This is a genomic window from Dickeya sp. NCPPB 3274, assembly GCF_000406205.1.
GTDB classification, from domain to species: domain Bacteria; phylum Pseudomonadota; class Gammaproteobacteria; order Enterobacterales; family Enterobacteriaceae; genus Dickeya; species Dickeya fangzhongdai.
Window position 1 is genome coordinate 2,188,512 of record NZ_CM001979.1, and the last position, 221,293, is coordinate 2,409,804.

Below are 221,293 nucleotides of genomic sequence, written 5' to 3' on the forward strand. Positions count from 1 at the left end.
GTCGAGCCGCATAAATGTGCCCCTGAACACATAGCCATTTTAAATGTTAGCATTGAAATAAATCGGTTTTATTCAATGTACTTTCCCTTTATGGTACGCGCAAACTGCTCGATTTGGGCGGTTTTCACACCGCAATAATGTGGTTTATGCACGACACCAGGGCTCTTTTTCAGTATGTCGCATTAGGGCGGGCATACCGTTATCTGCCATATAATATCCATGATCATCTATTTTTTTGCCGTAAGTTTGCTTCTGATTGTTGCGGGAAGGAAAAAACACAGCAAAACAAGGTCATTCATTCCACGCGGACAATGAACATAACACGCTGCCTCTCAAACGACGTGGAACCCCGATATACTATCTCGCTGATTGTGGCGCATGGTAAGCATGGATAGCCCAGAAGGGCGGTTCAGTCACGTGTTATCGCCGGTATTTGGCTGCGGGTGGCAGGGCGTTGATTATCAACGTCAGCCGATTTTGGTCTACGACTGATGTTAACGCTGGCTAAATGGGATGGTTTTGGTGGAGAGGCGTATTCGGTGTTGAACCACCGGCGCCATTCTCCACCTGGGACGGAGGGTTAGTACACCACTTTGTGGCCGTAACTGGTCAGAATAGACTTGATGCGGTCCATGGTATCCGCTTTGGGCGGCTTGACGCCATCCAGCTTGTATTCTTCGCCCATGGCCGTCCACTTGTGTTTGCCCAGCTCGTGGTAAGGCAACAGTTCGATCTTCTCAATGTTGTGCATGTCTTTGGTGAACTCACCCAACTGATGAGCGGAAGCGTCGTCATCGCTCCAGCCGGGGACCACCACATAGCGAATCCAGGTGCGTTGGTTACGTTTGGCGAGATAACGGGCAAAATCCAGCGTACGGTGGTTGGATACCCCCACCAGATTTTGATGCACCTCATCGTTGAGTTGCTTGAGATCGAGCATGACCAAATCCGTCACGTCCAGCAGTTCGTCAATAACCGGGTCGTAACGGCGGACAAAGCCGTTGGTGTCCAGACAGGTATTAATGCCTTGTTCGTGGCAGGCCCGGAACCAGTCACGGACGAATTCTGCCTGCAGAATGGCCTCGCCGCCGGATGCCGTCACGCCGCCGCCGGACGCATTCATAAAATGGCGATAAGTCACCACTTCCTTCATCAACTCTTCCACGGTCACTTCCTTGCCGCCATGAGTATCCCAGGTATCGCGGTTGTGGCAGTAGAGGCAACGCATCAGGCAACCCTGAAAAAAAGTGATGAAGCGAATACCGGGACCGTCTACGGTGCCGCAGGATTCGAAAGAGTGAATGCGACCAATAACTGACATGCAAGGTTTCTCCAGGTTGGGCCGAGAAATAGCGGCCTTCGATGAGCACAGTAACAAGACTGCGGCGCGGACGGCCACAGCATTCGTTCTGCGTCGAATCTGTTTTGTCAGCCAGCCGGAAAAGTAGCTGGCTGACAAAACAAGTTCTGGTTTTTTCGGTGGGAGTGGTGAAAAATTTCTGGAAGAAATTTTAACGCCGTTTGCGGCAATCCACAGGGAGAACGGACAAGACACCCGCTATAAAAAGGCCCCACCGATGTGGAGCCTTTAGTTTACGCTTTTTCAGACAGACATGTAATTACATGGACTGAGTGAAAGTACGGGTAATGACGTCTTGCTGCTGTTCTTTGGTCAGCGAGTTGAAGCGAACGGCATAACCAGATACGCGGATGGTCAACTGCGGATATTTTTCCGGGTTTTCCATTGCGTCCAGCAGCATTTCACGGTTCATCACGTTAACGTTCAGGTGCTGGCCACCTTCGATGCTGGTTTCGTGATGGAAGTAACCGTCCATCAGGCCTGCCAGGTTGGTTTTACGCACGTCGTCGTCTTTACCCAGCGCGTTCGGCACGATAGAGAAGGTATAAGAGATACCATCTTTCGCGTAGGCGAACGGCAGTTTAGCTACGGAGGTCAGAGAGGCGACGGCACCTTTCTGGTCACGGCCGTGCATCGGGTTGGCACCCGGTCCGAACGGCGCGCCAGCGCGACGACCATCCGGGGTGTTACCCGTTTTCTTACCGTATACCACGTTGGAGGTGATGGTCAGTACGGACTGAGTCGGGGTAGCGCCACGGTAGGTATTCAGTTTCTGAATTTTCTTCATGAAACGTTCAACCAGATCACAAGCCAGGTCGTCAACACGCGGGTCGTTGTTACCGAACTGCGGGTATTCGCCTTCGATGTCGAAGTCGACAGCCAGACCGTTTTCGTCACGAACCGGTTTAACTTTCGCGTACTTGATAGCAGACAGGGAGTCAGCAGCAACGGACAGACCCGCGATACCACAAGCCATGGTGCGGAACACGTCACGGTCATGCAGAGCCATCAGCGATGCTTCATAGCTGTACTTGTCGTGCATGTAGTGAATGATGTTCAGTGCGGTGACGTACTGCTTAGCCAGCCAATCCATGAAGTGATCCATACGATCCATGACTTCGTCAAAGTTCAGCACATCGCCTTTGATCGGTTCGGATTTCGGACCTACCTGCATTTTCAGTTTTTCGTCCACGCCGCCGTTGATAGCGTACAGCATGGTTTTCGCCAGGTTAGCGCGGGCGCCGAAGAACTGCATTTGTTTACCCACTACCATCGGGCTTACACAACAAGCGATCGCGTAATCGTCGTTATTGAAGTCCGGACGCATCAGGTCATCGTTCTCGTACTGCAGAGAAGAGGTATCGATAGACACTTTAGCGGCGAATTTCTTGAAGTTCAGCGGCAGTTTTTCAGACCACAGGATGGTCATGTTCGGTTCCGGAGACGGCCCCATGGTGTACAGGGTGTTCAGGAAACGGAAGCTGTTTTTAGTGACCAGCGTGCGGCCATCCAGACCCATACCGGCCAGAGACTCAGTTGCCCAGATCGGGTCGCCGGAGAACAGTTCATCGTATTCCGGGGTACGCAGGAAGCGCACCATACGCAGTTTCATCACCAGGTGGTCGATCAGTTCCTGAGCGTCCTGTTCGGTGATTTTGCCCGCTTTCATGTCACGTTCAATGAAGATATCCAGGAAGGTGGAGACACGACCGAAGGACATGGCGGCGCCGTTCTGAGATTTCACCGCAGCCAGATAGCCGAAGTAAGTCCATTGAACCGCTTCTTTGGCATTGGTTGCCGGGCCGGAGATATCGCAGCCATACTTCGCTGCCATCTCTTTGATCTGCGACAGAGCATGGTGCTGGTCAGCGATTTCTTCACGCAGGCGGATAGTCGCTTCCAGATCTTCGCCGTTTTCCAGTTTGGTCTGCAGGGAAGTGAACTGGGCGAATTTGTCCGCCATCAGGTAGTCGATACCGTACAGAGCAACACGACGATAGTCGCCGATGATACGGCCACGGCCGTAAGCGTCCGGCAGACCGGTCAGTACGCCAGATTTACGGCAGCGCAGGATATCCGGGGTATAAACATCGAATACGCCCTGGTTGTGGGTTTTACGGTATTCGGTGAAGATTTTTTTCAGTTGCGGATCCAGTTCACGGCCGTAAACCTTACAGGAGCCTTCAACCATTTTGATACCGCCGAACGGAATCAGCGCGCGTTTCAATGGCTCATCAGTTTGCAGACCGACGATTTGTTCCAGTTTCTGGTCGATATAACCGGCATCATGAGAGGTAATGGTGGCAGCTACATTGGTATCGAAGTCAACCGGCGCGTGAGTGCGGTTTTCCTGTTTGATGCCTTCCATAACGGCATCCCACAATTTAGTGGTTGCCGGGGTAGCGCCAGCCAGGAATGATTCATCACCTTCATACGGCGCGTAGTTTTTCTGAATGAAGTCACGTACGTTGACGCCATTCTGCCATTCGCCTTTGCTAAAACCTTCCCAAGCCTGGGCGAGTTTCTGATTAAGTTCGGTCATATTACACCTACCTTTGATTTGGATTTTTATAACCCGACGTTGCGGCCGACAGCAGCTTAGTGCTGATCTCCACCGCGCAAATAGATGACCCAGTAAGTCAACCCTACCAGCAATCCACCGCCAATGATGTTGCCGATCGTGACAGGAATCAGGTTATCGACAATAAAGTTGCTGACGGTCAAGTGCTCAAACTGGCCCGGCGTCATGCTGATGGCGTGCCAGAATGCATCTGGAGCGAAGTTCTTAATCACAATCCCCATCGGGATCATGAACATGTTGGCGATGCTATGTTCAAAGCCGCTGGCAACGAACATGGCGACCGGCAGGATCATGGCCAGCATCTTGTCGGTCAGGGTATGACCAGAGTAGCTCATCCACACCGCCAGACAAACCATCAGGTTCGCCAGAATACCAAGGCACAGCGCTTCAACGAATGAATGCTCCAGTTTATGGCTGGCGGTCTGCAATACATTCAGCCCCCAGGCGCCATTCGCTACCATGAATTCGCCGGAAAACCAGATCAGGGCCACGAAGAACAAGGCGCCAACCAGGTTGCCGACATAAACGTTGAGCCAGTTCATCCCCAACTGCTTCCAGGTGATGCGGCCGCTGGCCTTGGCAATCACGGTAAGCACGGTAGAGGTAAACAGGTCTGCGCCGCAGACTACCACCAGCATCAACCCCATAGAGAAGCAGATGCCTCCTACCAGTTTAGCCATACCATACGGCATGGATGAAGAACCAGTAGTGGCGGTGATGTAAAAAACGAACGCTATTGAGATGAATACACCGGCGGTAATCGCCAGAAAAAACGCAGTAAGCGGTTGTTTCGTTGCTTTATAGACACCGGCATCTTCAGCGACTTTCGCCATCGCCGGCGGTAATAACAGGGTGAAGGGGTTGTCAGCTTTCACACTAACTCTCTCTTAAAGTTTATCTACGGTGAGATACTAACAAAGGGTTATTCGTCATAATTTGACGTGGATCATACCGCTGGAATTTATTAGGCTGATCAGGAGCGGCTTTATAGGGTGTTTTCCACTTAATGTATTGATTTTTATTAAAAAAATATTTTTTAAAAATTATAAAAACAGTTGAATTAAGGGCTGTGCTTACCTATTTAGCGTTAAATAAAATAAGTTTTTGTAGTGATTCTACACCTGAGTTTTATATTATTTAATTTGTTATTTACCATTCGATAACAATAATGCGCTTATTAAAAATAAATATTCCGCAGCGAGGCAATATACCCATATAAAAAATAAGGGAATAAGCGAGGCTTAAAATAACAGCAGTCGTGTTGCCCGCTGGTGATACTGTAAAAAAGATATATACGGAAATGCAGCCGTTGCCTGTGGTGAAGACCTGACCGGATGACGGAAGGTCACCCGGTCAGCTACAGGACCGGCTTATTTTACCTGCCAGTGCTGGCGCTTAGCGCGTTGCAATTTTTCGTAAGCAGCCAGCAACGACTGGTGAGCCGGCAGCGCTTTCAGGTCAGCATCGACGGTGAACAGGCCATAGAAGCACTGCTCGCCGGTAATGGCGGCGCTTGCGGCGTCGACGGCGTCCTGCCCGTACATGCGCACGAACGCATCGTAGTACTGGGCGGGGTCGCGTTCAGGTTCCATTGCCAGTTGCAGCAGCGTTTGCAGGCAGCGGTAGTAATTACTGCGCGCCGGGGCGAAGACGGATTGGTTGAAATCCAGCGACCATTCCGCCCAGCTCAACGCCTGCTCCAGGTCGCCGCCGGCCAGAGCCAGCATGGATTTCAGTTCGCCAATGCGGAGTGTGAACCAGCCATTGTCTTTGCCGGTCGCTATCCCTAACAGCTCGCGTACGCGGGTGAAATCATCCAGCCCTTCATCGTCCAGTTGCTGCAGCAGAGCCAGATAATCCGCTTTTTCCCATTGGCTGTCCGGCAAGGACAGCAGGGTTTCGCGCAGATGCGCGCCCATGCTGTTGTTCGCCAGCAACAAGTCTTCCGCCGGATAGATGTCCGACATGCCCGGTACCAGAATGCGGCAGGCGTATACCGACAGGTGTTCGTAATCCGCGATATACACTTCCTTGTCTTCTTTATTGAAGATCGCCATCAGCGTTGCGAATTCCTGCTCGGTGGTGCCGCTGAAGTTCCAGTCGGCGAATGCATAGTCTGCCTGGGTTTTAAACAGATCCCAGGAAATCAGGCCGCTGGAATCGATAAAGTGAGTTTCCAGGTTGGTATGCTCCGCAACTTCTTCATCATCGAACGTTGGCGGCGTAAACACGTCCAGATCTTTCAGCCCGCGGCCTTGCAGCAATTCGGTGACGGTACGCTCCAGCGCCACGCCGAAATCCGGATGTGCGCCAAACGAAGCAAAGCAGGTGCCGTTGGCCGGGTTGAACAGTACCACGCAGATCACCGGGTACTGACCGCCGAGAGAAGCGTCATAGGCGAAAATCGGGAAGCCTTCCTGCTCAAGTGTGGCAATGGCTTCCACCACGCCCGGATAACGCGACAGCACCTCGGCCGGAATCGCCGGCAGGCTGATGGCTTCGGCGATAATACGATTCTTCACATAGCGTTCGAATACTTCAGACAACCCCTGCACCCGTGCTTCATTACGGGTATTGCCTGCGGACATACCGTTCGACACATACAGGTTGCCGACGATGTTCATCGGGATATAAACCGTCTGCTGGTCGGACTGACGGGTAAACGGCAGGGCGCAGATGCCGCGGTTGTGGTTGCCTGATTGCAGGTCCACCAGGTCGCTGGCGATCAACTGCTGTTCCGGGTCATAAAAGGCGTGCAGGCGCGCATCCAGAATGCCTTCCGGCAGGCTGTCGTCTTCGGGCAGCGGGAACCACTTCTCGTCAGGGTAATGCACAAAGTCGCTTTCGGCGATCTGCTGACCCAGATAGAAATCGGCAAAAAAGTAGTTGGTGGACAGACGTTCGAAGTACTCGCCCAGTGCGGAAGCCAGTGCGGCTTTTTGGGTTGCGCCCTTGCCGTTGGTGAAGCATAGCGCGCAGTCGCGGTCACGAATATGTACCGACCAGACGTTGGGCACCGGATTCAGCCATGAGGCTTCTTCGATGTTGAACCCCAGGTTGAGGAGCTGCTGTTGAAAACGGGCGATGGAATCTTCCAGGGCGGCGTCTTTGCCTGGGATAAACGTTTGGGTCATGGTTCGAACCTGAATGTGTTATGAGGAGGCTGCATCATACGTGGTTTTGTGTGCTGACTCTATCCTGCATGTTGCGTATTGCGCGGCGTGTTCCGGCGATGATGTAACAGATGTATCGTCGGGGACGATAACAGGCGAACGAGCGCGCAAGTTTTCCGACATCAGGGGCAATAAGCATTGCAGGCAGGAAAAACGAGTGATAAAACCGATAGCAGGGTAAACTGATGCGACTTAGACAGGTCGCTATTTATAGTGATAGGTGGTGAGGGGAAATGACTCAGGTTTTTAATTTTAGTGCCGGTCCGGCCATGTTACCGGTAGAAGTGTTGCGTCGTGCAGAACAGGAACTGTGCAACTGGCATGGGCTGGGTACATCGGTGATGGAAATCAGCCACCGCAGTAAAGAATTCATGCAAGTGGCCAGCGAGTCTGAACAGGATTTGCGTGATTTGCTAAAAATCCCCTCGAATTACAAAGTGTTGTTCTGTCATGGCGGTGCTCGTGCGCAATTTGCGGCGGTTCCGCTCAACCTGCTGGGCGATAACACCAAAGCCGACTATATTGATGGCGGTTACTGGGCGCACAGCGCGGTCAAGGAAGCTGAAAAATACCTCACCCCGAATGTGATTGACGTGAAAACCCGCGTTGACGGTTTGCGCGGCGTGAAACCGATGAGTGAATGGGCGCTGTCGGATGACGCCGCTTATGTTCATTATTGCCCGAATGAAACCATTGACGGTCTGGCGATCGAAGAAACGCCGGATTTCGGCGACAAAATCGTGGTGGCGGATTACTCCTCCAGCATCCTTTCTCGCCCGCTGGATGTCAGTCGCTATGGCGTGATTTACGCTGGCGCGCAGAAAAACGTAGGGCCTGCCGGCCTGACGCTGGTGATTGTGCGTGAAGACCTGCTCGGCAAGGCGCGTCGTGAACTTCCGTCGATTCTGGATTACAAAATCCTGGCTGATAACGATTCCATGTTCAACACGCCGCCGACGTTTGCCTGGTATCTGTCCGGTATGGTGTTCAAATGGCTGAAAGAGCAGGGCGGCCTGCTGGAGATGGAAAAGCGTAATCAAGCTAAGGCCGAATTGCTGTATGCCGCGATTGACGGCAGCGATTTCTATCGTAACGACGTTGTGCTGGGCAGCCGTTCCCGTATGAACGTGCCGTTCCAACTGGCAGATGCCGCATTGGACCCGGTGTTCCTGCAGGAAGCTCAGGCTGCCGGTCTGCATGCGCTGAAAGGCCACCGTGTCGTCGGCGGCATGCGTGCGTCCATCTACAACGCCATGCCGTTGGCGGGTGTAAAAGCGCTCACGGAATTCATGGTCGACTTTGAGCGTCGCCACGGCTGATAAATATATGCCCTAAATAATTCGAGTTGAAGTATGACGGGTATAGCGCGACAACGTGCTGCTTTTGATTTTAAACCCCGGTATCTGGCCGGGGTTTTTGTGTTAACTCTTGGAGAACATGTTTCACATGCAGGAATCCCTGACCCTACAACCGATTTCATTGATTAACGGCACGATCAATCTGCCGGGTTCCAAAAGCGTTTCTAACCGTGCGTTGCTGTTGGCGGCATTAGCCAAAGGCACGACTCGCCTGACCAACCTGCTGGACAGCGACGATGTCCGTCATATGCTTAATGCGCTGAGTGCATTGGGCGTTGAATACCACCTGTCGGGCAGTCGCACAGAGTGCGAAATCGTCGGAGTAGGCGGCGCACTGATGGCGTCTGCGCCGCTGGAACTGTTTTTAGGGAATGCCGGGACGGCAATGCGTCCGCTGGCCGCCGCACTGTGTCTGACTGATGCCGATATCGTGCTGACCGGTGAACCTCGCATGAAAGAACGTCCGATTGGTCATCTGGTGGATGCGTTGCGGCAGGGGGGCGCGCGTATTGACTATCTGGAGCAGGAAAATTATCCGCCGTTGCGCCTGCAAGGGGGCTTCAAAGGCGGCGACATCAGTGTCGACGGTTCGGTATCCAGCCAGTTTCTCACTGCGCTGTTAATGACAGCGCCATTAGCTGCGCAGGATACGCGCATCAGTATTAAAGGCGACCTGGTCTCCAAACCTTATATTGATATCACCCTGCACATGATGGAGACCTTCGGCATCACGGTGATCAATAACGATTACCAGACTTTCGTGGTAGCCGGTAATCAGCATTACCAGTCGCCTGGACACTATCTGGTGGAAGGCGATGCATCGTCCGCCTCTTATTTCCTGGCGGCAGCGGCTATTCGCGGGGGAACGGTACGTGTGACCGGCGTCGGCCGTCATAGCGTGCAGGGCGATATCCGTTTTGCAGATGTGCTGGAGAAAATGGGCGCGGAGATCCACTGGGGAGACGACTATATCGAATGTCAGCGCGGTAATCTCCACGCCATCGATATGGATATGAACCATATCCCCGATGCGGCAATGACCATCGCCACTACCGCGCTGTTTGCCGAAGGCGGGACGACGACGCTGCGTAATATCTACAACTGGCGCGTAAAAGAAACCGATCGTCTGACGGCTATGGCGACGGAGCTGCGCAAGGTCGGCGCCGAGGTGGAAGAAGGGCATGACTACATCCGCATTACACCGCCAGCGCAGCTGAAAGCAGCTGAAATCGGCACTTATAATGACCACCGTATGGCGATGTGCTTTTCGCTGGTGGCGTTGTCCGACACACCGGTGACCATTCTCGACCCTAAATGCACCGCCAAAACGTTCCCGGATTACTTCCAGCAACTGGAGCGCCTGAGCCAGCACGACTGATGTTTCTGACGCACAGGTCCGCGATATGGCCCTGTGCGTCAACATTTAGCGTTATACTCTGGGTATCACAATATTTTCCCGATCTTCTGCAGTAATAAGTCTTTAATTTCACGCTTGCTGCCACAGCAGGGTATAATGACTTATTGTATTGTCTACAATGACATGCGATTTCCCTGTTTTGTAAGGAGTAAGAGATGGCGGTGACTGCACCGGTAATTACGGTTGACGGGCCAAGTGGTGCGGGCAAGGGAACCCTGTGCAAGGCGCTGGCTAACGCGCTGCAGTGGAATCTGCTGGATTCGGGCGCGATTTATCGTGTGCTGGCGTTGGCAGCCCTGCATCATCAGGTGGACATTGCCTCCGAGGAGGCGCTGGTGCCGATAGCGTCGCATCTGGATGTGCGGTTTGTGCCGGAAAACGGGCAACTGAAAGTTATCCTGGAAGGCGAAGATGTCAGCAATGAGATTCGCAGCCAGGAAGTGAGCAATACGGCGTCTCAGGCCGCCGTATTCCCGCGGGTACGCGAAGCGTTGTTGCGTCGTCAGCGCGCATTTCGCGAAATACCGGGGCTGATTGCCGACGGTCGCGACATGGGAACGGTGGTGTTCCCTGATGCGCCAGTGAAGATTTTTCTGGATGCCAGTGCGGAAGAACGCGCCAAACGTCGCATGCTCCAGTTGCAGGCAAAGGGCTTTAATGTTAACTTTGAACGTCTTTTGTCCGAGATTAAAGAGCGTGACGAGCGCGACCGTAATCGACCGGTTGCGCCGTTGGTGCCGGCACCGGATGCACTGGTGTTGGATTCCACGCATATGACGCTGGATGAAGTGGTCGGGCTGGCATTGGCGCATGTGCGCCAGATATTGCCTCAATTGGCCTGATATTATTTTTTACCTCGCCGCAAGGATGTGGCGGGGATGTGAAACAACCCCATCGAGCAGGAAGCCAGATGGACGTTAAATTTAAAAACCCAAAGATTATCAACATGACTGAATCTTTTGCTCAACTCTTTGAAGAATCCCTGAAAGAAATTGAAACCCGTCCGGGTTCCATCGTTCGCGGCGTTGTGGTTGCTATTGACAAGGACGTTGTCCTGGTTGATGCCGGCCTGAAATCTGAATCTGCCATTCCGGTAGAGCAGTTCAAAAACGCCCAGGGTGAAATTGAAATCCAGATTGGTGATGAAGTAGACGTAGCTCTGGACGCGGTAGAAGACGGCTTCGGCGAAACTCTGCTGTCCCGTGAAAAAGCTAAACGTCACGAAGCATGGCTGATGCTGGAAAAAGCTTACGAAGAATCTGCCACTGTTACCGGTGTTATCAACGGTAAAGTGAAAGGCGGTTTCACCGTTGAGCTGAACGGTATCCGTGCGTTCCTGCCGGGTTCTCTGGTTGATGTCCGTCCGGTACGTGACACCCTGCATCTGGAAGGCAAAGAGCTTGAGTTCAAAGTGATCAAGCTGGACCAGAAACGCAACAACGTTGTTGTTTCCCGTCGTGCCGTTATCGAATCCGAAAACAGCGCCGAGCGCGATCAGCTGCTGGAAAACCTGCAGGAAGGCATGGAAGTCAAAGGTATCGTCAAGAACCTCACTGACTACGGTGCATTCGTTGACCTGGGCGGCGTTGACGGCCTGCTGCACATCACCGACATGGCCTGGAAACGCGTTAAGCATCCGAGCGAAATCGTCAATGTGGGCGACGAAATCACTGTTAAAGTGCTGAAGTTCGACCGCGAGCGTACCCGTGTCTCCCTGGGCCTGAAACAGCTGGGCGAAGATCCGTGGGTTGCTATCGCTAAACGCTATCCGGAAGGCACCAAGCTGACTGGTCGCGTAACCAACCTGACTGATTACGGCTGCTTCGTAGAAATCGAAGAAGGCGTTGAAGGTCTGGTACACGTATCTGAAATGGACTGGACCAACAAAAACATCCATCCGTCCAAAGTGGTTAACGTGGGCGACGTGGTGGAAGTTATGGTTCTGGACATCGACGAAGAACGTCGTCGTATCTCCCTGGGCCTGAAACAGTGCAAAGCCAACCCGTGGCAGCAGTTCGCTGAAACCCACAACAAGGGTGACCGCGTAGAAGGCAAAATCAAGTCCATCACTGACTTTGGTATCTTCATCGGTCTGGATGGCGGCATCGATGGTCTGGTGCACCTGTCTGACATCTCCTGGAACGTAGCTGGCGAAGAAGCCGTTCGCGAATACAAGAAAGGCGACGAAATCGCTGCTGTGGTTCTGCAGGTTGATGCCGAGCGTGAGCGTATCTCCCTGGGCGTGAAACAACTGGCTGAAGACCCGTTCAACAACTACCTGTCTGTTAACAAGAAAGGTGCAATTGTTACAGGTAAAGTCACCGCTGTTGACGCCAAAGGTGCTACAGTTGAATTAGCCGACGGTGTTGAAGGTTACCTGCGCGCTTCTGAAGCCTCTCGTGACCGCATCGAAGACGCAACCCTGGTTCTGAGCGTGGGTGATGAGATCGAAGCCAAATACACTGGCGTTGATCGCAAAAACCGCGTTGTCAGCCTGTCCATCCGTGCCAAGGATGAAGCTGACGAGAAAGATGCTATCGCTTCTGTTAACAACAAACAGGAAGAAGGCAACTTCTCTAACGCCATGGCGGAAGCTTTCAAAGCTGCAAAAGGCGAGTAATGACGGTGGGTTGGGCGGCGATGCTTGCCGCCCGGCCTCAAACGGTAGTAAGTTAACGTGGCAGTAATTGACCACATGCTTGGAGGAATCATGACCAAGTCTGAACTTATCGAAAGACTTGCTGGACAGCAATCTCATATCCCGGCCAAGGTGGTTGAGGATGCGGTAAAAGAGATGCTGGAACAGATGGCCACAACATTGGCCAGCGGTGATCGCATCGAAATCCGCGGGTTTGGCAGTTTTTCACTCCACTACCGTGCACCGCGTGTGGGCCGTAATCCGAAAACTGGCGAGAAAGTGGAACTGGAAGGTAAATACGTTCCTCATTTCAAACCGGGTAAAGAATTACGCGATCGCGCCAACATTTATGGCTGATTAACCAGCCATACGCCTGTTTCATAGATAGCACCCAGCCGGGTGCTATTTTTTTGTCACAACAAGGCGTTGTTGAACATTTTCCCCTCTGTTTCCTGCCTGAAATACTCTTCATTGATGCGCTTTTTTTGCCCGGTCCACATGTTTTTCTGATGCAGAAATACTGCCTAGCCCTTAGATTCATGACTAATTTCCTGAAAATGCCATGACTGTGGCAATACATAAAAAATGGTAATTTAACTATTAAGCCGATATAGGCACGGTATGTTTCAAAGAACGACTGACTCCATAAAAAATTATTAAATATCAATAACAATTTTCGATAGAAGTCATGAGTTGATTTCCAAACTTGAAGAATTCTGCATTGTAGACCAGCTTTATATTGGTTTTTCTAAATAATTCATTGTTGGAAGGAAATTTTATGACGCACGCATGCAATCATTCTGACAGTATTACCTGTTCCTGTTGTAGCCCATTATGGAAGTCTTTCATCCCGGATATTATTATCAACATCTCCAATGATATCAATAAGGTAAAAACAGAAACACGTATCTTCCGTATTACAACGGACGCTAATGGCGCCGCTGGGGGAACCATCCTGACGCTGGAGAATGGTCAGAGCGTATCAGTTGAGTCGATGGGGATTCAGGACGGCATCATTGTTGCCACCGGGTCATATGATTATGTCAAAACGCAGATGCCGCCCGGTACGGAGGAACGCGTACTGTCGGGCAGCCAAACGCTCATTCCCGGTTTGATTGAACCCCATGTGCATATCATTCCTACTGCGGTTCTGAATCTGGCAACGGATGTTGGCCCATTTATTGGACAGAATTTGCGCTCTCAGGTGGCTCAGAAACCAGAAGATCAATACACCAGGCAATGGGTGACATCACAGTTGAAGCGTGTCATGAAAAGTGGTCCGTATATGGGGGGATGGGTGATTGGTCATAACGTCGATCCCTCCCTTTTCCTTGGCGATGATAAGGCGTTCAATGCCACTATCCTCGATCAGGAAATAGGGACGGATAAGCCGGTTTTTATCATGAATGCGTCGATGCATCTTGCCTATATTAACAACCATGCGATCACTGTCGTTCAGCAGTACTATAAAGACAAAGGCCAGCCGATCACCATCAGTCCCGATGGTATTCTGGCTGAAATAGAAGGTATTGCCCCCGTTATCGCTGTTATTACCAGCAGCCAGAATCCGTTAACCTTCCCATTCCAGTTAAACCAAGCCATTGACAATTTATTTGTGCAAGCCAGTCAGCGGGGCGTGACTTATTTATTTGATGCGGGGATTGAGCCCTGGGATGGAAAATCTCTGCTCAACCAGCCGTTGTTGTTGAAGTTAAAAGCGCGTGCCAGCCGTTGCCCCACCAGAGTTGGCGGGGCGCTGGTAGTGACAAGCCCGGATGATTTTAAAAACAAAATAAATAATCGATACCTCCCAAATACAGGTGATAGTCGCTTTAACCTGCCATGTATTAAGGTTGTTTCCGATGGGTCGAATCAGGGATTGACGGGATACCAACTACAGCCGTATTGCTGCGATAATAATTATGAAAAAAACGCATCAGAGCAGAATATTGGGGTCTTCAACTTTGATTACCCAACGGTATTTAATCATTTGGTGAGAGAAGCGGTGCAATATAACTGGCCGTTAATGATTCATGCCAATGGCGGGCAGGCGATTGACCGTACCCTGCTGGCCTTCAAGCAGGCGGGAGTGACACAGAGCACATATAACGAGCGGCGAGATCGCATGGAACATGCCTCGCTGCTTTCCGATCAGAATCTTGATGATATGAAAGCGCTAGGTATTTCTCCCAGTTTTTTGATCGGTCATGTAGGGTATTGGGGATGGGTATTTCAGCAGACCATTCTTGGCGAACAGCGTGCCAGCTTGCTTGACCGCTGCCAATCCGCGTTAAAACAAGGCATGAGAATTACCCTGCATAGCGATAACAGCGTGACGCCGCTGGGGCCTCTGCGCATGATGGAGCAGGCGATTTCCCGTGTGATGGAAGGAGCGCCGGCTAGTGGTGAGTCGCCTGTGCTGAATGAGCAGGAGTCCATTTCCCGGTTCGACGCGCTAAAAGCCATGACTTATGATGCCGCCTGGCAATGTCATGCTGAGCAATGGGTTGGGTCACTGACCGCCGGAAAATGCGCTGATTTTGTCATTCTGGCCGATTCCCCCATCACTTATCATAGCGCCGATAAAAATAACCCTGTGGCGGGTATGCGCGATATTCCCGTCCTGGAAACCTGGAAAGGCGGCTGGCAGACGTATCCAAAATCAGCGTCATAAATCCAGACCGTTGCACATCAGCTACAGGTCATTCCTGTAGCTGAATACGTAATTATTGATGCCGTTTACGCTCTGAGGATAAATACCGCAGCGTTTCTTTGGCAGTGAACCGACGACACACTGGTTCGGGATTATTTCGCCAGAAGCACGTAGGCGAGAATGGGTTCTATTTTTTGAGGAGAGCGCAGCCAGGTGTTGAAAACGTTACCTAGGCCCTTTTGCTTATATTCGGCATCGCAACTGCCCGATGTTCCTTTTACCCCGAGCCCAAAGGTGCCGCCGCCTTCCGCTTTGATTTGGCAGTGATGCTTACTGTTGAATTCACTGTAAAGCCAGCCTGGTTCTATCGTACTGAATTGAATCATGACACCGGGTTTTTCGATGGTCAGATATTGAGCTGCGTAAGTATATTCCGGTGTAATGCCGCAAAAGCTGTCCTGTTGCACGCAGGGTAGGGTGGTATATTTATTGGCGTCGAAAGTTTTGTATTCGGCAAATTGCATACCTCGATACCAGTACATCGCTTTGGCCGCATTCTCATCGGTAGCGCGGACTTTGGGATTAACAAGGATAAGCTTGTTTGGCGTTTCAGTTTGAATCTGTAGGCCGCCATTCTGGTACATGCTCAGTACCCGCGTATTATCCAGTCCGTTCTTTTTGATCAGGCTTTCCACTTTTGCGTCCGCCGCTGATGCACCCTGGCTAATCAGGGACGCCAGCACAGCACCTAACATTGTGAGTTTGTAGTCTCGTATTTTTTGTTGCATATCGTTTTCCTTGCTGGGTGAAATGGCCGCATCCTGCGATGCATTTCCGTCTCACAGGAGTGGGCCAGGTTGACTGCGGTAGCGAAACTCTGCTGCGTCCGCAGCTGCTGTAAGCGAATAAAGTTTAATCAACGCGATACACGCAGACGCGGTTAAACCGGCCGAATGTTTTGCCAAGGATGGGAAAGAACGGGGAAAGGGGGAAACGCTTCACCGGCGGGGGATGGCTGGTGAAGCGGATGACGCATTAGCGGTTATGGCGCGCTTTCAGGCGCTGAATGATCGTACCCAGATCCAGCTCCTGATCCTGCAGCAGCACCAGCAGGTGATAGACCAGATCGGAGGCTTCATTGGTCAATTCTTCGCGGTCATGCACCGTGGCCGCCAGCGCGGTTTCCAGACCCTCTTCACCGACCTTCTGGGCGATGCGCTTGGTACCGCTGGCATACAGCTGTGCGGTATAGGAACTGGCCGGATCGGCGTGCTTACGCTCCGCCAGCAGTTGCTCCAACTGGTACAAAAACTGCCACTGTGTTTCTGCCGGGTGGAAACAGCTGTTGTTGCCCAGATGGCAGGTCGGGCCAATCGGGTTGACCAGAATCAGCAGCGTGTCGTTGTCGCAATCCGGCGTGATCGATACAACGTTGAGAAAGTGGCCGGAGGATTCACCTTTGGTCCATAAGCGCTGCTTGGTGCGGGAATAGAACGTGACGTTACCCGTCTCTTCCGTAACCCGTAATGCGTCCTGATTCATATAGCCCAGCATCAGTACTTCGCCGGAAACCGCATGTTGTACGATGGCGGGTATCATGCCATCGGTTTTTTGCCAGTCGAGCTGGTTTCGCTGTTGTTCGGTTAACACACCCGGATCTCCACGCCTTGTTGCTTAAGGAACTGTTTGAGTTCGCCAATATTGATGATTTGCTTATGGAATACCGACGCGGCCAGCGCACCATCCACCCCGGCGTCCTGAAACGCTTCAAGGAAGTGCTGCATGGTGCCGGCGCCGCCGGAAGCGATCAGCGGAACGCGGCAGACGTCGCGCACCTGATTGAGTTGCGTCAGGTCATAACCATTGCGCACGCCGTCCTGATTCATCATGTTCAGTACGATTTCACCGGCGCCGCGTTTCTGTACTTCCTGCACCCAGTCGAGCGTTTCCCACTGCGTAACGCGGGTACGCTTTTCATCGCCGGTATACTGATTGACATGATAGCGGCCGGTGTCGGCGTCATGCCAGGTATCGATGCCGACGACGATGCACTGTACGCCGTAGCGATCCGCCAGACGCGAGATCAGGTCCGGATCCGCCAGCGCCGGCGAGTTAATGGAGATTTTATCCGCGCCGAAAGACAGGATCTGTCCGGCGTCTTCCACGCTTTTGATGCCGCCGGCGACGCAGAACGGAATGTCGATCACTTCCGCCACGCGGGACACCCAGCTTTTATCTACCACACGGCCGTCGGATGACGCGGTGATATCGTAGAACACCAGCTCGTCGGCGCCTTCCTGCGCGTAACGCTGAGCCAGCGGTACGATATCGCCGATGATTTCGTGATTACGGAACTGTACGCCTTTCACCACCTGGCCGTCACGCACGTCCAGACAAGGGATTATCCGTTTTGCCAGCATGAAATCGCCTCCGTCACGTTGAATTTACCTTCCAGCAAGGCCCGACCGACAATCACGCCTTGTACGCCGCTGCCGCGCAGAGCGGCGATATCCGCCAGCGAGCCGATGCCGCCGGATGCCTGAAACGCCACCTGCGGATAGCGGGCGCTGATTTCACGGTATAGCTCGACGTTGGAACCCTGCAGCGTACCGTCGCGGGAGATATCCGTACACAGCACGTGCTTCAGACCGAAGGGCAGATAACGTTCTACCGTTTGCTCCAGCGTGATGCCGGAGTTTTCCTGCCAGCCGCTGATGGCGATATTTTTCACGCCGTCGGCGTCAATACGTACATCCAGCGCCAGTACCAGCGCGTCCGCGCCATAGCGGGTGAACCATTGCTGCACCTGTTCCGGCTGTTTTACCGCGGTGGAACCGATCACCACCCGGCTGGCGCCGGCCGCCAGCAACGCGCGTCCACATCCTGCTCGGTGCGGATGCCGCCGCCAACCTGCACCGGCACGGAAACGCCGGCCAGCAAGGTTTTCAGCAACGGAATCTGGCGCGCCGCCGGATCTTTGGCGCCGGTCAAATCCACCAGATGCAGTACCTGCGCCCCTTGCTGCTGGTAATCCTGCAAGCGGGGCAGCGGGTCGCTGCCGTATTGGCGTTGTTGACCATAATCGCCCTGATGCAAACGGACCACCTGTCCATCAATCAGGTCTAATGCGGGAATAATCATGTCCGTTTACATCTCCAGAAAATTCTTCAGTAGCTGGGCACCCGCAGCACCAGAGCGTTCCGGATGGAACTGGACGCCATAGAAGTTATCCTTCTGCACCGCGGCGGTAAAGGCGTCGCCATAGTGGGACTGGGCAATGGTACTGGCGCAAACCGGCATGGCGTAGCTATGCACGAAGTAGAAGTACGAGCCGTCCGGAATATCGCGGAACAGGCGGTGACCGGCCTGCGGCGTCACCTGATTCCACCCCATGTGCGGCAAGGGCAGGCCGCGATCGACCATCGGCACCACCGGCGTATCGATGATGCCCAGCGTATCCACGCCGTTATTCTCGTCGCTACGGCGGCCCAGCAGCTGCATACCGAGACAGATGCCCAGCACCGGCTGGGTACAGGCTTTAACCAGGTCGATCAACTGACGTTCGGCCAGTTGATCCATCGCCGCCTGCGCGGTGCCGACGCCCGGCAGAAACAGTTTATCGGCGCGCAGCACCACTTCCGGTTCGCGGCTGACCTGCGGGTCATACCCCAGCCGCTTGACCGCGTACATCACGGACGACAGGTTGGCGCAACCGGTATCCAGAATCACCACATTCATCACAGCACTCCTTTGGAGCTGGGCAAGGTGTCGCCTTCCACCCGGATGGCCTGACGCAGCGCGCGGCCAAAGACCTTAAACAGGCTTTCGACACGGTGATGGTCGTTGCGGCCCTTGGTTTTCAGGTGCAGCGTGCAACCCATCGCGTAGGAGAGGGAACGGAAGAAGTGTTCCACCATTTCGGTGCTGAGGTCGCCGACACGCTGATAGCTGAACTCCGCCTTGTATTCCAGATGCGGGCGGCCGGAGATATCGAGCGCGCAGCGCGCCAGACATTCATCCATCGGCAGTACAAAGCCGAAACGGCCGATGCCGCGTTTGTCGCCCAGCGCGCTGTTCAGCGCTTCGCCCAGCGCCAGCCCGGTATCTTCCACCGTGTGGTGGTCGTCGATGTACAGATCGCCTTTTACGTCGATATTCATGCGAAAACCGCCGTGGGTGGCAATCTGATCCAGCATGTGGTCGAAAAAGCCGACGCCGGTATGGATCTTGCTGCCGCCTTCGCGGTCCAGCCAGACGTTAACGTCAATAGCGGTTTCACGGGTAACGCGGTTGACGTGGGCATGACGGTCGCGTTTGGTCAACTGGGCGGTAATTGCCTGCCAGTTAAGGCCGTCGCGTTGGTAACGCAGGCCGGTGATGCCCATGTTCTGCGCCAACTGGACGTCGGTTTCGCGGTCGCCAATCACGTAGCTGTTGGCGTTGTCCATCACGTTGTCTTTCAGGAACGCGTCCACCAGCGCGGTTTTCGGTTTGCGGCAGTCGCAGTTGTCGCCGGGGAAGTGCGGGCAAATCAGCACTCGCTCGAAACGCACGCCCTGCGAGGTGAAAATCTGCATCATCAGATTGTGCGGCGGATCGAAATTCTCCTGCGGGAAACTGCTGGTGCCCAGGCCGTCCTGATTAGTGATCATCACCAGTTTGAAACCGGCCTTTTGCAAGGAAAGCAGCGACGGAATGACATCCGGCTCCAGCGCCAGCTTGTCCAGCCGGTCTACCTGAAAGTCCTCGGGCGGTTCGGCAATCAGCGTGCCGTCACGGTCGATGAAAAGATACTTTAATCCCACGGTGATTCCTCAAATTATGCCGTTTTGCCGGACAACGCCTGCAATGCGCCGATGACGCGCTCGCACTCGTAGCGGTTGCCGATGGTAATGCGCAGACAACCCGCCAGCCCCGGCTGTTTGTTCTGATCGCGTAAAATAATGCCCTGATCCCACAAGGTTTTGAAGACGGTTGGCGAATCGGCGAAGCGCACCAGCAGGTAGTTGCTTTCGCTGGCGTATACCGTTTCTACGTTCGGCAGGGTTTTCAGCGATTCACTCAGCCAGCGGCGGTTTTCGCTCACCTCGGCCACATTGCGGCGCATGTCCGCCAGCCCGGCCTCGCTCAACGCCTGCGCGGCGATATCCGCCACCGGCAGCGCCAGCGGATAGGGGGCGATCACTTTGAGCAGCAGTTGAATCACCTCGGCGCTGGCGAGGGTGAAACCGCAACGCAGGCCGGCAAGGGCGAAAGCTTTGGACAGTGTGCGCAGCACCACCTGATGCGGGTATTCCGCCAGCCAGCCGACCGTGCTCGCCTGCGGGCAGAACTCGATATAGGCTTCGTCGATGGCGACGATGGCCCGACCGCGCGCCAGTTCCAGCAGGCGGCGCAGATCCTCCGGGTTGATAAGGTTGCCGGTCGGGTTGTTGGGCGAACAGACATAAATCACTTTGACGTTATCCAGTGCGCCTTCGATAGCGGCCAGGTCCAGTTGCCAGTCGACGGTCGACGGCACGATGCGACGCTCCACGCCGAAGGTTTCGGCGCTGACGGCGTACATGCCGTAGGTCGGCGGACAGAACAGAATGGCGTCTTTGCCCGGTTCGCAGAACGCGCGGATCAGCAGCTCGATGCCTTCGTCCGCGCCGCGGCTCGCCAGCACCTGCTCCGGTTTCACCCCGGCATAGGCGGCATAGCGTTCAATCACCTGCACGGGCTGGCATTCCGGGTAACGATTCAGCGTCTGCAAGGTCAGTTGGTACTGCGGCGCTTGCGGGTATTCGTTGGCGTTCAACCAGACATCGCCATTACCGCCCAGACGGCGCGCGGATTGATACGGGGTCAGGCGGCGGACGTTGTCGCGAGCCAGATTCTCAATACTCATGCTTGCTCCTTGAGGGCGTTGACGCGCAGGGTAACGGCATTTTTGTGGGCGGTCAGCTGTTCGGCTTGCGCCATGATTTCAATGGTTGACGCCAGCCCCAGCAAACCTTGCGGCGACAGCTGTTGTACCGTCATGCGTTTCTGGAAATCCGCCAGTCCCAGACTGGAGTAGGTGGCGGTGTAGCCGTAGGTCGGCAGCACGTGGTTGGTGCCGGACGCATAGTCGCCGGCAGATTCCGGTGACCAGTCACCCAAAAAAACCGACCCGGCGCTGGTGATGCGCTCGACAAGCGTCTCGGCATTACGGGTCTGGATAATCAGGTGCTCCGGGCCGTATTGATTGCTGATGTCGATGCACTGGTCCAGATCGCGCGCCACGATCACCCGGCTGCTGGCCAGCGCCTGACGGGCGATGTCGGCGCGGGACAGCGTTGCCAACTGGCGTTCCACCGCTTCGATTACCGCCTGTGCCATGCCGGCATCCGGCGTCAGCAGGATGACCTGCGAATCCGGGCCGTGTTCCGCCTGCGACAGCAGGTCGGACGCGACAAAATCCGGTGTAGCGCCGCTGTCGGCAATCACCAGCACTTCGGACGGACCGGCCGGCATGTCGATGGCCGCACCGTCAAGCAACTGGCTAACCTGACGTTTGGCTTCCGTCACATAGGCATTGCCGGGGCCGAAAATCTTGTCCACCTTCGGCACGCTGTCGGTGCCGAACGCCATAGCGGCAATCGCCTGCGCGCCGCCCAGCTGGAATACTTCCTGCACGCCGCACAGTTTTGCCGCATACAGGATCTCGTCGGCGATCGGCGGCGGCGAACACAGAATCACACGCTGGCAGCCGGCGATGCGCGCCGGCGTCGCCAGCATCAATACCGTGGACAGCAGCGGAGCGGAGCCGCCCGGAATATACAGACCGACGCTGGCGATCGGGCGGGTTACCTGCTGGCAACACACGCCCGGTTGGGTTTCCACATTGATCGATGGCAGCTTCTGCGCGTTGTGGAAGGTTTCGATATTACGAACGGCGGTCGCCATCGCCTGTTTGATGTCGTCGCCCAGACGTGCGGCGGCGGCGTCAATGGCTTCGGCGGATACGCGCAGGCTGTCGACCTGCACCTTGTCAAAGCGGGCGCTGTATTCACGCAGCGCGGCATCGCCGTTATCACGCACCTTTGCCAGAATTTCGCCGACAGTTGCGCTGATGCGATCGGAAGCGGAGATGGCCGGGCGGGTCAGCAACCGGCGCTGCTCCTCTTCGGTGCAGGCCTGCCAGTCAATCAGGGTGTTGAAGCGGTTGCTCATGGCGTTACTCCATCATCTTCTCAATCGGCAACACCAGAATAGAGCTGGCGCCCAGCACTTTCAGTTTTTCCATGGTTTCCCAGAACAGGGTTTCGCTGCTGACCATGTGCATGGCGACGCGATTCTGATCGCCGGCCAGCGGCAGAATGGTGGGACGTTCGGCGCCCGGCAACAGCGCGATGACTTCGTCCAGACGCTCGCTGGGCGCGTGCAGCATGATGTACTTGGATTCGCGCGCCTGAATCACGCCCTGCATACGGGTCAACAGTTTGTCGATCAGCTGTTGTTTCTCGGCCGGCATCTCGCCGTCGCGCTGAATCAGGCAGGCTTTGGAGCGGTAAATCACTTCTACTTCGCGCAGGCCGTTGGCTTCCAGCGTCGCGCCGGTGGAAACCAGATCGCAGATGGCGTCAGCCAGACCGGCGCGCGGCGCCACTTCCACCGAGCCATTGAGCAGACAGGATTTGAAATTGACGCCTTGCTTATCGAGGTACTGTTTGAGCAGGTGCGGGTAGGAGGTAGCGATACGTTTATTGTGCAGACATTGCGGGCCGGTGTATTCCTCGTCGAGCGGCATCGCCAGCGACAGGCGACAACCGCCGAAATCCAGACGGCGCAGCGTGAAGTAGCGCGGGTCTTCGCCCTGTGCGCGACGGTTGAGCAACTCTTCTTCCAGCACGTTTTCGCCGATGATGCCCAAATCCACCACGCCATCCATTACCAGCCCCGGAATATCGTCATCGCGTACGCGCAGAATATCGATAGGCATGTTTTCGGCAAACGCGATCAGGCGCTGCTGGTGCAGGTTGATTTTAATGCCGCAGCGGGCCAGCAGCTCCCGAGAGTCGTCGCTCAGGCGGCCTGATTTCTGCATCGCGATACGTAAACGTGTTTTATCCAGCATGTGAACCTCAATTTATCCTGTCTGTGATGCCTGTTAAGCAGGCTTTTTTAAAAATTCCGGCCAAAAAAAAGCCCCCGGAATCGATCTTCCGGGGGCTTTTCTTACGCGTCTACCGCCACTGGAAGATCTGAGTGTCTTCCAGCACCTATCGCCTGAAAGACTAGTCAGGGTGATGGTGATGATGGTGGTTGAATTTAACGCGTAACATGAATTCGTCTCTTTGTCGTCAAAGTAGAGTGATGTTGTCTGTTGGTTAACCTAAACCATGTTGATGTGATAGCGCAACATTTTTTTACCCCACAGTGTACAAATCTATGGTGTGTACAAATCTATGGCGTGTACAAATCATCGTGTGCGCAAATCACATTGCCGCCAGATGGGCGATAAGGGTACATAATGAAAAGCGCGGAGTATGCATCCGGAAACAGACATGCCGGAAGGGCGGGAGAACGACGATGAAAAAGGTAGCGATAATCGGACTAGGCTGGCTGGGTATGCCGCTGGCGCTGGCGTTACAGAGCCGGGGGTATCGGGTGGTGGGCAGCAAGAGCACCGATGATGGCGTAACGGCGGCGCGGCTATCCGGTGTGGAGTGCTATCGCCTGTGCCTGACGCCGGAGCTGGAGTGCGAGCCGGACGAACTGGACATACTGTTGAATGTGGACACGCTGATTATCACCTTGCCGCCGGGGCGCCTTGAGCGGGCTGGCGGCGCTTATCTGCAGGCGGTGCAGCAGGTGGTAAATAGCGCGCTGGCGCTGGGGGTGCCGCGCATTATGTACACCAGTTCCATTTCGGTCTACGGACCGCTCAGCGGCCGGGTGAAAGAAAACAGTCCGTTACAGCCGGAAACCGGTACGGGCAAGGTCTTACTGGCGCTGGAGCAGTGGCTGCACGCCTTGCCTCACACCGAGGTGGATATTTTGCGGCTGGCCGGACTGGTGGGGAGCAATCGCCATCCGGGGCGTTTTCTTGCCGGACGGCGCGATCTGCCGGATGGTAGTCACGGCGTGAATCTGGTCCATCTGGAGGACGTGATCGGCGCGATTACGCTGTTGCTGCGGCGTCCGCATGGCGGGCATCTCTATAACCTGTGCGCGCCGGCGCATCCGGCTAAACAGGATTTCTATCCGGCGCAGGCGCGCCAGATGGGGATGGAGCCGCCACAGTTTCTGCCGGGCGACCCCGCGCAGGCCAGATTGATTGACGGGCAACGGATCTGCAGCGAACTGGGATTTGAGTATCAGCACCCGGACCCGATGACGATGGTGTTTTAGGTCTGGATGGCGGCGGTTCCCTCGTTAACATCCGCCCCCTCTGATTTTCGTGTGTACCCAAAAGAAACGGCCCGTCAGAGACGGGCCGTTTGTCAGGATAACGTCGGAACGATCAAGTCAGCGCGCTCACAAGTCAGCGTGCTCAAAAGGAAGCCCAGTCGTCCTGATGGTTTTTAGCGGCCGGTTTTGCCGACGCCTTACCGGCGGCGGGCAGGGCTTGCAGCGGGCGACGCGGGTTGTTTAGCGCCGTAGGGTGCGGTGACGGCGCTGAGGATTCGGACAGCCGGAACGTGGCGACCAGTTTTTCCAGCAGCATCGCCTGCTCTTCCAGCGCATTGGCGGCAGAGGATGACTGCGAAACCAGCGCGGCGTTTTGCTGCGTGGTGCTGTCCAGCTCAGTGATGGCGCGGGAGATCTGTTCGATACCGCGGCTTTGCTCTTCCGAGGCGGAAGAAATCTCGCCCATAATATCGTTAACGCGGGATACCGAGTTAACGATGCTCTCCATGGTTTGTCCCGCTTCCGCCACCAGCGTACTGCCGGCATTGGTTCTTTCCACGGATTCGGCAATCAGGGCGGCGATATCTTTGGCGGCCTGGGAACTGCGCTGGGAGAGGTTGCGCACTTCGCCGGCTACTACGGCAAAACCGCGCCCTTGTTCGCCGGCACGAGCGGCTTCCACGGCGGCGTTCAGCGCCAGAATGTTGGTCTGGAAAGCGATGCTATTGATGACCGCTGTGATATCGGCGATTTTCCGCGAGCTGGCGGCGATATCATCCATGGTTTTCACCACGTTTTGCACCACTTCGCCGCCTTTATGCGCATTTTGGGACGCGTCGGAAGCAATCTGGCTGGCATGACGGGCGTTTTCCGTGTTGTTCTTCACCGTTGACGTCAGTTCTTCCATGCTGGCGGCGGTTTGCACCACGGCGGCGGATTGTTGTTCAGTTCGGGAGGCGAGATCGCTATTGCCGGCGGCAATGTCGGCGGCAGAATGGGTGACATGACCAACGCTGTCGCGGACATCGGAAATCATCTGACGCAGACGATCGTTCATGGCGGCCATCGCGGCGGTCAGCTTGCCCAGTTCATCGTGGCGATCCACGTTGATAGTGGCGGTCAGGTCGCCGCTGGCGATGCGTTCCGCCAGCATCAGGTTATGCATCACCGGGCGGGTGATTTGGCGAATGATATAGACGGCAATCAGGATACCGATGATCACCGCGATCAACCCGATCAGCAGCGTAATGTTGGCCGAACCATACGCCAGCGCATCGTTCTGGTTTTTCACCGTCGTGATCAGGGACTTGATCACCGCGCTGCTTTTATCCCCACCGGTCTTCACGGCATTTTCCGCTTTTTTCAAATCGCTCCAGGCACGGGAATAGTCCTGATTCTGCGAGGCGTATTGCCCGGTGTATTTCCAGAGGTCTTCCACCAGTTTCTGCGTTTCGCCGGAAAGCGTCGGCAGCAGGGCCTGATAAGCCTTCTGCGCCTCGGCATAGCGGCTGCTAAACGCCTTGGCGGCATCGTCAGTGCCGCTAAGCTGCAATTCATACGAGAGGTTTTTCAGCGACGCGGTGGCGTAAGCCAATTCCTCCACGCGCTGGTACAACGCGTTGTCCAGTTGCTGATTTTGCAGGCCGTCGCGAAAGCTTTTGACGGCATCCTGCGCATTCAGCGCGGCGATCTGCTTTCTCAGTGCGACCACCTGTTGCGTGGCGGTTGACATATCTGCGACCGATTTCTGGAAATCCACCATGATCTTGTCCAGATCGTTGATGTAATCGAGTTCGTCGCTGTGCCAGGAGAGCGTGTGGGCGCTTTGGGTCAGGTCGGCGGCGTGTTTGACGAAGCCGGTCAGAACGGCTTGCGTGCTGTCGTCCGGGGTATAGAAATATTTCAGACGGTTGATTTTGGCCTGGAAGACTTCAATGTTGATGTTGTAAATCAGATTGGTTTTTTCGTAGATATCGCGAATGTCGCGAAAGCGTATCGCGCTGAGTGAGGACGCCATTACCACCAGCAATAACACTACGCCGAATCCCAGGTAGAGTTTGTGAGAAATTTTGGTATTTTTTATCGTGCTGCTGAACCCCATTGCCGTACTCCTTGAAATAAATTACCTGAGTGTTGTTATTGGTCTGGTGCCGTGAACGTCGGTGGTGCATAAGCCACGTTTTGTGACGCCCGGTCAGTGTGTTATCGGTGCCAGCAGTATAGAGATTTAGTTGTACTTGCGCTGCTTGATAGTTTTTTGTGACGTGAGGCTGTTTATCTGGCGAAATGCCTAAGCAAATTAGGTCTGTTGACTGAAACCGACGGCCGGCTGGAAACACGCTATTCTGCCGCTGACCGAGCTACGCCCCACCCAGGTCTCCTGACGTCACACGAGGCTTTTCTACCGTAAAAACATACCGTGAAGAGGCGGCTGGCGAGGGGGACGCGATACCGGCAAGAGGCGGCCGGTATCGCGGGCAGGAAAGGGCGCTCGAACGCGCGTGTCAGTCCAGGTGCTTTTTGCGGTAGAGACGCCGGGGGTGGCCGATCTTGCCGTAGCGCATTTCTACATCCAGAAAATGGTTTTCAAGCCCAAACTCCAGATAACGCCGGGCCGTGGTTTTGCTTAATCCGGTTTTCTCCACCACTTCATCCACGGAGAACAGCGCCTCCGGATCGTCCTGAAAGATCTGTTTGATCAGACTAAGGGTGTTTTCTTCAATGCCTTTGCTGCCCGGCCCGTTAGGTACGGTAGACGCCTGCAACTGGTAAAGCACGTCTACGTTCTGCTGATCGACGACCTTGTAGGTATGCTGGGTTTTGACGAACTGGATAAAGCGTTCCAGCGATGAGCGCAGCCGCGGATAAGACACCGGCTTGATGATGTAATCAAAGGCGCCGCACCGAATGGCTTGCGCGCAGGTGTTCATGTCGCTGGCGGCGGTGATGAAAATCACCGAACAGTTGATGCTGCGCATCAGGTCGCTTTCGATCAACTGAACGCCTTCGCCGTCCGGCAGGTAGTTATCCAGCAGCATCAACCGGGGTTTGTACTGTTGCAGCATGCGTTTGGCTTCGTTCAGGGTTGACGCAGTGCCCACCACCCGCAGCGCGAAATTCTTTTCGATAAATTCCGCGTGGATATTTGCCAGCTTTCTTTCATCTTCAACGATCAGTACGTCGAAGTTTTCAATGGTTCGTTCAGTCGGCATGGTGCTCGCAATCGGCATGGTGCTCGTATTCCCTGTTTTTGGTTATATGGTGGTTTTCGGAATGAAAATAGAAAAAATAGCGCCGTGAGGCGAATTGTCAGAAACCTCGATCACACCCTGTGCCTGGCTGACATAGCTGGAAACCAGATGCAGGCCCAGCCCGTGATCGCCTTCCTGTTTGCTGGTGACGCCCATTTCAAATACCCGATCCGCAATGGCGGGGTCAATCCCTGTACCTTGATCGGCGACTTCAATGACCAGTTCCTGCTCACCATCGTGGATATACACTTCGACAGGATGATAAGCCGGGGTACTGGCCAGCGTGGCTTCTACTGCATTATCGATTAAATTCCCAATAATTGACATCAACTCGGTTTCACCGAGGGACACGGGGATATCGTTGAGCTGGCAGCGTGGATCAAAATGCAGTTCGATGCCTTTTTCACGGGCGCTGGCGTATTTGCCCAGCAGCAGGCCGCAGAGCGCCGGGGAGCAGAAACGGCTGGAGATAAAATCCAGCACCACCTGCGCGCCTTCGGATTGCGCCTCGATGTAGCGCACGGCTTCGTCATAGCGCCGCAGGTGCAGCAGCCCGGCCAGCGTGGCGGTCCAGTTCAGTTGTTCGTGTCGCAGAATGCGCAGGCTGTTGGCGTAGCGTTTCACTTGGCTGAGCTGCATGCTCAGGGTATGAATGTCATTCTTGTCGCGAAAACTGATGACCCAGCCCTGCAGTTCATCCTCCAGCATGATGCGTACACGGCTGGCGATAACCGTAATCTGGTTGAAACGGCAGATTTCATCATGGGTATCGTTGACCCATATATCTTCATTAGAGAAAAACGGCACCGGTGCGATGACATCATCGATCGGTTTACCGCGTAACTGATATGAGGGCATGGTCAGACCAAGCAAATCTTTTGCCGCATGGTTGATCACCGCGATGTTGCGCTGCTTGTCGATGGCGATCACGCCTTCGTAAATAGACTCCAGCAGTGCCTTTTGCTGCCTGACCAGCAGGCGTATTTCCAGCGGCTCGAGCCCAAACATCTGTTTTTTCAGATTGCGGGAGAACCACCAGGAGAAAAAGAACAGCGCAACCAGCATGGCGACGATAGGCAAGCCGACATGGGCGACTTTGCTGAGCGTCAGGTTGTCGATACGCTTTTTCAGATACCCCACCGACACAATGCCGATGACCCGGTCGCCTTCCATGATCGGCGCTTTGCTGCGCAGCGAAATACCGATGGCACCGCGACGCAGCGTGATGGTGCTTTGCCCTTCCAGCACCTCTTTGTTATCGCCGCCGATCATTTCGGTGCCGAGCAGCGAGGGTTCTTCCGAGTGATAAAGGTGGGTGGCGTTGCGATCGCCGATGACGATAAAACTGGCGTCGCTGCGTGCCTTGATTTGGTCGACCAGGTCGTCGATGGTGGTAGTGTCGCCGTGTTTTACCGCCTCAACCAGTGAGGGAATAATCGCGATTTCACGCGCCTGAATCTGCGCCCGGCTGCCCAGTTCATCATAAAGTTGCTGGTCTACCGCCCGGTAATAGTAAAGCCCCGCGGTGATAAGCAGCAGAGAAAAAAAGATCATCAGGTAGATGAACAGCTTGAGATGGAACGGGAGCCTGACAGTCATAATGTGCTAATCACCGGTAAAGCGCGGAAACGAAGATGGCTAATTTATCATGAAAGGCGTACAAGAAAGGGTATAAAAAATAGTCTTGTGAAGCGCTCCGCGTAAATTGTGAAAATAGTATTCTTATTTCTGCAGTTTTAAATAAAGCGTAAATTAAACGTCACGGAGAGAGGACATTTTAATTACTTTTTTTCAACATATAATTCCATTGGCGGAATAGGTGCCATTCGCTTCATAGAAACCATAAAAACCACGAAAATAATCCCTGCCCAATGATCTTTTATTTTATTGATTTATATTGGAAAATTAATAAAAACCATAAAAACCATAAGCACCATTAAAACTCATTTTTTAATTTGAAGATTGTCACATAATAATTGGTGTCGACCTCTTACTATGCCCGGGAAAATAACAAGGGGAGAAAGTTATGAGTACCACTGATGATTCTTATATCGTTGTAAAAGATGAGGCCTCTGGGAAGGTTTCATTAAAAGAAAAATGGTGGCACGTTCTGGATAACTATAAGATTGGCGTTATTCCAGTGCCGCTGTTTATCCTGGCCGGGCTATTGATTGCGCTGGACTGCCTTGAAGGCAAGCTGCCCAGCGATATCGTGGTGATGGTTGCCACGTTGGCGTTCTTCGGTTTTGCCTGCGGTGAGTTCGGTAAACGTTTGCCGCTTATCGGCAAAATGGGTGCGGCGGCCATCTGCGCCACCTTTATTCCGTCCGCGCTGGTGTATTACGGCCTGCTGCCGCAGGTGGTCGTAGACTCCACCACCAAGTTCTACAAATCCACCAACATTCTGTATCTGTATATTTGCTGCATTATCGTCGGCAGCATCATGAGCATGAACCGGCAGACGCTGATTCAGGGCTTCCTGCGTATTTTCTTCCCCATGCTGTGCGGTGAAATAGTGGGCATGATTGTCGGTATGGGCGTCGGCATTACGTTGGGTATGGACCCGTTCCAGATCTTCTTCTTCCTGGTACTGCCGATCATGGCTGGCGGCGTGGGTGAAGGCGCTATTCCGCTGTCGATTGGTTACGCGACGTTGCTGCATATGGAGCAAGGCGTTGCATTGGGCCGCATCCTGCCGATCGTTATGCTGGGCAGCCTGACCGCTATCGTTCTTGCCGGTGTACTGAACCAGTTGGGTAAACGTTATCCGCACCTGACGGGCGAAGGCGACCTGATGCCGAACAAGCCAAACGGCACCGAACAGGCTCCGGCCACGCTCACCAGCGCGCTGAGCGGCAAAATGGACCCGGCCAATCTGGCTGCGGGCGCCTTGCTGGCCATCCTGTTGTACATGATCGGTATGCTGGGTCACAAACTGATTGGCCTGCCGGCACCGGTTGGCATGCTGTTCGCGGCGGTCATCGTGAAGCTGTTGAACGGTGCGTCTCCCCGCCTGCTGGAAGGTTCTCAGGTGGTGTACAAATTCTTCCAGACGTCAGTGACTTACCCGATTCTTTTCGCTGTGGGCGTCGCCATCACGCCGTGGGAAGAACTGGTTCATGCGTTTACCCTCACTAACCTGGCCGTCATCGTGTCCACCGTGGTGGCGCTGGTTACCACTGGCTTCTTCGTCGGCAAGAAAATCGGTATGCACCCGATTGATGTTGCCATCATCTCCTGCTGCCAGAGCGGGCAGGGCGGTACCGGCGATGTGGCTATTCTCACCGCCGGCAACCGTATGGTGCTGATGCCGTTCGCTCAGATTGCCACCCGTATCGGTGGGGCAATCAACGTCTCCGTGGCCTTGCTGGTTCTCGGCAAGTTCCTGGTGTGACGGTTGTATGACAAAAACAAATAACGCCGCGATAGCAAGCGGCCTTATTTAAACGGGAAAGATTATGAAACTTGCAAGTTACCGCCATCACGGCAAAAACAGCTACGGGATCCACACGCCTGCGGGCCTGATTGATTTGGGAAGCCGGCTCGGCGACCGTTACCCGGACCTGAAAGCGTTGCTGGCTGGCGATGCGCTCCAGGAAGCCGCTGCTTTCCAGAGCGAGACTCCGGACGTCGCCGTGGCAGACGTGACCTTCCTGCCGGTGATTGTGGCACCGTCCAAAATCCTGTGCGTCGGCATGAACTACGCCGATAAACGTAAAGAGTTCAACGAACAGAACCCGGCGCCGACGCTGTTTGTGCGTTTCGCCGACTCGCAGACCGGCCACGGCACCCAGGTGCTCAAGCCGCACTACTCCAGCGAGTTCGACTATGAAGGCGAGCTGGCGGTCATCATCGGTAAAGACGGTCAGAACATCAGCCGCGACGAGGCGCTGTCGTTTGTCGCCGGTTACAGCTGCTATATGGACGGCTCCGCTCGCGACTGGCAGCACAGCTGGTTTACCGCCGGTAAGAACTGGCAGAAAACCGGTGCGTTCGGGCCTTATCTCACTACCCGTGACGAAATCCCGGATCCGCACGCTCTGGCCATCCGTACCTACCTGAATGGCCGCATGGTGCAGGACGACAACACCGCCAGCATGATTCACAAAGTGGCGGATCTGATTGAATACATCAGTACCTTCACCGCGCTGAGCGCCGGCGACGTGATCATTACCGGTTCGCCTGGCGGCGTTGGTAAGAAACGTACTCCGCCGCTGTTCATGAAACCGGGCGACAGCATTGAAGTGGAAATTGAAAACGTGGGTCACCTGCGCAACACCATTGGTGAAGTCGCCCAGCCGGTGAAAACCCCGCTAGCGGCGCCCGCCGCTGTGGGTCACTGACAGGCATCGCCTCCGGTTCGCCGGGGGCGTCGACCCCACGTGTTATGTGGTACAGCAAAAAGCAGGATAACCGTTATGTACGCCGATGAGAGTTTTACTTTTTCCACGCTGGATGTCCGCGTCCAACCCCGTGAAGTGGCTGAAGTCAGTCAGTTTCTCGGCATGTGCCAGTTGGGCATGGACAAGGATATCGAGTTTTTTGTGGTGGGCAGGCATAACGGCCAACTGGTTGCCTGTGCCGGGCTGTGCGCGAATACCATCAAGTGTGTGGCGGTGGATCCCGGCTATCGTGACCTCAATCTGGGGGTGAAAGTGGTGAACGAGGTGGTGCAGTTCGCCGCCGAACGTGGCCAGTTCCATCTGTTTCTCTACACCCGCCCCTGCAATATCACGGTTTTCCGCGGTTGCGGTTTCTACCCGCTGGCCTGTTATGAAGACAAGGCCGTGCTGATGGAAAACACGCCTATCGGCATCAAACAGTATTGCCAGTCCCTGGCGGCGCAGGTCAAACCGGGCCGGGATATCGGCGCCATCGTGATGAACGCCAACCCGTTCACGCTGGGGCATTGTTATCTGGCGGAGCAAGCCGCCCGCGCCTGTGACTGGCTGCATATCTTCGTGGTACGGGAAGATGTGTCCTTTTTCCCGTTCACCGAACGGCTGGACATGGTACGTCAGGGGGTAGCGCACATCCCGAATCTGACGGTTCACGCCGGGTCGGAATACATGATCTCCAAAGCCACGTTTCCGGGCTATTTCCTGAAAGAAGAGCAGTTGATTACTCAGGCCCATGCGGCGCTGGATCTGATCATCTTTCGCCAGTACATCGCACCGGCGCTCGGTATTACCCGGCGCTTTGTCGGCACGGAACCCTTCTGCCCGGTAACGCATCGCTATAACCAGGATATGCACCACTGGCTGGAGCAGGCCGGGCAGGTTGCCGCGCCGGCGCTGGAAGTGGTGGAAATTGAACGCACTCGCGAACACTCCGGCCTGGCGATTTCCGCCTCTGAAGTGCGCCGGTTACTGAAGCTGCGTCAGTTTGAACATATCCGTGAGATCGTCCCGGCGACTACGTTTGCGCATTTACAACGCTATGGCGAGCTCGCCTGTGCGTAACGTGTTTTTAATGTATTAAGCAGGTAAACAACATGAAAATTATCAAGGAGGCCCTGGCGGGCACCTTTGAATCCAGCGACTTGCTGGTCAAGGTAGCGCCGGCGGAAGGCCAGTTGACCGTGGTGATAAACAGTGAAGTCATCAAACAGTTTGGCGCACAGATCAAGCAGGTGGTGAACGACACCCTGAGCACGCTGGGCGTAGAGTCCGGCACCATCGTGGTTGAAGACAAGGGCGCGCTGGATTGCGTGATTCGTGCCCGGGTGCAGAGCGCCGTGCTGCGTGCCGCCGATGTTGATCAGATTGACTGGGAGAAACTGTGATGAGCACCACTCAGCCGAAAAAACTGCGCCGTAGCATGCTGTTCCTGCCGGGCGCAAATGCCGCCATGTTGTCCAACGCCTTCATCTACAAACCGGACTCCATCATGTTTGACCTGGAGGACGCCGTTTCCCTGCGTGAGAAAGATACCGCACGCCTGCTGGTTCACCATGCGTTGCAACACCCGATGTATCAGGACATCGAAACCGTGGTGCGTATCAATCAGCTCAATACGCCGTTCGGTCTTAAGGATCTGGAAGCGTCTGTACGAGGTGGTGCGGATGTCATCCGCTTGCCGAAAACCGACTCTACCGACGATGTGGCCGAGTTGGAACACCATCTGGCGCGCATCGAAAAAGAGTGCGGTCGTGAAGTCGGCTCTACCCGCATCATGGCGGCGATCGAGTCCGCGGTCGGGGTGATCAACGCCGTGTCTATCGCCCGCTCTTCCGAGCGCATGATCGGCATCGCGCTGGCGGCGTTCGACTATGTGATGGATATGCAAACCGAACGCGGCGACGGCACCGAGTTGTTCTATGCCCGCTGTGCGGTGCTGCATGCCGCTCGCGCTGCCGGTATCGACGCCTTTGACGTGGTGTACTCCAACGTCAACGACGAAGAAGGGTTCCTGAAAGAAGTGGAACTGATCCGCAAACTGGGCTTCAACGGCAAGTCGCTGATCAACCCGCGCCAGATCGAACTGCTGCACAACGCCTACGCGCCGACTCAGGATGAGGTGGACTACGCTCATCTGGTCATCAAGGCGGCGGAAGACGGCGAACGCGCCGGACTGGGGGTCATTTCGCTGAACGGAAAAATGATCGACGGCCCGATTATCGACCACGCCCGCCGGGTGGTGGAGCGTGCGCTGGCCTCCGGCGTGCGCAAATAAACGCCGACCGGGTAACCGATAGTTTCCGCACTGGCCAGCTGGCGGCGTGATATCGCGCTAGCGGGCCTCGCAATGACAGGATTGGATCATGAGTAACTTTATTGAAGCACTGCAGAAGCAATATCCAGAAAAAAGCCATCTGCAACCGTTCGTCAATGCCAACCACAGTACCCCCTGGCTGAATGACGTCACCGAAAAACACCAGCGCAAGCTGTGCGCCGATCTGGAAGAAGCCATTCGCAAAAGCGGGCTGCAGGACGGCATGACGATTTCGTTCCACCACGCGTTCCGTGAAGGGGACAAGGTGATTAACCACGTGGTGGACACCCTGGCCCGTCTGGGTTTTAAAAACCTGACGCTGGCTTCCAGTTCGTTGATGACCTGCAACGCGCCGCTGATCGAGCATATCCGCAATGGCGTGATTACCCGCATCTACACCTCCGGCATGCGCGGCAAGCTGGCGGACGCCATCTCTCACGGCCTGATGAAAGAGCCGGTGCAGATTCACTCTCACGGCGGTCGCGTGCACCTGCTGCAGAGCGGCGAACTGAAGATTGACGTCGCATTCCTCGGGGTACCGAGCAGCGACGAATTCGGCAACGCCAACGGCACCTCGGGTAAATCCCGCTGCGGTTCGCTCGGCTACGCGATGGTCGATGCCCAGTACGCCGGTAAAGTCGTGCTGCTGACCGAAAGTCTGGTGCCGTTCCCTAACATGCCGGCCAGTCTGGTGCAGGATCAGGTGGACTTTGTGGTGCCGGTGGAAGAAGTGGGCGACCCGGCGAAAATCAGCGTAGGCGCGGCGCGCGTTACCAGCAACCCGCGTGAATTGCTGATTGCCCGCAGCGCGGCGGACGTGATCGAACACTCCGGCTATTTCAAACCGGGCTTTTCGATCCAGACCGGCTCCGGCGCAGCGTCTACCGCTTGTACCCGTTTTCTGGAAGATCGCATGCAGAAGCAGGGCGTGGTGGCGAGTTTCGCACTCGGCGGCATCACCGGCAGCATCGTCGACCTGCATGAAAAAGGGCTGATTGAAAAGCTGCTGGACACCCAGTGCTTTGACGCCAACGCCGCGGCATCGCTGGCGAAGAACCCCAATCATGTGGAAATCTCCACCAATGTCTACGCCAACCCCAGCTCCAAGGCCGCCTGTTGCGACCAACTGGACGTGGTGATTCTGAGCGCGCTGGAAATCGATACCCAGTTTAACGTCAACGTGATCACCGGTTCCGACGGCGTAATGCGCGGCGCGTCCGGCGGCCATTGCGACGTGGCGACGGCGGCTAACCTGACTATCGTGGTCGCGCCGTTGATTCGCAGCCGTATTCCGACGGTAGTACGTCAGGTAACGACCTGCGTGACGCCGGGCAGCGCCATCGACGTGTTGGTGACCGACCACGGCATCGCCGTTAACCCGGCGCGTCCGGATGTAGCGGAACGCCTGATCAAAGCCGGTCTGAGCGTGATGTCGATTGAAGAACTGTACCAGCGTGCGATTCAACTGGTAGGCGAGCCTAAAGCCATTGAATTCCACGATCGCATCGTCGGGGTGATTCGTTATCGTGACGGCAGCGTGATTGACGTGGTACGTCAGGTCAAAGAGGACAACGAGTGAGCGATGTCGCGATAGACTCAACAGTCGCCGTCTCACTGGAAAGCCTGCTGGCGGCGAAGGAACGCCGCTGTGCCCGCCAGCAGCAATTGCTGGCGCGGCACCAGTCTACGCTGGTGTCGCTGACGTTGGTGACGCCGGGTCCGGTTAAAGATTCGCCGCTGTATCGTCGGGCGATGACGGAAGCGGTTGCGGCGTTCAATGACTTGTGCCTGGCGCGCGGTTGGGAAGCGCTGGAGCAACAGTTACACTGGCTGGATACCGGCGCAGAGGCATTCTGGGTCATCACCAAGGATGCGTTGAGCGTTAAGGCGGCGGCCATTGCACTGGAAGATCAGCACCCGCTGGGGCGGCTGTGGGATTTTGACGTATTTTGCCCGCAGGAAGGCTCGATCAGCCGAACGTTACTGGCGCATGATCGTCGTCGATGTATACTCTGTGATGAATCGGCGCATGCCTGCGCGCGTTCGCGCCGCCATGCGTTACCGGACGTGATTGAAAAAATCGAGGGTATCCTCCATGCCTGGTTTAACGCACACTGAGTCGAGTGTTTCCTCTCCGTTACTGACAACGCTATTTCCTGATGCCACCGGCGCGCTGGTGGCTATCCCCACTATTCATCAGCAGGTGGCCGCCGCCCTGACCGTCGAGGTGATGCTGACGCCAAAACCCGGTCTGGTGGATCGGGATAACAACGGCGCTCATCGCGATATGGATGTGCCGCTGTTTCAGGCCAGTATCGACGCGCTGGCGCCCTGGTTTTCACGTTTTACCGAAGCGGGCATGTCGCATAGCGCGTTGCCGATAACCCAGCTCCTGCCGCAGGTACGACCTATCGGCATCGCCGCCGAGCAGGCGATGCTGGCCGCGACGGGCGGCGTGAATACGCACAAAGGCGGCATTTTCGCCTTTGGGTTATTGTGCAGTGCAGCGGGCTGGCTGGCGGGGCGTCGGCTACGATTGACGCAGGACAGCCTGTGTCAATGCGCTGCGCAGATGAGCGCCGATTTGGTGCGTAATGAGCTGGAGAACAGCCAGCACACCGCGACGGCCGGAGAAAATCTGTTCCGGCGTCACGGCTTGACCGGTGCGCGGGGAGAAGCCGCCAGCGGCTTTGCTACCATTCGCCAGTATGCGCTGCCCGCTTATCTGCGCGCCCGCGCACAGGGGCAGGACGACGAATCCGCCTTATTGCAGACGCTGGTGGTCTTAATGGCCCACAATCCGGATACCAACGTAGTCTCCCGTGGCGGAATAGAGGGGCTAGCGTTCGTACAGTCGAATGCGCGGGCATTACTGTCAGACGGTGTGACCCGACAAGGGCTGCAGGATATGAATCAGGCGCTGGTCGAGCGTAACATCAGCCCTGGCGGCAGCGCCGATCTGCTGGCGTTAACCTGGCTGCTTTCTCACTATCCTCACGTCTGAACCTCGTCTATTATTGGCAAGCAGTCCCCCCATTCTTTTCATGAGTTTTTGCCTCGCGCTTGCGGGGCTTTGCTGTGTGCCGGATGTTCCATGCGGACAGTGCATAAGCGAATGAACGGATAAAGCCCTAAAGTTGATGGCATGAATGTCGATACTAGTGCCATGCTGTATCCTGGGGGTTCTGGGACACTGAATGACGCATTAACCATTCAATTGACGGTGGGGATGGATGTAGTGGATAACAATATGAAAGAGCAGTACGCCAGGCGCAATAAAATGGCTATTTGCGCCACATTACGCGGACTGCAAAAGCAAGACGCCACAGTAATGGTGTATCACACGCACGGTCAGTTTATCAGCAAGATCCTTGAGGTTGATTCGGACGAAGAGGAATTCTTGTTTGACCTCGGCGCGCTGGAGCGTGAAAACAGTCGTGCGCTGTTTGCGGGTGAATTGGAGTTTGCGGCAGAAACGGCTGGCGCCAAGGTTGAATTTCGTTCCACGATCATCAGAACGGTCGAACATGACGGTTTTCCCGCCTTCTGCGCGGCGGTTCCCGATGTGCTGTACTATATCCAGCGCCGTAATTTTTTCCGTATCAACTCGCCTGCCTGGCCGCCTATGAGCTGTCGGGGCGAACTGCCGGACAACATCCATTTCGAATTTAGTCTGAAAGATTTGTCGCTGGGCGGCCTGTCCATGTACACCGACGACAAAGCCATGGCTGAACTGTTTGAGCCGGGCATGCTCCTGAAAAATATCGATGTGGATCTCGCCAGTTATGGGCAATTCTGTCTGGACTTGCATTTTGTCAATCATGCCACCACCAAAGTCGTTGACAGTAAAGGCGAAGTGAAACAGATCGAGCGTCTGAGCTTCAAGTTTTCGACGCTAAGTGCCGCGCAGGAGCGGGGATTACAGCAGGTGATAACCGAACTGGAACTGGATCAAAACGAAAAACGCAAACGGCTTCGCTAAGCAGTTTGATTCGTGCCGGCGACAGAGCTAACTGCGCAAGTCGTACACGATTGGCTTCACAGGTCTTGTCTCTGATTGCTGGCTGGGGCAAAATACGCGCCCTGAAAAACCGACGCATACCTATCGCGTCGGTTATTTTTTTGTATTTAATTTAAGAGGCCGGCGCTGTTGATGGCACCGGACAGATATCGGTAAAACGCATGCTACGGGCTGCGTAGAGTTAACAGAGAGACATAATGGGGCAATCAGTTGTTTTGGAGCCGGTGCCCGCCGGCTGGTGCTGCAAGCGCAGCGACAAGGGCGCCATGCTGGCCTGCCTGACATCGGGTGGCGTATCGGCTGCTCACCTCGGCTACGGCGACACCGCTCGTCCGTTCGCTTCCGGACGTTCTGGATACCTGAAATACCGCCGCACGGCGTCTTCGTCATTGATTGCGAGAGCACGGATGATGAGTGATGCCGGTAAGGTCGCTGATGGTAAAGGAGGTCTGCGTCATGACTGATTCCACTGTTTCTACGCCGCGGGTACAACTGCGCAAAACTCTGACGCTGGTTCCTGTAGTAATGATGGGCCTGGCCTACATGCAGCCGATGACGCTGTTTGATACCTTCGGTATCGTTTCCGGTCTGACCGATGGTCACGTCGCCACCGCATACGCATTTGCACTGATTGCCATTCTGTTTACCGCGCTTAGCTACGGCAAGCTGGTTCGTCGTTTCCCGTCCGCCGGGTCGGCCTATACCTATGCCCAGAAAGCCATTAGCCCGACTGTCGGCTTCATGGTGGGATGGTCGTCGCTGCTGGATTATCTGTTCATGCCGATGATCAACATCCTGCTGGCGAAAATCTATTTTGAAACCCTGATCCCCAGCATTCCGTCGTGGATCTTTGTGGTGCTGCTGGTGGGCTTCATGACGCTGTCCAACCTGCGCGGCATCAAAACCGTCGCCAACTTCAATAGCCTGATCGTCGTGCTGCAGGTCGCCGTGATGGTGGCCATCACCGGCATGGTGATTTATGGCGTGGCGCATGGCGAGGGCGCCGGGACGCTGACCAGCAGCCGTCCGTTCTGGTCCGATAACGCCCATGTGGTGCCGATGATCACTGGCGCGACGATCCTGTGCTTTTCGTTCCTCGGCTTTGACGGCATTAGTTCGCTGTCTGAAGAGACCAAAGATGCAGGCCGTGTGATTCCGAAAGCCATTTTTCTGACGGCGTTGCTCGGCGGCGTAATTTTCGTGGTGGTGTCCTACTTCCTGCAACTGTACTTCCCGGATATTTCACGTTTTCAACATCCGGATGCCTCTCAGCCTGAAATCATGCTGTACGTGGCGGGTAAGGCCTTCCAGTTCGGCATTCTGATTTTCTCCTGCGTTACCGTACTGGCGTCCGGTATGGCGGCGCACGCCGGCGTGTCCCGTCTGATGTACGTAATGGGGCGTGACGGCGTATTCCCGGAGCGCTTCTTCGGCTATGTACATCCGCACTGGCGGACGCCGGCGCTGAACGTACTGCTGGTCGGCGTTATCGCGCTGTCTGCCATTTCGTTCGATCTGGTTACCGCGACGGCGTTGATCAACTTCGGGGCGCTGGTGGCTTTCACCTTCGTCAATTTGTCGGTGATTTCTCAGTTCTATATCCGTGAGCGCCGCAACAAGACGCTGAAAGATAACGTGAACTACCTGATTCTGCCGGTCATGGGCGCGTTGACCGTCGGCGCGCTATGGCTGAATCTGGAAAGCACCTCAATGACGCTGGGGCTGGTATGGGCAGCGATTGGTCTGCTCTATCTGACGTTTGTGACGCGCAGTTTCAAACAGCCGGTACCGCAGTACAACGAAGATCTGGCGTAATGCTCTGACTGATGATGACAGGCTCCCGCGGGAGCCTGTTCTTTTATACGCAGGGTGCGCGGCGCTTATCTGTATATTGCGCTTATAGCGGAGCGGCGGCGAACAAATTGGTGCCACCCTGCCATACACGAATAAAACGGATATGGTCTAGCACCAGTGTAGCGGGTGACGTTTTCGCGTTCAGAAGTTGCTTAACGGTTGGCGACACGGTCGTCATTTCATCTTTTTCGTCCAGCAACGCGCCATAGGCAGCGACAACCGCGGCAAGATTATCAATGCCGGACTGCTGCGTCCCATCGCCGGTAACTATCAGTTTCAGCACGGTGACTCGCCCGGTGGTTTGAGAAACTTCACTGGTGAGTTTGATGTGTGAGTGAATGCCGGAAGAGGCTTCGCTACTAAGCGGATCGTTGCTCATCGTGAACCTGAAAGTGCAGTGCAGACGGAGCAGGTTGTCATTAATGCGCGTGACCAATTCCCGAGGCGTGATAGCAAAAGATTTTTCTACGACCTGCTGGGGCGGCGATACTAACTGGACCTGAGCGGACGCGGGCTGAATAAACGGCGCGGCACTGGCTGTCGATAACATGATGACCGACAAAACAGCAGAAAAGACGATACCAGGGCCGCAACGAGTAGTCCGGTGTAACCGCGGTGGTAAACGCATGATGTGTGTCTCGTTGCGATGTTGCCACATCTCAGGCGACCAGCCGTTGGGCATAGGCAACCAGTGCTTTTAGTAGCGCGGTTTTTTTCTCGTCATCCGCGTACTGCTGATACAAACTCTCCAGCAAATCTGAATAAGACTGCAACCGCTCTGGGGTAAAGACCTCACGACGATGCGCCAGCCAGCGCTGCTGCTCCTGCTCATCAAGCGTGCCGGGGAAATTGCGCGCCCGGTAGCGGAACAGCAATTCCTCCACCCGGCGATCGGCAAACTGGAGGTTCAGGGCCGGAAGGTGCTGGGAGTCGGTTTTACGGATGATGTCCATTGCGGCCCGATCGGCGTCGCTGAAAAAACCATCGTACAGCTGTAGGTCCACATCCGTCGATGCTTCAAACGGCGGGGCATCGGCAAACAGCGCCACCACTTTCTCCCGTACGCCGCCATGCTGACGCAGCAGTTGCAGATTGTTCAGGCAGTGCTGACGGTCAATACCCAGCCGCTCCGCGTCTTCCGGACGCAACGTGCTGGCCGGCGCCAGAACCGGGCATTTATTGATATGCACCAGTTTGATCGGCACCGGCGATTCGTCTTCCGCCAGCAGCGCACGGCGGGTATAAAGCCGGGTGCGCAGTTCATCCGCATTCAGCTCCAGCAACGGCTGAATATCGCCTACCAGATCGCAGACGATGACCGCATTGCGGTTATCCGGATGCCAGGCCAGCGGCACAATCCAGCTAGTATTACCGCGTGCGGCGCCAAACATGCCGGAAACGTGTACCAGCGGTTTCATTTGCGGAATATCGATTAACGCGCTGACTTTGTTCTTGTTACGCAACGTGTAGAGATAGTCGAACAGTTTCGGCTGCGATTGTTTGAGCAGGCGCGCCATGGCGATAGTGGCATACACATCCGACATGGCGTCGTGCGCCTGGGTGTGTTCGACGCCATTGGCGCGCGTCAGGTGTTCCAGCCTGAAGCTGGGAAAACCGTCGTCATTTTCCGGCCAGACAATGCCATCCGGGCGCAAGGCATAGCACGCCCGCAGCATGTCCAGTAAATCCCAGCGGGAGTTGCCGTTTTGCCAACTGTAGGCATAAGGATCGTAGAAGTTGCGGTAGAACAGATTCCGGCTGACTTCGTCATCAAACCGAATGTTGTTGTACCCCATGATGCAGGTGCCCGGCACGCTGAACGCCTCATGGATATGGCGGGCGAACTCCGCTTCGCGTATCCCACGGCTTTGCGCCACCTGTGGCGTGATGCCGGTAATCATCACCGCTTCCGGGTCGGGCAGATAATCGTCGGTTGGCTGGCAGTAGATCACTACCGGCTCGCCAATCACGTTAAAATTCAAATCGGTACGGATGCCGGCGAACTGCGCCGGGCGATCTTTGGCCGGATGTTTACCAAAGGTCTCATAGTCATGAATGAAAAAAGTGGGTTCGGTGTGTTGATTTTGCACGGTTTCTCTCTGTTCAGCCTGGCGACGGCAAGCGCTGGTAAACCAGTCATACCGCCGCGAAGCGTGTTTGTCACCGTCGGTTTTGCCCGGCGTAAGCGCCATGCGGAACGGCCCGCCAGTTTAAGGGCAAATCATCGTTCTTTCAGTAAAAACGGTGACGGACAACACAAAGCCGTCATGGTAAACCATCCTGCTGTCTGACAGAAGCCGACATGTGTGCCGCCCTGCGGTGTTGAATCGAGTCAGGTGCAATCAGAACGCGGGAGTGATAGGGTGCACATAAAGACAACGATTGCATCGGCGATATGGGAAAACCACCTTGTCGACGATAGTGGCTAACCTGTATGGTTAGTCTATGTTCCGCAATGATGCGCGTCGCTGGTATCGCTCACACAGTGTTATCAAAGCAACGATTGTTATCAGGGCGGAGGAGGATGCGCATTATTATGGGATACAGCCTGGAGTAACGCGGTCTCCGCATAACGAATTTTGATCGTTAAGTAAGGGTAGAAAAATGGAGAAGGGTAACACTAAGCCATGTTTCCAGGATGTGCTGGAATTCGTGCGTATGTTCCGTCGCAAGAACAAGCTGCAGCGTGAAATTGCGGATAATGAAAAGAAAATCCGCGATAACCAGAAACGTGTGCTGCTGCTGGATAACCTGAGCGAGTACATCAAACCGGGTATGTCGATTGAAGATATCCAGAACATTATCGCCAACATGCGTAGCGACTATGAGGACCGTGTGGATGAATACATCATCAAAAACGCGGAACTGTCGAAAGAGCGCCGCGAGCTGTCCCGTAAAATCAAGGAAATGGGTGAAATCAAACCGCCGGTGGACGCGAAATAACTTCACTGATGTTCAGGGCCGGTTTCCGGCCCTGATGCTTTTGGGGCGGGGTGATTATTCAGGCCGCCTATCTATGACTGTCTCATCACGATCTCCGGCGCCAGCGCGTTTTTCTGCTTCATACAGTCGCGCCATGCGCTGCCTGCCTCGCTTTTATCCAGCGCGTCTGCGTTGATGGCGGGGATCTCCCGCACCCGTGTGTCGATGACCTTGCCGCCGGTGGTGTCGATAGTCTGGTTTTTGATGTAATACCGCGTCATTACCCGGTATTTCCCGTCGAGGTGTCTTACCTGCGTCAGTAAATCGGTGGTGCATTCGTTGGCGGCGCGCGCCACATGCTGGAAGTCGGTATCGGTCGGAGCGTTCCGCGGCGCCATTGAGCAGGCTGACAACGCCAATACACTGATGATGGAAATCCTGTTTTTATACGGCATGTGCCAATGTTCCCTTTCGTTTTTCGCCAATTTTCGCTTTTCGCCAATAATCCGTGGCATATCCCTGCTTGCGCCACGATTAACATAACCGCCAGACGTGGCCTGAGGCATACCATTCAATGAGCTGCTGCTGCTTGTCAAGATGAGAGTCTGCGGGTTGTTGTCGCGCTCATGCCGCTTCGCATTGTTGTTGCAACGGATTGCAACCGTTGCGGTTGTTTGCGTAGCCGGTTCCGGGGTTGCCATGCGTTGCTTTCGCAAACGTTCATGGGTCGGCACACTGCCTCCCAGGCAGGATGACCGCCGGAAATTCGGCGACAAATGGTAAGGGACAAACCATCAGAATTTCATTGAACCAACTGGCGGCGGCGTTGATAGCAGGCCCGTTGTTATTGCTGATATTGCCGGATTTGCCGGAAAGACGTTCGCTGGTGTGGGGGCTGTCCGCACTGTGGCTGCTTAAAACACGTTTTTACCCGGTCGGTCTGGTGGCGCTGGGGGTGATCTGGAGCCTCTACAGTGGCCGGGTGATACTGAATCAGGTGGAACAATTTACCCAGCGACCGGTGACGGCAAGGGTTGGCGTCAGTAGCGTCCGATTTGCGCAGGCGGATGCCGGGCAGGTTGTGGTGCGGTTATGGGAGATCAACGGGCGCTGGGTGTTCCCGCCGATCTATGCACGGCTGGATGCACAGCCGCAGATGGCGGACTGGTGCGGCGGGCAGCAGTGGGAAGCCCGGTTGCGGTTGCGTCCGGTGCATAGCCGGTTGAACGAGGGCGGCTTTGACCGTCAGCGTTGGGCGCTGGCTAAGGCGCAGCCATTGACCGGACGGATACTCTCTGCCGCGGTGCTGGCGCCAGAATGTGGTTTGCGCCAGCGTCTGGTTGAACAGGCGGAACGGCAAACACGGGCATTGCCGTGGCGGTCGATCATACTGGCGTTGGCGATCGGTGAGATGACTCTGGTGGAGGATGACATCCTCGATGTGCTGCGGCAAACCGGAATCATGCACCTGATGGCGATATCGGGACTGCATATCGTGCTGGCGGCATTGTCTGGCTGGGGCGTGGTTCGTGCGGTGCAATATCTATTGCCGGTTCATTGGGTAGAACATCGCGCGCCGTTGTGGTGTGGGTTGTGCTGTGCCTGGGGATACGTCTGGTTGGCCGGAGGAAACCCGCCGGCGGTAAGGGCTGCGCTGGCGTTATCATGCTGGACGTTGCTAAGGATACGCGGCGTATCGGTTTCATCGTGGCAGGTATGGTTATGGTGCGTGGCGCTGATTCTGGTTAGTGACCCGCTGAGCGTGTTGTCGGACAGTTTCTGGCTCTCCGCGCTGGCGGTCGCCGCGCTGATTTTCTGGTACCAGTGGGCGCCGCTACCTCAGCATTTGCAACGGCCCAAACGCTGGGTATGGCTGCGAGGATTGCATTTGCAGACGGGAATCACACTGTTGCTGATGCCGCTGCAAGTGTTGTTGTTTCATGGCGTCAGCCTGAGTTCGTTGCCGGCCAATCTGTGGGCGGTGCCGTTGGTATCGTTTATTACAACGCCATTGATTCTGCTGGCGTTGCCGCTGATGGTCATCCCGGTGGCGGCGCAAGGCCTATGGTGGCTGGCCGATCGTTCGCTGGCACTGGTTTTCCTGCCGTTGCAGGCTATGCCGCCGGGCTGGTTGTCGCTGGGCGAAAGTGTGGTGCCTTACAGTGTGGCGGGATGGCTGACGGTGATCGTCTGGCGTTTTTCCTGGTGGCGAACTTATCCGCTCAGCCTGCTGGCTTTGGTACTGGTGATGCTGCTGCGCCCCAAATCGCCCGCGCCGTCGTGGCGGGTTGACATGCTGGATGTCGGTCACGGACTGGCGGTGGTGATTGAACGACAGGGTAAAGCCTGGCTGTATGATACCGGTCCCGGCTGGGACGGCGGCAACATGGCCGATCGTGAAATCCTGCCTTATCTTAAATGGCGGGGATTACAGCTGGAAGGGATCATCCTCAGTCATAGCCATCTGGATCACCGCGGCGGGCTGGAGGCATTACAGCGCGCGTTTTCGCATGTCCCGGTATACAGTCCGTTGCTTGAACCGGGGCATCGACCTTGCATACAAGGCGAACGATGGCGCTGGCAAGGGTTGACGTTCAGCGTTATCTGGCCGCCGCTACGGGTGCGTGAAGCCGGTAATCACGACTCCTGCGTGGTGCGGGTGGACGATGGCCGCTATCGGGTGCTGCTGACGGGCGATCTGGAGCGTGAAGATGAAGCCATACTGCTGCGTACTCAACGCGAAATGCTGGCGGCGGATATCCTGCAGGTGCCGCATCATGGCAGTACCACGTCATCATCGCCGCCATTTTTACGGGCGGTGGGGGTTGGGCCGGCGTTGTCGTCCAACTCCCGATACAATCCGTGGCGTTTACCGGCTGTCAGCGTGGTGCGTCGTTACCGTCAGGGTGGAGAGCGCTGGCACGATACCGCCAGCGACGGGCAGCTGAGTGTGCGTTTTTTCGACGAAGGCATCGAAATGTTGCGCTACCGGGGTGAAATATCCCCTCTCTGGTACCATCAGTGGTTTGGCGCTTACCGGGATAATGAGTAATAATAGACGGCTATTTATCAAAGGCTCAGGTTTATTGCATGATTAATGATAAAGATCTCTCCACGTGGCAGACGTTTCGTCGCCTATGGCCGATGATCACCCCTTATAAGGCCGGGCTTGCGGTCGCGGCGGTGGCGCTGGTGGTTAACGCCGCTGGCGATACGCTGATGCTGTCCCTGCTCAAGCCGCTGCTGGATGACGGATTCGGTAAGGCCGACCGCAGCGTGCTGGTGTGGATGCCGCTGGCTATCATCGGACTGATGATTATGCGCGGTATCTCCAGCTATATTTCCAGTTATTGTGTGGCCTGGGTATCAGGCAAAGTGGTGATGAACATGCGTCGTCGTCTGTTCAGCCACATCATGGGGATGCCGGTTTCCTTCTTCGATCAGCAGTCCACTGGTACGTTGTTGTCACGTATTACCTATGATTCCGAGCAGGTGGCCGCCTCTTCGTCAAACGCGCTGGTGACCGTGGTGCGGGAAGGGGCCTCCATCATTGGCTTGTTCGTGCTGATGTTCTGGTATAGCTGGCAGTTGTCGCTGATTCTGGTGCTGATCGCGCCGATTGTTTCCTACAGCATGCGCGTGGTGTCCAAACGTTTTCGCAGTATCAGCAAAAACATGCAGAACACGATGGGGCAGGTGACGACCAGCGCCGAGCAAATGTTGAAAGGGCACAAAGAAGTGCTGATTTTCGGCGGGCAAACCGTGGAAGTGGAGCGTTTCGACGCGGTCAGCAATCGCATGCGTCAACAAGGCATGAAGATGGTATCGGCATCCTCCATTTCTGATCCGGTAGTCCAGCTGATTGCCTCGCTGGCGCTGGCATTTGTGCTGTACGCCGCCAGTTTCCCGGCGGTAATGGCAACCCTGACCGCCGGCACCATCACGGTGGTGTTCTCTTCCATGTTTACCCTGATGCGCCCGCTTAAGTCGCTCACCAACGTCAATGCCCAGTTCCAGCGCGGCATGGCGGCTTGCCAGACCCTGTTCACCATTCTGGATATGGAGCAGGAAAAAGATACCGGCACACGTGTACTGGAGCACGCGAAGGGCGATATCGAGTTCCGTGGCGTCAACTTCGCTTACCCTGGAAAAGAAACGCTGGCGCTGAAAAATATCAGCCTGCATATCCCGCCGGGGAAAACGGTGGCGCTGGTAGGGCGTTCCGGTTCAGGTAAATCGACTATCGCCAACCTCATCACCCGGTTTTACGATATTCAGTCCGGTGAAATTTTGCTGGATGGACACGACCTGCGCGATTACACGTTGCCGTCATTGCGCAGCCAGGTTGCGTTGGTGTCCCAGAACGTTCACCTGTTCAATGATACGATTGCCAACAATATCGCGTATGCCTGCGGTGACCGCTACAGCCGCGAAGATATTGAGCGCGCCGCTAAAATGGCGCATGCGATGGATTTCATCGGCAAGCTGGAGCAGGGCCTGGATACGGTGATCGGCGAAAACGGCGTGCTGCTGTCCGGCGGCCAGCGTCAGCGTATCGCGATTGCCCGCGCCCTGTTGCGCGATTGCCCGATTCTGGTGCTGGATGAGGCTACCTCGGCGCTGGATACCGAGTCGGAGCGCGCTATTCAGGCGGCGCTGGACGAATTGCAGAAAAACCGCACCGCATTGGTGATCGCCCACCGGTTGTCCACCATTGAGAAGGCGGACGAAATTCTGGTGGTGGAAGACGGGCAGATCATCGAACGCGGTCAGCACGGTGAGTTGCTGGCCCGAAACGGGGCGTATGCCCAGTTGCACAAACTGCAGTTTGGCGCATGATTGAACGCATCTGGTCGGGGCGTTCCCCTCTATACCGGCTGTTGCTGCCGTTGTCGTTGCTCTATGGCCTGATCAGTCATCTTATCCGGTTGAGCTACCGTTGCGGCTGGCGCAACGTGTGGCGAGCACCGGTGCCGGTGGTAGTGGTGGGTAACCTGACCGCCGGCGGTAACGGCAAAACCCCGGTGGTGATCTGGCTGGTAGAGCAGTTGCAACAGCAAGGATATCGCGTCGGCGTGGTATCACGTGGTTATGGCGGTAAGACGGAGCGCTATCCGCTGCGGGTCACCGATGAGGTGACTTCTGCCCAGGCCGGCGATGAGCCGGTGCTGATTTACCAGCGCACCGGCGCGCCGGTCGCTGTAGCGCCCAAACGGCGCGACGCGGTAGCGGCGTTGCTGGCGCATCAGCCGCTGGACGTTATCGTGACTGATGATGGCCTGCAGCATTACGCGCTGGCGCGGGATATGGAATTGGTGGTGGTGGATGGCGTGCGCCGTTTTGGCAATGGCTGGTGGCTGCCAGCCGGGCCGATGCGGGAGCGGGCCTCGCGCCTGAGTTCGGTTGACGCTGTCATTGTGAATGGCGGCGAGGCGAAAAGCGGCGAAATCGCCATGCAGCTCACGGCGGGGGACGCGGTTAATCTGCTGACCGGAGAACGCCGCCCGGTATCAACATTGCCTCCGCTGGTCGCTATGGCGGGGATCGGTCATCCACCGCGCTTCTTTGCTACGCTGAAAGCGCTGGGAAGCACGCTGGTGCGTGAAGTAGCGTTTGCCGACCATCAGCATTGGCAACCGGAAGAATTGCAGGCGCTGACCGACAATGACCAGCAGCCCCTGATCATGACGGAAAAGGACGCGGTGAAATGTCGCGCCTTTGCTCGCGCCAACTGGTGGTATCTGCCGGTTGACGCCGTATTATCAGCGCCAGAATCGGCATTACTTCTACAGCGTCTGACGCGCCTGATTGATGCGCATTGCGTATCGCGCCAGACGGAAACCGGGTGACCGGCTATATTTTTGATAATCGCTTCTTGATGGAGGAAGCATGGATCATCGTTTGCTTGAAATCGTGGCTTGTCCGGTGTGTAACGGACGGCTGATTTTTGACAAAGAAAAGCAGGAACTGATTTGCAAAATCGAAGGGCTGGCTTACCCGGTGCGGGACGGCATTCCTGTCCTGCTGGAAAATGAAGCCCGTACGCTGGCGCCGGATGAGATCGCACAATGACGTTTACTGCAATTATTCCCGCCCGCTATGCATCCACCCGGTTACCGGGCAAGCCGCTGGCGGATATTCATGGCAAGCCGATGGTGGTGCACGTAATGGAACGCGCCCGCGAGTCTGGCGCCAGCCGTGTAGTAGTGGCAACCGATCACGCGGATGTCGCCCGTGCCATTGAACAGGCGGGCGGCGAAGTGTGCCTGACCAGCCCGGATCATAACTCCGGCACCGAACGACTGGCCGAGGTTATCGACCGTTACGGTTTTGCCGATGATGAAATCATCGTCAACGTGCAGGGCGATGAACCGCTGATTCCGCCTGTAATCATCCGTCAGGTAGCGGACAATCTGGCCGGCAGCCGCGCGGGTATGGCTACGCTAGCGGTGCCGATTACCACGTGTGAAGAAGCGTTCAATCCAAACGCGGTAAAAGTGGTGACGGATGCCGAAGGGTATGCGCTTTACTTCTCGCGCGCGACCATTCCGTGGGAACGGGACCGGTTTGCCGAATCCCGTGATGCCATCGGCGATCATTTCCTGCGCCATATCGGTATTTATGCCTATCGTGCCGGATTTATTCGCCGTTATGTCGGCTGGGCGCCCAGCCAGCTGGAGAAAATCGAAATGCTGGAGCAGCTGCGCGTGCTCTGGTATGGCGAGAAAATCCATGTAGCCGTCGCCAAAGAAGTGCCGAGCGTCGGGGTGGACACGCCTGAAGATCTGGCTCGTGTCAGAGCGGTGATGTCGGCAGCCTGATTCCGGCTCCCCACGAATCTTTTCGATAAGCGTATGCGTTGTTGGCGTATACGCTTTTTTTATCCCGCAGATTATCGGCTATCACTAAAGCCAGTAAATACGCTAATCACCCGCCGCTATTGTTATGCCACAAATGGTATAGCTTAATTAATAAATCTATTAGCAGGAATAATAAAAGCCCGTGCCGCAGGTGCACAATTGTTAATCATGACTTATTATTGGTCGGCATTTATCCGATGGCGGTGAATGCTCTGGGTTTTGTTTTACTTAAGGATGGAGTGACACAATGAAAGTGAATAAAAAATTTTTACCCGCAATAATTGGATGCGTGTTGGCCGGGACGGCAGCACAAAGTCTGGCAGCCGAATATTATCTGGCGCCGAATGGCAGTGATTCAGCCAGCGGCAGCAAGAGCGCACCCTGGAAGTCCTTTTCCCGCGCGCAGCAGACCCTCTCTCCCGGCGACCGCCTGTGGGTCCGCGGTGGAACCTACACCTTCACCGCCGGGCTTAACAGCTGCGCCAGCCAGACGGATATCGTGAACGCCATTACCCTGAATAAGAGTGGTACTTCGGGTAAACGCATCGAATATGTGGCTTATAGCGGCGAAACGCCGGTGTTTGATTTTAGCCAGATGAAAGATGATTGCCGCGTTAAAGGATTTAACGTAGTAGCCAACTGGGTTACCCTCAAAGGTTTGGAAATCAAAGGGGTACCGCAAAATAACAACAAGAACCACGAATCCTGGGGGGTGTGGATTAACGGCAGCAACAACCGTTTCGAACAACTCAATATCCACCACATCATGGGGACCGGGCTGTTTTTAAAGAACGGAGCCAACAACACCGTACTCAACACCGACTCTCATCACAACTATGACCCGCTGACCTCCAATGGCGCAGGTCAGAGCGGCGATGGTTTCGGCGCGCACATTGCCGCCAATATGCCGGGCAACATTTTCAGCGGCTGTCGCGCCTGGGCTAACTCGGATGACGGCTTTGACCTGATCAACGCCTACTCATCGGTGACGATTGAGAACTCCTGGGCCTGGTCGCACGGTTACCTGCCGGGCACCACCACTTCGCTGCCCGCTGGTAATGGCAACGGTTTCAAAGCCGGGGGTTACGGCGCTCAGTACGTGAGCAATGCGCCGAAACACATCGTGCGGAACTCGGTGGCATTCCTGAATAAAGCCGCGGGTTTCTATGCCAACCATCACCCGGTGGCGAATGATTTCTTCAACAATACGTCGTTCAAAAATACCGTCAATTACAGCATGCGTGGCATCGATGCGAGCGGTAACGCCATCGCGTTGGGCACGTTGCGTAACAACATCTCTTATGCTGCACGTTCGCAATCGCTGGCCTATACCGATGGCGCCAACATGCGTTACAACTCCTGGAACTTCAGCAACGTGATTTCCGATTCTGAATTCCAGAGCGTGTCCACTACCGGTTGGGATGCGGCGCGTCAGGCTGACGGCAGCCTGCCGGTGCTGAAAAACCTGCGTCTGGCGTCAGACAGCTGGATGATCGACAAGGGCGGCGATGTCAAAATCGCCTATAAAGGCGCCGCGCCGGATCTGGGTGCGTTTGAGCTGAAATAAGCGGAGAAAATGCTGCTATCCGCGGTAATTATCGGAAAAACTGTCGGATGACGTAACAGATGCCCGCTTCGGCGGGCATTTTTTTGCCGATGACGACGGCAATTGCAGCGTGGGCGCTCTGTCTATGCTCCATCCCGCATTTCGTTAACCGACATGCGTCGCTACATATCCTGTTTTCTTTGATCTGTATTGGGGAAATTGTTGTGTGCTGCTCGCATGATAAGTGCAAGAGCGTGCCTGTAACCGCGAGATCTTATCGCCTATGGAACTGTTAAAAGCCGAGTTGAGTACGGTGCTGGGCGAGTCGCTCAGCCGTCTTGAACGCATCAGTGAACAACCCTATGCGCATCTGTATGCCTTGTATGACCGCGCGGGCAACGCTATGCCGCTGCTGGCGAAAAGTTACATCTGCCAGGGGATTGCCGGGCAGGAAGCCTACAAGCTGACCATGCTGGCCCGGGAAGGTGAAGTCAGGCTGCCGACGGTCTACGGGATGGTGATGACCCATCAGGCGCCTTACAAAGAGCTGCTGCTTATCGAGCGTCTGCGTGGCGTGTCGGTGGAGGCGCCGTCCCGTTCGCCTCAGCGTTGGACGCTGCTGATGGACCAGATCGTCGAAAGCATGCTGGCCTGGCATCGTATCGATAGCCACGGCTGCGTCGGCACAGTGGACAGCACGCAGGACAACAGCTGGCCGAACTGGTATCGCCAGCGGCTGGAAGTGCTGTGGGCTACGCTGATGAATGTCAACGCCGCGCAGCTGACGCAGCAGGACCGCGCCGTACTGTACCGATCCCGGCAGAGCCTGCCCGCGCTGTTTGCGGATTTCGATGACAATTGCGTGCTGGTGCACGGCAACCTGACTCTGCGCAGCATGCTGAAAGATCCGCGCAGCGATCAACTGCTGGCGATGATCAATCCCGGCATGATGCTGTGGGCGCCGCGTGAGTACGACCTGTTCCGTTTATGTGAAGAGTCGGGCATGCCGGAACAACTGTTTTACCACTACCTGAAGCAGGCGCCGCTGGCCGAATCCTTCGTCTGCCGCCGCTGGCTGTACATCTTGTGGGCCGCGGTTTCCCGTTACATCCACACCGGCCAGTTGGACCGCCCGTTGTTCGATACCGCGACCCGCGAATTACTGCCCTGGCTGGAATAATCGGCGACGCGGGCGATCTTTGATCACCCGCGTACAGGCATCAGGACTCCGGCGGTGGCGTAACGCCTTTCATTTGTTGCCAGATCAGACCCAATCCTTCATACCAGGCGCGCTCGCTGTGCGACAGATAGAGTGCGGACGGAAATACCCGTTCCCATGGGTTAAGCGGCGAGGTGATGGCCAACTGGTTGGCCGGCGCCGGGATCGGATGCAGCCCGCGCGCCTGGAAAAAGCGGATGGCGCGCGGCAGATGGTTGGCGGACGTCACCAGCAGGAACGGCTGTTTGCCGACCAGCGCTTCGGTTCCGGCCGCCTCTTCTTCGGTATCGCGAGCCTGGTCCACCAACAGGATATCCTGCGCCGGGACGCCCAGGCTTTCGGCGACGCGGGCGGAGGTGCTGGCGCTGGTAACCGGATTGCCCTGCGCGGCGGCGCCGGTGAAAATCAGCTTGGATCCAGGGTTGGCGCGCCATAGCCTGATGCCTTCGGTGACGCGCGCCAGACTGTTATTGATCAGGTTGGCGCTGGGGGGCCAGTCCGGGTTGAAGGTGTAACCGCCGCCCAGCACCACGATGTAATTCGCCGTGGGGAAATCCGGCGTCCAGGTCGGGTAGCGTGACTCCAGCGGCAACAGCAGCCGATCGGCCACCGGCTGCAGACTCAGCAACAGCAACGCCAGCCAGCCTCCGGTCAGCAGGATCCGGGCGGTTTTCTGCCAACGGGAAAACCACAGCAGGGCGAGGGCAAGACCCATCACCAGCATCAGCAACGGTAGCGGCAGCAACAGACTACCGATGTATTTTTTGACGGCAAACAGCATAAAATAGCGTCCCTTTTGAATGAAAAAACGCCATACGGGCGAAAATAGGCGTTCAGACCATTTATTCTAGGCCAGCCTGTGACAGAATGTCAGGTTCAGAGAAAAACCAGTTGTTTAGGTAGTGCAGTCACCCATCATGCGGAACCGTGGAATGCAGGATCGTAATTTTAACGATATCGCTGACAAATTTGCCCGAAACATTTATGGCACCACCAAAGGGCGGTTGCGTCAGGCGGTATTGTGGCAGGATCTGGAAATTCTGCTGACGCGCCTGCCGTCGCAACCGCTGCGCATTCTGGATGCAGGCGGCGGCGAAGGGCCGATGTCACGTCGGCTGGCCGCGTTGGGGCATCAGGTGTTGTTGTGCGACCTGTCCGATGAGATGATTGCGCGCGCCCGTGAGGCGGCGCAGGAAGCGGGGGTGGCTGATAATATGCGCTTCGTGCGGTGCGCCGCGCAGGACGTCGGCGCGCATTTGTCGCAGCCGGTGGATCTGGTGCTGTTTCACGCCGTGCTGGAGTGGGTGGCGGAGCCGCAGCAGGCGTTGCGGGCATTGACCGACTGTCTGGCGCCGGGCGGCGCGCTGTCGCTGATGTTTTACAACCATCAGGCGCTGGTGATGCGCAACATGGTGCTGGGCAATTTCGGCTATGTGGACGCCGGCATGCCCAAGCGCAAACGCCGTTCGCTGTCGCCGGATCACCCGCTTGACCCGCCGCAGGTCTATCAGTGGCTCGCCGAACTGGGGCTACAGCTGAACGGCAAGACCGGCATACGGGTGTTTCATGACTACCTACAGAACAAGCAACAACAGATTGACGATTTTGACCTGCTGCTGGCGCTGGAACAGCGCTACTGCCGGCAGGAACCCTTTGTCAGCCTGGGGCGCTACATTCATGTTATGGCGCACAAGCATGTCATGGCGCACAAGCCCCCTATGAAGGATGCATTATGAGTGATTTTTCCCAGACCGTACCCGAACTGGTTGCCTGGGCGAGAAAAAATGACTTCGCCATTACGCTGCCCACCGAGCGTCTGGCGTTTTTGCTGGCTATCGCCACCCTGAACGGCGAACGTATGGACGGCGAAATGAGCGAAGGGGAACTGGTGGACGCCTTCCGTCACGTCAGCAAGGGTTTTGAGCAGACCAATGAAACCATTCCGGTGCGCGCCAATAATGCGATCAACGATCTGGTGCGTCAGCGGTTGATTAACCGTTTTACCAGCGAACTGGCGGACGGCAACGCTATCTATCGCCTGACGCCGCTGGGTATCGGCATCACCGACTATTACATTCGTCAGCGCGAGTTTTCCGCGCTGCGCCTGTCGATGCAGTTGTCGATCGTGGCGCAGGAGTTGGGACGAGCGGCGGAAGCGGCGGAAGAGGGCGGCGACGAGTTCCACTGGCATCGCAATGTCTTCGCGCCACTCAAGTATTCGGTGGCGGAGATTTTCGACAGCATCGACCTGTCGCAGCGGGTGATGGATGAGCAGCAACAAGGGGTGAAAGAGAATATCGCCGGGCTGCTCAATCAGGACTGGCGCGCTGCGATTTCCAGCTGTGAAAAGCTGCTGACCGAAACTTCCGATACCCTGCGGGAATTGCAGGACACGCTGGAAGCGGCGGGCGACAAGCTACAGACCAGCCTGCTGCGTATTCAGGACGCCACGCTCGGTCAGGCGGCGCTGTCGTTTGTCGACAATCTGGTCTTCGACCTGCAGGGCAAACTCGATCGCATCATTAGCTGGGGTCAGCAGAGCATCGACCTGTGGATCGGCTATGACCGTCACGTACATAAATTCATCCGTACCGCCATCGATATGGATAAAAATCGCGTGTTTTCCCAGCGTTTGCGCCAGTCGGTACAGAGCTATTTCGAGGCGCCGTGGGCGCTGACCTACGCCAATGCCGATCGTCTGCTGGATATGCGCGATGAAGAGCTGGCGCTGCGTTCCGAGGAAGTCACCGGCGAATTGCCGCCGGATTTGGAGTATGAAGCCTTTAGCGAAATCCGTGAGCAGATCGCCGCGATGATCGAGCAGGCGCTGCAAAAATACAAACAGCAACAAATACCGCTTAATCTGGGCGACGTAGTGCGGGAGTACCTGACGCAGTATCCGCGCTCGCAGCATTTCGACGTTGCCCGAATCGTGGTCGACCAGGCGGTTCGCCTGGGCGTGGCCGAAGCTGATTTCACTGGATTGCCTGCGCTGTGGCAGGCAATCAATGATTACGGAGCCAAGGTGCAGGCCCATGTCATCGATAAATATTGATCAACACGTTTCTGCGCGGCTGATGACCGCGCTCTCCAACACATTGTTTCCGGCGCTGGACAGCCAGTTGCGCGCCGGGCGCCACATTGGCGTGGAGGAGCTGGAGAATCACGTTTTCCTGATGGATTTTCAGGATGAGCTGGAACAATTCTACGGCCGTTACAACGTGGAGCTGATTCGCGCGCCGGAAGGCTTTTTCTACCTGCGGCCGCGCTCCACCACGCTGATCCCGCGCTCGGTGCTGTCCGAGCTGGACATGATGGTGGGCAAGATCCTTTGCTACCTCTACCTCAGCCCGGAACGTCTGGCGCACGAGGGGATTTTCAGCCAGCAGGAACTGTACGAGGAACTGCTGAGCCTGGCGGACGAAAACAAACTGCTGAAGCTGGTGAACCAGCGTTCCACCGGGTCGGACCTCGACCGGCAGAAACTGCAGGAGAAAGTCCGCACCTCGCTCAACCGTCTACGCCGTCTCGGCATGATTTATTTCATGGGGACCGACAGCAGCAAATTCCGCATTACCGAGGCGGTGTTCCGCTTCGGCGCCGATGTGCGCAGCGGCGACGATCCGCGCGAAGCACAACTGCGGATGATTCGCGACGGCGAAGCCATGCCGGTTGATGGCAGCCTGTCGCTGGACGATAGCGATGATGGCGACGGCGCTGGCGATAACGCTTCCAGTGATGACCAACGTGCTGAGGATGAACAGGAATGATTGAACGCGGTAAATTTCGCTCACTGACGCTGGTTAACTGGAACGGTTTCTTTGCCCGCACCTTTGATCTGGACGAGCTGGTGACCACCCTGTCCGGGGGCAACGGCGCCGGAAAATCCACTACCATGGCGGCGTTTATCACCGCGCTGATCCCGGACCTGACGCTGCTGCACTTCCGTAATACCACGGAAGCGGGCGCCACCAGCGGCTCCCGCGACAAGGGGCTGCACGGCAAGCTGCGCGCCGGCGTGTGTTACTCGGTGCTGGATGTGGTCAATTCGCGCCATCAGCGCGTGCTGGTCGGGGTCCGGCTGCAGCAGGTCGCCGGGCGCGACCGCAAGGTCGACATCAAACCCTTCACCATTCAGGGGCTGCCGGTCGCCGTCTCGCCGACGCAGATCCTCACCCAGACGGTGGGCGATCGTCAGGCGCGGGTGTTGTCGCTGCAGGAAGTGAAAGACCGGCTCGACGAGTACGAAAGCGTCCAGTTCAAGCAGTTCAACTCCATTACCGATTACCATTCGCTGATGTTCGATCTCGGCGTCGTGCCGCGGCGCCTGCGTTCGGCATCGGACCGCAGCAAGTTCTATCGCCTGATCGAAGCCTCGCTGTACGGCGGGATTTCCAGCGCCATCACCCGGTCGCTGCGCGACTACCTGCTGCCGGAAAACAGCGGGGTGCGTAAAGCTTTCCAGGACATGGAGGCCGCGCTGCGCGAAAACCGCATGACGCTGGAGGCGATTCGCGTCACCCAGTCGGACCGTGACCTGTTCAAGCACCTGATTTCCGAAGCCACCTCTTACGTGGCGGCGGATTACATGCGCCACGCCAATGAACGGCGCATCCATCTGGACGGCTCGCTGGCGCTGCGTCGCGAATTGTTCGCCAGCCGCAAGCAGTTGATCACCGAGCAGACCCGTCATGTGGAAATGGCGCGGGAACTGCAAGAGCAGAGCGGCGCTGAAAGCGATCTGGAAACCGATTATCAGGCCGCCAGCGATCACCTCAATCTGGTGCAAACCGCGATGCGTCAGCAGGAGAAGATCGAACGTTACAACGCCGATCTGGAAGAACTGAGCTACCGGCTGGAAGAGCAAAACGAGGTGGTGGAAGAGGCGCGCGATCAGTTGGAAGAGAGCGAAGCCCGCGCCGACGCCGCCGAGCAGGAAGTGGATGAACTGAAAAGCCAACTGGCCGACTACCAGCAGGCGCTGGATGTGCAGCAGACGCGCGCCATTCAGTACAATCAGGCGCAGCAGGCGCTGGAGCGCGCCCGCAGCTTGTGTCAGGTGCCGGAACTGACGCCGGACAATGCCGATGAATGGCTCGACAGTTTCCAGGCTAAAGAGCAGGAAGCCACCGAACTGCTGTTGATGCTGGAGCAGAAACTGAGCGTGGCGGACGCCGCCAACAGCCAGTTCGAACAAGCATACCAACTGGTGTGCCGCATCGCCGGCGCCATCAGCCGCAGCGAAGCCTGGGACGTGGCCCGCGATGTGCTGCGCGACAGCTCTTCTCAGCGCTATCTGGCCGAGCAGGTGCAGCCGCTGCGTATGCGGTTGTCGGAACTGGAACAACGCCGGCGCGAGCAGCAGGACGCCGAGCGTCTGTTGCAGGAGTTCGTCAAGCGCAGCGGTCAGGATTACCAGCCGGAAGATCTCGACAGCCTGCAGCAGGAGCTGGAAGCCCGTATCGAAGACCTGTCCGTTCGCGTGTCGGAAGCCGGCGAGCACCGCCTGGCGCTGCGTCAGGAACTGGAGCAGATCCAGCAGCGTATCGCGCAGTTGACCACCCGCGCGCCGGTATGGCTGGCGGCGCAGGAAGCGCTGACCCAGCTTGGCGAGCAGAGTGGCGAAAACTTTGTCGACAGTCAGCAGGTCACCGAATTCATGCAGCAACTGCTGGAGCGCGAGCGTGAAACCACGGTGGAGCGCGACCGCGTGGCGGTGCGCAAGCAGCAGGTGGATGCGCAGATTGAGCGCCTGAGCCAGCCGGGCGGTTCCGAAGATCCGCGCCTTAACGCGCTGGCGGAACGGTTTGGCGGGGTGCTGCTATCCGAAATTTATGACGACGTCACGTTGGATGACGCGCCGTACTTCTCCGCGTTATACGGCCCGTCGCGTCATGCCATCGTGGTGGCGGATCTGTCGCTGGTGCGCGAACAACTGGCCGGCCTGGACGATTGCCCGGAAGATCTCTACCTGATCGAGGGAGATCCGCAATCGTTCGACGACAGCGTGTTCGAGGTGGAGGAGCTGGAGAAAGCGGTGGTGGTGAAAACCGCCGAGCGCCAGTGGCGCTACTCGCGCTTCCCGGAGGTGCCGCTGTTCGGCCGCGCCGCCCGCGAGCAGCGGCTGGAGAGCCTGCGTGAAGAGCGCGAGCAACTGGCCGAGCAGTACGCCACGCTGTCGTTTGACGTGCAGAAGATTCAGCGTCTGCATCAGGCGTTCAGCCGCTTTATCGGCAGCCACCTGGCGGTGGTGTTCGAATCGGATCCGGAAGCGGAAATTCGCCAGATCAGCACCCGGCGCGGCGAGCTGGAGCGCGCCATCAGCAATTTCGATAGCGAAAACCAGCAGCAGCGTCAGCAGTATGAACAAGCCAAAGAGCAGGCCGGCATGCTGAACCGCCTGATTCCGCGTATCAGCCTGTTGTGCGACGACGCGCTGGCGGATCGGGTGGAAGTATTGCGCGAAGAGCTGGACGAAGCCGAAGAGGCCGCCCGTTTCATGCAGCAGCACGGTGCGTCGCTGGTGAAACTGGAGCCGCTGGCGGCGGTGTTGCAGAACGACCCGCAACAGCATGAACAGATGCGCGAAGATTACGCGCAGGCGCAGGCGTCGCAGCGCGCCGCCAAACAGCAGGCTTTCTCCCTGACCGAAGTGGTCCAACGCCGCGCCCATTTCAGCTACACCGATTCGGCGGGCATGCTTAACGCCAACGCCGATCTCAACGATAAACTGCGTCAGCGGCTGGAGCAGGCGGAGCAGGAACGTACCCGCGCCCGCGAACAACTGCGCCAGCAGCAGGCGCAACTGACGCAGTACAGCCAGTTGCAGGCGTCGCTGAAGAGCTCTTACGACGCCAAGCGCGACATGCTCAAGGAACTGACGCAGGAACTGTCGGACATCGGCGTGCGCGCCGATGCGGACGCCGAAGCGCGCGCTCGTACGCGTCGCGATGAACTGCACGCCGCCTTGAGCGCCAACCGTTCCCGCCGCAATCAGCTGGAGAAACAGATCACCTTCTGTGAAGCGGAGATGGACGGTTTGCAGAAGAAACTGCGCAAGCTGGAGCGCGATTACCACGTCATGCGCGAGCAGGTGGTGACCGCCAAGGCGGGCTGGTGCGCGGTGATGCGGCTGGTGAAAGACAATGGCGTCGAGCGCCGTCTGCACCGTCGTGAACTGGCGTACATGAGCGGCGACGAACTGCGTTCCATGTCGGATAAGGCGCTGGGGGCGTTGCGCCAGGCGGTGGCGGACAACGAACATCTGCGTGATGTGCTGCGTATGTCGGAAGACCCGAAACGGCCGGAACGCAAAGTGCAGTTCTACATTGCGGTGTACCAGCATCTGCGTGAGCGTATCCGGCAGGATATCATCCGCACCGATGACCCGGTGGAAGCCATCGAACAGATGGAAATTGAGCTGAACCGGCTGACCGAAGAGCTGACGGCTCGCGAGAAGACGCTGGCGATCAGTTCCCGCAGCGTGGCGAACATCATCCGCAAGACCATTCAGCGCGAGCAGAACCGCATCCGCATGCTCAACCAGGGGCTGCAGGCGGTAGCGTTCGGTCAGGTGAAGAGCGTGCGGCTGAATGTCAACGTACGCGAAACCCACACCACGCTGCTTAATGTGCTGTCCGAGCAGCAGGAACTGCATCAGGACCTGTTCAACAGCACCCGCCTGACCTTCTCCGAAGCGCTGGCGAAGCTGTATCAGCGCCTGAACCCGGAAATCGACATGGGGCAGCGCACGCCGCAGACCATCGGCGAAGAGCTGCTGGATTACCGCAACTATCTGGAGATGGAAGTGGAAGTCAACCGCGGCGCCGACGGCTGGCTGCGTGCCGAGAGCGGGGCGCTGTCCACCGGTGAAGCGATCGGTACCGGGATGTCGATTCTGGTGATGGTGGTGCAGAGCTGGGAAGAAGAGTCCCGTCGCCTGCGCGGCAAGGATATTTCACCGTGCCGTCTGCTGTTCCTCGACGAAGCGGCGCGTCTGGACGCCAAGTCCATCGCCACCTTGTTCGAACTGTGCGAACGGCTGGAAATGCAGCTGATTATCGCCGCGCCGGAGAACATCAGCCCGGAAAAAGGCACCACTTACAAACTGGTGCGAAAAGTGTTCCAGAACCACGAGCATGTACACGTGGTCGGGCTGCGTGGGTTTGCTTCTGAAACGAAAGAGAACCTGCTGACGCCGTAATTTCCTCTGCGTAATTCTCATCTGAGCAACAATGCGCCATACCGTCGGGTATGGCGCATTGTCCCCGGGATCCCTGTCTTTTCGCTGGCGCGGCGTTTTTGTTTGCGCCGCCCGGTTTTCATCCGAATGCGATTTTCCCCTTGTCAGGCACGGCGTTTCGCCGAGTCATCCCGGCTTGCATGACGTAATTTTTCGGTGGGCGTCAGCGTGGTGATCGCTGTTCCCTCACCGCGCTGGCAATGCTATTCCGATATGCAGACTCATGGAGATGAACATGGTAGACAGACTGACACCCTATAAGCTGGCGCCGCTGGCGGATGAGGCGGTAGTGTCGAATTACGTGAAGAACGTCAGCAATTATGTGATGACCAATAACCTGAACGCCGAAGGGTATAGCGCCCTCAACAAGTCGGGCATTTTGCTGCAAACGCATGAAACGAAACTATTTGGTTATAATGCGATCTCCGCAGGCAAATCCATCGGCACGATTCTGATCATTTCCAATCAACTAATGAGCGGGCTGGCGACCATGAAGGCGTGGGCGAAGACGCTGAGTGACGCCGCAACATCGGATGCAGTGAAATTCCAGAACGTCGAATGGCTGATCCATCTGCACCTGAATTCACCTCTGATGACCGACTGGGTTATCACGACGGGAGCCGCGAATCTGATCAAAGAACTGGATACACAGGGAAAGGGGGCGGTAAAAATCCGGTTTGCCATTGATTGCAGCGCCTGGTTGATGAACCGGGAGCATCGGAGGCTGGACAATGCCGCTGCGCCCGCCGATGCGGATTCATCGATAGTGAAAGGCAAATTGTCATTGCGGACGAACAGGCTGAAAACCATACCCTATGGACTGCTGCGATCGTTCGGTTTGCACAAAGCCCTGCTGTTGAACCAGCGTCCCCTGAATGTTAACGACCGTTACCTGATCGTCGATGTGGAGCCGGGAGAAGCGCTGGTTCCTTATGCGGATACGCCGGATAAAGAGATTGGCAGCAACCGTGCGAAGTGTTTTCTGGCAACCTGGAATAAGCTGATCGGCGATAACAAAGTGGTCTATAACCGGTTGCAGTGGCTACCCCATTATGCCGGTACTATGGCGTCGGAATGGTACAACATTAAATACCCTGACGGCGCGCCGGTGGATAACGTGAATGGCAAGGACATCCGAATCATCAAGAGCAACGACACCAAGCTGAAAGTCGAGCTGGCGGTGAAAACCTGCATGGACAAACTGACCGCATTCCTGAATACCGCCGGTGCTACCAGCGATTATCCCAGCGAACCTTTGCTGGGGTTTAGCATAAGTGATTATGTATCTCCGCAGGTGATAACGGCGATGGCGGGAACGACGGCTAAATCGAAGGTGGCGGCCGAGCGGGAATTCATGCTGGACGGCAAGGCGGTGGCCTATGTGGAGGTGTGCAATGTGATGGGGATAGGCTCCGGTGAAGGGCAGTCTCTGGCGGGAAATATTAATGCCGCGGATTGTACCGGCACTCGGATTTGGACCTCCTCATGGGGAGCGTTAAAGGATATTGTCGGCAGCAAGCTGCGCCTGGAACGGGTGGAATCCGGCGGTACGGTCAGTTATACGCCCAAAGCGAAGATAACCGTGCAGGATCTGAAGGATATGGGCGGGGTTTATGTGGGCAATGATCCGGGCACAACCGTCATCGTTGAGTTCTGAGTGACGTCTGCCGCTGGCGGGACGGTATAATGTTGAGAACAAACCTGTTCGGGCTGTGTGATACAGCCCGTTTTATTCTTTATCGTCGGTTAGTCTGACAAGCGGAACCAGCCATTCGGGGCGTGTGCTGCTTGGGTACTTTTCAACAGGCAGCAGGGGGTGCACAATCCTGCGGTTCAACTGGCCGATAATATCGCTGGTTACATCAAGCAGCAGGGGATAGACGGCGCTCTTCCCGATGTTACTGTATACAGTGAATTGCATTCTTAAAATGTCCTGTACTCATCGCTGAAACAACCGTGTTCATCGTGAAAGCGGTTAAGAGCTTCCAGCGCTTCGTTATTTTCCTTCTGCCACTTCGTTTGCCGGAAGCGGAACGACCCTGGTTGCGGCGCAGGCGGGGGGATACAGCTTTACAGGTGTGGAGATGACTTCACATTACTCTGATCTTGCAAGAGCGCGGCTCAGCAACTGGCGGCCTTGTAGGCAGTCGCTGTTCAACCACATAGCAAAACGCCGCCTCCGTGCAGCGCTTTGCTGACTGAAGAGCTTCCCGACTACCCACCTGAACGCGCCGCCCGCTCGCCTTCATCCGGCAGTGGGTCGCGGCCGTGCGCCTCACTCGTCGGACGGCGCCAGTTCCCACCCATCGTTTTCACTGCCGTGGGAGAGCGGATTGTCCTCGCCGGCAGCGGTGGGCAGGTCGGACGGGGCGAGGGTGTAGCTATACAGCTCGTGCAGCACCTGCTGCATCGGCGTGTAGTAGATGAAGGCACGGCCGTTAGGCTCGCCGGAGGAGATGATCCCGATCAGTTGCCGCTCGTAGGTGACGACTGGTCCGCCGGAGTCGCCGGCGTCGATGCTATTGAACTCGTCCCCGTCGGCGGCCTCGATGTGATCATAACTCGGTCGCCAAATTCCCGGCGCGAGAGACATGCCTCGCCACACGCAGCGGACGCCGGTGCGCCAACCGCTTGTGCAGAACCGCCCATCCGGCGCGTTCGTCCACCCGGTAACAGCAACTCGCGCTTCCGGCCCGCCACGCGGCATGAAGACCTGGTTATGTGCACGGGGGGTGTAGGTCTGGATCGGATTGCAGAGCACCGCGCTGTTGTGGGAGGCGCAGTGCAGCGCCATCGGATTCGGCTGGGGCGAAACCCGCACAAGCTCAATGTCTGAGCCGGCCGACTGCCACACGACGTTGCCGATGGCAGTGGAGGTACCACCCAGGTGGATAGTCGCGTACATCGGCGCACAGTGCCTGGCCAGCACGATCCATCGTGTGGCACGTTGGTACGGCGTCAGTCTGGAGAAGATGCTCGTGGGCACCACAACCGCCCCTACGGTGCATGATCCAAAGGGAACGCCGACCTTCGAGCCGGAGATGAGCGGCAGGACGGCGCGGTCGGGGTTGCGAGGCTGCACGACGGGCGGGGTTTGCGCCGTGGCGACCGAGGATGCGAGGGTGGCGACAATGGCTATTGCGATGGCTGCCATACGTTTTTGCAGTTGTCGGGTTTTCATCAGGGGGCGACTCCTCTCAAGGATGTTGGGATCGGGGAAGTGGTGGTTTCCGGGATAGCAGGATCTCATCAAGGATATCGACCTCCAGACCGCGGCGCTTCTGGCGGTAGTGGTCGATGGTGTCGCGGGTTACAGCGGCCGGGCTCGCGCCCTTGTTGACTATGCCCATAGTTACTGCCCCCCTTTTTTCCCCTTCCGAAGAAGGAGTCTGGCCATAAAGCTCACTCGGCAAGGTCTTGTTGACCGGAACGAGCCGCGACATATTGGGTTCTTGCGGTGGTTTCGGCGATGTAATACATCCCGCCAAGGCACTGACCGCTACGAGCATTGCTACCGCTAACAGAGAACTTCTCCTGTACTCACGGGAGGAAAATGGTATTTCATTGAAATTGCACTTTCAACGATTTGATATCTCCCCGCCCTAAAGGGAGAGGATTCCTACAGCGTTCAGACCGGAGCCTGACTTGCCTCGGTGGGTTCCTGCTTCATCGAGCGGCTTAAAGCTGCCATCTCTCCACAGGCTAACGAGGCATGTCCTGCCGCTCAGGGCTTAGGCACTAAAATGAACTGGCGATAATTCATTATACTCAAAACATAAATTCGTAAATTTAGTGGAAAGCATTTTGATGAAAGGACTGATTCAGTCATTTGCTGATTCAATACTGTCATCCGCACATTAAAAAACGCACACCAAAGCGAATAATGTCTTCGCCAGTTGCTCATGCCGATGTGTCACTTATCTGCGAGCTTGATGAACAATGGAGTTTTGTTGGCAGTAAAGCCCGCCAGCACTGGCGTTGGTATGCATACAACACCAAAACAGGCGGTATTCTGGCGTATACTTTCGGTCCCCGAACTGATGAAGTCTGCCGTGAATTATTGGCGTTACTTACACCGTTCGCTATTGGCATGATAACCAGCGACGACTGGGGCAGCTATAGTCGTGAAGTGCCAAAGGATAAGCATCTCACCGGAAAGATTTTCACCCAGCGTATCGAACGTAACAATCTGACGCTAAGAACCCGAATTAAGCGTCTGGCACGTAAAACAATCTGTTTCTCACGTTCAACTGAGGTACATGAAAAAGTGATCGGGGCCTTCATAGAAAAATATATGTTCTACTAATTGGAGCCACCACCCCATTTTTCAATAATGACTTTTACCGATCCGGAGTCATCCGATCTTTGCCAGTCTTCAAGAAATAAATCGAAGCCGCCACCCTGCGGAAATGCATGGATAATTCCCGCGGCCTGGATACCATCATTATTTAACCCATAGTAATTGACGGAAGCCGTATGATCGGCTGTGCTGGTCCGGTTGTAGACCCGCAGCGCAGCGGATTTGGATTGCGTGTTGCCGGCCTGCCCGCTGGCATAGTCAACACCTGCTGAGGTTGGATCAATTCTGAATCGATAGACACCGGCCTGAACATCCTTTTCGACATAGGCGGAGCCGCCCGGAATAAGGTTTCCATACCCGTCCAACGTAACGGTCTTATACGATTGCCAATCGGCCAGTGCAGAGTGAGACATTAACAGTGAAGTGGCGGCCAACGAGGAAGCAATGATTAATTTTTTTACTGTCTTGTTCATATCAAAATATCCTTTTAAAAAAAGTGGATTAATGGTTGATTCATTTACATATAAAATCAAGTACTAACGTTAAACATAATGTGGATGCCGCTGTAATTTGTTACTGCGACTCATCAATAGCGATGATGAAATGCGCCGGTGAAAGAGCCAATTGCACGCCGCAATCGGCAGTGGGCGGTATGCTGTACAGCGAACGGTTTTAAATAGGAGAATAATTTGAATATCAATGCATTACCGCTGGATGCCAATATCAATGGCTGGTCGGCGATGTTGTCGCCGCGAGAAAGCCGCCCCGCGTTGCGTCGTTCGATCACCGCCGACTGGCTGGTAATAGGCGCGGGTTACGCCGGGTTGGCGTTCGCCCGCCGGATAGCGGAGCATCGCCCGCATGAGCAGGTAGTGGTGCTGGATGCCGTTGACATTGACGACAGCGCGTCCGCGCGAAATTCCGGCTTCGCTATCGACCTGCCGCACAATATCGGCAGCTCCACCGCGGAGCTGGAGAAAGCCGCCAACTATCGCCGCCTGCTGCATGCCGGGCTGGCGCAACTGGAAACGCTGATCGCCCGTCATGGCATTGATTGCGACTGGAACCGCCACGGCAAGTATCATTGCATTGTTCGACCTGAACTGAATGGATTGCTGGAACACTACGCCCACGAATTGCAGGCGCTGTCGGAACCGTACCAGTTAGTGCAGGGCGATGCGCTGGCCCGCAAGCTGGGCACCTCCTATTACCATGCGGCGATCCATACGCCGAATTGCGTGTTGCTCAACCCGGCGGCGCTGGTGCGAGGGCTGGCGGATAGTCTGCCCGATAACGTGACGCTGTATGAGCGCTCGCCGGCGCTGGAGATTCAACCCGGCAAAACGGTGCGGGTGCGCACGCCTTACGGCGAGGTGCGGGCCCGGCATCTGATGGTGGCGACCAATGGCTGCGCCCGGCAACTGCCGATGTTCTCCCGCCAGGTGGTGGGATTGTCGACGTTTGCCACGCTCACTGAACCGCTGACGGCGGAACAGCAACAGCGGATCGGTCAGATTGACGAGTGGGGTATGACGCCGGCCAATGCCATCGCGGGCGCTACGCTGCGTTACACCCGCGATCGCCGTTTCCTGATTCGCCAGCATGTGGCTTATGTTCCGGGTTACACTGTCACGGCGCGCCACACCGCGGAGATCACGCGGCAGCATCAGGCGATTTTTCTGTCCCGCTTCCCGCAGTTGGCCGAGGTATCGGTCGCTCATACCTGGTCCGGCATGATCAGCGTCACCCGTAACGGGGCGCCGGGCTGGGGAAAATATGGCGATAATGTGTATGCCGCCGTAGGGTGCAACGGCGCCGGCATCTCTAAGCAGACCGTCGCAGGCAGCACGCTGGCGGATCTGGCGACCGGTGTCGATAACCCGCTGATCGCTGATATGCAGGCGTTGGGTAGACCCAGTTATATCCCGCCACGTCCGTTGCTGGATATGGGCGTACGCGGCAGTATTTTGAAAGAGTGCTGGCTGGGACGAAAAGAATACTAGGCACCGCTCTGCAATTATTCACGTCTGGCGCGCTCGCGAATAATTGCGAAGCGCCATTTAAACAGAGCACCCTTTAAACCGAGCAACGTCATGGATGACGGGCTTTTTCCAGTTGCTGAGTGGCGACGTTTTTATCCGCTCGATTAATGCCGTGTGATGGTGTTTTCCTGTTGAATCAGCAGCAGGATTTGCCGGTAAAGCGCTTTCACGCGTTCTCGCTGTTGCGGCCCTAGCGCCGCGTAATTATTTAATCCCGGCGCAGAATTGATTTCGATAATATTCCATGACTGCGTAGCGGCATCCATACATAAATCACGGCAGATAATATCAACGCCGGCGATACGCAGCCCCAATGACGCCGTGGCCGTTATTGCCAACGCGGCAAAGCTTTGATGAATGGTATCGGTAAAATCCACCGAGGTTCCGCCAGTGGAGAGATTGGCGTTATCAAGAAGAAAGGTTTTCTGCCCCGCAGGCAGGATGGTCTTGCGACTCAGACCCATATCGGCCAGCTTGATATCGATACGCGGGTCATGCGGGTTAATCTGGCTGCCGGGGCGTCCGCGACGGGTCAGACTCTGTTGAGCCGCGACCAGCAACTGCTGGATTGTCCGCACGCCATCGCCATAAACGGCCAATGGAAATCGCTCGTATGCCGAGATCACGGTTTCACCCAGCACCACCACCCGGTAATCCCGCCCCTGACACACTTGTTCTACCAGTAATACATCCGAGCGGGAAAAAATATGGTTGCAGACTACCGCCATCGACGGCATATCATAAATTTTGGTGACCCACGCTCCCTGACTAAGATTGTTGGGTTTTACAAACACCGGCAACCCCAGCGAGCCGGCAAACCGCCTGGCGTCCTCAATGCCTCTTCTGCTTTCCGGCGCCAGTCTGTTATTCAGCGTTTCCGAAAAGAAGGTTTTGCCCTGCGGCACGTTAAACCCATTTTTGCGCAAGAAATATTTCGTGTAGGACTTGTCCTGAGCGATAGCCGAGGATGCGGAAGGATTAAGGTTGAGATTAGTGTTTTTGAATAAATGTTTCTTTCCGTCAGGAAATATTATTTCACCGACAAAACTGAACTCCGGCTCAAATTCGATCCGGATACCTAATGTAGGTGCTATTTCTGAGAGCAAAGCGGAAACAAAAGGATAAGTCATTTTTCATCTCGCTATACGGCGTATTACCGGTGATGAGATTGTCTTCGGCGTTATTATTGCAATCCGGTACGGGCGATGAAATGCACCGGAATAAAATCAGAGTGGTCCGAGTGAAAATGCAACGATTAAAACGGCTGGCTGATGAGAAAGATAAATAAAAACATGCCTTCTGCTTAATAAAAATGCCTTTTTTATTGTATCTGAACCGGAGCTGGATTCCGCCGAGCCTTATATTCATCGTATGTAAATACAACGTGGAATGGAATAAAAACGCTTGACCTTCCTGTTACTGGAAGGTGCAGTCTGCCAGCGACTACCAATCATTTTCCTGAATGATATCCGCACGGAGGAGAGACGTATGCGTCGCCGCGAGTTTATCAAATTGAGTGCCATGCTGGGGGCGGCTAGCGCCTTACCCTGGTGGAGCCGTTCCGTCTGGGCTGAGGAGCGCCCGACCTTGCCGGTGCCGCCGCTGCTGGCGCCGGATGCGGGCGGCAATATCGCCCTGAAATTGCAGACCGGCAGCATGCGCTGGCTGACGGGGCTGGAAACCGCCACCTGGGGCGTCAACGGCGGATTTTTGGGGCCGGCGCTGCAACTGGAGCAGGGGCAGGCGGTGACCCTCAACGTCACCAACACCCTACCTGAAACCACAACGCTGCACTGGCATGGGATGGAAATTCCGGGTAATGCGGATGGCGGTCCGCAGGCGGAGATCGCGCCGGGCAAAACCTGGACCGCCGCGTTCCGGGTTGAGCAGCCGGCGGCGACAGCGTGGTTTCACCCGCATACTCACGGGGTGACCGGCCGTCAGGTGGCGATGGGGCTGGGCGGCCTGATTCTGATTCAGGATGCCGCCAGCCGGGCATTGTCGCTGCCGTCGCAGTGGGGCGTGGATGATATTCCCCTGATCCTGCAGGACAAACGTCTGGATACGAAAGGGCAAATTGACTACCAGCTGGATGTTATGTCGGCGGCGGTCGGCTGGTTTGGCGATCTGATGCTGACCAACGGCGTGCGCTACCCGCAACACGCTGCGCCGCGCGGGTGGCTGCGGCTGCGGGTCCTGAACGGCTGTAACGCGCGTCCGCTGACGCTGGCGGCCAGCGACGGGCGACCGCTGTATGTGATTGGCAGCGATGGCGGCCTGCTGGCGGAACCGGTGGCAGTAAGCGCATTGAACGTACTGATGGGCGAACGCTTTGAGGTACTGGTGGATGCGCGTGACGGTAAGGCGTTCGATGTAGTGACGCTGCCGGTTACGCAGATGGGGATGAGCGTGCCGCCGTTTGATCAGCCCTTGCCGGTATTACGCATTCAGCCAACCCTGCAACCCGGCGCCGGTACGCTGCCGGAAACGCTGGCGACACTACCGCCGTTGCCGTCAACGTCGGGGCTGAAAACGCGCCAGTTGCAGCTAACCATGGACCCGCAGCTCGATATGCTGGGCATGCAGGCGCTGATGCAGCGCTATGGTATGAAAGCGATGTCGGGCATGGATATGGCGGGACACGGCGCGATGCAGGGGATGTCGCATGGCGGTATGGACATGTCGTCACCCGCATCGACCGGAATGCAGCATGGCGGTATGAGCATGAATCATGGCGGCATGGCTCAGGAGGGAATGAGCCACGGAGGAATGAACCACGGCGGTATGAACCACCAAACGGGACAGGCGTCGGCGGCGCTGGATATCTTGTCCGGCAACCGCATCAATGGCGCGGCGTTCCAGATGGGGCAGCCTCTGTTTGACGTTCGGCGCGGCGACGTCGAGGTGTGGAACATTTCCGGGCAAGGCGACATGATGCTGCACCCTTTCCATATTCATGGCACCCGTTTTCGCATCCTGTCCGAAAATGGCAAACCGCCCGCCGCACACCGGCGAGGCTGGAAAGACATTGTGCATGTGGAAGGCGCCCGCAGCGAGGTACTGGTGCAGTTCAATCATCCGGCGCCGAAAGAGCGGGCATTTATGGCGCACTGCCATCTGCTGGAGCATGAAGACACCGGCATGATGATGTCGTTTACCGTGTCCTGATATACCCTAAATAATTCGAGTTGCAGGACAAAACGCGTTGCGTTTTGAACAACGCAGCGCGTTGGCCCCTTTAGGGCAAGGCTCAGAATGAGCCTTGTAACGCGGCAACCGAGTGAATCCCCAGGAGCTTACTCAAGTAAGTGACTGGGGTGAGCGAGGGCAGCCAACGCATCTGCAACGTGAAGTATGACGGGTATAACGCCTGAATGGCGATGTCCGCGCATGACCGCCTCCATTCAGGCGTTGCTGTCGGACATCGCTCGGGTTTGTTCTTCCTGTCGTTGATCAAAGACTTCCCGCGCCAGCGCCACCTGCGGCAGGTATTCCACCGTCCAGCGGTAAAGCGCCTGAAACGGTTCTTTCAGGGTGTGTCCGAGCGGGGTGATGTGGTATTCCACCGCAATCGGCGAGAAAGTCAGCACCCGCCGCTCCACGATACCGTTGCGCTCCAGTTTGCGCAGACACTGCGTCAGCGCTTTTTGCGTAATGCCTTCCAGGCTGCGTTTGATTTCGTTAAAGCGCAGCGGTTTTTCACACAGCGCGCCCAGCACCAGTACCGACCATTTATCGGCGATCTGTTCCAGCAGAAAACGGCTGGGACAGTTGGCATGCGAGAACGGCGATACGCAGGGTTTTAGCATAGTGGTTTCCTTTAGGCTACCTGGTAGCATTCATGTGCCTGATTGACACCAGGTTTACATTGTATACCATCACGGGTTCATGCCCAAGGAGATGAATTACATGGCTAATACTGATGTTCTGTTCCGTCCTTTTACGCTGAAAACACTGGAATTGAAAAACCGTATTGTGATGGCGCCGATGACCCGCACCTTCGCGCCTGAAGGCATTCCGGGCGATGATATTGCCGCCTATTACCGCCGTCGGGCGGAAGGCGAAGTAGGACTGATTTTGTCGGAAGGTACCGTGGTGGATCGTCCCGGTTCGCGCAACCATCCCGGCATTCCGTTCTTCCACGGCGAACGCGCGCTGAATGGTTGGCAGCAGGTGATTCACGAGGTTCACGCCGCGGGCGGCAAAATGGGGCCGCAGCTGTGGCATGTCGGTTCGGCGCCGCTTAACGACGTGGATTGGGAGCCGGATTACATCGAAAGCCCGTCTGGTCTGTTCTCGCCAGAGGTAGAACGCGGCCATGCCATGACCGATGAAGACATCGCCGATACCATTTCCGCGTTTGGCCGCGCTGCCGCCGACGCGAAACGTCTGGGTTTTGATACGCTGGAACTGCACGGCGCGCACGGCTACCTGATCGACCAGTTCTTCTGGGGAGGAACCAATCAGCGCACCGATGCATTCGGCGGCGCGACGATCAAACAACGCGCACGGTTTGCCGCCGAGGTAGTGAAGAGCGTCCGCGACGCGGTAGGGCCGGACTTCCCGTTGATTCTGCGCGTCAGCCAGTGGAAACAGCAGGATTACAGCGCCCGTCTGGCACCGACCCCGCTGGCGCTGGAAGACTGGCTGGCGCCGCTGGTGTCCGCCGGTGTGGATATTCTGCACTGCTCCCAGCGCCGTTTCTGGGAGCCGGAATTCCCGGATGTGGATGGCGAGAACGGTCTGAACTTCGCCGGCTGGACCAAGAAAGTGACCGGCGCGGCCACGATCAGCGTCGGTTCCGTCGGGCTGTCGGATGAATTCTTCAGCGCCTTTGCCGGCAAAGGCTCCAACCCGGCTAGCCTCGATAAGCTGCTGGATCGCATGGCGCGTGATGAGTTTGATTTGATCGCGGTGGGGCGTGCGCTGCTGACCGATCCACACTGGGCTGCGAAAGTCCGTCAGCAGGAACTGGAAACCCTCAAAGGGTTCGAACCGGCTTCCCTCGGCCAATTGGTGTAAGCGTTATCAGGCCCCGCCGCACCGGGGCCTGCATCGTTTACGGTTAGCGTCGCTATGGCGGTTATAGCATCCGAATCGCGGCGTTGACGACAAAGCGACTCTCTTCGCTGATGGGGCAGTCCTCCGGAATATCCGCAGGCTGACGCACGATCTGCCAGGCATCGTGCTCTTGTTCATTCAGACAGACTTCTTCCTGCATGACGTCGACCAGAAAATTCCACTGACGAACTTTCTCGTTAACCGGCGTCAGATAATCGAAAAAGCCCAGATAATGACGGATATAACGCAATCGCAGGCCGGTCTCTTCCTGTAATTGCCGCATCAGGGTGGCCAGCAGGTTGTGATCGCTGGGCTCGCGGCTGCCGCCGGGGATCTCCCAGTGGCCGGGCAGCACCGGATCGTTGGCGCTGCGACGCACCAGCAGAATCCCGCCCCGGAATACCACCGCGGCAGCCATTGTCTGACGGGTAATCCCTTCCTGTTGCGCCTGAAATTCAAACTGGCACAACATCCTGGTGTAGGTGCTGTCCTGAGGTGAAAACAAAAACATGCTGTATACCTGCACTGGGGTGAATGGGGTATGTCCAACCGGGCATGCTAACGATCCCGGATGACAGTGATATTTCACATGCAGAATAAATACAATAGAAATCTTTACAAAAGTAAATATTGTTATTCAATGTATCTACATTAACTGACATAAGCCCGCCGCCAGGCGGGCTAAAAGGAATATTCTGCCGTGCGTCAGGCACGAGAGGATGGATCAACGCACGTTAGGAACGCGGATGTTACCGTCGCGACACTGGGTTTTTACCGCTTTGCCGCAGGACTGGAAGTTCAGGTTTTTGTCCATGCAGACACGGATTTCAGACAGTTCCGCGCCGCCGCAGATTGCGACGATACTCTCTTGCGGCAGCGCGGGATTGCTCTGATGAAACGCGGTCAGAATCTGCTGCGCCGTCAGTTGCAACGGCTTGGTCGGAGCCTGGAAACTGGCCGGAATTTTCACCTTGGTCAGCGCGTTGTCTGCCGCCTGCAGGTAACCGTTCGCTCCCAGTCCGCTGCAGGTGCCGTGCTTGGTCCATTCGTGGGTGAGCAACGTATCGGTGGGGAACAGGGTATTGCCGTATTTGCGTTCCTGCGCGGTGAGCGCGGTAATCGGCGGGCAGTCCTGCGGCCAGCCGCCGTTGGCATATTGCGGCCATAAACCGTGCAATACAAAACCATACCCTTTGGTGCATTGCTCGTTATTGGCGTGAGTCAGGCAAAACGTGGGCGACCAGGATAAGGTCAGCAGGTAGTAATCAAAAACGCCCGCCTGACCTTTAGCCTGAACGGCGGGACTAGACATGACGCCGGCAGCCAGCATCAATCCGGCCAGTAACGAACCTATTTTCTTCATAACCCTCTCCTGTCGTGTATTTCTGTGTTTCAGGCGCGCAGTCTCGTGCCCAATTTGTGTTGATGAGCGCATCCGGATGCGATGAACACATCCCGGAACACGGATAAATAACCAATGAACCTTTGCCATTGACCTTATTTTTTAAGATCGAAAACGGGGAATAAATAACCGTAAAACCTGTGCGATGATCGCAAGCAGGTGTAATAGTGTATGAAGATAAAAACGCGAAATGTCAATTTTCAGGGGAATTTTTATTAAAAACATCTGTTGAATAAACGGGTTGGAGAGTGGCGAATGTAAGGGGAGATTTATCGTTGGCTGTCATCCTAAAAAAAGAAAGATGCGTAATAATCGAGGTGAAATAAATAAGGATGACAAGTAATTCTTTGGCTAATTATTATTTTTCGCCGCCAGGTAGGGAAAAGAAACATGTGCGCGGTGCGCGCACATGAATAACCATCAGTCGCGGTGTTCCGCCGCCAGCGTTGCTTTTACCGCTGGCCGTTCGGCGACGCGCGTCATATAGGCGTTAAGCGCGTTCAGATCGGCAAGCTCAATACCGACGTAACCAGCCCAGCGCGTCACGGTGAACAGGTAAGCGTCCGCCACACTGAAGGTGTCGCCGCAAAACCAGGGTTGTGTGCTCAGGCGCTGATTAATTCGGCTAAACAGGGTGCGTAGACGTTCACGCGCCGTGGCCTGCGTACTTTCGTGCGTATTCGGGCGAAAGAGTGGCGAGAAGGATTTGTGCAGTTCGGAACTGATGAAGTTCAGGGCTTCCTGCAACTGGTAACGGCCCAGCGTGCCGTTTTCCGGCGCCAGCGCTTTGGCGGGAGCCTGATCGGCCAGATATTGCAGGATAGCGACGCCTTCGCTCAGGCGCGCGCCATTTTCCAGCTCCAGCAACGGCACTTGCCCGGCGGCATGGATGTGGTAGTAATCGCTGCCGTCTTCCAGCGTATGGGTGGCAAGGTTCACGGGTACTGCGGTAAAAGGCAGCCCGGATTCGCGCAGAATGATATGCGATGCCATTGAGCAGGCGCCGGGAGAATAATACAGTTTCATCATGATGATTCAGTCATCCATTATTACGTTCAGGATTATGTTCAGGGGAACGGCGAGTTATTACACTCGCCGAAAAACTTATCAGAATTCAGTGAATTGGCATTAACGCTTCGTGCCGTCGAACGGCAAACAGCGATGCAACGCGACGTATTGCACCAACATGATGGTTTTGGCGTCCATAATGGCGCCATCGTCAATCGCCGCCAGTGCCTGCGGCAGGGTCATTTCCAGCGTTTCTACGTCTTCGCCTTCGTCCTCCACGCCGCCGCCCGTGCCGACACGGGAATGGTCGTCATACTCGCCCAGAAAGAAGTAGAGTTTTTCCGTCACCGAACCGGGGCTCATGTACGACTCCATCACCTTGCGGACATTAAATACCCGGTAGCCGGTTTCTTCCTCTGCTTCGGCGCGAATACGCACCTCCGGTTCCGCGTGATCGAGCAGGCCGGCGGCGGCTTCAATCAGCATCCCGTCGTGCCCGTTGACAAACACGGGGAAGCGAAACTGGCGGGTCAGCAGCAGCGTCTGTTTCTGGCGATGGTACAGCAGGATGACGGCGCCGTTGCCGCGATCATAGGTTTCCCGGCTCTGTCGCTGCCAGGTGCCGTCCTGGCGCAGAAAGTCAAAGGTGGTTTTTTTCAGCAGGTACCAGTCGTTAGCCAATACAACGCTATCGATAATGCGTATCCGGTCTCGTGTGGCAAGCATCATGACTCTCCTGAACAAGTAGTGAACGGTCATCCTAACGTAACCTTTCGTGCATTCTCAATTGTTATCATGCAATTTCGTGCGTATTTTGGCCCGAAAAGATCGATGGTAACCATAAAACGTGCAAAATCAGGCAGTATCAGGTAAATAAGGTGGTGTCACTGACTCATTCGGGGAACACCATGCTGACCACGCAGCGTAAACAGCGGATTCTGGAACAACTGGCGGCCGAAGGGCAGGTGCTGGCGAAACAATTGAGCGAGGTATTTGGCGTATCGGAAGATACCATCCGGCGTGATTTGCGGGAGCTGGCCAGCGAGGGCCGATTGCAACGGGTACATGGCGGCGCGTTGCCCGCGTCCGGTACGGTGGTCAGCTTTGAAGCGCGCAGCCGGATGGCGACAGGCGCCAAGCATCAGCTGGCGCGAGCTGCGGCCGCCATGATCCTGCCGGGGCAGGTGGTCATGATTGACGGCGGCACCACCAGCGGCGAGCTGGTGAAAGCTCTGCCGCTTACGCTGACCGCCACGGTGGTGACCCACAGCCCGAGTGTGGCGGTGGCGCTGGTAAACCATCCCGGCATTGAGGTGGTGTTGATTGGCGGGCGTCTCTACAAACACTCTCTGGTGGCGGTGGGCGCCGCCGCGGTGGAAGCGCTGGCCACGATTCGGGCCGACGTATTTTTTATGGGGGTGACCGGCGTGCATCCACAGGCGGGGTTCAGCACCGGCGATCTGGAAGAGGCGTATATCAAGCGGGCGCTGGCGGCGCGCGCGGCGGAAACGGTGGTCATGGCGACGCAGGATAAGCTGAATGTGGCCTCCCGCTATGCGATTGGCGAATTAGTCATGGCCAGCACGCTGATTGTGGAATCCACTGTCCCTGATGAGGTTATCGCGCCTTTTGCGCAGGCCGGGTTAAGTCTGGTTCGGGCTTAGGCTCGGTAATACGACGTGAGCGCTATCGCAATGGGAGATCGTGCAGAAACGTGCATGACGCGGCCTATACGCCCGTCGCAAACGACGGCTATCACCACTCAGATAACGGGCGAGCCGGCGCGAACCACGGAAACTCGCCCGCCAACTGGCTAAGCGTTTCACGCACCAGGCGAACCGCGCTGTCACGGATGACGGTCGGCCGGAATCCCAGCTCGATGGCATAATCCGGCATGGACAACGGGCAAGGCAGGCAACGCAGATGCGGCGCACGGGCGGCGATGGCCTGAGCGGCGTGGGCGGGCAGCGTCGCCAGCAGGCTATCATCCTGCAACAGCCAGGGGATCGCGGCAAAATGGGTGGTGGAGGCGGCAATACGCCGACTGAGCCGCTGTTCCGCCAGCTGTTCATCCACCAGCCCGATATGCCCGCCGTGCGAGATCAGCAGGTGCGGCGTCTGAATAAACCGCTCTAAAGACAGTTCGGTCACGTCACGGACCACCAGACAGGCATAGCCGCCGCTGGCGACCTGTACCTTCGAAAGCGAGCGATAGCTGAAGCCGCCAGCCGTCAGCGCCAGATCCAGCTCGTGGCGCAGCAGCAGGTCCGCCGCGATCTGGCTGTGGGCCTGACGAAACACCAGCCGTAATCCCGGCGCCCGCTGTTGCAGACGGGCGATCAGTGCCTGCCCCAGCGCCAGTTCAAAATCATCCGACAGCCCCAGGGTTACGGTGCGGCCGGCATACGCCTGCGGATTGGGCTGAAGCAACGTTAGCGTTTCACGGCACTTGTTGAGCGCATCGCTGACCAGCGGTTGCAGCTCGTGCGCCCGCGGCGTCGGCATCAAACCCCGCCCGGTGCGCACGAACAGCGGATCGCCGTACCACTGCTTCAGCCGTTTCAGCGCCGCGCTGACGGCGGACTGGGTGATGCCGAGGCGTAAACCGGCACGGCTGGCGCTGCCTTCCTCGTATAACGCTTCAAAGGTTTTGAGCAGGTTCAAATCCAGACTGCTGATATTTATTTCATTCATATCAATCAACAACGAAATGGGCTTCATTCAACTCAGCGGGAGAGGCAGCATACCACTATCGCTGGCCCGTCGGGCCATCTCAACGAACCGGAGAACAAACTATGGCGACATCGGTGGTGGCCGCATTGCAAATCGGGAGTTCACCCGCCGGCAAAGCAGCGACGCTGGAGGCGATTCTGGCATGGGAAGGGGACATAACCCGCAGCGGCGCGAAGCTGGTGGTAATGCCGGAAGCGCTGTTGGGGGGATACCCGAAGGGCGAGACGTTCGGCACCTATCTGGGCTATCGCCTGCCGCAAGGGCGTGAAGCGTTTGCACAGTATTACCACCACGCCGTCGATCTGGATGGCGAAGAGTGCGCGGCGCTGGCGGCGTTGTCGGCTCGTACCGGCGCTACGCTGGTGGTGGGCGCTATTGAACGCGACGGCAACACGTTATATTGCACGGCGTTGTTTTTCACGCCGGAGGTCGGGCTGGCGGGCAAGCACCGCAAACTGATGCCCACCGGCACCGAGCGGCTAATCTGGGGGCAGGGCGACGGTTCCACCCTGACGGTGCTGGATTCGCCGGCGGGTAAAGTCGGTGCGGCGATCTGTTGGGAAAACCACATGCCATTGCTGCGTATGGCGATGTACGGCAAAGGGGTACAGATCTGGTGCGCGCCGACGGTGGACGAACGCGATATCTGGCAAGCCTCGATGCGGCATATCGCCCACGAAGGGCGCTGCTTCGTGATTACCGCCTGTCAGGTGCAGCCATCGCCTGCCGCGTTGGGCATTGAGGTGCCCGGTTGGGATCCGCAACGGCCGCTGATCAACGGCGGCAGCCTGATCGTCGATCCGTTGGGCAACGTATTGGCCGGGCCGCTGACCGGTCAGGCCGGTTTACTGACGGCGGAAATCGACACCGATCTGCTGGTCGGCGCCCGTTACGATCTGGATGTGGTCGGCCACTACGCCCGACCGGATGTGTTCGCGCTGACGGTGGATGAGCGGGAGCGCTCATCAGTGAAATATCAACGGTGATAAGCCGTCCCGGCGTGGTGTTCGGTGAAGAAGGAGAAAACCGCACCTGATACCGCTTATCGAATGTCGATTTCATACCACAGAGTACGATAGCGCTCATCGACGTCCAGTGTGGCATGTTGCGTGCCGCCGACCGGTATCGGCGTCTGCCGCTGGCCGCGCGCGTCAAGCGCCCAGGCGCTGACCCGGGACGGCGCAACCGGCAGGGTGATGCGGGCGCCGATGCCTTCGACCAGCACCGGGCCGGTGCCGAAATGGCTGCCAATGGTGGTTTTTGCGGCATCAAGCCAGCGCTGGCCGGTGTTTTCCTCCTGCCCCAGCGTCGTCAGCAGAATGCGGCTCGGCGCGGTGAAACTCTGCCCGTCCAGTACGGTCGCCAGCAGGACTCCCCAGTCGTTGCGCGCCGCCGTCACTTCCAGCCCGACGCCGTGCGCGTCATAAACCTGACCGAGCCGGGCGCCGATAAGCCCTTTACTGCGCGGCGTATCGACCACCACGGTTTTGCCGCCGATGCCGTCCACACCCCAGATCAGTTGCCCGGTGCGGCTACGTACCGGCCATGACGGCGGTTCGCCCGCTGGCGTGGCGATGCTGACCCATCCCGCCAGCGCGGCGTCACGTGGCGCGCCCAGGCTGTCCGCACCCGGCAGGCGGCCGCCCTGACGCAGCGCGTCGATAAAGACGGTGCGATCCGGCATCGGCTGTGGTTGCGGCTTGTCGGCGCGCACATCCTCACGCCGCAGCAGCGCGGCGGCAGCCACCAGACTGGTCATCTTGACCGGGTTAGCGACGCTGTCGAAGTAGTCGGTGATAAAGTCGGCCTGCCAGTTACGCTTACTGGCGCCATAGTTGTAAACGGCGATGCCATCCCAGTCCTGCAGGGCGCCATAGGCGGCGGCCAGCGGCATCGCCTCGCCTTGCCAGAGGCTGGGCGCAGGATGGTTGTACTCGCTGACGATAAACGGCTTGCCGGGGACACGATGCAATGCTAGGTCGGCAAGCGTGCCGCCGCCGGGAATACCGGCCATTGGCGAGTTGCCGATAAACCAGTTGTTGCGATCCCAGGGTTTGCCCGGAAAACGCGGGTGCTGCCAGTAGGCGTGGCCGTCAACCACGTCCAGCGTCTGCTGGATGGCCGCCGGGCTGTAGGAGACCTGCGTTCCGATGACTGGCGAGCGTACGCCCAGTTCACCTTTCAGAAAGTCCCGCATGCTTCGCCAATACTGCGCTTCGGTGTCCCACAGAAAACTCAGCCAGTCGCGCTGTGCCGCGACGGTTCGGTTCAACCGGGAGGCAAACGGAATGATATCGAGCGTGCCGTGCGTGAGGCTTTCGCCGGGTTGTAGTCCGAGCAACCCGCCGGTACGAAGCCGCGCATGGGCGATATCCAGACGACCGGTATCCAGCCCGAGGCCACCCAGTGTGAGCCGTGCCGTCGCGTCGTCCTGCTGCGGCATAAATGTCACCGTGACATCCTGCCAGTCGGTGCCGACCGGGATTTTCTGCGACCACAACGTTTGCCAGGGGGCGTGCGATTGCATCGCCTGTACGGACAGCGTCAGCGGGTGATCGGCACGTAACCGGAGCGACAATGTATAGGCGTGGCGGGTCTGGAACGAGAGGTGATTGTAGTGCAACTGCGTATGCCAGCCGAGCTGCCCCGGTGTCGTCATCGACAGCATCAGTCCGGAATCTGTTGTGGCGAGCGTCGCGTTGGCGCCGCCAAGGGTTTGCAGCACCCAGCCTGGGTCGCTGCTTTTCGACCCGATCCGCTCTGACAGCATTTCCGCGCCGTAAGGCTCTTCCCGCACGCCCCAGCCCGCGCGTAACGCGTCGTCACCAGCATAACGATGTCCGAGCCAGACACGCCATTGGCGGGCGAGCTCAGTGCGAAACGGCGCGGGCATCATGTCGAGCGAGCCAGACCGCCATTCCCGGATCAATCCGTCTTCGTTATTGATCTCGACGAACGCCACGGCGGGTTCTTCAGTATAGCGATGACCGGTGTAAGGATTGCGGTGCGTCAGCAGGGCGCGGGCATACTCCTGCTGCTGTACAAACATCGGCGGATAAAACAGGTCGACGCCTTTCCAGTATTTGGGCCCATCCGCCCAACTCTCTCCCATGCCGGGATATTGTCGGCCGACGTGCAAGTTGAGATCGGCGTAGATGCCTTCTCGCGCCAGCGTCGAGATAAAATAATCGACGCGGTCGAGGGTGTCTGGGTCAAGGGTGCGCAGATCGCGCTGCAGGATGCCGTCGGGCGCAGGGCGGGCGTCCATCAGATGAAAACGCACCAGATTGATGCCGAAGCGTGCCAGGCGGCGGGCGATAGCGTCTGTGTCGGCATGTGTCGGCGCGGTCGAACCAAAGACGATATTAACGCCGAGGAATCGCAGCCGTTTGCCGCCAACTGTCAGGTGGCTGCCGTCGACCGTCACAAACCCGCGTGCGCCTGCCGGTTTGTCGTTCCATGACGAAAGGTCGGTAAGGCTGCCGTCGGAGCGGACATCCAGCGGCAAAGTAAAGGGAAACAGCTCACCGGCGATAGCGGGGAAGGTCAGAGACAACGCCAGCGCCAGTACTACCCTACGGATTCGCATCATGTGACGTACTCCGGCAACGGATAGGGGAAACCGTGTTGATGATAGGCTATCAGTAACGTCAGGTCAGTCTTTAAAGCCCGCGGGTGACGTTGCAGTGGTCGATAAACTCTCCTGCATACATTGCATAAACACACTCATCGCCGGACTTACATACTTGCCCGCGTGATGGGCACACAACGCGGTAATCGTCAGGGGCGGATCGGAAAAAGGAAGTTCCTGCAGCTCGCCCGACAGTAGCTCTTTCTCTACAGCGAAACGGGGTAAATACGATACGCCAAGGTTACTGGCAACGCATCGCTTAATACTTTCGATACTCCACAATTCAATGGTGTTTTGTAGCGTAATAGCGCGTTGCCGCAAGGTACTCTCGAACAACTGTCGAAATATGCACTGCGGCTCATTGATAATGAAACTGATCGGTAAATGCTGATTTGAACGAGTAAAATCAATGCCTTCCAGTAAAGGAGACGCCACTAAGACCAGCGGCTCATTGCCGAATTGTTCCATGTGCAGTGCAGCATCGTTTCCGACACGGTAAAAAATGCCTAAATCAGCTTCATCGGCCAGCAATGCATCGCGAATGACATAGCAATTGAGCGATTGAAGGTACAACTGTACTTGCGGTGCCTGCATTCTGAAACGTCGCAACACTTCTGGCATTTTATAGGCCAGCAGGCTTTCTCCTATAACAACCCGAAGCTCTCCGGTCGGCTCTTCGTCTTGCTTTGCTGCCTGACGTAAGCCATCAAGAACCCGTGTCAATTCATGCACATGGGGAAGGATTTTTTTGCCTGCCTTAGTGAGGCACATGCGGCGGCCGATTTTTTCAAACAGCTGTAATGACAGTTCCTGCTCCAACTGCTGGATATGAAACGTGACGGTAGATTGTGTACAGCACAACTTACGCGAAGCTCGTACGAAAGAGCCTTCTTCCACCACGGTTTTAAGTGTAATGAATCGACGCAGATCCATAGGTTAGCCGCCTTTATTTATCGAAATTGTCGAATTCAGGGTGCGAAAACATTCGTTTTTTCGATTGCATGAAAGGCAGTACTGTGTGGCAAACATAAGGAGAATACAAGTGACACCAGCCATCATTACTGCGTTTTTCACCTACACGTTCATCACCGCATTAACACCCGGGCCTAATAACATTTTGGCGTTAAGTACTGTCAATCAGTATGGCATTCGTCGAAGTTCGGGGGTACTTGTCGGCATGTGCGTGGGATTTTTAATCATTATGCTACTGTGCGCGGCTTTCACCCTGACGCTGATCCGTATCCTGCCGGCTGTCTCCAACTGGCTGACGTGGGCTGGAGCAGCTTATATTTTGTGGCTGGCGTGGGTCATTGCCACGAGCGATGTGTCGTCAACTGGCGCGGATACAAAGCCGTTGAGTTTTTGGGCGAGTTTCAGTCTGCAATTTATCAATGTAAAGATTATCCTATACGGTATCACTGCGCTTTCTACCTTCGTGTTGCCTTATACACAGGACCTTTTCTGGGTATTGAGCGTCAGTCTTTTATTAACGGCTATTGGGTGTATCGGAAATTGGTGTTGGGCACTAGCGGGGCATCTATTTCAGTCGGTATTCCAGCGGCACGGACGTATTGTTAATTTTATTTTGTCTGCCATGTTGGTCTATTGCGCAGTACGTATGTTTATCTAAATTGGTTATCGGCGAGCCGTTTTGTCGAACCCTGTCGCGGATTTTCGCCGGTCCATCATCGGTTTAAAAACAAAAACCCCAGACTTGCGTCTGGGGTTTTTGTTTTTAATCTGGCGGTGAGGGAGGGATTCGAACCCTCGATACGTTTTCACGTATACACACTTTCCAGGCGTGCTCCTTCAGCCACTCGGACACCTCACCGGATCGTCGCCGTCAGGGGCAACGGGGCGCTACTCTAGGGAAAATCCGCTGCAGCGTCAACACACTTCTTTCATAAAAACGTGCGTTTAGCCAAACTTAGCGCAATATGCTGCTTTACTCGCCAGTTCGTCTCGTCAGCCGGTCGTTCGGGGGTACAACAAGGCGGCGTATGTTTCACTTCTGTTAATTTGCGGTTATCGCGCCGACGCCTCGGCTGTGTCGGTGCGGGATAAATGCTATGCTGGCTTATCAATGCCGAGTCAGGAGAAACCATGTATCCCGTCGATTTACACATGCACACCGTCGCCAGCACCCACGCCTATAGCACCCTGCATGACTACGTGGCTGAAGCCAAAGCCAAACAGATCCGCCTGTTTGCTATTACCGATCACGGCCCGGATATGGCGGATGCGCCGCATTACTGGCATTTCATCAATATGCGCGTCTGGCCGCGCGTCGTGGACGGTATCGGCATCCTGCGCGGCATTGAGGCCAATATCAAGAATCTGGCGGGCGATATTGATTGCACCGGGCCGATGCTGGATTGCATGGACCTGATTATCGCCGGTTTCCACGAGCCGGTATTCCCTCCGAAGGACCGCGATACCCATACCGAAGCGATGATTGCCGCGATGGCGCAGGGTTCGGTGCATATCATTAGTCATCCCGGCAACCCGAAATTCCCGATCGATATCCGCGCGGTTGCGCAAGCCGCCGCCAAATATAACGTGGCGCTGGAACTGAATAACTCGTCTTTTACCCATTCCCGTAAGGGCAGTGAGCCGAATTGCCGAGCGGTTGCCGAAGCGGTGCGCGATGCCGGCGGTTATCTGGCGCTGGGGTCGGATTCGCATATCGCCTGGTCGCTGGGCGAGTTTCCGCATTGTGAACGCATTATGCGGGACATTGATTTTCCACAGGATCGCGTGTTGAATGTCAGCCCGCGCCGGGTGCTGGATTTTCTGGAGCAGCGCGGTAAGCCCGCGATTCCGGAGTTTGCGGATTTGTGACGTTGTCACCTAAATGCGCCGCCATGTCTTTTTACAGGTTGATGAGATGAATGAATTTTCCGTCGTGTGCCGTATTCTCGGCACGCTGTTTAACCGCCCGCCGCAGGATCCGCTGCTGGCGCCGTTGTTTAATCTGATTGCGCAAGGCAAGCTGGCGCAACAATGGCCGCTGGCGCAGGATGAGCTGATGGCGCGCTGGCAACGCAGCGTTGATTTGCCGGCGATGAGCGCGGATTATGACGCGTTATTCGGCGCGCAGCCGTCGGTGCCGCCGCGGCGTTCCAGTTGGGATCCGGCAGAGCAAGAGGCCGAGGTGCGCGCGTTTTTGCAACAGCGCGGCATGCCGCTGGGCGACGGGCCGGTGGACCATTTCGGCGCTTTGCTGTTGGCCGCTTCCTGGCTGGAAGATCAGGCGCAGGAGGATGAAACCGCCGCGCAGTCGGAATTTTTTGACCGCTACCTGCTGACATGGAGCGATCGCTTTCTGGGCAAGGTGGAAAGCCATGCCACCTCCGCGTTTTATCGCACGCTGGCGATCATTTGCCGTGAAGCGCTGGAAGCGATGCGGGATGAGCTGGCGGAAGACGACGAAGAGGCGGATGACGAGGCGTCTGAACAGTAAAACCACCCGTCCTGTATTACTGACAAACCCTTTCAGTACAAAATGAAAGGGTTTTCCGGCGTAAAAAACTGTGCTGAGGCAGGCGACTTCGCCGGGTGAGCGACAGGACGTCGCGAAAGCCCGTGCCGCTCCGGGAGAGCGTCACGGGCGGCCCGAACAGCGAAGGCGAACGCCGAAGGTACCGCGCAGCGGCACAGTTTAGCCCTTAGCCAGTGGTCAAGGAGAGGCGGCGTTTGAGCCTTTCCTCGTCGTGCGTGCGGTGATGTTGCAAAGGAATACCGATGTCATCAAGCACGAAACTACGCACCGTTCTGGCATAAATCGACGGTAACAAAACAACAATGCTGTTTGTCAACAGCTTCAAACGGGTGGCGAACGCCACTCGTTTGTTTCTTAATCGGTCAACATGATAACCAGTTGGCCGGGCTTCACTTCGATGCCTTTGGCCAGTTTCTTCGCCAGCGCTTCTTTGTTGCTGCGCTCCGGGTTCAGCACGTAGGCGGGTTTCTGGTCAAAGTAGCTTTTCAGCGACTGATTCAGGTAGGGCGTCAGCGTTTGCAGCACCGTTTGTAATTTCTCCGGTTGAACGCTGTAATCCACCAGTTCCATGTCTTTCAGATAGATGGCGCCTTCTTCCTTGTTGAACACCGGCTGGGCTTTCAGCGTCAGTTTCATGTCTGCCTGCTGTTTACCCAGCAGCGAACTGATATCGACCTTGGCGTTGCCGCTTAACGTCACTTTGCCGGGCTCCGCGCGACCAATCTGGCTGGTCAGTTCGGTCAGCGTAATTTGCGCATCCACCACGCCGGGAACGCCCAGTTGCTTCTGGTAGTCATTATGCTGTTGTAAATACTGATTGATTTCCTGCTCGCTCAGGCTGTATTGCGCCAACTGGTTGCAACCGCTTATCAGCAGTGTTCCCAACAGCGCCAGAGCGGCCAGTCCCGATTTTTTCATTGTTATAACCTCTTGTTTTCCAATATTCCCTCGCCGGGCGAGGAATGCCGGCAGGGTGCGTTATTCCGGTGATATCGCCAATCGGAATAGGCCTAAACGCCGCCGTCAGCCGGTAGTGACGGCGGCAACAAGGGGTTATTGCGCCTGTTCGATCAGCAGATCGATATCGGCGTTCTGGGACAAGGTGTTGCAGTAGGCGGCGACGGCCGGCGGGACATTGACGTCGGCGACGATGGTCAGTGAGCGCAGCAGGGCGAACAGGTTGATGTCGTCCAGCGACAGCGTGCCGTTGCACGCCTGCGGCGAAACAATCAGCGGCGCCAGCGCTTGCAGGTCGCCTTCCAGTTGGCTGATCAACGCGGCCGTCTGGCTGAAGTGGGTATCGAAGCTGCCGATTTGCCCCTCTTTCTTGTGAATAAAGTAGTTGCGGCCGGCGTCGGTAGCGAACTCTTCAAAGTCGGCGCGGGAGAAACGCGGAATCAGCAGGCGCGGCGCGTATTCATACACCTTGCGGATCCAGGCGTCGATGGCCGGATTGACGGGGCCGGTCAGTACCGGTTTGCCGTCCAGCTCGTCGACGTATTTCACGATATCCAGACTTTCCGGCATGTAGCTGCCGTCCTCTTTTTGCAGAATCGGCACCATTTTCTGACCAACCATCGAAATCGGCGTGGCTTCATCTTCGTTGGACAACACGCGCAATTCCACCGGCAACTGCTTCAGGCCGAAAATCATGCGTGCCTTCACGCAGAAAGGACAATGTTCATAGACAAACAGTTTCATACCGGAACTCCTTGGGTTGAGCGGCGTCGTATCGGACGCTACCGTGATCATGATGTCGTGCGGGATTATCCATGCTCAGCGCCGGCTCGTCCATGTGCAATGTACGTCGCAAAAAATGTTCGTCGTAGCGAATGTGCGCTGCAACAGCCGGAAATTGAAGATAAAAGCGGGGCGACGATAGCGCCCCGTGCGATGGCAGGGTCTGGTGCGGTGGATCAGTGCTCGCTCAGCATGGCGGGTTCGATGCGTTTCAGATGGAACTGCCAGTACAGGGCGGCCAAGGTCAGCATGCCGATGATGCCCAGCATGCACCAGGGTAAGGCCGGTTGGCCGAGCGCCTTTCCGGTATCAAACAGCCAGCCGCCGCCGCTGTAGCCGAGCGCGCCGCCCAGCGCCAGCCCCATTCGGCTGAACCCCATATAGCTGCCGCGGGCGCGGGCGTCGGCCAGCGATGCGCCCAGCGTTTCCCGCGCCGGTTCGGCGATGATAGAGCCAATGTAAAACAGCCCGATCAGACCCAGCAGCCATTGCAGGCTGGTGGCCATGCCCATCGGAATCAGGCTCAGGGTCATGATGAATAGCCCGAACATCAGCCGCTGTTCCAGACGGTAGCGTTTTTCGCTCCAGCGGGCGATCGGGTAAAGCAGCGTCAGCGACAGCATGGCTTCAATGGCGTACATCCATTTCACCGCGGACGGCGTGCCGGCCAGTTCGTTCACCATGATCGGCATCATCAGCAGCACCTGTACGCCCAGCATGAAGTAACCGGTCAGCGTCAGCACATAGACGACGAAGCGACGGTCGCGCATTACCCGCATCATTCCTTCGCGAATGGGGGTGCGAATGGTGGAAATGCGATAGGCGGGCAGCAGCAGGGCATTCAGCGCGGCCGCCAGCACGAAGACCGCCGCGCCGGCCCAGCACACCACCGAAAAGTTGTATTGCATCAACCAGCTACCGATCAGCGCGCCAATCACCGCGCCGGCGTTGTCCTGCATCATTAACAGCGAGAAGAAGCGGCTGCGCTCGTGCGGCCGGGTCAGCTTGATGACCATCGCGTTGCGCGGCGGCTCGAACAGGGTGCCGCCCAGCGCCGACAGCACGCAGGAGAGCATCAGCATCAGCGGCGTAGTGGCCAGCGCCATGAACACAAAACCGGAGGCGCGTAGCAGCATGCCGGTGACGATCATCGGTTTGGCGCCGAACCGGTCGGCGATGGCGCCGCCGAAAATGCCGAGTCCCTGCTGGGTGAACTGACGCAGGCCAAGCGCTATCCCGACCGTTAGCGCCGCCCAGCCCATCTGATCGACAAAGCGAATGGAAATCAACGGAAATACCACGAAGAAACCCAATACCACCAGCATGTTATCCAGCAGCAGAAAATATTTACCCAGGCTGCGGGCCTGCGTCATCAATGACATGTTTCACCACGAGGAAAGAAGAAAGGAATGCAGCCTGTCTATTCTCTCGCCGATTGCGCCGTTGCGATAGACTACCCGGCTAATAAATTTTTTTATCGTCCAACAGTTACCTGACGCGCAGTTTAAGAAAAAAAGTCAGTATGGCGTGTCGATTGTGCAATAACTCGGCGGTCATGATTTTACGCTATGGAATTTATGTGTTTATAGTAAGCGCTATTGGTGATTTATCCTGTTATGGCGTCCGCCGTGTCGGCGTTGACCGCATCAATAAAATTTATTCATCGACAATCCGTCACCTGAGGGGGAAGGCATGTTTGGCTATCGCTCAACGACACCCAGGGTCCGTCTGACCACGGATCGGCTGGTGGTCCGTCTGGCGCACGAACGCGATGCCTGGCGTCTGGCTGAGTATTACGCGGAAAACCGTGATTTTTTGAAACCCTGGGAGCCGGTACGCGATGCCAGCCACTGTTATCCTTCCGGCTGGCAGGCGCGGCTGAGCGTGATCTGCGATATGCACAAACAGGGCAGCGCCTACTACTTTTTGCTGCTGGACCCGGATGAAAACGAGGTGCGGGGCGTCGCCAACTTCAGCAACGTGCTGCGCGGTTCTTTTCACGCCTGCTACCTCGGCTATTCGCTGGGTGAAAAGTGGCAGGGACAAGGGATGATGTACGAGGCGTTGCAGTCGGCGCTGCGTTACATGCAGCGTCAGCAACATATGCACCGCATCATGGCTAACTATATGCCGCACAATCAGCGCAGCGGCAACCTGCTGGCCCGGCTTGGGTTCGAAAAGGAAGGCTACGCCAAAAACTACCTGTTGATTGACGGCAAGTGGCAGGACCACGTGCTGACCGCCCTGACCAATAATGAATGGACGCCGATGCGCTGAGCATGCGGGTCAATGAGGATGAGCCATGAAATATCAACTGACGCCCCGCGAAGCGCGGGTAATCGGGTGCCTGCTGGAAAAACAGGTGACCACCCCGGAACAGTACCCGATGTCCCTGAACGGTCTGACCGCCGCCTGTAATCAGAAAACCAACCGTGAGCCGGTGATGGACCTAACCGAAAGTGAGGTGCAGCAAACGTTGGACCTGCTGGTTAAACGGCATTTCCTGCGCACCGTCAGCGGTTTTGGCAACCGGGTGATGAAATATGAGCACCGCTTCTGCAATTCCGAGTTCGGCGACCTGAAATTTTCGACGGCCGAAGTGGCGCTGGTGAGCACCTTGCTGCTGCGCGGCGCACAGACGCCGGGCGAGCTTCGTACCCGGGCTGCCCGCTTATACGAGTTTGCCGATATGGAAGAGGTGGAAAACGTGCTGCAGCAACTGCAACAGCGCGAGGACGGGCCGTTTGTGGCAAGACTGGCGCGGGAGCCGGGCAAGCGCGAAAGCCGCTTCATGCATCTGTTCAGCGGCGAGGTGGCGGATGTCGCGCCCTCTGAACCCGTCGATGAACCTGCCGAAGGCGGGCTGGCCGCGCGGGTTTGCGCACTGGAACACGAGGTCGCCGAGTTACGGGCGCAGTTAGCCGATTTACAGGCGCGCCTTGTCTGACGACAGCCTGAATGCAGCACGTTACCGGGAGCGAGAGCATGAAATCATTACGCATCGGAGTAGCCGGGTTGGGCGATATCGCCCGCAAGGCCTACTTGCCGATCTTGTCGCACGCCGAGCACTGGCAACTGACGGGTGCCTGGTCGCCGGGGCAGGAGCGGGCCCGGCAGCTGTGTCAGCAGTATCGCATTCCTTGCTTTTCCTCTCTGGCGGCGTTGAGCAGCCAGTGCGATGCAGTGTTTGTGCACAGCAGCACCGCCAGCCACTACGACGTCGTCAAAGCGCTGCTGCTGGCAGGCAAACACGTCTATGTAGACAAGCCGCTGGCGGAAACGCTGGCGCAGGCGGAAGAGCTGGTGGCGCTGGCGGCCAGCCGCAATCTGTTGCTGATGGTGGGGTTCAACCGTCGCTTTGCGCCGCTTTATCAACGACTCCGGCAACTGCGGCCTTTTCCGGACAGCCTGCGCATGGAAAAACACCGCATCGATAATATCGGGCCGCATCCGCTGGCGTTTACTCTGCTGGATGACTATCTGCACGTGGTGGACACCGCCTTGTGGCTGGCAGACGCGCCGGCCACGCTGTGCGGCGGCCTGCTACGCTGCAATCCGCAGGGGCAACTGATTTACGCCGAGCACCAGTTCCAGAGCGCTCATGGAGCGATCACCACCAGCATGCACCGTCAGGCCGGCAGCCAGCGCGAAAGCGTGCAACTGGTGAATGATGGCGGCTGGTATCAGGTGGATAACCTGCGGGAGTGGCGTGAAGAGCACGACGGTACGGTGTCGTTGCATCCGACGCCGTCCTGGCAGAGCACGCTGGAACAGCGTGGTTTTGCGGGCGCGGTCCGGCATTTTATCGACGCGGTGGTTTCGCACACGCCGCCGTTAACCTCCGGCGATCAGGCGTTGCACGCGCAACGGGTGATCGAAATGTTGTTGAGAAAACGCTGAAAAAAACGGCGACCACCGGGCATCCGTGTGGCTATTGGCGGTGCAATCGACTAGGCTGTGTGCCGCGATAGCCGCAGCGGCGTTACAGCTCAGAGTCAGTACTTCTGTTGCCGGCACGGGCCGTCGCGGGCGGTTTGACCGTCGTGGACATGGCGGACGAGCCGGTTTTCCCCGCCATCCCTCTCTTTCCCATAGTCAGAACAACTTAATGAATTTACTGAAATCACTGGCTGCGGTCAGTTCCATGACCATGCTTTCCCGTGTGCTGGGGTTCGTGCGCGACGCGATCGTCGCTCGCGTGTTCGGCGCCGGTATGGCGACCGACGCGTTTTTTGTGGCGTTCAAGCTGCCGAATCTGTTGCGGCGCATTTTTGCCGAAGGCGCGTTTTCTCAGGCGTTTGTGCCCATCCTGGCGGAATACAAGAGTCAGCAGGGCGAGGAGGCGACGCGCACCTTTCTGGCCTATGTGTCCGGGATGCTGACGCTGATACTGGCGTTGGTGACGGTGGCCGGGATGCTGGCCGCGCCCTGGGTGATCATGGTGACCGCGCCGGGATTTGCCTCGACGCCGGAACGCTTTGAGCTGACCTCGGCGCTGCTGCGGATTACCTTTCCCTATATTTTGCTGATTTCGCTTACGTCGATGGCGGGGTCGGTGCTGAATACCTGGAACCGTTTTTCGGTGCCGGCGTTTGCGCCGACGTTACTGAACGTCAGCATGATTGGTTTTGCGTTGCTGGCCGCCCGCTGGTTTAACCCGCCGGTGATGGCGCTGGGCTGGGCGGTCGTAGTGGGCGGGGTATTGCAACTGGGCTACCAACTGCCGCATCTGAAGAAAATCGGCATGCTGGTGCTGCCGCGCATCAAGTTCCGCGACCCCAGCGTTAGCCGGGTGATGAAGCTGATGGCGCCGGCGATCCTCGGCGTGTCGGTCAGCCAGATTTCCCTGATCATCAATACTATTTTTGCGTCGTTCCTCAGCCAGGGGGCGGTGTCCTGGATGTACTACGCCGACCGGTTGATGGAGTTTCCGTCCGGCGTGCTGGGCGTGGCGCTGGGGACGATTCTGCTGCCGTCGCTGTCGAAAAGCGTCGCCAGCGGCAATCAGCAGGAGTATTCGCGGCTGCTGGACTGGGGGCTGCGGCTCTGTTTCCTGCTGGCGCTGCCGGCCACGGTCGCACTGGGGTTGCTGGCCAAGCCGCTGACCGTGGCCTTGTTCCAGTACGGTAAATTCAGCGCCTTCGACGCACTGATGACCCAACGTGCGCTGGTCGCTTACTCCATCGGGCTGATGGGGTTGATTCTGGTAAAAGTGCTGGTGCCGGGTTTTTACGCACGACAGGATATTAAAACGCCGGTGAAAATTGGCATAGCGACGCTGGCGATGACCCAACTGATGAACCTGATATTCATCGGCCCGCTGCAACATGCCGGGCTGTCGCTGTCGATTGGTCTGGCATCCTGTATCAACGCTGGGTTGTTGTTCTGGCAGCTGCGTCGTCAGCGTATCTTTGAACCTCAACAGGGCTGGACGGCGTTTCTGAGCAAACTGGTGGTCGCGGTCATCGTCATGTCGCTGGTTCTGGTCGCCTTATGCCTGTGGATGCCGCCCTGGGATCAGGGCAACATGACCATGCGGCTGTTGCGCTTGTCGGCGGTGGTTGTCGCCGGCGCCGGCAGTTATTTCGCCATGCTGGCCTTGCTGGGTTTCCGCCCGAAAGATTTTTCCCGCCGTAGCATTTGATGCTATTCATTCAGATGCCTTGACGGCGCCTGACTGATGACGTTTGACAAGGCGTTGCGGTAGAAAAAAAGCCAGTCAGTTAACTGACTGGCTTTTTTACTGCGATGAGGACGATGCGAATTACATCTTCTCGACGGTCTGGATGCCGAGCGTATCCAGGCCGGTTTTCAGCGTTTTGGCGGTCAGCCGCGCCAGTTTGAGGCGGCTTTGGCGTGCGCTGTCGCTGTCGGCGTTGAGGATCGGGCAGTTTTCGTAAAAACCGGAGAACAGCCCGGCCAGATCGTACAGGTAAGCGCACATCACATGCGGCGTGCCGTCGCGGGCCACCGTGGTAACAGTCTCTTCGAATTGCAGCAGGCGTGTCGCCAGCGCTTGTTCATGCTCGGCGGTCAGCGTAATCGGCTGGGTCAGACTGGCTTCTTCCACCCCGGCGCGTTTGAAGATCGACGCAACGCGGGTGTAGGCATACTGCATATAGGGCGCGGTGTTGCCTTCAAACGCCAGCATGTTATCCCAGTCGAAGATGTAGTCGGTGGTGCGGTTTTTCGACAGGTCGGCGTATTTGACCGCGCCCACCGATACCACCTGCGCCAGTTGTTCCAGTTCGCCGCGCTCCATCTCCGGGTTTTTGCCGGCAATCAGCGTCAGCGCGCGTTCGTAGGCTTCGTCCAGCAGCTCGGACAGCTTGATAGTGCCGCCGGCGCGGGTTTTAAACGGCTTACCGTCTTTACCCAGCATCATGCCGAACATGTGGTGTTCCAGGCTGACGGATTCCGGCACGTAACCGGCTTTACGCACGATGCTCCAGGCTTGCATCAGGTGTTGATGCTGGCGGGAGTCGATATAGTACAGCACACGGTTGGCGCCCAGTTTCTCATAACGGTATTTGGCGCAGGCGATATCGGTGGTGGTATAAAGGTAGCCGCCATCCTTTTTCTGGATGATGACGCCCATCGCTTCGCCTTCTTTGTTTTTGTACTCGTCCAGATAGACCACGATGGCGCCTTCGCTTTCCACCGCCAGCCCTTTGGCTTTCAGGTCGGCGACGATTTCCGGCAGCATGGCGTTGTAGAGGCTTTCGCCCATGACGTCATTTGAGGTCAGCGACACGTTCAGACGGTCATAGCTATGCTGGTTCTGGACCATGGTGATGTCCACCAGCTTGCGCCACATCGAACGACAATATTCGTCGCCGCTTTGCAATTTTACTACGTAACCGCGGGCGCGTTCGGCGAAGACGGCATCGTCATCGTAGTGTTTTTTCGCTTCACGATAGAACGCTTCCAGATCCGCCAGTTCCAGATCGCTGGTATTGTCGTTTTGCACATCTTCCAGATGAGCAATCAGCATACCGAACTGGGTACCCCAGTCACCGACGTGGTTGGCGCGAATAACGTTATGACCGAGGAATTCCAGGGTACGTACGGCGGCATCGCCAATGATGGTCGAGCGCAGGTTGCCGACGTGCATCTCTTTGGCCACGTTGGGAGCCGAGTAGTCAACGACGATAGTTTGCGGCTCAACCGCAGCGACGCCCAGTTTTGGGGCGGTCAGCGCGTGCTCCAGCTGGCCGGATAGCCACTGGGGGTCGAGGAAAATATTGATGAAACCGGGACCGGCAATTTCCGTTTTGGCTGCAATGCCATCCAGCTGCAGCGTTTGTACTACTTTCTCGGCAAGCTGGCGCGGGGGCATGCCCAGTTTTTTGGCGGCCGCCATGATGCCATTTGCCTGATAATCACCAAATTGCGCTTTTGCTGACTGGCGAACCATTGCTTCGCTGTCAGCGGGCGCGCCCGCCGCAATCATTGCCTGATGGACTTTTTCTGAAAGAAGAGCCTGAATATTCACCGGTTTACCCTAAATGACGAATCAAGCCTTTCTTTATACCATATTTGGGTTGTGTAGTCAGCAGAGCACCATGACAAGCGCCCCTGGCGGGGCGTCAATAAAAATAAAACAATGCATCCGATAATGCGGCGAGATGTCTGCTGCCATTATCGATAATAAAATTTAAGGTGAAAGGCGCGGCTTTCCGGCAAGCCTGAATAGCGGAAGGGGAGTATTAATAAAAAATTTAACGTCGTTTGTGTCGACGGTCCGTGCTCAGTCGCGTGCTCTGCATCGTTTTAAAATGACGGAACAGTGAATAACCGGCAATGACAACTAGCATAGAGAAGGTTATTAGCAACATGGTAAATGCCCTTTGGTCATTTAGTGGAGGTTGGGTAGTTTCGAAGTTATCCGTTTTTTGTTTATTTCTCAATGTTACAGAGAATATTTAAGAATACTCTCATCGGGTTTTTAAATTCATTAAAAATCAATACATTGTAATTTTTATTATATTTCTGTCATTTTGTTAACAGTATTTGTTGTTATTATTCTTTGATTGAAATGAAGTTTGTCCACCGTTGCAAATAATGGCATGAAAAGACAAGAAAGTCGGGCTAATGTCAGCACGGTATGATACAAAAGTCGCAAAAAGATGGAGGTTATTTCTGTCTATGTTAAATTAGACTGGATAAACTATTTATTCAGGTTAATGAGGAAATAATGACCGCTTTGTTACCGTCGACGCTTCCCCCCTCCTTAATGAATGACCTTTCCCGTTTTGAAACTGAACTTCAGCAACTCGCACAGCAGCTCGAACTTGACCTTGCCGCGTTTGAAGCCGACCACATTTCTCTGCGCTGTCATCAGAACAGTACGGCGGAACAATGGCGTACGGCGTTGCTGGCCTGTGGGTCGCTGCTGTCGGAAAACATGATTAACGGCCGGCCTATCTGTCTGTTTACCCTTTATCAACCGTTAACGGTGGGGCCGTGGCGGATTGATTGCGTGGAACTGCCGTGGCCGGGTAGTCAGCATTATCCGCACGAAGGGTGGGAGCACGTGGAGCTGGTATTGCCCGGCGACCCGGCTACCTTACATCCCCGCGCGCTGGCCTGCCTGCCGGACGCGGCTCTGACCGCCCCCGGCATTAAACTGAAATTCAGCCATCCGCAGGGTGAACGTGAACGCCTGCCTAATCCGACGCTGGCGGTAAGCAACGGACGGGTCACGCTGAAATTTCATCCCTATCGTATTCAGGAGATCGTAGCCAGCGAACAGTCGGCCGGTCAGTAGGTTAGCTCGCGGCTATTTAAATTGTGTGGCGTGTCATATTCCACGCGCAAATCCTGTCGCCAGTGTGACACGCCTCTCTCCGCCGCCGGCAAGGGGATGCCAGTATTAGGCGTGTATCACGCCAGCATAGGGTGATGAGCGGGCAATTCTTTCGGAAATACGTTGTTTTTCCAGTTTCGTTATTTTTTGCGAGGGAGGCGGGTATGCCAATGCTGGAGGTCTGCTGTTATAGCCTTGATTGCGCACTGACGGCACAGCAGGCGGGGGCGGATCGGATAGAACTTTGCGCCGCGCAACGTGAGGGTGGCCTGACGCCCGGGTATGGCGTATTGCGACAGGCGCGGGAAACGCTCTCTATTCCGGTGCACCCGATGGTGCGGCCGCGTGGGGGGGATTTTTGTTACAGTCATCAGGAATTTACGGCGATGCTGTATGACATCGATCAGATCAGGTCGATGGGGTTTCCCGGTTTGGTGGTAGGAGTTCTGGATGAGGAAGGCCATATTGATATGGCGCGTATGCGGCAGGTTATGGCGCGGTGCGAAGGGCTGGCGGTCACGTTCCATCGTGCGTTCGATATGTGCCTGAACCCGCGTCTGGCGCTGAATCAACTGGCGGATTTGGGCGTCGCCCGCGTGCTGACTTCCGGTCAGCAGCAAAGTGCCGAAAATGGGTTAACGCTGTTACGGGAACTTAATGCGGCCAGTTGCGGTCCTATCATTATGGCAGGGGCGGGCGTAAGGCTGACCAACCTGCATAAATTCCGCGCCTGTGGTATTCAGGAATTGCACACCTCGGCGGGCCAATGGTTGCCATCGCCGATGCGTTATCGCAAATTGGGTGTCACGCTCTGTTCCGAAACTGAAATGGATGAATTCCAGCACTACTGTGTTGATGGTGATGTTGTGGCGGCCATGAAAAACGCCTTGAGCCCGGAACCGGCTCCCTCTACGACATCCACCTCCTAGACCGTGCCTGCATGGGGCGTTGGCACCGTCTGGCATATCCCGATGCCCTTTGCCGCGCAGCATTCCCCTTATCGGTCTGCTTGCGAGTACCAGGCCCCGACGGCCTTGTCGGGGCTTTTTTTCTGCCATGATAACGGCGGTCGACCGACCGCTGCATCACTTGCTGTACGCTATAGTTGTTATACGTCAGTTGCTGTACGTCACGGTTATTACCGGACTGAATGTGATCACGCCCAGAAAATGTGTTGAATTGTTATACGTTTATCTTTTATCGCCCTGAGCCGGTGATATGCTGCCTGTTATCCCAACAGCCAAAAGGAATCCTGTTATGCGTGGAATCGTTGTGCATCATGAGCATCGCATTGGTTTCATCGTTATCCGCGATCCGGAAGATGGATTTATCGTCGCTAAGTTGCTGGACATTTATGAAGTGGAAAGGGGAGATGCGATAACCGGCGATTTCCAGACCGTCGGCACTACGACGCTTTTTAATGAAACCAGCAGTCAGGATATTCACGTCGAGATCCAAAATACCGATATGACCGAGGATGCGGCCATCGATCTGATCGTTAAAAATCGGAACTGATGATCCGTATTGAGGATGATTGGGGCGGCGGTCTGCGATCGACGGATGCGCCGCGCCGCCCTGATGTTGGCGATGAGTCGTTCCCGCTTTAGGGTTTGCGTGCCACCAGCACTGCTCGTAACGGCGCCGGATAACCTTCAAGGGTTTTGCTGCGATCGTCCGGGTCGAGAAAGTCCGCCAGCGAAGCCGTGCGCATCCAGCTAGTACGACGTTGCTCCTCTAGCGTGGTGACGCACTGGTCTACCACGCGAATATCAACAAAACCGCATTTTTCCAGCCAGCGTGCGAGCGCGGCGGACGAGGGCAGAAAATAGACGTTACGCATCTGGGCATAACGCTCGCCCGGCAGCAGAACGCAGTGCTCGTCGCCTTCCACCACCAGCGTTTCCAGCACCAGTTCCCCGCCGGAAACCAGCTGATTCTTGAGTTGCCACAGATGGTCGAGCGGAGAGCGGCGGTGGTACAGCACGCCCATTGAAAACACGGTATCAAACGCGGCCAGCGCCGGAAGTTGTTCAATACCCAGCGGCAGCAGGTGGGCGCGCTGGTCGTTGCCCAGCAGCTTGCGCACCGATTCGAACTGGCACAGGAACAGTTGCATCGGGTCGATGCCGACCGCCAGACGAGCGCCGGCGCCGATCATGCGCCACAGGTGGTAACCGCTGCCGCAGCCGACATCCAGAATCAGCCGATCTTGCAACGGGCTGAGATGCGGGAACACCCGATCCCATTTCCAGTCGGAACGCCATTCGGTATCGATGTCGACGCCATAGAGTGAAAACGGTCCTTTGCGCCAGGGCATCAGGTTACGCAGCAGACTCTCAATGCCCGACTGCTGGCCGGCTGACAGCGGTGTGTTCATCTGGGCGGTGACGCCATGTGTGAGATCGAGCTGCTCTGGCGTCAGCGTCGGCAGGTGTTCCACGGTATTAACCCAGTGCTTGAATTCGCCGTGCAGCGATTCCTGCTGCCATTGGCTGATCTGGGCCGGAAGCGTATTAAGCCAGTGACTGAGCGGGCCTTTGGCGATCAACTGATAGAAATTGCCGAAATCGATCATGAACCGTGCTCCGCTTTCAACGCCAGCAGGGAACCGAAGTTAAAACACTGGAACCAGACGTCGCTGTGGCTGAAGCCGGCTTCACGCAACCGGGCCTTATGGGTTTCTACCGAGTCGGTGAGCATGACGTTTTCCAGCATGCTGCGTTTCTGGCTGATTTCCAGTTCGCTATACCCGTTGGCGCGTTTGAAATCCAGATGCATGTTGAACAGCAGTTCGCCTATCTGCACATCGGCAAAACTGAATTTTTCCGATAGCACCAGCGCGCCGCCGGGACGTAATCCTTGCCAGATCCGTTTTAACAGCATCAGACGACGCTCGGGTGGGACAAACTGCAGCGTGAAATTGAGCACCACCAGCGAGGCGTTTTCAATATCGGTGTCCAGAATGTCCGCTTCACGAACGTCGACGGGCGTATCGGCGCGAAACGCCTCGATATGGCGGCGGCAGCGGGCCACCATTGCCGACGAGTTATCGACGGCGATGATTCGGCAACCGGGCACGCGGATATTGCGGCGCATCGACAAGGTGGCGGCGCCCAGCGAACAACCGAGATCGTAGACCTGGGTGTCGGCCTGAACAAAGCGCTCCGCCAGCATGCCGATCATGGAAATAATATTCGAATAGCCAGGAACGGAGCGCTGAATCATGTCCGGAAACACTTCAGCAACGCGTTCATCAAACGTCCAGTCGCCCAGGTTGGCGATGGGCGCGGAAAAAAGCATATCGCGGTTTGACATAGCAGGGAAAATGCATACAGGGAAGAACAAGGGCGCATTCTAGCAGAAAGATGGGGCAAAGATGTATGAGAGAAAGACGGTAAGGCGCAGTCAGCAGGCCTTACCGTGGATACCCGGCGGGATTAACGTAGGGTAAATACCAGATCCCAGGGCAGGTAGTAGAGGTTGAACAGAATCATCAGCAGCAATGAAACATAGGTGGCCGCCATACCGGAGCGCCGCCAGTTCAGCTCACGGTGTCGCAGGCCGTAGTAGTGACACAACCGTCCGAGCAACAACATAATTCCACACAGATGAATCATCGCGTTCATCGCCCCATTCATCTCCATCAGCACCAACAGCAGGCCGCCGATAGGGATGTATTCCACCGCGTTGCCGTGGACGCGAATGGCGGTTTGCAACTCGTAAAAACCGCCGTCGCCGTAGGCCACCCGGTACTGCATCCGCAGTTTCACCACATCAACCGACAATTTGACTAACAACAATGCGCTGAGCACCACATAAAGCGCGCTTACCATTTTTTACTCCATTGCCTGACCAGAAGCGGCAGACGCTATCATAACGTGTCTGTCGCCGACCTGTCGCCTGCATAACGCGAAGATATTGTAGGTGAAATTGGCGGATATCAAACGCTATTAATAAGAAACTGTGATAAAAGCCGACGGCGATTTTTGCCCGGCGTTTTTCATAATGGCGTCCTAAAACAGCGACGACTGCTGTGGCCAGTCCGGGCAGGGCGGCATGCCGGAAATTACCGCGCTCAGATGCGGCCATAGCCGTTGCGCCAGTTCCGGCGCGCTGGCCGTACCGGCAGTGTGGATGAACAGATAAGGGGAATGCGTTTGCCACTCCGCCAGTTTGGCGAGCCAGGGCATGAACCAGCGCAGGTTATCGTCCGGATCTTCGTTGCCGATAAACCGGATCAGCGGTTCTTCGGCGGTGCGCACCACATGCAGCGGCACTTTCGGCTTTTTGCGCTGGGCGTCTCGCAGCGCTTCGCTGGTGGGAGCGGCATGATGCACCGGCCGGCTATCCATGATCACCCGGTTGAGTCCGCGCTGGTGCAACCCTTGATTGAGCTGGCGTTCTTCATCGCCTTTAGCGAAAAACAGCGGGTGGCGGACTTCCACGCCATAACTGAATCCCCCTGCCGGCAAGGAGTCCATAAATTGCCACAGCGTGTCTGTCTGGTCTGGCCCAAACGCGGACGGCAACTGTAGCCACAACTGTCCCAGCCGGTGGTGGATGGGTTCCAGACAACGGAAAAACTCCGCCACCTGTTGCTGGCAATGGCGCAATCCAGCCTGATGGCTGATGACGGAGGGAAATTTGAAGCAGAATCGGAAATCGTCATGCGTCATATCGCGCCAGCGCAACACGGACTCCGCCGACGGCAGCGCATAAAAGGTGGTGTTTCCCTCCACGCAGTTGAAGTGGCGGGCATAATCCGCCAGATCGCGCAGGCCCAGCCGGTTCCAGCCGGGGTGCTGCCACTGCGGTAAGCCGATATACATAAATCCTTGTCCCGATAGGTTTCTCTGCGAGTGAACGTCCTGAGATAGCCGGTCGTCATGACGGCTGATGTAACAGGCTTTTAGCATAATACCCCGCAATTGTTTAACCGACAGGCAAAAGCGCGGCAAAAAGCAAAAAAGAGTATGCGGGGCGGCCCGCAGACCGCTACCATCGTACTTATCGTTGTGGGGAAATTCCTTTATAATGCTCCCCTTTTTTCATTGGACTGTAATCCAGAAAAACCATGCCGACCGGTTCACAGACCCTGTGTCGCCGCCAATTGGCGTATGAAACAGGGCACCGGCGGCGGTGTAAAAGGACATCGTAATGCGTACTGAATATTGCGGGCTGTTGAATTCGTCCCATGTGGGTCAGGAAGTGACATTGTGCGGCTGGGTCAATCGTCGCCGCGATCTGGGTGGGCTGATTTTTATTGATATGCGTGACCGCGAAGGTCTGGTGCAGGTGTTCTTCGACCCGGATCGTCAGGAGGCCTTCACTCTGGCTTCCGAATTGCGCAACGAGTTCTGCATCCAACTGACCGGTGTGGTGCGCGCCCGTCCGGACAATCAGGTCAACAAAGAGATGGCGACCGGCGAAGTGGAAGTGCTGGCGACCGCGCTGACCATCATCAACCGGGCCGAACCGCTGCCGCTGGATGCCAACCAAACCAACAGCGAAGAAGCGCGCCTGAAGTACCGTTACCTTGACCTGCGTCGTCCGGAAATGGCTCAGCGCCTGAAAACCCGCGCCCGCATCACCAGCTTTGTGCGCCGCTTCATGGACAGCCACGGTTTCCTTGATATCGAAACCCCGATGCTGACCAAAGCCACGCCGGAAGGCGCCCGTGACTATCTGGTGCCGAGCCGTGTGCATAAAGGCAAATTCTACGCGCTGCCGCAGTCGCCGCAGTTGTTCAAGCAGTTGCTGATGATGTCCGGCTTTGACCGTTACTATCAGATCGTCAAATGCTTCCGCGACGAAGACCTGCGTGCCGACCGTCAGCCGGAATTTACCCAGATCGACGTGGAAACCTCCTTCATGACCGCGCCGCAGGTGCGTGAAGTGATGGAAAAACTGGTGCGCGAGCTGTGGCTGGAAGTTCACGGTGTGGATCTGGGCGACTTCCCGATCATGACGTTTGCTGAAGCCATGCGTCGCTTCGGCTCCGACAAACCGGACCTGCGCAACCCGCTGGAACTGGTGGACGTGGCCGATCTGCTCAAAGACGTGGACTTCAAAGTCTTCTCCGGTCCGGCCAACGATCCGAAAGGCCGCGTTGCCGCTATTCGCGTACCGGGCGGCGCACAGCTGAGCCGCAAACAGATTGACGAATACGCCAAATTTATCGAAATCTACGGCGCCAAAGGGTTGGCTTACATCAAGGTTAACGAGAAAGCCAACGGCCTGGAAGGTATTCAGAGCCCGGTCGCCAAGTTCCTGAACGACGGTATTCTGGCGGCGTTGCTGGAGCGTACCGCGGCGGAAGACGGCGACATCCTGTTCTTCGGCGCCGACAGCGCCAAAGTGGTGACGGACGCGCTGGGCGCACTGCGCCTGAAACTGGGTCGCGACCTGAAAATCACCAACGAAAACAGCTGGCAGCCGCTGTGGGTCATCGACTTCCCGATGTTCGAGGATGACGGCGAAGGCGGCCTGGCCGCGATGCACCACCCGTTCACCGCGCCGCGCGATATGTCGCCGACGGAGCTGGAAGCCAACCCGACAGCCGCTATCGCCAACGCTTACGATATGGTGCTGAACGGCTACGAAGTCGGCGGCGGTTCGGTGCGTATCCACCGTAGCGAAATGCAACAGACGGTATTCCGCATTCTCGGCATTGACGAGCGGCAGCAGCGCGAAAAATTCGGCTTCCTGCTGGATGCCCTGAAATTCGGTACCCCGCCGCACGCCGGCCTGGCCTTCGGTCTTGACCGTCTGGTGATGCTGCTGACCGGTACCGACAATATCCGCGACGTGATAGCGTTCCCGAAAACCACCGCAGCCGCCTGCCTGATGACCGAAGCGCCGAGCTTCGCCAACCCGTCGGCGCTGGATGAACTCTCCATTGCGGTGGTGGGTAAGGGCAAAGCCGCGCAGGATGCAGAGAATCAGTAAGATGAACTATAAGCGACCCGTTTCGGTGCTGGTGGTAATTTATGCCCGGAATACCGGACGGGTGCTCATGCTTCAGCGGCGCGATGATCCGGATTTCTGGCAGTCGGTCACCGGCAGCCTGGAGGAGGATGAAAGCGCGCGATGTGCCGCACAGCGTGAAGTGAAAGAAGAAGTTAACATCGACATCGCTGCCGAGGCGCTGACGCTGGTTGACTGTCAACGCAGTGTGGAATTCGAGCTTTTTGCTCATTTGAGACGTCGCTATGCCCCTGGCGTCACGCATAACCTGGAACACTGGTTTTGCCTGGCGTTACCTGATGAACGCCCGGTGGAGATCAGTGAACATCTGGCTTACCAGTGGCTGGGTGCGCCCGATGCGGCGCGGTTGACCAAATCCTGGAGCAACCGGCAGGCGATTGAAGAATTTGTTATTTGTCCAGCCTAGCCCGATAGATTTCGCGTTGCGGCAACGCGGCGACCGAGTAAATCCCGGTGCTTACCAGCGTAAGCGACCGGGGTGAACGAGGGAGCCAACGCCACGGCGGCTCGAAAGATGAAAGGGATAACAGGCTTTTTTCGGAGATTTTTATGGCAGGTCATAGTAAGTGGGCCAACACTAAGCATCGCAAAGCAGCACAGGACGCCAAGCGCGGCAAGATTTTTACCAAGATTATCCGCGAACTGGTTACCGCGGCCCGTTTGGGCGGCGGCGATCCCGGCTCCAACCCCCGCCTGCGTGCCGCCATCGATAAAGCGCTGTCCAACAACATGACGCGCGACACCCTGAACCGGGCGATTGCGCGCGGCGTGGGCGGCGATGAAGACGCCAACATGGAAACCATCATTTATGAAGGCTATGGCCCGGGCGGCACCGCGGTGATGGTCGAGTGTCTGAGCGACAACCGTAACCGTACCGTGTCCGAAGTCCGTCATGCTTTCACTAAATGCGGCGGCAACCTGGGAACCGACGGCTCCGTGTCCTACCTGTTCACCAAAAAAGGCGTGATTTCCTATGCGCCGGGTCTGGATGAAGATACGGTGATGAATGCGGCGCTGGAAGCCGGCGCTGACGACGTAGTGTCCTATGACGATGGCGCGATCGACGTGTTTACGCCGTGGGAAATTTTCGGTCAGGTAAAAGACGCGCTGGACGCGGCCGGTCTGGTGGCCGAGTCGGCCGAAGTGTCGATGATTCCGTCCACCAAAGCGGACATGGATGCTGACACAGCACCGAAACTGATGCGTCTTATCGACATGCTGGAAGACTGCGACGACGTGCAGGAGGTTTACCACAACGGTGAGATCTCCGACGAGGTAGCGGCACTGCTGTAATGGCAGTTTTCCTTGCTCAGCAGGCAACCGGGGGAGAGCGATGAGTATTATTCTCGGCATCGACCCTGGTTCCCGTGTCACCGGGTATGGCATTGTCCGTCAGCAAGGCCGGCAGATCAGCTATCTGGGCAGCGGTTGCATCCGTACCGCGGTGGATGATCTGCCAACTCGCCTCAAGCTGATTTATGCCGGCGTCAGTGAAATTATCACCCAGTTTCAACCCGACTATTTCGCTATCGAGCAGGTTTTTATGGCTCGCAATGCGGATTCGGCGTTGAAGCTGGGGCAGGCGCGCGGCGCGGCGATCGTCGCGGCGGTGAACCAGTCGCTGCCGGTGTTTGAATACGCCGCGCGGCAGGTGAAACAAACGGTGGTCGGCACCGGTGCGGCAGAAAAAAGCCAGGTGCAACACATGGTAAAAACGCTGCTCAAATTGCCCGCCAGCCCACAGGCCGACGCCGCCGACGCACTGGCGATTGCCATTACGCACTGTCATTTCAGTCAGAACTTGTCGCGTATCAGCCATGACAAACTGACGCTGGCGCGTGGCCGGCTACGTTGACGGCCCGTTTCCCTCGCTATTCACGCTGCACCGTGGGCACCGCTCGTCAAGTGAGGGGCGAGGCCCGATAATCGGTTTCCCATCGGCCGCCATGCGCGGCCGCTTTTCCGCCCGGGCGCTATTTCGCCTGTTCCAGATTCAGCACCGTGCGGGCATTGCTGGCGCTGGTGGCAATCACATCGATAATCCCGGAGCGTAAGGCCGCCAGTATCGCCGTAGCTTTGGTATTCTCGGCGGCGATGGCGATGACGCAGGGAATTTTGCGCAGTTGCTCCGGGCTGAGCCCAATCACCCGGTCGTTCATCACGGTGTCCACCGGAGTACCCTGCATATCGAGGAAGGCGTAACCGGCAATGTCGCCCACTACCCCCTGTTCCTGACGCGCGGTGATGATCTCCTGCGAGGTAAACCAGCCCAGTTGCACCATGAAACTGTTTTCATTCATATCCCCCAGCCCCACCAGCGCGATGTCCGCTTTGCTGGCGCGTTCCAGCGTTTCGCTAATCAACCGGTTCTGCATGAAGGCGGCTTTCATCGCCGGGTTTTCCACGTAAGCCGGGGCGTACAGGGTTTCGCTGCTGGCGCTGAACTTGCGCGCCAGATGGCGGCTGATGTGGTCGGCGTCGATCAGCTCGCCGTCGCGTTTGGTACCGCCGATGCCGCAAATGAATTTGCACTGCCGTTCGGGAAAGACGCCGACATGGCTGGCGACGGCGGCGACGTTGCGGCCTTGTCCCACCGCGATGGTCATGCCGTTTTTGATAATGCTGGACAGATAGGTGGAAACCAGCGACGCCACCTGCTGACGCTGCTCCTCTTCATCATGATGGTCGAGGGCGATCAGCGCGCGTTTGATGCCGAAACTCCGGATGAACTGCTGTTCGATCTGCGAACTGAAAACCGGATGGTAGCGCACATTGATTTCGACGATACCTTCCGCGCGCGCGCGTTTCAGCAGGCGCCCCACCTTGATGCGGGAGATGCCGAAACGGCTGGCGATCTCCTCTTGCGTCTGTTCGTTTTCGTAATAGGCGACGGCAATTTCCGTCAGTAGTTCGCTGTCTGAATCGAATTCACTCATGGATTAACTCGCCATTGTGTGGTTGCAAAGCGGCTCCAGGCCGTGTCTCGTCATTATTCCGTCGCCGGCCCGCTGACTGAATGTAGGCTGGGCGACGAAAATTGAAAATGACGCCTGTACAGCGCCAACTGCGGCTCGGCGGTACTCTTAGCGATCCAGTAACGTCGCGACGCCGTGTACCAACCGACAAAAATCCTCGGCGTCCCATGCTGACCGGCCGATGAATAATCCATCGATATCAGGGCATTGGATCAGCTCGGGGCTATTATGCTGATTTACGCTGCCACCGTACAGCAACGTCACGTTTTCCGCGGTGGCGGCGCCGTAAGCGTCCGCCAGCGCCTGCCGTAGGGCGCGATGGATAGCCTGCGCTTCGGCGGCCGTCGCCGGGGTACCGCCGTCGCCGATCGCCCATACGGGTTCATACGCGATGATCACCTGTTCAACCTGCGTGCGCTCCAGCCCGGCCAGGGCGATTTTCATCTGGCGCACGACGGTTTCGGTAGAGACCCCCCAGCCTTTTTCCTGCGCGCTGTCGCCGACACACACCAGCGGCCGTAGCTGATAGCGTAGCGCGGCCTGCACTTTTTTCCGGATATTCGCGTCACTTTCAGCAAAGTCGCGGCGCCGCTCCGAATGGCCCAGCTCTACCAGCGCGGCGCCGCAGTCGCGCACCATGGCCGGTGAGATTTCCCCGGTCCAGGCGCCCGCGTCGGCATAGTGCATGTTCTGGGCGCCGGTCAGGCAGTTGACGCCGTGCTGGCGCAACCGTTCGGTCACCTCCCGGATCAGCGTAAAAGGGGGGATGACGAACGGCTGGATGCGGGGGCCGGCGGCGGCATTGAGCCGGGCGGCCAGCACATCGCAATAGGCTTTGGCGTCGTCCAGGGTTTTGTTCATTTTCCAGCTGGTGCCCAGCATCAGGTTTCTCATTAATCACTCCCGTTATCACTATTCGCCTGAGGTGAGGGTAACAAAAGTCCCCACGCTGTTACTTATAATCATGACTAAAACAAATGTTCGATCACACATTTCCCCGGTCAAGGATGTTTCCGTATAAAACGTGACCTAATTCAAGGTTATTTGTTTTTCTTACCGTAAACTGCCACCTAACAAAAGTTATTTAATTGAACATATGAACATTTGGTTGTTCTGACCATGTGAAAAAGGTGAAAACTATGTCGGTTGAGAAAAAACCTGTGGTTGAGAGAAAGCCTGTAGTAGCCCTTACCATCGGCGATCCGGCGGGCATCGGCCCGGAAATCTCCGTTGCCACCATGATGAATCAAGCGGTGTATGAGGAGTGCCGGCCGTTCCTGATTGGTTCTGTGCCCATCATCCGGCGGGCGATGGCAATCTGGAACTGCGACTTCGCCATCAATGTGATTCACTCGCCGGCCGAAGCCCGCTTCACCTGGGGAACGCTGGACGTGCTGGAAACCGGCGACTACGACTGCGACGGCATTGTCTGGGGGAAAGTGCAGAAACTGGCCGGCCAGATGTCGCTGGATTACGTGATGAAATCCATTGCGCTGGGGATGGCCGGCGAGATTGACGTGGTATCTACCGCGCCCATCCATAAGGAAGCCATCAAGCTGGCGGGCTGCAAGCTGCCCGGCCACACCGAGATCTATCAGGTGGAAACCGGCTCCGATTACGGCCTGACCATGTTCCACGTGCAGAAGCTGCGCGTGTTCTTCGTCAGTCGCCACATGGCGCTGAAAGACGCGTGCGACTACGCCAATAAGGAACGGGTGCTGGCCTGCGTACAACAGATTCACCACGAATTCACCGCGCTGAATATCAAGCAACCGCGCATTGCGGTCGCGGCGCTCAATCCCCACGCCTCCGACAACGGGCTGTTCGGACACGAGGAGAAAGACAACCTCATTCCGGCGGTACAGGCGGCGCAGGCGCTTGGCATCAACGCTATCGGGCCGGTTCCGGCCGACTCGGTTTTCCATCTGGGCAAACTGGGGCATTACGACGCGATCCTTTCTCTCTACCACGATCAGGGGCATATCGCCTGCAAAACGCTGGACTTCGAGCGTTCGGTCACCATCACCTTCGGCCTGCCGTTTATGCGCAGTTCCGTAGACCACGGCACGGCGTTTGATATCGCCGGGACCGGCAAGGCCGGCACCGTAAGCATGCTGGAGTCCACTCTGGTGGCGGCCCGCTACTGGAAGATGAAACACCGGTAACCGCGGCACGTACCCGCGAGCCGGGTACGTGCCTTTCCTGAGAAAGGAGAACCGCATGAAACGTTATCTGGAAATTACCCGCGGCAGCAAAGGCTGGGGCGGGCCGCTGACCATCGAAGTGGCGGCGGGGAAAAAGATTGCTTATATCACCGGGGGGATCCGGCCCGCGGTGGTGGATCGACTGATGGAACTGACCGGCTGGGAAAGCGTGGATGTGTTCAAACATGGCGAGCCGGCGGAGCAGGACATCGGGCTGGTGGTGATCGATTGCGGCGGCACGCTGCGCTGCGGCCTGTACCCCAAGCGCGGCATTCCCACCGTTAACCTGCATCCGACCGGCAAAACCGGGCCGCTGGCGGCGTTTATTGGTGAAGATATTTACGTGTCCGGCGTGACGCCGGCCGGGGTTCAGTTACGCAGTGAAGGCGGGCAGGGCGACCGGCTGGGCATTGTGGCGGATGACTTGACCGGCGCGACCACCGTCGGGGTACTGCTGGCGCGCAGCGGGATCCGAACCGCGGCGTTTTTTGACACCGATTCCTTTGACGCCTGCGATTCGGAGTGGCAGGCGATGGTGATCAGCAGCAATAGCCGACCGCTGCCGAAAGCGGAAGCGCAACAACTGGTGCGTCAGGCCACGCTGTCGTTGCAGGCGCGGGGCGCGCGCTACTTCACCAAGCGCGTCGATACCACGCTGCGCGGCGGCATTGGTTATGAAATCGATGCCATGCTGGAGGTGCTGCCGCAGGAAACCGTGGCGGTCGTCGTGCCGGCGATGCCGCAGTCGCGCCGGATTCTGGTGGGGGGCTATTCGGTCATCGACTCGGTGGCGCTGTCGTGCACCGATGTGGCTAAAGACGTCCGCACGCCGGTGACGGAAACCTTTGTGCCGGAGCTGCTGGCCGCGCAGACGCACCATCACGTCGGCCATCTCGCCTTGTCTTGCGTGCTCAAGGGGTACGATGCGGTCAGCCAGGCACTGAGCCAGCTGCAACAGGACGGCGCGCGTATCATGGTGGTGGACGCTATCTCGCTGGCGGATGTTGAAACCATCGCCCAGGCGGTGACGCTGCTGAACTGGAACGTGCTGGCGGTGGATCCGGGGCCGTTTACCGAACGGCTGGCCTGGGCGCGGGAGATGATCCGCGATGAACCGCGTCCGGAATCGATCGCGGTACCGGTGAGCCAACAGCAAGGATCGATCGTGGTAGTGGCGGGTAGCGCCACGCCGGTGACCAAACGGCAACTGACCCGACTGATCGAACAGGACTCGCGCGTGTGCCATATCCCGGTGGATGCGGAGCTGCTGATTGACCGGGAGCATTCCGCCTCGATTGAAGTGCAGCGGGTGGTGCGTCAGGCGCAGGAGTGCGTGCGTACGCATCATAACGCCATTTTCGTGTTCGAATCGGCGTTGACCGGCCGGCTGCTGGATTTGGCGCAGGAGGAGCAGCGTTTTGGGCTGGCGCACGGCCAGGCGGCCGACAATATCAACCGCGGGCTGGGGGATATCGTCCGGGCGGTGTTGGATGCGGGCGGCGGTGAAATCCGCGGATTGTATATGACCGGGGGTGACACCATGGTGAACGTGCTCAGGCGGCTTGGCGCCAGCGGCATCGAAATGGTGGATTACGTGATACCGCAAACCGATCTGGTCAGGATTATCGGCGGCGATTACAACGGGCTGGTATGTGTGGGCAAGGGCGGCTTGACCGGTTCGGATGAGGTGATTCATACCATCGTCGAACATATTTATCGCGAAGCGACGCAGTAACATAACCGGAAAATAACGTATCCGCGGGTGGGCTATTTCGTACTGATTCAGCGCGCGGGTGCCTCAGCTTATTTTTGCTATTGGTATTATTCAGGATATGGGCCGAATCTATTCAATAAAAATAGGCCTGAAGTGACTCTACCCTACAAAAGAGAAACACCATGAAAAATATAAATCTGTTTGACAAGATGAATAAATTCCCCGGCGGGTTGATTATTATTCCATTGATTCTCGCCATATTAATTAATACCTTCTTTCCGTCATTGCTAAAAATTGGCGGCCCGACCACCGCCTTATTTAAAGCCGGTTCAAGCGCGATGATGGGGATATTTCTATTAATTTGCGGGGCGTCGATCAATATTCGCCAGGCCGGGTTACCGTTATATAAGGGCGCGGTGCTGCTGGTGCTGAAATTTGCCGCCGGCGCGCTGGCGGTGTGGATCATGGGGACGTTGTTCGGGCCGGCGGGCTTTTTCGGCATCTCCACGCTGGCGCTGGTGGCCTGTATCACCAGTTCGAACAGCTCATTGTATATCGCGCTGTGCAGCAACTATGGCGACGCCAGCGACGCCGGGGCCATCTCCGTGTTCTGCATCAAGGATGGGCCGTTCGTTACCATGGTGGTACTGGGGGTCAGCGGTTTGGCCAATATTCCGTTTGAGGCGCTGTTGTCGATGCTGGTGCCGCTGCTGGTCGGGATGATGTGGGGCAATATTGACGAAAAATTCAAGCAGTTATGCGCTGCCTCTCAGCCGCTGGTCATCATCATCATGTCGTTTGCGATCGGCGCCAACTCCAGCATGAGTACGGTGTTCAGCGCCGGGCTGTCCGGTATCCTGCTGGGCGGTATTTCCGCCTTGACCGCCATTGTCTTCTACTTCCTGTACAACCTGTTTCTAAAGAAGAAAACCGCGCTTGGCGCGGCGCTCGGCACCACGGCGGCCAGTTCGGCATTGACGCCGGCGATGGTGGCCCAGGCGGATCCGACGCTGCAGGGGTTTGTCGATGCCGCCACCGCCCAGCTAGCGACCGCCAGCATCATCACCATGCTTACCGCGCCGGTGCTGGTGGCCTGGTTTGACAAGCGCTTGCGCAAAACCGATGCCGATGCGACGGCGCCGCAACCGGCGGCACAGCCGTTCAGCTCGCCCGCGGATAAGGCGAAGTGAGGGCGCAGGGATGAGACAGGTGGCGTGGCAAGCGACGATCCGCGCTATCGGCCATCAGGCGGAGGCGATGCGGCAGGAAAATCGCCTGATTCTGTTCAGCGATCGCGTGCCGCCGGAGCTGGGCGTGTATTGCCTGCTGCATCAGGATGGCGAATGGCGCCGGCCGCTGGCGGTGAATCAGCAACTGGAATTAGACGGCAAGAGTTATGTGATTACCGCCGTCGGTGATATCGCCAACCATAATTTACGCGAGTTAGGGCATATCACGCTGTTATTTGACGGCGGTGCCGCGGCGGAATTACCCGGCACGGTTCATGTCAGGGGGAATATACCGGACAAATTACCGATCTCAGGAAATATCACGATTTTTGAACTGAGTTAAAAATCGACTGAATTAAATTTTCATTAATCTGAAGTAAGGATGTTAATCATGAAACCAATCGCCATTGGTGCGGATGACGCTGCATATGAATTACGCAGCATTATTACCCGTTATCTCGATTCGTTAACTATTCCCTGGGTGGATTTCAGCAGCGATAAAAATGCGGATAACCGTTATTACCCGGACGTGGCGCACGCCGTCGCCATGTCGATTAAAGCGGGCCGGCAGGATCGTGGCATTTTGATGTGCGGCACCGGCATCGGGATGAGCATTGTGGCGAATAAGGTGCCCGGTATTCGCGCCGCCCAGTGCCACGATACGTTTTCGGCGGAGCGGGCGCGTAAAAGCAATAACGCGCAGATCGTCACGCTGGGCGCGCGGGTGATCGGCGCCGAACTGGGCAAGCAGATTATTCATGCCTGGCTGAACGCCGAGTATGAAGGCGGCGGTTCGGCGCCGAAGGTAGAGCGTATTGATTACTATCAAAATCAACACATTGCCGAATAACCCGTCGGAAGACCTAACGCAGGGGAATAACCATGAACCAACTGGAAGCCTTAAAACAGTACACGGTAGTGGTGGCGGATACCGGCGATATCGACGCCATCCGGCAGTTCGCGCCGCAGGACGCCACCACCAATCCCTCTTTGATCCTGAAGGCGGCGCAATTGCCGCTGTATCAGGGCCTGATCCGCGATGCGGTCGGACAGGCGCAGCGGCAGGGCGGCAGTGAGGCAACCCGGTTGCTCAACGCGTGCGATCAGGTGGCGGTCAACATCGGCGCGGAAGTGCTGCGGCAGGTGCCGGGACGGGTATCGACCGAGGTGGACGCCCGGTTGTCCTGGGATCGCGGCCTGTGCGTCGCCAGAGCGCGGCGGTTGATCGCGCTGTATCAGGAACAGGGCATCGACCGCTCGCGTATTCTGATCAAGCTGGCGGCGACCTGGGAAGGGATCCGCGCGGCCGAAGAACTGGAGCAGGAGGGGATCCAATGCAACCTGACGCTGCTGTTCTCTTTTGCGCAGGCGCGTGCCTGTGCGGAAGCGGGCGTCTATCTGATCTCGCCGTTTGTCGGGCGCATTTATGACTGGTATCAGGCGCATCAGCCGCAGACGCTGGCGGAAACCGGCGACGACCCGGGGGTGGCCTCGGTGCGGCGCATTTACCAGTACTACAAAACGCACGGCTACGACACCGTGGTGATGGGGGCCAGTTTCCGCAAAAAATCGCAGGTGACGGCGCTGGCCGGCTGCGACCGGCTGACCATCTCCCCGGCGTTGCTCAACGAGCTGAAGGCGTGTGATGAGCCGTTGCCGCGCCAACTGCTCGCCGAGACGGTAAGCGAAACGCGCCCCAGCCTGATGACGCAGGCGGAATTCCTGTGGCAGCACCACAACGACCCGATGGCGGTGGAAAAACTGGCGGAAGGCATCCGGCTGTTCGCCGCCGATCAGGTCCGGCTGGAAAATATGCTGCACAGCCTGATGTAACGTGCCGGGAGACTAACGATGAAGCACTCTGATTACGCCGCGCGGCCATTGGCCAATGCTGTCCGCGCGCTGAGTATGGACGCGGTACAGCGAGCCAATTCCGGCCACCCGGGCGCGCCGATGGGCATGGCGGATATGGCCACGGTGCTGTGGCGCGAATTTCTGCAACATAACCCCGCCAATCCCGATTGGGCTAACCGCGACCGGTTTGTGCTCTCCAACGGCCACGCCTCGATGCTGCTTTACAGCCTGCTACATCTGACCGGCTATGCGCTACCGCTGGAGGAGCTAAAAAATTTCCGGCAGTTGCACAGCAAAACACCGGGACACCCGGAGGTGGACGTCACGCCCGGCGTGGAAACCACCACCGGGCCGTTGGGGCAGGGGATCGCCAACGCCGTTGGGATGGCGCTGGCCGAACGTACTCTGGCGGCGCAGTTCAACCGGCCGGGGCATACTATCGTTGACCATTACACCTATGTGTTCCTGGGCGACGGCTGCATGATGGAGGGCATTTCTCACGAGGTTTGCTCGCTGGCGGGGACGCTGAAGTTAGGCAAGCTGGTGGCGTTTTATGACGACAACGGCATCTCCATCGATGGGCATGTCGAGGGGTGGTTTACCGATGACACCGCCGCCCGTTTTGAGGCTTACGGTTGGCATGTGGTGCGCGGCATTGACGGGCACGATGAGCAGGCGATCCGCGTGGCGATCAACGCCGCGCGCGCGGTCGGCGATAAGCCGTCGCTATTGATGTGCAAAACCGTCATAGGCTTCGGTTCGCCCGCCAAGGCCGGCAGCCATGAGTCGCACGGCGCGCCGCTGGGGCTGGCGGAGGTAGCGGCGGCCCGCGAGGCGCTGGGCTGGCCATACCCGCCGTTCGTGATTCCGTCGGAAATCCGCGCGCAGTGGGATGCTCGTGAGGTCGGTCAGGCGCGAGAAAGCGCCTGGGCGGCGCGGTTTGCGGACTATGCGCGCGCGTTCCCCGAGCTGGCGGCGGAGTTCACCCGCCGCATGCGCGGCGAGTTGCCGTCAACGTTCGCGGATGACGCGCAGGCGTTCATCGCCGGGTTGCAGGCCAACCCGGCGGATATCGCCAGCCGCAAGGCGTCGCAGCTCGCCCTGAATGCTTTTGGCCCGCTGCTGCCGGAGCTGTTGGGCGGCTCCGCCGATCTGGCGCCGAGCAACCTGACCCTGTGGTCCGGTTCCCGGCCGTTGAATGAGGATCCGGCAGGCAACTACGTGCACTACGGTGTGAGGGAGTTCGGAATGACCGCTCTCGCCAACGGGATGGCGTTGCACGGCGGCTTCCTGCCGTATACCGCCACCTTCCTGATGTTCGTCGAATATGCCCGTAACGCGGTGCGTATGGCGGCGCTGATGAAGCAACGTCAGGTGCTGGTCTACACCCACGACTCTATCGGGCTGGGGGAGGATGGCCCAACCCACCAGCCGGTGGAACAGCTGGCGATGCTGCGGGTGACGCCGCACCTGAGCGTCTGGCGCCCGTGCGATCAGGTGGAAACCGCGGTGGCCTGGCAACAGGCGGTGCAGCGGCATGACGGCCCGACGGCGCTGATCCTGTCGCGCCAGAATCTGGCGCAGCAGCCGCGCAATGACGCACAGCTGGCGGCGATTGCCCGGGGCGGCTATGTACTTAAAGAAAGTGTCCTGAAAGACAGTGCGCTGCCGCCAAGGCTGATTTTGATCGCCACCGGTTCTGAAGTTGCGCTGGCGGTGGCCGCGTGGGAAGTGCTGTCGGCGCGCGGGGTGGCGGTTCGCGTGGTATCGATGCCGTCTTGCGACGTGTTTGACCAGCAGGAGGCCGGTTACCGTGAAGCGGTGCTGCCGGCGGCCGTGAGCGCGCGCATAGCGGTCGAGGCGAGCGTTGCCGATTACTGGTACAAGTACGTCGGGCTGCACGGCGCGGTGGTGGGGATGACCGATTTCGGCGAATCGGCACCGGCCGGGCAACTGTTTGAGCGCTATGGCTTCACCGTCGATAACCTGCTGCGGCAGGTGGAAGCGCTGCTGACGCGCTAACGTATCTCCTGTCGGCGTATACCGGGCTTCCGTCATTCGGCGGGCGCCCGGTTTTTGTCTCACATATCCAGGTTCAGATGTTCAGCCTGAAAATTCCGCCCGCCTTTGATCTGCGACAACATGACGATGTATGAAAAATAAATAAACTTTCATACTCATTTTCCCCCGACGACGTTTGCCGCCGGATCGATTGGAAGGGCTCTCATGTTGTCTTCGCTACTGCGGGAAAACCCGCGCGCTGTGGTTATGTTAGGAACGCTGGTGGTTGTCAATGTTGCGGTATGGCTGCTGGCCGTGTCGATGTTTCACGATGATGCCGCGCTGATGGCGACCTGCCTGCTGGCCTGGTGTTTCGGGTTGCGTCATGCGGTGGATGCGGACCATATCGCCGCCATCGACAATGTGACCCGCAAAATGATGCAGGAAGGGAAGCGCCCGTTGGGCGTCGGCACCTGGTTTTCGCTCGGTCACTCCACCATCGTGGTGCTGGCGTCGCTGGCGCTGGCGGCGACCGCCGCGGCGTTTCAGGACGATATGATCTGGTTCCACGAGGTGGGCGGCGTTATCGGCACCTCGGTGTCTGCCGGTTTTCTGCTGCTGATGGCGTTGGTGAATCTGGTGATTCTGCGCAGCGTCTGGCGGAATTTCCAACGCTTCAAACAAGGGCACCGCCTGACGCCGGAGGTGATAGACGCGGTGCCGGCTTCCGGCGTGCTGGGCTGGCTGTTTCGCGCCACGTTCCGGCTGGTGCGCAAAAGCTGGCACATGTATCTGGTGGGTTTTCTGTTCGGGCTGGGGTTTGATACCGCGACGGAAATCGGCGTGCTGGGCATCTCGGCGGCGGGCGCATCGCAGGGTATGTCAATCTGGTCGATCATGCTGTTTCCCGCCCTGTTCACCTGCGGCATGGCGCTGGTGGATACGCTCGATAACGTACTGATGGTGGGCGCCTACGGCTGGGCATTTAGCAAGCCGCAGCGCAAGCTCTACTACAACATGACCATTACCGCCACGTCGGTGGTGGTGGCGGTGTTTATCGGCGGGCTGGAGGCGCTCGGCCTGCTGGCGGACAAGCTCGATCTGCATTCCGGCGCGTGGAGTCTGGTGGACGCCATGAACGACCAACTGGGCAACGCCGGTTTTTACGTTATCGCGCTGTTTGTCGCCTGCTGGGTGATTTCTCTGTGTAACTACCGCTGGAAAAAGTACGACTCGCTGGATAATCAGGCCGCCTGACGTCGTTGAACGGGAGATCTCGGGGGCGAGCCAGACGTGTCACCTGGCGGCGAGCCTCGACATCCCTGAGTTTGAGCGCCTATCGACCGGGCCGTCGTCGTGTGAGTTATTCCTTCACCGGGCGATACGCTCGGTTTTCCCTTGTCAGAACACTCTGACTCGCACGGCGACGTGCCGGCCTCTCCTTGTTTCAGTCCACCGCGATCGCGCCGAACGCCCGTTCTCCGGGCGTTTGAAATGCGGGGCGTGTTGCAATCTGGATATGCATACAGCTTTTTTGTATGCGCCACTTTTTTTGTGTTATAAGCTATACGCCAACGTTTTGGTGCTACTGAAAAAGGAAAAATCGCGTGATAGGTCGTCTGAGAGGCATCGTATTGGAAAAACAGCCGCCGCTGGTGCTGATTGAAGCCAGCGGCGTCGGATATGAAGTGCATATGCCGATGACCTGCTTTTACGAGTTGCCGGATCTCGGCCAGGAAGCGGTGATTTTTACCCACTTTGTGGTACGTGAAGACGCACAATTATTGTTTGGCTTCAACAATAAACAAGAACGTTCTCTGTTCCGCGAACTGATCAAAGTGAATGGCGTGGGGCCGAAACTGGCGCTGGCGATTCTCTCCGGCATGTCGGCCCAGCAGTTCGTCAGCGCGGTGGAGCGTCAGGAAATTAACGCGCTGGTGAAATTGCCGGGCGTGGGCAAGAAAACGGCAGAGCGTCTGGTGGTGGAAATGAAAGACCGCTTTAAAGGGTTGAACGGCGATCTGTTCAACGCCGCCAGCGATATCACCTTGCCGGCCGCGACGGGCAACACAGAGCCGGAAGCTGACCCGCAGGCGGAGGCCGAGGCGGCGTTGGTCGCCCTCGGTTATAAACCGCAGGAGGCCGGCCGGATGGTGAGCAAAGTGGCGCGGCCGGGCGCCGACTGCGAAACTCTGATCAGGGAAGCGCTGCGCGCTGCGCTGTGAGGTATGTATGATTGAAGCCGATCGTCTGATTTCACCCGGCGCCGTTGCCGACGAAGAACTGCAGGATCGCGCGATCCGGCCGAAACTGCTGTCAGAATACGTCGGGCAGCCGGTAGTCCGCGAGCAGATGGAAATTTTTATCGAGGCGGCCCGCAAGCGCGGCGATGCGCTCGATCATCTGCTGATTTTTGGTCCGCCGGGGTTGGGCAAAACCACGTTGGCTAATATCGTTGCCAACGAAATGGGCGTGAATTTGCGCACCACGTCCGGTCCGGTGCTGGAAAAAGCGGGCGATCTGGCGGCGTTGCTCACCAACCTTGAACCGCACGACGTGTTGTTCATCGACGAGATTCATCGTCTTTCGCCGGTGGTGGAAGAAGTGCTCTACCCGGCGATGGAAGATTACCAACTGGATATCATGATCGGCGAAGGGCCGGCGGCGCGTTCCATCAAGCTGGACTTGCCGCCGTTTACCCTGGTCGGGGCGACAACGCGCGCCGGCTCGCTGACCTCGCCGCTGCGCGACCGTTTCGGCATCGTGCAGCGGCTCGAATTCTACCAGGTGGCTGATTTACAACATATCGTTCGACGCAGCGCCCAGTGTCTGGGGCTGGATATGACCGAGGACGGCGCGCTGGAGGTGGCCCGCCGCTCGCGCGGTACGCCGCGTATCGGCAACCGGCTGTTACGCCGGGTACGAGATTTTTCTGAAGTGAAATCGGACGGGGTTATTTCGGCCGAGGTGGCAATTCAGGCACTGGATATGCTGGCGGTTGACTCTGAAGGGTTCGATTACATGGACCGCAAGTTACTGCTGGCGGTGATCGACAAGTTTATGGGCGGTCCGGTGGGGCTGGACAACCTGGCGGCGGCGATCGGCGAAGAACGTGAAACCATTGAAGATGTGCTGGAACCCTATCTGATTCAGCAGGGGTTTTTGCAACGCACCCCGCGAGGCCGCATCGCTACACAGCACGCGTATCGCCATTTCGGTCTGACCCGCGAAGAGTAGGAAAAAAGTAGGAAGAGCAGCAGGCCGCCTTTCATTGTTATCGCCAGTTATTGTTATCGCCAGCCAGTCGGCTGGCGATAAGTCAGACAACGTTAAAACACATCGACAGACTGATTTGCCTCTTCACTCTAGCGACCAAGATACGGCTGCGTCAGGCGACCTGTTTTTTCAGCAGGCTAAACATAAACAGCAGCGAAGCGCATAGCACCACGGAAGGGCCGGCGGGCGTATTAGCTTCAGCTGAGAATGCAAGTCCGCCGGTGACGGCCAGAATGCCGACGCCCACCGCGTAAACGGCCATCTGCTCCGGTGTGCGGGCAAATCGGCGTGCGGTAGCGGCAGGAATAATCAGCAGCGAGGTGATGATCAGCGCGCCGACAAACTTCATCGCCAGACCGATAGTCAGGGCGGTGATGAGCATTAACACCAGCTTGGTACGGGCGATGGCTACGCCGTCGACGTGCGCCAGTTCCGGGCTGACGGTCATGGAGAGTAGGGCGCGCCATTGCCACCCCAGCACGCCGAGCACCAGCAACACGCCGGGGCCGATCAGCCATAAGTCTTCGCTGGTGACCGCGAGCAGGTCGCCAAACAGGTAAGCCATCAAATCGACACGGACGTTGTTCATCAGGCTGACCACCACCAGACCCAGCGACAGCGCGCTGTGCGCCATGATGCCGAGCAGAGTATCGATCGCCAGTCCGGGGCGGCGCTCCAGCCAGACCAGCCCCACGGCCAGCAGCAGGGTTATCGCAATCACCGCATAGAACAGGTTGATGTCCAGCAACAGACCCAGCGCAACGCCAAGTAATGAGGCGTGGGCGAGGGTATCGCCAAAATAGGACATACGGCGCCATACCACGAAGGAACCGAGCGGCCCTGCCGCCACCGCCAGACACACCCCTGCCAGCCAGCCGGGCAACAACAACTCAATCATGCGTGATTACCATCCTGTCGTTTTAAAATGATTTTTCCGTTCAGATCGTGACGGTGATTGTGATGGTGGCGGTAAATCGCCAGTTGTCCGGCGCCGCGGTGACCGAACATAGCCAGAAATTCCGGGTGCAGCGACACTACTTCCGGGGTACCGGAACAGCAGATGTGCTGATTGAGGCACAGAACCTCATCGGTTTTTGCCATCACCAGATGCAGGTCGTGGGAGACCATCAGCACACCGCATTGATATTCCTGCCGCAACTGGTTGATCAACTCGTACAGCGCCAACTGACCGTTGACGTCCACCCCTTGGGTAGGCTCATCCAGCACCAGCAATTGCGGGCGGGCGAGGATAGCACGCGCCAGCAGAACACGCTGGGTTTCGCCGCCGGAGAGCTTTTGCATCGGTTGTTCAAGCAGATGACCCGCCTGCACGCGCTTCAATGCCGGCATGATGTCCGGTTTATTGACGCCAGGGCGCAGTTGCATAAAGCGTTTGACGGTCAGGGGTAGGGTTGGGTCCAGATGCAGCTTTTGCGGTACGTAGCCGATGCGGAGATTCGCCGCCTGGGTCAGCGTACCGCGGGTTGGAGCCTGTAATCCCAACACCACCCGGACCAGCGTGGATTTCCCCGCGCCATTAGGTCCGAGCAGCGTCAGAATACGACCAGCCTGCAATGTGAGAGAAATATCATTGAGTACAGGTTTGTTGCCAAACTGCACGCCAATATTTTCCAGTGAAACCAGCGTTGACATAGAATTCTGTTTGCAGAGGGTTTGTGACGTTATAATATAACGCGTTTTTATTGATAAATCGACGGATGATTGGGTATGTTGCGAGTTACTCACTATAAATGGCTAAACGCCGTACTTGCGGCCGGTACATTACTGGCTTCGTTGTCTGCCGCGCCGGTTGCCTCTGCCGCCGTGGTTACCTCGATTCGCCCGCTGGCGTTTATCGCCGCGGCGATAACCGATGGCGTTACGCCCACGGAAGTGCTGTTGCCGGATGGCGCGTCGCCGCATGATTATGCTCTACGCCCGTCCGATGTACAGCGTCTTAAATCGGCAGAACTGGTGATTTGGGTTGGACCGGAAATGGAAGCGTTTCTGCCCAAGGCGTTGCAACCGCTGCCGGCGGAGCGCCAAATCGCATTAGGGCTGCAACCGGCCGTCAAATCGCTATTGTTACGGGAGTCACATCCTGAGCATGCGGCGGTGGAAAACGGTGCGCACCATGACTCCGATCATGACAGCCATGCCGACAACGGTCATGATCACGGCAATGAGCCTGAAAATCATCAGGATAGCGATGATGATGGGCATCATCACGGTGAGTTCAACATGCATATCTGGCTGTCGCCGGAGATGGCGCAGGCTTCTGCCGTCGCAATTCATGCAAAATTGCTGGAACTCATGCCGCAGAATAAAGACAAACTAGATGCAAATCTGCGTAAATTCACTGAGAAACTTGCGCAGACAGATAAAAATGTTGTTAATATGCTGACGCCTGTGCGTAGCAAGGGTTACTTCGTGTTTCACGATGCCTACGGCTACTTCGAACAGCATTATGGGTTGACCCCGTTGGGGCATTTTACTATCAACCCGGCTATTGCGCCCGGCGCACAGCGCTTAAACCAGATACGAACACAGTTGGTTGAGCATAAAGCGGTTTGCGTTTTTGCTGAACCACAATTCAGGCCAGCGGTCATAAATGCTGTCGCCAAGGGAACTGACGTGCGCATCGGCGTGCTGGACCCGTTGGGAAGTGACATTGCACTGGATAAGGACAGCTATGCGCGGTTCCTGTTGCAACTGTCCGGACAGTATTTGAGCTGCCTGAAGGAAAAATAATGAGGATAGGAACAAGTGCAGCAGATAGTCCGAACTATCGCTCTGGCGTATAACAGCCTGCCCCGGCCTCACCGCGTGATGCTGGGGTCACTGACTGTCGTCACACTGGCCGCCGCGGTTTGGCGGCCGATGACATATCCCCCGGTCAATGACGCACCTGTTATCGTAAAAGACGCGGAAAGCGAAAAAAATCAAACCCAGACTCAGAGCCAGGCTCTGAATCCTCCTGCCAGTGAACCCCTGGACAGCAATCCGTTGCCGCCGGTAGCGACGTCGCAGATCGCCGGTTCGGCGCCGACGGCGGATGTTACCGAAGCCAACAGCGAACCGCTGGATCAGCCGTCCACCACCAATGGCATTATCAAAGACGAACTCGACGACAAAGACGCCGACGACACCCATGAGTACGTGGTGTCTACCGGCGATACGCTGAGCAGTATTCTGACGCAATACGGTATTGATATGTCGGATATCGCGGCTCTGGCGGATCGTAATGCGGCGTTGCGGAATCTGAAGATTGGCCAGCAACTGACCTGGACGCTGGATAGCGACGGCGCGTTGCAAACCCTGACCTGGCAGGTGTCTCGTCGGGAAACCCGCACTTACACCCGTAGCGGCGATGCGTTCCGTGAAGAAATCGAGAACGTGGAAGGGGACTGGCAGAACAAGGTGCTGGTCGGTCGTCTGGACGGCAGTTTCGCTAGTAGCGCGCAGGCTGCCGGGCTGACCAGCAGCGAAGTGCGGGAAGTGATTCGTGCGCTGCAATGGCAGCTGGATTTCCGCAAACTGCGTAAAGATGACAGTTTTGCCGTGCTGATTTCCCGTGAAATACTGGATGGCCGTAGCGAGCAGAGCGAACTGCAGGGCGTACGGTTGCGTACCGGCGGGAAAAACTACTACGCGTTCCGCGCTGAAGACGGCAAATTTTATGACCGCGAAGCTTCCGGCCTGACCCGCGGCTTCCTGCGTTTCCCGACCATGAAGCAGTTCAAGGTATCCTCCAACTTCAACCCGCGCCGTCTTAATCCGGTAACCGGTCGTATCGCGCCGCACCGTGGCGTTGATTTCTCCATGCCGGTGGGGACGCCGGTACTGGCCGTCGGTGATGGCGAGGTCGTGGTGGCTGAACGGGACAGTGAAGCCGGCAACTTTGTGGCTGTGCGCCACGGGCGGCAATACACCACCCGTTACATGCACATGAACCGTTTGCTGGTTAAACCGGGGCAGAAGATCAAGCGTGGCGATCGCATTGGTCTGTCCGGCAATACCGGGCGCTCCACCGGCCCACACCTGCATTATGAACTGTGGGTTAACCAGCAAGCCGTCAACCCGCTCACTGCGAAACTGCCGCGCTCCGAAGGGCTGATGGGCAAAGAGCGTCGCGATTATCTGGCGCACGTGCGCGAAGTATTACCTCAACTGCAACTGGACTAATAACCGTTGCGGATAAGTGACAGCCGGCAGTTTGCGCTGCCGGCTGTTTTTTTATGTCGCACGGGCAATATCAGACCAGTGCGTGTTCAATTGCAAAACGTCGGGTAGCTATTATCATTAACCCGATTTTGTGATGAAGAGTGGCTGCATGGAACAAGAGAAACAAGAGAAGAAAACCAACGCTGAGTTTATCCCGCAGTTTACGTCTGCCTTCTTTCATCCGCGCTACTGGGCGCTCTGGCTGGTTGTGGGGGTGACAGCGTTGCTCGCCTGCATTCCAGCCCGCTTGCGTGATCCGGTACTGGGCGCGTTAGGCCGACTTGTAGGGCGGTTTTCCAAAGGCGCGAGACGACGCGCCCGCATCAATTTGCTGTTGTGTATGCCGCAGCTGTCGGAAACCGAACGCGAGCATATCATCGATCAGATGTTTGCGACCGCGCCGCAGGCGATGCTGATGATGGTTGAACTGGCGATATTACCCGCCAGCCGGGCTGAACGTCGTGTCCGCTGGCATGGCATGGAGATTGTCGATGCGTTGCGGGAACAGCAGCGTAACATTATTTTCATGGTGCCCCACGGCTGGGCAGTGGACGTTCCCGCCATGCTGATGAGCCTGCGCGGCCAGAAAATGGCCGCCATGATGCACAATCAGAAAAACCCGTTGCAGGATTATCTTTGGAATACCCTGCGCCGCCGTTTTGGTGGACGTCTGCATACCCGCAACGATGGCATTAAACCTTTTATCAGTTCAGTGCGTGAAGGCTACTGGGGCTACTATCTGCCGGATCAGGATCATGGCGCCGAGCACAGCGAGTTCGTCGATTTTTTTGCGACGTATAAAGCCACGCTGCCCGCTGTCGGTCGGCTGATGAAGGTATGTCGTGCTGAAATCGTGCCGCTGTTTCCGGTGTATGATGGCAAAACCTCTCAGCTAAATGTCTATATTCGCCCGCCGATGAGCGATATTAATGGCGCCGATGATCACACGATTGCCCGCCGCATGAATGAAGAGGTTGAGCATCTGGTAACGCCTAATCCGGAACAGTACACCTGGATTTTGAAACTGTTGAAAACCCGTAAGCCGGGGGAAACCGAGCCCTATCTGCGTAAGGATCTGTACCCGCGCAAAAAATCGTGAACCGTAGGCGATCACAACAGGAAAACGACAAAGGCGGAGCTGGAGCTCCGCTTTTTTTATCTGTGTCCGCTGCGGTATAGGCATAAACGCGTATAGACATAAACGCGATCCGTGGTCTGCACAGCCTGTCGCAGAGTTTATGTATTGAATAATCAATCCGTTATTTATTCAAACTCGATGAGTCCGTTGTCGGGAATACATAACCTGTAACAGTTAAATCTTATTTCATTTTATCTGCATCGGAACTTATAAAAAACTTTAAAAATAGCGTTGTTTACCCCTGAACTTTTCTCGGAGTATTCCATATTCTTTTTGTTATTGCTTTTGATTTAATAACCCCCGAGGTCACTGCATGCATGACTTCAACCGTTAGCCACTGTAAATACTGCGGGATAATTTATCCGCCTATTTAATTCAGGCTAATAAAAGAATCTCTGTTAAAGGATTTATATCATGAATCTGAAACCACTGTTTTTAGGCGTTTTACTGGCAACAACCTATGCAACTGCCAACGCAGCGACCACCACGGTGGAAAAAAGCGCAACTGACGCCACGGCAACCAGCACAGTACCGGCATCCGCCGAATCTGCGCTGGGCAAGGCGGTGGATAAAGCCAACACTGACGCTGCAGCCAAAGCTGAACGTGACGTTTCAGCGGTGAAAGCGAATGTCGAGGGAGATAACGTGGCGAAGACTGAAAAAGTCGCCGCTGAAACTCACGTGAAAGGTGAAGAGAAAACAGCGAAAAAGGCGGTGAAAAAGCACCACGCCGACAGCGCCAATACCAAGGGAAAAACCAAAGCCAGCACCGGGGAAAAAACGGACGATAAGAAAAGCAATAGTAGCGATACCCAGGAAAACCGTCCGCCAGTCAACGTACAATAAGATGAACATCGCGCGATAATAAAAGGAATAGTAGTATTCGCGCAGATGGCAATAATTGACCCGGTCAGGAAATAACAATATGGGTTATTTTAAAATAACCAAAGAGTTATTCCTGACCGGGGAAATATGACTTATTCCTTTTGGAGAAAGGTTGAGTTTTATGAACAAATCACTTTTATGTCTTGCATTACTGACTGCACACATTCCTTTTTCCCAGGCTGACAGCTGTCGGGCCAATCTGTCCGGTGGTCAGGACTGCCGTTATAACGATGGTTCGACATCCACCAGCCGCGCCAATTTATCGGGCGGATTCGATACCCGCTACAGCGATGGGCGCACCAGCACCAGCCGGACCAACCTGTCCGGTGGTTATGACACCCACTTTAGTGACGGCACCCACAGCACCAGCCGCGCGAATCTGTCAGGCGGGCTGGATACCCGGTACAGCGATGGTAACGCCAGCTCCAGCCGAGCCAATCTCTACGGCGGTTATGACGTTTATTATAGCGATGGCAAGTCCAGTTCCAGCCGGGCTAATCTGTCTGGTGGGCTGGATAGCCAATAAGCGGATGAGTCGCGGCAGGTAGGGGATTAAGCCGCCAGAACACGATGTGTGATGACAAAACAGAGCGGGGCGATAACCGCGCCCCGTTTGAACGTTGTGGTATCGCGAGCGCTACGCGATTATTCCACCCGCAGTACACGCACCGTATTGGTGGTGCCGACCGTTCCCATCACGTCCCCCTGGGTCACGATAACCAGGTCGCCGGACACCAGGAAACCTTTGTCGCGCAGCAGGAGCACGGCGTCGTTAGCCGCAGCTACGCCGTCAGTGTAGCTGGTGAACTGCACCGGAGTGACGCCACGATAAAGCGCGGTCAGATTCAGCGTATGCTCGTGACGAGACATGGCGAAAATCGGCAGGCCGGAACTGATACGGGACATCATCAGCGCGGTGCGGCCGGATTCGGTCATGGCGATAATCGCGGTAACGCCGTTGAGGTGGTTGGCCGCGTACATGGCGGACATGGCGATCGACTCTTCCACGTTGTCGAACTGCACATCAAGGCGGTGTTTGGATACGTTGATGCTGGGGATCTTTTCCGCACCCAGGCACACTTTCGCCATGGCCGCGACGGTTTCCGCCGGGTATTGACCGGCAGCGGTTTCCGCCGAGAGCATCACCGCATCGGTACCGTCCAGCACGGCGTTGGCGACGTCCATCACTTCGGCGCGGGTCGGCATCGGGTTGGTGATCATCGACTCCATCATCTGCGTAGCGGTAATCACCGCACGGTTCAACTGGCGAGCGCGGCGAATCAGTTTTTTCTGGATACCAACCAGCTCCGGGTCGCCGATTTCCACGCCCAGATCGCCACGAGCGACCATCACGATATCGGAGGCAAGAATGATGTCGTCCATCGCTTCGTCGGTTGACACCGCTTCTGCGCGTTCTACTTTGGAGACGATTTTGGCGTTGCTGCCGGCTTCGCGCGCCAGACGACGGGCATAGTGCAGGTCTTCACCGGTACGTGGGAATGACACCGCCAGAAAATCCACGCCGATTTTAGCCGCGGTAATGATGTCGGCCTTGTCTTTTTCAGTCAGCGCTTCGGCGGACAGACCGCCACCCAGTTTGTTGATGCCTTTGTTGTTGGACAACGGGCCGCCGACGGTGACTTCGGTGAACACTTTCATGTCGTCCACGGCCAGAACTTTCAACTGCACACGGCCATCATCCAGCAGCAGGATGTCGCCGGGAACCACATCGCTGGGCAGTCCTTTGTAGTCGATACCGACTCTTTCTTTATCGCCTTCGCCTTTGCCAAGGCTGGCGTCCAGCAGGAACTTGTCACCCACGTTGAGGAAAATTTTCCCTTCTTTGAAGGTGGACACACGGATTTTGGGGCCCTGGAGGTCGCCCAGAATAGCAACATGACGGCCAAGTTTAGCCGCAATTTCGCGAACTTTGTTGGCGCGCAGAAGATGATCTTCCGGCGAACCGTGAGAAAAGTTCAGGCGGACTACGTTTGCGCCTGCGGCAATGATCTTTTCCAGATTATTGTCGCGGTCTGTAGCCGGCCCCAGCGTGGTAACGATTTTGGTTCTTCTGAGCCGTCTGGACATGTATAACTCCGTTGACTGGTGAAGCTTGTTGTAATGTGGTAACGCCGTCAGGAGAGGACATAACTATGGGTGCCGTCTCTGCCGCTCTGCACTGTCCGGATGCCGTGCCTGTAATTATGATTGAGTGACAGGATTTCTTCCCGTTGGGCATCACCCCTTGTCACCCGATGTTATAACATAATTAGTTAAACGGGTTGCTGAATCGTTCTTCCTTATCAAATCTCGATTCGCGTAACGCTTCCTTGACCCGCTTCAAGTTATCGCGGAATTTTGCGCCGCGCCGTAGAGTAAAACCGGTGGCTAACACATCAATCAGCGTTAGCTGGGCGATGCGCGATACCATCGGCATGTAAACATCAGTGTCTTCCGGCACCTCGACCCGCAGCGTAAGCGAGGCTTCCCGCGAAAGAGGGGAGCCGTCCGACGTAATGGCGATAACGGTGGCGTCGTTTTCCCGCGCCAGCCGCGCCATATCCACCAGACTTTTGGTACGCCCGGTGTGCGAAATCAGCACGACTACGTCGCCTTCGCCGGAATTCATGCAGCTCATGCGCTGCATGACCAGGTCATCGAAGTAAACCACCGGAATATTGAAGCGAAAAAATTTGTTCATCGCATCGTGGGCCACCGCCGCCGAGGCGCCGAAGCCGAAGAAGGAAATCTTGCGCGCCTGGGTGAGTAAATCCACCGCACGGTTGATAGCCTGAATGTCCAGGCAGGATTTCACATGTTCCAGCCCGGCCATGGTGGACTCGAAGATTTTGCTGGTGTAAGACTCCACCGAATCGTCTTCTTCCACGTTGCGGTTCACATAAGGCGTGCCGTTGGCCAGACTCTGCGCCAGATGCAGTTTAAAATCAGGAAAGCCTTTGGTATCCAGCCGGCGGCAGAAGCGGTTGACCGTGGGTTCGCTGACCTCGGCCATACCGGCGAGGGTGGCGATACTGGAGTGGATGGCTGTCTGAGGCGACGCGAGAATGACTTCCGCCACTTTTCGCTCCGACTTGCTCAACAGCTCCAGATGACCCTGGATTTTTTCCAGCATATTCATATGACAACGACCATCTATGGTATTTTGGATTTCAGCCAAAGGTGAAACCGATGCGGATTTTGTGAAATATACTACGAGCCCGTAACGGTTGGCAGAGGTCGACACAACAAGTCATCGGCTTTTTTTGTCAGAATATGACCTGTGTCTAACTTTCAGAACAGTAACTGGCTGTCAGAAACGATGGGAAATTTCTCTTTTAGGCAGATGCCAGACTCGTTTTCTCCATCGGCACAATAGGTTCTGAAGCCTTGTCGTATCAGAATCAGCCGATAATGTGGTTTTATTACGGGTTTACTGGTTTGTGTCAAAAAGAGTACATTATTAATGTAATAAAATTACAGCGTCCTGCAATGAGGAGATTGAAAATGGCGGTAACGTCAACAGCCCAGGCGTGTGACCTGGTTATTTTCGGTGCAAAGGGCGACCTTGCGCGCCGTAAATTGCTGCCTTCACTGTATCAACTGGAAAAAGCAGGCCATATTCATCCGGAAACCCGCATTATCGGTGTGGGACGGGCGGAGTGGGACCGAGACGCCTATATCAAAGTGGTGCGCGAAGCGCTGGAAACCTTTCTCAAGGAGCCGCTCGACCCGGCATTGTGGACAACCCTGAGCAACCGGCTCGACTTCTGCAACCTTGATGTGGAAGACACCGAAGGGTTCAATCGGTTGGGAACGATGCTCGATCAGCAGAATCGCACCACCATCAATTATTTCGCCATGCCGCCGAGCACCTTCGGCGCTATCTGCCGCGGCCTGGGGAAGGCCGGCCTGAATAAGGAACCGGCGCGCGTGGTGATGGAAAAACCGCTGGGCACCGACCTGGCATCGTCACGGGTGATCAACAATCAGGTGGCGGAGTTTTTCAACGAATGTCAGGTCTACCGCATCGACCACTATCTCGGCAAGGAAACCGTGCTGAATCTGCTGGCGCTGCGTTTCGCCAATTCCCTGTTTGCCAACAACTGGGATAACCGCACTATCGATCACGTGCAGATTACCGTGGCGGAAGAGGTGGGTATTGAAGGGCGCTGGGGATATTTCGATCAGGCCGGGCAAATGCGCGACATGATCCAGAATCACCTGTTGCAGATTCTGACCATGATCGCCATGTCGCCGCCGGCGGATCTGAGCACCGACCGCATTCGTGATGAAAAGGTTAAGGTGTTGCGTTCGCTGCGCCGTATCGATCGTTCCAATGTGCATGAAGTGACGGTGCGCGGGCAGTACACCAGCGGTTTCGTGCAAGGTAAGAAAGTGCCGGGCTACCTGGAAGAAGACGGGGCCAATAAGACCAGCAATACCGAAACCTTTGTGGCCATTCGCGTCGATATCGACGACTGGCGCTGGTCCGGCGTGCCGTTTTATCTGCGTACCGGCAAGCGTCTGCCGTCAAAATGCTCGGAAGTGGTGGTCTACTTTAAAAACCCGGCGCTCAATTTGTTCCACGATTCCTATCAGCAGTTGCCGCAGAACAAGCTGATCATCCGCCTGCAGCCGGACGAAGGGGTGGAAATTCAGATTCTGAACAAGATTCCGGGACTGGACCACAAACATCGGTTGCAGACCACCAAGCTTGACCTGAGCTTCTCGGAAACCTTTAACCAGCAGCATCTGGCGGACGCCTATGAGCGCCTGCTGCTGGAAACCATGCGCGGTATTCAGGCACTGTTCGTGCGCCGCGACGAAGTAGAAGAAGCCTGGAAATGGGTGGACTCCATTATGGATGCCTGGGCAATGGACAATGATTCGCCCAAGCCGTACCAAGCAGGAACCTGGGGGCCGGTAGCGTCCGTCGCCATGATTACCCGCGATGGACGTTCCTGGAACGAAGTGGAATAAGCGGTTTTGCCCCGTCGTAAGGCGGGGCGAAGCCGTTAGCGTTTTTTGGCTGACGGTGCGGTCGGACGTCCGTGGGTAACTGCGGATCCCTGTGGCAGGGGCGCGCCAGATCATTAATCGATGCCCGTTGGGCATGACTGGAGATTACCCTCGATGAAAAACTGGAAAACCAGTGCGGAACAGATTCTGACAGCCGGTCCGGTTGTTCCTGTGATTGTGATTAACAAACTGGAACACGCGGTGCCGATGGCGAAAGCCCTGGTAGCGGGTGGTGTTCGTGTACTGGAGCTCACGCTGCGTACCGATTGTGCGGTAGAGGCGATTCGCCTGATCGCGCAGGAAGTGCCGGACGCTATCGTCGGCGCCGGTACGGTCACCAACCCGCAGCAGCTGGCGGAAGTGACTGCAGCCGGTGCGCAGTTTGCCATCAGCCCCGGCCTGACCGAGCCGCTGCTGAAAGCCGCAACGGAAGGCACTATTCCGTTGATCCCAGGGATCAGCACCGTATCCGAACTGATGCTGGGGATGGATTACGGTTTGCGCGAATTTAAATTCTTCCCGGCGGAAGCTAACGGCGGGGTGAAAGCGCTGCAGGCGATTGCGGGTCCGTTCGGCAAGATCCGTTTCTGCCCGACCGGCGGGATCTCGCTGAAGAATTACCGCGACTACCTGGCGCTGAAAAGCGTGCTGTGTGTCGGCGGCTCCTGGCTGGTGCCGGCCGATGCGCTGGAAAGCGGCGATTACGATCGCATCACGGCGTTGGCGCGTGAAGCCGTTGCCGGCGCGACAGCCTGACCGACGTTTCCCCGTCTTAAATGCTTGCAAGCCCGCGTCAGCGGGTCTTTTTTTGTTTTTACCCGGCGGGCCGGCAAACCGTCTTGAACCTGTTGTGGCGGCAGTGGTCGTTACAACAAATCTGCCGTCTGATTCTGGTGTTATTGGGAAGGATTCAGGCCCACGCGACCGCATGAGCCTGACGTCATGTCAGCCGCTGACCTTAACGGCTGACGCGGTGGACTTCGCCAGTTGCACGGCGGCATCCGTGCTGTCGGCGGTCGCCAGCGCGACGCCCATGCGACGACGACCGCTGATGTCCGGCTTGCCGAACAGGCGAATCTGGGTATACGGCCGCAATGCCTGCTCCAGTCCCTGATAGCGCACATCGCTGCTGGTCAGTTCCGGCAGGATAACCGCGGAAGCCGACGGGCCGTACTGGCGGATCGCACCGATCGGCAGACCGAGGAACGCACGAACATGCAGCGCAAACTCGGACAGATCCTGTGAAATGAGCGTCACCATACCGGTATCGTGCGGGCGTGGCGACACTTCGCTGAAGATGACCTCGTCGCCGCAAATAAACAGTTCCACGCCAAACAGGCCGAAACCGCCCAACGCTTTCACCACGTTACCGGCAATCTCTTTGGCTCGCGTCAGCGCCAGCTCGCTCATCTGCTGCGGCTGCCAGGATTCGCGGTAATCACCGTCTTCCTGACGATGGCCGATCGGCTCGCAGAAGTGCAGACCGTCAACCGCATGGATGGTCAGCAGCGTGATCTCGAAATCGAATTTCACCAGCCCTTCCACAATCACTTTTCCGCCGCCGGCCCGACCGCCTTCCTGCGCATAGCGCCAGGCGTGGTCCAGCTGTTCCGGCGACCGGATCAAGCTTTGACCTTTCCCCGATGAGCTCATCACCGGCTTGACGATACAGGGAAAACCCAGCTCATTGGCAGCCTGACGGAACGCGGTTTCGTCAGCGGCAAAACGGTAACTGGACGTCGGCAGGCCCAGCGTTTCCGCCGCCAGCCGGCGGATGCCTTCGCGGTTCATGGTCAGACGAGTGGCTTCGGCGCACGGCACCACTCGTTGCCCCTGCTGTTCCAGCGCGACCAGCATATCCGTGGCGATAGCTTCGATTTCAGGCACGATGTAATCCGGGCGTTCCTGCGCCACCAGTTGTTTCAGCGCGTCGCCATCCAGCATGTTGATGACGTGGCAGCGGTGGGCGACTTGCATGGCCGGGGCATCGGCGTAGCGATCGACCGCGATGACCTCAATACCCAGACGCTGACACTCAATCGCCACTTCTTTTCCCAGCTCGCCGGAGCCTAACAGCATAACGCGGGTGGCTCCGGGACGCAGGGCTGTTCCCATTGTTAACATAACCTGATACCTGATGGTGTTGTAAAAAAGAGCTTGCAGTAAAAACCGGGCAGACCGGGGCCCGAACGTGGCCGCAGTATAAACGAAAACGTTTGCGTTTGGCATTACCCGCGTACCGGTACGCAAAAGCGAGTGAAAATTCATGCAGATCTCGGCACAAGCTGGATTCCCCCGATGATTCATGACAGGCTTTGGGCATTTGCCGTCTCACCATCGCTGGCTCGCCAGCGTGGGGCGGGATGTAAGGCAGAGCCTGATCAATGAATGGAAAGGAGTGACGTGGATGAAAGCGCCGCAAGCCGAAAAACGCCCGCATGTGATGACGATGCATGGCGATACCCGCATCGATAATTACTACTGGCTGCGAAATGATGAACGCAACAACCCGGATGTGCTGGCCTGGCTGCAGGAGGAGAATCGCTATTGCGATCAGATTATGGCGCCCCATGCCGCGCTGCGTCAGACCTTGTACGAGGAAATGGTGGCGCGGATCCCCGGTGAAGACGTCTCCGTGCCCTATGTGAAACGCGGCTATCGTTACCAGAGCCGCTATGAGCCTGGCAAGGATTACGCTATCTATCAGCGTCAGCCGGAGCAGGAGACGGGAAGCGACGCCTGGCAGGTATTGCTGGATGGTAATCAGCGGGCGACAGGCAGCGAGTTCTACAGTCTGGGCGCGCTGGGCGTCAGCCCTGACAACCGTTTGATGAGCGTGGCGGAAGATTTGCTGTCCCGTCGGCAGTATGTGGTGACGTTTCGCGACCTCGACACCGGCGAGTGGCTGGCGGATCGGCTGGAAAATGTCTCGGCCGGCAGTGAGTGGGCGGCGGACTCCCGTACTCTCTATTACGTGCGTAAAAATCCGCAGACCCTGCTGCCTTATCAGGTTTATCGCCATCGCCTGGGCGAGGATCCGCAGCAGGACGAACTGGTGTACGAAGAAACGGATGACGCGTTCTATCTTAGTCTGGATAAAACCACGTCCGAGCGTTATATCCTGATTTATCTCGACAGCACCACCAGCACGGAAATTCTGTTGCTGGACGCCGCCGACCCACAGGCAACGCCGCGCGTGTTTGTGCCGCGGCGGCCGGATCACGAGTATGTGGTCGATCATTTCCGCGACGCATTTTATGTCCGCTCCAACAAAGACGGCAAAACCTTTGGTTTCTACCGCGCCCACGACGCCAGCGAGTCGGCATGGGATGCCTTGATTGCCCCGCGTCCGGAACGGGTGCTGGAAGGATTTTCGCTGTTTGACGACTGGTACGTGGTCGAAGAGCGCGAGCGCGGGCTGACTCACATCCGCTACATTCACTGGCAAACGGAAGAATCTCGCCAGATTGCCTTTAACGACCCGGCCTATGTGACCTGGTTGAGCTATAACCCGACGCCGGAGAGCACGCAACTGCGTTACGGCTATTCTTCCATGACCACGCCGATGACTATCTATGAGCTGGATATGACGACCGGCGTGCAGGTGGTGCTCAAGCAATCAGAGGTGAAAAACTTTGACGCCGGAAATTACCGGAGCGAGCGGTTGTGGGTGACGGCCCGCGATGGCGAGTCGGTGCCGGTATCGCTGGTGTATCACAAGGATTGCGAACTGAGCCAAAGCCCGCTGCTGGTCTATGGCTACGGCGCTTATGGCAGCAGTATGGATCCGGAATTTAGCAGCAGTCGTCTTAGTTTGCTGGATCGCGGCTTCGTGTATGCGCTGGCGCATATTCGCGGTGGCGGCGAGTTGGGGCAGCAATGGCATGACCAGGGGCGTCTGTTCAACAAGATGAATACCTTTACGGATTTCATTGATGTCACGCAGGCGTTGCTGGCGCGCGGTTACGGCGAACCGGCGAAAACCTTCGCGATGGGAGGCAGCGCGGGCGGGTTGCTGATGGGGGCGGTGATTAATCTGGCGCCGTCGTTGTTCAGTGGCGTGGTGGCGCAGGTGCCGTTTGTCGACGTGCTTACCACCATGCTGGACGAGTCCATTCCGCTCACCACCGGTGAATACGACGAATGGGGCAACCCAAACAACGCGCGGGATTACCAGTACATCAAACAATACAGCCCTTATGACAATGTCTCGGCGCAGGCGTATCCGCACCTGCTGGTGACCACTGGTCTGCATGATTCTCAGGTTCAGTACTGGGAACCGGCCAAATGGGTTGCGAAACTGCGTGAACTGAAAACCGATGATCACCTGCTGCTGTTGCATACCGATATGGGGTCAGGGCACGGCGGTAAATCCGGCCGTCTGGCTCAGTTTGAAGATATCGCCCAGGAGTTCACCTTCCTGCTGATGGTGCTGGAGCGCCAGCCGACGTGAAGTAGCGCCCTGGGTTAGCCGGTCACTTTCTCGCGTATTATCAAGACCGCTGTGTCGGGAAATAAGGGAAACAAGAGGAACAAGGGAAGTCGGCCAGCGTTTGAAACTGCGATCACCGGGTGTCAGGAGGCAGAGGGTGATCGCAGAAATGTTGCCTTGGCGATATGTCGTTTAATTGACCGGAAGAACGGCGGCAACTCAGTTGGTTTCAGGCTGTGGTTGAGCCCGTTTAGCCCGCTTTTCCGCCCGTTTCTGCGCGGCGGTTTTCAGCGGTTTTTTCTTGGCGTTTTTCTTGCTGTCCATTCCTTTACTCATGTTGTGCCTCGCTTGGTAAAAGGTTGGTTCGCCTGTTTATTAACCTCCTGTTTGCGCAGGGATGCAAGAAAAAAAAGCGTTTTTTTGACTGGCGCCGCGTCAGGCGGCCGGTTCAGACAAGACGGCAGAACCTGGAATCTGAGGGTAAACAAGCGCTACCCGGCCGTACCGGATAGCGCCTCTCCGAAACCATGCCGGAAAACGGGATTATTATTTACTGTTGGGGTCGTAAGGCAGGGTGGAGAACTGGTGGGACATCTCCCGGTAATAGCTGACCCTTTCCCGGAAATAGGTGCGCAGGTGCGCGGGTTGCTGCTGTTCGATTTCATCCAGGATCACCGGCATGTTGTAGCGTTCGCGAAACGCCACGCCCGATGCCGCCAGATCCACATTGACCTTTTCCATTTCTTCATAAGGAAGTTCGGCCAGATTGTATCCCATGATTGCCTCCTCTCTGTTGCGCCACAAAATTAAAGCAGAAGTGTGGAATTGGCAAATTCTGTTACCGTCCTGTCCCTCGACAAGGCGACAGGGGGCTCGTATTCTTGCCGCTGACTCTTGGTCTCCCGAACGCAATGGGGATCGCCAGAAAGGATGAAATCATGTTGAAACGTAAAGTTTTTCCGGCCTTGCATGTCGCGGTGTTGATGGGGAGTCTGGTTATTTCCCACTCGGCACTGGCGCATGCGCACCTCAAAAGCCAGACGCCGGTAGCGGATAAAGATACCCCGGTACAAAAAGCGCCTTCTTCTCTGACGCTGCTTTTTTCCGAAGATATCGAACCGGCTTTCAGCGGTGTTGAATTGACGTCGGCGGGACAGACCGTGCCTGTGGGCAAAGCGACAGTGGAAAGCGACCATCACAATGTTCTGGTGGTGCCGCTTGAGAAGCCGCTGGTCAGCGGCAGTTATCAAGTTCGCTGGCATGTGCTGTCGGTTGACGGTCACAAGACGGAAGGAAGCTATCGCTTTGGCGTTAAGTAATCGATGACGCTGGAGTGGCTTTACGCGTTATCGCGCCTCGGACATTTTTCCAGCCTTATGTTGCTGGTCGGCTCGGCATGTTACGGCACGCTGCTTGCTCCCCGAACGTATCGGGTCCGGCTGGCGTCGCAGTTGCATGGTCTGATGGCGATCAGCTGCGTGGCGGCATTATTGACCGCCGTAGCCATACTGGCGGCGCAAACCGGTTTGATGAGTGGCGACTGGCGTAATATCGGCGATGCCGGCATCTGGCGCGCCGTATTGGGCACTCGCTTCGGGGAAATATGGCTCTGGCAGCCCGTGCTGGCGCTGATGGCCTGCGTGGTGTTTTTCTGGCGTAGCCGTAGCCGGCAAGCGGGCGTGCTGGTGCTTGGCATACTGCAATTATGCGGCATGGGGTGGGTGGGACACGCGGCGATGCTGGAAGGATGGCCCGGCGTATTGCATTGCATCAATCAGATCGTGCATTTGCTGTCCGTGACGTTTTGGGTCGGAGGGCTGCTGCCACTGCTGTTTGTGTTGCAGGATGCGCGGCAGCCGCAGACACGAACGGACGCTATCCTGACGATGATGCTTTTTTCCCGTTATGGTCATCTGGCTGTTGCATTGGCGATCCTGACCGGGTTGGTGAATACCTGGCTGATACTCGGCTGGCCATTACCGGCTGCCGGGCTGTACGGCGTGTTGCTGGCAGTGAAAACTCTGCTGGTGGCCGTGATGGCGCTGCTGGCGTTATTCAATCGGTATTGGGTGGTGCCGCGTTTTCGGCGGGCACATACCGCCGCGTATGGCTATTTTCTGCGCTTAACCACCGTGGAACTGGCGTTATCCGTGCTGATCATCGCGCTGGTCAGCTTTTTTGCTACGTTATCGCCGGTTTGAGTCGCGCAGCGGGAAATATGCCTTGTACCGTATTGCACGAGTGAGAGAAATACCGCAGGCCTATTTTCTAACAGCAAGTGTTGATAATGAAAATAATTATCAAATCATAATCTGCGATCATTTTTACCATAATGAAAAGCATTATCATGGCTAAATGATAATGCTTTGAATTTATAGCGAAATTATTCACTTATTGGTTAATGGAATGTTTTAAATTTTATTATTTGCAGGCATAATGCCAATCCATCAGTCACCTGCCAGTAAAAATAAGGAACGGCCATGTTAAAAAAAGAAATGATTCAAAAGCTGAATGAGCAGCTTAATCTTGAATTTTACTCCGCCAATTTATACCTGCAGATGAGCGCCTGGTGCGGCGACAAAGGTTTTGAAGGGGCGTCGACTTTCCTGAAATCGCATTCCCGTGAAGAAATGGAACACATGCAACGTTTGTTCGATTATCTGGACGATACCGGCAGCCTGCCCGTGCTGGGTGCAATCGCCGCACCGCCGGTCGATTTCAACTCGCTGCAGGATGTGTTCAAACTGACCTATGAACATGAGCAATTGATCACCAGTAAAATCAATGAGCTGGCTCATGCAGCCATGACGTTGCAGGATTACTCCACCTTCAACTTCCTGCAATGGTACGTAGCGGAACAGCATGAAGAAGAAAAACTGTTCAAGTCTATCCTCGACAAGATGGGCATGGTGAATGCTCAGGAAGGCGGTTTGTTCTTTATTGATCAGGATCTGAAGAAAATGGCAGCATCCGCCACGCCGTCCGCCTGATGATGGTCGGGCAGCTGGATTATCCGGCTGCCCGGTTTACTGTTATTTCCCGCCTATTTTTCTGGAACAACACGGTATTATCGAACTATTATCGCACTGCATGCGGTATATTTACGGTGTTTCCCACAGCCATACTCTCTTCACAGTTTAAACGTCATTTCGTAGCAACATGCCAATTCTTGTTCTGCAATCAGGCAGGACTGCTCTGTGCATATACGTTGCCTTCTTTCAGATTGTGATCATTTTATCCGCCGCCTGAATATTATATGGGCGGTGAGATGTCTGTTGCCCGGATGCTGATGCGCCATCGCATGCATCGTTGGTGGACATTGCGGTTTGGTGAACGCGGAACGTACCGGACACACACGATTATTTCGACGGCCGACGGAATAATAACGGGGCTTCCCGGCGGATTCAGTCTGGGCCGCCGTCGGTTAGCGATGGGCTCGATAAGTTGATGCCCAGCAGGATTAATCGAATTCACCGTACTTCCGTAAGAGAGCGAGCTGATGGCATTAAAACAAACGATGCGTTATTTATTATTGTCATTGATGCTGATGATGGCGTATTTACCGGTAATAGCGGGTCAGTCGTTATGTCCCGGTAAATTTATCAATGATGAAACACCCAATATTCATTATGACGAAGAGATTTGTTTCACTGAATTTGTCGTGCTTTATAGCTATGCGAATAAAGCGCCATTAATTTCCGCACAACGTTTAACCGCCGAGCGGGTCAAGGCTGCGGACGGCATTTCCCGGCGCGACTCATTTCATGTTGAGCCATTAATACCTCAGTCCATGCGATCAGCAACTGAAGATTATGAGTATTCAGGGTACGATCAGGGGCATATGACGCCAGCGGGGGATATGCCAAATCCTCTGGCGCAGCATGAGTCTTTTTCCATGTCGAATATGACGCCGCAGTTGCCGAAACTGAACCGGGTATCCTGGCGTAAAATCGAAGCGTCGGTGCGTAAACTGGCGTTGCAGGATGGCGAGGTATGGGTAGTGACGGGAGCCGTATTCGGCAACAGGAGAATCGGCAACGGCGTATCGGTGCCGACCCTGATTTATAAAGCCATCAGCAGTCAGTCTGCCCAACAGGTTTTTGTGGGCGATAACACGACCGGTGTTGTCACCCGTCTGTCAGTCAGCGACTTTTCCGCCCGGTATTCCATCGACCCCTTTCCGGCTCTTAAACAGCCCTGAATGCCGATGGCGGGAACACCGGTGAACGCTGCTAATAATTTGTAGGGCGGTGCGGGTTAAACCGATCGGTGGCAGCGATCAATTTCAAAAAATTGATCTGTAAAAACGTCTATAAAATAACCGCTTCTAATGACATGATGTCAATGCTAAACGCTAATTTGAACGCCAGGGAAACGGCCCACTGAGCAATCAGTGGGTTTTTAGCGAATACCACGGTCGGCGATTATCGAACGGCCAATATTATTATTACGCATTTATTATGGTGCCGGACTAAGCGGTTTTATCCGTGCTCGGCCTTTGGCGCCTGCTCACTGAGCATTGCACTACTCACTGCCACAATATTCTCATTGCCACAACATTCTCACTTCCACCATATTCACTGCACCAATCATTGCCCCAATGCGAGCGTAAAAGACGCTAATCCTCCGCAGCAGAATGGCCGCCAGCCTGACCTTCAACGATGCCCCACGTCTGCGCTAGTCGGGTTTGGCGATTCCGTCCATAACGTCGCTAAGACGCCGCGGTGTCGGGAATGCCACGCACCCGAATCGGCTCCTTAACGGCGTTGGCGGCGAGGAGATGTTGAAGGGCGGAGATAGCGGTGTCGGTGAGTTCATGACCTTTGGTGAGCACCATCAAGTCGTTGGTGGTGCGGATATCTTCATCTATCACCCAGCCGGACTTCAATTCGCAAATGCGCACAGAACGGACGCCGGCTACATTGGCGCGGAAATCAGCCAGGGTTTTGATGATGTACTCAGGGATCGCCGGCCGTGCCGCGCGCAGAATTTCCCCAGGGTGTTCCAATGCAGGCCCCCGGGCTGAATAGCGCTCCAGCTCGAGAGCGGCGCGCAGAAGGTGAGCGCCGCGGATAACCTCAGTAGGGGCGCTGGGCGGGGCAACTCTGGCCTGGTGGCGGATGATCTCGGCCACCAGTTCGAGGCGGGGGATGTGTTCCACCAGACGACCGGCGACATCCGGGTGTTCCTGAAGGAGTTTTTTCTCCTCCTCCGTGAGGTCGCGCTGGGCTGCGTCGGCCTGGACGATATCGGCGGGGATACCCACACAGCCGATTTGGCTTAATGAGGCGGCGATGGTGTATATCCATCCATCAGGCCACTCCAGCTTGGGCAGCGCGTGGCGGATACAGGACTGGGCGAAAGCCGCCCGCTGAAACGCCCACGGCGCGACCATGGCGAGCACTTCAGTCAGCGTCTTGACCGAGGCGGTGAGGGTGGTTTCCAGCAATTCCTTTTCCGCACAAATGAGACGGTACTGACTGACTGCGTCATTAAGCGCCGAAACCAGTTCCTCTTTGGGGCACGGTTTGCAGAGGTAGCGAAAAATAGCCCCTTTGTTGATGGCGGCGATGGAGGATTCCACGTCGGCCTGCCCGGTGAGGAGGATACGCACGCTGTCGGGGGAGATTTCCCGTGCTTTGGCGAGGAAGGCGGCGCCGTCCATGCCGGGCATGCGCATATCGGACATGATCACGGCAAAACGCTGGCCCCAGCGCACGGCGTCCAGGCCGGCTTCACCACTGGGAGCGACCACGACGTCGAATTCGCCAAACAGGTTTCGTTCCATCGCAGCGAGCACATTGGGTTCATCGTCTACGCACAGAACCCGGGGCAAAGCGGTTTCAGTCATTGAGAGTTTCCTGCGTGTGGGCGAGCATCTCCTGCCACTGGGGCAGTTTGTTCAGCACGCCAGTCTGTTCGAGATAGTCCAGATCGAGGGCACCGTTGTTGGCGAGGGTGACCGCGACATGCACGGTACCGATCACGCCGAAGACTTTTTCCGTAGCACGGGAAGGCTGCATATGACAGGCCACGGCTTCCACGATGTCCATGGGCAAACCCCACAAGGCCAGCAGATACGCGCCTACCGCGGCGTGCATGGGGGTGTTGCAGCGTGTGGTGGCAGCCTCGCCGTCGGGCTCCTTCAGTTCGGGGATGAGCCGCGCAATGTTGGCGAGCAGGGCGGCGGTGGCTTCCACTCCCTGATGGCCGGAAATGCGGGCGGCTAGTGTGGAGGCGAGCAGGGCGCGTTGCTGTAGCCGGTCCACATAAGGGTCGGTCTTCGCGTCCGCAAAGACCTGAGAAGCCAGAACGAGCAACTTCACCTGATCCAGCCCTAAGTGGGTGATGGCGTTTCCGATGTCATTAATGTGTCCGCCTCTGGCGAAATAGGCTGAATTAGCAAGCTGCATAATCTTGGTGCTCAGGGCCGGGTCTCTGCCCAGAAGCTCGGCGATGTGCCGGGTATCGCTGCCGGGGTTGGCAATGAGGCTGCATACTTCGGTGAACACGTTGGGGGCCGCCGGTAGCCGGCTGGTTCTGCCCACTATCTCGACTACGGTGGGGTCCTGGAACATGTCGCGCAGGGCCAGAGCGCTTCCTACCATATCCAGTAGCACCGTGCTGTCGCAGGGCTTGGAAACGAACCGGTGAGCCACGTCCAACATACGCAAGGTGGCGTCGGGTTCAGAGTAGCCGGACAGGATAATTCGTATCGTACCAGGCCAGCGGTTGCGTACCTGAGTAAGCAATTCAGCGCCGTCCATGAAGGGCATTCGCATGTCGGACACCACCACGTCGGCCGGCTTTTCCTCCAGCATCGCAAGGGCCTCCTGACCACTGTTGGCGAAGCGGCATTCCCATTCGGTGTCTTGCATCATGAGGGCCCGCTCAATACCCGAGAGCACCCGACTTTCGTCATCGACGAACATCACTTGCATGCCGGGCCTTCCTCTTTGTGGCAATGGAGAGGCAGTTTCAGGATAAACGTCGTGCCCACGCCTTCTTCCGACTCGCAACGGATCAGGCCATCATGTTTGTCCACTACGGTTGAATAGACAATGGCGAGCCCCTGGCCGGTGCCTTTGCCTACGGCTTTGGTGGTGAAGAAGGGATCGAAGATGCGGGCACGGATCCCCGCGGGGATACCGCCTCCGTCGTCTTTGACCCGGATTTCCATATGTTCGCCGTCCCGCGCCGCGGAGATGATGATGCGGCCCTTCTCCTTGATGCCTTGCTGGATGGTGTCGGCGATGGCGTGGGCGGCGTTCACCACCAGGTTGATAATGGCCTGGCCGATCATGTCACGCAGACACGGCAGTTGCGGCAAATCGTCTTCGAAGTGGGTCTCAAGTTCCGCCACGTATTTCCATTCGTTGCGGGCGACGGTCACCGTCGTGTTGATGACCTCGCGCACATCCACCAATTCTTTCTCGTTGTGGGAGGGGTGGGAGAATTCCTTCATGGCGGCCACGATCTTGGCGATATGACCAAGACCTTCCAGCGATTCGTCTAAGGCGTTTGGGATCTGGCGGCGCAGGAACTCCACTTTAGTACGCTTGAGGACAGCGTCGAACTCCGCCAGGATGGGTTCTTCTGCCAGGTTCCCTCGCGTGGCCTCAGCCAGCGCGAGGGCGGAGTCCAGCAGACTTAGCAGGGAAACGGTGGCGGTCTTAACGAAACCCACATTGTCGGAGACGTATTGGGTTGGCGTGTTGATCTCGTGGGCGATACCGGCGGCGAGTTGGCCGATGGACTCCATCTTCTGAGCCTGCAGCAACTGAGCCTGAGTGAAGCGCAACTCGGTGAGGGCTTTTTCTAGCTCCTGGCGTTCGTTCTCTAACTCCAGGGTCTTGCGGGCGACCACCTTTTCCAGGCCCACGTTCTGCTCCAGAATGGCAAAAGGCGTGGCGTGGCTGTGCCTGGCTTCCTGTGCGATGCGGCGCTTGAGTACCTCAATGGTCTTGTCCCGGGCGGCGAGCTTGCGCTGGTATTCGGCGGCGGACAAAACAACGGCGGACGCTTCGGAAAATGTTCCTTCAGTCAACGCTCTGTCCTCCAATCGCGATGCCCGTGAAGGTTTGGTTCACGTGCAATCCGTTGTACTGTTCGCCGTAGGTGGAAAAGCCCACCACCCGATTCTGCATCATTACATCGCCTATCTGCTGCTCAAGTCCTTCCTGTTCGAACTGGAGACGACGCAGGATGCAATCGCAGCCGATAATTACCGCGGGCTCCGGAATTGTCTCGCGGACCTTGTCAAAAGCCTGTCTGAGGGTTCGGACCGGGTCCTCCGCCTTGCCGATGGCGACGACCAGTCCTTCTTCGATGGCGCAGTAGCAGGTGAGAGAGAGGTCTTCGTTCCATTTCTGTATGGAACGGACGTAGGGCTCATCGCCGAAGGAGAGCATCAGCGGATTGCGGGAAAAGACCGTCGGCGTCAATTCGTGCACCGTGAGGCCAAGGGCTTCCGCATAAACCTGAGCGGCAGGTTCGCCGTTTATCTCCAGAATGAGTCGCTTCTCCGGATCGGCCTCGGTGATGACTAGCTCCACCTCGCTGGGTTCGAAGTGCTGCACTTTGAAGGTGGTGACGGGCGAATTGGTCTCGATAACGGCGAATACAGCCGCATCGGAAATGAATCGTCCATTTCCATCATAGACGTGGGTCTTCTCGAAACGCAGGTCATCGCCAGCGGAACCGCCGATGATCGGAACGTTGCCGATCTGCTGGTAGAGGTTCGCCACCAGGCGCTCTTCAACCATAGAAAGCCCGTCTACCAGCAGCAGGCCGAAGCGATGCAGGTTCGGCCTGGCCTCGCTGTCGCGGCGAATGGCTTCGGCGATGTCGGCCACGACCGCGGTGTAGTTGACCAAAGGCTGAATCATGAAGGAGCGAGTGCGAAAGTCTTTGCCCAATCCCAGCCCCAACAGTCCGGAATGCTGGAAGCCTTCTGTACCAATCTGACCAGAAGATGTGCAACCTATGCAGGGGCAGGAGAAGGTGTTCTTCAACTCCCGACCCAGGACGTCCAGGTCGTAGTCTGGAGAACAGAAGAAAATGACGGTATCGATGCCTTCATGACCAATCTGGCTGGCAAATTCGGCGACAGCCTGGACCGGGTTCGGCGATTCGCTACTGGCATATTTGGGTTGGAAATTCATGACGAGTTCTCCCGATAGTAAGCAGAAACCTTCGCCCGCGCTCCTGCTTTATCCCGTTATCCTCTGTCAGTATCCCTCTGTAATCTATCCCTCTTCAGAGAGGTTAGGTGGTGGTGTTACAAATAGCAAATATGTAGAATTTTATCTTATCTATGCATATCAATAGAGCGGCCAGCCTCGCTGGCTGGCGCGCTAACGGTGAAAACGCAATCCGTCTTCAGGGCGGATTGCGCAGTGAGTTTTTCCGCTAGCGTTGGACGTCAGGGGCGGGCGTTACTTTTGCTCCAGACGGCGAATGTCGTCAGCACTCTTTGCGGGCTGGAAACGTACTGGGCGTAACCGGTCAGTCGCTCGGTCGACACCGAGGCAATAGAGCCGAAGACAAGGCCGTAAGCACTGCTGTCGTGTGTTTTCGGGAAGTCGCCGAATAAGGTTTGCGCACGTTTTTCCACACGGCTTGCTCCCGGCGTGTAGGAGGCCAGGTCGTAATAACGCGCCCACAGCACGCCGTTCGGCGAACTGGACAGTTTGCCGTTAGACCAGGACTGACCGGTTATGCGGGTGGCGGTAAAAAAATCCGCTGCGGCGTAAACCGACCGCCGTACCGCCGCGTTGGGATTAGGCAACGTCATCAGAAACTCCACGATTTTTGCGCTTTCTCCCGATGTCAGCGATGCCATTTCGAAGGCCCGCGCGGCGGTTGGCTCCTGTGTCAGCACATCATGTTGCTGCCCCCAGACCGTCAGCGTACCGCCGATCGACACCTGATTGTCGAGCAGCCATGTGATGCCTTTCGCCGCGCTCTGGGCAATGCTGTTGCGGGTACGGTTATCGAGGAAAGCAAAATCGCTGTTACTGCCGTTGCCAATCTCATTTAACAGCATAACCACCCTTAACATGGCATCGTCATTGATCGTAATGGCGTCGTTGTATCCGCCCGCCAGCGGATAGACCTGCGGCCAGCCGCCGTTAGGGTACTGTGCGGCGAGCAGATATTTTAGACCACGTACAATACCGGCTCGTATGCTGGCTGTATCGGCACCCTCTGCCCGAGTAGCCTGTACTTTGGCGAGATAACGTAGTTCGGTCGTGGTTGACCCATTATCAATCGTGCCGACATAGCGCCAGCGCCCGGACTCTGACGGCTCAATGTTGTCGATGGTGTACGATTGCCCTTTAGCGCGCTTGACGCCGGTATGCGGCATATTCTTGCCCCAGCCGCCAGAAGGGATTTGGAAACTCAATATATCCCTGGCGATATTGAGCGCTTCTGTCGACTGATAATACGATGCCGGTTTATTCAGTGGCATGGTATCAAGGTCGTGCCCTTCATCTGACGATCGCGGCGCCGGTATGTTGGTCAGGTTATTTCGCTCGGCGGCGAGCGCTGCTTTATCTGAATTACGGGCGCTGATTGAGGTGTTGAGATAAGACGTAAATTGCGATTGCAAGGTGGTATTACCCAACGTGGCGATGTTTGCTGCGGTGAGCGGCCTGGCCTGCACATTCTCGCGCAGATAGTCGATGCAGTTCTGATTACACCCCACTGATGCTGCGTGGGCCTGAATGCTGGCGGATAAACCGGCCAGCAGACTCAAACTAATGAGCGACAGGCGAGTGAGTTTGTGTGACATATACGAATCCTCCATGAAAATGATGTTATTGCGTTTCCAACAATGAACGCAGGCGCGTAAACGGGACATCTGATCCGTTAAGCGCTGTGCTGCAATATCATTAAAGAAAATGATGAATAGATAAAGCGCTGGCTTTTCCTCTCGCATCCTGATTTGTCAAAGACGAGAAGCAAGTCACTAAAGAACTGGAAACGGGAAAGATTTGCCTAACCCGCCTCATGATTAAAGTGAAATTTTATGTTCTGGCACCTAACCCCAGTGGCGGGAAACTGAAGTTGTGCTGGAGTATCTCTTCTGCCAGTCCGGGCTGGGGAATTTCAATAAAATGCATCGTGATGTGGCTAGTGTCATATGCGTAGGCGGTTCAGCTATCGTTTTGATAACAAGTACGAAATAGAATAAGGCGTTAGCCAACTGATGGGTTTGATTATGATACGGAAAATTTTTGCTCATTACCGCGAGGTTTTACCTGAGAGTTTCGTGCTGAATTTTGAGTTAAAAATCAGACTAAAAAGGCGTGTTTTTGACGGCGTTCTCAATTTTCGGATAGCGTTATTGGCCTAATCATTATAGGCACGAAAAAATACCATTTTTTCTTCCTCCTGTTTCAGCATTGACTGGAGTGGATAAAGTATTAAATCTTTCCTTTGATGAGAAAGGGACTGTCTTACATGCTGATTTAGTTGAGAGCTATACTAGGTAATGGTTGTATGTTGAAATTTCAACATGGATTTTCGAATGATTTTCTGATTCATTGTTTTTCTTGAATAGGGTAAGTTTTATTACGGTTGATAAAAATAAGCTGCTTTCTTTTGAACTCGAAATGGGCTAAGTATCTCTAAATATGACAGCAAGCCTCGACTTAAACTGCGAGGCTTTTTTATGCCTGAATTCTGGAGTCCAGAATGCCCCATGAATCGTAGTAGATAAAACTGCAACATAACGAATAATAACCGGCAAACCTGAATATTCAGCAGCCAGATGAGTTCTCTGATTTTGAACGCCAGTTTGTGAGATATGCTAAGCATTTATTCGAGTTGCAAGCGATAGTAGTGTAGTGCTGATCGATTTAGATGTGTTTGGCTTGCATTTTTTGTTACATCCTTGTTATTGAAAGACTCATCTTGCGATAGATAATGGCGGTTATCTGGCCTGTTACAATTTACACCGGATATGGAGTTTCGGGCCATGTAGTATTTTTTATTTAAAAAATCAATGCGATAAAAAAAGACCGAACACGATTCCTGTGCCCGGTCTAGGGAAATGGCTCTTGGGAGAGAGCCGTGCGCTAAAAGTTGGCATTTGTTGCGGGTTGCATCACAGCCCGCACTTTAAGCGTAGACGACTCACTTTTGTTTTCCAGTCTGGCCCGGTTTTTGACGGCCAATTCTGAAACAATCTGTACACTTTGTGACAACCAGCGCAAACCCGCGTATTCGCGATCCACACTCGCTTCAGGAGTGCTATATGCGCTACTGACAGAGGTCTTTGGCCCGGTCGATAAAGGGTTGCAGACTCATTTTTTGCCCCGGATTCTGCGGGTCGTCCAGAAGAATGGTTTCCAGCGGGCGAGCGTTCACCTTGCCGGTGTTGACCTGCTCACGCGCCACGTCATTGAGCGGATATTGCACCAGCGTACTGGGATTGATCACGTACATGGCATGGCCGGGGCGGCAGATCAACTGAACTTCTTCACGGTTGAACGCCCAGCGCGGACCATATTCCAGCTTGCTCAGGTTAGCCAGTTGCGGCGCGGCCAACGCCTGCGCAGACAGCACAGAGACAATAAGCGACAGCACTACTTTTTTCATTGTGATATTCCATGTAAAGCTCCCCAGACGGGAGATGACCTCAGGTCTACCGCCGGGCGAAACGAGACACACCATGAAGAGACAGCGAGTCGCAGGCCCGGAAAGGCGATCATAACGGCCGGGTCTGATGAAGTCGAGTCAGCCAGACCGGCATTGACCTTACCCATGAGCAGGCGAGTGGCCGAAGAAGGAGGAAGTAACGCGCGTTATCTCCGGTCGATGGAAACGTACCGTTGATTTTCTTGCCAGAGGCGAGGTGCAACAACAGGTGAGTGGCCGTGCAATACCTGTTTGCCAGGCGATCAGTTACCTGATTTTACGTTCCAGTTTCCCACCCGCACAGCGGGATGATGCGCTATATCTTCATCGTTATTGCCTATTGAATGAATAATTATATTCAGAATGCGTGTTTGTTTACCTGGCGGATTATTCTCGTATAATTCACGGCGAAATTTTTAGAGCGATGATTATCGGTCATCGATGGCGTTAAATTAAACAGGGAGTCGAGGTGGTAATGAGTAAATTTAAAATATTCTTATTTATGGTTATAGCATCGTTAATGCCGTTGAAAGGCATAGCAGAAACGTCAACCAATCCTGCACGCATCCCGGCAATTAAACTCATCACCACACCGGATAACCATTCTGCTTATCTGAAAGGCAGCATTCCTGCGCTGGAAAAAATACCCTCACAAAATTTCTGGATTAATAACTCGGTTGAAGAGTGGGAAAAAAGCACGCATCCGGCGCCGAGAAAACAATATGTTATTACACTGAAAGGTAAGCTGAAATTCAAAGTCAGCGACGGTTCTACGTTTATTCTGTCGCCGGGAACGGTTCTGCTGGCTGAAGATACCAATGGCGAAGGGCACAGTTGGGAACTGCTGGAAGGTGACGAATGGGTCAGGGTTTATATTCCGATGACCGATAATAATGATTATTTTGTTGCCGACAAATAATCGTCTCTGACCTGCCGCAGGCAGATAGCACAGCTACCGTATTCATGTTGATACGAGCATTGGCAGCGCTCTGAATGACGGTTCGGGCGCTTTTTTATTTCCTGTCAAAAACCGTCGTTATTCTTCTGTTTGGCGTGATTGTCAATTTGTTGTCACTCCCTCGTTATATTGTCTATTTTGCCGTGTTCGGTGTTGAGCCATGACCGCCAGAGGCGGGTTCACGACCACAGCAAAGTAAGCGATGCATCTTATGCTACGCTTTTATAGGAATAGCTAATCACAGCTGTTACACATCAATTGCGGAACGCCGCCTTATGTGCGACTGACAGAGAGGACACAATGGGAATCATTTCATGGGTTATTTTCGGTCTCGTTGCCGGTATTCTGGCAAAGTGGATCATGCCGGGCAGGGATGGCGGTGGGTTTATCATGACCGTGCTGCTGGGCGTGGTCGGTGCGGTGGTCGGCGGCTGGATAAGCACGTTCTTGGGTTTTGGTAAAGTCGATGGCTTTAATTTCGGCAGTTTTGCGGTGGCGGTAATCGGCGCCATTGTGGTGTTATGGGTCTACCGTAAAGTGCGCGATTGATGCGGGGGACCGACAGTATTCCGCCAGATAGCCGCGTTTTTTGCCTGTCATAACCAACCAGATATCATTCGATAACATCAGGTTGTGCGCTATGGCACAACCTGATGGCGCTTTTCATCGCCGTGACCATTGGCTGAGTGAAACAGCCAGTACCGATAGCAGAATCAATGCGAAAACGGGCGGCAATACCGTCCAGACGGCGCGTTCGACATAGGGCATGCCTTCCGCCAGCACGCGTCCCCATTCCGGCGTCGGCGGTTGTTCGCCTAACCCCAGAAAACCCAGCGATGCCAGCGCCAGCGCGATGCCGGGCAGGCGGAGCATGGCATGGCGGGTGACCGGCCCGATTAGCGCGGGAATAACATAGCGTATCAGGCAACGGAGACGGCTGAGGCCAAACAGCGGCGTGATGCGAATGTACGGTTGGGCGGTGATTTCGGTCACCAGCGACGCGGTGTGTGCCGCCAGCGGCGCCCAGGCAACCAGCGCCACGGCAAGCGCCGCACCTGATGTGGAAGGGCCGTACAACGCGGCGACCACCATGCCGGCGATCACCGGCGGCATGGCGTTGGCTACTTCGGCCGGGCCGCTGAACAGGCGTGGAAACAGCCCGAGGAGCAGGCCGAGCAGCAGGCAGCAGAGCGTCACCGCCAGCGCGGTGAACAGGGTGGACAGCGCTCCGTGCGCAACCCGCGCCAGCATGTCGCGGCCTGTGGCATCAGCGCCGAACGGCAACGACCAGTCAGGCGGCTGTAGACGGGCGAAGTCGGAACCGAAGGGATCACGCGGCAGGCCGGTAATCACGATCGCCGCCAGCAGCAACGCGATGAACAGCGGCAGACGATAATGACGGCGTGTCACCTTAATGGCGCTGGCAGGCGTAGAGAGGGAGCCGTTTTCCAGCGCATGACCAAGCAGACAGCGGCGCAGCAGCGTCGACCCTATCCCGGCGATCACCGCGATAACCAGTAGAATCAGCACACCGCATTGCAACGCCGGCAGGTCCTGCGCCGCCGCCGCGCCGAGCGTCGCCCGCCCCAGTCCGGGAATGGCGAACACTTTTTCCACCGCGACCGCGCCGCCGGTCAGCCCGACCAGCACCAGACTAACCTGCGGCAGAATCGCGGGCAGGGCGCGACGAACTACGCCCCGCAGGCAGTCGCGGCGGGAAATACCGGCCATATGCCAGGTCAGCAGCCAGGGTTCGCTGAAGGTGGTGGTCAACGCATCGCTGAATAATTTGCCCAGCAAGCCGCCCGCCGGAATACCCAATGCCAGCGCGGGGAGAATCAGGTGTTGCCATGATTGCCAGCCATAAGGCGGCAACAGCTTCAACCAGACCGCGCCGACGATCAGCAGGAACGACGCCAGCAGAAACTCCGGCATGGCGGTGAAGGCGGTGGCTAACGCACCGTTGCTGCGCCGGTTATCGCCGGTCAGCCCGCGCTGCAGGGTTGGCCAGCTCAGCAGCAGGGCCAGCAGGAGCGCTACCGCCAGTGCCGCCAGCATCAGTGTGAGCGACACGCCTGCGGCATCCAGCATACCGGGCAACACCGGCTTGCCGGATACCCACGACAGGCCGGCATCGCCGTGCAATAAACCGGTTAACCAGTGCCTCAGCAACGCCCACGGCCCTTGCGCCAGCCCCAGATGCTGACGAATGGCATCCAGCGCTTCCGCCGTGGCTTCCTGCTCGCTGGAGCGGGCGCGCAGCAGACTGAGCGCCGGATCGGTGTCAGACAGCCAGGGCAGCAGCCCGATCAATACGATGATGGTCAGGGCGGTCAACAGGCGCGAGGTCATGACCAGCAGCGATGGTTGCAGTTCTGCCGGTAACCGAAACCGCGTATCGCTCATGGCTTGGCATGCGCTCCATCGATGTGCGTCTGTACGTCGATCAAGGCACGTTCACGCGGGTCCCGGATAGCCTGACGCAAACGAGCGGACTCGCCCTGAATCACCCGTTCGTGCAGCAATGGAATGGCGGCGTTAGTCGCCAGAATCAGGTTCTCGGCGGCCATGATCGCCTGGCGACGCGCCTCTCCAGCCGGGGTGGCGGCAGCGTGTTTCAACGCGTCGTCCACCGCAGGATTACACAGTTGCGAAATATTGAATGAGCCTTTGCAGGAAAAATCGCTATACAGGTAAGCCACCGGATCGCCGGAATCCAGCACGGTGGCGCGAGATAAAATAAAGGCATCGAAATGGCCGGCCAGCGCATCCGCTTCTATCTGCGAATATTCGCGGACCTCCTGCTTCACCGTGAAGCCGGCGGCGGTCAACTGTTGAGCCAGATACACCGCCACCTCCGGCAGTTCCGCCCGATCGCTGAAGGTCGCCAGCGTGATCGTCGCGCCGTTAGGGGAACGGGCTGCGGTGGGCGCTGCCACCGGTTGACGCAACGCCGCGGCCCATTGCACCGCCGGGCCAAGCAGCCCGGCCGCCACGTCGGCCCGGTTTTCATACACGTTTTTGACCAGAACGTCCCGTTGGATCGCATCACGCGCCGCGGCCCGCAGGCCCGGATCGCTGAAAACGCCGCGCCGGGTGTTGAGGTACAGCGTGTTGGTGCGGGGCATCGGCACCTCATGCACCAAAGCCGGGTCCAGCAGCGGCGCCTGCGAAACCGGTATCGCTTCCACCAGATCGGCCGTGCCGGTACGCAGTGCGGCGGTGCGGGCGGCGCTGTCCGGCACGAAATCGACATCAATGCCCGGCGCCGTGGCTTTGCTGCCCCAGTAACCGTCAAAACGATCCAATCGGGCGCTGCTGGTGCCGTTAACCTGCGTCAGCACGAACGGGCCGGTGCCGGTTCTGACTGGGCTGACCACGCCGTTGGCGCCGTAAGCGGCGGGCGAGAGTAAGGTTAACTGAGGGCTGGACAAGCGTTGCGGCAGCAGCGGGTCGCGGGTGGCGGTTTTAATCTGCACGGTGCGCGCGTCTTCCGCCGTCACGCTTAGCGTCACGCCGTCAAGGATGCGTGGCTTGGGGGTGGCGCGCGTGGCGGCGGTCAGGGCGTTGACCACGGCGCTGGCGTTGAAATCGCTGCCGTCGTGAAATTTGACGCCGTCGCGCAGGGTAAAGCGCCAGGTCAGCTCATCTATCTGTTGCCAGTGCGTCGCCAGCGCGGGTTGCGCATCGCCGTTGGCATCAAGCACCACCAGCGTTTCACCGGCGCGCCAGCGCGACAGTTTGAACGCATCATCACTGAAAGGCGACAGCGCTGAGCGCGGCGGCAGCAACATCGCCAGACGAATGCGCGGATTGTCCGCGCCGGTGGCGGCGGGCTCCGGTTTGTCAAAACAACCGGCGAGCAGCAGGGTGGATGCCAGCGTGGCGGCCATCGTCAGAGAAGGGAAACGAAACATACGCATTCCTTGTGGTATTGGAAAAATCAATCAAAAGCAGGCAGCGTCGGCACGGCCACCAACAATGCCTGGGTATGAAAATGGAACGGCTCGGCGAGTAAATCGGGCAGCGGGCGGTCTTCCACCAGACTGCCGTTGTACATGACCAGTACCCGCTGGCAGAGTGCCGCCACGACCGACAGGTCATGGGAAACCAGCAAGAGTCCCATGCCATGACGGCGCGACAGCGTATCGAGCAGCGTGGTGATTTGTTGACGCAGAGGCAGGTCAAGCCCGCTGACCGGTTCGTCCGCCAGCAGAAACGCCGGACGCAGCGCAATGGCCCTGGCAATGGCGACCCGTTGGGCCTGACCGCCGGATAGCGATTCGGCTCGCTGATGCAATAGGGTTAACGGCAAATCAACCTGCTCCAGCACCTCACAGACCGTCTGTTTCAGGTTTTCCGTCATCCCCAGTTGGCGCAGCGGTTCGGCGATCAGCGCGAATACTGAGGCGTGCGGCGCCAGCGATCCCGCCGGATCCTGCGGGATGTACTGCACCAGCCGCCGATACCAGCGCAAGCGGGATACGCGAGCCGGGCGCACCTCGCGCCCTTGACAATGCACCGTGCCTCGAATCGGCGACTCCAGCGCCAGCAGAATTTTCAGCAAGGTAGATTTGCCGCAGCCGGATGCGCCCACCAGCGCCACGCGTTCTCCCGCATGAAGATCGAGGCTGACGTGCTGTAGCGACAGGGTGGCCGCAGTCCGGCGCGTAAACACACCCGCCGTTCGATAATGGTGGCTGACCTGATGAAGTTGCAAAAAAGGGGCTTCACTTAGCATGCAAGAGGTTTGGCGCATAGCATTAACTGGCCTGTGACCATGATACGGATGGCGCGCGGTTCTGGCGGGAAAAAACGGCGCCGGCGGATGCCTGACGGGCCGCCGACACCAGCGCACGAGTATAAGAATGGCGGGGATGCGTCAGCAACTGGCGCATTTCGCCTTGCTCGACCAGCCGGCCGTTTTCCATCACCAGCGCGCGCTGGCAGACCATGGCCGCTACCGTGATGTCGTGGGTGATGAACAGCAGGCTGGTGCGTGGGGATTGTTGCAGCCGATCTTGTAGGGTTTGCAGGACCTGCGCCTGTGTGACCACGTCCAGCGCCGTGGTGGGTTCATCGGCGATCAATAACGGACGCTCGCACAGTAACGCCAGCGCGATGCAAAGGCGCTGGCGCTGGCCGCCGGAGAGTTCGCCGGGGTAGCGCGTGAGCACGGCGTGCGGATCGGAAAAACCGACCGCACGCAGCAAGTCCGGTAGCGCCTGATGAGTTTGCTGGTGTTTTAGCGCCATGCGCAGTTGCGCTTCAATCGTGAATAACGGGTTTAGCGACGTGGCCGAATCCTGAAAAATGGCCGCCGGGCGTTCGGCTGGCGGGCGCTGTGACAACGGCAACCCCGCCACGTCGTGGCCCTGAAGACGGATGCTGCCGCTGAGTTGGCTACCGATGGGCAGCGCGCCCAGCAGGCAACGCGCCGTCAGAGATTTACCGGAACCGGAACCGCCCAGCAGACAGACGCGCTCACCGGGGGCGAGGGAGAAACTGAGGTCATGAATCTTGAGGTCCCCATCGATACAAAGCGTTAACTGCCTGACATCCAGCACTCGATACTCCAAAAATGTGAAAATTTATTGCAATAACATTTATGTTATAACATAACATTTTAAATAAAAACCCTTATTAAAAAGAGGGAAGCGGTGGGAAGAAGTACCCCAGATGGCTTCTGTGGCTGACGTTGAGGGGCATGAGGTACGGTTCAGGCAGAGGCGATGGGTGGATAAACCGGGTGATCTTCGCGTTGCGTGCGTTCGTGCCGGTATTCGGGCCTGGATTGTTCAACGACGGGTTTATGGCCGCTCTCAACAACAGGCAATACATGACATATGGAAGGGAAAACAGCCAGCGCGTAAACGGCTGGCTGGGACAGGTTGGTTAGTTGTTGACGGTTTGTTTGTGGAAGATTTCCCGGAAGACCGGATAGATATCGTCCTGATCGCGAATATGCTGCATGGCGAAATTATCAAAGCTGTCCTGCAACATCTCATATTCCCGCCACAGCGTCTGGTGTGAACGACGGGTAATTTCGATGTAGCTGTAGTAACGCACCACCGGCAGTAGGCGGGTGGCGAGTAATTCACGGCACAGCGGCGAATCGTCGGCCCAGTTGTCGCCATCGGAAGCCTGCGCGGCGTAAATGTTCCATTGCGCAGGGTCGTAGCGTTCTTTGACCACATCCTCCATCAGTTTCAGGGCGCTGGAGACGATGGTGCCGCCGGTTTCCTGAGAGTAGAAAAACTCCTGCTCGTCCACTTCCTTGGCCTGCGTATGGTGGCGGATATACACCACTTCCACGTTTTTATAGGTGCGGCTCAGGAACAGATACAACAGGATGTAAAAACGTTTGGCGATGTCCTTGGTGGCCTGATCCATAGAACCGGAAACGTCCATCAAACAGAACATCACCGCCTGACTTGACGGTTCCGGCCGGCGTTCGTAGTTCTTGTAACGCAGGTCGAAGGTATCGATAAACGGTACGCTGGCGATGCGCTGGCGCAGTTCGGCGATTTCCTGCCGCAGTCGCTCCTCCTCCAGCAACTGGACCGGCTCGGTGTTTTCCAGCAACGCCAGATCTTCTTCCCGCTGGTGAAGCTCGCGTCGTTTACCTGCGGTCATCGCCATACGGCGCGCTAGCGAGTTCTGCAGCGAGCGCACCACGCTGATATTGGCGGGGACGCCGTTGGCGGTGTACCCCGCACGGTGGGTTTTGTACTCATTGAGCTGCCGGTGTTCGGTTTTTTTCAGGTTGGGCAGCGCCAGATCCTCGAACAGCAGGTCAAGATACTCGTCTTTGGATATCTGGAACACGAAGTCATCCTGACCTTCGCCATCCTGACCGGCGTCGCCCTGACCCGATCCGCCGCCTCCGCCACCGCCTTGAGGCCGTTCGATCTTGTCGTTCTGCACGAAGTGGTCGTTACCGGGGTGCACCCGGTGACGAATCCCACCACGGCCCTGATGGAACATCGGTTCACTGATATCCGAATTGGAGATCGAAATAGACTCTCCGTTTTCCACGTCGGTAACCGAACGCTTGTTGATGGCCCCGGCAATCGACTGTTTTATTTGCGACTTGTAGCGGCGCAAAAAGCGCTGGCGGTTAACCGCGCTTTTATTTTTGCCGTTCAAACGCCGATCAATGAAATAGGCCATGTTTCCCCCAAACGACATGCCTGTCGATGTACGGCATCAGGATGACTTCCTCACACGCAGGTACCATTCGCACAGCAAACGCACCTGTTTGCGGGTGTAGCCTTTTTCCATCATGCGATCGACAAAGTCGTCGTGTTTTTTCTGCTCTTCCGTCGACGTTTTGGTGTTGAACGAAATCACCGGCAGCAGCTCTTCGGTATTGGAGAACATCTTCTTCTCAATGACCGTACGCAGTTTTTCATAGCTGGTCCAGTTCGGATTGCGGCCGCTGTTGCTGGCGCGGGCGCGCAACACAAAGTTGACGATCTCGTTGCGGAAGTCTTTCGGGTTGCTGATACCCGCCGGTTTTTCGATTTTCTCCAGTTCGGCGTTCAGAGACTCACGGTCAAACAGCTGGCCAGTGTCCGGATCGCGGTATTCCTGATCCTGAATCCAGAAGTCGGCATAGGTCACGTAGCGATCAAAAATGTTCTGACCGTATTCCGAGTAAGACTCAAGGTAGGCGGTCTGAATTTCCTTGCCGATAAACTCGGCGTATTTCGGAATCAGGTAGCCTTTCAGGTGTTCCAGGTATTTTTCCGCCACATCCTGCGGGAATTGTTCCCGTTCAATCTGCTGTTCCAGCACGTAAAACAGGTGGACCGGGTTGGCCGCCACTTCGCTGTGATCAAAGTTGAACACACGGGAGAGGATCTTGAAGGCGAAACGGGTGGAAAGCCCCTTCATGCCTTCGTCGACGCCGGCGTAATCGCGGTATTCCTGATACGACTTGGCCTTCGGGTCGGTATCCTTCAGGCTTTCGCCATCGTATACCCGCATTTTGGAGTAGATACTGGAATTTTCCGGATCTTTCAGCCGCGACAGAATGGAAAAGCGAGCCAGTGTTTCCAGCGTGCCGGGCGCGCAGGGGGCGCGGCTCAGCTCACTGTTTATCAACAGCTTGTCGTAAATTCTGACCTCTTCGGAAACCCGCAGGCAGTAAGGCACTTTGACGATGTAGACACGGTCAAGGAACGCCTCGTTATTTTTGTTGTTGCGGAACTGCACCCATTCCGATTCGTTGGAGTGAGCCAGAATGATGCCGTTGAACGGCAGGGCGGCGATGCCTTCGGTGCCGTTGTAGTTGCCTTCCTGAGTCGCGGTCAGCAACGGGTGGAGCACCTTGATCGGCGCTTTGAACATTTCCACAAATTCCATCACGCCCTGGTTGGCCCGGCACAGCGCGCCAGAGTAGCCATAGGCGTCCGGGTCATTCTGGGCGAAATGCTCCAGCTTACGGATGTCCACTTTCCCGACCAGCGCTGAAATGTCCTGATTGTTTTCATCGCCCGGTTCGGTTTTGGCGATCGCCAGTTGGGCCAGAATGGACGGCCACACCTTGACGACGCGGAATTTGGTGATGTCGCCGCCGAATTCCTGCAGCCGTTTGGCCGCCCAGGGCGACATGATGGTGCCCAGATAGCGACGCGGGATACCGTATTCTTTCTCCAGAATCGAGGCATCCTCCTGCGGGTTAAACAGGCTGAGCGGATGGTCGTTGACCGGGCTGTGCTCGCCGTTGGCGCTCAGAATGTAGATGGGAACGCGCTGCATCAGCGATTTCAGCCGTTCAGCCAGCGAAGATTTACCGCCGCCCACCGGACCCAGCAGATAGAGGATTTGCTTCTTCTCTTCGAGCCCTTGCGCGGCGTGTTTCAGGTAGGAAACGATTTGTTCGATGGCTTCTTCCATACCATAGAACTCTTCGAACGCAGGGTAGCGGGCAATTACCCGGTTGGAAAATAAACGAGACAGACGCGGTTCCTGAGCGGTGTCGACCATAACCGGTTCACCGATAGCCATTAACAATCGCTCAGCAGCGTTCACATACGCACTGCGATCCTGCTGGCAGATGGTAAGGAACTCTTGCAGAGTGAACTCTTCGTCTTTGGCAGCGTCGTAACGCTGGCGATAATGATCAAATATGTTCATAGCGTTGCCCGTCCTTCGTCGATTAACACAGAGTAAGAGAGCGAATGGTATGTATACAGCCTGTAATGGATGGCTCTCCCGGAAGAAGACCGCTGCTGAAATACAGCAACCCTTATGCCAACTTTGGTTGGCGGGAAGGGGCGGGCAACTGGCACCCGGCTACACTCAGCGGAAATCCTCATCCTTGTTTAAAGCGTAGTTTGCATCCATAAAATTTCCTCTATTCTTGCGTCGCATTTTTAAGATATTTCAATGACTCACTTCGGCGCGGCGGCCTGCAACCGACTTTTTTATCCGTCAGCTCAGCCCCGATGCGGGGTGCTGGCGGGCAGATGAAATCGTTATAACTTATGTATCTTTCACATTAATGTGATGTATGTAGGACTCCGGCGCTGCTATTCTGCTGGAAGTGATCAAATACGTAACACTGAATGGGAACCGACAATCGTGAAAAATTGCGTATTAACTTGCTTAACGGCAGCGTTGGCCGCAACGGTAGCGGCTCCGACCGCGTTTGCGGACGAGTTCGCTCTGGGGCTGGGCGCGGTCGGAGAGACCCCGGTATACCGTGGCGATAGCGGTCACGTTTATCCTTTTCCGCTGGTGACTTATGAAAGCGAGAGTTTTTACCTGCGCGGCCTGCTGGGCGGGTATTACCTGTGGAATGACGCGCAGAACAAATTGTCACTGACGGCGTATTACAACCCGTTCGGCTTCAAACCGGGCGATAGCGATGATAACCAGATGAAGCAGCTTGAACGTCGGCGCGGTACGCTGATGGCGGGGTTATCCTATCGCTATGATGCGCAATGGGGCACCTTGCGCACCATGCTGGCCGGCGACACGCTGGATTACAGCAATGGCCTGGTGTGGGACTCCGCCTATCTTTACCGCTTCAACGACGGCGACTGGAGCCTGACGCCGGGCGTGGGGATTACCTGGTCGAGCGAAAACCAGAACCGCTACTACTATGGCGTTACTGGCGACGAATCGGCCCGCTCTGGGCTACGCAATTATCAGCCGGATGATGGCTGGTCGCCGTATGTCGAACTGAACGCCGGCTATAAACTCAATTCCAGCTGGAGTACCTGGGTGAGCGGGCGCTATGTCCGGCTGTCGGATGAGATCAAAAACAGCCCGATGGTGGATAAAAATTATAACCTGATGCTGGGAGGCGGCGTCAGTTATACCTTCTAAAGCGAATTGCGCGGTGATTGTGCATCGGCTGCACAAAAATGGGGTGGGTTCACCCCATTTGCACATTAATGGAGCGAGCGGGGTTTGCTACCCTGCTACAAGGGAGGAATAACATGACGAAACAGGTAGCATTTCCGGATGGAAACACCGTTCCCGCTATTGGTCAGGGAACCTGGTTCATGGGAGAAAGCGCCCAACGGCGTAGCAGTGAAGTCAGCGCGTTACAGGCCGGCATCGACGCGGGAATGACGTTGATCGATACGGCGGAAATGTACGCTGACGGCGGGGCGGAAGAGGTCGTGGGAGAGGCGATACGTGGCCGCCGCGACCGTGTCTATCTGGTATCCAAGGTGTATCCGCATAATGCGGGCGGCGAGCGGGCGATTGCCGCCTGTGAACGTAGCCTGAAACGCCTGCAAACCGATTATATCGATCTGTATTTGCTGCACTGGCGCGGCGGCATTCCGCTGGTGGATACCATCGCCGCGATGGCGTCGTTGCAACAAGCGGGCAAGATTGGGCGCTGGGGTGTCTCTAATCTGGATACCGACGACATGGAGGAACTGTGGTCCTGCCGGGGTGGAGAACAGTGTCAGACCAATCAGGTGCTGTATCATCTGGCGTCGCGGGGCATTGAGTATGACCTGCTGCCCTGGTGTCAGCAACGTCGGCTTCCCGTCATGGCCTATTGCCCGCTAGCGCAGGCCGGGGAGTTGCGTCATGACCTGTTTGCTCACCCGGCGGTCGTGCGCGTGGCGCAGCAACATGCACTGACGCCTGCACAGGTGCTGCTGGCCTGGGTGACGCGCCAGCCTGGCGTTATCGCTATTCCCAAAGCCGGTACGCTGGCGCATGTCAAAGAAAATGCCGCCGCGCTTCAAGTGACGTTGTCACCTGCAGATCTCGCCATACTGGATGAGGCTTATCCCGCCCCACGCCGCAAACAGCCGCTGGATGTGGTGTAATCGAAGCATGGCTGGCGAAAGCCAGCCATGAGCAGGAAGCAAAAATAGATTATTTACGCAGGCGAATGGTGGTAGTAAGGCGCGCCGGTGCCTGAGTCGTCGCCACGAGCGGCTGGGTCACGTGCGCGGTTTCAACGCAAACAAAAGTCTGGTAGCCGTCATCGGTCATGTCGCTGATGGTGCGAGACAGTTCTGCGCCCGGGTTCCAGGCCACCACGTCGCTGTGGTGAGCATGATGCACTTCAATAGTGCGTTGCAACACCGGGTCTTCAATCAGGCTGAGTGACGCTGGCTGGGTATAAATGCGGTCGGTACGGGTAGCAAACGTCAGGTTGCCCTGCTGGGTATCGGTTTTGCCGTCGTTAACCTTGTCGATAAAGGTGTTGCCCAGGCCGCCGATGCTGATTTTGCTGATATCGCCAATCTGGAAATAGGTGTGCAGCGCGCTGGTGATGCTGTAGTCGCCGTGACATTCAAGTTCCATGCGGCATTCCTGCGCGCTTAAATGGAAACGAGCCAGAACGGTAAACGCGTGCGGCCAGGCGGCGCGTGTTTGCTCGGAATCACGCAGCGTGAAGGTGAGGGTAACGCCGTTTGCATCTTCACTGTAAGAGGTGAATTCCCACGCCAGCAGGCGCCCGAAACCGTGGTTGGGCTGTGCGGCCGGACCAAACCAGGGGAAACAGATAGGCACGCCGCCGCGGATCGCCACGCCGTGCTCGAATGGCGTATTGTCGCTCAGCCACAGTACCGGTTGTTCACCTTTGGGCTGCCAGCTAATCAGATGCGCGCCCTGCAGCGCGACGGCGGCACGAACCTGCGGGTGATCCACCACGATAATCGGCAGTTGGTCCAGTTGACGCTGGCTAAGGTGCGCGGTGATCGCGTTATTGATGGGGAGTGAATAAATTTTATCGTTCATGGTATTGGTCTTGCCTTGATGGTCTTGTTGTATACCCAAAATAATTCGAGTGGTAGGAAGGCGGCAATCGAGCGAGTCCCCAGGAGCTTACATAAGTAAGTGATTGGGGTGAGCGAGGGCAGCCAACGCACCTGCAACTTGAAGTATGACGGGCATATACCCAATAAAAAAGGGCGACTCATGTCGCCCTTTCATCATCTGTTCATCGCCACATTATTTGGAGATGTGGGCGATCAGATCCAGAACCTTGTTAGAGTAGCCGGTTTCGTTGTCATACCAGGAAACCAGTTTCACGAAGGTGTCGCTCAGTGCGATACCGGCTTTGGCATCGAACACGGAGGTCAGTTTTTCGCCGTTGAAATCGGTGGATACCACGTCATCTTCGGTGTAGCCCAGAACGCCTTTCAGCTCGCCTTCAGAAGCGGCTTTGATAGCGGCACAAATTTCTTTGTAAGTAGCCGGTTTTTCCAGACGAGCAGTCAGGTCAACCACGGATACGTTCGGGGTCGGTACGCGGAACGCCATACCAGTCAGTTTGCCGTTCAGAGCCGGAATCACTTTACCTACCGCTTTAGCTGCACCGGTAGAGGACGGGATGATGTTCTGAGACGCGCCGCGGCCGCCGCGCCAGTCTTTGTGAGACGGGCCGTCAACGGTTTTCTGCGTAGCGGTGGTCGCGTGAACGGTGGTCATCAGTGCTTCAACGATACCGAATTTGTCGTTGATGACTTTAGCCAGCGGCGCCAGGCAGTTGGTGGTACAGGACGCGTTGGAAACGATGTCCTGACCAGCGTAAGCGGCGTGGTTAACACCCATAACGAACATCGGGGTGTCGTCTTTGGACGGACCAGTCAGAACCACTTTCTTGGCGCCAGCCTGAATGTGTTTGCGTGCAGTTTCGTCGGTCAGGAAGATACCTGTTGCTTCAGCAACAACGTCAACACCGATTTCATTCCACTTCAGGTTAGCCGGATCTTTCTCAGCGGTAACACGGATGGTTTTGCCGTTGACAACCAGGTGACCGTCTTTCACTTCAACGGTGCCGTTGAAACGACCGTGGGTGGAGTCATACTTCAGCATGTACGCCATGTAATCCGCATCCAGCAAATCGTTGATGGCAACGATTTCGATGTCAGAACGCTCCTGGGCAGCGCGGAAAACGATACGGCCAATGCGGCCAAACCCGTTGATACCTACTTTGATAGTCATATATTCCACCAGCTATTGGTTTGTGAATAAAAGGTTGGTTGTAAAATTACAAAAACCTTACTGAGCGTCAAGCGGAATCGTGTCAATCGTTGCGGTAAGTCAAAAGTCCGTTCAACAGTTGCGCGATAAACAGCTATCAGCCTAATTAAAGTGCATAACCTAATCATATGAGGAATACACAGGCATGAAAACACCTGCCATAGGTGTAATTGTGATTGAGATCACAATTAAAAGTGCCTTTGCCGCGTAGGGCTAAGTGTAGGCCAAAATAGGCTGTGACGGTGTTAACTTTTTGTTAGAATTATGCTTCATCGCGCTGGCGAAAAAACCGTGTTTCAGTGAGAACCTGATGACCAAGATAACCGCTTCACCACGTAATCTGGACGAGTTAACCGATCTGCAGCGGCATGTCACGCAGCAACGGGGGACGGAAAGTCCTTACACCGGCAAACTGCTGCACAACAAGCGTACCGGGGTTTACCACTGCCTGTGCTGTCATCAGCCGCTGTTTTATTCCGACGACAAATATGACTCCGGTTGCGGCTGGCCGAGCTTCGATCGCCCGGTGGCGGAGGACGCCATCCGCTATCTGGAAGATAACTCCCACCATATGCAACGGATCGAAATCCGCTGTGGTCATTGCGATGCGCATCTGGGGCACGTGTTCCCCGATGGTCCGCAGGACACCACCGGCGAACGTTATTGCGTGAACTCCGCGTCGCTTAGCTTTATCGATACGGAAAACGGTCAACAGACGGATGGTTAATATCGCTAATACAATACTTTGACTTGAAACGTTTCAGCTAAAATCTGACTGCAGGCAGAAAAAACATGCAACTGGATGATTTAATAAACAGCATGACCCCGGAAATCTATCAGCGTCTGGTTACGGCGGTGGAACTGGGAAAATGGCCGGACGGGGTAACCCTGACGGCGGAACAAAAGGAAAATGCGTTGCAGATGGTCATGCTGTGGCAGGCGCGCAATAACGCCGAGGCGGACCACATGACGATCAACACCCGTGGTGAAATCGAAATGAAAAGCAAGCAGGAACTCAAGCAGCGTTTTGCCGGCGATGCTATTACTACCCCAACGTCTGCTACGACCTCAGCGCCTGCCGCTACCCTGAAACCTATCACCACCCTGAAACCGCAAGACTAAACCCGATCGCGCCAGCATCGACAACTGGCGTGATGCGAGCATGAATTACCGGCTGAGCGACGCGGTAAAAGCAAGCAGGTCCGTCAGCGTGGCGCCGTGTTTCGCCATCACGTCCAGCGCCTGCTGGCTATCTTTCGGGTGCAGGTTTACGCCGCGACAGCCGTCCGTCAGCACCTCGGTCTGATAACCCAACGCCAGCGCATCCAGCACGGTATATTTGACGCAGTAATCGGTTGCTAGCCCCATGATGGTCAGTTGGGTAATGTCTCTGGCTTTCAACCAGTCATAAAGTTCGGTGCGAGTGCGGCGGCCGTTGTCGAAAAATGCGCTGTAGCTGTCGATAAAGGGATGCGTTCCTTTGCGTACCACCCAGTTGATCGCCTGCTGATTTAGCTGGGGATGGAAATCGGCGCCGGGCGAACCCTGTACGCAATGCACCGGCCACCAGATCTGCGGTAAGCCGTCCAATTCGCCCTGGTCGCCGATGCGGGTGCCGGAATTGACGGCAAAACTGCGGTGATCCGCCGGATGCCAGTCCTGACAGGCAATGACTATTACCCCGGCCTGCTGGCAGGCGGCGATAGCCTGATTCGCCACCGCGACCACGCTATCGCCGTCCGAGACGACCAGCGCCCCGCCTGCGCAGAAATCATTCTGGATATCCACCAGTAAGAGTGCTCTGTTCATATGGTGTTCTTCTTATTAAAATTTTTATGTTCTGGATGCTGTGTGTGGGTTGCAGGCGATTTAATCTTTGTCGCTCAGTTCTCCGCGCAGGTTTTGCTGCATTAGCTGGCGAATCTGGTCAGGGGAAAGATCGTTCCTGCTCAACAGATAATGCAGTTTCGTCAGAGCCGCTTCAACCGTCATATCAAACCCGCTGATGACGCCGGCCTGCGCCAGCGCATTGCCGGTGGCGTAACCGTCCATGTTGACCCGCCCTGAAATGCATTGCGTCAGGTTAACCACCACGATGCCGCGTTCGGACGCGCGGCGCAGTTCATCAAGCAGGCCTGAACTTTGGGGCGCGTTGCCGACGCCGTACGAGCGCAGAATCAGCGCTTTTACCGGCTGAAGCAGGAAATTGCTCACCACGTCGGCGGAGATGCCGGGATAAATCGTCACCACGCCGATCGGCTGCGGCGTGATGGCATGCACGACCAGCGGCCCGCTAATCGGGTCGGGGTTGGCCGGCGTCAGACGGCGGATGTGAATACCGGCTTCCAGCAGCGGCGGAAAGTTCGGGGAGGCAAAGGCGTCAAAACCGTCGGCGTGCGCTTTGGTGGTACGGTTGCCGCGCAGCAGTTTGTTATTGAAGAACAAGCTGACTTCGTTGACCGGGTGATTGGCCGCCACGTACAACGCATTGAGCAGGTTGGTTTGCCCATCGGAGCGTAGTTCCGCCAGCGGAATTTGTGACCCTGTCACAATGACCGGTTTAGACAGATTCTCCAGCATGAAAGACAGGGCGGAGGCGGTGAATGCCATGGTGTCGGTGCCATGCAGAATCACGAAACCATCGTACTGGTCATAGTTCTGTTGGATGTCATTCGCAATCGATTGCCAGTCAGACGGCGTCATATCGGATGAGTCGATCAGCGGCGTATATTCGTGAATCGTGAACGAAGGCATCTCCGGACGATGAAATTCCGGCATTTGCGCCAGTTGCTGTTGCAGGTGGCCGGAAACCGGGATGTAACCGTGGGCGGAGCGCTGCATACCGATGGTGCCGCCGGTATAGGCGACATAAATGGATTTCTTTTGCATGGATAGTCTGGGTCGGGACACTGTTGGTTAGAGAAACGGTTAGCCGTCAAAGGCCAGGATTATAAAAAGGTTCAGTAGTAAATAAAAAGGTTTCGGCAGTAAAAACAGCCCGGCAGCGCCGGGCTGTTCAGGGAAACGTTAACGCACGTCGCCGCAATTCAGGCACAGCGCGTAACGGTTTTGCGGATCGTTCAACGTATCCAGCAGCGACGTTTGCGCGCGAACCGTCTGCGCCAACTGAGCCACCGGTGCCGGCATCACCGCCTGCAACGCGGAAGGCAACATAGCGTAGACCGAACTTCTGACCTGGCTGAACATCGTATTAAGCAGGTCCGGCTCACCGGAATACCAGCTCAATTGATAATGTTCCAGCTTGGCCAGTTCCGCCGCTTTCTTCACGGCGTCGTCAAAGTCGCCCAGTTGATCCACCAGTCCGTTGGTTTTGGCATCGCTGCCGACCCAAACATGCCCCTGCGCGATGGTATCCACTTCCTGCGGCGTTTTCTTGCGTGACTCCGCCACCAGTGAAATAAAGTTCTGATAACCACGCTCAATATTGAGTTGCATCAGTTGGCTGGCTTCTGTCGGCAACGCCTTGGTCTGGGACAGCGCAGCCAGCGGAGAAGTGGCGACGCCGTCGGTGTGTACGCCGATACTGTCCAGCGAATTTTCGAAGGTGGTGACCACGCCGAAAATCCCGATCGAGCCGGTCAGGGTACTGGGACTGGCGATGATGGCGTTGGCCGGCGTGGAAATCCAGTAACCGCCGGAAGCCGCCATGCCGCCCATGGAAACCACCACCGGCTTGCCTGCCTGTCGAGCCGCCGCCAGTTCCGAACGAATCAGCTCAGAGGCGGTGACGCTACCGCCGGGGCTGTTCACCCGCAGGATGATGGCTTTGACTTTCGGGTCCAGACGGGCGTCGCGGATCTGCGCCGCCGTGGTATCGCCGCCGACATATCCCGGGGTTTCCTTGCCGTCGACGATGGTACCGTTGGCAAACACCACGGCGATTTCGTTGGCGTTGGTTACCGGTGGGGTCGGCGCATAGTCATAGATGCTGGTGAAGTTGAAGTTTTTGCTTTTGGCGTCCCACCCGAAGGCTTTGATGAATGATTGCTCAATCACCGAACGGGATGCGACTTCGTCCACCAGCTTGTTTTCCAGCGCATAGCGGGCGGTGTCGCCGTTCAGCGCATGCAAGCCGGCGAGCAGGTTTTCGGCGCCGGGGAACAGCTGTTGCGGCGTGATCTGGCGGTTGGCCGCCACCGTATCCAGATAATGCTGCCACAGGGTGGAAATCCAGCGGCTATCGGCCTCACGGGCAGCCGGCGACATGTCGTCGCGGATGAACGGCTCGACGGCCGACTTATAAGTGCCGACGCGGAAGATATGCGTGGTGACCTTCAGCTTGTCCAGCAGCGTCTTATAGTAAAGGTTATTGGTGGCGAAGCCGTGCAGGTCGATATTTCCCTGCGGGGTCAGGTAGATTTTGTTGGCAAAGCTGGCCAGATAGTATTGCGTCTGGTTGAAGTTGTCGCCGACGGCGAAAATCGGTTTGCCGGCATCGCGGAATTCACGCAGCGCCTTGCCGATGTATTGCAGCGAAGGCTGATCTGCGCTGACGAAGTCGGACAGATCCATCACCATGCCGGTAATATTGCTGTCGTCTTTGGCCTGACGGATGCTGTCGACAATATCAAACAACGCATTTTCCTGATGACGGCTGGCGGACACGCCGAAGAATTCCCGTCCGAACTGACGCAGTTTGTTGTTGACGGTCGGTTTATCCACCACCACGCCCGTCAGATCCAGCATCAACGCCCCTCGCGCCGGCTCAGCCGGCGTGGTTTTTAGCTGGCTATAGACCCCGATGCCGACCAGGATCAAAAATACCAGAAAGAGGTTGAGGATAAATTCGCGGATAAAATTCAGCAGGCGCCATCCCCATCTGAATATTCCACTGAAAATTCGCCACATTGTGCGCATGTCCACTCCGTCAAAAGAAAACTGGGTTTAAGCGGCGCCCCGTGTTTACCGGGCGATACGCTGCCAAAAATGTATCAGCGCTCATCGCCCGCACGCGGGGCACTGGCGGTATCCTAATGAGCGACAGGATAAAAGTCAGCTATTTATCTTGCCGCGGGGTTGGCGGCGGGGCGCTAACTTGTAACAAATCTTCTACCTGTGCTACCGTGGCGCGCAACCGGATTTTATTCACCGACAGCAGATTTTCATGACAGGAGAGATGTGATGGATGCTCTGGAATTGCTACTGAATCGTCGTTCGGCGTCCCGTCTGGCGGCACCCGCCCCGACGGGCGACGTGCTGGAGAATATTCTGCGCGCGGGCTTGCGGGCGCCGGATCATGGCGCGCTGCAGCCGTGGCGTTTCTCCATTATTCAGGATGAGGGATTATCCCGCTTCAGCGATCTGTTGGTTAAGGCGGCATTGCAGGATAATCTGGACGAGGCCGCCGTCGAAAAAGCGCGCCAGGCGCCATTCCGCGCCCCGATGATCATTACCGTGGTGGCGCACTGCGAAGAAAACCATAAGGTCCCGCACTGGGAGCAAGTGGTGTCCGCCGGCTGTGCGGTGCAGGCGATGCAAATGGCGGCGCTGGCTCAGGGGTTCAACGGTATCTGGCGCAGCGGCGCCTGGACCCACCATCCGCGGGTGCGCGACGCTTTTGACTGCCGTGCGCAGGATGAAATTGTCGGCTTCCTTTATTTAGGGACGCCTCAGCTTAAAGCCTCCGCCGCGATCACGCCCGTTGATAGCGCGAAGTTTGTCAGCTATTTCTAATTTCTGTATTGACGATGTTTCCCCTGATTCGCGCGCCTGACGGCGCGCGTCAGGAAATATCCGTTCTGCCTTGCGGTGTGACATGCGACTGTTTATTGCGGAAAAACCCAGTCTTGCCAGAGCCATTGCCGATGTGCTGCCCAAACCGCAGCGACGCAGCGATGGCTTTATTGCCTGTGGCGAACAGGATGTCGTGACCTGGTGCGTGGGGCACCTGCTGGAACAGGCGCAACCGGATATGTACGACGCCCGTTATGCGCGCTGGTCGCTGGCGGATCTGCCGATTGTGCCGCAGAAATGGCTGTTGCAGCCGCGACCTTCTGTCAGCAAACAGCTGAATGTTATAAAAAAACTACTGACTCAGGCGGATGAAATCATTCATGCCGGCGACCCGGATCGGGAAGGGCAGTTACTGGTGGACGAAGTGCTGGAGTATCTGGCGCTGCCGGAAGAGAAGCGCCAGCATGTGAGCCGCTGTCTGATCAACGACCTGAATCCGCAGGCGGTGGAGCGGGCGGTGTCGCGCCTGCGTGAAAACCGGGAATTCGTTCCGCTGTGCGTTTCCGCGCTGGCCCGCTCGCGTGCCGATTGGCTGTACGGCATCAACATGACCCGCGCTTATACCCTGCTGGGGCGAAACGCCGGTTACGAAGGCGTGCTGTCGGTTGGTCGGGTGCAGACGCCGGTGTTGGGGCTGGTGGTGCGGCGTGACGAAGAGATCGACAATTTTGTGTCCCGCGACTATTTCGAGGTTAAGGCGCATATCGTCACCCCGGCCGACGAGCGGTTTGTCGCCTTGTGGCAACCCAGTGAATCCTGCGAACCGTATCAGGACGAAGAAGGGCGGTTACTGCATCGCCCGCTGGCCGAGCACGTCGTCAAACGCATCGAAGGGCAACCGGCGCGGGTTATCGCCTATAATGATAAACGGGAATCGGAAACCGCGCCGTTGCCGTATTCTCTTTCCGCTCTGCAGATTGAAGCCGCCAAACGCTTTGGCCTTAGCGCCCAGCAGGTGCTGGATGTTTGCCAGCGGCTGTATGAAACTCACAAGTTGATCACCTATCCGCGTTCGGATTGCCGTTATCTGCCGGAAGAGCATTTTGCCGGGCGACAGGCGGTGCTGAATGCGATTGCGGCGCATCAGCCGGATTTGCTGCCTCAGCCTGCCGTTGATCCCGAGCGCCGCAACCGCTGCTGGGATGACGGTAAGGTCGATGCCCACCACGCCATTATTCCCACGGCACGCAGCGCCCGCACCTCGTTGACGGAACATGAAAAGCAGGTTTATGGGCTGATTGCCCGGCAATACCTGATGCAGTTTTGCGCGGATGCGGTGTTTCGTAAATGCGTTATCGATCTGGATATCGCCGGCGGCAAGTTTGTCGCCAAGGCGCGATTTCTGGCTGAAGCAGGCTGGCGAACGCTGCTTGGCAACAAAGAGCGGGATGAGGAAAACGAAGGGATGCCGTTGCCGGTGGTGGCGAAAGACGATGAACTTTTGTGCGAGCGGGGCGAGGTGGTGGAACGGCAGACCCAGCCGCCCCGACACTTCACCGATGCGACCTTGTTGTCCGCCATGACCGGCATCGCACGCTTTGTGCAGGATAAGGCGCTGAAGAAAATCCTGCGCGAAACTGATGGGTTGGGCACCGAAGCCACACGCGCAGGCATTATCGAGCTTCTGTTTAAACGCGCGTTTCTGATCAAGAAAGGGCGTTATATTCATTCCACTGATGCGGGCAAAGCGTTGATCCACGCTTTGCCGCCGATGGCGGCGCACCCGGACATGACGGCGCACTGGGAAGCCACGCTGACGCAGATCAGCGAAAAGCGCTGCCGCTATCAGGATTTCATGCAGCCCTTGACCCAGTCGCTGCATGAACTTATTCAGCAGGCCCGGCAAAGTGGTAATATCACCGCATTCAGAGGATTACCGCCGGTTAAACGTTCTTCGCCCGCGGGGCGGAAACGTCGCCAGTCACGTTCAGCCAGCACAAAGGAGTAACGCAGATGAAAGCATGGGGCACCTTCCTGATGGCAACAGGCCTGTTGTTATCTTCCGCTGCGCAGGCGGCGATGCAAACCACGGTGATTACGCAGGGGAATCCGGTGGTGCTGCCGGGTAATGGCAGCAGTACCCACGGCACGGTATCCACAACGCAGGGCAGCACCAACACCGAGGTGGTGGTGCCGGTTCCTCCTCAGGTTGTCTGGGGAAACGGCAATGGCGGCAACGTGCAGCGCGAAGCCCAGGTTAATTGCATGAGCTGCTGCATTTATCAGAACAGAAACTACTCTGAAGGCTCGGTGGTGAGGGCGGAAGGCGTGTTGCTGCAATGTCAGCGCGACAAAAGTAATCTCGGCACCAACAGTCTGGTGTGGCGTATCATCAAAGAACAGCAGTAAGCGTACGTGGTGATAGCGGGGCTGCTTGCAGCCCCGATCGCGTCATCAGAGCGTGAATTCCGCCCACACCGGCGCGTGGTCGGAAGGTTTCTCCATTCCCCGGATAGCATAATCGATACCGGTGGCCGCGCAGCGGCTGGCCAGCGGTGCCGTGGCCATAATCAGGTCGATGCGCAGGCCGCGGTTGTCGTCAAATCCGGCCGAGCGGTAATCAAACCACGAAAACCGGTCCTGACACTCGGGGTTGGCGGCGCGGAAGGTATCGACCAATCCCCAGTTTTTCAGCCGTTCCATCCATTCGCGCTCTTCCGGCAGGAATGAGCACTTGCCGGTACGCAGCCAGCGTTTACGATTGTCCTCGCCAATACCGATATCCAGATCGGTCGGGCTGATGTTCATGTCACCCATAATCAGTACCGGTTGGTCCGCCTGATGGTGCTGGTCAAGATAATGCTGCAAATCCTGATAGAAACGGGTCTTGGCCGGGAATTTCACCGGGTGGTCGCGGCTTTCGCCCTGTGGAAAGTAGCCGTTGACCACGGTCAGCGTGCCGAGCGGCGTCGCCAGGTCTGCCATGATGATACGGCGTTGGGCGTCTTCTTCGTCCGTGGGGAATCCACGACGCACCGCCAGCGGCTCGGCTTTGGTCAGCAGCGCAACGCCGTAGTGGCCTTTCTGCCCGTGGTAGAAGACGTGATAGCCAAACTGCTTCACCTCTTCGAGCGGAAACATATCGTCGTGGACTTTGGTTTCCTGCAGACCGATCACATCAGGCTGATGTTGTTCGATGATTGCGGCCAACTGGTGTGGTCGGGCGCGCAGCCCGTTGATATTGAAAGAAACAAACTTCATGTTCGCTGCCGTTGTTAAAAAAACGTGCCCTGATGTTAGCAGAAAGGCGGGAGTCGAGTCACGGCGGCTATGCTGCTGTATCAGCAGTCATAACTATCGGTGATGGCTGGTTGAACCGGGCGGCGTTAGCCCGTATACTCCGCGGCTTGCAGGAGAGCGGAAGGCATTACATGTCACGAATGTCACGACACGCCTTCCCGCCGAAGGCGCAAACTCCCATAATCGCTCAGGCTACCTTACTGCACATTTCTATGACGCCAACTGGAGAGCGGTTGCCAGACAACCCACCGAAGGGGCAAGCGGTTTTACCGCGTAAACTCTCAGGTAAAAGGACAGAGGGAGGGGCACATTTCACAAGGGTACGTGTGTGCTGACCTATATCTATCTGATCGCTATTACCGCTGAGGGTATGTCCGGCGCGCTGGCCGCTGGCCGCCGCAACATGGACATCTTCGGTGTTTCAATGATCGCTTTTATTACCGCGCTGGGCGGCGGTACGGTACGCGATATTCTGCTGGGTAACTATCCCATCGTCTGGACTCAGCATCCTGTCTATATCTACCTCACGATTGGCGCCGGACTGCTGGCGGTGCTGGCTGCGCGCGTGATGCACCATCTGCACCGGCTGTTTCTGGTGCTGGACGCCATGGGGCTGGTGGCATTCACCATTATCGGTTGCAATGTGGCGATTGAGCTGGGTTATTCACCGACCGTGGTGGTGATGGCGGGGATTACCACCGGTATCTTCGGCGGGATCTTGCGGGATATTTTCTGCAACCGGACGCCGATGGTGCTGCGCAAAGAGCTGTACGCCTGCGTTTCATTGCTGGTGGCGCTGGTTTACCTTGGCCTGCGCGAAATCGGCATCAACCACGATCTAAACCAGCTGATCTCTTTCTCTGTCGGGTTATCGCTGCGTCTGGCGGCTATTTTCTGGTCCTGGCAGTTGCCGGTATTCAGCTATATGCCGGAACGCTGGAAAGAGTAATCACGTTATTCTGCTGTGCTATCACCGCGACGCCGGTATGTGAATATCGTGGAGTCATCATGGCGATTTTTCATGATGCGGCAAAACGGTCGTGGTGACGTCACGATGTGTTCTTCTTGCTGTGCTTTCGGGTGACTTTTCGTTTGAAGGTGAAGCTATGTAGTGAGGATACGTCGTAGCGACTTGAGAGATGGTGGTGGGGGAAGGATTCGAACCTTCGAAGTCTGTGACGGCAGATTTACAGTCTGCTCCCTTTGGCCGCTCGGGAACCCCACCACTGGCCTGATTGCTCTTTCGTGTCGAGCGGGGCGCATCATACCAAATGCCGCGCCCCTGTAAAGACCGAAAAAACAAAAACAAGTTCGTTTGCCGGTTTTTTATGCCGCCCGCTGCAATTGTAGGCGAAGGGCGGCGAAGTGCTAATCAACGCAGAATAATCGTGCGGTTGCCGTAAACGAACACCCGCTGAGCCAGCACATGGTACAACGCCCGGCTGAGTACGTTTTTTTCCACGTCGCGACCGGCGCGCATCATGTCGTCCGCGGTGTACGTGTGATCGACGTGAATCACGTCCTGCATGATGATCGGGCCTTCATCCAGATTGTCGTTCACGTAATGGGCGGTGGCGCCGATGATCTTCACGCCGCGCTCGTAAGCCTGATGGTACGGGCGCGCCCCGATAAACGCCGGCAGGAACGAATGATGGATGTTGATGACCCGGTTGGGGTAGTTCTGAACAAAGGCGGGCGTCAGCACGCGCATGTATTTCGCCAGCACCACATAGTCAGGCTTGTATTGGTCGATCTGCGCGATCATTTTCAGATCGTGCTCTTCGCGCGTCAGGCCTTCGTGGCTAACCAGGTGGAACGGAATATCAAAGCGTTCTACCAGCGTACGCAGCGTTTCGTGGTTGCCGATTATCGCCGCGATCTCGACATCCAGACCGCCATAGGCGCTTTTCATCAGCAGATCGCCGAGACAGTGAGCTTCCTTGGTAACCAGAATCACGACACGGCGACGCCCGGCGCTGCTCAGTTCGCGCACGGAGCCTTCCGGTAAGGCGCTGTCCAGATCGGCCAGCAGTGTGGTGTCGTTGAAGATACCTTCCAATTCCGTACGCATGAAGAAACGACCGGTACGGTGATCAACGTATTCCGAGTTCTGCACGATATTCAGCTCGTGCTTGTAACAGATGTTGGTGATCTTGGCGATAAGCCCTTTTGCGTCAGGGCAGATTGTCCGTAAAATTTTTCTTTGGATATTCTGGGATTGCATGGAATTGGGATCCTGTCCAAAACATAAATCAGATGTTGCCGTTACGCGATGCCGGAATCACCGCGGTAATCGAGAGTATTAATGTCCACAGCACTTTTTGTATTTTTTGCCGGAGCCGCACGGACAGGCGTCGTTCCTGCCGGTTTGCAGGTGAACGCCGTCGACATAGTACCAGCGATCGCGATAACGAAGGAAGCGAGAACGTTCTCTCATCAGCACCCGGCGGTCCGGATGTTCGGTTGTGCTGTAGCTGGCCGCGAACTCGACATAGCCTTCGTCCGCCGTTTTTCCCGCCGCGACGTCCAGTATCCGCAGACCGAGCCAGTGCGTGTCGGCACAACTGGCGGCGATGTCGGCTCGCCAGTTTTCCGCGTGGCAATCCGGATGCCAGGTGGCGACCAGATAATCGACATCCTGTGTGACGTAGGCGCTATACCGTGAGCGCATCAACAGATCAGGGCGCGAAGCCTGGGTATCACCGCGCAGATAGGGCTGGCAGCAGTGTTCGTAAGGCTGATCACTGCCGCACGGGCAACATTCGGACACAATATCTCCTGCAAAATTCTGCAATAAGGTTAAATAATTGAGACGCCACTGATAAGGCGTGCGCTATGTTACCCAATAGGGTTCGCGTATCGCAATAATCCTGCCTGGCGGGTACATAACAGCAGGGCAGCGCCTAGAATAAGATACAGGAGAAGCACCATGCGGAAGGTAACAATCGGTCTGGCATTGGGATCCGGCGCGGCTAAAGGATGGGCGCATATCGGTGTGCTGAAGGCGCTGGAGGATCTGGGGGTTGTGCCTGACGTGGTGGCGGGGTGTTCGGTGGGGGCGCTGGTCGGCGCCGCTTACGCCACGCACCAACTGGACAGCATGGCGCACTGGGTGAGTGGCTTTCGCTACTGGGATGTCATCCGCCTGATGGACTTTTCCTGGAGTCGCGGCGGATTATTGCGGGGGGATCGCGTTTTCAACCATGTAAAGCATTTGCTACGTACGCAACATATTGAGGAGTGTGCTATCAAATATGGAGCAGTGGCAACTAATCTGAGTACGGGAAGGGAACTTTGGCTGACGCAAGGGGACTTACATTTGGCTGTTCGCGCTTCCTGCAGTATGCCGGGGTTATTGTCACCCGTACAATTCAACGGTTACTGGCTGGTGGATGGGGCTGTCGTTAATCCGGTACCGGTCTCACTGACTCGCGCGATGGGCGCGGATGTGGTGATTGCGGTGGATTTGCAGCACGACGCTAGCTTGCAGCAGCATAATTTGCTGTCTGCCAGGCCGGCGGCTCAGGCGGAAGCGATTGCCGCGCCGCACGGCTGGCGTCAGCGTCTTCGGTATCGGCTGTCTCACCGTTTTCGTCGACAGACCCAAGCGACGCCTACCGCGATGGAGATCATGAGCACCTCCATACAGGTATTGGAGAATCGCCTGAAAATGAATCGCATGGCGGGCGATCCTCCGGATGTATTGATTCAACCCTATTGTCCGCAAATCGCCACGCTGGATTTTCATCGGGCGGAAGAGGCTATTGAGTCCGGCAGGCTGGCGGTGGAAAAACAGCGGGAATGGCTGTTACCGCTGGTGAACCGGGGTGTGTAGGGTTATTTCCGATTTGGGATTCGGCAACGAATGATGATGAGCGGTGCAAGGGGTCATTGATGGCACAACCACTGACGGGAAAACACATTTTGGTTGTTGAGGATGAGGCTGTTTTCCGTTCCGTGCTGGCCGGTTATCTGACATCCCTGGGCGCAGATGTGCATGAAGCGGATAACGGCAAGGATGCGCTGGAGAAAATGGCTCATCAGCCGCCCGATCTGATTATCTGCGATCTCAACATGCCCATGATGGGCGGTTTCGAATTCGTCGAGCGGTTACGGCTGCACGATATCACCACGCCGGTGCTGGTGGTGTCCGCCACCAGTCATCTGGCGGACATCGCCAGAATATTGCGTCTTGGCGTTCAGGATGTGCTGCTCAAACCTATCCATGATTACACCCGCTTGCGCGAGTCGGTGATGGCCTGCCTGTACCCGACGATGTTTACTTCGCAGGCCAATGAAGTCGAACAACTGATGCATGACCTGGACACACTGAATCAGTCGCCCGGCGCGGCGTTGAAGCTGCTTGAGCAGTTGCAGCCGCCGGTTCAGCAGACGCTGGCGCGCTGTCGGGTCAATTACCGGCAACTGATGGCGGCGGACCGACCTGGGCTGGTGCTTGATATTGCGGCGCTGTCCGGGGACGATCTGGCGTTTTATTGTCTTGATGTGACGCAGGCGGCCAATAATCACGGCGTGCTGGCGGCGTTGCTGTTACGGGCGCTGTTCAACAGCCTGTTGCAGGAGCATTTGGTACATCAGCAGCGCCGGTTGCCCGAATTGCCGGTATTACTCAATCAGGTTAACCAATTATTGCGTCAGGCTAATCTGCAAGGGCAGTTTCCCTTGCTGGTCGGTTACTATCATCGGGAACTGAAACGACTGATCCTGATTTCGGCGGGGCTGCATGCCACTCTGAGTGTGGAAGAGCAACACATCGGGCTAAATAACGGGGTGCCGTTGGGTACGCTGGAAGCCGCTTATCTTAATCAGCTCAGTTATCAGTGCGAGTCATGGCAATGCCAGATGTGGGGCAGCGGCGGTCGTCTGCGACTGATGCTTTCTACAGACTAATCCGATAGCTGCGAACTTCCCCGCACTTCAGACTAGGTGTATCTATCGTTGTTATTTTTTATTCCCTAGTATGTGGCCTATGATTTTTAATCACGCATCCAGATTGGTCGAGCATCGCGCATTGAACCTGATATACTTTCGCGGTTTTATGCACCGGACAAATAAAGCTCATTATTTGAACGATATATACGAGGTTGTTTATGTCAACTGTTAATAAAAAAGTAAAAAAAGCGGTCATTCCAGTGGCTGGGTTGGGGACGCGTATGTTGCCTGCTACCAAGGCCATTCCCAAAGAAATGCTGCCGCTGGTCGATAAGCCGTTAATCCAGTATGTGGTTAATGAATGTATTGCTGCCGGTATCAATGAAATAATTTTAGTTACACATTCTTCTAAGAATTCAATAGAAAACCATTTTGATACCAGTTTTGAACTGGAAGCAATGCTGGAAAAACGCGTTCAGCGCCAGTTGCTGAAAGAAGTTCAGGCTATTTGTCCGGAGCATGTCACTATTATGCAGGTTCGTCAGGGGCTGGCGAAAGGATTGGGGCACGCGGTACTTTGTGCTCATCCGCTGGTTGGCGACGAGCCGGTGGCGGTTATTTTGCCGGACGTGATCATCGATGAATATGAATCCGATCTGAAAAAAGACAACCTTAGCGAAATGCTGCAACGTTTTTATAGCACAGGTCACAGCCAGATTATGGTTGAGCCGGTGGAAAATGTCAGCAGTTACGGCGTGGTGGATTGCAAAGGCGTGGAATTAAAACCGGGTGATAGCGCGCCGATGGTCGGCGTGGTGGAAAAACCCAAAGCGTCGGAAGCGCCGTCTAATTTGGCGGTGGTCGGACGTTATGTGCTGTCTGAACAGATCTGGGATCTATTGAAGAAAACAGAACCGGGTGCCGGTAATGAAATTCAGTTGACCGACGCTATCGCCATGCTGATGGAAAAAGAAACCGTTGAAGCTTATCACCTGAAAGGGGTAAGCCATGACTGCGGTAATAAGCTGGGATACATGACCGCTTTTGTGGAATATGGTATTCGCCATGACGCTCTGGGTGAAGACTTTACTCAGTGGCTGAAAGAGGCGATAGAGGAAGACGCCAATTAATCTTCTCCCCCCTGTACTTTTAGTTAGTACGGGGGGGTGCCTGAATCAGGGCATAAAAAAACACCCCTTTGAGAGGGGTGTTTTTGTTTTTATTCTCGAGCTGTGAATTACAGCAGGAAGTCATCCAGAGACTTGCCTTGTTCTTCGATTGCTTTCTTGATGACTGCCGGGGTGCGGCCCTGACCGGTCCAGGTTTTCAGCTCACCGTTTTCGTCGGTGTACTGATATTTAGCCGGACGCGCTGCACGTTTGGCTTTACCGGCAACTTTGTTTGCACCCAACGATTGCAGTAATTCGTTCGGGTCAATGCCGTCGGCAATAAGCATTTCACGGTACTGCTGTAATTTGCGTGTGCGTTCTTCAATTTCTGCCTGAGCCTGGTTTTCTTCTTCGCGGCGCTCGTTCACCACGACTTCCAGCTTTTCCAGCATTTCTTCCAGCGTTTCGAGGCTGCATTCTCTTGCCTGGGCGCGCAGGGTGCGGATGTTGTTTAGAATCTTAAGTGCTTCGCTCATTGGATTAATCTCAAAATAAATATTATCGGTGACAGTACAGAGATAATAGAGTGCCGTTTTATTTTCTGCAATAGGTAAAATTGTCAGGTTGTTAAAATTTAGCAAATTTAAAACGGAAATCACGTGTTGACCAACCAATATAAATTTCGGACAAGCCAGCTAATACATTCTGTTAGCGCGATCTGCAGCGGAAATAGCCATGTGGATCGCATCGATAGTTTCTTTGAACCCTCACGATGGAACTATCTATATTACTAAACCACAGAATGATTCAGGGCGCGTACGGAGCAGGGGCGGCGCGACTAAACCCTCGTCGGCGGCAATACCTATGTTACAATAAATTTTAACGATTACTGACCGGTGAATGCCGTTGAACGAGGAGCCATGGCGCAGCTTTATTTTTATTATTCCGCGATGAATGCAGGGAAATCCACCGCACTGTTACAGTCTTCATATAACTACCAGGAAAGGGGAATGCGAACCCTGGTGTTTACGGCTGAAATAGATGACCGCTCCGGGCGAAGCGGCATCGTTAGTTCCCGTATCGGTCTGTCTTCACCAGCGTTATTGTTTAACGAACAGACAGATTTATTCCAGACGCTTGAGCTGGCGCATCGTCAGCAAACTATTCACTGTGTGTTAATTGATGAAAGTCAGTTTTTGACACGTGAACAAGTGAATGCGCTGTGTGATGTTGTCGATCAATTAGACATTCCGGTTCTCTGTTATGGCCTGCGTACCGATTTCCGCGGTGAATTGTTCAGCGGGAGTCATTATTTATTGGCGTGGGCAGACAAACTGGTCGAACTTAAAACCGTCTGCCATTGCGGGCGTAAAGCGAATCACGTATTGCGGGTGGATTCGCATGGCAAGCCCGTCATTGAAGGCGAGCAAGTCGTTATCGGCGGAAATGAGAGTTACGTGTCGGTGTGTCGAAAGCATTATAAAATCGCGTTGGGATTGACCCGACCAGAAACGGAATAATCCATATCTATATAGGCTAAGCATTTAGCCGGGCTTATTAATAACCGGGTAGTGGAGGCGATTATCCGGTTATCGCTTCTGGTAAAAATTGATAATATAAATTAAATATTCGTTACCAGATGCGTATTTGTCGCTTTTGTCGTTGCTTTCACTAACGCTTCCCCCGGTGTTATTGATGCGATTTCCGGGCCGCTGTTCGCCGTCTGAGGCGAATAATCCCTCACCGCCCCCTCTGTTGATGTAGAGGTGCTGCCACCGCGTTCGTCACAGCCAGGATCGACACCGTAATAACCTGCTGGCGGAGTTATCGGCGGCACGGACGGTATACGAGACAGCAGGGTGTTTGAGCGCTGATATGCTGCTTGATGCACCAACCTCGCTTTACCGGCATAAGGCTCCCCGTAGCGGTAACAGAGCCGTTATCGAGAGCATGCGGGGACTTCCGCCAGATTCCGGGGGATGACGGTACGTTCTCGGCAAATTGGTACCTCAGCAGGTAATGGCGACGCGGCGAGTTATTTCTTGTCCATGATGTGACAAATCCAAAAAAAAGACCCTGCGCGTGCGCGCAGGGCTTTGCGTATGCTGCCGTCAGCGATATCAGTTAACGGCTTTCTTCTCTTTCTTCTCGGCTTTTTCCGCCTTGACGGGCGCGCTGGCCGCCGCCGGGGTAGCTTTGCTCTCGGTGACCGCATGTTCGACAAACGGACGGCCGTAGAACGAATCCAGCAGGATTTGTTTCAACTCGGCAATCAGCGGATAACGCGGGTTAGCGCCGGTACACTGATCGTCAAACGCATCTTCAGAGAGTTTATCCACTCTGGCCAGGAAATCGGCTTCCTGTACGCCGGCTTCACGAATCGAGGTGGGAATCCCCAGCTCTTTCTTCATGCTTTCCAGCCAGGCCAGCAGTTTTTCAATTTTCTGCGCCGTACGGTCGCCAGTGGCGCCCAGACCCAGATGGTCGGCCACTTCCGCATAACGGCGGCGTGCCTGAGGACGATCGTACTGGCTGAACGCCGTCTGTTTGGTCGGGTTATCGTTGGCGTTATAGCGGATTACGTTACTAATCAGCAGGGCATTGGCCAGCCCGTGCGGGATATGGAACTCGGAACCCAGCTTGTGCGCCATCGAGTGGCAGACGCCCAGGAAGGCGTTAGCGAAGGCGATACCGGCGATGGTCGCCGCGTTATGGACGCGCTCGCGGGCAACCGGGTTTTTTGCGCCTTCACGGTAGCTGGTCGGCAGGTTTTCTTTCAGCAGCTTCAGTGCCTGCAGCGCCTGTCCGTCGGAGTATTCGTTCGCCAGCACGGATACATAGGCTTCCAGCGAGTGGGTTACCGCATCCAGGCCGCCGAACGCACACAGCGATTTCGGCATGTTCATCACCAGATTGGCGTCCACAATCGCCATATCCGGGGTCAGCGCGTAGTCCGCCAGCGGATATTTCTGACCGGTGGCGTCATCGGTCACCACGGCGAACGGCGTTACTTCAGAACCGGTGCCGGAGGTAGTGGTGACGGCGATCAGCTTGGCTTTCACGCCCATTTTCGGGAACTTGTAGATACGTTTGCGGATATCCATGAAACGCAGCGCCAGTTCTTCAAAATGGGTATCCGGGTGTTCGTACATGACCCACATGATCTTGGCGGCATCCATCGGCGAACCGCCGCCCAGCGCGATGATAACGTCGGGTTTGAAGGCGTTCATCTGTTCGGCGCCTTTGCGAACAACGCTGAGCGTCGGGTCGGCTTCCACTTCAAAGAAGACATCGGTATCCAGACCCTGTTGTTTCAGCACCGACGTAATCTGGTCGGCATAGCCGTTGTTAAACAGGAAGCGGTCGGTAACGATGAACGCGCGTTTAGCGCCGTCGCTCGCAACTTCTTCCAGCGCGATCGGCAGAGAGCCGCGGCGGAAGTAGATAGATTTGGGAAGTTTGTGCCACAGCATATTCTCTGCTCGCTTAGCCACGGTTTTACGGTTGATCAGGTGTTTCGGCCCGACGTTCTCGGAGATGGAGTTACCGCCCCATGAACCGCAACCCAGCGTCAGCGACGGCGCTAGTTTAAAGTTGTACAGATCGCCGATCCCGCCCTGAGAAGCCGGAGTGTTGATCAGGATACGCGCGGTTTTCATCTTGTCGCCAAAATGGTTGACGCGGCGAACCTGATTGTCCTGATCGGTGTACAGGCACGAGGTGTGGCCGATCCCGCCCATGGCAACCAGTTTTTCCGCTTTGTCGACAGCGTCTTCAAAATCTTTCGCCCGGTACATGGCCAGCGTCGGGGAAAGTTTCTCGTGAGCGAACGGTTCTGACTCGTCTGCGTTCGTCACTTCACCGATCAGCACCTTGGTGCTGGCAGGCACGGTAATACCGGCCATTTCCGCAATCTTGATAGCCGGCTGGCCGACGATAGCGGCGTTGAGCGCGCCGTTTTTCAGCAGAATGCCTTGTACCGCGCTGAGTTCTTTGCCCTGAAGCAGGTAGCCGCCGTGGGTCGAGAAGCGTTCACGTACGGCATCATAGATTTCATCGACCACGATCACCGACTGCTCGGAAGCACAGATCACGCCGTTGTCGAAGGTTTTGGACATCAGAATCGAGGCTACGGCGCGTTTGATGTCGGCCGTTTCATCGATCACTACCGGGGTGTTGCCCGCACCTACGCCGATTGCCGGCTTACCGGAGCTGTAAGCCGCTTTTACCATGCCCGGGCCGCCCGTTGCCAGGATCAGATTGATATCCGGGTGATGCATCAGCTGATTGGACAGCTCCACCGACGGTTCATCAATCCAGCCGATGATGTCCTGGGGCGCGCCTGCGGCGATAGCAGCCTGCAGAACGATGTCCGCCGCTTTGTTGGTGGCGTTTTTTGCGCGCGGATGCGGGGAGAAAATAATGCCGTTGCGGGTTTTCAGGCTGATTAATGCTTTGAAGATAGCCGTGGAGGTCGGGTTGGTGGTCGGAACGATGCCGCAGATAAGGCCGATAGGTTCGGCAATCGTGATAGTGCCGAATGTATCATCGACGGACAGCACGCCGCAGGTCTGTTCATCCTTGTAAGCGTTATAGATGTATTCGGAAGCGAAGTGGTTTTTGATCACTTTATCTTCAATGATACCCATGCCGGATTCGGCGACCGCCATTTTCGCCAGCGGTATACGGGCATCCGCAGCAGCCAGCGCGGCGGCGCGGAAGATCTGATCGACCTGCTCCTGCGAGAAATTTGCGAACTCCTGCTGCGCTTTTTTGACGCGTTCGACCAAAGCGTTAAGTTCAGCAACGTTTGTTACGGCCATAATGCTCTCCTGTAATGTTAAGCTCTTTCAGTCAATGGTCAGCCCGGTAAATAAGCAGTATAGATAATGGTTAACACACCTGATTTTGGCTGCGGTGATTATCCATTGACTCAAAGCGCTCCCGATAAATGCGATCGCCTTGTTTAATAACAGAAACCCAGGTTTCTCAATCCTATTCCTAAAGTTGTCGGCGATTTGACGGTAGAATCTGCTGCCTTTAATCCTTCCTGTTACGATGAAGGCAGAATACCCCGTTGTTAGCCGATTTTTTGTGATCATGCTCGCTAAATTTCAATGCTGACACCATTCAGCACGATGCGTTTGAGAATTGATATCATTTATAGCGGCGATTTGTTAAAAATAAATGACCATAATATGAGTGGGTTTATATGGATTTGTATCGAAAATCTGAATGGACGCAGAGAATAATTATCAGGGCGGAGGATGGAGGCGCGCGATGCTTTAGATTATGGTAGGAGGCATCACGGCATCGGCTGTGGCTTATCAGGGATTCCCGGCGTTGACAATAATCTTCAGAGGTGGAATGTGATTCAGCCTGTCCTGGACTTCTCCGGTTACATCAAATTCTTTATCGGGTTGTTTGCGTTGATTAACCCGGTGGGCATTCTGCCTATCTTCATTAGCATGACCAATTATCAGGGCGCGGAAGGTCGGTCGAAGACCAACCTGACGGCGAATGTCTCCGTGGTGATCATTCTCTGGGGCGCTTTGTTTTTCGGCGACACTATTTTGCGGTTGTTCGGCATTTCCATTGATTCGTTTCGGATTGCGGGCGGCATTCTGATTGTCACCATCGCCATGTCGATGATCAGCGGCAAGCTGGGTGAGGATAAACAGAATAAGCAGGAGAAAACGGAAACCGCCAATCGGGAAAGTATTGGCGTGGTGCCGCTGGCATTACCGCTGATGGCAGGGCCGGGGGCAATCAGTTCCACCATTGTCTGGAGTTCCCGTTATCACGGCTGGCAGAATCTGCTGGGGCTGTCGGTGGCGATTGCCGTTTTCGCATTCTGCTGCTGGCTGTTGTTCAGAGCCGCTCCGGCGCTGGTGCGATTGCTGGGGCAGACCGGTATTAACGTGGTAACGCGCATCATGGGGTTGCTGTTGATGTCGCTCGGCATCGAATTTATCGTTACCGGAATTCGCACCTTGTTTCCCGGTTTGCTATAGCCGAAAGGGCTGCTGCTTTATTTTTATTGATACTTTTTTCTTATGTTTATTTCCCGGCAATAATTGGGCCGGGGAAAGCATGTCGCCCACTATTATTTATCACCCATTTATCACTTCGGATGGTCTGGCTTATTTTCATTCTTTATCGCATGCCTTAGATAAGCTAATGCATATGATGTAAAAGGCGACAGGCATTATGGCGAGTCGCATATGCGCTTTCGCTGTTAATTTATTCACACGCGGAGGGCGTAGAGCCAGGAACGGTGTTATTGTGTACGGAAGTGTTTTATCGTGCGTTTTTTATCCTGATCTACTGTTAATTCTTTCATACTTACAAGTTATTGGACAATCTGCTGCCGGGTGAATCTTTACCGCCGTGACGCTCGTCATGGATGTTTTTATATCCATTTACGCGCTCGAGCCATTTTGTGACTTTCCGAGATGGAAAAGAAATTTAAGTAACAGGCTGCAAAATCTATTGGCGAAGACGGATTCTTCTGATACGTTCGGCATCACGCTATTCCCCTTGGCTGTTATGGATAAGTTAATTTTATTAGAGCCTTATCCGTGGCTGCTTTTTTGTGGGGGGCGTACCATCAGGGAAGAGTGGAAATGGCTGTGGGCTGCCGGGTCTGGGAAAGGGCTGCGGCGGTTTTTGGGTTGCCGAAATGTGCTGTTTTTATCTCTGTTGATTTTTCCAACACGTTGGCGCGGCGTTATGACGTATCTGGCCGTGTTGCGTGGATAAAACAATTTAGATGTGATTGAGCGGCCGTGTTGCCAGATTCGTTCCTCTGGTGGCGATGATGTCTGTCCGCTTAATACGTAAAAAAAGTTATGTGCCTGATTGGGCGATAACAGTAGAACAGGAGCAAGGTAAATAATGGTAAACAACACTATTAAAAAAAGACTGGCGGTCAGCATTCTCGCTGCTATCACTGCCTCTGCTGGCGTTTCCGCCTGGGCTGTTACAGTACCGGCCGGCGTTCAACTGGCTGAGAAACAGGAACTGGTGCGTAATAATGGTTCCGAGGTTGCCTCGCTGGACCCGCATAAAATTGAAGGCGTGCCGGAATCCAACGTTGCGCGCGATCTGCTGGAAGGGTTGCTGGTAACGTCCCCAGATGGTCATCCGGCGCCGGGCGTGGCGGAAAGCTGGGACAACAAAGATTTCAAAGTATGGACCTTCCATCTGCGTAAAAACGCCAAATGGTCCAACGGCGATCCGGTTACCGCTCAGGACTTCGTTTATAGCTGGCAGCGCATTTCTAATCCGAAAACCGCCTCTCCTTATGCCAGTTACCTGCAGTTCGGCCATATCGTCAATATCGATGACGTGGTGGCAGGCAAAAAATCTCCTGATACGCTGGGCGTAAAAGCCATTGATGACCACACGCTGGAAGTGACCCTGAGCGAACCGGTTCCGTACTTCTATAAACTGCTGGTGCATCCGTCCACTTTCCCGGTGAACCAAAAAGTGGTTGAGCAGTTTGGCGACAAGTGGACCCAACCGGCCAACTGGGTCGGCAACGGCGCTTACAAGCTGAAAGAATGGATCGTGAACGAAAAAATCGTTCTGGAGCGCAACCCGAACTACTGGGATAACGCCAACACCATTATCAACAAAGTTACCTATCTGCCGATCTCGTCTGAAGTCACCGACGTGAACCGCTACCGTAGCGGCGAGATCGACATGACTTATAACAACCTGCCGATCGAGCTGTTCCAGAAGCTGAAGAAAGAGATTCCCAGCGAAGTGAAGGCGGATCCGTATCTGTGCACCTACTACTATGAGATCAACAACCAGAAAGCGCCGTTTAACGATGCCCGCGTGCGTCAGGCGCTGGTGCTGGGTCTGGATCAGGATATTCTGGTTAACAAGGTGAAAGGTCAGGGCGACACCCCGGCGTTTGGTTTCACCCCGCCGTACATCGACGGCCTGGACGGCAAACTGACTCCGCCGGAGTGGGTGAGCTGGTCGCGTGAAAAACGTAATGCCGAAGCGAAGAAACTGCTGGCTGAAGCGGGTTTCACTGCTGAAAAACCGCTGACCTTTAACCTGCTGTACAATACTTCCGATCTGCACAAGAAACTGGCGATCGCGGCGTCTTCCATCTGGAAAAGCAATATCGGCGTAGATGCGAAGCTGGAAAACCAGGAGTGGAAAACCTTCCTGGACAGCCGTCATCAGGGGACATTTGACGTAGCTCGTGCCGGCTGGTGCGCGGACTATAACGAACCGACTACGTTCCTGAACATTATGATCGCCAACAGCAGCAGCAACACCTCGCATTATAAGAGTGCGGATTTCGACAAGCTGATGGCGCGAGCGTTGGCGGCCAAAACAGAGGATGAACGCGCTGGCGTTTACAGAGAAGCGGAATCGCTGCTGGAAAAAGACGCGGTTATCGTTCCGGTTTACTACTACGCGAATACCCGTCTGGTTAAACCGTATGTAGGCGGCCTGACCGGTAAAGATCCGCTGGATAACCTCAACGTTAAAAATCTATACATTATCAAGCATTAATGATGACAGGACTGCGTGCTGGCACGCAGTCCTTATTCGGTTTGATAGACAGAAGAGAAAATCTCAGACCGGTTTTATAGGTAAGGTCAATGTTAAAATTTATTTTCCGTCGTTGCCTGGAAGCAATCCCGACACTGTTCATCCTGATTACCATCTCGTTTTTCATGATGCGATTGGCCCCGGGAAGTCCGTTTACTGGAGAACGCAACCTTCCACCTGAAGTTATGGCGAATATCGAAGCCAAATACCATCTGAACGATCCTATGATCAAACAGTACGGTAATTATCTGGTGCAGTTGCTGCAAGGCGACTTCGGGCCGTCTTTCAAGTACAAAGATTATTCGGTAAATGATTTGGTCGTCCGGGCTTTTCCGGTATCGGCTAAATTGGGTGCCGCCGCTTTTCTGCTGGCTGTGGTGCTGGGGGTGACCTCCGGCGTAATTGCCGCATTGAATCAAAACAGTAAATGGGACTACACGGTAATGGGGTTTGCCATGACCGGGGTGGTAATCCCGAGCTTTGTAGTGGCGCCGCTGCTGGTGCTGGTCTTCGCGATAACCCTGCGCTGGCTGCCTGGGGGCGGCTGGAACGGCGGCGCGCCGAAATACATCATTCTGCCGATGGTCGCGCTGTCACTGTCCTATATCGCCAGTATCGCTCGTATTACCCGCGGCTCCATGATTGAAGTGCTTCATTCGAACTTTATCCGCACCGCGCGCGCCAAAGGGCTGCCGCTGCACCGGATTATTCTGCGCCATGCCCTGAAGCCGGCGCTGTTGCCTGTGCTTTCCTACATGGGGCCGGCGTTCGTGGGGATCATCACTGGCTCCATGGTGATTGAAACCATTTTCGGTTTACCTGGTATTGGTCAGTTGTTTGTTAACGGTGCGCTTAACCGTGACTATTCGCTGGTGCTCAGCCTGACTGTTTTGGTGGGCGCGCTGACCATTCTGTTTAATGCGGTCATCGATGTGCTGTACGCGGTCATCGATCCGAAGATCCGTTACTAAGGTAAATCACTGATGTTTTGGAATAAACGTAACCGCGAAGCGCTGGATAATTTCAGCGAAAAACTGGAAGTGGAAGGGCGCAGCCTATGGCAGGATGCGCGCCGTCGCTTCATGCACAACCGGGCGGCGCTGGCCAGCCTGTTCGTACTGACGCTCATCACGCTGTTTGTGGTCATTGGCCCGATGGTGGCGCCGTTCAACTACGCCGATACCGACTGGAATATGATGTCCAGCGCGCCTGATATGGTGTCCAAACACTATTTCGGCACCGATTCGTCCGGCCGCGACCTGCTGGTGCGTGTGGCGATCGGCGGACGTATTTCTCTGATGGTCGGCGTCGCCGCCGCGCTGGTGGCGGTGGTCGTGGGAACGCTGTATGGCGCCGCATCCGGCTATATAGGCGGGAAAGTGGACTCGGTCATGATGCGCCTGCTGGAGATCCTTAACTCCTTCCCGTTCATGTTCTTCGTTATCCTGCTGGTGACGCTGTTCGGGCAAAATATCCTGCTGATTTTTGTGGCTATCGGCATGGTGTCCTGGCTGGACATGGCCCGTATCGTTCGCGGCCAGACCCTGAGCCTGAAACGTAAAGAGTTCATTGAAGCCGCGCTGGTGTGCGGTGTATCCACCCGCAGTATCGTACTGCGCCATGTCGTGCCGAACGTGCTGGGCGTGGTCGTGGTGTACGCATCGCTGCTGGTGCCGAGCATGATCCTGTTCGAATCTTTTCTGAGTTTCCTTGGCCTGGGTACCCAGGAACCGCTGAGCAGCTGGGGCGCGCTGCTGAACGATGGCGCCAATTCAATGGAAGTGGCGCCGTGGCTGCTGCTGTATCCCGCCGGTTTCCTGGTGGTGACCCTGTTCTGTTTCAACTTTATCGGCGATGGCCTGCGTGATGCCCTCGACCCGAAAGACCGCTAAGGAGACGCTTCATACCATGATGAATACGTCACAACCTCGTGAAGCGCTGCTTGACGTTAAAGATTTGCGCGTGACTTTCAGTACGCCTGACGGTGATGTCACGGCGGTAAACGACCTTAATTTCTCTCTCAGCGCCGGTGAGACGCTGGGGATTGTCGGGGAGTCAGGCTCTGGTAAATCCCAGACTGCGTTTGCGCTGATGGGGCTGCTGGCCTCTAACGGCCGCATCGGCGGTTCCGCCCGTTTCAACGGTCGCGAGATTCTCAATCTGCCGGAGCGCGAGCTCAATCGCCTGCGCGCGGAAGAGATCGCCATGATTTTCCAGGACCCGATGACGTCGCTGAACCCGTACATGCGTGTCGGCGACCAGCTGATGGAAGTGCTGATGCAGCACAAGAAGCTCGGTAAAAGCGAAGCGTTTGACGAGTCGGTACGCATGCTGGACGCGGTGAAAATGCCGGAGGCCAGAAAACGTATGCGCATGTACCCGCACGAGTTTTCCGGCGGTATGCGTCAGCGCGTTATGATCGCGATGGCGCTGCTGTGCCGTCCCAAATTGCTGATCGCCGACGAGCCGACCACCGCGCTCGACGTGACGGTGCAGGCGCAGATCATGACGTTGCTCAACGACCTGAAGCGCGAGTTCAATACCGCCATTATCATGATTACCCACGATCTGGGCGTGGTAGCGGGCATTTGCGACAAAGTGCTGGTGATGTACGCCGGCCGTACTATGGAGTACGGTAGCGCGCGCGAAATTTTCTACGAGCCGACGCATCCTTACTCACTTGGCCTGCTGAAAGCGATTCCTCGTCTTGATGAGGAGAATGAGGAGTTGGCCACTATTCCGGGCAATCCGCCGAACCTGTTGCGCTTGCCGAAAGGATGTCCTTTCCAGCCGCGTTGCCCCTATGCGCAGGACCGGTGCCAGCAGGCGCCTGAATTGACGCCGTTTGGCGAGGGCCGTCTGCGTGCCTGTTTCCGGAGTGTGGGGGAATTAGTATGAGCGAGCTGGAAAACAAAAAAGTCTTGCTAGAAGTGGATGAACTGAAAGTCCATTTTGATATCCGCGATGATAAACAGTGGTTCTGGCAGCCCGCCAAGAAGCTGAAAGCGGTTGATGGCGTTACCCTGCGGCTGTACGAAGGGGAAACGCTGGGGGTGGTTGGGGAGTCCGGTTGCGGCAAATCCACGCTGGCTCGCGCGATCATCGGTCTGGTGAAGGCCACCAGCGGGCGCATTAGCTGGCTGGGTAAAGACCTGCTGGGGATGCGTGATACCGAATGGCGCAATGTGCGCAGCGATATCCAGATGATTTTCCAGGATCCGCTGGCGTCGCTGAACCCGCGTATGACTATCGGCGAAATCATTGCCGAACCGTTGCGCACCTATCACCCGGATATGCCGCGTCAGGAAGTAAAAGACCGCGTCAAAGCGATGATGATGAAGGTGGGCCTGCTGCCGAACCTGATCAACCGCTACCCGCACGAGTTTTCCGGTGGTCAGTGCCAGCGTATCGGTATTGCCCGCGCGCTGATTCTGGAACCGAAACTGATCATCTGTGACGAACCGGTGTCCGCGCTGGATGTGTCGATCCAGGCTCAGGTGGTAAACCTGCTGCAGCAGTTACAGCGGGAAATGGGGCTGTCGCTGATCTTTATCGCCCACGATTTGTCGGTGGTCAAACACATCTCCGACCGCGTGCTGGTGATGTATCTGGGGCATGCGGTAGAGCTGGGAACCTATGACGAGCTGTACCACAACCCGCAGCATCCTTATACCCGCGCTCTGATGTCGGCGGTGCCGATTCCTGACCCGGATAAGGAACGCAACAAGCAGATTCAACTGCTGGAAGGCGACCTGCCGTCGCCGATTAACCCGCCTACCGGCTGTGTGTTCTGCACCCGTTGCCCGGTCGTCGGGCCGGAATGCACCAAAACCCGGCCGGTGCTCGAAGGCAGCTTCCGTCATGCGGTATCCTGCCTGAAGGTGGATCCGCTGTCGTAATCCGGCGTTGCTCGGTTAAGCACCACGCGTTAATAAACAAAACGCCCCGTCAGGGCTGAGGGATCCCCACAAAATCATCAATACACCATGATGATGTTTTGATAAGCCCTCGCCATATCGACATAAACCCTGTCGGGGTTCATCCCCGACAGTATTCCCGGTGACTGTCGTATCGCATTTTCACTCAATGTCAGGTAAGACAGTACCCTTCTGGATTTCACGCTGTTCGCCTGAAACCAGAGATTTATTCCCTTCTTTTCAAGGTAATAGCCTGTTAACCACATAATGATGCTGTAGAGGCTGGCAACCAGACACAGGACTGATATCCGCCTTTCTCCCCGACTTTTACTTGCCCGCAGCCCCAAACCATAGCGCTCGCTTTTTTCGTCCCTGAAGTTCTGTTCTATCTGCATGCGTCGGCTGTAGATTTTGATGATTTCCCGCGGCTTATAACCCAGCAGACTGGTAAAAAGCAGCCACGGTTCGCGTGCATTCTTCTGGTACATTCTGTCTGTTCTGGGGAAGCGCTGGGTGCTTTTTCTGCCGCTTCCCCGCTTATGAACGGTATAAAAATGCCCGAGGCAATCACGGCTGGCGTTACGGGCCAAACGGCCAAAGCCCAGATAGCGGGGCGTTGCCGTCGACGTAATATCCCGTGCCATCTGCCAGTCGGTATTACCGATTATCTGAAAGTAAAGACTTCCTCTGATACGTCCGACAAAATGCCAGCCCAGAGAACGGATGTGATGAAACCAGCTGCTGCGAAATCCGGCATCAGTCACGATAATGACCTGTTTATCCTTACCGATGGCGGCAGCCATCTGGTCAAGAAAGGCGTTCTGCACGGTGGAGTTGTTCTGGTAACGTGAGGAAATGACTTTGCTCATCAGCGGGATAGCTCTGCCATCGCACAGTAAACTGGCTCGCAGAACGCTGAGTTCTGATGACGGATAACCACTCCAGTCCACGGCAATGACACAAAGGGAAAGGGGGCGAGTCAGACGGGAAATCAGCCGCTGATAAACGGAAGGAATATCGCCGAACATCCGTTCACTGCTGAGGTGCCTGTCGACACGTTTAATCTTGTGCTTAACGCGGGCACTACCGGGGAGGTATTGTCCAATACTGGTGAGGGAAAGGGAGGCGCCGCGAGTCAGTGCAACGGTCATGTCAAGTAACGCATTTTTGCGGTACTGATGAAGTGAGTTCAGGGACTGACTGAAAAATTTGTGGCAAACTTGAGAAGCAGGCATAGAGGAGTGACCTTACTTTTTGGTGGAACACTAAGTAGATCACAACCTTCTATGCCTGTCTTTATTTATGGGGAGCCGTCAGCCCGTCAGGGGCGTTTTGCTGTTCGTCGCTGATCGCTAATGATGGCCGATTAGGCTGCGATCGCGGCGGTTACTCTTTCCACAGAATGTGGCACAGTTTGTGGTCCTTTTCGCGGCAGATCAGGATGCGGGCGAAAATATCATTGATTTCCTCACCTTCCTGCTCGGCCAGACCAATGACTACTTCGGCGAAAAAGTCCGGATTCAGGTCGAAATCCACGTGCTCCTGCCAGTCTTCCGCCGGATCAAACAGCTCCGCACCGCCACGTTCTTCGAACTGTAGGTTGAACAGCAGGATATCTGCCGGGTCCAGGTTATCCGGCGCCAGTTCCAGAAAGATATCGTAAGCCTGTTCCAGCGTTTCATCTTCTGTCAGGCGGTTATTTAAATCCATACAACATTCCTGTTAAAACGTGATGGGGTATTAGAGCATGAAGGACGGTGTGATTACAGCAGCGGACTAAAAAAGTAAAACAGCCGCTCGACGATACGCTGCCAGTAAGGGCGTTTTAGCCATTCTTTGGCGTTCAGCAGGCGAGAGCGGGACATGTAATCCTCCTGCACGCAGGCCAGATCGCTGCCAAACCCGTCGTCGTCAATCACCAGAGTGATTTCGAAGTTCAGCCACAGGCTGCGCATATCCAGATTGACCGTTCCCACCAGACTGAGCTGGCCGTCTACCAGCACGCTTTTGGTGTGCAGCAGCCCACCTTCGAACTGATAGATTTTGACGCCCGCCGCCAGTAATTCGGTGAAAAAAGCTTTGCAGGCCCAGCCAACCATCATGGAATCGTTTTTGTAAGGTACGATGACGCTGACTTCTACGCCGCGCTGAGCGGCGGTGCAGATGGCGTGTTGCAGGTCGTCGCTGGGCACAAAATAGGGCGTAGTCATGATCAACTGATGACGAGCAGAGTAAACGGCGGTCAGCAACGCCTGATGGATCATATCCTCGGGGTAGCCGGGACCGGAGGCGATGACCTGCACCGTATGGCCGCGCTCTTGCTCAAACGGCATGATATTCACGTCGGGCGGCGGCGGCGGCAGGCGCTGGCCGGTTTCCATTTCCCAATCGAGGCTATAAATCACGCCCATCGTGGTGGTCACCGGACCTTCGATGCGCACCATCAGGTCCACCCACTGGCCGACGCCGGAGTCCTGCTTGAAATAACGCGGATCCACCATGTTCATGCTGCCGGTGTAGGCGATTCGGTTGTCAATCAGGATCACCTTACGGTGCTGGCGTAAATCCATCCTGCGCAGAAACGCGCGCAGCAGGTTGACCTGTAACGCATCCACCACCGTGATGTCGGCGGCGCGCATGATCTCCGGATAGGTACTGTGAAAGAATTGCACACTGCCTGCCGAATCCAGCAGGATACGGCATTTGACTCCGCGTCGCGACGCCGCCAGCAGGGCGGTCATCACCTGATCCACCAATCCGCCGGCCTGCCAGATATAGAACACCATCTCGATGTTATTGCGGGCCAGCTCGATGTCGCGGATCAACGTCCTGATGGTGTCGTCGAATGAGGTCAACAACTGCAACTGATTGCCCTTGATGCCGCCAATGCCCTGACGACGCTCGCAGAGCTGAAACAGCGATCGCGCTACTTCGCTATTTTCAGTGGCGAAAATGCGGCGATACTCTTTCAGTTCACGGAGCCACTGCGCGGTAACCGGCCACATTTGCCGGGCGCGTTCCGCACGGCGTTTCCCCAGGTGCAGTTCGCCGAATAACAGATAAGCGACGATCCCGACCAGCGGCAGGATATAAATCACCAACAGCCAGGCCATAGCGGAAGGAACCGCGCGCCTTTTCATCAGAATACGCAGCGTAATGCTGGCAACGAGTAGCCAATAGCTGAAAACCAGTAATCCGCTCAGTACAGTATAAAATGCTGTCATAGTAACAATGCACGGTTCCCTGCTGCGAAATGTTTACGTGTTCAAGTGTATGCATAGTTCCCCAAAGGGGAAAGTCCTTTACTCTGAATACTATAGCGCATGAATGGCAAGTGTGCGGATTTGGGAAAATCCTGTCGTATCGCTTGGCGGAGGATATCAGAGGGATATAATAACCCGGTCCCATCACGCTGATTACAGAGTTGTGCCATGAAACAGTTGTGCCATGAAACAAGAGTCGTGCCATGAAACGCAGCCGGAATGAAGTCAGCCGTTGGCGCATGCAACGTCAGGTGCAGCGCCGCCGCAGCCGCTGGCTTGAGGCCCAGTCACGCGGTTACCGGCATATCCATCACGTGCGCTATCTGCTCCAGAAACAGCAGCGTCGAGCGTTGCTGTATGCGGTGGCTTACGAGTGGTAACCACCAGGTAGTCCTTGCCAGGCCCAACGGTCGTTAGATCGTTGGGCCTTTTTGTCATCTGGAATAGAGGATTACAGGGCTGGCGAGTGTTGCGGCAGGGCGACATAGCCATTGGCTACCGGAGCCGGCGTGGCGCGGGGGGCGTCAGGTTCAACCACCGCCGTGTCGGGCAACTGGAACAGGGATACCGACAAATTGAGCTGTTCGGTCTGCTCGAGCAACTGAAGGCAGGTGTGGGCAGAGGCTTCAACCTGCAGGGCATTCTGTTTCACCGTATCGTTGAGTGAACTGATGCGGTTGGTCACTTCATGGATGCTCTGATTCTGTTGTTGCGAAATATCGGTGATTTCATTCAGGAATGTACTGGTGCCTTTGGCGGCCTGAATGATTTCCTGCAGACTGTCGTTGAGGTGACCGACCAGTCTGGCGCCGGTAGCGACGCTGCTGTCCGATTCATGAATCAACGCATTGATATTTTGGGCTGACTGACTACTCTGCGAAGCCAGCATGCCCACCTCGCGGGCGACGACCGAGAAGCCTTTACCCATCTCGCCGGCCCGAGCCGCTTCAATTGCGGCATTGAGCGACAGGATATGCGTCTGAAACGCCACGTTTTCAATCAGCGAGATGACTTCCGTCATTTCCTTGCTGCGGCCGGAAATGTCCTGCATCGCGTCTCTGACGTCGCTCATCATGGTTTCGCCCTGTTCAGCGATGTGACTGGTTTCTTGCGCATGATGACTGGCTTGCTCGGTGTACTGGGCGTTTTGCTCCAGATGCTGACTGATCTGGATGATGTGCTCGGTGGTGACCTTCAACTCTGCGGACTGCCGATTGGCCTGTTCAGACAGCAGACGGTTGTCGGTAGTGACATGGCTGACCTGTTGCATCATGGTTTCCATACCCTGACGAACCTGACTTATCAGGTCCACCAGACCGCTCTGCATCTGCACCACGCTGCTGTTTAGCAGCACGATTTCACGGGTTGCACGCTTTTCTATGCCGATGTCATGCGACAGATCGCCGGCTGCGATCAGCCGCAGGTGGTCGGTGATGCGCTTAAGCGGATGAACGATCACCTTGTTCACGCCAATCCAGACGACCAGCGAAATCGTCAGCAACAACCCCAGAATGACGATAAACAGGGTGTGGGCGGCATCAAGATTATCCAACAGCTGTTGGGCATGCTGTTTCTGTCGGGCATCGTTTTCCTGCAGGTACCGGGCGTATTTTTGGGTAAACAGGGTCTGGTAAGCCTGGATGGGAACGGCAAAGAAAATATCGATTTCGTTGGTTTTTTTGATGCCTTGCGCCAGTTCGAGCAGCCCGTTATAGAGCTGCTGATAGCTACTTTTTAGCTCGGTGAAGGCGGCGTCATTGCGGGCGGCGCCGGAAAAGCGCTCCAGCTTTTGATAATACGCCTGCGCGTGGGTTAACGACTCTTCCGCTTCGGTCATCAGGCTGTTCCAACTGCCGACCGAGCCGGTTTCTTTGTCAAACATCAGGTAGATGCCGGCGCGATTGAGCTTATCGCTGGCGTTCATCACTTCCATGCGAGCCTGATCCATCAGAGCCTGTTGTTGGCGCAGGGCTTCGTTGGCGGCGCTGTCCTGACGCACTTCAGTCATGGTTTTCGATATCATCCCTACGGACAACAGCTGTAGTAAGGAAAATAACCCAATGATTAGCAGCAAACCGGAAAGAAAACTCAGGCGGTATTGACGCACTCTGCCCAGAAAACCGGAGCGTGACGGGGCGGATGTTGACATGACAATCTACTCTCTAAAGATAAATTGCCGCCAACATAACATCATTAAATGACTAAAATATTTCAGATATTTAAGAGGAAAACGGAGGCGTTATTTGGTGAAAATGCCATGACCTCCGTCAAATTTGGATTAAAATGCTTTTCTGAAGGGCTTGACGCTGACAGACTCGTAGACGCTGGCGGCGACATAGGGATCTTCGTCTGCCCAATGGCGGGCGTCTTCCAGCGACGGGAATTCGGCAATCACCGTTGAACCGGTAAATCCGGCGGTGCCCGGGTCTTCACTGTCGATAGCCGGCAGCGCGCCTGCGGTTAACAAACGCCCTTGATCCCGCAGTGTTTGCAGGCGGGCGATATGAGCGGGGCGAGCGGCCAGACGTTTTTCCAGCGAGCCGGGCACATCGGTGGCATAAATCACATACAGCATGGTAAACCTCGGTCTGTCAGACCATTTTGGGACGGAACCGCCATCATACGCGATGATACCGGCAGGACAATCCCTGTTACCGTCAGTCCGGCCTTGCGGCACGAAAACCGATGCGGATTGAGTCGTCCCATGCGGGAATTGATCGGCTTCTATTGAATATGATTGTCATTTGCATTTAAACTTGCGCAGTGAGAGGACATCATATAACTATGCCGCAGAAAACATTTTTCCTGACCCGCCGATATTCATGGCCGATGCTGGTTTCCGTGGGTTTTCATGGATCATTGATTGCCGGGTTGCTGTTTGCTTCATTTAATACATCAGTCAAGCTGCCGTCGACGCCGCAGCCGATCCAGGTCGTGATGGTTAATACCGCGCCGGAGGAAGCTGCGCCAGCCCCGGCGGCTGCGCCTCAGCCGGAACCGGAAAAGGTGCCGGAGCCGACGCCGGAGCCGGAAGTTCAGCCAGAACCGCCGCCGCTGCCAAAACCGGTTCCCGTCCCGTTGCCGGAGCCGAAACCCCAGCCCAAACCTAAGCCGAAACCGGAACCGAAACCGGTGAAAAAGGTGGAACAGCCGAAGGAAACGCCGCGTGAAACCGCGCCGCAGCCAACGGCGACGCCGTCTGCCAGCCAGACCGTCAGCCGTAACACGGCGCCGGTCAGTCAGGCCCCGGCCGCCAGCGCTCAGCCCTCGGGGCCGAGACCGCTGAGCCGGGCTCAGCCGGAATATCCGGCTCGGGCGTTCGCCTTGCGCATCGAAGGCCGGGTTAAGGTGCAGTTTGATGTTGATGAAGCGGGACGGGTGGATAACGTTCGTGTACTGTCGGCTGAGCCTAAGAACATGTTTGAGCGAGATATCAAGCAGGCGATGCGTAAATGGCGTTATGAAGAGAGCAAGCCGGGGAAAGACCTGGTGGTGACGATCATCTTCAGAATCAATGGCGGCGCAGCGATGGAGTAAATCGCCGCCCGGTTGACGTTGAAAAAATTAAGGCACCGCTAGCGGTGCCTTAATCATTTGTCATTACTGCTCAGGCTCGAAATGGCTTTTCCCTTCCGGCAATTCGCGCGGTCGGCCGTCTTCGTCCACGGCAACGTAAGTAAACAGCGCTTCGGTGGCGCGGTAACGTTGGCCGATAGGGTCGGTCGAAACCTTTTTCACCCACACTTCCACATTAATAGTCATCGAGCTGCGGCCGGTACGGACGCAGCGGGCATAGCAGCACACCACATCGCCGACGGCGACGGGTTTTAGGAACGTCATGCCGTCAACCCGAACGGTGACGACGCGACCTTCTGCAATCTCTTTTGCCTGGATAGCGCCGCCGATATCCATCTGCGACATCAGCCAGCCGCCAAAAATATCGCCGTTGGCATTGGTGTCCGCCGGCATGGCCAGCGTGCGCAGCACCAGTTCGCCGTGAGGTAATGCGTCTTGTTTGCTCATAGGGTCAACGAATCCGCTTGTGAGTAGTCAATGTCAGTCTGTGTCGGGCGATCATTTGTCGCTTTCATTTTCCGTCTTTTCCGGCTCAGCCGGCAGATGGCGATAAATGTAAACGCCGCACAGCAATGTAAATACCAGAGTCAGGCCGGTGAGGCCAAATACTTTAAAGTCAACCCAAACGCTTTGCGGCAGCCAGAAAGCAATATAAATATTAGCCAGCCCGCACAGCAGGAAAAATATCGCCCACGAAATATTCAGTTTTGCCCATACCATTTCCGGCAACGACAGTTCTTTGCCCAGCATGCGCTGAATCAGGGTTTTCTTCATTACAAACTGGCTGAACAGCAAAGCGATGGCGAACAGCGTATAAATAATGGTCACTTTCCATTTAATGAACTGGTCATTGTGGAATACCAGCGTCAGGGTGCCGAATACGGCAACCATCAGGAACGTCAGCAGCATCATCTTTTCGATTTTGCGGTAAATAAACCAACTTAACAGTAACGCCGCCGCCGTTGCCGCAATCAATGCTCCGGAGGCGACATAGATGTCATACAGTTTATAACAAACAAAGAAAACAATAAGAGGAATAAAATCAATCAGTTGCTTCATTATCTTAATCCGTCACTTACCCGTGTGGGGTGGTGGTCCGCAGGTATCAAAAGGGCCAATCTATTTCTGGATTATTATCGCCGTTTGCGCAGCGCGATTCCCGATTTATCGTAACAATTTGCAGAAAATTACGTTATGGCGGGCGACGATAGCGGAGCAGCGCCGTCGCTGCTCCGGAATAAGCGGTGTGGATTTAGCCGCGCACCAGCATGTACAGGCGGAATACATAGACCAGCAGCATGGCGGAAAGCACGTTGCTGATGCCGTTCAGAATGACGGCCATGGCGGTAGGCGACACCATCGGTAACCGGGTCAGCAACAACAGCAGCGCGACTTTGGCCAGCAGCCACAGTATTACGGCCGGCGCAGTCTGGCGGAAATGGGTGAATGCCAGCTTGCTGCTGGCACGCATGGAGGCAAAGATCCCGCGCTTTTCGGTAACGGCGATCACGGGTGACAGGCTAAAGGCGATGGATAACAAAATCCCCGGGACCACGACCAATAACATGCCTAACTGAATCAACAGGGTGCAAACCAGTATCAGCAAAAACAGGCGGGGTAACAGCGGCGCCGAGGCGCCAATGGCGCGCAGGGCGCTGATTTTATGACCCGCCGACACTAGTTGGATCAGCATCAGGATGCCGCCGGTCAGCAGCGCGTTGCCTACCAGCGTGGCAAACGTGCCGGCGGCGGAGGCTTTCAGCAGCACCATTTGTTGCTCGGGGGAAAGCTGTTGGATGATATCGCTGATACCAGGCTGCTCGATGGAGGACAGATCCACATTGCTGTTGCTGAGTAGTTGCAGCTGATCGTTGCCGGGCGTAAAGACGTGCCCGAGGACGACGGTGATCAATGACGTCAGCAGCGCCAGCATCAGGATGCTGAAAAACTGGTTACGCGTAAAATTCAAGGTGTCACGGTATAATCTGCTGGCCGTGATAGGCATGAAAACTCCTTGGCAAAGGTTAGCAATAGGGCTTTTAGCAAAAAATATTATCCGGCTATTGTAACCCGTTCAGCTGTTCCGTGGCACCCCGGCGTGACGTTCTGCTTTTTATTCTGACTCATACACACGGCAGCGGTAATTCGGCTGGAATCAGCGGTGGCAGGCCATAGGCCGCGCGCGCCCGATCGCAGGCGTCATGGCGCTGACCATTTTCTCCCGACGGCGCAAATTCATGGCAAGGCGTGGGCCGTTGGGCATAGATACGGCAACTGACCGACTCACCGATTTCGCCTTCCAGCGCGCAACAGCGAATCGGTTTACTGCTGGTGCCGGCCATGCAACGCAGAAATGGCGTTACCGGTTCCGTCAGCACGGCGGGAACGGTTCCTCCGCCGTCATCAGCTTCCGACCAGTAAAAAGACACTCGAAAGTAACCGCAGCAAGCACCGCATTCCATACAAGGGTTGACGTTATCGCTCATGGCTGATTACCCACCGGCCTCAATCGTGTTGAATCACAGGTGAACAGAAGAATTTACGCCCGAATATCGGGTCGCGCAGCTCCTTTTTTGTACTGAGGCGCAATTCGCCTTTTTCGTGCTTTTTGATTTGGATCAATTCTTTGTTTTTTAGAGACTTGTGGTGATTTGATTGATGACATAATGCCGCAAAAATCCTGTCGGGATGTGATCTGGCTTCAAACAAAAATACCCCTTAGTGGGTATAGTTCGCCCGGATATTAACCTTACAAATGGAGTGGATAATGAAGAAGGTTTCTTTATTGATGATGGCTGCCGCGTTGATGCCGGCATTGGCGCAAGCGCATCAGGCTGGCGATGTGATTGTTCGCACGGGAACGGCGACGGTACGCCCGGTTGAAAGCTCGGACAATGTGTTGGGGCTGGGTTCATTCAACGTGGATAACAATACCCAACTGGGACTGACCCTTGGCTACATGGTGACGGATAATATCGGCGTGGAACTGCTGGCGGCGACGCCGTTCCAGCACAAGGTCGGCGTAGGTAATGTCGGGCCGATCGCTGAAGTCAAACACCTGCCGCCGACGCTGATGGCGCAGTATTATTTTGGGCAGAGTACGGACAAGCTGCGTCCTTATCTGGGTGTCGGTCTGAACTACACCATGTTCTTTGACGAGAAATTTAACCAGACCGGTAAAGATGCGCAGTTGAGCGACCTGAGCCTGAAAAACTCCTGGGGCGTTGCCGCGCAGGCCGGTCTGGATTACAACCTGAATAAAAACTGGTTGTTGAATATGTCGGTGTGGTGGATGGATATCGACACCACCGTGAAATTCAAGGCTGCCGGCCAGGATCAGAGCATCAAAACACGGCTGGATCCCTGGGTATTTATGTTCGGCTTCGGTTACAAATTCTGATAAACGAAGTAAAAAACAAAAAGAGAAGGCGGAACCGGAGTTCCGCCTTTTTTACGTCAGATGATAACCGGGGCGGTATTAGAAGTTGTACTGTACACCGACGCGGTAACGGGTCTGGCGTTCGTCAGTAACTTTAGAGCCTTCAACATTGGCGACCTGAACGGTACGGGGTCCTAGTTTTTGTCGATTTTATAGGCCAGCTTCACATCATGCGTAAAGTTGTCGCTATCATTGTCGAAGCGATAGCCTGCGACACCCGCTTTGGTGTTTTTATTGTATTCCAGTTCGTATTCAACGGTGAAGTTGTCCAGGAATTTGTATCCCAGCACGCTGGTGATGGTGTAACCCTTCATATTAGTGTTATCAGCAGGAGTCGGGGTATTGATGCTGCTGCTGAAGCGCTGGTAGAAAGGACGGTAACGCAGTGTATAGTAAAGGCTGTCGGTAAAATTCACCCCACCTTTGATATAAGGACGGTAGGTGTTGCCCGTGTTGTCGGAAACCAGATTGAAACCGACTTCGGTGTTAAACATTTTATTGAATTTATACAGATAGCTGGCAGTAACTTCCGTGCCATTACTGACTTGCTCGTTATAAGGTTTGTTTGGCGTGGAGTCATTGCTGGATTGTTTCCATTTCACTTCGGAAGACAAACCGAAGCCATTCTCAAAACGGTGCGAAATCAGCAGTCGATCTTTGTGATCGGCACTTTTGGTGTCCTGCATTTCATGGCGATAATCGAATGTGACCGCCATTGAGCTCATACTTACCAAAGATGCAACCATCACTGTCAGAATTTTAAATTTCATCGCTATAACCCTCTCAGAGATCATTTTTATTAGTGTTGTGCGGCGGACGTGGCGCAGCACGGCACTGATTTTTATTTATCTCTGCTTACAAATATGTGATCCGGAACGGCAAACTCAAAAAAATGAAAAGCCATTTTACTTGTGTGATGGGCGTCTATTTACATAGCAAGGAATCTATGTTTATAGAAATAAAAACGTGTTTCAATAAAAATAAAGACAATATTTCATTATTTGAATTCATTTGATATTTATTTTTACAAATTTAATTTTTTGAAACCATTTTATTTATTGACTTGGGTTTTTTAATTTCTGTTTTTTGTTGATTTTAACTTTTTTTACTTCTTCTTAATAAATTCATAATTATGAACAGGTTTGTCATTTTGTGACGTGAGGCCTGATTGGCATGTTGCACACGGAACCACTCGCATAGCGTAAAACGTGCCGTAGCTATCCACGGTCGTCAGCGGTGATGGGGCAGGAGCATTTGATCAGAACAATAAAACGCCATAGCCGGGAAAACAGGCTATGGCGGGGAATCCTGGCGGGATTAACGTGCGCGGGTAGCGGCTTTCATGCCGCGGACAAAATCGGTCAGTTTTGCGAGCATTTCATCCGGCTGAGAATGGTATTGCTCGATGATTTTGACAATCGCGGAGCCAGAGATGGCGCCGGCGGCGCCGGATTCCAGCGCTTTTTGCACCTGAGCCGGCTCAGAAATGCCAAAACCAAGCAGCGGCGGAGCCGCATGGTATTCCTGCAGTTTTTCCAGCAGATGGTGCAGCGGCAGTTGGGCGCGGGTTTCTGCGCCGGTTACGCCGGCCCGGGAGAGCAGGTAGGTATAGCCGCGACCGAAAGATGAAACTTCACGCAGCAGGTCGTCATCCGCATTTGGCGGGCAGATGAAGATGGGCGCGACGCCATGCTTCATTGCCGCCGCGCGAAACGGCGCTGATTCTTCCAGCGGCACGTCGGCTACCAGCACCGAGTCAACACCGGTTTCGGCGCAACGCTGATAAAAGGCGTCGATACCATTGCTGAACACCAGATTGGCGTACATCAGCAAGCCGATCGGCAGGTCAGGGTATTTCTGACGGATGGTCGCCAGCATTTCAAAACAGTGGGCCGGGGTCACGCCGGCGGCGAATGCGCGCAGCGTGGCGTTCTGAATGGTCGGGCCATCCGCCAGTGGATCGGAGAACGGGATCCCCAGCTCCAGCGCGTCCGCACCTGCGGCCACCAGCGCATCGATAATGCGCAGCGAAAGTTCGGGAGAAGGGTCGCCCAGCGTGACAAACGGCACAAACGCCCCTTCCTGTTTTTCCGACAGCCGTTTAAACAAAGCGTGGTAGCGTTCCATCAAATCTCTCCCCGGGATTTCAGAATGTCGTGAACCGTAAAAATGTCTTTATCGCCACGGCCGGACAGGTTGACCACCAGAATTTGCTCTTTTTCCGGTTCCGCTTTGATCATTTTCAGCGCGTGAGCCAGCGCATGGGAGGATTCCAGCGCCGGGATAATCCCTTCGTGACGCGACAATTCCCGGAATGCGTTCAACGCTTCATCGTCGGTGATCGACACATAATCCGCCCGCCCGATACTGTTCAGATGCGCGTGCTGCGGCCCGACGGAGGGGAAGTCCAGACCGGCCGAAATAGAATACGACTCTTCGATTTGACCGTCTTCAGTCTGCATCATCGGTGATTTCATGCCGAAGTAGATACCGACGCGGCCATGCTTCAGCGGTGCGCCGTGCTGCCCGGTTTCGATACCCAGCCCCGCCGGCTCCACGCCGATCAAACGCACGGACGGCTCGTCAATGAAATCAGCAAACATGCCGATGGCGTTGGAGCCGCCGCCGACACAGGCCAGCACCGCATCCGGCAGGCGACCTTCTTTTTCTTTCATCTGGGCTTTGGTTTCTTCCCCGATCATGCGCTGAAATTCCCGCACGATGGTGGGGTAAGGATGTGGACCGGCGGCAGTACCTAGCAGGTAGTGGGCGGTCTCATAGCTGCCGGACCAGTCGCGTAACGCTTCGTTGCAGGCGTCTTTCAGTGTGGCGGAGCCGCTATGCACCGGAATGACTTCTGCGCCCATCAACCGCATACGGAACACGTTCGGCGACTGGCGTTCCACGTCCTTGGCGCCCATGTAGACGCGACATTTCAACCCCAACAGAGCGCAGGCCAGCGCGGTGGCGACGCCATGTTGGCCGGCGCCGGTTTCGGCGATGATTTCGGTTTTACCCATGCGCTTCGCCAGCAGCGCTTGCCCCAGTACCTGATTGGTCTTGTGCGCGCCGCCATGCAGCAGGTCTTCACGTTTCAGATAGAGTTTGGTGCGGGTGCCTGCGGTCAGGTTTTTACACAGGGTCAGCGCTGTCGGCCGCCCGGCGTAGTTCTTCAGCAGGTCGCTGAATTCAGCCTGAAACGCCGGGTCACGCTGCGCGCTGACAAATGCCTCTTCCAACTGGCGCAGGGCCGGCATCAGGATCTGTGGTACGTACTGACCACCAAATTCACCAAAATAAGGATTAAGTAACGTCATAATCAGCCTGTATCTTGTTATTCATGAGAGGTACGGCGGGGTTGCGCCGTACGCAGCGTCCGGAATACCGCCGCGATTTTCTGCGGATCTTTGATGCCGGGTTGCGACTCCACGCCAGAGTTGAAATCCAGCCCGGCGGCACCGAGTTTCGCGGCTTGCGCCACGTTGTCCGGGCCGAGGCCGCCGGCCAGCAGCACCTGCTGCAGCGATTGACCCTGCAGCAATGACCAGTCGAACGACTGACCGCTGCCGCCCTGACCGTTGTCGAGCAGCACCCGGTCAACCTGCGCCAGCGCCAGCGGGGGCAGTACGTCGCCGACGCTTTGCGCTTTCCAGATCTGGCAGGTAGCGGGCAGTTGTTCACGTAAGGCGGCGATGGCGGTTTCGTCTTCGCTGCCGTGCAACTGTACGGCCGTCAGTTGGAGCGACGATGCGGTTGCCACGATGTCGGCCAGCGGCGCATCACGGAATACCCCGACATAACGCAAGGGAGCGCCCGCCATCACGGCACGAGCCTGTGACGTTGTCACGCAGCGCGGGGAGCTGGCGACAAAAATCAGCCCGCCGTACACCGCGCCCGCCTGAAAGGCCGCGGCGGCATCGTCGGGCCGGGTCAACCCGCACACTTTGTTTTCCCCGAGGATCACCCGGCGTACCGCCAGCGTTAGGTCATCTTCTTCCATTAGAGAACTGCCGATCAGAAAACCATTGGCGTACTGGCTCAGTTCCTGAATATGGGCATGACGGCTGATGCCGGATTCGCTGATCACCGTTACACCGGCAGGCAGACGCGGCGCCAGCGTGCGGGTACGGTTCAGATCGATAGAGAGATCGCGCAGGTCGCGGTTGTTGATGCCGACCACGCGAGCTTCCAGCGCGATAGCGCGTTCCAGCTCGGCTTCATTGCTGACTTCCGTCAGGATGCCCATATTCAGGCTGTGCGCTACCTGCGCCAACTGGCGATACTGTTCATCATCCAGTACCGACAACATCAGTAGAATCGCGTCGGCCTGATAGTAACGAGCCAGATAGATCTGGTACGGGTCGATAATAAAGTCCTTGCACAGCACCGGCTGGGCAACCGCCGCGCTGACCTGGGTCAGAAAAGCAAAATCGCCCTGGAAATACTTCTCGTCGGTCAGTACCGAAATGGCGGATGCGTAATCCTGATAAACCTGCGCAATAGCGACCGGGTCGAAATCGGCGCGAATTAACCCCTTGGAGGGCGAGGCTTTTTTGCACTCCAGAATAAACGCCGGGTTGGCCTGTTTCAGCGACTGATAGAAGTGGCGCGAACTGGGCGTTATCTGTGACTGGAAGCTGTCGAGCGGCTGTCGTTGCCGCCGTTCGGCGATCCACTGCGCCTTGTCGCGCACAATTTTGGTTAATACGGTTTCCTGCATTTTCTTCATCATCCTCTGGCCGCCAGTTCCAGCACGCGCTGGTAAGCCTGACCGCTGTGAATCACGTCCAGCGCCCGTTGGGCATTCTGCCGCAGATCTTCCTGTCCGAACAATTTCAGCAGCAGCGCCACATTGGCCGCGACAGCCGCGTCGTGCGCCGGTTGGCCCTTACCCTGCAGCAATCGGGCCAGAATATCACGGTTTTCTTCCGGCGTGCCGCCCAGCAAATCATCCAGTGCGAAGGAGTCCAGCCCGAAATCATGAGGCGTCAACTGGTAGGTTTCCACCTGACCGTCACGCAGTTCGGCAACCTGTGTCGGCGCATGGATGGCGACTTCATCCATGCCGCCGCCGTGCACCACGGCCGCGCGCTGGTATCCCAGCACTTTCAGGGTTTCGGCGATTGGCCGCACCAGTTCCGGCCGGTAGACGCCGATCAGCGCCAGCGGCGGACGGGCCGGGTTGATCAGCGGCCCCAGCACGTTAAACACGGTACGGGTTTTCAACTGCTGGCGCACCGGCATCGCGTGACGGAAACCGGTGTGGTATTGCGGCGCAAAGAGAAAGCATACCCCCAGATCGTCCAGCGCCTGACGCGATACCTCAGCCGACATATCGAGCTTGATGCCGAACGCCGACAGCAAATCCGACGAACCGGAACGGCTGGAGACGCTGCGGTTGCCGTGCTTGGCGACTTTCAGCCCGCAGGCGGCGGCCACAAACGCGCTGGCGGTGGAGATGTTGATGCTGTTGGTGCCGTCGCCGCCGGTGCCGACGATGTCCGCGAACAGGTAGTCCGGGCGCGGGAACGGTTTGGCGTCGGCCAGCAGCGCGGTGGCGGCCCCGGCGATTTCATCCGGGTGCTCGCCGCGTACCTTCATGCTGATCAGCGCCGCAGCCAGTTGTGTCGGTTCTAGTTCGCCCTGAATGATGGCGGCAAACAGCTGCTGGCTTTCTGCCTGACTCAGGATGTCGGCGCGGTACAGTTTTTCAAGAATCGGTTGCATCAGTGGTGTCTCCTTCAAATCAGGCCAGTGCCCAGTCCAGCGTCTGGTTCAGCAGACGTGCGCCGTGAGTGGTGAGGATGGATTCCGGGTGGAACTGGAAACCGCAAACGCGATGTTCGTCGTGGCGCACCGCCATCACCATGCCGTTGAAACTGGCGTTAATCACCAGCTCGGCCGGGATGTTGCTGCCAACCAGCGAGTGGTAGCGCGCCACCGGCAGCGGATTGGGCAGGCCGCTGAACATCGCCTGGCCGTCGTGCTCAATGCTGGAGGCTTTGCCATGCAAAATTTCACCGGCCTGACCGACATGACCGCCGTAGGCTTCAACGATGGCCTGATGGCCCAGACAGATACCGATGATCGGCAACTGACCGCGCAGGCGTTGCAGTAGTGCCGGCATGCAGCCGGCTTCAGACGGCGTGCCGGGGCCGGGCGAGAGCATCAGCACCGGGTTTTCCATCTGCTGCAAGCGGTCGATAATGACGTCCGCAGGCAGTTGGTTGCGGTACACCACCACGTTATGGCCGCTGGCGCGCAACTGGTCGACCAGGTTATAGGTAAAGGAGTCGATATTATCGAGCAACAGGATATCGGCCATCAGAACACCTCCCGGGCATGATGCGCACTGGCAATCGCGCGCAGAACCGCGCGGGCTTTGTTACGGGTTTCATCGGCTTCAGCCTGCGGGTGGGAATCCAGTACCACGCCGGCGCCGGCCTGCACGGTAGCGATGCCGTCTTCCACGTAAGCGGAGCGGATCACGATGCAGGTGTCGAGGTCGCCACGGGCGGTGAAGTAACCCACTGCGCCGCCGTAGCTGCCGCGGCGGGTTTTCTCGCTTTCCGCGATCAACTGCATGGCGCGCACTTTGGGGGCGCCGCTCAACGTACCCATGTTCATGCAGGCGCGGTAGGCGTGCAGCACGTCCAGATCCGCGCGCAGGGTGCCGACCACGCGGGACACCAGATGCATCACGAACGAATAACGGTCCACTTTGGTCAGGTCAGCTACATAGCGGCTGCCGGGTTCGCAGATTCGCGCCAGATCGTTGCGGGCCAGGTCCACCAGCATCAGGTGTTCGGCCAGTTCTTTATGGTCGGTACGCATTTCCAGCTCGATACGGCTGTCCAGATCCCGGTCCAGCGAGCCGTCGGCGCGGCGGCCGCGCGGGCGAGTGCCGGCGATGGGGTAGATTTCGATCTGGCGGCTGGCGGCGTCGTATTTGAGCGAACTTTCCGGCGACGCGCCGAACAGGGTGAAATCCTGATCCTGCATGTAGAACATGTAAGGACTGGGGTTGTTGTCTTTCAGGGTCTGGTAGGCGGCCAGCGGCGACGGGCACGGCAACGAGAAGCGGCGGGACGGCACCACCTGGAAAATTTCGCCGATGCGGATCGCCTGCTGCATCTGGCTGACCACGGCGCCGTAATCTTCATCGCTCTGGTTGCAGGCCAGCGTCATGGTCTCCACCGTCTGACACGGCAACGCCGGGGCCGGCTGGCGCAACTGATGCTGCAACTGTTCCAGACGCTGTTGCAGGCGCTGACGTTCCGCGGCGTTAGGGGTAAACAGGCTGGCCTGCAGATGGGTAGCGCGTTGTTGATGGTCCACCACCAGCAGGGTTTCGGCCAGGTAGAAGCAATAATCCGGGCAACGTTGTTGCTGGCTGAGCGGCGGCAGACTTTCGAAACCCGCCACCAGATCGTAGGCGAACAGCCCGCCGAAGAACATGGCCTCGCGCTCATGCTCCGGGCATGCCACCAGCGCCAGCAGTTGGCGCAGCGCGTCAAATACCGACAGGGAGCGCAGACGCGCGTCTTCGTCCTGCATGATATCGATGGTCGGGAAGGTCAGTTCGCGGCTGTTCGGGCGCGCATCGACGATGACATCAGCAGGCAGTGCGTTATCCAACAGCGGCAACAGCGACGCGCCGTTGGCGGTCAGCGCCTGAATCGACACCTGTGGTCCGAGGGCGGTAATACGCAGGGCGCTGTCGACGATAAGCAGGCTTTGCAGATTTTGTTTGCTATCGATTTCCGCCGACTCCAGCAGCAGGGTTGCCGGGCGAGCGCCGCACAGCTGGTGGAACATCGCGCTGGGGTCGTTGCGGTATTCGGCACCGACGCGCAGCAGCTCAAGTTCAGGTTGTGGTATTTGCATGATGTCTACTCGTATTTTGTCCATAAAAAAACCCGCTAATCAGCGGGCTTCAGGATATGCATGTCAGATAATGGCTATGCGTCATCACTTCGCCCGCAATAGGGAGAAGCGCCACCAACCAGCATGATTTTTCAGGGTTAGGGTCATTACCGTCATCGCCATTGTCCTCATTTATCGCTACGTTTGAACTTGTGTACTAGTTAACTGGAACGGGAGGGGGAAGTCAATAACATTTCACACGATTTTTTCGGGGAGATGTCCGGCTGTAGATGGCTGGCCGACAATCCGCATCGGCCAATCGATCACCCGCATAAGCCAACCGATCTTTTTTCCTTTTTAGCGAGGTTGGTGGCATCATGCCGCCTGAAATTCCCTGAACAGAGAGACACCTGACGTGCCAGACGAGTTGCCGGTATCACCGACGTTTCCCCTGTATGATCTGCACAGCCACACCACGGCTTCCGACGGTTTGCTGACGCCAACCGAACTGGTGCAGCGCGCGGTGAGCATGCGCGTCAGCGTGCTGGCGATCACCGATCACGACACCACCGCGGCGCTGGATGAGGCGCAGACCGCTATCCAGCAGCAGGCGCTGCCGCTGCGGTTGATTGCCGGCGTCGAGATTTCCACCGTGTGGGAAAACCATGAGATCCATATCGTCGGGCTGGGGCTGGATTGCCGACATCCGGCGCTGACGTCATTACTGCAGCAGCAGATGCAGTACCGCGCGCAGCGGGCCGGACAGATTGCGCAGCGGCTGGAAAAGGCGCTGATTCCGGATGCGCTGGCGGGGGCGTCCCGGCTGGCGGAAGGCGGCATGATCACCCGCGGGCATTTCGCGCGTTATCTGGTGGAATTAGGGAAAGCGGCCACGGTGGCGCAGGTGTTCAAAAAGTATCTGGCCAAAGGGAAAACCGGTTATGTGCCGCCGCAGTGGTGTACAATACAGCAAGCCGTGGACGCTATCCGCCAGTCGGGCGGGGTCGCGGTGCTGGCGCATCCTGGCCGCTATGACCTGACCGCCAAGTGGCTGAAACGGTTGATCGGGCACTTTGCCGGGTGCGGCGGAGAAGCGATGGAAATAGCCCAGTGTCAACAGGCGCCGGACGAGCGTTCACATTTGGCGCGTTATGCGCAGGACTACCATTTGCTGGGGTCGCAGGGTTCGGATTTTCATCAGCCCTGCGCCTGGATAGAACTGGGACGAAAATTGTGGCTGCCCGCCGGCGTGGAGCCGGTCTGGCAACATCCGGCGTTGGCCGATTAAACCCCGGTAGATATCACGACAGCATTCGTTCAACCCGTTATGGCGGTGTCGCCTGGCGGGGTGTACGTTTTCAGAAGGCAGAGGACGTAGCATGAGTCAGTTTTTCTATATTCATCCGCAGAACCCGCAACCGCGGTTGATCAACCAGACGGTGGAAATTCTGCACAAGGGCGGGGTGATTGTTTATCCCACCGATTCAGGGTACGCGCTAGGGTGCATGCTGGAGGATAAAGCGGCGATGGAGCGCATCTGCCGCATTCGTGATCTGGATCAGAACCATAATTTCACCCTGATGTGCCGCGATCTGTCGGAGTTATCTTCTTACGCCTATGTGGATAACGCCGCGTTCCGGTTGATCAAGAATAATACCCCCGGCAATTACACCTTCATTCTCAAAGCGACCAAGGAAGTGCCGCGTCGCCTGATGAGTGAGAAACGCAAAACCATCGGTATGCGCGTGCCGTCCAATCCGATTGCGCTGGAATTGCTGGCGGCGTTGAATGAGCCGCTAATGTCGACCACGCTGATGCTGCCGGGCAACGATTTCGCCGAGTCCGATCCGGAAGAAATTCAGGAGCAACTGGGCAAACGGGTGGATTTGGTCATTCACGGCGGTTTTCTGGGGCAACAGCCCACTACGGTTATCGATCTGACCGAATCCGTGCCGGTGGTGGTGCGCGAAGGCACCGGCGATGTGACGCCATTTCTGTAACGCTGAAACGCCGTAATGGCGTTTCCCAAAGCCTATGCATGGCCGCTAACATTTGGCATACAAACGGCACGAATCAGGGTATAATCGCGAAAATATGCGTTAACTCTTTATTTTTCATGAGTTAACGCGATTTCTGGTCATCATGACATTCCCCCCGACGCCTGTGAAGGCGACATCAGAGGTTGCTCAATGAGCGAAAAGCTACAGAAAGTGCTGGCGCGTGCAGGGCACGGTTCACGCCGCGAAATTGAAAGTATGATTGAAGCCGGGCGCATTAGCGTTGACGGCAAGATTGCCACGCTGGGGGACCGCGTTGAGGTTACCCGGGCGACCAAAATTCGTATTGACGGACATGTGGTGTCGGTGCGAGAAACCGAAGAAGCCGTGTGCCGTGTGCTGATGTATTACAAACCGGAAGGGGAACTCTGTACCCGCAGCGACCCGGAAGGGCGGCCAACGGTATTTGATCGTCTGCCGCGTATTCAGGGATACCGCTGGGTAGCGGTAGGGCGTCTGGATGTGAATACCTCCGGCCTGTTGCTGTTCACGACTGACGGCGAGCTGGCGAATCGCCTGATGCACCCCAGCCGTGAAGTGGAACGTGAATATGCCGTGCGCGTGTTCGGCGAAGTGGGCGATGACAAAATCCGTCAACTGAGTAAAGGCGTACAGCTGGAAGACGGTCCGGCGGCGTTCCGCTCGATCCGTTATCAGGGGGGCGAAGGGTTGAACCAGTGGTACAACGTGACCCTGACCGAAGGCCGCAACCGCGAAGTGCGTCGTCTGTGGGAAGCGGTCGGCGTGCAGGTTAGCCGGCTGATTCGTGTGCGCTACGGCGACATTCAGTTGCCGAAAGGATTGCCGCGCGGCGGCTGGATGGAGATGAGCCTGACCGACGTCAACTACCTGCGTGAACTGGTGCAACTGACGCCGGAAACGGTCAGCAAATTGCCGGTGGAGCGTGAGCGGCGCCGGGTGAAAGCCAATCAGATCCGCCGTGCGGTGAAACGTCACAGTCAGGTGGGGGGCAGTAACCGCCCGGCTGGCGGCCGCCGTAGCGCGCCGAAGCGCAACGGTTAACCCGTCTGTTTAACGCTGCGTCAGCTGGCGCAGCGTTGTCCTTTTTTATTCCTACCAGTCGAGACCTTGCTGAGCCTGAATGCCGGCATCAAAAGCGTGCTTCACCGGCCGCATTTCCGTCACCGTATCCGCCAGTTCCAGCAGGTCGCGATGGCAGCCCCGGCCGGTAATGATGACGCTCTGGTGCGCCGGGCGCTGGCGTAAGGCGGCGATGACCTCGTCCAGCGGCAAATAGTCGTAGCTGATCATGTAAGTCAACTCGTCGAGCACCACCAGATCGAGCGAGTCATCCGCCAGCATACGCAATCCATGCTGCCAGACACGCCTGGCCGCGTCGGTGTCGGTCTGGCGATTTTGGGTTTCCCAGGTAAAGCCGGTCGCCATTACCTGAAATTCTACCCCGTGTTGTTGCAGCAGATTTTTCTCGCCGTTCGGCCATTCGCCTTTGATGAACTGGATCACCCCGGCTTTCAGACCGTGGCCCACCGCTCGGGTTACGGTGCCGAAGGCCGCAGTGGTCTTGCCTTTGCCGTTGCCGGTAAACACCATCACTATGCCGCGCACGTCAGTGGCGGCGGCGATGCGGGCGTCTACTTTTTCCTTCAGCCGTTGCTGACGTTGCTGATGACGATCATCACTCATGCGTCGGTATCCTTTATCACTCGGCCGGGCCGGGCTTGCGGCCGGGTTGGGCATCGAAACTCATGCCGGTTTTGCGACGGCTGTCATCCCCCATTAAATACAGGTAAAGCGGCATGATGTCGGCCGGGGTTTTGAGTTTATCCGGATCTTCATCGGGAAACGCGGCGGCGCGCATTGACGTGCGGGTACCGCCCGGATTGATGCAGTTGACCCTTAGGTTGCGGTTGCGGTATTCCTCGGCCAGTACCTGCATCATGCCTTCGGTGGCGAATTTGGATACCGAGTAGGCGCCCCAGTTGGCGCGCCCCTGACGGCCGACGCTGGAGCTGGTGAAAATCAGCGACGGACTGGCTGATTTCAGCAATAACGGCAACAGCGCCTGCGTCAGCATAAAGGTCGCGTTAACGTTGACCTGCATCACCTGATGCCAGACGGTGGCGGATTGCTCTTCCATCGGCACGACGTCACCCAGCAGACCGGCATTATGCAATACGCCGTCCAGCCGCGGCAGCGCCTGACCGATCTGCCCGGCGATCTGTATGAAATCATGATGGCTGGCGGTCAGCATATCGCAGGGAATCAGATAACTGTGGACGCCGCATTCCTGCAGGATCTGTTGTTCCACCTCTTGCAGTTTGCTCTCTGTGCGCCCCAGCAACACCAGTCTCGCACCGTGGCGCGCGTAGGTCAGCGCCGCCTCGCGGCCAATGCCGTCACCGGCGCCGGTGACCAGAATGATACGGTGTTGCAGCAGGTCATGCTTGGGTTGGTAATGCAAAACGGTGTCCTCTGGCTGTCATCATCCGGGGATGATGAGGTGTTTCCGAAAAAGCCATAATGGGTGTTTTATGCCTGAAACGATAGGCGTTTTCAATCAGAAGGTCCGGTTTTCTCACAGTTTGTGCGGTAAAAAGCAGCGGAAAGTACAATTTATGTATGAAGATCATCGCCATCGCGTCCGTCATACGTTAGGTTAGAAGCTCGGCGCGCCGCGCTGGAACCGTAATGGTTGTTGAAGAATCAACGTCATATATCACATTGGTCAATGAAGGCGGTATTTGTGGAATTACTTTCTCAGTATGGTTTATTCCTGGCAAAAGTCGTCACCCTTGTCGTCGCCATCGGCGCATTGGTGGTGCTGACAGTCGGTATGACGCAGCGTAAGCGCCATCGAAAGGGCGAACTGCAGGTGATTAATCTGGGCGAACAATACCGCGAAATGCGGCAGGAGATGCAGTCCGCCGCCATGAGCGATACCGCGCGCAGCCTGCTGGAGAAAAAGCAGAAGAAAGAAGAAAAGGAAACCGCCAAACAGGAGAAGAAACGCGCCAAGCGGGGGGAAGAGAAATCCGCTCGTCCGTGTTTGTATGTGCTCGATTTTAACGGCAGCATGGATGCCGGTGAGGTGAGTTCGCTGCGTGAAGAGGTGTCCGCCGTGCTGGCGGTGGCCCGTCCGGAAGATGAAGTGTTGTTGCGGCTGGAAAGCCCTGGCGGCGTGGTGCACGGCTACGGGCTGGCGGCTTCGCAACTGCAGCGTTTTCGTCAGCGCGGTATCCGCCTGACGGTGGCGGTAGACAAGGTAGCGGCCAGCGGCGGCTATATGATGGCGTGCGTGGCGGATCGCATTGTGGCGGCGCCGTTCGCCATTGTCGGGTCGATTGGCGTGGTAGCGCAAATCCCCAACTTCAACCGGCTGCTGAAAAGCAAAGATATCGATGTGGAACTGCATACTGCGGGTCAGTACAAGCGTACCCTGACGCTGTTCGGCGAAAATACCGAAGAAGGTCGGGAGAAGTTTCGCGAGGAATTGAATGAAACGCATCTGCTGTTCAAACAGTTTGTCAGCGAGATGCGCCCGTCGCTGGATATTGAGTCGGTCGCTACCGGCGAGCACTGGTTCGGCACGCAGGCCAGAGCGATGGGGCTGGTGGATGCTATCGGTACCAGCGACGATCTGCTGATCGCGGAAATGGAAAACCATGAAGTGCTGGCAGTGCGCTATACCCGCCGCAAACGCCTGCTGGACCGCCTCACCGGCAGTACCGGCGACGCACTGGAGCGCCTGATGCTGCGCTGGTGGCAGCGGGGCAATAACCCCCAGTTGTAAGTCGCCTTAGCGTTTAACCGCCTGCCTGTCCGCGTCGCTGCCTGTTGAGCAATGTCATCCGCATTATCAGCGGCCGGATAGGTGGGTAAACCCGTTCCCAGATTTAATCGCTACACTCCGTCTCTCCAGACTCTAAACCTGGTTGCTGAACGCCCGTCTCCATCCATAACTATTATTTCCCACCATTCCGTCATTAATGCGCCATTTTTAATTCGTTATTTTTGTCATCGCGCCTATCCATAGTCATACAGGCTGTAGGCTTATTATTTTTTCTGGTTTCTGGCAATAGCGCATTCCATTTGTACCAATGTCCGGGTGATTTCTATTTTAAATCGAGATATACGGTTGGCGAGGTGTGTTTTATTTAGAGTGAACGGCCCAAAAGGGGCCGTTCAGATGGCGTATTACTGAATATAGATCTGTGTGAATAAGGTATTTCTTGGCGCGTTGGTAGAGGTGTCCTGGAATTTGAACTGACCGTTATCAGTCCCGTCCAGATTGTAATAGCGCATCCAGCCAACAACGGTATATCCGGCTGGGCAAGGGAAGGTGTATTGATTGTTGACAATACAAATGGCGTCACTTTGATAATTAGCCGAGCGGGGCAATAAGCCGGCATTCATCCAGGCCGCAGGGTTGCTGCCGTAGCCAATTTCCTGCACCACGACTCTGAGCTGAGCGCCGCCGTGGTCACAGGTGGTTGAGAACTGACCAACAGACGTCATGTATTCCCAGCCGCAGGTTGAGGAACCAACCGCATACACGGCGACCCGTGACAACGCCGGAGCGGGGGCTCGCAAGGCGCCAGAGGTGGAGGCGCGGGACGTGTCTTTGGCCGTAGACAACGGGCTGTTGCTTTCCAGTGCATCGAACGCCGACATACCTAATTCGGTCGGTGGGCCTGCTTCATCGGTATTATTGATGGTTTGCGAATAGCCGGCATGGCTAAAAATAGCTGCGAGTGACAATACCAAAGGCAATCCAAATTGCTTTTTCATAACACTCTCCGTAAATGTTTTTTAATTAATGCCTGGGTGGCATCGGTGGCGAGTATAAATAACGATATTTAGTTTGTAAATAAATCGAAAAATTTGTTTTTAATTGTTTTAACTTCGTCTTTTTGGAATTAATACAATTGAAATGATATTTTTTTAAATCAGGTGAATTATATTTATTAAAAAATAATTTCCAGAGCATTTAAATTATTACTCTGTCTATGCTGACGGCGTTTTCCATTCAGGCATCATGCGCGTTGTCCGGCATCAACCTAATCTTTGCGGGATATGAGGAAAATGGGGGTAGCGCATTCAACGAATCATAATGATCTGAACGCACAATAACGGAAATCACACCGTGATCTCCGCTGTATGCAGCGGAGGAAACGCCGGGAATGGCTCGCATCAGGAGGTATTGCCCGGCGGGATTTCGGTGTTAATCGATTAACTGGTATTTTTCCGACAAAACGTGCGCCAGGTGTTTGAACATATTGAACACCGCCGTGGTCTTGTGCGTCGGCAATCCATCACCGTCGAGAAAGTATTCGCCACGGAACACCAGCACGCCATTCTTCTGTTCTACCGCATTGGCCACCATGCCGTGCAGGTAGTCTTCGTGGTTTTTGATCAGTGTGTTAGCTTCCAGCAGCAGCGCCTCACGGCCAATTGGCGTTTTTTCTTCATTTATGTGTGTAAAACCAGACATGGGATTGTTCTCCTACAAATAACCCTTGTTTTGCTGGCGCTATTGTACCGCCTGAACGGAATTTATCGCAAACTGACTGATTTTTAGTCGCCTGTCTGCCGATAAACACGAGAGTAACGATTGGCGAAAACGGGTTTTACATGCTAATTAGGTTGCGTGGTGTTATTTATCAGGTAGAGTGTGGGATTTTGCATCGTCAAGCGGAATAATTGCTTTGCGCCGGGACGGAACCGGCTACCGCAAAGGGCGGTGCAGTAAACGAATAATCCTGGATGATCATAGGGTTGCGACGCGGTGAATGCGTGCGGCGCGCCGTCGACGCACCAACAGAACGATTTTCCCGCAACCATGATGGTTCAGGCTACGCCGGCTGGAAAGCCAGAGCGAATAACTGAGAAAATTTCTTCTTTTTTCAAAGAATTCAGTAGGTAACAATATATTATGGGTAAAGCTCTCGTTATCGTCGAGTCCCCGGCAAAAGCCAAAACGATTAATAAGTACCTTGGCAATGATTACGTGGTGAAATCCAGCGTGGGGCATGTACGCGACTTGCCGACCAGCGGCTCCGGTTCGGCGAGCAAGAAAAGCGCTGAGGCCAACGGGGAGAAAGCCAAAAAAGCCGTCAAGAAAGATGAAAAAACCGCGCTGGTCAACCGCATGGGGGTGGATCCCTATCAAGGCTGGCAGGCCCAGTATGAGATTCTGCCCGGCAAGGAAAAAGTCGTATCGGAACTGAAAACGCTGGCGCAGAACGCCGAGCACGTCTATCTCGCAACCGACCTTGACCGCGAAGGGGAAGCCATTGCCTGGCACCTGCGGGAAATCATCGGCGGCGACGACAAGCGTTTCAGCCGCGTGGTGTTCAACGAGATCACCAAAAACGCCATTCGTCAGGCGTTCGACAATCCGGGCGAACTGAATATTAACCGTGTCAACGCCCAGCAGGCCCGCCGTTTCATGGACCGCGTGGTGGGGTATATGGTGTCGCCGCTGCTGTGGAAAAAGATTGCCCGTGGGCTGTCCGCCGGTCGCGTACAGTCAGTAGCGGTACGTCTGGTGGTGGAGCGCGAGCGCGAAATCAAAGCATTTGTGCCGGAAGAATACTGGGAATTGCACGCCGATTTGCTGGCGAACCCGGAAATCGCGCTGCAGATGCAGGTAACACACCACAACGGCAAACCGTTCCGCCCGGTAAATCAGGCGCAGACGCAAGCGGCGGTCAGCCTGCTGGAAAAAGCCAGCTATGTGGTGGCTGAACGGGAAGATAAACCGACCAGCAGCAAGCCGGGCGCGCCGTTCATTACCTCTACGCTGCAGCAGGCCGCCAGCACCCGTCTGGGCTTCGGCGTGAAAAAGACTATGATGATGGCGCAGCGGTTGTATGAAGCCGGCCATATCACTTACATGCGTACCGATTCAACCAACCTGAGTCAGGATGCGCTGGCGATGGCGCGTGATTATATCCATGACGAATTTGGCAAACGCTATCTGCCGGAAGCGCCCAACCTTTATACCAGCAAGGAAAACTCGCAGGAAGCGCACGAAGCCATTCGTCCTTCCGATGTGAAGGTGCTGGCCGACCAGCTTAAAGACATGGAAGCGGATGCGCAAAAACTGTATCAGCTGATTTGGCGGCAGTTTGTGGCCTGTCAGATGATGCCGGCCCAATATGACTCCACCACGTTGGTGGTCAGCGCCGGCGACTATCAGCTGCGTGCCAAAGGGCGCACTCTGCGCTTCGACGGCTGGACCAAGGTGATGCCGGCGCTGCGCAAGAGCGACGAAGACCGCACGTTGCCGGCCGTCGACGTGGGGCAATCCCTGTCGCTGGAAAAACTGTTGCCAAGCCAGCACTTTACCAAACCGCCGGCGCGTTACAGCGAAGCATCGCTGGTCAAGGAGCTGGAAAAACGCGGTATCGGTCGTCCTTCTACCTATGCCGCCATCATCTCCACCATTCAGGATCGTGGTTATGTGCGGGTGGAAAACCGTCGTTTCTACGCCGAGAAAATGGGGGAGATCGTGACCGATCGGCTGGAGGATAACTTCCGTGAGCTGATGAACTACGATTTCACCGCCCGTATGGAAAATAGCCTCGACCTGGTGGCGAACAGCCAGGCCGAGTGGAAAGCGGTGCTGGATGAATTCTTCGCCGAATTCAGTAAACAGCTGGAAACCGCCGAGCTGGAGCCGGACGAAGGCGGCATGAAGCCGAACCAGATGGTGCTGACCAGCATTGATTGCCCGACCTGCGGCCGCAAAATGGGGATCCGTACCGCCAGCACCGGGGTATTCCTCGGCTGCTCCGGTTACGCGTTGCCCCCCAAAGAGCGCTGCAAAACCACCATCAACCTGATTCCGGAAGCGGAAGTGTTGAATATTCTGGAAGGTGATGAGGCGGAAACCAATGCGCTGCGCGCCCGCCGTCGTTGCTCGAAATGCGGCACGGCGATGGACAGCTACCTGATCGACAATCAGCGCAAACTGCATGTGTGCGGCAACAACCCGTCCTGCGATGGTTATGAGATCGAACAGGGCGAGTTCCGCCTCAAAGGCTATGACGGCCCGGTGGTGGAATGTGAGAAGTGCGGTTCGGAAATGCACCTGAAAATGGGGCGTTTCGGCAAATATATGGCCTGTACCAGCGAAAGCTGCGGCAACACCCGCAAAATTCTGCGTAACGGGGAAGTGGCGCCGCCGAAAGAAGATCCGGTGCCGTTGCCGGAGTTGCCATGCGAGAAATCTGACGCCTATTTTGTGCTGCGCGATGGCGCCGCCGGTGTGTTCCTGGCGGCCAATACCTTCCCGAAATCGCGTGAAACCCGCGCGCCGTTGGTGGAAGAACTGGTTCGTTTCCGCGATCGCTTGCCAGAGAAATTACGGTATCTGGCCGAGGCGCCGGTGGCCGACCCGGAAGGCAACAAAACGCTGGTGCGGTTCAGCCGCAAAACCAAACAGCAGTATGTTTCCTCTGAAAAAGAGGGCAAAGCTACCGGATGGTCGGCATTTTATGTGGACGGCAAATGGGTGGAAAGCAGCCGCTAATTACGCCGATAATTGACTAAAACCGCATTTTTTCCATCTGTTTGCGGTTACATTACGTTAAGCCAGCCTGCATAGGCTGGCTTTTTTGATCCATCAACCATGAATATCATCCGCCGGCAGCCGATAACAAAAAAGGAAATAAAAACCCGTTTTCCAGTACCAGTACTGTCTAAGTAATACAGAAAGTGGTTATATAAAATATTTTTTTTATGATTAAATGGCATTTAAGTGGCGAGAATCTATACCGTTGCATTGAGCTGTCGCCCCCTTGTCAACGCAGATAACGTCAACAATACAGATGCCGCCGCGCATGACATATTACGGAATGGGATAACTTATGAAACTGCAACAGCTTCGTTATATCGTTGAAGTTGTTAATCACAATCTGAACGTTTCCTCGACTGCCGAGGGGTTATACACCTCCCAGCCGGGTATCAGTAAACAGGTTCGGATGCTTGAAGATGAACTGGGTATTCAGATCTTTGCACGCAGCGGAAAACATTTGACCCAGGTGACGCCCGCCGGGCAGGAAATCATTCGTATCGCCCGTGAGGTGCTGTCCAAGGTCGATGCCATCAAGGCGGTGGCAGGCGAGCACACTTATCCAGACAAAGGCTCGCTGTACGTCGCTACCACGCATACTCAGGCGCGTTACGCGTTGCCTGAGGTGATCAAAGGATTTATCGAGCGTTATCCGCGCGTTTCGCTGCATATGCATCAAGGTTCGCCGATGCAGATTGCCGAAGCCGTGGCGAAAGGCTCAGCGGATTTCGCCATCGCCACCGAGGCACTGCATTTGTATGAAGACCTGATCATGCTGCCGTGCTACCACTGGAACCGCGCCGTGGTAGTGAAGCCGGATCATCCGCTGGCGGGTAAAACCGATATCAGCATTGAGGAGCTGGCGGCCTACCCGATCGTCACCTATACCTTCGGTTTTACCGGCCGTTCCGAGCTGGATACCGCGTTCAACCGGGCCGGACTGACGCCGCGCATCGTGTTTACCGCGACCGATGCCGATGTGATCAAAACCTACGTCCGTCTGGGGCTGGGCGTCGGCGTCATCGCCAACATGGCGGTGGACCCGGCCAGCGATCCGGATCTGGTGGCTATCAACGCCGATAACCTGTTCAGCTATAGCACCACCAAAATCGGTTTTCGTCGCAGCACGTTCCTGCGTAGCTACATGTACGATTTTATTCATCGTTTTGCGCCGCACCTGACGCGTGATGTGGTGGATACGGCGATTGCGCTGCGTTCGAATGAAGAAATCGAAGCCATGTTCAAGGACGTTACACTGCCGGTGAAATAATCAATCCATTTTACTGTGCGGCATGATGCAACAAGGGCAGGTGAAAACCTGCCCTTGTCATTACGGAATAACATTACGTGGTAAAAAGAGACGTCGGTCAGATATCGACCTTTTCCTTATATTCGCACAAGTCCTCTATCAGGCAGGCGCCGCAGCGCGGCTTGCGGGCGACGCAGGTATAACGACCGTGCAGAATCAGCCAGTGGTGACAGTCGACCTTGAATTCCGCCGGGACGTATTTCAGCAATTTTTCTTCCACCTGTTCGACGGTTTTACCCGGTGCAAAGTGGGTACGATTGCAGACGCGGAAGATATGGGTATCCACCGCGATGGTTGGCCAGCCAAAGGCGGTGTTCAGCACTACGTTGGCGGTTTTACGCCCGACGCCGGGCAGGGCTTCCAGCGCGTCGCGATCTTCCGGCACCTGGCCCTGATGTTTATCCAGCAAAAGGCGGCAGGTTTTGATGATGTTTTCAGCCTTGCTGTTGAACAGCCCGATGGTCTTGATATATGACTTCACGCCGTCCACGCCTAAATCCAGCATCGCCTGCGGCGTATTCGCTATCGGATAGAGCTTTTCCGTGGCTTTGTTAACGCTGACGTCGGTGGCCTGCGCGGACAGCAGCACCGAAATGAGCAGTTCAAACGGTGAGTTGAATTTCAGTTCGGTGGTGGGATGCGGGTTGTTTTCCCGCAGGCGGCTAAGAATGGCAATCCGTTTCTCTTTGTTCATATTATTCCGTCAGCGTAGATGAGCTAAGAGGCGACAGCCGCACCGTACGGGCACGGCGCTGTTTGCGTTTTTCATCGATAATATATTTGGCCGCCAGCATCATTCCCAGCCCGATAAAAGCGCCGGGCGGCAGAATCATCAGCAGGAACGGCGAGTCCATATGCACGACCTCGACCCGTAACACCCGTGCCCAACTGCCCAGCAGCAGGTCGGCGCCGTCAAACAGCGTGCCATTGCCGAGGATCTCTCGTATCGCGCCCAGCACAAACAGCGCGCTGGTGGCGCCCAGCCCCATGAACAGGCCGTCCAATGCCGACAGCATCACTGTATTTTTCGACGCGAAGGCTTCCGCGCGCCCAATCACGATACAGTTGGTGACGATCAGCGGGATAAAAATCCCCAGCGATTGATACAGACCGTAGGCGTAAGCGTTGATCAGCATCTGCACGATGGTGACCACCGAGGCAATCAGCAAGACGTAAATCGGAATGCGGATTTCATCCGGCACCCAGCGGCGCAGCGCGGAAACGGCAATATTGGTGCATGTCAGCACCAGCGTGGTGGCGAGCCCCAGTCCGAGCGCATTGGTGGCGGTGGAGGTCACCGCCAGCAGCGGGCACAGCCCCAGCAGTTGCACCAGTGCAGAGTTGTTTTTCCACAATCCCTGCAGGGCCAGTTCTTTGGTCTGGTTCATGGTTTATCTCCACATGGCGTCAGGGTGGACAGTCGCGGCGGTAAGGTTTGTAAAAACAGGGCGCCGCGTTTCACCGCATTGACCACCGCGCGCGGGGTAATGGTGGCGCCGGTAAACTGATCAAACTGGCCGCCGTCTTTTTTCACCGCCCAGCGACTATCCTGTGAATCTGCAACGGCCTGGCCGGTAAAACGCGTTATCCAGTCGGAAATACGGATATCGATCTTGTCGCCCAGTCCCGGCGTTTCATGATGTTCGGTGACCCGCGTGCCCAGCACGGTACCATGAAAGTCTGCGCCAATCAGCAGATGGATCGCGCCGGAATAACCGTCAGGCGCGGTGCTTTCCAGCGCAGCGGCGACCAGCGCGCCGTCGTGGCGAGCGATGTAGACACGATGCGGCGAAGCGGAACCCAGCGCCGGGTCGCTTACCAGATAGCACTCGCCGAGCAGATCGTTGTTATAGCGATCGACAGGGATCACCTGGTCCAGCAGCGCGCGCTGCTGTGCGACGACCTGCTGCGAAATGGTTTTTTCGGTCAGGGAATTAACCAGTGCGGTCAACCCGGTGGTAAAGGCGGCAAACAGAGCCAGCGTGGTGGCGTGGCGGCGCATGGTGGTCAGCAGCATAATCCGTCCTTAGCGATGGCCGTAAGCGCGCGGTTTAGTGAAATAGTCGATCAACGGCACGGTAATGTTGGCCAACAGCACGGCGAAAGCCACGCCATCAGGGTAACCGCCGTAGGTGCGGATGGTCCATACCAGCACGCCGATCAACGCGCCGAAAACCAGGCGGCCTCTGGGCGTGGTGGAGGCGGTAACCGGGTCGGTGGCGATAAAGAACGCTCCCAGCATGGTCGCGCCGGAAAACAGGTGCAGCAGCGGCGGGGCACTGACGTCCGGATGCAGGTACCAACCCGCCAGCGCGCATACGGACAACGCGAGCAGGAAACTGAACGGAATCTGCCAGTGGATGACCCGCAGCAACAGCATAAACAGGCCGCCGGCCAGAAAAGCCAGATTAATCCATTGCCAGCCCAGCCCGGCCAGTTCGCCGCCAAATAACGGCTGATGCAGCAACACTTCGGGTTGATGACCGCTGCGCAGGCCGGTTTTGAACGCGTCCAGCGGCGTGGCCTGACTAACGCCATCCACCCCCTGAATCAACTGCTGGATAGTCTGACCCGCCGTTCCGTGACCGGTGAAGATCGCGGTCAGCGCATCCATGAACCCGACCGGCGACGCTTGCAACCCGTCCGGCGGCAACCAACTGGTCATCTGCACCGGGAAGGAAATCAGCAGCACCACATAGCCGATCATCGCCGGATTGAACGGGTTTTGCCCCAGCCCGCCGTACAGCTGCTTGGCGATAATAATGGCGAAGAGGGTGCCCAACACCACCATCCACCAGGGCGTAAACGGCGGCAGACTGATAGCCAGCAGAACTGCCGTCAACAGCGCGGAACTGTCCTGCAGCGTTTCCAGCACCGGACGTTTTCGTAATGACAATATCGCCGCTTCGGTAAAGAGCGCGGTAATACTGGCCAGCGCCAGCTGGATCAGGTTGCCGTAACCGAAAAACCAGGCTTGCGCCGCGATGCCGGGCACGCAGGCGGCCAGAACCCAGCGCATAATATTGCGGGTGGACTGGCGGTTATGGGTAAACGGTGAGGGTGCGATTCTGAAAGCCATTTAATCCTCTTGCGACGCCTGCGATGCGGCGGCCTTGCGTGCTTTAACCCGGGCGATGGCGGCTGCGACGGCGGCTTTGCGCGGGTCGGTAATCTCGGTTGGGGCGGCGTCAGCCGATATGGCTGAGGGCGCACTTTCCAGCGCTTTCGCCGCAGTCGATACCTGTGCATTGGGTGACAATGTCACGTCTTCTGCGATATCAGACTGCGCCGCCTT

194 protein-coding genes, 2 tRNA genes, 9 pseudogenes, 1 riboswitch and 2 other annotated features (1 of these 208 running past the window's edge) are annotated in these 221,293 nt (G+C 56.1%); of the genes and pseudogenes, 103 read left to right on the forward strand and 102 right to left on the reverse strand.

Going from position 1 to position 221,293, the window contains the following annotated elements; genetic code table 11:
* The 5 genes from DXX3274_RS10010 to ycaO all read right to left on the reverse strand — a co-directional run.
* Positions 1-12, reverse strand: the 5' end (the start) of a protein-coding gene (locus DXX3274_RS10010) for a LysR family transcriptional regulator (RefSeq protein ID WP_042859664.1). Its footprint begins 918 nt before the window's first position; the window shows 12 of its 930 coding nt (coding positions 1-12); it begins with the start codon at positions 10-12; the stop codon falls past the left edge of the window.
* Positions 13-580: 568 nt separating this feature from the next.
* The gene (pflA, locus tag DXX3274_RS10015) at positions 581-1,321 is read right to left on the reverse strand and encodes a pyruvate formate lyase 1-activating protein (protein WP_013317715.1); all 741 of its coding nucleotides are present in this window, start codon (positions 1,319-1,321) and stop codon (positions 581-583) included.
* 298 nt (positions 1,322-1,619) lie between these two features.
* Positions 1,620-3,902, reverse strand: coding sequence for a formate C-acetyltransferase (pflB, locus tag DXX3274_RS10020; protein ID WP_042859666.1), 2,283 nt, complete (start codon positions 3,900-3,902; stop codon positions 1,620-1,622).
* A gap of 56 nt (positions 3,903-3,958) precedes the next feature.
* A complete protein-coding gene (gene focA / locus DXX3274_RS10025; protein WP_042859668.1) occupies positions 3,959-4,816 on the reverse strand; it encodes a formate transporter FocA in 858 nt (285 codons plus the stop codon).
* Positions 4,817-5,311: 495 nt separating this feature from the next.
* Positions 5,312-7,075, reverse strand: coding sequence for a 30S ribosomal protein S12 methylthiotransferase accessory factor YcaO (ycaO, locus tag DXX3274_RS10030; RefSeq protein WP_042859670.1), 1,764 nt, complete (start codon positions 7,073-7,075; stop codon positions 5,312-5,314).
* Between the two features lie 272 nt (positions 7,076-7,347).
* On the opposite strand from ycaO, the gene serC reads away from it, so the two are divergent.
* From serC to DXX3274_RS10060, 6 genes are all read left to right on the forward strand, one after another.
* Complete coding sequence (serC, locus tag DXX3274_RS10035) at positions 7,348-8,433, forward strand: 3-phosphoserine/phosphohydroxythreonine transaminase (protein WP_042859672.1); 1,086 nt, start codon at positions 7,348-7,350, stop codon at positions 8,431-8,433.
* 127 nt (positions 8,434-8,560) lie between these two features.
* Positions 8,561-9,850 carry a 3-phosphoshikimate 1-carboxyvinyltransferase gene (gene aroA, locus DXX3274_RS10040; protein ID WP_042862021.1) on the forward strand — a complete coding sequence of 430 codons (1,290 nt, stop codon included), beginning with the start codon at positions 8,561-8,563 and terminating at the stop codon, positions 9,848-9,850.
* 194 nt (positions 9,851-10,044) lie between these two features.
* Positions 10,045-10,731 (forward strand): (d)CMP kinase, encoded by a 687-nt coding sequence (gene cmk / locus DXX3274_RS10045; protein WP_042859673.1) that lies wholly within the window; start codon positions 10,045-10,047, stop codon positions 10,729-10,731.
* A 68-nt stretch (positions 10,732-10,799) separates the two neighbouring features.
* On the forward strand, positions 10,800-12,509 hold the full coding sequence (gene rpsA, locus DXX3274_RS10050) for a 30S ribosomal protein S1 (protein WP_071603939.1): 1,710 nt from the start codon (positions 10,800-10,802) through the stop codon (positions 12,507-12,509).
* A gap of 90 nt (positions 12,510-12,599) precedes the next feature.
* A complete protein-coding gene (ihfB, locus tag DXX3274_RS10055) occupies positions 12,600-12,884 on the forward strand; it encodes an integration host factor subunit beta (protein WP_012884945.1) in 285 nt (94 codons plus the stop codon).
* Positions 12,885-13,305: 421 nt separating this feature from the next.
* Positions 13,306-15,201, forward strand: a complete 1,896-nt coding sequence (locus tag DXX3274_RS10060; RefSeq protein WP_042859674.1) for an amidohydrolase — start codon at positions 13,306-13,308, stop codon at positions 15,199-15,201.
* Positions 15,202-15,332: 131 nt separating this feature from the next.
* Here DXX3274_RS10060 and DXX3274_RS10065 read toward each other — a convergent pair whose 3' ends face one another.
* The 10 genes and pseudogenes from DXX3274_RS10065 to hisL all read right to left on the reverse strand — a co-directional run bounded on the left by DXX3274_RS10065 (position 15,333) and on the right by hisL (position 23,489).
* On the reverse strand, positions 15,333-15,968 hold the full coding sequence (locus DXX3274_RS10065; protein WP_050569854.1) for a hypothetical protein: 636 nt from the start codon (positions 15,966-15,968) through the stop codon (positions 15,333-15,335).
* Between the two features lie 247 nt (positions 15,969-16,215).
* Positions 16,216-16,830, reverse strand: a complete 615-nt coding sequence (gene hisIE / locus DXX3274_RS10070; RefSeq protein WP_042859675.1) for a bifunctional phosphoribosyl-AMP cyclohydrolase/phosphoribosyl-ATP diphosphatase HisIE — start codon at positions 16,828-16,830, stop codon at positions 16,216-16,218.
* Entirely contained in the window at positions 16,824-17,600 is a 777-nt protein-coding gene (hisF, locus tag DXX3274_RS10075) for an imidazole glycerol phosphate synthase subunit HisF (RefSeq protein WP_042859676.1), read from the reverse strand. Before hisF ends, hisIE begins: the two co-directional genes overlap by 7 nt.
* Positions 17,582-18,321 (reverse strand): annotated as a pseudogene (gene hisA / locus DXX3274_RS10080) (1-(5-phosphoribosyl)-5-[(5-phosphoribosylamino)methylideneamino]imidazole-4-carboxamide isomerase). The gene hisF and the pseudogene hisA overlap by 19 nt, the downstream one beginning before the upstream one ends.
* 6 nt (positions 18,322-18,327) lie before the next feature.
* On the reverse strand, positions 18,328-18,918 hold the full coding sequence (hisH, locus tag DXX3274_RS10085; protein ID WP_042859677.1) for an imidazole glycerol phosphate synthase subunit HisH: 591 nt from the start codon (positions 18,916-18,918) through the stop codon (positions 18,328-18,330).
* Complete coding sequence (hisB, locus tag DXX3274_RS10090; RefSeq protein ID WP_042859678.1) at positions 18,918-19,985, reverse strand: bifunctional histidinol-phosphatase/imidazoleglycerol-phosphate dehydratase HisB; 1,068 nt, start codon at positions 19,983-19,985, stop codon at positions 18,918-18,920. The genes hisH and hisB overlap by 1 nt, the downstream gene beginning before the upstream one ends.
* Positions 19,986-19,999: 14 nt before the next feature.
* The gene (gene hisC / locus DXX3274_RS10095; RefSeq protein ID WP_042859679.1) at positions 20,000-21,070 is read right to left on the reverse strand and encodes a histidinol-phosphate transaminase; all 1,071 of its coding nucleotides are present in this window, start codon (positions 21,068-21,070) and stop codon (positions 20,000-20,002) included.
* A complete protein-coding gene (gene hisD / locus DXX3274_RS10100) occupies positions 21,067-22,377 on the reverse strand; it encodes a histidinol dehydrogenase (protein ID WP_042859680.1) in 1,311 nt (436 codons plus the stop codon). The genes hisC and hisD overlap by 4 nt, the downstream gene beginning before the upstream one ends.
* Positions 22,378-22,381: 4 nt before the next feature.
* Positions 22,382-23,281, reverse strand: coding sequence for an ATP phosphoribosyltransferase (hisG, locus tag DXX3274_RS10105; RefSeq protein ID WP_038659269.1), 900 nt, complete (start codon positions 23,279-23,281; stop codon positions 22,382-22,384).
* A gap of 62 nt (positions 23,282-23,343) precedes the next feature.
* Positions 23,344-23,466: a sequence feature (His leader region), on the reverse strand.
* The gene (gene hisL / locus DXX3274_RS23710; RefSeq protein WP_107760798.1) at positions 23,442-23,489 is read right to left on the reverse strand and encodes a his operon leader peptide; all 48 of its coding nucleotides are present in this window, start codon (positions 23,487-23,489) and stop codon (positions 23,442-23,444) included. (Overlaps the previous feature by 25 nt.)
* A gap of 247 nt (positions 23,490-23,736) precedes the next feature.
* Between hisL and DXX3274_RS10110 the strand changes: the two genes are divergently transcribed.
* A complete protein-coding gene (locus tag DXX3274_RS10110) occupies positions 23,737-24,558 on the forward strand; it encodes an SDR family oxidoreductase (protein WP_042859681.1) in 822 nt (273 codons plus the stop codon).
* Between the two features lie 142 nt (positions 24,559-24,700).
* Here DXX3274_RS10110 and DXX3274_RS10115 read toward each other — a convergent pair whose 3' ends face one another.
* From DXX3274_RS10115 to DXX3274_RS10125, 3 genes and pseudogenes are all read right to left on the reverse strand, one after another.
* Positions 24,701-26,659 carry a methyl-accepting chemotaxis protein gene (locus DXX3274_RS10115; RefSeq protein ID WP_042859682.1) on the reverse strand — a complete coding sequence of 653 codons (1,959 nt, stop codon included), beginning with the start codon at positions 26,657-26,659 and terminating at the stop codon, positions 24,701-24,703.
* Between the two features lie 403 nt (positions 26,660-27,062).
* Complete coding sequence (locus DXX3274_RS10120) at positions 27,063-27,788, reverse strand: response regulator (RefSeq protein ID WP_042859683.1); 726 nt, start codon at positions 27,786-27,788, stop codon at positions 27,063-27,065.
* Positions 27,760-29,408 (reverse strand): annotated as a pseudogene (locus tag DXX3274_RS10125) (ATP-binding protein). The gene DXX3274_RS10120 and the pseudogene DXX3274_RS10125 overlap by 29 nt, the downstream one beginning before the upstream one ends.
* Positions 29,409-29,835: 427 nt before the next feature.
* Between DXX3274_RS10125 and DXX3274_RS10130 the strand changes: the two are divergent.
* From DXX3274_RS10130 to DXX3274_RS10175, 11 genes are all read left to right on the forward strand, one after another.
* Positions 29,836-31,203: a 2-hydroxycarboxylate transporter family protein gene (locus tag DXX3274_RS10130; RefSeq protein ID WP_042859685.1), complete on the forward strand. Its 1,368-nt coding sequence runs from the start codon at positions 29,836-29,838 to the stop codon at positions 31,201-31,203.
* Between the two features lie 64 nt (positions 31,204-31,267).
* Positions 31,268-32,152, forward strand: a complete 885-nt coding sequence (locus DXX3274_RS10135; RefSeq protein ID WP_042859686.1) for a fumarylacetoacetate hydrolase family protein — start codon at positions 31,268-31,270, stop codon at positions 32,150-32,152.
* A 75-nt stretch (positions 32,153-32,227) separates the two neighbouring features.
* Positions 32,228-33,271, forward strand: a complete 1,044-nt coding sequence (gene citC / locus DXX3274_RS10140) for a [citrate (pro-3S)-lyase] ligase (protein WP_038659247.1) — start codon at positions 32,228-32,230, stop codon at positions 33,269-33,271.
* A 32-nt stretch (positions 33,272-33,303) separates the two neighbouring features.
* The gene (gene citD, locus DXX3274_RS10145; RefSeq protein WP_033568418.1) at positions 33,304-33,594 is read left to right on the forward strand and encodes a citrate lyase acyl carrier protein; all 291 of its coding nucleotides are present in this window, start codon (positions 33,304-33,306) and stop codon (positions 33,592-33,594) included.
* Positions 33,594-34,484, forward strand: a complete 891-nt coding sequence (citE, locus tag DXX3274_RS10150; RefSeq protein WP_038659243.1) for a citrate (pro-3S)-lyase subunit beta — start codon at positions 33,594-33,596, stop codon at positions 34,482-34,484. Before citD ends, citE begins: the two co-directional genes overlap by 1 nt.
* 88 nt (positions 34,485-34,572) lie before the next feature.
* Positions 34,573-36,102 (forward strand): citrate lyase subunit alpha, encoded by a 1,530-nt coding sequence (gene citF, locus DXX3274_RS10155; protein WP_042859687.1) that lies wholly within the window; start codon positions 34,573-34,575, stop codon positions 36,100-36,102.
* Positions 36,099-36,641 carry a citrate lyase holo-[acyl-carrier protein] synthase gene (gene citX, locus DXX3274_RS10160; RefSeq protein ID WP_193747068.1) on the forward strand — a complete coding sequence of 181 codons (543 nt, stop codon included), beginning with the start codon at positions 36,099-36,101 and terminating at the stop codon, positions 36,639-36,641. The genes citF and citX overlap by 4 nt, the downstream gene beginning before the upstream one ends.
* Positions 36,619-37,527, forward strand: a complete 909-nt coding sequence (gene citG / locus DXX3274_RS10165) for a triphosphoribosyl-dephospho-CoA synthase CitG (RefSeq protein WP_042859688.1) — start codon at positions 36,619-36,621, stop codon at positions 37,525-37,527. The genes citX and citG overlap by 23 nt, the downstream gene beginning before the upstream one ends.
* A gap of 225 nt (positions 37,528-37,752) precedes the next feature.
* Positions 37,753-38,505 carry a flagellar brake protein gene (locus DXX3274_RS10170; RefSeq protein ID WP_042859690.1) on the forward strand — a complete coding sequence of 251 codons (753 nt, stop codon included), beginning with the start codon at positions 37,753-37,755 and terminating at the stop codon, positions 38,503-38,505.
* A gap of 236 nt (positions 38,506-38,741) precedes the next feature.
* Positions 38,742-39,008: a hypothetical protein gene (locus DXX3274_RS22820; protein WP_071603940.1), complete on the forward strand. Its 267-nt coding sequence runs from the start codon at positions 38,742-38,744 to the stop codon at positions 39,006-39,008.
* Positions 39,001-40,359 carry an APC family permease gene (locus DXX3274_RS10175; RefSeq protein ID WP_042859691.1) on the forward strand — a complete coding sequence of 453 codons (1,359 nt, stop codon included), beginning with the start codon at positions 39,001-39,003 and terminating at the stop codon, positions 40,357-40,359. The genes DXX3274_RS22820 and DXX3274_RS10175 overlap by 8 nt, the downstream gene beginning before the upstream one ends.
* A gap of 82 nt (positions 40,360-40,441) precedes the next feature.
* On the opposite strand, the gene DXX3274_RS10180 is transcribed toward DXX3274_RS10175, so the two are convergent.
* Positions 40,442-41,026, reverse strand: coding sequence for a hypothetical protein (locus DXX3274_RS10180; RefSeq protein WP_152495251.1), 585 nt, complete (start codon positions 41,024-41,026; stop codon positions 40,442-40,444).
* 31 nt (positions 41,027-41,057) lie between these two features.
* The gene (gene sbcB / locus DXX3274_RS10185; protein WP_042862025.1) at positions 41,058-42,488 is read right to left on the reverse strand and encodes an exodeoxyribonuclease I; all 1,431 of its coding nucleotides are present in this window, start codon (positions 42,486-42,488) and stop codon (positions 41,058-41,060) included.
* Between the two features lie 514 nt (positions 42,489-43,002).
* Between sbcB and DXX3274_RS10190 the strand changes: the two genes are divergently transcribed.
* Positions 43,003-43,341 carry a DUF496 family protein gene (locus tag DXX3274_RS10190; protein WP_042859693.1) on the forward strand — a complete coding sequence of 113 codons (339 nt, stop codon included), beginning with the start codon at positions 43,003-43,005 and terminating at the stop codon, positions 43,339-43,341.
* A 71-nt stretch (positions 43,342-43,412) separates the two neighbouring features.
* On the opposite strand, the gene DXX3274_RS10195 is transcribed toward DXX3274_RS10190, so the two are convergent.
* The gene (locus DXX3274_RS10195) at positions 43,413-43,775 is read right to left on the reverse strand and encodes a hypothetical protein (RefSeq protein WP_042859694.1); all 363 of its coding nucleotides are present in this window, start codon (positions 43,773-43,775) and stop codon (positions 43,413-43,415) included.
* Between the two features lie 296 nt (positions 43,776-44,071).
* On the opposite strand from DXX3274_RS10195, the gene DXX3274_RS10200 reads away from it, so the two are divergent.
* From DXX3274_RS10200 to DXX3274_RS10230, 7 genes are all read left to right on the forward strand, one after another.
* On the forward strand, positions 44,072-46,372 hold the full coding sequence (locus tag DXX3274_RS10200; protein ID WP_084478750.1) for a ComEC family protein: 2,301 nt from the start codon (positions 44,072-44,074) through the stop codon (positions 46,370-46,372).
* A gap of 38 nt (positions 46,373-46,410) precedes the next feature.
* The gene (gene msbA, locus DXX3274_RS10205; protein WP_038659221.1) at positions 46,411-48,159 is read left to right on the forward strand and encodes a lipid A ABC transporter ATP-binding protein/permease MsbA; all 1,749 of its coding nucleotides are present in this window, start codon (positions 46,411-46,413) and stop codon (positions 48,157-48,159) included.
* Entirely contained in the window at positions 48,156-49,169 is a 1,014-nt protein-coding gene (gene lpxK, locus DXX3274_RS10210) for a tetraacyldisaccharide 4'-kinase (protein ID WP_042859695.1), read from the forward strand. The genes msbA and lpxK overlap by 4 nt, the downstream gene beginning before the upstream one ends.
* Before the next feature lie 40 nt (positions 49,170-49,209).
* Positions 49,210-49,392 carry a Trm112 family protein gene (locus DXX3274_RS10215; RefSeq protein ID WP_013317752.1) on the forward strand — a complete coding sequence of 61 codons (183 nt, stop codon included), beginning with the start codon at positions 49,210-49,212 and terminating at the stop codon, positions 49,390-49,392.
* Positions 49,389-50,141, forward strand: a complete 753-nt coding sequence (gene kdsB / locus DXX3274_RS10220; RefSeq protein WP_042859696.1) for a 3-deoxy-manno-octulosonate cytidylyltransferase — start codon at positions 49,389-49,391, stop codon at positions 50,139-50,141. The genes DXX3274_RS10215 and kdsB overlap by 4 nt, the downstream gene beginning before the upstream one ends.
* 286 nt (positions 50,142-50,427) lie before the next feature.
* Complete coding sequence (pelN, locus tag DXX3274_RS10225; protein ID WP_042859697.1) at positions 50,428-51,747, forward strand: pectate lyase PelN; 1,320 nt, start codon at positions 50,428-50,430, stop codon at positions 51,745-51,747.
* A gap of 262 nt (positions 51,748-52,009) precedes the next feature.
* The gene (locus DXX3274_RS10230; RefSeq protein ID WP_042859698.1) at positions 52,010-52,906 is read left to right on the forward strand and encodes a YcbJ family phosphotransferase; all 897 of its coding nucleotides are present in this window, start codon (positions 52,010-52,012) and stop codon (positions 52,904-52,906) included.
* Between the two features lie 40 nt (positions 52,907-52,946).
* On the opposite strand, the gene elyC is transcribed toward DXX3274_RS10230, so the two are convergent.
* A complete protein-coding gene (elyC, locus tag DXX3274_RS10235) occupies positions 52,947-53,726 on the reverse strand; it encodes an envelope biogenesis factor ElyC (RefSeq protein WP_042859699.1) in 780 nt (259 codons plus the stop codon).
* 151 nt (positions 53,727-53,877) lie between these two features.
* Between elyC and cmoM the strand changes: the two genes are divergently transcribed.
* The 5 genes from cmoM (at position 53,878) to DXX3274_RS10260 (ending at position 62,844) form a co-directional block, all read left to right on the forward strand.
* Positions 53,878-54,681: a tRNA uridine 5-oxyacetic acid(34) methyltransferase CmoM gene (cmoM, locus tag DXX3274_RS10240; protein WP_042859700.1), complete on the forward strand. Its 804-nt coding sequence runs from the start codon at positions 53,878-53,880 to the stop codon at positions 54,679-54,681.
* Positions 54,678-56,000, forward strand: a complete 1,323-nt coding sequence (mukF, locus tag DXX3274_RS10245) for a chromosome partition protein MukF (RefSeq protein ID WP_038659203.1) — start codon at positions 54,678-54,680, stop codon at positions 55,998-56,000. The genes cmoM and mukF overlap by 4 nt, the downstream gene beginning before the upstream one ends.
* The gene (mukE, locus tag DXX3274_RS10250; protein ID WP_038659200.1) at positions 55,981-56,715 is read left to right on the forward strand and encodes a chromosome partition protein MukE; all 735 of its coding nucleotides are present in this window, start codon (positions 55,981-55,983) and stop codon (positions 56,713-56,715) included. Before mukF ends, mukE begins: the two co-directional genes overlap by 20 nt.
* Complete coding sequence (mukB, locus tag DXX3274_RS10255; protein WP_042859701.1) at positions 56,712-61,148, forward strand: chromosome partition protein MukB; 4,437 nt, start codon at positions 56,712-56,714, stop codon at positions 61,146-61,148. Before mukE ends, mukB begins: the two co-directional genes overlap by 4 nt.
* Positions 61,149-61,422: 274 nt before the next feature.
* Positions 61,423-62,844, forward strand: coding sequence for a hypothetical protein (locus tag DXX3274_RS10260; protein ID WP_042859702.1), 1,422 nt, complete (start codon positions 61,423-61,425; stop codon positions 62,842-62,844).
* Between the two features lie 75 nt (positions 62,845-62,919).
* Here DXX3274_RS10260 and DXX3274_RS10265 read toward each other — a convergent pair.
* The 5 genes and pseudogenes from DXX3274_RS10265 to DXX3274_RS24400 all read right to left on the reverse strand — a co-directional run.
* Positions 62,920-63,108, reverse strand: a pseudogene (locus DXX3274_RS10265) (CcdB family protein); the annotation flags it as partial.
* A gap of 2 nt (positions 63,109-63,110) precedes the next feature.
* Positions 63,111-63,206, reverse strand: a pseudogene (locus DXX3274_RS22825) (type II toxin-antitoxin system CcdA family antitoxin); the annotation flags it as partial.
* A gap of 256 nt (positions 63,207-63,462) precedes the next feature.
* Positions 63,463-64,368: a trypsin-like serine protease gene (locus tag DXX3274_RS10270; protein ID WP_042859703.1), complete on the reverse strand. Its 906-nt coding sequence runs from the start codon at positions 64,366-64,368 to the stop codon at positions 63,463-63,465.
* Positions 64,369-64,384: 16 nt separating this feature from the next.
* A complete protein-coding gene (locus DXX3274_RS10275; RefSeq protein ID WP_042859704.1) occupies positions 64,385-64,696 on the reverse strand; it encodes a hypothetical protein in 312 nt (103 codons plus the stop codon).
* A 119-nt stretch (positions 64,697-64,815) separates the two neighbouring features.
* A pseudogene (locus tag DXX3274_RS24400) lies at positions 64,816-64,911 on the reverse strand (hypothetical protein); the annotation flags it as partial.
* A 115-nt stretch (positions 64,912-65,026) separates the two neighbouring features.
* Here DXX3274_RS24400 and DXX3274_RS10280 point away from each other — a divergent pair.
* Positions 65,027-65,493: pseudogene (locus DXX3274_RS10280) on the forward strand (IS1 family transposase); the annotation flags it as partial.
* Here DXX3274_RS10280 and DXX3274_RS10285 read toward each other — a convergent pair.
* Entirely contained in the window at positions 65,490-65,960 is a 471-nt protein-coding gene (locus DXX3274_RS10285; protein ID WP_042859705.1) for a hypothetical protein, read from the reverse strand. The pseudogene DXX3274_RS10280 and the gene DXX3274_RS10285 overlap by 4 nt on opposite strands.
* Positions 65,961-66,176: 216 nt before the next feature.
* Here DXX3274_RS10285 and DXX3274_RS10290 point away from each other — a divergent pair, with 216 nt between their 5' ends.
* Complete coding sequence (locus DXX3274_RS10290) at positions 66,177-67,490, forward strand: FAD-binding oxidoreductase (protein WP_042859706.1); 1,314 nt, start codon at positions 66,177-66,179, stop codon at positions 67,488-67,490.
* A 143-nt stretch (positions 67,491-67,633) separates the two neighbouring features.
* On the opposite strand, the gene DXX3274_RS10295 is transcribed toward DXX3274_RS10290, so the two are convergent.
* Complete coding sequence (locus DXX3274_RS10295; protein WP_238556105.1) at positions 67,634-68,455, reverse strand: cyanophycin synthetase; 822 nt, start codon at positions 68,453-68,455, stop codon at positions 67,634-67,636.
* A gap of 562 nt (positions 68,456-69,017) precedes the next feature.
* Here DXX3274_RS10295 and cueO point away from each other — a divergent pair.
* Positions 69,018-70,697, forward strand: coding sequence for a multicopper oxidase CueO (cueO, locus tag DXX3274_RS10300; RefSeq protein WP_042859708.1), 1,680 nt, complete (start codon positions 69,018-69,020; stop codon positions 70,695-70,697).
* A gap of 236 nt (positions 70,698-70,933) precedes the next feature.
* Here cueO and DXX3274_RS10305 read toward each other — a convergent pair whose 3' ends face one another.
* Positions 70,934-71,338 (reverse strand): helix-turn-helix domain-containing protein, encoded by a 405-nt coding sequence (locus DXX3274_RS10305; RefSeq protein WP_038918899.1) that lies wholly within the window; start codon positions 71,336-71,338, stop codon positions 70,934-70,936.
* 100 nt (positions 71,339-71,438) lie between these two features.
* Between DXX3274_RS10305 and DXX3274_RS10310 the strand changes: the two genes are divergently transcribed.
* The gene (locus DXX3274_RS10310; protein WP_042859710.1) at positions 71,439-72,551 is read left to right on the forward strand and encodes an NADH:flavin oxidoreductase; all 1,113 of its coding nucleotides are present in this window, start codon (positions 71,439-71,441) and stop codon (positions 72,549-72,551) included.
* Between the two features lie 61 nt (positions 72,552-72,612).
* On the opposite strand, the gene DXX3274_RS10315 is transcribed toward DXX3274_RS10310, so the two are convergent.
* The 4 genes from DXX3274_RS10315 to DXX3274_RS10330 form a co-directional block, all read right to left on the reverse strand.
* A complete protein-coding gene (locus DXX3274_RS10315) occupies positions 72,613-73,101 on the reverse strand; it encodes an NUDIX hydrolase (RefSeq protein ID WP_042859711.1) in 489 nt (162 codons plus the stop codon).
* Positions 73,102-73,314: 213 nt separating this feature from the next.
* A complete protein-coding gene (locus tag DXX3274_RS10320; protein WP_042859712.1) occupies positions 73,315-73,953 on the reverse strand; it encodes a ribonuclease T2 in 639 nt (212 codons plus the stop codon).
* 459 nt (positions 73,954-74,412) lie between these two features.
* Positions 74,413-75,018 carry a glutathione transferase GstA gene (gene gstA / locus DXX3274_RS10325; protein ID WP_042862030.1) on the reverse strand — a complete coding sequence of 202 codons (606 nt, stop codon included), beginning with the start codon at positions 75,016-75,018 and terminating at the stop codon, positions 74,413-74,415.
* Between the two features lie 102 nt (positions 75,019-75,120).
* Entirely contained in the window at positions 75,121-75,726 is a 606-nt protein-coding gene (locus tag DXX3274_RS10330; RefSeq protein WP_042859714.1) for an NUDIX domain-containing protein, read from the reverse strand.
* Between the two features lie 182 nt (positions 75,727-75,908).
* Between DXX3274_RS10330 and DXX3274_RS10335 the strand changes: the two genes are divergently transcribed.
* Positions 75,909-76,664 (forward strand): DeoR/GlpR family DNA-binding transcription regulator, encoded by a 756-nt coding sequence (locus DXX3274_RS10335; RefSeq protein WP_042859715.1) that lies wholly within the window; start codon positions 75,909-75,911, stop codon positions 76,662-76,664.
* Positions 76,665-76,755: 91 nt separating this feature from the next.
* Here DXX3274_RS10335 and DXX3274_RS10340 read toward each other — a convergent pair whose 3' ends face one another.
* On the reverse strand, positions 76,756-77,694 hold the full coding sequence (locus DXX3274_RS10340; RefSeq protein ID WP_042862031.1) for a LysR family transcriptional regulator: 939 nt from the start codon (positions 77,692-77,694) through the stop codon (positions 76,756-76,758).
* Positions 77,695-77,795: 101 nt separating this feature from the next.
* Here DXX3274_RS10340 and DXX3274_RS10345 point away from each other — a divergent pair, with 101 nt between their 5' ends.
* Positions 77,796-78,719 (forward strand): carbon-nitrogen hydrolase family protein, encoded by a 924-nt coding sequence (locus tag DXX3274_RS10345; protein WP_042859716.1) that lies wholly within the window; start codon positions 77,796-77,798, stop codon positions 78,717-78,719.
* Between the two features lie 56 nt (positions 78,720-78,775).
* On the opposite strand, the gene DXX3274_RS10350 is transcribed toward DXX3274_RS10345, so the two are convergent.
* Positions 78,776-81,325 (reverse strand): carbohydrate binding domain-containing protein, encoded by a 2,550-nt coding sequence (locus tag DXX3274_RS10350; protein ID WP_042859717.1) that lies wholly within the window; start codon positions 81,323-81,325, stop codon positions 78,776-78,778.
* Positions 81,326-81,388: 63 nt separating this feature from the next.
* Complete coding sequence (locus tag DXX3274_RS10355) at positions 81,389-82,297, reverse strand: LysR family transcriptional regulator (protein ID WP_049869918.1); 909 nt, start codon at positions 82,295-82,297, stop codon at positions 81,389-81,391.
* A 109-nt stretch (positions 82,298-82,406) separates the two neighbouring features.
* Between DXX3274_RS10355 and eamB the strand changes: the two genes are divergently transcribed.
* Positions 82,407-82,994 (forward strand): cysteine/O-acetylserine transporter, encoded by a 588-nt coding sequence (gene eamB, locus DXX3274_RS10360; protein WP_042859718.1) that lies wholly within the window; start codon positions 82,407-82,409, stop codon positions 82,992-82,994.
* Positions 82,995-83,105: 111 nt separating this feature from the next.
* Here eamB and DXX3274_RS10365 read toward each other — a convergent pair.
* Positions 83,106-83,195 (reverse strand) — tRNA-Ser (locus tag DXX3274_RS10365).
* Between the two features lie 272 nt (positions 83,196-83,467).
* Between DXX3274_RS10365 and DXX3274_RS10370 the strand changes: the two genes are divergently transcribed.
* Positions 83,468-84,205, forward strand: a complete 738-nt coding sequence (locus DXX3274_RS10370; RefSeq protein WP_042859719.1) for a phosphatase — start codon at positions 83,468-83,470, stop codon at positions 84,203-84,205.
* Positions 84,206-84,251: 46 nt separating this feature from the next.
* A complete protein-coding gene (locus DXX3274_RS10375; protein WP_042862032.1) occupies positions 84,252-84,827 on the forward strand; it encodes a molecular chaperone in 576 nt (191 codons plus the stop codon).
* A 205-nt stretch (positions 84,828-85,032) separates the two neighbouring features.
* Here DXX3274_RS10375 and DXX3274_RS24230 read toward each other — a convergent pair whose 3' ends face one another.
* The 4 genes from DXX3274_RS24230 to mdtH all read right to left on the reverse strand — a co-directional run bounded on the left by DXX3274_RS24230 (position 85,033) and on the right by mdtH (position 87,988).
* The gene (locus tag DXX3274_RS24230; protein WP_238556106.1) at positions 85,033-85,209 is read right to left on the reverse strand and encodes a hypothetical protein; all 177 of its coding nucleotides are present in this window, start codon (positions 85,207-85,209) and stop codon (positions 85,033-85,035) included.
* Between the two features lie 11 nt (positions 85,210-85,220).
* A complete protein-coding gene (locus DXX3274_RS10380) occupies positions 85,221-85,784 on the reverse strand; it encodes a lipoprotein (RefSeq protein WP_042859720.1) in 564 nt (187 codons plus the stop codon).
* A gap of 135 nt (positions 85,785-85,919) precedes the next feature.
* Positions 85,920-86,567 (reverse strand): glutaredoxin 2, encoded by a 648-nt coding sequence (gene grxB / locus DXX3274_RS10385; protein ID WP_042859721.1) that lies wholly within the window; start codon positions 86,565-86,567, stop codon positions 85,920-85,922.
* Positions 86,568-86,782: 215 nt separating this feature from the next.
* On the reverse strand, positions 86,783-87,988 hold the full coding sequence (mdtH, locus tag DXX3274_RS10390) for a multidrug efflux MFS transporter MdtH (RefSeq protein ID WP_042859722.1): 1,206 nt from the start codon (positions 87,986-87,988) through the stop codon (positions 86,783-86,785).
* A gap of 310 nt (positions 87,989-88,298) precedes the next feature.
* On the opposite strand from mdtH, the gene rimJ reads away from it, so the two are divergent.
* The 4 genes from rimJ (at position 88,299) to murJ (ending at position 92,250) form a co-directional block, all read left to right on the forward strand.
* Positions 88,299-88,883: a ribosomal protein S5-alanine N-acetyltransferase gene (gene rimJ / locus DXX3274_RS10395; protein WP_033568451.1), complete on the forward strand. Its 585-nt coding sequence runs from the start codon at positions 88,299-88,301 to the stop codon at positions 88,881-88,883.
* Between the two features lie 25 nt (positions 88,884-88,908).
* On the forward strand, positions 88,909-89,553 hold the full coding sequence (locus tag DXX3274_RS10400) for a YceH family protein (RefSeq protein ID WP_042859723.1): 645 nt from the start codon (positions 88,909-88,911) through the stop codon (positions 89,551-89,553).
* Positions 89,554-89,591: 38 nt separating this feature from the next.
* A complete protein-coding gene (locus DXX3274_RS10405; RefSeq protein ID WP_042859724.1) occupies positions 89,592-90,506 on the forward strand; it encodes a Gfo/Idh/MocA family protein in 915 nt (304 codons plus the stop codon).
* Between the two features lie 208 nt (positions 90,507-90,714).
* The gene (gene murJ / locus DXX3274_RS10410; protein WP_042859725.1) at positions 90,715-92,250 is read left to right on the forward strand and encodes a murein biosynthesis integral membrane protein MurJ; all 1,536 of its coding nucleotides are present in this window, start codon (positions 90,715-90,717) and stop codon (positions 92,248-92,250) included.
* A 120-nt stretch (positions 92,251-92,370) separates the two neighbouring features.
* Here murJ and argS read toward each other — a convergent pair whose 3' ends face one another.
* Positions 92,371-94,101, reverse strand: a complete 1,731-nt coding sequence (gene argS, locus DXX3274_RS10415) for an arginine--tRNA ligase (protein ID WP_042859726.1) — start codon at positions 94,099-94,101, stop codon at positions 92,371-92,373.
* Between the two features lie 702 nt (positions 94,102-94,803).
* Between argS and DXX3274_RS10420 the strand changes: the two genes are divergently transcribed.
* The 3 genes from DXX3274_RS10420 (at position 94,804) to DXX3274_RS10430 (ending at position 96,930) form a co-directional block, all read left to right on the forward strand.
* Positions 94,804-95,376, forward strand: a complete 573-nt coding sequence (locus DXX3274_RS10420) for a VOC family protein (RefSeq protein ID WP_042859727.1) — start codon at positions 94,804-94,806, stop codon at positions 95,374-95,376.
* A gap of 203 nt (positions 95,377-95,579) precedes the next feature.
* Positions 95,580-96,344 (forward strand): copper homeostasis protein CutC, encoded by a 765-nt coding sequence (gene cutC / locus DXX3274_RS10425; protein ID WP_042859728.1) that lies wholly within the window; start codon positions 95,580-95,582, stop codon positions 96,342-96,344.
* A gap of 289 nt (positions 96,345-96,633) precedes the next feature.
* Positions 96,634-96,930: a hypothetical protein gene (locus tag DXX3274_RS10430; RefSeq protein WP_042859729.1), complete on the forward strand. Its 297-nt coding sequence runs from the start codon at positions 96,634-96,636 to the stop codon at positions 96,928-96,930.
* An 88-nt stretch (positions 96,931-97,018) separates the two neighbouring features.
* Here the strand turns inward: DXX3274_RS10430 and cmoB are convergent, their stop codons facing one another.
* The 4 genes from cmoB to DXX3274_RS10450 form a co-directional block, all read right to left on the reverse strand.
* A complete protein-coding gene (gene cmoB / locus DXX3274_RS10435; protein ID WP_042859730.1) occupies positions 97,019-97,990 on the reverse strand; it encodes a tRNA 5-methoxyuridine(34)/uridine 5-oxyacetic acid(34) synthase CmoB in 972 nt (323 codons plus the stop codon).
* Positions 97,987-98,730 (reverse strand): carboxy-S-adenosyl-L-methionine synthase CmoA, encoded by a 744-nt coding sequence (gene cmoA, locus DXX3274_RS10440; RefSeq protein ID WP_042859731.1) that lies wholly within the window; start codon positions 98,728-98,730, stop codon positions 97,987-97,989. The genes cmoB and cmoA overlap by 4 nt, the downstream gene beginning before the upstream one ends.
* A 122-nt stretch (positions 98,731-98,852) precedes the next feature.
* Complete coding sequence (locus DXX3274_RS10445) at positions 98,853-99,248, reverse strand: MAPEG family protein (RefSeq protein WP_038659066.1); 396 nt, start codon at positions 99,246-99,248, stop codon at positions 98,853-98,855.
* A 180-nt stretch (positions 99,249-99,428) separates the two neighbouring features.
* Positions 99,429-100,244 (reverse strand): DUF72 domain-containing protein, encoded by an 816-nt coding sequence (locus tag DXX3274_RS10450; RefSeq protein WP_042859733.1) that lies wholly within the window; start codon positions 100,242-100,244, stop codon positions 99,429-99,431.
* A gap of 328 nt (positions 100,245-100,572) precedes the next feature.
* Here DXX3274_RS10450 and aspS point away from each other — a divergent pair, with 328 nt between their 5' ends.
* From aspS to ruvC, 4 genes are all read left to right on the forward strand, one after another.
* Entirely contained in the window at positions 100,573-102,363 is a 1,791-nt protein-coding gene (gene aspS, locus DXX3274_RS10455) for an aspartate--tRNA ligase (protein WP_042859734.1), read from the forward strand.
* A 1-nt stretch (position 102,364) separates the two neighbouring features.
* A complete protein-coding gene (gene nudB, locus DXX3274_RS10460; RefSeq protein WP_038659057.1) occupies positions 102,365-102,808 on the forward strand; it encodes a dihydroneopterin triphosphate diphosphatase in 444 nt (147 codons plus the stop codon).
* A 143-nt stretch (positions 102,809-102,951) separates the two neighbouring features.
* On the forward strand, positions 102,952-103,695 hold the full coding sequence (locus DXX3274_RS10465; protein ID WP_042859735.1) for a YebC/PmpR family DNA-binding transcriptional regulator: 744 nt from the start codon (positions 102,952-102,954) through the stop codon (positions 103,693-103,695).
* Positions 103,696-103,735: 40 nt separating this feature from the next.
* Positions 103,736-104,257: a crossover junction endodeoxyribonuclease RuvC gene (ruvC, locus tag DXX3274_RS10470; RefSeq protein WP_038659051.1), complete on the forward strand. Its 522-nt coding sequence runs from the start codon at positions 103,736-103,738 to the stop codon at positions 104,255-104,257.
* A gap of 118 nt (positions 104,258-104,375) precedes the next feature.
* Here the strand turns inward: ruvC and DXX3274_RS10475 are convergent, their stop codons facing one another.
* Both DXX3274_RS10475 and DXX3274_RS10480 read right to left on the reverse strand, forming a co-directional pair.
* Positions 104,376-105,338 (reverse strand): sugar-binding transcriptional regulator, encoded by a 963-nt coding sequence (locus DXX3274_RS10475; protein ID WP_042859736.1) that lies wholly within the window; start codon positions 105,336-105,338, stop codon positions 104,376-104,378.
* A 147-nt stretch (positions 105,339-105,485) separates the two neighbouring features.
* Positions 105,486-106,271, reverse strand: a complete 786-nt coding sequence (locus tag DXX3274_RS10480; RefSeq protein WP_042859737.1) for a triose-phosphate isomerase — start codon at positions 106,269-106,271, stop codon at positions 105,486-105,488.
* Positions 106,272-106,516: 245 nt separating this feature from the next.
* Between DXX3274_RS10480 and pdxA the strand changes: the two genes are divergently transcribed.
* The 10 genes from pdxA to ruvB all read left to right on the forward strand — a co-directional run bounded on the left by pdxA (position 106,517) and on the right by ruvB (position 117,616).
* Positions 106,517-107,542 (forward strand): 4-hydroxythreonine-4-phosphate dehydrogenase PdxA, encoded by a 1,026-nt coding sequence (gene pdxA, locus DXX3274_RS10485; protein WP_042859738.1) that lies wholly within the window; start codon positions 106,517-106,519, stop codon positions 107,540-107,542.
* Positions 107,543-107,597: 55 nt separating this feature from the next.
* Positions 107,598-109,316, forward strand: coding sequence for a four-carbon acid sugar kinase family protein (locus DXX3274_RS10490; protein ID WP_042859739.1), 1,719 nt, complete (start codon positions 107,598-107,600; stop codon positions 109,314-109,316).
* A 161-nt stretch (positions 109,317-109,477) separates the two neighbouring features.
* Complete coding sequence (locus tag DXX3274_RS10495; RefSeq protein ID WP_042859740.1) at positions 109,478-110,485, forward strand: 2-keto-3-deoxygluconate permease; 1,008 nt, start codon at positions 109,478-109,480, stop codon at positions 110,483-110,485.
* 10 nt (positions 110,486-110,495) lie between these two features.
* On the forward strand, positions 110,496-110,867 hold the full coding sequence (locus tag DXX3274_RS10500) for a PTS glucitol/sorbitol transporter subunit IIA (RefSeq protein WP_042859741.1): 372 nt from the start codon (positions 110,496-110,498) through the stop codon (positions 110,865-110,867).
* Between the two features lie 48 nt (positions 110,868-110,915).
* On the forward strand, positions 110,916-111,374 hold the full coding sequence (locus tag DXX3274_RS10505; RefSeq protein ID WP_042859742.1) for an RpiB/LacA/LacB family sugar-phosphate isomerase: 459 nt from the start codon (positions 110,916-110,918) through the stop codon (positions 111,372-111,374).
* Between the two features lie 32 nt (positions 111,375-111,406).
* A complete protein-coding gene (gene tal, locus DXX3274_RS10510; protein WP_042859743.1) occupies positions 111,407-112,357 on the forward strand; it encodes a transaldolase in 951 nt (316 codons plus the stop codon).
* Between the two features lie 18 nt (positions 112,358-112,375).
* Positions 112,376-114,400: a transketolase gene (gene tkt / locus DXX3274_RS10515; protein WP_042859744.1), complete on the forward strand. Its 2,025-nt coding sequence runs from the start codon at positions 112,376-112,378 to the stop codon at positions 114,398-114,400.
* Between the two features lie 204 nt (positions 114,401-114,604).
* Positions 114,605-115,636, forward strand: coding sequence for a HoxN/HupN/NixA family nickel/cobalt transporter (locus tag DXX3274_RS10520; RefSeq protein ID WP_042859745.1), 1,032 nt, complete (start codon positions 114,605-114,607; stop codon positions 115,634-115,636).
* A 350-nt stretch (positions 115,637-115,986) separates the two neighbouring features.
* Positions 115,987-116,604, forward strand: a complete 618-nt coding sequence (gene ruvA, locus DXX3274_RS10525; protein ID WP_042859746.1) for a Holliday junction branch migration protein RuvA — start codon at positions 115,987-115,989, stop codon at positions 116,602-116,604.
* Between the two features lie 7 nt (positions 116,605-116,611).
* On the forward strand, positions 116,612-117,616 hold the full coding sequence (ruvB, locus tag DXX3274_RS10530) for a Holliday junction branch migration DNA helicase RuvB (protein WP_042859747.1): 1,005 nt from the start codon (positions 116,612-116,614) through the stop codon (positions 117,614-117,616).
* Positions 117,617-117,767: 151 nt separating this feature from the next.
* On the opposite strand, the gene znuB is transcribed toward ruvB, so the two are convergent.
* Together znuB and znuC are read right to left on the reverse strand one after the other, a co-directional pair.
* The gene (znuB, locus tag DXX3274_RS10535) at positions 117,768-118,553 is read right to left on the reverse strand and encodes a zinc ABC transporter permease subunit ZnuB (protein ID WP_042859749.1); all 786 of its coding nucleotides are present in this window, start codon (positions 118,551-118,553) and stop codon (positions 117,768-117,770) included.
* Positions 118,550-119,308 carry a zinc ABC transporter ATP-binding protein ZnuC gene (gene znuC, locus DXX3274_RS10540; RefSeq protein WP_042859750.1) on the reverse strand — a complete coding sequence of 253 codons (759 nt, stop codon included), beginning with the start codon at positions 119,306-119,308 and terminating at the stop codon, positions 118,550-118,552. The genes znuB and znuC overlap by 4 nt, the downstream gene beginning before the upstream one ends.
* A 75-nt stretch (positions 119,309-119,383) precedes the next feature.
* On the opposite strand from znuC, the gene znuA reads away from it, so the two are divergent.
* The 5 genes from znuA to DXX3274_RS10565 all read left to right on the forward strand — a co-directional run bounded on the left by znuA (position 119,384) and on the right by DXX3274_RS10565 (position 124,428).
* Positions 119,384-120,406 (forward strand): zinc ABC transporter substrate-binding protein ZnuA, encoded by a 1,023-nt coding sequence (gene znuA / locus DXX3274_RS10545; RefSeq protein ID WP_042859751.1) that lies wholly within the window; start codon positions 119,384-119,386, stop codon positions 120,404-120,406.
* A 15-nt stretch (positions 120,407-120,421) separates the two neighbouring features.
* The gene (gene mepM, locus DXX3274_RS10550) at positions 120,422-121,840 is read left to right on the forward strand and encodes a murein DD-endopeptidase MepM (protein WP_038659007.1); all 1,419 of its coding nucleotides are present in this window, start codon (positions 120,422-120,424) and stop codon (positions 121,838-121,840) included.
* A gap of 148 nt (positions 121,841-121,988) precedes the next feature.
* The gene (gene lpxM, locus DXX3274_RS10555; RefSeq protein WP_042859752.1) at positions 121,989-122,978 is read left to right on the forward strand and encodes a lauroyl-Kdo(2)-lipid IV(A) myristoyltransferase; all 990 of its coding nucleotides are present in this window, start codon (positions 121,989-121,991) and stop codon (positions 122,976-122,978) included.
* 453 nt (positions 122,979-123,431) lie between these two features.
* A complete protein-coding gene (locus tag DXX3274_RS10560) occupies positions 123,432-123,863 on the forward strand; it encodes a hypothetical protein (RefSeq protein WP_042859753.1) in 432 nt (143 codons plus the stop codon).
* A gap of 160 nt (positions 123,864-124,023) precedes the next feature.
* Positions 124,024-124,428 carry a hypothetical protein gene (locus DXX3274_RS10565; RefSeq protein ID WP_042859754.1) on the forward strand — a complete coding sequence of 135 codons (405 nt, stop codon included), beginning with the start codon at positions 124,024-124,026 and terminating at the stop codon, positions 124,426-124,428.
* A gap of 119 nt (positions 124,429-124,547) precedes the next feature.
* On the opposite strand, the gene pyk is transcribed toward DXX3274_RS10565, so the two are convergent.
* Positions 124,548-125,990 (reverse strand): pyruvate kinase, encoded by a 1,443-nt coding sequence (pyk, locus tag DXX3274_RS10570; RefSeq protein ID WP_042859755.1) that lies wholly within the window; start codon positions 125,988-125,990, stop codon positions 124,548-124,550.
* Positions 125,991-126,171: 181 nt separating this feature from the next.
* A complete protein-coding gene (locus tag DXX3274_RS10575) occupies positions 126,172-127,041 on the reverse strand; it encodes a MurR/RpiR family transcriptional regulator (RefSeq protein ID WP_013317811.1) in 870 nt (289 codons plus the stop codon).
* A 365-nt stretch (positions 127,042-127,406) separates the two neighbouring features.
* Between DXX3274_RS10575 and zwf the strand changes: the two genes are divergently transcribed.
* Together zwf and DXX3274_RS10585 are read left to right on the forward strand one after the other, a co-directional pair.
* A complete protein-coding gene (gene zwf, locus DXX3274_RS10580) occupies positions 127,407-128,882 on the forward strand; it encodes a glucose-6-phosphate dehydrogenase (RefSeq protein WP_038658982.1) in 1,476 nt (491 codons plus the stop codon).
* A 153-nt stretch (positions 128,883-129,035) separates the two neighbouring features.
* The gene (locus DXX3274_RS10585) at positions 129,036-129,677 is read left to right on the forward strand and encodes a bifunctional 4-hydroxy-2-oxoglutarate aldolase/2-dehydro-3-deoxy-phosphogluconate aldolase (protein ID WP_012884856.1); all 642 of its coding nucleotides are present in this window, start codon (positions 129,036-129,038) and stop codon (positions 129,675-129,677) included.
* Positions 129,678-129,866: 189 nt separating this feature from the next.
* Here DXX3274_RS10585 and purT read toward each other — a convergent pair whose 3' ends face one another.
* Complete coding sequence (gene purT, locus DXX3274_RS10590; protein ID WP_042859756.1) at positions 129,867-131,045, reverse strand: formate-dependent phosphoribosylglycinamide formyltransferase; 1,179 nt, start codon at positions 131,043-131,045, stop codon at positions 129,867-129,869.
* Between the two features lie 283 nt (positions 131,046-131,328).
* Between purT and DXX3274_RS10595 the strand changes: the two genes are divergently transcribed.
* Complete coding sequence (locus DXX3274_RS10595; protein ID WP_042859757.1) at positions 131,329-133,374, forward strand: S9 family peptidase; 2,046 nt, start codon at positions 131,329-131,331, stop codon at positions 133,372-133,374.
* A gap of 525 nt (positions 133,375-133,899) precedes the next feature.
* Here DXX3274_RS10595 and DXX3274_RS10600 read toward each other — a convergent pair.
* On the reverse strand, positions 133,900-134,130 hold the full coding sequence (locus DXX3274_RS10600) for a DNA polymerase III subunit theta (RefSeq protein ID WP_033570019.1): 231 nt from the start codon (positions 134,128-134,130) through the stop codon (positions 133,900-133,902).
* 161 nt (positions 134,131-134,291) lie between these two features.
* Between DXX3274_RS10600 and copC the strand changes: the two genes are divergently transcribed.
* The 4 genes from copC to DXX3274_RS10620 all read left to right on the forward strand — a co-directional run bounded on the left by copC (position 134,292) and on the right by DXX3274_RS10620 (position 137,554).
* Entirely contained in the window at positions 134,292-134,672 is a 381-nt protein-coding gene (copC, locus tag DXX3274_RS10605; protein ID WP_084478751.1) for a copper homeostasis periplasmic binding protein CopC, read from the forward strand.
* 3 nt (positions 134,673-134,675) lie between these two features.
* Positions 134,676-135,554, forward strand: a complete 879-nt coding sequence (gene copD / locus DXX3274_RS10610) for a copper homeostasis membrane protein CopD (protein WP_042859758.1) — start codon at positions 134,676-134,678, stop codon at positions 135,552-135,554.
* Between the two features lie 279 nt (positions 135,555-135,833).
* Positions 135,834-136,343: a non-heme ferritin gene (gene ftnA / locus DXX3274_RS10615; protein ID WP_042859759.1), complete on the forward strand. Its 510-nt coding sequence runs from the start codon at positions 135,834-135,836 to the stop codon at positions 136,341-136,343.
* 509 nt (positions 136,344-136,852) lie between these two features.
* Positions 136,853-137,554: a DNA/RNA non-specific endonuclease gene (locus DXX3274_RS10620; protein ID WP_042859760.1), complete on the forward strand. Its 702-nt coding sequence runs from the start codon at positions 136,853-136,855 to the stop codon at positions 137,552-137,554.
* 510 nt (positions 137,555-138,064) lie between these two features.
* On the opposite strand, the gene DXX3274_RS10625 is transcribed toward DXX3274_RS10620, so the two are convergent.
* The 6 genes from DXX3274_RS10625 to DXX3274_RS10650 form a co-directional block, all read right to left on the reverse strand.
* Positions 138,065-139,204 carry a response regulator gene (locus DXX3274_RS10625; RefSeq protein ID WP_042859761.1) on the reverse strand — a complete coding sequence of 380 codons (1,140 nt, stop codon included), beginning with the start codon at positions 139,202-139,204 and terminating at the stop codon, positions 138,065-138,067.
* On the reverse strand, positions 139,197-140,294 hold the full coding sequence (locus DXX3274_RS10630; RefSeq protein WP_042859762.1) for an HDOD domain-containing protein: 1,098 nt from the start codon (positions 140,292-140,294) through the stop codon (positions 139,197-139,199). Before DXX3274_RS10630 ends, DXX3274_RS10625 begins: the two co-directional genes overlap by 8 nt.
* Complete coding sequence (locus DXX3274_RS10635) at positions 140,285-141,400, reverse strand: sensor histidine kinase (RefSeq protein WP_042859763.1); 1,116 nt, start codon at positions 141,398-141,400, stop codon at positions 140,285-140,287. Before DXX3274_RS10635 ends, DXX3274_RS10630 begins: the two co-directional genes overlap by 10 nt.
* Positions 141,393-142,517, reverse strand: coding sequence for an FIST N-terminal domain-containing protein (locus DXX3274_RS10640; protein ID WP_042859764.1), 1,125 nt, complete (start codon positions 142,515-142,517; stop codon positions 141,393-141,395). Before DXX3274_RS10640 ends, DXX3274_RS10635 begins: the two co-directional genes overlap by 8 nt.
* A 260-nt stretch (positions 142,518-142,777) precedes the next feature.
* Positions 142,778-144,151 carry a pectate lyase gene (gene pelA, locus DXX3274_RS10645; RefSeq protein ID WP_050569855.1) on the reverse strand — a complete coding sequence of 458 codons (1,374 nt, stop codon included), beginning with the start codon at positions 144,149-144,151 and terminating at the stop codon, positions 142,778-142,780.
* 1,472 nt (positions 144,152-145,623) lie between these two features.
* Positions 145,624-145,962, reverse strand: a complete 339-nt coding sequence (locus DXX3274_RS10650; protein ID WP_038918972.1) for a YebY family protein — start codon at positions 145,960-145,962, stop codon at positions 145,624-145,626.
* A gap of 514 nt (positions 145,963-146,476) precedes the next feature.
* Between DXX3274_RS10650 and DXX3274_RS10655 the strand changes: the two genes are divergently transcribed.
* On the forward strand, positions 146,477-146,920 hold the full coding sequence (locus tag DXX3274_RS10655; RefSeq protein ID WP_050569856.1) for a hypothetical protein: 444 nt from the start codon (positions 146,477-146,479) through the stop codon (positions 146,918-146,920).
* Between the two features lie 339 nt (positions 146,921-147,259).
* Positions 147,260-147,508: a GlsB/YeaQ/YmgE family stress response membrane protein gene (locus DXX3274_RS10660; protein ID WP_042859765.1), complete on the forward strand. Its 249-nt coding sequence runs from the start codon at positions 147,260-147,262 to the stop codon at positions 147,506-147,508.
* 114 nt (positions 147,509-147,622) lie between these two features.
* On the opposite strand, the gene DXX3274_RS10665 is transcribed toward DXX3274_RS10660, so the two are convergent.
* From DXX3274_RS10665 to yeaG, 6 genes are all read right to left on the reverse strand, one after another.
* Positions 147,623-149,365 (reverse strand): ABC transporter permease subunit, encoded by a 1,743-nt coding sequence (locus tag DXX3274_RS10665; RefSeq protein WP_042859766.1) that lies wholly within the window; start codon positions 149,363-149,365, stop codon positions 147,623-147,625.
* On the reverse strand, positions 149,362-150,876 hold the full coding sequence (locus tag DXX3274_RS10670; protein WP_152495253.1) for an ABC transporter substrate-binding protein: 1,515 nt from the start codon (positions 150,874-150,876) through the stop codon (positions 149,362-149,364). The genes DXX3274_RS10665 and DXX3274_RS10670 overlap by 4 nt, the downstream gene beginning before the upstream one ends.
* 26 nt (positions 150,877-150,902) lie before the next feature.
* Positions 150,903-151,718, reverse strand: coding sequence for an ABC transporter ATP-binding protein (locus DXX3274_RS10675; protein ID WP_042859768.1), 816 nt, complete (start codon positions 151,716-151,718; stop codon positions 150,903-150,905).
* A 4-nt stretch (positions 151,719-151,722) separates the two neighbouring features.
* Complete coding sequence (locus tag DXX3274_RS10680) at positions 151,723-152,526, reverse strand: ABC transporter ATP-binding protein (protein ID WP_050569857.1); 804 nt, start codon at positions 152,524-152,526, stop codon at positions 151,723-151,725.
* Between the two features lie 328 nt (positions 152,527-152,854).
* On the reverse strand, positions 152,855-154,150 hold the full coding sequence (locus tag DXX3274_RS10690) for a YeaH/YhbH family protein (RefSeq protein WP_071603941.1): 1,296 nt from the start codon (positions 154,148-154,150) through the stop codon (positions 152,855-152,857).
* A gap of 18 nt (positions 154,151-154,168) precedes the next feature.
* Complete coding sequence (yeaG, locus tag DXX3274_RS10695; RefSeq protein WP_038658914.1) at positions 154,169-156,103, reverse strand: protein kinase YeaG; 1,935 nt, start codon at positions 156,101-156,103, stop codon at positions 154,169-154,171.
* A 447-nt stretch (positions 156,104-156,550) separates the two neighbouring features.
* On the opposite strand from yeaG, the gene DXX3274_RS10700 reads away from it, so the two are divergent.
* A complete protein-coding gene (locus tag DXX3274_RS10700) occupies positions 156,551-157,300 on the forward strand; it encodes a MipA/OmpV family protein (protein ID WP_042859769.1) in 750 nt (249 codons plus the stop codon).
* A 113-nt stretch (positions 157,301-157,413) separates the two neighbouring features.
* Complete coding sequence (locus DXX3274_RS10705) at positions 157,414-158,265, forward strand: aldo/keto reductase (protein ID WP_042859770.1); 852 nt, start codon at positions 157,414-157,416, stop codon at positions 158,263-158,265.
* Between the two features lie 49 nt (positions 158,266-158,314).
* On the opposite strand, the gene DXX3274_RS10710 is transcribed toward DXX3274_RS10705, so the two are convergent.
* Positions 158,315-159,187, reverse strand: a complete 873-nt coding sequence (locus DXX3274_RS10710; RefSeq protein WP_042859771.1) for a D-hexose-6-phosphate mutarotase — start codon at positions 159,185-159,187, stop codon at positions 158,315-158,317.
* A 213-nt stretch (positions 159,188-159,400) separates the two neighbouring features.
* Positions 159,401-160,396: a glyceraldehyde-3-phosphate dehydrogenase gene (gapA, locus tag DXX3274_RS10715; protein ID WP_013317844.1), complete on the reverse strand. Its 996-nt coding sequence runs from the start codon at positions 160,394-160,396 to the stop codon at positions 159,401-159,403.
* 349 nt (positions 160,397-160,745) lie between these two features.
* Here gapA and msrB point away from each other — a divergent pair, with 349 nt between their 5' ends.
* Entirely contained in the window at positions 160,746-161,162 is a 417-nt protein-coding gene (gene msrB, locus DXX3274_RS10720; protein ID WP_042862043.1) for a peptide-methionine (R)-S-oxide reductase MsrB, read from the forward strand.
* Between the two features lie 65 nt (positions 161,163-161,227).
* Positions 161,228-161,557 (forward strand): YeaC family protein, encoded by a 330-nt coding sequence (locus DXX3274_RS10725; protein ID WP_038918984.1) that lies wholly within the window; start codon positions 161,228-161,230, stop codon positions 161,555-161,557.
* 45 nt (positions 161,558-161,602) lie between these two features.
* On the opposite strand, the gene pncA is transcribed toward DXX3274_RS10725, so the two are convergent.
* The 3 genes from pncA to sppA form a co-directional block, all read right to left on the reverse strand.
* Complete coding sequence (gene pncA / locus DXX3274_RS10730; protein ID WP_042859772.1) at positions 161,603-162,244, reverse strand: bifunctional nicotinamidase/pyrazinamidase; 642 nt, start codon at positions 162,242-162,244, stop codon at positions 161,603-161,605.
* Positions 162,245-162,304: 60 nt separating this feature from the next.
* Complete coding sequence (ansA, locus tag DXX3274_RS10735) at positions 162,305-163,324, reverse strand: asparaginase (protein WP_042859773.1); 1,020 nt, start codon at positions 163,322-163,324, stop codon at positions 162,305-162,307.
* A gap of 138 nt (positions 163,325-163,462) precedes the next feature.
* Entirely contained in the window at positions 163,463-165,313 is a 1,851-nt protein-coding gene (sppA, locus tag DXX3274_RS10740; protein WP_042859774.1) for a signal peptide peptidase SppA, read from the reverse strand.
* A 264-nt stretch (positions 165,314-165,577) separates the two neighbouring features.
* On the opposite strand from sppA, the gene DXX3274_RS10745 reads away from it, so the two are divergent.
* The 3 genes from DXX3274_RS10745 to DXX3274_RS10755 all read left to right on the forward strand — a co-directional run bounded on the left by DXX3274_RS10745 (position 165,578) and on the right by DXX3274_RS10755 (position 168,538).
* Positions 165,578-166,129 carry an NAD(P)H nitroreductase gene (locus DXX3274_RS10745; protein ID WP_042859775.1) on the forward strand — a complete coding sequence of 184 codons (552 nt, stop codon included), beginning with the start codon at positions 165,578-165,580 and terminating at the stop codon, positions 166,127-166,129.
* 82 nt (positions 166,130-166,211) lie between these two features.
* Positions 166,212-168,137, forward strand: a complete 1,926-nt coding sequence (locus DXX3274_RS10750; protein ID WP_042859776.1) for a DNA topoisomerase III — start codon at positions 166,212-166,214, stop codon at positions 168,135-168,137.
* 5 nt (positions 168,138-168,142) lie between these two features.
* The gene (locus DXX3274_RS10755; RefSeq protein WP_042859777.1) at positions 168,143-168,538 is read left to right on the forward strand and encodes a DUF1496 domain-containing protein; all 396 of its coding nucleotides are present in this window, start codon (positions 168,143-168,145) and stop codon (positions 168,536-168,538) included.
* A gap of 45 nt (positions 168,539-168,583) precedes the next feature.
* Here the strand turns inward: DXX3274_RS10755 and xthA are convergent, their stop codons facing one another.
* Positions 168,584-169,390: an exodeoxyribonuclease III gene (gene xthA, locus DXX3274_RS10760; RefSeq protein ID WP_038658881.1), complete on the reverse strand. Its 807-nt coding sequence runs from the start codon at positions 169,388-169,390 to the stop codon at positions 168,584-168,586.
* A gap of 251 nt (positions 169,391-169,641) precedes the next feature.
* Positions 169,642-169,736, forward strand: a riboswitch (glycine riboswitch).
* Between the two features lie 21 nt (positions 169,737-169,757).
* On the opposite strand from xthA, the gene DXX3274_RS10765 reads away from it, so the two are divergent.
* Positions 169,758-170,378 (forward strand): trimeric intracellular cation channel family protein, encoded by a 621-nt coding sequence (locus DXX3274_RS10765; protein ID WP_038658878.1) that lies wholly within the window; start codon positions 169,758-169,760, stop codon positions 170,376-170,378.
* A gap of 191 nt (positions 170,379-170,569) precedes the next feature.
* Here the strand turns inward: DXX3274_RS10765 and DXX3274_RS10770 are convergent.
* The 3 genes from DXX3274_RS10770 to DXX3274_RS10780 form a co-directional block, all read right to left on the reverse strand.
* Positions 170,570-170,654 (reverse strand) — tRNA-Tyr (locus DXX3274_RS10770).
* Positions 170,655-170,801: 147 nt separating this feature from the next.
* Complete coding sequence (purU, locus tag DXX3274_RS10775; RefSeq protein ID WP_042859778.1) at positions 170,802-171,653, reverse strand: formyltetrahydrofolate deformylase; 852 nt, start codon at positions 171,651-171,653, stop codon at positions 170,802-170,804.
* A gap of 78 nt (positions 171,654-171,731) precedes the next feature.
* Entirely contained in the window at positions 171,732-172,199 is a 468-nt protein-coding gene (locus DXX3274_RS10780; protein ID WP_042859779.1) for a YchJ family protein, read from the reverse strand.
* Between the two features lie 159 nt (positions 172,200-172,358).
* On the opposite strand from DXX3274_RS10780, the gene rssA reads away from it, so the two are divergent.
* The 3 genes from rssA to galU all read left to right on the forward strand — a co-directional run bounded on the left by rssA (position 172,359) and on the right by galU (position 175,452).
* The gene (gene rssA / locus DXX3274_RS10785) at positions 172,359-173,264 is read left to right on the forward strand and encodes a patatin-like phospholipase RssA (protein WP_042859780.1); all 906 of its coding nucleotides are present in this window, start codon (positions 172,359-172,361) and stop codon (positions 173,262-173,264) included.
* A gap of 59 nt (positions 173,265-173,323) precedes the next feature.
* Positions 173,324-174,340 carry a two-component system response regulator RssB gene (gene rssB / locus DXX3274_RS10790; RefSeq protein WP_038658867.1) on the forward strand — a complete coding sequence of 339 codons (1,017 nt, stop codon included), beginning with the start codon at positions 173,324-173,326 and terminating at the stop codon, positions 174,338-174,340.
* Between the two features lie 200 nt (positions 174,341-174,540).
* Positions 174,541-175,452: a UTP--glucose-1-phosphate uridylyltransferase GalU gene (gene galU / locus DXX3274_RS10795; RefSeq protein WP_038658863.1), complete on the forward strand. Its 912-nt coding sequence runs from the start codon at positions 174,541-174,543 to the stop codon at positions 175,450-175,452.
* Between the two features lie 107 nt (positions 175,453-175,559).
* Here galU and hns read toward each other — a convergent pair whose 3' ends face one another.
* Positions 175,560-175,967, reverse strand: a complete 408-nt coding sequence (gene hns, locus DXX3274_RS10800) for a histone-like nucleoid-structuring protein H-NS (RefSeq protein ID WP_012769908.1) — start codon at positions 175,965-175,967, stop codon at positions 175,560-175,562.
* A gap of 384 nt (positions 175,968-176,351) precedes the next feature.
* Here hns and DXX3274_RS10805 point away from each other — a divergent pair, with 384 nt between their 5' ends.
* Positions 176,352-176,951: a thymidine kinase gene (locus DXX3274_RS10805; RefSeq protein ID WP_039693950.1), complete on the forward strand. Its 600-nt coding sequence runs from the start codon at positions 176,352-176,354 to the stop codon at positions 176,949-176,951.
* A gap of 600 nt (positions 176,952-177,551) precedes the next feature.
* On the opposite strand, the gene adhE is transcribed toward DXX3274_RS10805, so the two are convergent.
* On the reverse strand, positions 177,552-180,254 hold the full coding sequence (adhE, locus tag DXX3274_RS10810) for a bifunctional acetaldehyde-CoA/alcohol dehydrogenase (protein ID WP_042859781.1): 2,703 nt from the start codon (positions 180,252-180,254) through the stop codon (positions 177,552-177,554).
* A gap of 546 nt (positions 180,255-180,800) precedes the next feature.
* On the opposite strand from adhE, the gene DXX3274_RS10820 reads away from it, so the two are divergent.
* From DXX3274_RS10820 to oppF, 7 genes are all read left to right on the forward strand, one after another.
* Positions 180,801-181,445: a YchE family NAAT transporter gene (locus tag DXX3274_RS10820; protein ID WP_042859783.1), complete on the forward strand. Its 645-nt coding sequence runs from the start codon at positions 180,801-180,803 to the stop codon at positions 181,443-181,445.
* 388 nt (positions 181,446-181,833) lie between these two features.
* On the forward strand, positions 181,834-182,193 hold the full coding sequence (locus DXX3274_RS23725; RefSeq protein ID WP_152495254.1) for a hypothetical protein: 360 nt from the start codon (positions 181,834-181,836) through the stop codon (positions 182,191-182,193).
* A gap of 135 nt (positions 182,194-182,328) precedes the next feature.
* Positions 182,329-183,972, forward strand: a complete 1,644-nt coding sequence (oppA, locus tag DXX3274_RS10825; RefSeq protein WP_042859784.1) for an oligopeptide ABC transporter substrate-binding protein OppA — start codon at positions 182,329-182,331, stop codon at positions 183,970-183,972.
* A gap of 89 nt (positions 183,973-184,061) precedes the next feature.
* On the forward strand, positions 184,062-184,982 hold the full coding sequence (gene oppB, locus DXX3274_RS10830; protein WP_038658845.1) for an oligopeptide ABC transporter permease OppB: 921 nt from the start codon (positions 184,062-184,064) through the stop codon (positions 184,980-184,982).
* A 12-nt stretch (positions 184,983-184,994) separates the two neighbouring features.
* Entirely contained in the window at positions 184,995-185,903 is a 909-nt protein-coding gene (oppC, locus tag DXX3274_RS10835; protein WP_042859785.1) for an oligopeptide ABC transporter permease OppC, read from the forward strand.
* A gap of 16 nt (positions 185,904-185,919) precedes the next feature.
* On the forward strand, positions 185,920-186,909 hold the full coding sequence (locus tag DXX3274_RS10840) for an ABC transporter ATP-binding protein (protein ID WP_042859786.1): 990 nt from the start codon (positions 185,920-185,922) through the stop codon (positions 186,907-186,909).
* Complete coding sequence (gene oppF, locus DXX3274_RS10845) at positions 186,906-187,910, forward strand: murein tripeptide/oligopeptide ABC transporter ATP binding protein OppF (protein ID WP_042859787.1); 1,005 nt, start codon at positions 186,906-186,908, stop codon at positions 187,908-187,910. The genes DXX3274_RS10840 and oppF overlap by 4 nt, the downstream gene beginning before the upstream one ends.
* Positions 187,911-187,987: 77 nt before the next feature.
* Here the strand turns inward: oppF and DXX3274_RS10850 are convergent, their stop codons facing one another.
* The 3 genes from DXX3274_RS10850 to cls form a co-directional block, all read right to left on the reverse strand.
* Positions 187,988-189,163, reverse strand: coding sequence for an IS4 family transposase (locus DXX3274_RS10850; protein ID WP_042859788.1), 1,176 nt, complete (start codon positions 189,161-189,163; stop codon positions 187,988-187,990).
* Between the two features lie 151 nt (positions 189,164-189,314).
* The gene (locus DXX3274_RS10855) at positions 189,315-189,638 is read right to left on the reverse strand and encodes an HI1450 family dsDNA-mimic protein (protein WP_013317870.1); all 324 of its coding nucleotides are present in this window, start codon (positions 189,636-189,638) and stop codon (positions 189,315-189,317) included.
* 53 nt (positions 189,639-189,691) lie between these two features.
* On the reverse strand, positions 189,692-191,152 hold the full coding sequence (gene cls, locus DXX3274_RS10860) for a cardiolipin synthase (protein WP_039693956.1): 1,461 nt from the start codon (positions 191,150-191,152) through the stop codon (positions 189,692-189,694).
* A gap of 242 nt (positions 191,153-191,394) precedes the next feature.
* Between cls and DXX3274_RS23730 the strand changes: the two genes are divergently transcribed.
* On the forward strand, positions 191,395-191,571 hold the full coding sequence (locus DXX3274_RS23730) for a YciY family protein (RefSeq protein WP_087881238.1): 177 nt from the start codon (positions 191,395-191,397) through the stop codon (positions 191,569-191,571).
* A 71-nt stretch (positions 191,572-191,642) separates the two neighbouring features.
* On the opposite strand, the gene DXX3274_RS10865 is transcribed toward DXX3274_RS23730, so the two are convergent.
* Both DXX3274_RS10865 and DXX3274_RS10870 read right to left on the reverse strand, forming a co-directional pair.
* The gene (locus tag DXX3274_RS10865; RefSeq protein ID WP_042859789.1) at positions 191,643-193,340 is read right to left on the reverse strand and encodes a methyl-accepting chemotaxis protein; all 1,698 of its coding nucleotides are present in this window, start codon (positions 193,338-193,340) and stop codon (positions 191,643-191,645) included.
* 129 nt (positions 193,341-193,469) lie between these two features.
* Positions 193,470-193,766 (reverse strand): YciI family protein, encoded by a 297-nt coding sequence (locus DXX3274_RS10870; RefSeq protein WP_042859790.1) that lies wholly within the window; start codon positions 193,764-193,766, stop codon positions 193,470-193,472.
* A 209-nt stretch (positions 193,767-193,975) separates the two neighbouring features.
* Here DXX3274_RS10870 and tonB point away from each other — a divergent pair, with 209 nt between their 5' ends.
* Positions 193,976-194,728, forward strand: coding sequence for a TonB system transport protein TonB (gene tonB, locus DXX3274_RS10875; RefSeq protein WP_042859791.1), 753 nt, complete (start codon positions 193,976-193,978; stop codon positions 194,726-194,728).
* Between the two features lie 63 nt (positions 194,729-194,791).
* Here the strand turns inward: tonB and yciA are convergent, their stop codons facing one another.
* The 4 genes from yciA to DXX3274_RS10895 all read right to left on the reverse strand — a co-directional run bounded on the left by yciA (position 194,792) and on the right by DXX3274_RS10895 (position 197,196).
* A complete protein-coding gene (yciA, locus tag DXX3274_RS10880) occupies positions 194,792-195,214 on the reverse strand; it encodes an acyl-CoA thioester hydrolase YciA (RefSeq protein ID WP_013317876.1) in 423 nt (140 codons plus the stop codon).
* Positions 195,215-195,265: 51 nt separating this feature from the next.
* Positions 195,266-195,826, reverse strand: coding sequence for a septation protein A (locus tag DXX3274_RS10885; RefSeq protein ID WP_042859792.1), 561 nt, complete (start codon positions 195,824-195,826; stop codon positions 195,266-195,268).
* A gap of 193 nt (positions 195,827-196,019) precedes the next feature.
* The gene (locus DXX3274_RS10890) at positions 196,020-196,772 is read right to left on the reverse strand and encodes a YciC family protein (protein WP_042859793.1); all 753 of its coding nucleotides are present in this window, start codon (positions 196,770-196,772) and stop codon (positions 196,020-196,022) included.
* A gap of 118 nt (positions 196,773-196,890) precedes the next feature.
* Positions 196,891-197,196 carry a YkgJ family cysteine cluster protein gene (locus tag DXX3274_RS10895; RefSeq protein ID WP_238556107.1) on the reverse strand — a complete coding sequence of 102 codons (306 nt, stop codon included), beginning with the start codon at positions 197,194-197,196 and terminating at the stop codon, positions 196,891-196,893.
* 338 nt (positions 197,197-197,534) lie between these two features.
* On the opposite strand from DXX3274_RS10895, the gene ompW reads away from it, so the two are divergent.
* A complete protein-coding gene (gene ompW, locus DXX3274_RS10900) occupies positions 197,535-198,167 on the forward strand; it encodes an outer membrane protein OmpW (protein WP_042859794.1) in 633 nt (210 codons plus the stop codon).
* A gap of 78 nt (positions 198,168-198,245) precedes the next feature.
* Here ompW and DXX3274_RS10905 read toward each other — a convergent pair.
* The 6 genes and pseudogenes from DXX3274_RS10905 to DXX3274_RS10935 form a co-directional block, all read right to left on the reverse strand.
* Positions 198,246-198,976: pseudogene (locus DXX3274_RS10905) on the reverse strand (oligogalacturonate-specific porin KdgM family protein).
* 547 nt (positions 198,977-199,523) lie between these two features.
* Positions 199,524-200,333: a tryptophan synthase subunit alpha gene (trpA, locus tag DXX3274_RS10910; RefSeq protein WP_042859795.1), complete on the reverse strand. Its 810-nt coding sequence runs from the start codon at positions 200,331-200,333 to the stop codon at positions 199,524-199,526.
* Complete coding sequence (trpB, locus tag DXX3274_RS10915; RefSeq protein ID WP_042859796.1) at positions 200,333-201,523, reverse strand: tryptophan synthase subunit beta; 1,191 nt, start codon at positions 201,521-201,523, stop codon at positions 200,333-200,335. Before trpB ends, trpA begins: the two co-directional genes overlap by 1 nt.
* Positions 201,524-201,540: 17 nt before the next feature.
* Positions 201,541-202,926, reverse strand: coding sequence for a bifunctional indole-3-glycerol-phosphate synthase TrpC/phosphoribosylanthranilate isomerase TrpF (gene trpCF, locus DXX3274_RS10920; RefSeq protein WP_042862045.1), 1,386 nt, complete (start codon positions 202,924-202,926; stop codon positions 201,541-201,543).
* A gap of 8 nt (positions 202,927-202,934) precedes the next feature.
* Positions 202,935-204,531: pseudogene (trpD, locus tag DXX3274_RS24235) on the reverse strand (bifunctional anthranilate synthase glutamate amidotransferase component TrpG/anthranilate phosphoribosyltransferase TrpD).
* Positions 204,531-206,093, reverse strand: coding sequence for an anthranilate synthase component 1 (locus tag DXX3274_RS10935; protein ID WP_042859799.1), 1,563 nt, complete (start codon positions 206,091-206,093; stop codon positions 204,531-204,533). The pseudogene trpD and the gene DXX3274_RS10935 overlap by 1 nt, the downstream one beginning before the upstream one ends.
* A gap of 22 nt (positions 206,094-206,115) precedes the next feature.
* Positions 206,116-206,216 (reverse strand) — a sequence feature (Trp leader region).
* 271 nt (positions 206,217-206,487) lie between these two features.
* Here DXX3274_RS10935 and DXX3274_RS10940 point away from each other — a divergent pair.
* The 3 genes from DXX3274_RS10940 (at position 206,488) to rluB (ending at position 209,152) form a co-directional block, all read left to right on the forward strand.
* The gene (locus DXX3274_RS10940) at positions 206,488-207,360 is read left to right on the forward strand and encodes a PHP domain-containing protein (protein WP_042859800.1); all 873 of its coding nucleotides are present in this window, start codon (positions 206,488-206,490) and stop codon (positions 207,358-207,360) included.
* Positions 207,361-207,451: 91 nt separating this feature from the next.
* A complete protein-coding gene (locus DXX3274_RS10945) occupies positions 207,452-208,072 on the forward strand; it encodes an L-threonylcarbamoyladenylate synthase (RefSeq protein WP_042859801.1) in 621 nt (206 codons plus the stop codon).
* A 189-nt stretch (positions 208,073-208,261) separates the two neighbouring features.
* On the forward strand, positions 208,262-209,152 hold the full coding sequence (rluB, locus tag DXX3274_RS10950; RefSeq protein ID WP_042859802.1) for a 23S rRNA pseudouridine(2605) synthase RluB: 891 nt from the start codon (positions 208,262-208,264) through the stop codon (positions 209,150-209,152).
* 51 nt (positions 209,153-209,203) lie between these two features.
* On the opposite strand, the gene cobO is transcribed toward rluB, so the two are convergent.
* Both cobO and DXX3274_RS10960 read right to left on the reverse strand, forming a co-directional pair.
* Complete coding sequence (gene cobO / locus DXX3274_RS10955) at positions 209,204-209,794, reverse strand: cob(I)yrinic acid a,c-diamide adenosyltransferase (RefSeq protein ID WP_042859803.1); 591 nt, start codon at positions 209,792-209,794, stop codon at positions 209,204-209,206.
* 16 nt (positions 209,795-209,810) lie between these two features.
* Positions 209,811-210,572 (reverse strand): YciK family oxidoreductase, encoded by a 762-nt coding sequence (locus tag DXX3274_RS10960; protein ID WP_042859804.1) that lies wholly within the window; start codon positions 210,570-210,572, stop codon positions 209,811-209,813.
* Between the two features lie 282 nt (positions 210,573-210,854).
* Between DXX3274_RS10960 and sohB the strand changes: the two genes are divergently transcribed.
* A complete protein-coding gene (gene sohB / locus DXX3274_RS10965; RefSeq protein WP_042862047.1) occupies positions 210,855-211,901 on the forward strand; it encodes a protease SohB in 1,047 nt (348 codons plus the stop codon).
* Positions 211,902-212,305: 404 nt separating this feature from the next.
* On the opposite strand, the gene DXX3274_RS10970 is transcribed toward sohB, so the two are convergent.
* Both DXX3274_RS10970 and DXX3274_RS10975 read right to left on the reverse strand, forming a co-directional pair.
* Complete coding sequence (locus DXX3274_RS10970; protein ID WP_042859805.1) at positions 212,306-212,899, reverse strand: YolA family protein; 594 nt, start codon at positions 212,897-212,899, stop codon at positions 212,306-212,308.
* A gap of 433 nt (positions 212,900-213,332) precedes the next feature.
* Complete coding sequence (locus tag DXX3274_RS10975) at positions 213,333-213,602, reverse strand: YciN family protein (RefSeq protein WP_042859806.1); 270 nt, start codon at positions 213,600-213,602, stop codon at positions 213,333-213,335.
* Positions 213,603-214,043: 441 nt separating this feature from the next.
* Here DXX3274_RS10975 and topA point away from each other — a divergent pair, with 441 nt between their 5' ends.
* Positions 214,044-216,647 carry a type I DNA topoisomerase gene (topA, locus tag DXX3274_RS10980; RefSeq protein WP_042859807.1) on the forward strand — a complete coding sequence of 868 codons (2,604 nt, stop codon included), beginning with the start codon at positions 214,044-214,046 and terminating at the stop codon, positions 216,645-216,647.
* 337 nt (positions 216,648-216,984) lie between these two features.
* Complete coding sequence (gene cysB, locus DXX3274_RS10985; RefSeq protein WP_042859808.1) at positions 216,985-217,959, forward strand: HTH-type transcriptional regulator CysB; 975 nt, start codon at positions 216,985-216,987, stop codon at positions 217,957-217,959.
* Positions 217,960-218,056: 97 nt separating this feature from the next.
* Here the strand turns inward: cysB and nth are convergent, their stop codons facing one another.
* The 5 genes and pseudogenes from nth to DXX3274_RS11010 all read right to left on the reverse strand — a co-directional run.
* Positions 218,057-218,692, reverse strand: a complete 636-nt coding sequence (nth, locus tag DXX3274_RS10990; protein ID WP_042859809.1) for an endonuclease III — start codon at positions 218,690-218,692, stop codon at positions 218,057-218,059.
* Between the two features lies 1 nt (position 218,693).
* Positions 218,694-219,386, reverse strand: a complete 693-nt coding sequence (locus tag DXX3274_RS10995; RefSeq protein WP_038919027.1) for an electron transport complex subunit E — start codon at positions 219,384-219,386, stop codon at positions 218,694-218,696.
* Positions 219,383-220,015, reverse strand: a complete 633-nt coding sequence (rsxG, locus tag DXX3274_RS11000; protein ID WP_084478755.1) for an electron transport complex subunit RsxG — start codon at positions 220,013-220,015, stop codon at positions 219,383-219,385. Before rsxG ends, DXX3274_RS10995 begins: the two co-directional genes overlap by 4 nt.
* Before the next feature lie 9 nt (positions 220,016-220,024).
* Positions 220,025-221,077, reverse strand: a complete 1,053-nt coding sequence (gene rsxD, locus DXX3274_RS11005) for an electron transport complex subunit RsxD (protein WP_042859810.1) — start codon at positions 221,075-221,077, stop codon at positions 220,025-220,027.
* Positions 221,078-221,293, reverse strand: a pseudogene (locus DXX3274_RS11010) (electron transport complex subunit RsxC); the annotation flags it as partial.

Bases quoted from the DNA above. Each gene is read 5' to 3' on its own strand.
- pflB (WP_042859666.1), bottom strand. From the start codon at position 3,902: ATGACCGAACTTAATCAGAAACTCGCCCAGGCTTGGGAAGGTTTTAGC.
- DXX3274_RS10935 (WP_042859799.1), bottom strand. From the start codon at position 206,093: ATGCAAATACCACAACCTGAACTTGAGCTGCTGCGCGTCGGTGCCGAA.
- mukE (WP_038659200.1), top strand. From the start codon at position 55,981: ATGTCATCGATAAATATTGATCAACACGTTTCTGCGCGGCTGATGACC.
- oppA (WP_042859784.1), top strand. From the start codon at position 182,329: ATGGTAAACAACACTATTAAAAAAAGACTGGCGGTCAGCATTCTCGCT.
- DXX3274_RS10500 (WP_042859741.1), top strand. From the start codon at position 110,496: ATGAGACAGGTGGCGTGGCAAGCGACGATCCGCGCTATCGGCCATCAG.
- DXX3274_RS10725 (WP_038918984.1), top strand. From the start codon at position 161,228: ATGCAACTGGATGATTTAATAAACAGCATGACCCCGGAAATCTATCAG.
- DXX3274_RS10230 (WP_042859698.1), top strand. From the start codon at position 52,010: ATGGAACTGTTAAAAGCCGAGTTGAGTACGGTGCTGGGCGAGTCGCTC.
- rsxD (WP_042859810.1), bottom strand. From the start codon at position 221,077: ATGGCTTTCAGAATCGCACCCTCACCGTTTACCCATAACCGCCAGTCC.
- gapA (WP_013317844.1), bottom strand. From the start codon at position 160,396: ATGACTATCAAAGTAGGTATCAACGGGTTTGGCCGCATTGGCCGTATC.
- DXX3274_RS10650 (WP_038918972.1), bottom strand. From the start codon at position 145,962: ATGAAAAAAGTAGTGCTGTCGCTTATTGTCTCTGTGCTGTCTGCGCAG.
- DXX3274_RS10445 (WP_038659066.1), bottom strand. From the start codon at position 99,248: ATGGTAAGCGCGCTTTATGTGGTGCTCAGCGCATTGTTGTTAGTCAAA.
- pflA (WP_013317715.1), bottom strand. From the start codon at position 1,321: ATGTCAGTTATTGGTCGCATTCACTCTTTCGAATCCTGCGGCACCGTA.
- tonB (WP_042859791.1), top strand. From the start codon at position 193,976: ATGCCGCAGAAAACATTTTTCCTGACCCGCCGATATTCATGGCCGATG.
- rluB (WP_042859802.1), top strand. From the start codon at position 208,262: ATGAGCGAAAAGCTACAGAAAGTGCTGGCGCGTGCAGGGCACGGTTCA.
- grxB (WP_042859721.1), bottom strand. From the start codon at position 86,567: ATGAAACTGTTTGTCTATGAACATTGTCCTTTCTGCGTGAAGGCACGC.
- pelN (WP_042859697.1), top strand. From the start codon at position 50,428: ATGAAAGTGAATAAAAAATTTTTACCCGCAATAATTGGATGCGTGTTG.
- DXX3274_RS10355 (WP_049869918.1), bottom strand. From the start codon at position 82,297: ATGGATCTGCGTCGATTCATTACACTTAAAACCGTGGTGGAAGAAGGC.
- msrB (WP_042862043.1), top strand. From the start codon at position 160,746: ATGACCAAGATAACCGCTTCACCACGTAATCTGGACGAGTTAACCGAT.
- oppC (WP_042859785.1), top strand. From the start codon at position 184,995: ATGTTTTGGAATAAACGTAACCGCGAAGCGCTGGATAATTTCAGCGAA.
- DXX3274_RS10375 (WP_042862032.1), top strand. From the start codon at position 84,252: ATGAATGAATTTTCCGTCGTGTGCCGTATTCTCGGCACGCTGTTTAAC.
- yciA (WP_013317876.1), bottom strand. From the start codon at position 195,214: ATGAGCAAACAAGACGCATTACCTCACGGCGAACTGGTGCTGCGCACG.
- DXX3274_RS10465 (WP_042859735.1), top strand. From the start codon at position 102,952: ATGGCAGGTCATAGTAAGTGGGCCAACACTAAGCATCGCAAAGCAGCA.
- nth (WP_042859809.1), bottom strand. From the start codon at position 218,692: ATGAACAAAGAGAAACGGATTGCCATTCTTAGCCGCCTGCGGGAAAAC.
- DXX3274_RS10380 (WP_042859720.1), bottom strand. From the start codon at position 85,784: ATGAAAAAATCGGGACTGGCCGCTCTGGCGCTGTTGGGAACACTGCTG.
- DXX3274_RS10660 (WP_042859765.1), top strand. From the start codon at position 147,260: ATGGGAATCATTTCATGGGTTATTTTCGGTCTCGTTGCCGGTATTCTG.
- DXX3274_RS10335 (WP_042859715.1), top strand. From the start codon at position 75,909: ATGCTGACCACGCAGCGTAAACAGCGGATTCTGGAACAACTGGCGGCC.
- DXX3274_RS10710 (WP_042859771.1), bottom strand. From the start codon at position 159,187: ATGAACGATAAAATTTATTCACTCCCCATCAATAACGCGATCACCGCG.
- DXX3274_RS22820 (WP_071603940.1), top strand. From the start codon at position 38,742: ATGGGGCAATCAGTTGTTTTGGAGCCGGTGCCCGCCGGCTGGTGCTGC.
- DXX3274_RS10640 (WP_042859764.1), bottom strand. From the start codon at position 142,517: ATGAATTTCCAACCCAAATATGCCAGTAGCGAATCGCCGAACCCGGTC.
- DXX3274_RS10755 (WP_042859777.1), top strand. From the start codon at position 168,143: ATGAAAGCATGGGGCACCTTCCTGATGGCAACAGGCCTGTTGTTATCT.
- serC (WP_042859672.1), top strand. From the start codon at position 7,348: ATGACTCAGGTTTTTAATTTTAGTGCCGGTCCGGCCATGTTACCGGTA.
- DXX3274_RS23725 (WP_152495254.1), top strand. From the start codon at position 181,834: ATGGATGTTTTTATATCCATTTACGCGCTCGAGCCATTTTGTGACTTT.
- ompW (WP_042859794.1), top strand. From the start codon at position 197,535: ATGAAGAAGGTTTCTTTATTGATGATGGCTGCCGCGTTGATGCCGGCA.
- DXX3274_RS10870 (WP_042859790.1), bottom strand. From the start codon at position 193,766: ATGCTGTATGTGATTTATGCCACCGATGTGCCCGGCTCGCTGGAAAAA.
- copC (WP_084478751.1), top strand. From the start codon at position 134,292: ATGTTGAAACGTAAAGTTTTTCCGGCCTTGCATGTCGCGGTGTTGATG.
- DXX3274_RS10120 (WP_042859683.1), bottom strand. From the start codon at position 27,788: ATGCCGATTGCGAGCACCATGCCGACTGAACGAACCATTGAAAACTTC.
- DXX3274_RS10490 (WP_042859739.1), top strand. From the start codon at position 107,598: ATGAAACGTTATCTGGAAATTACCCGCGGCAGCAAAGGCTGGGGCGGG.
- DXX3274_RS10330 (WP_042859714.1), bottom strand. From the start codon at position 75,726: ATGCTTGCCACACGAGACCGGATACGCATTATCGATAGCGTTGTATTG.
- DXX3274_RS10200 (WP_084478750.1), top strand. From the start codon at position 44,072: ATGACCGCCGGAAATTCGGCGACAAATGGTAAGGGACAAACCATCAGA.
- DXX3274_RS10130 (WP_042859685.1), top strand. From the start codon at position 29,836: ATGAGTACCACTGATGATTCTTATATCGTTGTAAAAGATGAGGCCTCT.
- DXX3274_RS10655 (WP_050569856.1), top strand. From the start codon at position 146,477: ATGAGTAAATTTAAAATATTCTTATTTATGGTTATAGCATCGTTAATG.
- DXX3274_RS10065 (WP_050569854.1), bottom strand. From the start codon at position 15,968: ATGCAACAAAAAATACGAGACTACAAACTCACAATGTTAGGTGCTGTG.
- lpxK (WP_042859695.1), top strand. From the start codon at position 48,156: ATGATTGAACGCATCTGGTCGGGGCGTTCCCCTCTATACCGGCTGTTG.
- cmoB (WP_042859730.1), bottom strand. From the start codon at position 97,990: ATGATCGATTTCGGCAATTTCTATCAGTTGATCGCCAAAGGCCCGCTC.
- cmoM (WP_042859700.1), top strand. From the start codon at position 53,878: ATGCAGGATCGTAATTTTAACGATATCGCTGACAAATTTGCCCGAAAC.
- sppA (WP_042859774.1), bottom strand. From the start codon at position 165,313: ATGCGCACAATGTGGCGAATTTTCAGTGGAATATTCAGATGGGGATGG.
- citG (WP_042859688.1), top strand. From the start codon at position 36,619: ATGCCTGGTTTAACGCACACTGAGTCGAGTGTTTCCTCTCCGTTACTG.
- DXX3274_RS10690 (WP_071603941.1), bottom strand. From the start codon at position 154,150: ATGTCGTTTGGGGGAAACATGGCCTATTTCATTGATCGGCGTTTGAAC.
- DXX3274_RS10405 (WP_042859724.1), top strand. From the start codon at position 89,592: ATGAAATCATTACGCATCGGAGTAGCCGGGTTGGGCGATATCGCCCGC.
- ansA (WP_042859773.1), bottom strand. From the start codon at position 163,324: ATGCAAAAGAAATCCATTTATGTCGCCTATACCGGCGGCACCATCGGT.
- cobO (WP_042859803.1), bottom strand. From the start codon at position 209,794: ATGAGTGATGATCGTCATCAGCAACGTCAGCAACGGCTGAAGGAAAAA.
- DXX3274_RS10345 (WP_042859716.1), top strand. From the start codon at position 77,796: ATGGCGACATCGGTGGTGGCCGCATTGCAAATCGGGAGTTCACCCGCC.
- DXX3274_RS10315 (WP_042859711.1), bottom strand. From the start codon at position 73,101: ATGTTTTTGTTTTCACCTCAGGACAGCACCTACACCAGGATGTTGTGC.
- ruvC (WP_038659051.1), top strand. From the start codon at position 103,736: ATGAGTATTATTCTCGGCATCGACCCTGGTTCCCGTGTCACCGGGTAT.
- yeaG (WP_038658914.1), bottom strand. From the start codon at position 156,103: ATGAACATATTTGATCATTATCGCCAGCGTTACGACGCTGCCAAAGAC.
- ruvB (WP_042859747.1), top strand. From the start codon at position 116,612: ATGATTGAAGCCGATCGTCTGATTTCACCCGGCGCCGTTGCCGACGAA.
- purT (WP_042859756.1), bottom strand. From the start codon at position 131,045: ATGTTAACAATGGGAACAGCCCTGCGTCCCGGAGCCACCCGCGTTATG.
- znuA (WP_042859751.1), top strand. From the start codon at position 119,384: ATGTTGCGAGTTACTCACTATAAATGGCTAAACGCCGTACTTGCGGCC.
- DXX3274_RS10575 (WP_013317811.1), bottom strand. From the start codon at position 127,041: ATGAATATGCTGGAAAAAATCCAGGGTCATCTGGAGCTGTTGAGCAAG.
- xthA (WP_038658881.1), bottom strand. From the start codon at position 169,390: ATGAAGTTTGTTTCTTTCAATATCAACGGGCTGCGCGCCCGACCACAC.
- rssA (WP_042859780.1), top strand. From the start codon at position 172,359: ATGCGGAAGGTAACAATCGGTCTGGCATTGGGATCCGGCGCGGCTAAA.
- DXX3274_RS10175 (WP_042859691.1), top strand. From the start codon at position 39,001: ATGACTGATTCCACTGTTTCTACGCCGCGGGTACAACTGCGCAAAACT.
- adhE (WP_042859781.1), bottom strand. From the start codon at position 180,254: ATGGCCGTAACAAACGTTGCTGAACTTAACGCTTTGGTCGAACGCGTC.
- DXX3274_RS10320 (WP_042859712.1), bottom strand. From the start codon at position 73,953: ATGAAGAAAATAGGTTCGTTACTGGCCGGATTGATGCTGGCTGCCGGC.
- rimJ (WP_033568451.1), top strand. From the start codon at position 88,299: ATGTTTGGCTATCGCTCAACGACACCCAGGGTCCGTCTGACCACGGAT.
- rsxG (WP_084478755.1), bottom strand. From the start codon at position 220,015: ATGCTGCTGACCACCATGCGCCGCCACGCCACCACGCTGGCTCTGTTT.
- ycaO (WP_042859670.1), bottom strand. From the start codon at position 7,075: ATGACCCAAACGTTTATCCCAGGCAAAGACGCCGCCCTGGAAGATTCC.
- DXX3274_RS10705 (WP_042859770.1), top strand. From the start codon at position 157,414: ATGACGAAACAGGTAGCATTTCCGGATGGAAACACCGTTCCCGCTATT.
- DXX3274_RS10505 (WP_042859742.1), top strand. From the start codon at position 110,916: ATGAAACCAATCGCCATTGGTGCGGATGACGCTGCATATGAATTACGC.
- DXX3274_RS10520 (WP_042859745.1), top strand. From the start codon at position 114,605: ATGTTGTCTTCGCTACTGCGGGAAAACCCGCGCGCTGTGGTTATGTTA.
- cysB (WP_042859808.1), top strand. From the start codon at position 216,985: ATGAAACTGCAACAGCTTCGTTATATCGTTGAAGTTGTTAATCACAAT.
- kdsB (WP_042859696.1), top strand. From the start codon at position 49,389: ATGACGTTTACTGCAATTATTCCCGCCCGCTATGCATCCACCCGGTTA.
- hisF (WP_042859676.1), bottom strand. From the start codon at position 17,600: ATGCTGGCAAAACGGATAATCCCTTGTCTGGACGTGCGTGACGGCCAG.
- DXX3274_RS10310 (WP_042859710.1), top strand. From the start codon at position 71,439: ATGGCTAATACTGATGTTCTGTTCCGTCCTTTTACGCTGAAAACACTG.
- DXX3274_RS10285 (WP_042859705.1), bottom strand. From the start codon at position 65,960: ATGAACAAGACAGTAAAAAAATTAATCATTGCTTCCTCGTTGGCCGCC.
- DXX3274_RS10215 (WP_013317752.1), top strand. From the start codon at position 49,210: ATGGATCATCGTTTGCTTGAAATCGTGGCTTGTCCGGTGTGTAACGGA.
- DXX3274_RS10135 (WP_042859686.1), top strand. From the start codon at position 31,268: ATGAAACTTGCAAGTTACCGCCATCACGGCAAAAACAGCTACGGGATC.
- DXX3274_RS10670 (WP_152495253.1), bottom strand. From the start codon at position 150,876: ATGTTTCGTTTCCCTTCTCTGACGATGGCCGCCACGCTGGCATCCACC.
- DXX3274_RS10595 (WP_042859757.1), top strand. From the start codon at position 131,329: ATGAAAGCGCCGCAAGCCGAAAAACGCCCGCATGTGATGACGATGCAT.
- pelA (WP_050569855.1), bottom strand. From the start codon at position 144,151: ATGTCACACAAACTCACTCGCCTGTCGCTCATTAGTTTGAGTCTGCTG.
- DXX3274_RS10600 (WP_033570019.1), bottom strand. From the start codon at position 134,130: ATGGGATACAATCTGGCCGAACTTCCTTATGAAGAAATGGAAAAGGTC.
- DXX3274_RS10480 (WP_042859737.1), bottom strand. From the start codon at position 106,271: ATGAGAAACCTGATGCTGGGCACCAGCTGGAAAATGAACAAAACCCTG.
- ftnA (WP_042859759.1), top strand. From the start codon at position 135,834: ATGTTAAAAAAAGAAATGATTCAAAAGCTGAATGAGCAGCTTAATCTT.
- DXX3274_RS10370 (WP_042859719.1), top strand. From the start codon at position 83,468: ATGTATCCCGTCGATTTACACATGCACACCGTCGCCAGCACCCACGCC.
- galU (WP_038658863.1), top strand. From the start codon at position 174,541: ATGTCAACTGTTAATAAAAAAGTAAAAAAAGCGGTCATTCCAGTGGCT.
- DXX3274_RS10840 (WP_042859786.1), top strand. From the start codon at position 185,920: ATGATGAATACGTCACAACCTCGTGAAGCGCTGCTTGACGTTAAAGAT.
- DXX3274_RS10995 (WP_038919027.1), bottom strand. From the start codon at position 219,386: ATGAACCAGACCAAAGAACTGGCCCTGCAGGGATTGTGGAAAAACAAC.
- ihfB (WP_012884945.1), top strand. From the start codon at position 12,600: ATGACCAAGTCTGAACTTATCGAAAGACTTGCTGGACAGCAATCTCAT.
- DXX3274_RS10350 (WP_042859717.1), bottom strand. From the start codon at position 81,325: ATGATGCGAATCCGTAGGGTAGTACTGGCGCTGGCGTTGTCTCTGACC.
- znuB (WP_042859749.1), bottom strand. From the start codon at position 118,553: ATGATTGAGTTGTTGTTGCCCGGCTGGCTGGCAGGGGTGTGTCTGGCG.
- DXX3274_RS10305 (WP_038918899.1), bottom strand. From the start codon at position 71,338: ATGCTAAAACCCTGCGTATCGCCGTTCTCGCATGCCAACTGTCCCAGC.
- copD (WP_042859758.1), top strand. From the start codon at position 134,676: ATGACGCTGGAGTGGCTTTACGCGTTATCGCGCCTCGGACATTTTTCC.
- gstA (WP_042862030.1), bottom strand. From the start codon at position 75,018: ATGAAACTGTATTATTCTCCCGGCGCCTGCTCAATGGCATCGCATATC.
- DXX3274_RS10890 (WP_042859793.1), bottom strand. From the start codon at position 196,772: ATGCCTATCACGGCCAGCAGATTATACCGTGACACCTTGAATTTTACG.
- DXX3274_RS23730 (WP_087881238.1), top strand. From the start codon at position 191,395: ATGAAACGCAGCCGGAATGAAGTCAGCCGTTGGCGCATGCAACGTCAG.
- DXX3274_RS10630 (WP_042859762.1), bottom strand. From the start codon at position 140,294: ATGCAAGTGATGTTCGTCGATGACGAAAGTCGGGTGCTCTCGGGTATT.
- DXX3274_RS10180 (WP_152495251.1), bottom strand. From the start codon at position 41,026: ATGCGTTTACCACCGCGGTTACACCGGACTACTCGTTGCGGCCCTGGT.
- citE (WP_038659243.1), top strand. From the start codon at position 33,594: ATGAGCACCACTCAGCCGAAAAAACTGCGCCGTAGCATGCTGTTCCTG.
- DXX3274_RS10565 (WP_042859754.1), top strand. From the start codon at position 124,024: ATGAACAAATCACTTTTATGTCTTGCATTACTGACTGCACACATTCCT.
- DXX3274_RS10275 (WP_042859704.1), bottom strand. From the start codon at position 64,696: ATGCTCGTAGCGGTCAGTGCCTTGGCGGGATGTATTACATCGCCGAAA.
- pncA (WP_042859772.1), bottom strand. From the start codon at position 162,244: ATGAACAGAGCACTCTTACTGGTGGATATCCAGAATGATTTCTGCGCA.
- DXX3274_RS10885 (WP_042859792.1), bottom strand. From the start codon at position 195,826: ATGAAGCAACTGATTGATTTTATTCCTCTTATTGTTTTCTTTGTTTGT.
- rssB (WP_038658867.1), top strand. From the start codon at position 173,324: ATGGCACAACCACTGACGGGAAAACACATTTTGGTTGTTGAGGATGAG.
- DXX3274_RS10855 (WP_013317870.1), bottom strand. From the start codon at position 189,638: ATGGATTTAAATAACCGCCTGACAGAAGATGAAACGCTGGAACAGGCT.
- pyk (WP_042859755.1), bottom strand. From the start codon at position 125,990: ATGTCCAGACGGCTCAGAAGAACCAAAATCGTTACCACGCTGGGGCCG.
- pdxA (WP_042859738.1), top strand. From the start codon at position 106,517: ATGTCGGTTGAGAAAAAACCTGTGGTTGAGAGAAAGCCTGTAGTAGCC.
- hisD (WP_042859680.1), bottom strand. From the start codon at position 22,377: ATGAGCAACCGCTTCAACACCCTGATTGACTGGCAGGCCTGCACCGAA.
- mukB (WP_042859701.1), top strand. From the start codon at position 56,712: ATGATTGAACGCGGTAAATTTCGCTCACTGACGCTGGTTAACTGGAAC.
- DXX3274_RS10945 (WP_042859801.1), top strand. From the start codon at position 207,452: ATGAGTCAGTTTTTCTATATTCATCCGCAGAACCCGCAACCGCGGTTG.
- lpxM (WP_042859752.1), top strand. From the start codon at position 121,989: ATGGAACAAGAGAAACAAGAGAAGAAAACCAACGCTGAGTTTATCCCG.
- DXX3274_RS10115 (WP_042859682.1), bottom strand. From the start codon at position 26,659: ATGGGGTTCAGCAGCACGATAAAAAATACCAAAATTTCTCACAAACTC.
- DXX3274_RS10400 (WP_042859723.1), top strand. From the start codon at position 88,909: ATGAAATATCAACTGACGCCCCGCGAAGCGCGGGTAATCGGGTGCCTG.
- DXX3274_RS10625 (WP_042859761.1), bottom strand. From the start codon at position 139,204: ATGACTGAAACCGCTTTGCCCCGGGTTCTGTGCGTAGACGATGAACCC.
- DXX3274_RS10675 (WP_042859768.1), bottom strand. From the start codon at position 151,718: ATGCGCCAAACCTCTTGCATGCTAAGTGAAGCCCCTTTTTTGCAACTT.
- purU (WP_042859778.1), bottom strand. From the start codon at position 171,653: ATGCAATCCCAGAATATCCAAAGAAAAATTTTACGGACAATCTGCCCT.
- cutC (WP_042859728.1), top strand. From the start codon at position 95,580: ATGCCAATGCTGGAGGTCTGCTGTTATAGCCTTGATTGCGCACTGACG.
- mukF (WP_038659203.1), top strand. From the start codon at position 54,678: ATGAGTGATTTTTCCCAGACCGTACCCGAACTGGTTGCCTGGGCGAGA.
- DXX3274_RS10270 (WP_042859703.1), bottom strand. From the start codon at position 64,368: ATGAAAACCCGACAACTGCAAAAACGTATGGCAGCCATCGCAATAGCC.
- DXX3274_RS10750 (WP_042859776.1), top strand. From the start codon at position 166,212: ATGCGACTGTTTATTGCGGAAAAACCCAGTCTTGCCAGAGCCATTGCC.
- DXX3274_RS10805 (WP_039693950.1), top strand. From the start codon at position 176,352: ATGGCGCAGCTTTATTTTTATTATTCCGCGATGAATGCAGGGAAATCC.
- DXX3274_RS10340 (WP_042862031.1), bottom strand. From the start codon at position 77,694: ATGAATGAAATAAATATCAGCAGTCTGGATTTGAACCTGCTCAAAACC.
- DXX3274_RS10495 (WP_042859740.1), top strand. From the start codon at position 109,478: ATGAAAAATATAAATCTGTTTGACAAGATGAATAAATTCCCCGGCGGG.
- DXX3274_RS10745 (WP_042859775.1), top strand. From the start codon at position 165,578: ATGGATGCTCTGGAATTGCTACTGAATCGTCGTTCGGCGTCCCGTCTG.
- hisH (WP_042859677.1), bottom strand. From the start codon at position 18,918: ATGAATGTGGTGATTCTGGATACCGGTTGCGCCAACCTGTCGTCCGTG.
- DXX3274_RS10585 (WP_012884856.1), top strand. From the start codon at position 129,036: ATGAAAAACTGGAAAACCAGTGCGGAACAGATTCTGACAGCCGGTCCG.
- cmoA (WP_042859731.1), bottom strand. From the start codon at position 98,730: ATGTCAAACCGCGATATGCTTTTTTCCGCGCCCATCGCCAACCTGGGC.
- msbA (WP_038659221.1), top strand. From the start codon at position 46,411: ATGATTAATGATAAAGATCTCTCCACGTGGCAGACGTTTCGTCGCCTA.
- DXX3274_RS10190 (WP_042859693.1), top strand. From the start codon at position 43,003: ATGGAGAAGGGTAACACTAAGCCATGTTTCCAGGATGTGCTGGAATTC.
- oppF (WP_042859787.1), top strand. From the start codon at position 186,906: ATGAGCGAGCTGGAAAACAAAAAAGTCTTGCTAGAAGTGGATGAACTG.
- mdtH (WP_042859722.1), bottom strand. From the start codon at position 87,988: ATGTCATTGATGACGCAGGCCCGCAGCCTGGGTAAATATTTTCTGCTG.
- zwf (WP_038658982.1), top strand. From the start codon at position 127,407: ATGGCGGTAACGTCAACAGCCCAGGCGTGTGACCTGGTTATTTTCGGT.
- DXX3274_RS10620 (WP_042859760.1), top strand. From the start codon at position 136,853: ATGGCATTAAAACAAACGATGCGTTATTTATTATTGTCATTGATGCTG.
- DXX3274_RS10665 (WP_042859766.1), bottom strand. From the start codon at position 149,365: ATGAGCGATACGCGGTTTCGGTTACCGGCAGAACTGCAACCATCGCTG.
- citD (WP_033568418.1), top strand. From the start codon at position 33,304: ATGAAAATTATCAAGGAGGCCCTGGCGGGCACCTTTGAATCCAGCGAC.
- tal (WP_042859743.1), top strand. From the start codon at position 111,407: ATGAACCAACTGGAAGCCTTAAAACAGTACACGGTAGTGGTGGCGGAT.
- topA (WP_042859807.1), top strand. From the start codon at position 214,044: ATGGGTAAAGCTCTCGTTATCGTCGAGTCCCCGGCAAAAGCCAAAACG.
- DXX3274_RS10970 (WP_042859805.1), bottom strand. From the start codon at position 212,899: ATGAAAAAGCAATTTGGATTGCCTTTGGTATTGTCACTCGCAGCTATT.
- DXX3274_RS10430 (WP_042859729.1), top strand. From the start codon at position 96,634: ATGCTGCCTGTTATCCCAACAGCCAAAAGGAATCCTGTTATGCGTGGA.
- DXX3274_RS10170 (WP_042859690.1), top strand. From the start codon at position 37,753: ATGGATGTAGTGGATAACAATATGAAAGAGCAGTACGCCAGGCGCAAT.
- DXX3274_RS10110 (WP_042859681.1), top strand. From the start codon at position 23,737: ATGAAAAAGGTAGCGATAATCGGACTAGGCTGGCTGGGTATGCCGCTG.
- oppB (WP_038658845.1), top strand. From the start codon at position 184,062: ATGTTAAAATTTATTTTCCGTCGTTGCCTGGAAGCAATCCCGACACTG.
- cmk (WP_042859673.1), top strand. From the start codon at position 10,045: ATGGCGGTGACTGCACCGGTAATTACGGTTGACGGGCCAAGTGGTGCG.
- trpCF (WP_042862045.1), bottom strand. From the start codon at position 202,926: ATGCAGGAAACCGTATTAACCAAAATTGTGCGCGACAAGGCGCAGTGG.
- DXX3274_RS10475 (WP_042859736.1), bottom strand. From the start codon at position 105,338: ATGAGTGAATTCGATTCAGACAGCGAACTACTGACGGAAATTGCCGTC.
- DXX3274_RS10420 (WP_042859727.1), top strand. From the start codon at position 94,804: ATGACCGCTTTGTTACCGTCGACGCTTCCCCCCTCCTTAATGAATGAC.
- rpsA (WP_071603939.1), top strand. From the start codon at position 10,800: ATGGACGTTAAATTTAAAAACCCAAAGATTATCAACATGACTGAATCT.
- DXX3274_RS10260 (WP_042859702.1), top strand. From the start codon at position 61,423: ATGGTAGACAGACTGACACCCTATAAGCTGGCGCCGCTGGCGGATGAG.
- tkt (WP_042859744.1), top strand. From the start codon at position 112,376: ATGAAGCACTCTGATTACGCCGCGCGGCCATTGGCCAATGCTGTCCGC.
- znuC (WP_042859750.1), bottom strand. From the start codon at position 119,308: ATGTCAACGCTGGTTTCACTGGAAAATATTGGCGTGCAGTTTGGCAAC.
- DXX3274_RS10195 (WP_042859694.1), bottom strand. From the start codon at position 43,775: ATGCCGTATAAAAACAGGATTTCCATCATCAGTGTATTGGCGTTGTCA.
- aroA (WP_042862021.1), top strand. From the start codon at position 8,561: ATGCAGGAATCCCTGACCCTACAACCGATTTCATTGATTAACGGCACG.
- nudB (WP_038659057.1), top strand. From the start codon at position 102,365: ATGAACTATAAGCGACCCGTTTCGGTGCTGGTGGTAATTTATGCCCGG.
- aspS (WP_042859734.1), top strand. From the start codon at position 100,573: ATGCGTACTGAATATTGCGGGCTGTTGAATTCGTCCCATGTGGGTCAG.
- trpB (WP_042859796.1), bottom strand. From the start codon at position 201,523: ATGACGTTACTTAATCCTTATTTTGGTGAATTTGGTGGTCAGTACGTA.
- cls (WP_039693956.1), bottom strand. From the start codon at position 191,152: ATGACAGCATTTTATACTGTACTGAGCGGATTACTGGTTTTCAGCTAT.
- hisG (WP_038659269.1), bottom strand. From the start codon at position 23,281: ATGCTGGATAAAACACGTTTACGTATCGCGATGCAGAAATCAGGCCGC.
- DXX3274_RS10560 (WP_042859753.1), top strand. From the start codon at position 123,432: ATGAATCTGAAACCACTGTTTTTAGGCGTTTTACTGGCAACAACCTAT.
- citC (WP_038659247.1), top strand. From the start codon at position 32,228: ATGTACGCCGATGAGAGTTTTACTTTTTCCACGCTGGATGTCCGCGTC.
- trpA (WP_042859795.1), bottom strand. From the start codon at position 200,333: ATGGAACGCTACCACGCTTTGTTTAAACGGCTGTCGGAAAAACAGGAA.
- murJ (WP_042859725.1), top strand. From the start codon at position 90,715: ATGAATTTACTGAAATCACTGGCTGCGGTCAGTTCCATGACCATGCTT.
- DXX3274_RS10450 (WP_042859733.1), bottom strand. From the start codon at position 100,244: ATGTATATCGGCTTACCGCAGTGGCAGCACCCCGGCTGGAACCGGCTG.
- elyC (WP_042859699.1), bottom strand. From the start codon at position 53,726: ATGCTGTTTGCCGTCAAAAAATACATCGGTAGTCTGTTGCTGCCGCTA.
- citF (WP_042859687.1), top strand. From the start codon at position 34,573: ATGAGTAACTTTATTGAAGCACTGCAGAAGCAATATCCAGAAAAAAGC.
- DXX3274_RS10865 (WP_042859789.1), bottom strand. From the start codon at position 193,340: ATGTCAACATCCGCCCCGTCACGCTCCGGTTTTCTGGGCAGAGTGCGT.
- hisC (WP_042859679.1), bottom strand. From the start codon at position 21,070: ATGAGTATTGAGAATCTGGCTCGCGACAACGTCCGCCGCCTGACCCCG.
- cueO (WP_042859708.1), top strand. From the start codon at position 69,018: ATGCGTCGCCGCGAGTTTATCAAATTGAGTGCCATGCTGGGGGCGGCT.
- hns (WP_012769908.1), bottom strand. From the start codon at position 175,967: ATGAGCGAAGCACTTAAGATTCTAAACAACATCCGCACCCTGCGCGCC.
- DXX3274_RS10850 (WP_042859788.1), bottom strand. From the start codon at position 189,163: ATGCCTGCTTCTCAAGTTTGCCACAAATTTTTCAGTCAGTCCCTGAAC.
- DXX3274_RS10060 (WP_042859674.1), top strand. From the start codon at position 13,306: ATGACGCACGCATGCAATCATTCTGACAGTATTACCTGTTCCTGTTGT.
- DXX3274_RS10975 (WP_042859806.1), bottom strand. From the start codon at position 213,602: ATGTCTGGTTTTACACACATAAATGAAGAAAAAACGCCAATTGGCCGT.